Source organism: Rhizobium mesosinicum, from assembly GCF_019511345.1.
Taxonomy (GTDB): Bacteria; Pseudomonadota; Alphaproteobacteria; order Rhizobiales; family Rhizobiaceae; genus Rhizobium; species Rhizobium mesosinicum.
Genome location: NZ_JAEUAK010000002.1, coordinates 563,672 through 739,640, shown reverse-complemented (window position 1 = coordinate 739,640; position 175,969 = coordinate 563,672). Strand labels below are relative to the sequence as shown.

General features: G+C 60.1%; 171 protein-coding genes, 2 tRNA genes, 1 other RNA gene and 1 pseudogene (1 of these 175 only partly in view). 74 read left to right on the top strand and 101 right to left on the bottom strand.

Features of this window, described 5'->3' with window-relative positions:
- The 6 genes from JNB85_RS07615 to JNB85_RS07590 form a co-directional block, all read left to right on the top strand.
- A partial coding sequence (locus tag JNB85_RS07615) for a carbohydrate ABC transporter permease (RefSeq protein WP_220333720.1) occupies positions 1-744 on the top strand: 744 nt, incomplete at its 5' end.
- Positions 737-1,624, top strand: coding sequence for a carbohydrate ABC transporter permease (locus tag JNB85_RS07610; RefSeq protein ID WP_183745451.1), 888 nt, complete (start codon positions 737-739; stop codon positions 1,622-1,624). The genes JNB85_RS07615 and JNB85_RS07610, both read left to right, overlap by 8 nt.
- Positions 1,625-1,660: 36 nt before the next feature.
- Complete coding sequence (locus JNB85_RS07605) at positions 1,661-2,734, top strand: Gfo/Idh/MocA family protein (RefSeq protein ID WP_220333719.1); 1,074 nt, start codon at positions 1,661-1,663, stop codon at positions 2,732-2,734.
- Between the two features lie 16 nt (positions 2,735-2,750).
- Positions 2,751-3,827 carry an ABC transporter ATP-binding protein gene (locus tag JNB85_RS07600; RefSeq protein WP_220333718.1) on the top strand — a complete coding sequence of 359 codons (1,077 nt, stop codon included), beginning with the start codon at positions 2,751-2,753 and terminating at the stop codon, positions 3,825-3,827.
- Positions 3,828-3,897: 70 nt separating this feature from the next.
- Entirely contained in the window at positions 3,898-4,773 is an 876-nt protein-coding gene (locus JNB85_RS07595; RefSeq protein ID WP_220333717.1) for a phosphotransferase, read from the top strand.
- Positions 4,774-7,224: a GcvT family protein gene (locus JNB85_RS07590; RefSeq protein WP_220333716.1), complete on the top strand. Its 2,451-nt coding sequence runs from the start codon at positions 4,774-4,776 to the stop codon at positions 7,222-7,224. It begins immediately after the preceding gene.
- Between the two features lie 79 nt (positions 7,225-7,303).
- Here the strand turns inward: JNB85_RS07590 and JNB85_RS07585 are convergent, their stop codons facing one another.
- Together JNB85_RS07585 and uxaC are read right to left on the bottom strand one after the other, a co-directional pair.
- Positions 7,304-8,761, bottom strand: a complete 1,458-nt coding sequence (locus tag JNB85_RS07585; protein ID WP_220333715.1) for a mannitol dehydrogenase family protein — start codon at positions 8,759-8,761, stop codon at positions 7,304-7,306.
- Positions 8,758-10,173, bottom strand: coding sequence for a glucuronate isomerase (gene uxaC, locus JNB85_RS07580; protein WP_220333714.1), 1,416 nt, complete (start codon positions 10,171-10,173; stop codon positions 8,758-8,760). Before uxaC ends, JNB85_RS07585 begins: the two co-directional genes overlap by 4 nt.
- Positions 10,174-10,344: 171 nt before the next feature.
- Between uxaC and JNB85_RS07575 the strand changes: the two genes are divergently transcribed.
- The 3 genes from JNB85_RS07575 to JNB85_RS07565 all read left to right on the top strand — a co-directional run bounded on the left by JNB85_RS07575 (position 10,345) and on the right by JNB85_RS07565 (position 13,034).
- Positions 10,345-10,554 carry a SlyX family protein gene (locus JNB85_RS07575; RefSeq protein WP_220333713.1) on the top strand — a complete coding sequence of 70 codons (210 nt, stop codon included), beginning with the start codon at positions 10,345-10,347 and terminating at the stop codon, positions 10,552-10,554.
- 102 nt (positions 10,555-10,656) lie between these two features.
- Positions 10,657-11,283 carry a ribonuclease D gene (locus tag JNB85_RS07570; RefSeq protein ID WP_220333712.1) on the top strand — a complete coding sequence of 209 codons (627 nt, stop codon included), beginning with the start codon at positions 10,657-10,659 and terminating at the stop codon, positions 11,281-11,283.
- Between the two features lie 224 nt (positions 11,284-11,507).
- Complete coding sequence (locus JNB85_RS07565; RefSeq protein ID WP_220333711.1) at positions 11,508-13,034, top strand: hypothetical protein; 1,527 nt, start codon at positions 11,508-11,510, stop codon at positions 13,032-13,034.
- A 90-nt stretch (positions 13,035-13,124) separates the two neighbouring features.
- Here JNB85_RS07565 and rpsA read toward each other — a convergent pair whose 3' ends face one another.
- The 4 genes and pseudogenes from rpsA to aroA all read right to left on the bottom strand — a co-directional run bounded on the left by rpsA (position 13,125) and on the right by aroA (position 17,210).
- Positions 13,125-14,828 (bottom strand): 30S ribosomal protein S1, encoded by a 1,704-nt coding sequence (gene rpsA / locus JNB85_RS07560; protein ID WP_220333710.1) that lies wholly within the window; start codon positions 14,826-14,828, stop codon positions 13,125-13,127.
- Positions 14,829-15,005: 177 nt separating this feature from the next.
- A complete protein-coding gene (gene cmk, locus JNB85_RS07555) occupies positions 15,006-15,650 on the bottom strand; it encodes a (d)CMP kinase (RefSeq protein WP_220333709.1) in 645 nt (214 codons plus the stop codon).
- Positions 15,651-15,784: 134 nt separating this feature from the next.
- Positions 15,785-15,856 (bottom strand): annotated as a pseudogene (locus JNB85_RS31205) (FMN-binding negative transcriptional regulator); the annotation flags it as partial.
- A 1-nt stretch (position 15,857) separates the two neighbouring features.
- A complete protein-coding gene (aroA, locus tag JNB85_RS07550; protein WP_220333708.1) occupies positions 15,858-17,210 on the bottom strand; it encodes a 3-phosphoshikimate 1-carboxyvinyltransferase in 1,353 nt (450 codons plus the stop codon).
- Positions 17,211-17,483: 273 nt separating this feature from the next.
- On the opposite strand from aroA, the gene JNB85_RS07545 reads away from it, so the two are divergent.
- The 3 genes from JNB85_RS07545 to JNB85_RS07535 all read left to right on the top strand — a co-directional run bounded on the left by JNB85_RS07545 (position 17,484) and on the right by JNB85_RS07535 (position 19,551).
- The gene (locus JNB85_RS07545) at positions 17,484-17,864 is read left to right on the top strand and encodes a TIGR02300 family protein (protein ID WP_183745486.1); all 381 of its coding nucleotides are present in this window, start codon (positions 17,484-17,486) and stop codon (positions 17,862-17,864) included.
- Positions 17,865-18,013: 149 nt separating this feature from the next.
- A tRNA-Ala gene (locus JNB85_RS07540) sits at positions 18,014-18,089 on the top strand.
- Positions 18,090-18,468: 379 nt separating this feature from the next.
- On the top strand, positions 18,469-19,551 hold the full coding sequence (locus JNB85_RS07535; RefSeq protein WP_220333707.1) for a hypothetical protein: 1,083 nt from the start codon (positions 18,469-18,471) through the stop codon (positions 19,549-19,551).
- A 33-nt stretch (positions 19,552-19,584) separates the two neighbouring features.
- On the opposite strand, the gene JNB85_RS07530 is transcribed toward JNB85_RS07535, so the two are convergent.
- Positions 19,585-20,178, bottom strand: a complete 594-nt coding sequence (locus JNB85_RS07530) for a Cap15 family cyclic dinucleotide receptor domain-containing protein (protein ID WP_220333706.1) — start codon at positions 20,176-20,178, stop codon at positions 19,585-19,587.
- Positions 20,179-20,180: 2 nt separating this feature from the next.
- On the opposite strand from JNB85_RS07530, the gene JNB85_RS07525 reads away from it, so the two are divergent.
- The 3 genes from JNB85_RS07525 (at position 20,181) to JNB85_RS07515 (ending at position 22,476) form a co-directional block, all read left to right on the top strand.
- Positions 20,181-20,639, top strand: coding sequence for a hypothetical protein (locus JNB85_RS07525; RefSeq protein WP_220333705.1), 459 nt, complete (start codon positions 20,181-20,183; stop codon positions 20,637-20,639).
- A gap of 86 nt (positions 20,640-20,725) precedes the next feature.
- Positions 20,726-21,367, top strand: a complete 642-nt coding sequence (locus JNB85_RS07520; protein WP_220333704.1) for a Cap15 family cyclic dinucleotide receptor domain-containing protein — start codon at positions 20,726-20,728, stop codon at positions 21,365-21,367.
- Positions 21,367-22,476, top strand: coding sequence for a nucleotidyltransferase-like protein (locus tag JNB85_RS07515; protein ID WP_220333703.1), 1,110 nt, complete (start codon positions 21,367-21,369; stop codon positions 22,474-22,476). The genes JNB85_RS07520 and JNB85_RS07515 overlap by 1 nt, the downstream gene beginning before the upstream one ends.
- A 185-nt stretch (positions 22,477-22,661) precedes the next feature.
- Here JNB85_RS07515 and JNB85_RS07510 read toward each other — a convergent pair whose 3' ends face one another.
- The gene (locus JNB85_RS07510) at positions 22,662-23,333 is read right to left on the bottom strand and encodes a winged helix-turn-helix domain-containing protein (RefSeq protein ID WP_220333702.1); all 672 of its coding nucleotides are present in this window, start codon (positions 23,331-23,333) and stop codon (positions 22,662-22,664) included.
- Positions 23,334-23,512: 179 nt separating this feature from the next.
- On the opposite strand from JNB85_RS07510, the gene JNB85_RS07505 reads away from it, so the two are divergent.
- Positions 23,513-24,085 carry a recombinase family protein gene (locus JNB85_RS07505; RefSeq protein WP_220333701.1) on the top strand — a complete coding sequence of 191 codons (573 nt, stop codon included), beginning with the start codon at positions 23,513-23,515 and terminating at the stop codon, positions 24,083-24,085.
- Here the strand turns inward: JNB85_RS07505 and JNB85_RS07500 are convergent.
- Complete coding sequence (locus tag JNB85_RS07500; protein WP_220333700.1) at positions 24,069-24,596, bottom strand: hypothetical protein; 528 nt, start codon at positions 24,594-24,596, stop codon at positions 24,069-24,071. The genes JNB85_RS07505 and JNB85_RS07500 overlap by 17 nt on opposite strands.
- A gap of 62 nt (positions 24,597-24,658) precedes the next feature.
- On the bottom strand, positions 24,659-25,606 hold the full coding sequence (locus JNB85_RS07495; protein WP_220333699.1) for a hypothetical protein: 948 nt from the start codon (positions 25,604-25,606) through the stop codon (positions 24,659-24,661).
- An 870-nt stretch (positions 25,607-26,476) separates the two neighbouring features.
- Here JNB85_RS07495 and JNB85_RS07490 point away from each other — a divergent pair.
- Both JNB85_RS07490 and JNB85_RS07485 read left to right on the top strand, forming a co-directional pair.
- Entirely contained in the window at positions 26,477-27,034 is a 558-nt protein-coding gene (locus tag JNB85_RS07490; RefSeq protein WP_162757995.1) for a hypothetical protein, read from the top strand.
- 802 nt (positions 27,035-27,836) lie between these two features.
- Positions 27,837-29,135 (top strand): hypothetical protein, encoded by a 1,299-nt coding sequence (locus JNB85_RS07485; protein ID WP_223216437.1) that lies wholly within the window; start codon positions 27,837-27,839, stop codon positions 29,133-29,135.
- 694 nt (positions 29,136-29,829) lie between these two features.
- Here JNB85_RS07485 and JNB85_RS07480 read toward each other — a convergent pair.
- Positions 29,830-30,876, bottom strand: a complete 1,047-nt coding sequence (locus JNB85_RS07480) for a hypothetical protein (protein ID WP_476748513.1) — start codon at positions 30,874-30,876, stop codon at positions 29,830-29,832.
- A 354-nt stretch (positions 30,877-31,230) separates the two neighbouring features.
- Complete coding sequence (locus tag JNB85_RS07475) at positions 31,231-32,628, bottom strand: DUF6538 domain-containing protein (RefSeq protein WP_223216436.1); 1,398 nt, start codon at positions 32,626-32,628, stop codon at positions 31,231-31,233.
- Between the two features lie 271 nt (positions 32,629-32,899).
- Between JNB85_RS07475 and JNB85_RS07470 the strand changes: the two genes are divergently transcribed.
- Positions 32,900-33,622 carry a YoaK family protein gene (locus JNB85_RS07470; RefSeq protein ID WP_220333697.1) on the top strand — a complete coding sequence of 241 codons (723 nt, stop codon included), beginning with the start codon at positions 32,900-32,902 and terminating at the stop codon, positions 33,620-33,622.
- A gap of 122 nt (positions 33,623-33,744) precedes the next feature.
- On the opposite strand, the gene JNB85_RS07465 is transcribed toward JNB85_RS07470, so the two are convergent.
- Positions 33,745-34,218 (bottom strand): hypothetical protein, encoded by a 474-nt coding sequence (locus tag JNB85_RS07465; RefSeq protein WP_220333696.1) that lies wholly within the window; start codon positions 34,216-34,218, stop codon positions 33,745-33,747.
- A 113-nt stretch (positions 34,219-34,331) separates the two neighbouring features.
- Here JNB85_RS07465 and JNB85_RS07460 point away from each other — a divergent pair, with 113 nt between their 5' ends.
- Positions 34,332-34,967: a trimeric intracellular cation channel family protein gene (locus JNB85_RS07460; protein ID WP_220333695.1), complete on the top strand. Its 636-nt coding sequence runs from the start codon at positions 34,332-34,334 to the stop codon at positions 34,965-34,967.
- Between the two features lie 3 nt (positions 34,968-34,970).
- Here the strand turns inward: JNB85_RS07460 and irrA are convergent, their stop codons facing one another.
- Positions 34,971-35,390, bottom strand: coding sequence for an iron response transcriptional regulator IrrA (irrA, locus tag JNB85_RS07455; RefSeq protein ID WP_220333694.1), 420 nt, complete (start codon positions 35,388-35,390; stop codon positions 34,971-34,973).
- Positions 35,391-35,693: 303 nt separating this feature from the next.
- Between irrA and fabA the strand changes: the two genes are divergently transcribed.
- From fabA to fabI, 3 genes are read left to right on the top strand one after another with little or no spacing between them, the layout of a single operon-like run.
- A complete protein-coding gene (fabA, locus tag JNB85_RS07450; RefSeq protein ID WP_007814145.1) occupies positions 35,694-36,209 on the top strand; it encodes a 3-hydroxyacyl-[acyl-carrier-protein] dehydratase FabA in 516 nt (171 codons plus the stop codon).
- Between the two features lie 44 nt (positions 36,210-36,253).
- Positions 36,254-37,486, top strand: a complete 1,233-nt coding sequence (fabB, locus tag JNB85_RS07445) for a beta-ketoacyl-ACP synthase I (RefSeq protein ID WP_220333693.1) — start codon at positions 36,254-36,256, stop codon at positions 37,484-37,486.
- A 4-nt stretch (positions 37,487-37,490) separates the two neighbouring features.
- The gene (fabI, locus tag JNB85_RS07440; protein WP_220333692.1) at positions 37,491-38,297 is read left to right on the top strand and encodes an enoyl-ACP reductase FabI; all 807 of its coding nucleotides are present in this window, start codon (positions 37,491-37,493) and stop codon (positions 38,295-38,297) included.
- 44 nt (positions 38,298-38,341) lie between these two features.
- Here the strand turns inward: fabI and JNB85_RS07435 are convergent, their stop codons facing one another.
- From JNB85_RS07435 to rimP, 10 genes are all read right to left on the bottom strand, one after another.
- Positions 38,342-39,358 carry a class I SAM-dependent methyltransferase gene (locus tag JNB85_RS07435; RefSeq protein ID WP_220333691.1) on the bottom strand — a complete coding sequence of 339 codons (1,017 nt, stop codon included), beginning with the start codon at positions 39,356-39,358 and terminating at the stop codon, positions 38,342-38,344.
- Between the two features lie 134 nt (positions 39,359-39,492).
- Positions 39,493-41,643, bottom strand: a complete 2,151-nt coding sequence (gene pnp, locus JNB85_RS07430; protein ID WP_183745505.1) for a polyribonucleotide nucleotidyltransferase — start codon at positions 41,641-41,643, stop codon at positions 39,493-39,495.
- A gap of 330 nt (positions 41,644-41,973) precedes the next feature.
- Positions 41,974-42,243: a 30S ribosomal protein S15 gene (gene rpsO / locus JNB85_RS07425; protein WP_183745507.1), complete on the bottom strand. Its 270-nt coding sequence runs from the start codon at positions 42,241-42,243 to the stop codon at positions 41,974-41,976.
- A gap of 150 nt (positions 42,244-42,393) precedes the next feature.
- Positions 42,394-43,245, bottom strand: coding sequence for an alpha/beta fold hydrolase (locus tag JNB85_RS07420; RefSeq protein WP_220333690.1), 852 nt, complete (start codon positions 43,243-43,245; stop codon positions 42,394-42,396).
- Positions 43,246-43,330: 85 nt separating this feature from the next.
- On the bottom strand, positions 43,331-44,263 hold the full coding sequence (truB, locus tag JNB85_RS07415) for a tRNA pseudouridine(55) synthase TruB (protein WP_220333689.1): 933 nt from the start codon (positions 44,261-44,263) through the stop codon (positions 43,331-43,333).
- A gap of 12 nt (positions 44,264-44,275) precedes the next feature.
- Positions 44,276-44,677, bottom strand: coding sequence for a 30S ribosome-binding factor RbfA (rbfA, locus tag JNB85_RS07410; protein WP_220333688.1), 402 nt, complete (start codon positions 44,675-44,677; stop codon positions 44,276-44,278).
- A 75-nt stretch (positions 44,678-44,752) separates the two neighbouring features.
- Positions 44,753-47,515, bottom strand: coding sequence for a translation initiation factor IF-2 (gene infB, locus JNB85_RS07405; RefSeq protein WP_220333687.1), 2,763 nt, complete (start codon positions 47,513-47,515; stop codon positions 44,753-44,755).
- 102 nt (positions 47,516-47,617) lie between these two features.
- Positions 47,618-48,304, bottom strand: coding sequence for an RNA-binding protein (locus JNB85_RS07400; protein WP_220333686.1), 687 nt, complete (start codon positions 48,302-48,304; stop codon positions 47,618-47,620).
- Positions 48,304-49,908, bottom strand: a complete 1,605-nt coding sequence (gene nusA, locus JNB85_RS07395) for a transcription termination factor NusA (protein ID WP_220333685.1) — start codon at positions 49,906-49,908, stop codon at positions 48,304-48,306. Before nusA ends, JNB85_RS07400 begins: the two co-directional genes overlap by 1 nt.
- 60 nt (positions 49,909-49,968) lie before the next feature.
- Positions 49,969-50,574 carry a ribosome maturation factor RimP gene (gene rimP / locus JNB85_RS07390; protein WP_220333684.1) on the bottom strand — a complete coding sequence of 202 codons (606 nt, stop codon included), beginning with the start codon at positions 50,572-50,574 and terminating at the stop codon, positions 49,969-49,971.
- A gap of 247 nt (positions 50,575-50,821) precedes the next feature.
- Between rimP and JNB85_RS07385 the strand changes: the two genes are divergently transcribed.
- Positions 50,822-52,453: an MFS transporter gene (locus JNB85_RS07385; RefSeq protein WP_220333683.1), complete on the top strand. Its 1,632-nt coding sequence runs from the start codon at positions 50,822-50,824 to the stop codon at positions 52,451-52,453.
- An 8-nt stretch (positions 52,454-52,461) separates the two neighbouring features.
- Positions 52,462-52,917 carry a GNAT family N-acetyltransferase gene (locus JNB85_RS07380; protein ID WP_220333682.1) on the top strand — a complete coding sequence of 152 codons (456 nt, stop codon included), beginning with the start codon at positions 52,462-52,464 and terminating at the stop codon, positions 52,915-52,917.
- Between the two features lie 24 nt (positions 52,918-52,941).
- On the opposite strand, the gene JNB85_RS07375 is transcribed toward JNB85_RS07380, so the two are convergent.
- On the bottom strand, positions 52,942-54,198 hold the full coding sequence (locus JNB85_RS07375; protein WP_220333681.1) for a lytic murein transglycosylase: 1,257 nt from the start codon (positions 54,196-54,198) through the stop codon (positions 52,942-52,944).
- An 8-nt stretch (positions 54,199-54,206) separates the two neighbouring features.
- Positions 54,207-54,812, bottom strand: coding sequence for a recombination mediator RecR (gene recR, locus JNB85_RS07370; RefSeq protein ID WP_112542843.1), 606 nt, complete (start codon positions 54,810-54,812; stop codon positions 54,207-54,209).
- A gap of 57 nt (positions 54,813-54,869) precedes the next feature.
- On the opposite strand from recR, the gene JNB85_RS07365 reads away from it, so the two are divergent.
- Positions 54,870-55,487 (top strand): MOSC domain-containing protein, encoded by a 618-nt coding sequence (locus JNB85_RS07365; RefSeq protein WP_220333680.1) that lies wholly within the window; start codon positions 54,870-54,872, stop codon positions 55,485-55,487.
- Between the two features lies 1 nt (position 55,488).
- Here the strand turns inward: JNB85_RS07365 and JNB85_RS07360 are convergent, their stop codons facing one another.
- From JNB85_RS07360 to ffs, 4 genes are all read right to left on the bottom strand, one after another.
- Positions 55,489-56,100 (bottom strand): LysE family translocator, encoded by a 612-nt coding sequence (locus JNB85_RS07360; protein ID WP_220333748.1) that lies wholly within the window; start codon positions 56,098-56,100, stop codon positions 55,489-55,491.
- Positions 56,101-56,153: 53 nt separating this feature from the next.
- Positions 56,154-56,477 carry a YbaB/EbfC family nucleoid-associated protein gene (locus JNB85_RS07355; RefSeq protein ID WP_007813855.1) on the bottom strand — a complete coding sequence of 108 codons (324 nt, stop codon included), beginning with the start codon at positions 56,475-56,477 and terminating at the stop codon, positions 56,154-56,156.
- 19 nt (positions 56,478-56,496) lie between these two features.
- A complete protein-coding gene (locus JNB85_RS07350) occupies positions 56,497-58,365 on the bottom strand; it encodes a DNA polymerase III subunit gamma/tau (protein ID WP_220333679.1) in 1,869 nt (622 codons plus the stop codon).
- 43 nt (positions 58,366-58,408) lie between these two features.
- Positions 58,409-58,505, bottom strand: an RNA gene (ffs, locus tag JNB85_RS07345) — signal recognition particle sRNA small type.
- A gap of 89 nt (positions 58,506-58,594) precedes the next feature.
- Here ffs and JNB85_RS07340 point away from each other — a divergent pair.
- The 5 genes from JNB85_RS07340 to JNB85_RS07320 all read left to right on the top strand — a co-directional run bounded on the left by JNB85_RS07340 (position 58,595) and on the right by JNB85_RS07320 (position 61,513).
- Complete coding sequence (locus tag JNB85_RS07340) at positions 58,595-59,005, top strand: HIT family protein (RefSeq protein WP_220333678.1); 411 nt, start codon at positions 58,595-58,597, stop codon at positions 59,003-59,005.
- Positions 59,002-59,961: an NAD(+) diphosphatase gene (gene nudC / locus JNB85_RS07335; protein WP_220333677.1), complete on the top strand. Its 960-nt coding sequence runs from the start codon at positions 59,002-59,004 to the stop codon at positions 59,959-59,961. The genes JNB85_RS07340 and nudC overlap by 4 nt, the downstream gene beginning before the upstream one ends.
- 61 nt (positions 59,962-60,022) lie before the next feature.
- Positions 60,023-60,718, top strand: a complete 696-nt coding sequence (locus tag JNB85_RS07330; protein ID WP_220333747.1) for a helix-turn-helix transcriptional regulator — start codon at positions 60,023-60,025, stop codon at positions 60,716-60,718.
- A gap of 70 nt (positions 60,719-60,788) precedes the next feature.
- Positions 60,789-61,010, top strand: a complete 222-nt coding sequence (locus JNB85_RS07325; RefSeq protein ID WP_220333752.1) for a hypothetical protein — start codon at positions 60,789-60,791, stop codon at positions 61,008-61,010.
- Between the two features lie 134 nt (positions 61,011-61,144).
- Positions 61,145-61,513, top strand: coding sequence for a VOC family protein (locus JNB85_RS07320; protein ID WP_025669404.1), 369 nt, complete (start codon positions 61,145-61,147; stop codon positions 61,511-61,513).
- Positions 61,514-61,569: 56 nt separating this feature from the next.
- Here JNB85_RS07320 and JNB85_RS07315 read toward each other — a convergent pair whose 3' ends face one another.
- Entirely contained in the window at positions 61,570-62,424 is an 855-nt protein-coding gene (locus JNB85_RS07315; protein ID WP_007813868.1) for a prephenate dehydratase, read from the bottom strand.
- Positions 62,425-62,435: 11 nt separating this feature from the next.
- Entirely contained in the window at positions 62,436-63,191 is a 756-nt protein-coding gene (locus JNB85_RS07310) for a 3-deoxy-manno-octulosonate cytidylyltransferase (protein WP_220333676.1), read from the bottom strand.
- A 154-nt stretch (positions 63,192-63,345) separates the two neighbouring features.
- Between JNB85_RS07310 and JNB85_RS07305 the strand changes: the two genes are divergently transcribed.
- A complete protein-coding gene (locus JNB85_RS07305) occupies positions 63,346-63,918 on the top strand; it encodes a c-type cytochrome (RefSeq protein ID WP_220333675.1) in 573 nt (190 codons plus the stop codon).
- Positions 63,919-63,973: 55 nt separating this feature from the next.
- On the opposite strand, the gene JNB85_RS07300 is transcribed toward JNB85_RS07305, so the two are convergent.
- On the bottom strand, positions 63,974-64,921 hold the full coding sequence (locus JNB85_RS07300) for an AEC family transporter (RefSeq protein WP_220333674.1): 948 nt from the start codon (positions 64,919-64,921) through the stop codon (positions 63,974-63,976).
- A gap of 52 nt (positions 64,922-64,973) precedes the next feature.
- On the opposite strand from JNB85_RS07300, the gene JNB85_RS07295 reads away from it, so the two are divergent.
- The gene (locus tag JNB85_RS07295) at positions 64,974-65,198 is read left to right on the top strand and encodes a hypothetical protein (RefSeq protein ID WP_220333673.1); all 225 of its coding nucleotides are present in this window, start codon (positions 64,974-64,976) and stop codon (positions 65,196-65,198) included.
- Positions 65,199-65,326: 128 nt separating this feature from the next.
- The gene (locus JNB85_RS07290; RefSeq protein WP_220333672.1) at positions 65,327-66,319 is read left to right on the top strand and encodes an adenosine kinase; all 993 of its coding nucleotides are present in this window, start codon (positions 65,327-65,329) and stop codon (positions 66,317-66,319) included.
- On the opposite strand, the gene JNB85_RS07285 is transcribed toward JNB85_RS07290, so the two are convergent.
- Positions 66,312-66,851, bottom strand: coding sequence for an SH3 domain-containing protein (locus tag JNB85_RS07285; protein WP_220333671.1), 540 nt, complete (start codon positions 66,849-66,851; stop codon positions 66,312-66,314). The two genes, JNB85_RS07290 and JNB85_RS07285, sit on opposite strands and share 8 nt — an antisense overlap.
- Before the next feature lie 177 nt (positions 66,852-67,028).
- On the opposite strand from JNB85_RS07285, the gene JNB85_RS07280 reads away from it, so the two are divergent.
- Entirely contained in the window at positions 67,029-68,030 is a 1,002-nt protein-coding gene (locus JNB85_RS07280) for a 2-hydroxyacid dehydrogenase (protein WP_025669410.1), read from the top strand.
- Positions 68,031-68,049: 19 nt separating this feature from the next.
- On the opposite strand, the gene JNB85_RS07275 is transcribed toward JNB85_RS07280, so the two are convergent.
- From JNB85_RS07275 to JNB85_RS07260, 4 genes are all read right to left on the bottom strand, one after another.
- A complete protein-coding gene (locus JNB85_RS07275) occupies positions 68,050-68,523 on the bottom strand; it encodes a GNAT family N-acetyltransferase (RefSeq protein ID WP_220333670.1) in 474 nt (157 codons plus the stop codon).
- The gene (locus tag JNB85_RS07270; protein WP_220333669.1) at positions 68,520-69,344 is read right to left on the bottom strand and encodes a molybdopterin-synthase adenylyltransferase MoeB; all 825 of its coding nucleotides are present in this window, start codon (positions 69,342-69,344) and stop codon (positions 68,520-68,522) included. The genes JNB85_RS07275 and JNB85_RS07270 overlap by 4 nt, the downstream gene beginning before the upstream one ends.
- The gene (gene recF / locus JNB85_RS07265) at positions 69,341-70,465 is read right to left on the bottom strand and encodes a DNA replication/repair protein RecF (protein WP_220333668.1); all 1,125 of its coding nucleotides are present in this window, start codon (positions 70,463-70,465) and stop codon (positions 69,341-69,343) included. The genes JNB85_RS07270 and recF overlap by 4 nt, the downstream gene beginning before the upstream one ends.
- A gap of 122 nt (positions 70,466-70,587) precedes the next feature.
- Positions 70,588-70,884, bottom strand: coding sequence for a hypothetical protein (locus JNB85_RS07260; RefSeq protein WP_220333667.1), 297 nt, complete (start codon positions 70,882-70,884; stop codon positions 70,588-70,590).
- A gap of 168 nt (positions 70,885-71,052) precedes the next feature.
- Here JNB85_RS07260 and JNB85_RS07255 point away from each other — a divergent pair, with 168 nt between their 5' ends.
- Positions 71,053-71,418 carry a helix-turn-helix domain-containing protein gene (locus JNB85_RS07255; protein ID WP_220333666.1) on the top strand — a complete coding sequence of 122 codons (366 nt, stop codon included), beginning with the start codon at positions 71,053-71,055 and terminating at the stop codon, positions 71,416-71,418.
- A gap of 33 nt (positions 71,419-71,451) precedes the next feature.
- Here the strand turns inward: JNB85_RS07255 and JNB85_RS07250 are convergent, their stop codons facing one another.
- The 6 genes from JNB85_RS07250 to JNB85_RS07225 all read right to left on the bottom strand — a co-directional run bounded on the left by JNB85_RS07250 (position 71,452) and on the right by JNB85_RS07225 (position 80,323).
- On the bottom strand, positions 71,452-71,658 hold the full coding sequence (locus JNB85_RS07250) for a hypothetical protein (protein ID WP_220333665.1): 207 nt from the start codon (positions 71,656-71,658) through the stop codon (positions 71,452-71,454).
- Between the two features lie 205 nt (positions 71,659-71,863).
- Positions 71,864-73,006, bottom strand: a complete 1,143-nt coding sequence (gene dnaJ, locus JNB85_RS07245) for a molecular chaperone DnaJ (protein WP_220333664.1) — start codon at positions 73,004-73,006, stop codon at positions 71,864-71,866.
- An 82-nt stretch (positions 73,007-73,088) separates the two neighbouring features.
- Positions 73,089-74,999 (bottom strand): molecular chaperone DnaK, encoded by a 1,911-nt coding sequence (gene dnaK / locus JNB85_RS07240; protein WP_220333663.1) that lies wholly within the window; start codon positions 74,997-74,999, stop codon positions 73,089-73,091.
- Positions 75,000-75,311: 312 nt separating this feature from the next.
- The gene (locus JNB85_RS07235) at positions 75,312-77,612 is read right to left on the bottom strand and encodes a transglycosylase domain-containing protein (RefSeq protein ID WP_220333662.1); all 2,301 of its coding nucleotides are present in this window, start codon (positions 77,610-77,612) and stop codon (positions 75,312-75,314) included.
- A 709-nt stretch (positions 77,613-78,321) separates the two neighbouring features.
- The gene (locus JNB85_RS07230) at positions 78,322-79,710 is read right to left on the bottom strand and encodes a dipeptidase (RefSeq protein ID WP_220333661.1); all 1,389 of its coding nucleotides are present in this window, start codon (positions 79,708-79,710) and stop codon (positions 78,322-78,324) included.
- A 196-nt stretch (positions 79,711-79,906) separates the two neighbouring features.
- The gene (locus JNB85_RS07225) at positions 79,907-80,323 is read right to left on the bottom strand and encodes a MarR family winged helix-turn-helix transcriptional regulator (protein ID WP_183745599.1); all 417 of its coding nucleotides are present in this window, start codon (positions 80,321-80,323) and stop codon (positions 79,907-79,909) included.
- A 425-nt stretch (positions 80,324-80,748) separates the two neighbouring features.
- Here JNB85_RS07225 and polA point away from each other — a divergent pair, with 425 nt between their 5' ends.
- Both polA and JNB85_RS07215 read left to right on the top strand, forming a co-directional pair.
- Positions 80,749-83,748 carry a DNA polymerase I gene (polA, locus tag JNB85_RS07220; protein WP_220333660.1) on the top strand — a complete coding sequence of 1,000 codons (3,000 nt, stop codon included), beginning with the start codon at positions 80,749-80,751 and terminating at the stop codon, positions 83,746-83,748.
- Between the two features lie 174 nt (positions 83,749-83,922).
- A complete protein-coding gene (locus JNB85_RS07215; RefSeq protein WP_220333659.1) occupies positions 83,923-86,319 on the top strand; it encodes a DNA translocase FtsK in 2,397 nt (798 codons plus the stop codon).
- A gap of 15 nt (positions 86,320-86,334) precedes the next feature.
- Here the strand turns inward: JNB85_RS07215 and JNB85_RS07210 are convergent, their stop codons facing one another.
- The 15 genes from JNB85_RS07210 to phnG form a co-directional block, all read right to left on the bottom strand.
- Complete coding sequence (locus JNB85_RS07210; RefSeq protein WP_220333658.1) at positions 86,335-86,841, bottom strand: GrpB family protein; 507 nt, start codon at positions 86,839-86,841, stop codon at positions 86,335-86,337.
- 2 nt (positions 86,842-86,843) lie between these two features.
- Positions 86,844-87,449 (bottom strand): phosphonate metabolism protein/1,5-bisphosphokinase (PRPP-forming) PhnN, encoded by a 606-nt coding sequence (gene phnN / locus JNB85_RS07205; protein WP_220333746.1) that lies wholly within the window; start codon positions 87,447-87,449, stop codon positions 86,844-86,846.
- Positions 87,449-88,588 carry an alpha-D-ribose 1-methylphosphonate 5-triphosphate diphosphatase gene (locus tag JNB85_RS07200; RefSeq protein ID WP_220333657.1) on the bottom strand — a complete coding sequence of 380 codons (1,140 nt, stop codon included), beginning with the start codon at positions 88,586-88,588 and terminating at the stop codon, positions 87,449-87,451. Before JNB85_RS07200 ends, phnN begins: the two co-directional genes overlap by 1 nt.
- Before the next feature lie 13 nt (positions 88,589-88,601).
- Positions 88,602-89,297, bottom strand: coding sequence for a DUF1045 domain-containing protein (locus JNB85_RS07195; protein ID WP_220333656.1), 696 nt, complete (start codon positions 89,295-89,297; stop codon positions 88,602-88,604).
- 138 nt (positions 89,298-89,435) lie between these two features.
- Positions 89,436-90,779 carry a phosphonate ABC transporter, permease protein PhnE gene (phnE, locus tag JNB85_RS07190; protein ID WP_220333655.1) on the bottom strand — a complete coding sequence of 448 codons (1,344 nt, stop codon included), beginning with the start codon at positions 90,777-90,779 and terminating at the stop codon, positions 89,436-89,438.
- Positions 90,780-90,786: 7 nt separating this feature from the next.
- Positions 90,787-91,746 (bottom strand): phosphonate ABC transporter, permease protein PhnE, encoded by a 960-nt coding sequence (gene phnE / locus JNB85_RS07185; RefSeq protein ID WP_220333654.1) that lies wholly within the window; start codon positions 91,744-91,746, stop codon positions 90,787-90,789.
- Between the two features lie 64 nt (positions 91,747-91,810).
- Positions 91,811-92,719 (bottom strand): phosphonate ABC transporter substrate-binding protein, encoded by a 909-nt coding sequence (gene phnD / locus JNB85_RS07180; protein WP_220333653.1) that lies wholly within the window; start codon positions 92,717-92,719, stop codon positions 91,811-91,813.
- Between the two features lie 87 nt (positions 92,720-92,806).
- Complete coding sequence (gene phnC / locus JNB85_RS07175) at positions 92,807-93,652, bottom strand: phosphonate ABC transporter ATP-binding protein (protein WP_220333652.1); 846 nt, start codon at positions 93,650-93,652, stop codon at positions 92,807-92,809.
- 118 nt (positions 93,653-93,770) lie between these two features.
- Complete coding sequence (locus JNB85_RS07170) at positions 93,771-94,388, bottom strand: DapH/DapD/GlmU-related protein (RefSeq protein ID WP_220333651.1); 618 nt, start codon at positions 94,386-94,388, stop codon at positions 93,771-93,773.
- Positions 94,385-95,095 carry a phosphonate C-P lyase system protein PhnL gene (phnL, locus tag JNB85_RS07165; protein WP_220333650.1) on the bottom strand — a complete coding sequence of 237 codons (711 nt, stop codon included), beginning with the start codon at positions 95,093-95,095 and terminating at the stop codon, positions 94,385-94,387. The genes JNB85_RS07170 and phnL overlap by 4 nt, the downstream gene beginning before the upstream one ends.
- Before the next feature lie 5 nt (positions 95,096-95,100).
- Complete coding sequence (phnK, locus tag JNB85_RS07160; protein WP_220333649.1) at positions 95,101-95,877, bottom strand: phosphonate C-P lyase system protein PhnK; 777 nt, start codon at positions 95,875-95,877, stop codon at positions 95,101-95,103.
- Positions 95,874-96,749 carry an alpha-D-ribose 1-methylphosphonate 5-phosphate C-P-lyase PhnJ gene (locus tag JNB85_RS07155; RefSeq protein WP_220333648.1) on the bottom strand — a complete coding sequence of 292 codons (876 nt, stop codon included), beginning with the start codon at positions 96,747-96,749 and terminating at the stop codon, positions 95,874-95,876. Before JNB85_RS07155 ends, phnK begins: the two co-directional genes overlap by 4 nt.
- Complete coding sequence (locus tag JNB85_RS07150; RefSeq protein WP_220333647.1) at positions 96,746-97,852, bottom strand: carbon-phosphorus lyase complex subunit; 1,107 nt, start codon at positions 97,850-97,852, stop codon at positions 96,746-96,748. Before JNB85_RS07150 ends, JNB85_RS07155 begins: the two co-directional genes overlap by 4 nt.
- A 4-nt stretch (positions 97,853-97,856) precedes the next feature.
- Positions 97,857-98,465 (bottom strand): phosphonate C-P lyase system protein PhnH, encoded by a 609-nt coding sequence (gene phnH / locus JNB85_RS07145; protein ID WP_220333646.1) that lies wholly within the window; start codon positions 98,463-98,465, stop codon positions 97,857-97,859.
- Positions 98,465-98,941, bottom strand: coding sequence for a phosphonate C-P lyase system protein PhnG (phnG, locus tag JNB85_RS07140; protein WP_220333645.1), 477 nt, complete (start codon positions 98,939-98,941; stop codon positions 98,465-98,467). Before phnG ends, phnH begins: the two co-directional genes overlap by 1 nt.
- Positions 98,942-99,076: 135 nt before the next feature.
- Between phnG and phnF the strand changes: the two genes are divergently transcribed.
- Positions 99,077-99,814 carry a phosphonate metabolism transcriptional regulator PhnF gene (gene phnF / locus JNB85_RS07135; RefSeq protein ID WP_220333644.1) on the top strand — a complete coding sequence of 246 codons (738 nt, stop codon included), beginning with the start codon at positions 99,077-99,079 and terminating at the stop codon, positions 99,812-99,814.
- Between the two features lie 205 nt (positions 99,815-100,019).
- On the opposite strand, the gene JNB85_RS07130 is transcribed toward phnF, so the two are convergent.
- The 7 genes from JNB85_RS07130 to JNB85_RS07100 form a co-directional block, all read right to left on the bottom strand.
- Complete coding sequence (locus JNB85_RS07130; RefSeq protein ID WP_220333643.1) at positions 100,020-100,655, bottom strand: 2,3-bisphosphoglycerate-dependent phosphoglycerate mutase; 636 nt, start codon at positions 100,653-100,655, stop codon at positions 100,020-100,022.
- A gap of 22 nt (positions 100,656-100,677) precedes the next feature.
- Complete coding sequence (gene dapB, locus JNB85_RS07125; protein WP_220333642.1) at positions 100,678-101,502, bottom strand: 4-hydroxy-tetrahydrodipicolinate reductase; 825 nt, start codon at positions 101,500-101,502, stop codon at positions 100,678-100,680.
- Between the two features lie 18 nt (positions 101,503-101,520).
- Positions 101,521-103,308, bottom strand: a complete 1,788-nt coding sequence (locus tag JNB85_RS07120; protein ID WP_220333641.1) for an ABC transporter ATP-binding protein — start codon at positions 103,306-103,308, stop codon at positions 101,521-101,523.
- A gap of 94 nt (positions 103,309-103,402) precedes the next feature.
- On the bottom strand, positions 103,403-104,419 hold the full coding sequence (locus tag JNB85_RS07115; RefSeq protein ID WP_220333640.1) for a glucokinase: 1,017 nt from the start codon (positions 104,417-104,419) through the stop codon (positions 103,403-103,405).
- 28 nt (positions 104,420-104,447) lie between these two features.
- The gene (locus JNB85_RS07110; protein WP_220333639.1) at positions 104,448-104,828 is read right to left on the bottom strand and encodes a methylglyoxal synthase; all 381 of its coding nucleotides are present in this window, start codon (positions 104,826-104,828) and stop codon (positions 104,448-104,450) included.
- A 104-nt stretch (positions 104,829-104,932) separates the two neighbouring features.
- Positions 104,933-105,940: a penicillin-insensitive murein endopeptidase gene (mepA, locus tag JNB85_RS07105; protein WP_220333745.1), complete on the bottom strand. Its 1,008-nt coding sequence runs from the start codon at positions 105,938-105,940 to the stop codon at positions 104,933-104,935.
- Positions 105,941-106,168: 228 nt separating this feature from the next.
- On the bottom strand, positions 106,169-106,741 hold the full coding sequence (locus tag JNB85_RS07100; RefSeq protein ID WP_220333638.1) for a hydrolase: 573 nt from the start codon (positions 106,739-106,741) through the stop codon (positions 106,169-106,171).
- Positions 106,742-106,781: 40 nt separating this feature from the next.
- On the opposite strand from JNB85_RS07100, the gene JNB85_RS07095 reads away from it, so the two are divergent.
- The 8 genes from JNB85_RS07095 (at position 106,782) to pncB (ending at position 116,216) form a co-directional block, all read left to right on the top strand.
- Positions 106,782-107,417: a TetR/AcrR family transcriptional regulator gene (locus JNB85_RS07095; protein WP_220333637.1), complete on the top strand. Its 636-nt coding sequence runs from the start codon at positions 106,782-106,784 to the stop codon at positions 107,415-107,417.
- A gap of 105 nt (positions 107,418-107,522) precedes the next feature.
- On the top strand, positions 107,523-109,355 hold the full coding sequence (locus JNB85_RS07090) for an extracellular solute-binding protein (protein ID WP_220333744.1): 1,833 nt from the start codon (positions 107,523-107,525) through the stop codon (positions 109,353-109,355).
- A 149-nt stretch (positions 109,356-109,504) separates the two neighbouring features.
- On the top strand, positions 109,505-110,593 hold the full coding sequence (locus JNB85_RS07085) for a microcin C ABC transporter permease YejB (RefSeq protein WP_220333636.1): 1,089 nt from the start codon (positions 109,505-109,507) through the stop codon (positions 110,591-110,593).
- Entirely contained in the window at positions 110,593-111,741 is a 1,149-nt protein-coding gene (locus tag JNB85_RS07080; RefSeq protein ID WP_220333635.1) for an ABC transporter permease, read from the top strand. The genes JNB85_RS07085 and JNB85_RS07080 overlap by 1 nt, the downstream gene beginning before the upstream one ends.
- On the top strand, positions 111,738-113,366 hold the full coding sequence (locus tag JNB85_RS07075; RefSeq protein ID WP_220333634.1) for an ABC transporter ATP-binding protein: 1,629 nt from the start codon (positions 111,738-111,740) through the stop codon (positions 113,364-113,366). Before JNB85_RS07080 ends, JNB85_RS07075 begins: the two co-directional genes overlap by 4 nt.
- Positions 113,367-113,390: 24 nt before the next feature.
- Complete coding sequence (locus JNB85_RS07070) at positions 113,391-114,350, top strand: 2-hydroxyacid dehydrogenase (protein WP_220333633.1); 960 nt, start codon at positions 113,391-113,393, stop codon at positions 114,348-114,350.
- Between the two features lie 88 nt (positions 114,351-114,438).
- Positions 114,439-114,732, top strand: a complete 294-nt coding sequence (locus JNB85_RS07065; RefSeq protein ID WP_220333632.1) for a hypothetical protein — start codon at positions 114,439-114,441, stop codon at positions 114,730-114,732.
- A gap of 179 nt (positions 114,733-114,911) precedes the next feature.
- The gene (gene pncB / locus JNB85_RS07060; RefSeq protein ID WP_220333631.1) at positions 114,912-116,216 is read left to right on the top strand and encodes a nicotinate phosphoribosyltransferase; all 1,305 of its coding nucleotides are present in this window, start codon (positions 114,912-114,914) and stop codon (positions 116,214-116,216) included.
- On the opposite strand, the gene JNB85_RS07055 is transcribed toward pncB, so the two are convergent.
- Positions 116,213-117,205 carry a DUF72 domain-containing protein gene (locus tag JNB85_RS07055; RefSeq protein ID WP_220333630.1) on the bottom strand — a complete coding sequence of 331 codons (993 nt, stop codon included), beginning with the start codon at positions 117,203-117,205 and terminating at the stop codon, positions 116,213-116,215. The two genes, pncB and JNB85_RS07055, sit on opposite strands and share 4 nt — an antisense overlap.
- Before the next feature lie 83 nt (positions 117,206-117,288).
- A complete protein-coding gene (locus JNB85_RS07050) occupies positions 117,289-117,780 on the bottom strand; it encodes a histidine kinase (protein WP_220333629.1) in 492 nt (163 codons plus the stop codon).
- Between the two features lie 294 nt (positions 117,781-118,074).
- On the opposite strand from JNB85_RS07050, the gene JNB85_RS07045 reads away from it, so the two are divergent.
- Positions 118,075-118,320 carry a helix-turn-helix transcriptional regulator gene (locus JNB85_RS07045; RefSeq protein ID WP_220333628.1) on the top strand — a complete coding sequence of 82 codons (246 nt, stop codon included), beginning with the start codon at positions 118,075-118,077 and terminating at the stop codon, positions 118,318-118,320.
- 266 nt (positions 118,321-118,586) lie between these two features.
- A complete protein-coding gene (locus JNB85_RS07040; RefSeq protein ID WP_220333627.1) occupies positions 118,587-121,259 on the top strand; it encodes a CHC2 zinc finger domain-containing protein in 2,673 nt (890 codons plus the stop codon).
- Positions 121,260-121,509: 250 nt separating this feature from the next.
- Here the strand turns inward: JNB85_RS07040 and JNB85_RS07035 are convergent, their stop codons facing one another.
- The 6 genes from JNB85_RS07035 to JNB85_RS07010 form a co-directional block, all read right to left on the bottom strand.
- A complete protein-coding gene (locus JNB85_RS07035; RefSeq protein ID WP_007827331.1) occupies positions 121,510-121,716 on the bottom strand; it encodes a hypothetical protein in 207 nt (68 codons plus the stop codon).
- A gap of 246 nt (positions 121,717-121,962) precedes the next feature.
- The gene (locus JNB85_RS07030; protein ID WP_220333626.1) at positions 121,963-122,928 is read right to left on the bottom strand and encodes a hypothetical protein; all 966 of its coding nucleotides are present in this window, start codon (positions 122,926-122,928) and stop codon (positions 121,963-121,965) included.
- 144 nt (positions 122,929-123,072) lie between these two features.
- Positions 123,073-123,579, bottom strand: a complete 507-nt coding sequence (locus tag JNB85_RS07025) for a hypothetical protein (RefSeq protein WP_220333625.1) — start codon at positions 123,577-123,579, stop codon at positions 123,073-123,075.
- Between the two features lie 29 nt (positions 123,580-123,608).
- The gene (locus tag JNB85_RS07020; RefSeq protein ID WP_220333624.1) at positions 123,609-124,118 is read right to left on the bottom strand and encodes a hypothetical protein; all 510 of its coding nucleotides are present in this window, start codon (positions 124,116-124,118) and stop codon (positions 123,609-123,611) included.
- 73 nt (positions 124,119-124,191) lie between these two features.
- The gene (locus tag JNB85_RS07015) at positions 124,192-124,332 is read right to left on the bottom strand and encodes a hypothetical protein (protein ID WP_220333623.1); all 141 of its coding nucleotides are present in this window, start codon (positions 124,330-124,332) and stop codon (positions 124,192-124,194) included.
- Between the two features lie 131 nt (positions 124,333-124,463).
- Positions 124,464-124,553 (bottom strand) — tRNA-Ser (locus JNB85_RS07010).
- A gap of 223 nt (positions 124,554-124,776) precedes the next feature.
- Here JNB85_RS07010 and JNB85_RS07005 point away from each other — a divergent pair.
- The 9 genes from JNB85_RS07005 (at position 124,777) to deoA (ending at position 133,372) form a co-directional block, all read left to right on the top strand.
- Entirely contained in the window at positions 124,777-125,094 is a 318-nt protein-coding gene (locus JNB85_RS07005; protein ID WP_220333622.1) for a hypothetical protein, read from the top strand.
- A gap of 319 nt (positions 125,095-125,413) precedes the next feature.
- Positions 125,414-126,406, top strand: a complete 993-nt coding sequence (locus JNB85_RS07000; RefSeq protein ID WP_220333621.1) for a BMP family lipoprotein — start codon at positions 125,414-125,416, stop codon at positions 126,404-126,406.
- 72 nt (positions 126,407-126,478) lie between these two features.
- A complete protein-coding gene (locus JNB85_RS06995) occupies positions 126,479-127,990 on the top strand; it encodes an ABC transporter ATP-binding protein (protein WP_220333620.1) in 1,512 nt (503 codons plus the stop codon).
- A gap of 7 nt (positions 127,991-127,997) precedes the next feature.
- Positions 127,998-129,101, top strand: coding sequence for an ABC transporter permease (locus JNB85_RS06990; RefSeq protein WP_220333619.1), 1,104 nt, complete (start codon positions 127,998-128,000; stop codon positions 129,099-129,101).
- Between the two features lie 10 nt (positions 129,102-129,111).
- On the top strand, positions 129,112-130,083 hold the full coding sequence (locus JNB85_RS06985) for an ABC transporter permease (protein WP_220333618.1): 972 nt from the start codon (positions 129,112-129,114) through the stop codon (positions 130,081-130,083).
- A 1-nt stretch (position 130,084) separates the two neighbouring features.
- Positions 130,085-130,474: a cytidine deaminase gene (locus JNB85_RS06980; RefSeq protein WP_220333617.1), complete on the top strand. Its 390-nt coding sequence runs from the start codon at positions 130,085-130,087 to the stop codon at positions 130,472-130,474.
- Complete coding sequence (locus JNB85_RS06975) at positions 130,471-131,265, top strand: purine-nucleoside phosphorylase (RefSeq protein WP_220333616.1); 795 nt, start codon at positions 130,471-130,473, stop codon at positions 131,263-131,265. The genes JNB85_RS06980 and JNB85_RS06975 overlap by 4 nt, the downstream gene beginning before the upstream one ends.
- 21 nt (positions 131,266-131,286) lie before the next feature.
- On the top strand, positions 131,287-132,063 hold the full coding sequence (deoC, locus tag JNB85_RS06970; RefSeq protein ID WP_220333615.1) for a deoxyribose-phosphate aldolase: 777 nt from the start codon (positions 131,287-131,289) through the stop codon (positions 132,061-132,063).
- Position 132,064: 1 nt separating this feature from the next.
- The gene (deoA, locus tag JNB85_RS06965; protein ID WP_220333614.1) at positions 132,065-133,372 is read left to right on the top strand and encodes a thymidine phosphorylase; all 1,308 of its coding nucleotides are present in this window, start codon (positions 132,065-132,067) and stop codon (positions 133,370-133,372) included.
- Between the two features lie 2 nt (positions 133,373-133,374).
- Here the strand turns inward: deoA and JNB85_RS06960 are convergent, their stop codons facing one another.
- The 7 genes from JNB85_RS06960 to JNB85_RS06930 all read right to left on the bottom strand — a co-directional run bounded on the left by JNB85_RS06960 (position 133,375) and on the right by JNB85_RS06930 (position 138,823).
- Positions 133,375-133,941: a TIGR02281 family clan AA aspartic protease gene (locus JNB85_RS06960; protein ID WP_220333613.1), complete on the bottom strand. Its 567-nt coding sequence runs from the start codon at positions 133,939-133,941 to the stop codon at positions 133,375-133,377.
- Between the two features lie 125 nt (positions 133,942-134,066).
- Positions 134,067-134,696: a uracil phosphoribosyltransferase gene (upp, locus tag JNB85_RS06955; RefSeq protein WP_220333743.1), complete on the bottom strand. Its 630-nt coding sequence runs from the start codon at positions 134,694-134,696 to the stop codon at positions 134,067-134,069.
- Positions 134,697-134,798: 102 nt separating this feature from the next.
- Entirely contained in the window at positions 134,799-135,767 is a 969-nt protein-coding gene (locus JNB85_RS06950; protein WP_220333612.1) for an adenosine deaminase, read from the bottom strand.
- Positions 135,764-136,984: a phosphopentomutase gene (locus tag JNB85_RS06945; protein ID WP_220333611.1), complete on the bottom strand. Its 1,221-nt coding sequence runs from the start codon at positions 136,982-136,984 to the stop codon at positions 135,764-135,766. Before JNB85_RS06945 ends, JNB85_RS06950 begins: the two co-directional genes overlap by 4 nt.
- Positions 136,985-137,094: 110 nt before the next feature.
- Positions 137,095-137,676 carry a TadE/TadG family type IV pilus assembly protein gene (locus tag JNB85_RS06940; RefSeq protein ID WP_220333742.1) on the bottom strand — a complete coding sequence of 194 codons (582 nt, stop codon included), beginning with the start codon at positions 137,674-137,676 and terminating at the stop codon, positions 137,095-137,097.
- Positions 137,676-138,308: a TadE/TadG family type IV pilus assembly protein gene (locus JNB85_RS06935; protein WP_220333610.1), complete on the bottom strand. Its 633-nt coding sequence runs from the start codon at positions 138,306-138,308 to the stop codon at positions 137,676-137,678. The genes JNB85_RS06940 and JNB85_RS06935 overlap by 1 nt, the downstream gene beginning before the upstream one ends.
- Positions 138,309-138,421: 113 nt before the next feature.
- A complete protein-coding gene (locus tag JNB85_RS06930) occupies positions 138,422-138,823 on the bottom strand; it encodes a pilus assembly protein N-terminal domain-containing protein (RefSeq protein ID WP_220333609.1) in 402 nt (133 codons plus the stop codon).
- A 393-nt stretch (positions 138,824-139,216) separates the two neighbouring features.
- On the opposite strand from JNB85_RS06930, the gene JNB85_RS06925 reads away from it, so the two are divergent.
- The 11 genes from JNB85_RS06925 (at position 139,217) to JNB85_RS06875 (ending at position 149,016) form a co-directional block, all read left to right on the top strand.
- A complete protein-coding gene (locus tag JNB85_RS06925) occupies positions 139,217-139,405 on the top strand; it encodes a Flp family type IVb pilin (RefSeq protein WP_220333608.1) in 189 nt (62 codons plus the stop codon).
- Positions 139,406-139,451: 46 nt separating this feature from the next.
- Positions 139,452-139,640 carry a Flp family type IVb pilin gene (locus tag JNB85_RS06920; RefSeq protein WP_220333607.1) on the top strand — a complete coding sequence of 63 codons (189 nt, stop codon included), beginning with the start codon at positions 139,452-139,454 and terminating at the stop codon, positions 139,638-139,640.
- Positions 139,641-139,739: 99 nt separating this feature from the next.
- Positions 139,740-140,252 (top strand): A24 family peptidase, encoded by a 513-nt coding sequence (locus JNB85_RS06915; RefSeq protein ID WP_220333606.1) that lies wholly within the window; start codon positions 139,740-139,742, stop codon positions 140,250-140,252.
- A 111-nt stretch (positions 140,253-140,363) separates the two neighbouring features.
- Positions 140,364-141,179 carry a Flp pilus assembly protein CpaB gene (gene cpaB, locus JNB85_RS06910; RefSeq protein ID WP_220333605.1) on the top strand — a complete coding sequence of 272 codons (816 nt, stop codon included), beginning with the start codon at positions 140,364-140,366 and terminating at the stop codon, positions 141,177-141,179.
- A 5-nt stretch (positions 141,180-141,184) separates the two neighbouring features.
- Positions 141,185-142,696 (top strand): type II and III secretion system protein family protein, encoded by a 1,512-nt coding sequence (locus tag JNB85_RS06905; protein ID WP_420852256.1) that lies wholly within the window; start codon positions 141,185-141,187, stop codon positions 142,694-142,696.
- The gene (locus JNB85_RS06900) at positions 142,693-143,442 is read left to right on the top strand and encodes a CpaD family pilus assembly protein (protein ID WP_220333603.1); all 750 of its coding nucleotides are present in this window, start codon (positions 142,693-142,695) and stop codon (positions 143,440-143,442) included. The genes JNB85_RS06905 and JNB85_RS06900 overlap by 4 nt, the downstream gene beginning before the upstream one ends.
- Positions 143,443-143,459: 17 nt before the next feature.
- Positions 143,460-144,737, top strand: coding sequence for a CpaE/TadZ family protein (locus JNB85_RS06895; RefSeq protein WP_220333602.1), 1,278 nt, complete (start codon positions 143,460-143,462; stop codon positions 144,735-144,737).
- Between the two features lie 23 nt (positions 144,738-144,760).
- Entirely contained in the window at positions 144,761-146,239 is a 1,479-nt protein-coding gene (locus JNB85_RS06890; protein WP_220333601.1) for a TadA family conjugal transfer-associated ATPase, read from the top strand.
- 1 nt (position 146,240) lies between these two features.
- Positions 146,241-147,248 carry a type II secretion system F family protein gene (locus JNB85_RS06885; RefSeq protein WP_220333600.1) on the top strand — a complete coding sequence of 336 codons (1,008 nt, stop codon included), beginning with the start codon at positions 146,241-146,243 and terminating at the stop codon, positions 147,246-147,248.
- A 15-nt stretch (positions 147,249-147,263) separates the two neighbouring features.
- The gene (locus JNB85_RS06880) at positions 147,264-148,247 is read left to right on the top strand and encodes a type II secretion system F family protein (protein ID WP_220333599.1); all 984 of its coding nucleotides are present in this window, start codon (positions 147,264-147,266) and stop codon (positions 148,245-148,247) included.
- Positions 148,248-148,383: 136 nt separating this feature from the next.
- Positions 148,384-149,016 (top strand): LysE family translocator, encoded by a 633-nt coding sequence (locus tag JNB85_RS06875; protein ID WP_220333598.1) that lies wholly within the window; start codon positions 148,384-148,386, stop codon positions 149,014-149,016.
- A 1-nt stretch (position 149,017) separates the two neighbouring features.
- Here JNB85_RS06875 and JNB85_RS06870 read toward each other — a convergent pair whose 3' ends face one another.
- A complete protein-coding gene (locus JNB85_RS06870; protein WP_220333597.1) occupies positions 149,018-149,851 on the bottom strand; it encodes a tetratricopeptide repeat protein in 834 nt (277 codons plus the stop codon).
- A gap of 139 nt (positions 149,852-149,990) precedes the next feature.
- On the opposite strand from JNB85_RS06870, the gene JNB85_RS06865 reads away from it, so the two are divergent.
- The 3 genes from JNB85_RS06865 to JNB85_RS06855 all read left to right on the top strand — a co-directional run bounded on the left by JNB85_RS06865 (position 149,991) and on the right by JNB85_RS06855 (position 152,755).
- A complete protein-coding gene (locus tag JNB85_RS06865; protein ID WP_220333596.1) occupies positions 149,991-151,382 on the top strand; it encodes a leucyl aminopeptidase family protein in 1,392 nt (463 codons plus the stop codon).
- A gap of 113 nt (positions 151,383-151,495) precedes the next feature.
- Positions 151,496-151,846, top strand: a complete 351-nt coding sequence (locus JNB85_RS06860) for a MarR family transcriptional regulator (protein ID WP_183745749.1) — start codon at positions 151,496-151,498, stop codon at positions 151,844-151,846.
- A gap of 54 nt (positions 151,847-151,900) precedes the next feature.
- Positions 151,901-152,755 carry a C40 family peptidase gene (locus JNB85_RS06855; RefSeq protein WP_220333595.1) on the top strand — a complete coding sequence of 285 codons (855 nt, stop codon included), beginning with the start codon at positions 151,901-151,903 and terminating at the stop codon, positions 152,753-152,755.
- Between the two features lie 15 nt (positions 152,756-152,770).
- Here JNB85_RS06855 and JNB85_RS06850 read toward each other — a convergent pair whose 3' ends face one another.
- From JNB85_RS06850 to JNB85_RS06795, 12 genes are all read right to left on the bottom strand, one after another.
- Entirely contained in the window at positions 152,771-154,159 is a 1,389-nt protein-coding gene (locus JNB85_RS06850) for an amidase (RefSeq protein WP_220333594.1), read from the bottom strand.
- A gap of 36 nt (positions 154,160-154,195) precedes the next feature.
- Positions 154,196-155,059, bottom strand: coding sequence for an ABC transporter permease (locus tag JNB85_RS06845; RefSeq protein WP_220333741.1), 864 nt, complete (start codon positions 155,057-155,059; stop codon positions 154,196-154,198).
- Entirely contained in the window at positions 155,059-156,006 is a 948-nt protein-coding gene (locus tag JNB85_RS06840; protein ID WP_220333593.1) for an ABC transporter permease, read from the bottom strand. Before JNB85_RS06840 ends, JNB85_RS06845 begins: the two co-directional genes overlap by 1 nt.
- A 42-nt stretch (positions 156,007-156,048) precedes the next feature.
- On the bottom strand, positions 156,049-157,578 hold the full coding sequence (locus JNB85_RS06835) for an ABC transporter substrate-binding protein (RefSeq protein ID WP_220333592.1): 1,530 nt from the start codon (positions 157,576-157,578) through the stop codon (positions 156,049-156,051).
- 144 nt (positions 157,579-157,722) lie between these two features.
- Complete coding sequence (locus JNB85_RS06830; protein WP_220333591.1) at positions 157,723-158,643, bottom strand: LysR family transcriptional regulator; 921 nt, start codon at positions 158,641-158,643, stop codon at positions 157,723-157,725.
- A gap of 46 nt (positions 158,644-158,689) precedes the next feature.
- A complete protein-coding gene (locus tag JNB85_RS06825; protein WP_220333590.1) occupies positions 158,690-159,685 on the bottom strand; it encodes a P1 family peptidase in 996 nt (331 codons plus the stop codon).
- Between the two features lie 139 nt (positions 159,686-159,824).
- A complete protein-coding gene (locus JNB85_RS06820) occupies positions 159,825-160,019 on the bottom strand; it encodes a hypothetical protein (RefSeq protein ID WP_220333589.1) in 195 nt (64 codons plus the stop codon).
- Between the two features lie 523 nt (positions 160,020-160,542).
- Positions 160,543-163,470 (bottom strand): aminotransferase, encoded by a 2,928-nt coding sequence (locus tag JNB85_RS06815; protein WP_220333588.1) that lies wholly within the window; start codon positions 163,468-163,470, stop codon positions 160,543-160,545.
- 113 nt (positions 163,471-163,583) lie between these two features.
- Positions 163,584-164,468, bottom strand: coding sequence for a formyltetrahydrofolate deformylase (gene purU, locus JNB85_RS06810; RefSeq protein WP_183823552.1), 885 nt, complete (start codon positions 164,466-164,468; stop codon positions 163,584-163,586).
- 212 nt (positions 164,469-164,680) lie between these two features.
- On the bottom strand, positions 164,681-165,697 hold the full coding sequence (locus tag JNB85_RS06805; RefSeq protein WP_220333587.1) for an acyltransferase family protein: 1,017 nt from the start codon (positions 165,695-165,697) through the stop codon (positions 164,681-164,683).
- A 53-nt stretch (positions 165,698-165,750) separates the two neighbouring features.
- The gene (locus JNB85_RS06800; protein WP_220333586.1) at positions 165,751-167,022 is read right to left on the bottom strand and encodes a hypothetical protein; all 1,272 of its coding nucleotides are present in this window, start codon (positions 167,020-167,022) and stop codon (positions 165,751-165,753) included.
- 1 nt (position 167,023) lies between these two features.
- Positions 167,024-168,034 (bottom strand): glycoside hydrolase family 5 protein, encoded by a 1,011-nt coding sequence (locus JNB85_RS06795; protein ID WP_420852258.1) that lies wholly within the window; start codon positions 168,032-168,034, stop codon positions 167,024-167,026.
- A 177-nt stretch (positions 168,035-168,211) separates the two neighbouring features.
- Between JNB85_RS06795 and JNB85_RS06790 the strand changes: the two genes are divergently transcribed.
- Both JNB85_RS06790 and JNB85_RS06785 read left to right on the top strand, forming a co-directional pair.
- Complete coding sequence (locus JNB85_RS06790) at positions 168,212-169,834, top strand: GumC family protein (protein WP_220333584.1); 1,623 nt, start codon at positions 168,212-168,214, stop codon at positions 169,832-169,834.
- Between the two features lie 70 nt (positions 169,835-169,904).
- Positions 169,905-170,231: a hypothetical protein gene (locus JNB85_RS06785; protein WP_220333583.1), complete on the top strand. Its 327-nt coding sequence runs from the start codon at positions 169,905-169,907 to the stop codon at positions 170,229-170,231.
- A gap of 13 nt (positions 170,232-170,244) precedes the next feature.
- Here JNB85_RS06785 and JNB85_RS06780 read toward each other — a convergent pair whose 3' ends face one another.
- The 7 genes from JNB85_RS06780 to rfbG all read right to left on the bottom strand — a co-directional run.
- Complete coding sequence (locus JNB85_RS06780) at positions 170,245-170,910, bottom strand: GNAT family N-acetyltransferase (protein WP_220333582.1); 666 nt, start codon at positions 170,908-170,910, stop codon at positions 170,245-170,247.
- 23 nt (positions 170,911-170,933) lie between these two features.
- Positions 170,934-171,692 (bottom strand): cephalosporin hydroxylase family protein, encoded by a 759-nt coding sequence (locus JNB85_RS06775; protein ID WP_220333581.1) that lies wholly within the window; start codon positions 171,690-171,692, stop codon positions 170,934-170,936.
- Positions 171,693-171,724: 32 nt separating this feature from the next.
- A complete protein-coding gene (locus JNB85_RS06770) occupies positions 171,725-172,873 on the bottom strand; it encodes a DegT/DnrJ/EryC1/StrS family aminotransferase (RefSeq protein ID WP_220333580.1) in 1,149 nt (382 codons plus the stop codon).
- A gap of 76 nt (positions 172,874-172,949) precedes the next feature.
- Positions 172,950-174,188, bottom strand: a complete 1,239-nt coding sequence (locus JNB85_RS06765) for a glycosyltransferase family 2 protein (RefSeq protein ID WP_220333579.1) — start codon at positions 174,186-174,188, stop codon at positions 172,950-172,952.
- Positions 174,185-174,727, bottom strand: a complete 543-nt coding sequence (gene rfbC / locus JNB85_RS06760; RefSeq protein WP_220333578.1) for a dTDP-4-dehydrorhamnose 3,5-epimerase — start codon at positions 174,725-174,727, stop codon at positions 174,185-174,187. Before rfbC ends, JNB85_RS06765 begins: the two co-directional genes overlap by 4 nt.
- Positions 174,724-175,959 (bottom strand): class I SAM-dependent methyltransferase, encoded by a 1,236-nt coding sequence (locus JNB85_RS06755; protein ID WP_220333577.1) that lies wholly within the window; start codon positions 175,957-175,959, stop codon positions 174,724-174,726. The genes rfbC and JNB85_RS06755 overlap by 4 nt, the downstream gene beginning before the upstream one ends.
- On the bottom strand, positions 175,956-175,969 hold the end of the coding sequence (gene rfbG, locus JNB85_RS06750) for a CDP-glucose 4,6-dehydratase (protein ID WP_220333740.1). 1,051 nt of this gene lie beyond the right edge of the window; 14 of the gene's 1,065 nt are visible here — the last part of the coding sequence; its start codon lies beyond the right edge, outside the window; it ends in the stop codon at positions 175,956-175,958. Before rfbG ends, JNB85_RS06755 begins: the two co-directional genes overlap by 4 nt.

Here is a 175,969-nt window from a genome sequence, read left to right as displayed (position 1 = left end):
GGTTGGGTGGGAGCCGCAAATTACGTGCGCATCGCTACGGCCGATCCGAAATTTGCGTCGGCGATGTCCGTCACATTGACCTATGTCGTCTTGTCGGTTCCCTTCAAGCTGACCTTTGCGCTGCTTGTCGCGCTCGCCCTGAACCGGGGTTTGCGCGGCCTGCCGATCTACCGCGCGATCTTTTACCTTCCGTCGCTTCTCGGCGGCAGCGTGGCGATTGCCGTGCTGTGGCGCCAGCTTTTCGCCAGCGATGGCCTCGTCAACGCGGCACTTTTGCATTTCGGCATTGTCGGCCCGAGCTGGATTTCGCATCCGAGCTATTCGATCTACACGCTGGTCGCACTCTCCGTCTGGCAGTTCGGTTCGCCAATGATCATTTTCCTGGCCGGTCTGCGCCAGGTCCCGCAGGATATGTATGAGGCTGCAAGCCTCGACGGCGCCTCGAAATTCCGCCAGTTCTACAAGATCACCTTGCCGCTGCTGACGCCAGTGATCTTCTTCAATGCCGTTGTCCAGACGATCGACGCCTTCAAGGCCTTCACGCCGGCCTTCATCATCTCCGGCGGCACGGGTGGCCCGATCAATTCGACTCTGTTTTATACGCTCTATCTCTATCAGGAAGCCTTCGGCAATTTCCGCATGGGCTATGCCTCGGCGCTCGCCTGGATCCTCGTGGTGATCATCGCGATCTTTACGGCCTTCTCCTTCCTGACCTCGCGCTATTGGGTACACTACGATGACTGAGATGACCGCTTCCGTCACCGCGCCCCGGCCGCCATCGGATATCACCAAACGCAGCCTGCCGGCTTCGATCGTCATCCATGCGCTGCTGATCGCCGCCTCGCTCCTGATGCTCTATCCGCTCTTATGGATGGTGTCCGCTTCGGTCAGGCCGGAAAACGAAATCTTCTCCTCGACTTCGCTCATTCCGTCCTCGGTCGATTTCTCGTCCTATGTACGAGGCTGGACCGGCCTCGACATCAGCTTCGGCCGATTCTTCTGGAATTCGCTCGTCATCTCGCTGCTGGTCGTCGCCGGCAATGTCATCGCCTGTTCGCTGACCGCCTTCGCCTTCGCGCGGCTGCGCTTTGCCGGCCGGAATTTCTGGTTCGCCATCATGCTCGGCACGCTGATGATCCCCTATCACGTGACGCTGATCCCGCAATATGTGCTCTTCCTCGATCTCGGCTGGGTCAACACTATCCTGCCGCTGGTCGTGCCGAAATTCCTGGCAAGCGACGCCTTCTTCATCTTCCTCATGGTGCAGTTCTTCCGCGGCATCCCGCGTGAACTCGATGAAGCCGCGATGATGGACGGCTGCAGCGCTTGGCGCATCTATTGGAAGATCATGCTGCCACTGTCACTGCCGGTTCTGGCGACAGCCGCCATCTTCTCCTTCATCTGGACCTGGGACGATTTCTTCGGTCCGCTGATCTACCTCAACGACATGAACACCTACACGATCCAGCTCGGCCTGCGCACTTTCGTGGACTCCACCAGCGCATCGGACTGGGGCGGATTGTTCGCCATGTCGACGCTCACGCTCGTGCCCGTGTTCTTCTTCTTCCTGTTCTTCCAGCGCCTGCTGATCGAGGGCATCGCCACGACCGGCATGAAGCGTTGATGAATCGGGCGGGAAAGCCAGACAGGATAAAATGACATGAGCATCAAGACAGTCGCGATCATCGGCTGCGGTATCGGCCGCTCCCATATCGTCGAGGGGTATCTGCCGCATCCGGACAAGTTCAAGGTGGTAGCGATCTGCGACCTGAACGAGGAGCGCCTGAAGACGATCGGCGACGAATTCGGCATCGAACGGCGCACGACCTCTTTCGAAGAGTTGCTTGCCGATGACGGCATCGACATCATCGATATCTGCACGCCGCCCGGCATCCATAAGGAACAGGTCATCGCAGCACTTGCTGCCGGCAAGCATGTCATTTGCGAGAAGCCGCTCACCGGTTCGCTGGCCAGCGCTGACGAAATCATCGCGGCCGAGAAGACCGCCAAGGGCACGTTGATGCCGATTTTCCAGTATCGCTATGGCGATGGTGTCGAGAAAGCCAAGCGCATCATCGAGGCCGGGCTTGCCGGCAAATTCTATATGGGCTCGGTCGAGACCTTCTGGCGCCGCAAGCCGGAATATTACGCCGTGCCGTGGCGCGGCAAATGGGCAACCGAACTCGGCGGCGTGCTCGTCACTCACGCGCTCCATCTGCATGACATGCTCTTTTATCTCGCCGGCCCGGCAACCCGCGTCTTCGGCCGCGTGGCGACCCGCGTCAACGAGATCGAGGTCGAAGACTGCGCCTCTGTAAGCCTGCAGATGCAGAACGGTGCTTTCGTCTCGTTGTCCTGCACGCTCGGCTCGCAGAACGAAATCAGCCGGCTGAGGCTTCACTTCGAAAACATCACATTCGAGAGCAACCACGAGGCCTATGCGCCCGGGCAGGACCCCTGGCAGATCATTGCTGCCAACGATGACGTGCGGGCGAAGATCGATGCCGTCATTGCCGACTGGCAGCCGGTGCCGTTGCGCTTCAACACGCAGATGCTGCGCTTCCACGACTATCTGATGGGCAAGGGACCACTTCCGGTGACGAGTGCGGATGCAAGGCGCGCACTGGAGCTGGTCACGGCCATTTACCAATCTTCCGATAGCGGCGCCGATGTCGCCCTGCCGATCGGTCCTGACAGCCCGAAATACGCCGGATGGCGTGCAAGAACCAAATAAGAGGGGATTTCGGAACATGGCAACGAGTGTCGTTCTTCAGAAGGTCGAGAAGCGCTATGGCCAGCTCGACGTCATCCACGGCATTGACCTGACGATCGATCCCGGTGAATTCGCGGTCTTCGTCGGCCCCTCGGGCTGCGGCAAGTCCACGCTGCTGCGCATGATTGCCGGCCTTGAGGAAATCTCCGGCGGCGCGCTGATGCTCGACAACGAGCGCATGAACGAGGTGGCGCCGGCCAAGCGTGGCATCGCCATGGTTTTCCAGTCCTATGCGCTCTATCCGCATATGTCTGTTTACAAGAACCTCGCCTTCGGCCTTGAAACCGCAGGTTACAAGAGGGCTGAGATCGAGCCGAAAGTGCGCCGCGCCGCGCAGATCCTGCAGATCGAGAAGCTTCTCGAACGCAAGCCGAAGGCACTGTCAGGCGGCCAGCGCCAGCGTGTTGCAATCGGCCGCGCCATTGTGCGTGAGCCGCGCATCTTCCTCTTCGATGAGCCGCTCTCCAACCTCGATGCTGAACTGCGCGTCCAGATGCGCGTGGAGATTTCCCGCCTGCATCGCAGCCTTGGCAACACGATGATCTACGTGACTCACGACCAAGTCGAAGCCATGACCATGGCCGACAAAATCGTCGTTCTGAACTCCGGTCGCATCGAGCAGGTGGGCGCACCACTCGATCTCTACAACAATCCCGCCAATCGCTTCGTCGCCGGCTTCATCGGCAGCCCTAAGATGAACTTCCTCAATGCCAGGATCGAAAGCGTCACCGACACCGGCTCGATGCTGAACGTCTGTGGTAACTCCGTTGAGCTCGGCCGTCGGCTTGCCGGTCAGGCGGGCCAGGACGTCACCTTCGGCATCCGCCCCGAGCACCTTGCTCTGACAGAAGGCGGCACTGTGCTGTCGACGGTCAATGTCGATCTCGTCGAAAATCTCGGTGGCGCCACCATGCTTTACGCTACCACGCCGGATAACCAGGCGCTGACCATCGCGCTCGATGGTCAGCAGAAGGTCGAGCGTGGCACCAATGTGAAGGCATCCTTCGATCCCGCCCGCTGCCACGTTTTCGACGCGAGCGGCAAGACGATCTGAAAAGGCCGCGGCTTGACAGCCGATCCCCCTCAAGCCCATCATTTCATTGAGAGTGATAAGGGGGATAGGCGTGACGCCTGAAGAGAGGATTCATGCGCTTGGCATCTGGCAAGGTCCGATCGACATAGTCCCGATCACGGGCGGCCTCACCAACCGGAACTACCTGGTGAGAGATGGCGCGAAGCGTCGCGTCGTTCGTCTCGGCGACGATATCCCCATCCACCACATCAACAGGCAGAACGAGCTTGCGGCCAGCCGCGCTGCGCATGCGGCGGGCATCTCGCCAGCTGTTATCCACCATGCGCCGGGCGCGCTGGTTCTCGATTTCATCGAGGCCACGCCGCTGTCGCCTGATGATGTCAGGAGGCCGGAAACGCTTGCTCGTCTCATTCCATTGATCCGCGCCTGCCACCACGACATGGCCCGCTATTTCCGCGGTCAGGCGCTGATCTTCTGGGTTTTCCACGTGATCCGCGATTACGTCGCAAACCTGAAGGCTGCGGGCAGTCCTCATGCGCCACTGCTGGATGAGTTGCTTGCAAAAGCTGAGCGTCTCGAAGAGGCCGCAGGTCCCTTCGAGATTGTCTTCGGTCACAACGACCTGCTCGCCGCCAATTTCCTCCACGATGGCAGACGGCTCTGGCTGATCGATTGGGATTATGCCGGCTTCAACACGCCGCTCTTCGATCTCGGCGGCCTTGCCTCCAACAGCGAGTTTTCGGAAGAGGCGGAGCGCCTCATGCTGGAGACCTATTTCGATCGGCCGCTGACGGGAGATCTCAGCCGCCGCTACCAGGCCATGAAATGCGCCTCGCTGCTGCGCGAGACGCTGTGGAGCATGATCTCCGAGATCCATTCGACCATCGATTTCGACTACGCTGCCTATACCGCCGAAAATCTCGCCCGCTTCGAACGTGCCTATCGGGCATTTGAACAGGATCATTGAATGACGAAGGAATTACCGAAGACGGCGAAGGCCGTGGTCATCGGCGGCGGCATCATCGGCTGCTCGACCGCCTATCATCTGGCCAAGCTCGGCTGGACCGATACGGTGCTGCTGGAGCGCAAGAAGCTGACGTCTGGTACGACATTCCACGCCGCCGGCCTCGTCGGCCAATTGCGTACCAGCGCCAATATCACCCAATTGCTGGGGTATTCTGTCGATCTTTACAAGAAGCTCGAAGCCGAGACTGGTCTCGGCACCGGCTGGAAGATGAATGGTGGCCTGCGGCTTGCCTGCAATGAGGAGCGCTGGATCGAGGTCAAGCGTCAGGCGACGACTGCCCAGTCCTTCGGCCTCGAAATGCATCTCCTGACCCCGCAGGAGGCCTTTGATCTCTGGCCGCTGATGACGACAGACGATCTCGTCGGCGCCGCCTATCTGCCGACGGATGGTCAGGCCAATCCCTCCGACATTACCCAGGCGCTGGCAAAAGGCGCCCGCATGGCTGGCGTTTCGATCTTCGAGGATACCGAAGTTCTCGATCTCGAAATCGACAAGGGCAGGATCCGTGCCGTCATCACCGCGCAGGGCCGCATCGAATGCGAACGTGTCGTGGTCTGCGCCGGCCAATGGACCCGCAGCTTCGCCGCTCGCTTCGGCGTCAACGTGCCGCTCGTCTCCGTCGAACATCAATACATCATCACCGAATCCTTCGGGGTTCCCTCCAATCTCCCGACATTGCGCGATCCCGATCGCCTCACCTATTACAAGGAAGAGGTCGGCGGCATGGTCATGGGCGGCTATGAGCCGAATCCTATCGCCTGGGCTCTGGACGGCATACCCGATGGTTTCCACTACACGCTGCTCGACAGCAACTTCGATCATTTCGAGCAGATCATGGAGCAGGCGCTCGGCCGCGTACCGGCTCTTGAAAACGCGGGTATCAAGCAGCTTCTGAACGGGCCGGAGAGCTTTACGCCCGACGGCAACTTCATTCTCGGCGAGGCACCGGAACTGAAGAATTTCTTCGTCGGCGCCGGTTTCAACGCTTTCGGTATAGCCTCTGCCGGTGGCGCCGGCATGGCGCTCGCCGAATGGGTGACGAAGGGCGAGCCGCCCTACGATCTCTGGCCGGTCGATATCCGCCGCTTCGGCCGCCCGCATTTCGATACGGACTGGGTCCGCACGAGAACGCTGGAGGCCTATGGCAAACACTATACGCTGGCCTTCCCCTTCGAAGAATATTCGAGTGGCCGTCCTTGCCGCAAGTCGCCACTTTATGAACGGTTGAAGGCGCAGGGCGCCTGCTTCGGCGAAAAGCTCGGCTGGGAGCGGCCGAATTGGTTTGCCGATCTCTTCGCCAACGAGGAGCCGAAGGATATCTATACCTATGGCCGCCAGAACTGGTTCGAGGCCGTCAGCCGTGAGCACAAGGCGGTGCGCGAGGCAGCCGTCATCTTCGACCAGACCTCCTTCGCCAAATTCGTGCTGAAGGGCAGGGATGCCGAAGCGGCACTGTCATGGATTGCCGCCAACGATGTCGCAAAACCTGTGGGGTCGCTGATCTACACGCAGATGCTGAACGATAAGGGCGGCATCGAATGTGATGTCACCTGCGCACGCATCGCTGAAAACGAATATTACATCGTCACCGGCACCGGCTTTGCCACGCACGATTTCGACTGGATCTCGCGCAGCATTCCCGATGGCCTCCACGCGGAGCTTGTCGATGTCACCTCGGCCTATACTGTGCTTTCGCTAATGGGCCCGAATTCACGCGCTATCCTGGAAAAGATCACGACGAGCAATGTCTCCAACGCTGCCTTCCCCTTCGGCCGCGTCAAGACCATCGGCATCGCCGGCTGCCCCGTGCGGGCGCTGCGCATCACCTATGTCGGCGAACTTGGTTACGAACTGCATGTGCCGATTGAATATGGGACGACCGTCTATGATGCGCTGATGGCCGCGGACGGGCAGTTCGGCCTCGTCAACGCCGGCTATCGCGCGATCGAGAGCTGCCGTCTGGAAAAGGGCTATCGCGCCTGGGGTTCTGATATCGGTCCTGATCACACGCCCATCGAAGCTGGGCTCGGCTGGGCGGTAAAGACACGCAGGACCACGCCTTTCAAGGGGCGGGCGGCGATCGAGCGGCAGCTCGAAAGCGGTGTGAAGAAGATGCTCGCCTGCTTTGTGCCCGATGATCCCGATATCGTGCTACTTGGCCGTGAAACCATCTACCGTGACGGACAGCGCGTCGGCTGGCTTTCCAGCGGCGGCTTCGGTTACACCGTCAGTAGGCCGATTGGCTATGGCTATGTCCGTCACGCTCATGGTGTTACAGAGGATTTTGTTCTCTCCGGCAGCTATGAGCTGGATGTAGCCCGCGAACGCGTGCCCTGCAAGGTTTCGCTAAAGCCGCTCTACGACCCCGAAATGAAGCGGATTAAGGCCTAGACGACTGCAATAAGAACCGGTTCCCTTTGACGCTTTCTCATCCCGTGGCTGCGGCGGGATGAGAAAGGCGCGTAGCGCTTCAATAAAGGGGCAGCCTGTTGTCCTGGATCAGAATCTCCAGCTTGTTCGCCACATCCTCCGTCCAGGCGACGTTCCCGGTCAATGCCTTCGGAAATAGGCCTGGCAGCTTGAACAGCGCAGCCGAGACCGCCGCGCCATTGCGCGGCACATCGGCGATCAAGGCCGCAATCTCCCCGGCGCGAGGGTCACGCAACTCGTAACGCTCACCATTGCGATCGATGCCCGTCGCGTAACGCATCCAGGCCGCAACGGCGATCGCATAGGTCTCAGCCTTGCTGCCATTGGCAAGTGCTTCCGTTGCCGGCTCCAGCAGGCGCTGCGGCAGCTTCTGTGTGCCGTCCATAGCGATCTGATAGGTGCGGTGGGCGATCGCCTTGTTTGCAAAGCGTGCTATCAATTCATCGGCATAGGCGTCGAGATCGATGCCGGGAACAGGATCCAGCGTGGCCGCGGCCGCATTCATGTGCCGGCGCGCAAGCGCTGCCAGTCCTGCATCATCCATGACGTCGCGAATGAACTCATAGCCTGCTATATAACCGAGATAAGCAAGCAGAGAATGCGCGCCGTTCAACATGCGCAGCTTCATCTTCTCATAAGCCGAGACCTCCTCGACCATCAGCGCGCCGTGGACTTTTTCCCATGCCGGACGGCCGTTGACGAAATGGTCCTCGATCACCCACTGGGTAAAAGGTTCCGTCTCGATCGCAGCCAGGTCGGTACGGCCCGTCAGCCGCTTGGCATCGGCATAGGTCGCATCGGTGCTTGCCGGCGTGATACGGTCGACCATCGTGGACGGGAAGGGCACGTTCACTTCAATCCAGTCATGCAGGTCGGTATCGATGCGAGAGGTAAATTCCAGCACCAGGCGCTTCAGCACCGCACCATTGCTCGGCAAGTTGTCGCAGCTAAGCGGTGTAAAGGGTGCGATACCCTTTTGCCGGCGCCGCGCCAGACCCTCGACGAGATAGCCGATGACGCCGCGCGGCGCATGCCGGTTGGCCAGATCGGCGACGATATCGGGATGCTTGAGGTCAAGCCCGCCTGAAGCCGGATCGAAACCATAGGCCTTTTCCGTTACCGTCATGCTGACGATGCGGATATTGGGATCTTCAAGCCGCGCCAGCAGGCCCGCCGGATCGCGCGGCGCCACATGTGCCCCAAGGATCGAGCCGATGACGTGAGCCGTCGTGCCCGATGTATCGCGGATCAGCACGGTATAGAGCCCGTTCTGGGCGGAGAGGTTATCCGCCACATCGGGCGTGCGCAGGCTCGCCACCTCGATACCCCAGTCGCCGCCGGCAGCAGCCAGCGCGCCATCCGTGAAAGGCGCGAAATGCGCTCGGAAAAAGGCGCCGGGACCGAGATGAAGGATGCCGGCCTGCAGCGCATTCCGGTCATAGGCAGGAAGCTTCGCCGTCGGCGCAAGGCCGGTCACGTTCCGTAATCTGTCGCTCACAGCTTGTAGGCCTTCTTCGCATTGTCATAGGAGAGTTCGCGCGCCACGATCTCGGCTTCCTTTTTGGAAATCCGATGCTCGGCCGCAAGCTGCGCCAGGAAGCGGCAAATCTCGCGGCGCCAGACATCGTGGCGGGCGGGGATCGACAGGAGCGCGCGCGTATCGTCGTTGAAGCCGGCGAGATTGGCGAAACCGGCTGTTTCCACTACCTGGTCGAGATAGCGGCGGATGCCGAGCGGGCTGTCGTGGAACCACCAGGGCGGCCCGATCATCAGGCAGGCCCAGTGGCCGGCCATCGGCGCGAGCTCACGGGCATAGGTCGTCTCGTCGAGCGTGAAGAGCAGGATGCGCAGGCCAGGCGCATGACCGTATTTCGAAAGCAGGGCATTGAGGCCACCAACCCAGTCGGTGCGCGTCGGAATATCGGCGCCCATATTCGGTCCACGGGTTTCGAAAAGCCCGCGGTCGGTGTTGCGGCGCGAGCCGGCATGGATCTGCATCACCATGCCGTCTTCGGCGGAGAGGCCGGCCATTTCCGTCATCATCTGGCCGCGGAAAAGCTCTGCATCGGCAGCCGAAAGGGGTCCCTTCAGCGCCTTGTCGAGCAATGCCTGCTTTTCGGCAAGCGGCAGATCGGCGGTAAAGGCGGTCGGCACGCCATGGTCGGTTGCCGTTGCGCCGAACTGGCGGAAATAGGCGCGCCGCTTGCGATGGGCCTCGATCAGCCCACCCCATTTGGTGATGTCGCAGCCGGTGATCTCTCCGAACTTGATCAGATTGTCGCGGAACCCGACGGCATCGGGATCGGTGACGCTGTCTGGACGGTAGGTCGTGCGTACTTTGCCGATCCAACCCTCCGCCGCCATCTTCTGGTGATGCGGCAGTGGATCGAGCGCGCCTTCGGTCGTTGCGATCGTTTCGATGCCAAAGCGCCGGTGCAGCGCCCGCGGCCGGAATTCCGGAAGCCTAAGCTGCGCATTGATGTGGTCGTAGAGCGCGTCGGCATTCTCAGCCGTCAGCGGCTCGGTGCATCCGAGCACGGCCGACATGGCATGATCGACCCAAAGGCTCGAAGGTGTTCCGCGGAAAAGATGATACTGGGCGGCAAAAGCACGCCAGATATCGCGGCCGCTGGAAACCGGCTTGCCGTCGAGACGCGGCACACCGAGCTGGTCGAGTTTTGTGCCGGTGCTGTGCAGCATACGGAAGAGATAATGGTCGGGAATAACGAGCAGGGAGGAGGCGTCTTCGAAGGCCTTGTCGTCAGCAAACCAGGACGGTTCGGTATGTCCGTGCGGGCTGACGATCGGAAGCGCGCGCACCGTCTCGTAGAGATTGCGCGCTATTGTCCGCGTGGTCGGATCGGCGGGAAAGAGCCGGTCCGGATGAAGAAAGCCATTGCCTACATCCATCAGTTTTCCTCCCAGATGGACAACTGGCCTACCCCACATCATCAGATGCGGCAAGGGCTTTTGGTAACCAGATGGTCCACTTTCGGGATCGTTTTCCTGGGGACTCGAACCCATTGACGCTCCGGCCTATTTCGGCTTTGGAATGGTACCTGATTTCAGGGGAGAAAGCCGATGTCCGACGAGGCAACGCGCATCACAAGACTCGAAGAAATGCTGGCCCATCAGGCAAAGACGATCGATGAGCTTTCCGATCAGCTTGCCGAACAATGGAAGGTCATGGATCAGACCCGCGCCAAACTCGACCGATTGACCGAGCGCTTCCTCAGTCTCGAGGAACAATCGCTGGAAGCACCAGCAATCACCAAGCCACCGCACTATTGAGCATTTAGCCGCGCTTCAGGCTGGCTGCAGCAGGAAAGCGGTTTCGCGTTTTCGCCCTTTGCGATATAGCCCGAAAGGACGAAGCTGAACGAGAGACATCCCATGGCGGCCACCATCCGTTATCACCAGGGCGATATTTCCGCGGCGGATGCCGCCCGTTACACTGGTGCGATCGCGATCGACACTGAAACACTGGGCCTCGTTCCGCGCAGGGACCGTCTCTGCGTCGTTCAGCTTTCACCGGGCGACGGCTCTGCCGACGTGATCCGCATTGCGGCCGGTCAGAAGGAAGCGCCGAACCTTGTCGCGCTGCTTGCCGATCCGTCGCGCCAGAAGATCTTTCACTACGGCCGCTTCGATATCGCCGTGCTCTTCCATACGTTCGGTGTCACCACGACGCCGGTCTTCTGCACGAAGATCGCCTCGCGCCTCATCCGTACTTACACCGATCGTCACGGCCTGAAGGATAATCTGAAGGAGATGCTCGACGTCGATATCTCCAAGACGCAGCAATCGTCCGACTGGGCTGCCGAAACACTCTCGCAGGCGCAGCTCGAATATGCCGCCTCCGACGTGCTCTACCTGCATGCGCTGCGCGACAAGCTGAACGAGCGCCTGATTCGCGACGGCCGTCTGGAGCATGCGACAGCCTGCTTCGAATTCCTGCCGACCCGTGCCAAGCTCGATCTTCTCGGCTGGGAAGAGGCAGACATCTTCGCCCATAGCTGACATCGGCCCTTTATCGGACATGTACGCACGGCCGTAGACTGGCGTCTGCGGCCGTTAGTCGTCCGTTAAGATATTTTCAGTAACATTATCTTCAATTTTTATGCACTCGACGGCACAAAAGTGCCGATGCGGACAGGAGGATCTGCCGGGATGCAAGAGGCCGGATGAGCGCGGTCTCTTTGTGGAACCTGCTTTCATAGCCACTTTGCGAAAGGAGCGTGCCTGTGTTGTCTCCCATTCGTTCAGCGTCCAATGCAAGCCTTTCTTCTCAGGGCCAGACGGCAGCAATCGTTGCCGGTGGCCTCGACCGTTCCGTGGTCGCCCCCACTCCGGTGAATGCAGTTGAAGCAGCCGATCTGAACGCCGCGATTGCCGGCAAGCTCAATATTCTGCTCATTGCCGCGCGCCAGCGCATGATTGAAGCACTTCTCGACATCATCAATTCCACGGGACGCACCATCGCACTACAACGCGGTGAGGGCGAATCCGATCAGGCCTTTGCCACCCGTGTCGCTGATGCCATCCGTCGGATGCCCGACGCCGAGATCGGTGCGGTCGAGCGCCAGCTTTCCGATGACGGACATAGCCTGCCGCTGAGAATGATCGCCGCAGCCCTCAAGGATCCGACCGGGCCAGAGGCTACCCGTGTCATCGCCTATCTCGAGATTATCAGCTACAAGGACAGGGATCTCGCAGCCCGAGCCGTTGTCCGCTCTTACCGCCAGAACGATGCTGCGCCGCTGCCGCGCGCCGAGCTGCGGCCGGAAATCAAGCTTCAGGGAGAAAACCTGTCCGCGGCGCGCCAGTCCGCAGCAAAACCGGTTGAAAGTGCAGCGATGCCTGCTGCCGAAGAAATCGTTCCGGCCGAAACAGCTGCTGTCGTGACGACCGATCCAACCGTCGAGGACCAGCAGACCACCAATCAGCCCGCCACAGCCGCGCATGAAGCTTCACTGCAGGCGACCGCGCTGCGAGAAACAGAAGAAGTCCAGACTGCATCGGCAAAACAGGAAGTGGCCGAAGCGGGACAGGCCGGACCCGCTGCCGAGCAGCAGATAACCTCCGCCAAGGCTGATCCGGTTATCCCGCGCAACTGGACCGGCATCGCCAGCTCCATGACCGAACAGGTTTCGCAGATGATCGCGACGATCATCCGCGAGCAGGAGGCAACTGTCCTGTTGACGGATACACCCGTCGAAGCCGCCGTCGAAATCGATGCTATGCTGGACGAGGCCGTCATCAGCGACGCGACGGAGAGCCTGGTTCGTACAACCCGGGAGGATGTGATCGAACCCGCATCGGCCCAGGCTGCCCAAGCTTCCCGCCTGTCCCAGGCGGAGATGGCAACAGCCGCCCAGGCGACGCGTCCTGCCAGGGACATTGCCGCTCAGCCGCAGCCGGTTCCTCCCTCGGCTGTCGAGACACCCTCATACGTTCCGCTCGCGGCACGTATGCCGGACGGTCTGCCCTATGCCCAGACGCCGTACCAGTTCGCTCGTGACGAATATAAGGCGACCAAGGCCGATGGGCCGCCTCATCGCCAACATGAAAATGGCTACTCTCAGGATCAGCAGCAACAGCAGCAAGCCCAATCCGGTCAGGGCGGCGATGAGCAGCAGGCCGGGGAGGGCGAAGCCCCGCGTGAAGAGCGGCGCCAGCCGAAAATGTTCGATCCCGATCCGTCGACTGCTCCGGCAACAGTCGCCGACCCTGTCTATGCCCTCTACCAGCGCATGGTCGGCTGGGAATAATCCAACCGGAAATTCAGACAACCTCCTTAAAACGAAGGAACCCGCCGGATCGCTCCGGCGGGTTCTTCATCTCGAAGGATCAGCGAAAGATTATTCGCCGCCACGGTTCTTCAGAGCAGCACCCAGGATGTCGCCGAGCGAAGCGCCCGAGTCGGACGAACCGAACTGAGCAACGGCTTCCTTCTCTTCTGCGATTTCCAGAGCCTTGATGGACAGCATGATCTTGCGGTCCTTCTTGGAGAAGTTGGTGACGCGAGCGTCAACAGTCTGGCCGACCGAGAAACGTTCCGGACGCTGCTCGTCGCGATCGCGGGCGAGGTCGGCGCGACGGATGAAGGAAGTGATGTCCTCGTGGTTGACGAGCTTCACTTCGATACCGCCGTCGTTGATCGCGATGACTTCGCAGGAAACGACTGCATTCTTGCGCAGGTCGCCGGAAGCTGCTGCTTCGCCGACTGCATCCTTGCCGAGCTGCTTGATGCCGAGCGAAATACGCTCCTTCTCGACGTCGACGTCAAGAACGACTGCCTTTACGACGTCGCCCTTGTTGTACTCCTCGATGACCTGTTCGCCCGGACGATTCCAGTCGAGGTCGGAGAGGTGCACCATGCCGTCGACATCGCCGTCGAGGCCGATGAACAGGCCGAATTCGGTCTTGTTCTTGACTTCACCTTCGACTTCAGTGCCGGCCGGATGGCTGCGGGCGAATGCTGCCCACGGGTTTTCCAGCGTCTGCTTGAGGCCGAGCGAAATACGGCGCTTGGACGGATCGACTTCGAGAACGACGACTTCGACTTCCTGGCTCGTGGACAGGATCTTGCCTGGGTGAACGTTCTTCTTGGTCCAGGACATTTCCGAGATGTGGATCAGGCCTTCGATGCCCGGCTCCAGCTCGACGAACGCACCGTAGTCGGTGATGTTCGTGACGGTACCGGAGATCTTCTTGCCTTCCGGATACTTGGCCTGGATGCCATCCCACGGATCGGACTCGAGCTGCTTCATGCCGAGCGAGATGCGGTGGGTTTCCTGGTTGATGCGGATGATCTGAACCTTGACCTGCTGGCCGATGTTCAGGATTTCCGACGGATGGTTTACACGGCGCCACGCCATGTCGGTGACGTGCAGCAGGCCGTCGATGCCGCCGAGGTCAACGAACGCACCGTAATCAGTGATGTTCTTGACGACGCCGTCAACAACCTGGCCTTCTTCGAGGTTCTGAACGATTTCAGAACGCTGCTCGGCACGGGACTCTTCCAGAACCGTACGGCGTGAAACCACGATGTTGCCGCGGCGCTTGTCCATCTTGAGGATTTCGAAGGGCTGCGGGTTGTGCATGAGGGGCGTAACGTCGCGGATCGGCCGAATGTCGACCTGAGAACGCGGCAGGAAGGCGATCGCACCGTCGAGGTCGACGGTGAAGCCGCCCTTGACCTGGTTGAAGATGACGCCTTCGACGCGCTCGCCAGCTTCGAACTTGGCTTCGAGCTTGATCCAGCTTTCTTCGCGGCGAGCCTTCTCGCGCGACAAAACAGCTTCGCCAAGCGCGTTTTCGATGCGCTCGACGTAGACTTCGACTTCGTCGCCGACCTTCAGCGAACCGTCCTTGGCACGTGCGCCGAATTCCTTGAGCGCGATGCGGCCTTCGACCTTCAGGCCGACGTCAACAACGGCGACATCTTTTTCGATGCCTGTGACGATACCCTTGGTAACATAGCCTTCAGCCAGATCGTTCTTGGCAAAGGACTCTTCGAGAAGGGCCGCGAAATCCTCGCGAGAGGGAGTAGCTACTGACATAAAATCTCCTGCGTGGCCTTCGATAGCTTCAAGGCTCACGTATGCGCCGGTTGGTTCGTGTTGAATGGGCCTGAACCCAGTCCGCCTTCTTTCAGGAAGGCAATCCGGCGCGTGGACGGAATTTCAGGCTTGCTTTCGCATGAGCGTCCCGCGCAAGAAGCGCGGAAAACCGCTTGATCAGGTATTTCGGCTCAAGGCGGCGTCGATAAACGACTTAGCGGCTTGAAACGCGGCCTCTATACTCATTTCCGACGTGTCAAGCAAGTGCGCATCGACTGCCGGTTTCATCGGGCTGTCCGCCCGCTTCATGTCGCGATCGTCGCGCCGTTTGACGTCTTCGAAGATCGCTTCGAAATCTGCTGATCCGCCCTTGCCGATAATCTCGTCATAACGGCGCTTCGCACGGACTTCCGGCGATGCCGTCACATAGAGTTTCACCGGTGCGTTGGGACAAACGACGGTGCCGATATCGCGCCCGTCGAGAACCGCCCCCGGCGCTTTCCCGGAAAACCGCCGTTGCGCCTCAACCAGCGCCCGGCGAACCGCCGGCATCACGGCAATTTTCGAGGCGGCTTCGCCGATCTCGTGTTTCGACAATATATCGCGATCGAGACCTGCGAGTTCAACCTCCCGCGCCATCTTTTCAGCGACAGTCTCGTCGTCGAGCGGCAGTCCGGCATCTATGAGTGCCTTTGCCGTCGCCCGGTAGGTGAGGCCGGTGTCGAGATGGTGAAAGCCGTACTGCTCCGCGATCCGGCGCGAGAGCGTGCCTTTGCCCGCTGCTGCCGGGCCGTCGATAGCGATGATGAAGCTGTCGGTCATAGACTCATTCCATACCAAGGCTGCCATAACGGCACACCAATTCCTGTATTTCGGCACGCTTCGCCATCTGGGTAAGGTCCTTGGCAATATCCGTGCGACCAGCAACCTGCCGGTTCCGGACCACCTTCGTACTCAAGTGGATGGGCGCGAATCAGCGCATGCTGCACATTGAGATCGCCTTCACGGAAACGGTGTGGCTGGTACATGTCAGGCCTGCTCGATCTTCGCCCCGAGGCTTTCCATCAGGCCCATGAACTGAGGAAAGCTGGTCGCAATCACACTGCCGTCGTCGATCCCGACAGGATGCTCTGAAGCCAGCCCCATGACAAGGAAGCTCATGGCGATACGATGGTCGAGATGCGTGATGACTTGCTCGCCGGCAGCGTTGCCGAGCCCCTTGCCATCCGGCCGGCCGGTAACGGAAAGCCAATCATTGCCTTCTTCGCATTGGACGCCGTTGAGCTTCAGCCCCTCCACCACAGTCGCGAGCCGATCCGATTCCTTGACCCGCAGTTCCTGTAGCCCGTTCATCACCGTTCGGCCCTTGGCAAAGGCGGCGGCGACGGCAAGTACCGGATATTCATCGATCATCGACGGTGCCCGCTCGGTCGGAACGCTCACTCCGGTCAATTCCGAATGGCGCACGCGCAGGTCTGCGATATCCTCGCCGCCCGCAAGCCGCGGATCGACGATCTCGATATCGGCGCCCATCTCCTGCAGCGTCAGGATTAAGCCGGTTCTTGTCTGGTTCATCAGCACATTGGAAATGGTGATGTCCGAGCCCGGCACCAGCAAAGCCGCCACCAGCGGGAAAGCCGCGGAGGAGGGATCGCCAGGCACATCGACGATCTGGCCGGTTAGCTTGCCGCGGCCCTGCAGCTGGATCGTCCGCGTGCCGTCCTTGTCCGTCTTGATCGAAAGTTCCGCGCCGAAACCAGCCAGCATCTTTTCCGTATGGTCACGCGTGATCGCTGGCTCGATAACCGTTGTCGCGCCCGGTACGTTGAGACCGGCCAACAGCAGCGCCGATTTCACCTGCGCCGAGGCGACGGGCAGGGTATAGCGGGTCGGTGCCGGCGTTTCCGGCCCACGCAGCATGATCGGCAGGCGGTCGCCCTCCACGGCCTTCACCTGCACGCCCATGCGGCGTAACGGATCAAGCACGCGGCCCATCGGTCGCCGGGAAAGCGAGGCATCGCCGGTAAAGACGGTGTCGAAATCATAGACGCCGGCAAGGCCCATGATAAGGCGCGCGCCGGTGCCGGAATTGCCGAAATCGAGTGGAACCTCCGGCGCAAGCAATGCGCCGTTGCCTGTTCCGCTGACGGTCCACGCGTCGCCTTCCTTGCAGATCACGGCACCCATGGCCTGCATAGCCTTGCCGGTATTGAGCACATCCTCGCCTTCGAGGAGCCCGGAAATGCGTGTTTTCCCCGATGCCAGCCCGCCGAGTATCAGTGCACGATGCGAGATCGACTTATCGCCGGGAATACGGACGGTTCCGGAAAGTCCAGCGGATTTGCGGGCGATAGCCGGCTTGGATGCGGCATCCTGCGACATGGGTCAATCCCTTGCAAAGGCACATATTCGCGCCGCTCACAGCTCGCTGCCGGCATGTTTTCCCAGTTGATTCTGCGGCAATCGCGGCTGGTTAGCACAAACTTGCCGAACGGTCATCCGCAATGCTTGCGAAAAGCCTGGAGTGTCCGTGAACTTTAGCTTTGACACGGGAAGCCGTACCGATTAAGGGGACCGGCTTATAAATTCCGAATAGAACGCCGGTTTGACGGCATTTGCCGAATCTCGCATTCGGCCATTCTCACGAGGCTTATAGTGGCGAAAGCGGAACTTGGAACCAAGCGCACCGATCCGGAAACCGGCAAGAAGTTCTACGATCTGAACCGGGACCCGATCGTTTCTCCTTACACCGGTAAATCCTACCCCCTGTCCTTCTTCGAAGAAACCTCGGCAATTGCCGAAGTTCAGGATGAGGACGAGGTTGCAGAAGTCGATACCGAAAACACCGAAGTCGAATTGGTTTCGCTCGAGGACGCCGATGACAATTCCGGCGGCGACGACATCCCGGATATGGGCGACGACGATGTTGAAATAGAAGGCGATGACGACGATACCTTCCTCGAAGCTGATGAAGATGACGAAGATGACGACATGAGCGACATCATCGGCGTCACCGGCGACGAAGACGAAGTCTGATCAAACGAATACCGGCCGGGATGACAAAAATTTCCCGGGCCGGATTTTTTAGGCTTGCCATCTGCGAAAACCGCAAGTAATAAGCCGCCACTCCAGAGGGAACGCCCTCCGGAGCATCCCAGGACCGGCGCAAGCCGGACCACCCTGATGGGGCTATAGCTCAGCTGGGAGAGCGCTTGCATGGCATGCAAGAGGTCAGCGGTTCGATCCCGCTTAGCTCCACCAAATTTTTCCACTTCCGTTATTTTCATTTTAAATCAATCGGATGTAGCGTCGTTTGGATTGGCGGAGTACCCAATAAAGTACCCACGGGATGTACCCAGTTCTTCGAATGACTCGCCTTATCCCCCGAGTGCTGAACTAAAATCCCCACCACCACCAGCGCGCTGAGTCGCATACATAATTCTGAGCCAATGAAACGGAACCGCAGGCAGGCTTCCGGTGAGTTCCTTGTCCGTTTTGACGAGTTGGCCAACTGTTCGCCTCTGTTCTTGCTATGTATTTGTCCGCACTTCCCGCTTTCATCAACTCTTGTTATGCTGCGTGTGTGGAATGATTCCATCAACCGATGCGAGTCCGGTTGTTCATGGCGAAAGGCGGCGGCATGGTTCAGAATGTCAGGCGTGTTTTTGATGCAAAGCCAGAATACCTCAAGGCCAGTTTCCTTGATCACATTCGAAGCGGCTTACCTCACACCTGCCCGTTCATCACGCACGAGACGCCTCCCAAGGACGGCATCGAGGTTATCCTTCAGGACTTCATGATCCCGAAGGACGTACTGACAAGGGACGGACTTGCCCCCTGTCCCATTTGCAGCCCCGTTAAGCCGAAGTACGTCAAAGGGCACCTCTTATGGTCCAGCGAATCCAAAGCGCTGTACGCAGTCGGGCATTGCTGCGGCCACAGGTTCTTCACGTCCGACAGTCTGGCGAGGGCGCTTACCCGCAATTCGAGGGCCGAGCGGAGACGACGTGCCGAAGCACTTATCGAAGCGAACTGGACCCTTCCTCGGGAACTGGTGGCATACTGGGCGCTATTAAAACCCGCTGTTCGCGATCTTGACCGGGTGCTCAAGGCGTTACGGGTTGGTCTTCGTCATGCCGTTTGCAAAGACATCCACCGGACCGTCCGCGATGGCGGCTACCTGAAGGTCCAGCAGCGATCAGAGTCCGACGACGCAGTGACGCTGAGGCGCCTAACCACCGCGGAGCAAGTCTACGGTGATCAGCCGGTCCGTGGCGCCTCAATCCTCCGGGGGAGCAGCAGGGGCATTTCCGTAGAGGCTAACCTGTCGAATGTGATGGCGGCCCTAGCACATGTAAGCTGGCGAACTGAAAACGATGCTGTCCTTTGGCTGTGCGAGCAGGTGGATGAGGACCTTATCCGTCTGGAAATGTTCCTCCGAGATGCGGTTTCCAATGTCAGCACAGCGCTGGACGATATCGCCGCGCTCCTTGCATTCTTTGAGCCTGAGAACCTCGGGCTTATCAACGGTTGGTCTCGTGAGGCCCATGGCCGGCAGGGATGCGTGTCGGTACTGAATGATCATGGTCAGATCACCATTATGCGGGGCCGAAAGCGCCACAGAACCTTTAGGATACCCGCAACGCTAATGCAGTCGCTGCCGCCGCCCCAGTGGCAGTGGAAGCCGCAGTCAGATGAGTTCGAAAGCATCCCCAGCGGCTAATCGAGCGGGGAGTTTAGATTAAGAGTGCGGAGTTTACCGCCAAAAAACCCACCAGTTGTTGCGCCTGCGGCCACCTAATATCAGGCGCCCTGATCGGTGGGTTTCCGTGAAGTAGTCGCCGTGTAGTTCGCCTTGATCTAATTCGACGCGAAGAATTGCAACTCCACGATAAACGCGGGAACCCTTGCTTCGGCCTTCCTTTCGCTTGTTTTCATATACATAGTACAACTTATAGTCATCCATATCAGACTTGCTAGGTTGCACCGCCAACGTGTGCGAGATGGATTCTTCACTCCTAAGGACAAGTTTTATCAAAAACGCCGTGTGAATGACGTCTAAAGTAACCCCTCGCGTTTCCTCCCCATATTCTCCCTGAAAATAAACCTGACCGGTCCAGCGGCCACCAAGGTAGGGAAAGATGGATTTTTGAAAATGTGGCACCCATCGCCACGCCGCTCCCAGCGCGATTATGGTTAAGGTTGATAGCACGCCGCAAATGCGAAAGACTTGCGTCAAGATTTCGTACGTGGAGGCGCCCGATGAGTGGGTCGCGACGAAAACCGCAACGCCACCAACGAAGATAAAAGCGGCAGATAAGATTTTTGAAAGCGGCCATAGATGAAGCATAGATGCTGAAAACCGAATCGAGTTATCACATGGATGACATAAGCGAAATTTTCAAAGCCTTTGCAACCAAACAGGGTGCTTCTGGCACTATGATTGCTTGCCTTTACAGCGGACGATTTCCAGAATTCTGTTCTCCGATGGTGCGAGACCCAGCGCCTCCAATTGGTATGGAGCTGGATGCTCGCTTTTTCTGCCATGTGACCGAGGCGATCGCTACAAACCATTCCGTCCACGACGGTGCCATAATGCTGGGAAGGCAGGACAGTAATTCTAACTACGTCATAACGGGTTGGTCTTTCCGTCTATTTGCACCTGAGAGCACAATTGCCGCTCCGGCTAATCGGGGGTCCGCATTCAACAGTTGCCTTGCCATGGCGCAGGTAACGGATGTTGATAGGATTTACCTTCACTCTTCTGGGAAGATGTACCTGTTTAAAAAGTCAGGATTCCGAGTCCTCTAGATTAATTTCTACTTTTAAGTGGTGGATTACCTACCCAAGATGGCGGTTCGCGCTTGAGCGACTCAACATAGAAGTTCATGAAGTGCATGAGCTTTCATTCGCGGGATGCCGTCGTGCTAGATCATGAATATTCTGTTGTAGGCCATAATCGAGCGAATGTCGGGCGCTGCTTGGCAATACTATCTGCAGCCTTGGCATCGGCATTTGTGACGCTCGGCGCACTCTGGGGCCAGTTGGCAACTTATCTCGGTGTTCCCCAATGGACGAACTTTTTGGTGATTCCTGTCTCCGCAGCGTCGATCTACGGCATTACACACTGGCTGTTTAACAAATGGGGCTGGATGATTTTCTTTAGAGTTGTCGGTCTGCCAAATATCGCGGGCGAATGGACGTGTGATGGCCAGACATTCGATGACAATGGGAACGTATCGTTTCAATGGAAAGCGCAGGTTTCGATCACTCAAAGCTGGGAGAAAATCCGAGTTTATCTTCGGTCTGCCCAGTCATCTTCATCCTCTGCATCCGCCGCGCTTGTCTCTGAAGGGGGCGGGCGATGGATGCTCATGTATAGCTACAGAAACACTCCGCGCGCCGGCGAAGTCATCAACCCGCATCTTGGCTATTGTGAGTTATCGTTTCAGCACGGATTCAATCAGGCTGATGGGGACTATTTTACCGCACGGGGCAGAGGCACTTCCGGGCGAATGACATTAACGAGGGTGCAGTGATGGCAGGTAATTTCGAGACTCGGCTGCAAAAGCTCAAGAGCCGCCGCCAGGGGCCGCAATGGGTCGTGAAAAGTGAACACTCGATGGATGGAAAAAGTGGCCCCGTCGAAGAATCATACCAAAAGCGTAGTACGAAGACTGCAACGACTTATACGCTAGGTGCGATGCAGGAGGTTGACCCAGCCTATACGGCGAACTCCTTTGCTGAAGGAGAGCGTGTCAAAAATCAGCTCGAAAAAGCCTTGGATGGTGTGATCCCCGTGGAGTTTGACTATCAGGGCTCGGTGCCCCTCAATATCCATATCAAGGGGGTGAGCGACATCGATCTGCTGCTGTTGCGAAAGGTATTCGTCATAATCGACAAGACCGGTCCTCTTGCGAACTCGCCCTGGTATTCAGATTGGGAGGGTAAACCAGGCCCATCGTTACTAGCGGAACTTCGGTCTGCGGCGGAAGCTATTCTGCCCAAGGCCTTTCCAGAAGCTCAAGTTGATATCTCTGGATCAAAGGCCATAACAATTTCAGGCGGATCGTTGAGAAGAGAAGTAGATGTTATCCCGTCCCACTGGTATGACTCGTCCGAATATCAAAGGACGCAACAGAAAAAAGACCGCGGAATTTATATCTTCCTTAAAGAAGATCAGAGTACAATGCGAAACTATCCTTTCTTGCATATGTATCATATTGAGGAGAAGGACAAGGTAACTTCAGGAAACACAAAGAAAGTAATACGTCTTCTGAAGACGCTGGTCGCGGATTATGAGGGGTCGGAAACGATCCACCTTAGCAGCTATGATGTTGCCTCCCTTGTTTGGCATTTTGATAATCATGCAATCAACGTGCCTGTTTGGAGCGAGCTTTCATTGCTTTGGTCGACGAGGGTCGCCCTCGCTGACATGATTGTTAATGACCAGCGTACGCGTCTGCTTATCACTCCCGACAAAACGCGGAAGATCATCGACAAGGAAGTTAAATTCACTTCACTCAAGGTGCTTCTGGCTGAGCTAGACGATCTTATCGCAGAGGTTGTCAAAGAACTAAACGTTGGGCCATTCATTACCCAGGACATCGCGAGGCGAGCTCTTCTTGAGTCGTTTGTTCCGAGCTAATTTGCCTCTTTCGAGGCAGTACTCTGCCCCTGACCACTGATTCCGCCGGTTAAAAAAATTGGCATAATTTATGGGTCACGCATCTAAGTGGTGATCTACGTGCCAGTGGCCGCGCGATTCCCCCCGGTACCCGTTGATGGGACCCTTATCGCTGCAAGTGAGGACACACCCGCCTAGTGATGCCCTCACGGGATCATCGGTGCCGCGTCGGGCAGCTCTGCTTTTTGCCTATGATGGTCGTGGAAAAGCGATTCTCGTAGTGCCCGGACCGAGATATACGGCCTTCGATGAACCATCCGGTGGCAATTTGCGCACAGTGGGATGAGATCCGACAACTTGGTCCGTCCTCTGAACTCGGTGGATGAAATCGGGATCGAATGATGCGCTTCAATATAGCCTCGACCCCGTTCACCATAGAAATCGAGAAAATTGAAATCGCAAGCGGCGCACTGGGGTTTCTCCAGGCCCGCCTTGAAGACCGCAATTAATGCTGATGCACGCTCCCGCTGGATATGCTGTTTCAGTTCTGGGGAGCCCTCTTCCACCTCAAACTCGGGATTGTTACTGCTCGCCAAAACCTCACCAAGTGCACGGCGCATGCCCGATTGGGTAAGCTGCCACGTTCCGCGCTGTGTTGGGTTGAGGAAACCAGCGTCCTTAAGTCCCCTGCGCGCCCATTGCACTCGATTCCGCCACCAATTGCGGCCATCGGGCATAGTTAAAGCAAGCTGTGATGGCGATAGTTCAAAAAATTCCCCAAGCGGCTCATATACCTCGTTTGCTTTTTTGGGGCCAAACTCAGACAGATAAACCAAAAGCGCTGTCTCTGTAGCTGATTGTGTTGGTAGACCTTCCATATCGACGGCGCACCTCGCGACTCGGTTTCCCGCATATCTTCCTACGATGATCTCAATAGGCCAAGCCCTTGTGAGTCTGTTTGCAAGCCGCCGTTTTAGTCTCATACAAGTGCGGTTGACATTTTGAGACCTATGGTATCTCATAGTTAAGGATATGTGTGAGACTTTGAGGGGCCGTTATGACAGCAGTGATGATAGGTTATGCCCGTACATCCACCACCGACCAGAAGGCTGGCCTCGATGCTCAGCTAAGAGACCTTGAGGCTGCGGGCTGCACGAAGCTTTTCAAGGAGCAGCTTTCCTCCGTGGCAAAGGAGAGGCCCGAGCTAGATCGTGCCCTAGAGTTTGTCCGCGAGGGTGACGTGTTGGTGGTCACGAAGCTGGACCGCCTTGCCCGCTCGGTGGCGGATCTTGTAGCGATCACCAAGGCCTTAAAAGCTAAGGGTGTCGAACTGCGGGTGATGAGCATGGGGGGAGAACGTTTCGACACGTCCACGCCTACCGGAAAGCTTATGCTGAACCTCTTGGCGTCCATCGCGGAATTTGAGCGGGAGCTGATGCTGGAGAGGCAGCGCGAGGGGATCGCCAAAGCCAAGGCGGACGGCAAATACAAAGGGCGGGCACCTACGGCCCGTAGCAAGGCAGAGAAGGTATTGGCCCTGAAAACCGAAGGAAAGACCCCGGCAGAAATACAGGTAGCGCTGGAAATCAGCCGCGCGAGCTACTTCAGGATTATCAAAGAATCTGCTTAAAGGTTGAAAGATCTACCACTTCAATCCGATATTTGGCCTTTGCAAGCTTTGTGTTCGCACGCTGGGCCATTTGCGGACTTGTCACAAAATAATATTTGGCACCGGCCATTTGCGATAATTTGATGAGGGTAGCTCTCATCCGGCTGTCGATAACACCGCTGGGGCGTGGGGATGTGGTTACTTCAGCGGACACGATCACCTGAGTGCCCGCAACTCCCCTAATGTCGGGCTCCAGGCTAGTGCCAGTGGCGCGCGGATTCCAATGCCATTCAAGCGCTTGAAACTCCGGACGCGCGGATAGGAGCCACTCAAGCCCCCGAACAGCGTAATACTCATGGAGGGTTTGGTTGAGGCTTTCGTAAATACCTTCTCTCAAGCTGGCGAGAGCCGGTATCGCTTCCTCAAGCGACAGAGCCGTCTTGCCAGCAGCTTGGGTTAAGGCGTTGGCTAGGCTGAGATAGTCGCTCCAAAGCTTCGCCTTGCAGTCGTCAAGCGACCTCATCACTTCCATGTTTTGATTCCAGCCGCAGTGAAGGGCATTACGCCGGTTTATGCGTTCCCGAATCTACGCGGTCAAGTTCTAGGGGACCAACGCAACATTTCGTTTTCCAATAGGATTTGGCGCACCTTTTCCTCCGGGGGAGCCTTGAATTCAACGGCCATCACTGCCAACTCGGGCGCCCCTGCAGTGCTATCAGGATCGACGTCAATATACACCCGGGCCTCGCATCCCGGCGCAATCTCAGAATAGGCTAGCAACTGGCAGATGGTTTCGAGGCCGGCAAAGTCATGAGGACCGATGCCGATTATTTTGAGATTCCACAGATCGTCTTTGACCTTACTGCGTTCTCCGGTCAGTTCCCACCAATCTCGTTTAAACTCACCTTCCTGTGTGGGTGCATCAAACATCACATTCGACAGATCGAGTGCGACATGCCATTTCATCGCAGGTTGTTCATCGGTCAGCGGGTCGGGGTTTGTGATCTCTGAGGGCAGCAGCTTGAAGGATGCTTTGTCCAATCGGTCCGAAGACAGGGCCATTCGCTTTGTATCTTCGAGAAGTATCGGGTAAATATTATCGGTCCCCATACCAGCAATTTTCTCGGCAGCCGTCCTGAAGAAACTCTCTTCTGCAATGCACCGCTGGATATCGCCCTTTTTCAAGACCTCGAACTTGACGTAATCCGCGCAGGCGTCCTCCCGATCAGCCAATTCGTCTTTGGAACACGCGGAAAGTAAAAGCAGGCTTAGGCTAGCGGCGATTGAGACTAGTGTTGGTGTTAAAACGCTCCTCATCTGTCTCGCCTCACTGACCTGTCTGTGGCTGTTGGGCTGACTTAAATGGTTGCGCATCGTGCCCCCAAGGGAGACATTTCGGTTTGTAAGCACCGATGCCGTAGCAAAAAGAAATTTCTCCGGTCGTTGTGTCGATGCGAATTGCGGTGCCTTGATCTGCTCTGACCAACTGGTATCTGCCAAGCGATCCAAGGGGCGAAAAGTTAAGCACAGCGGCCCCGCCAAGGATGATCCCGACTGCGCTCAAAAGGATAACGTTGAATGGCGTCATTGCGGAGCGCTCGGCTGGCTTACTCGATGTCGAGTCTGCTTGGTGCACGCGCTGAGAAATGTCATTGCTGCTGTTCATCGGCTTTCCTTGAGGCCTTCGCCGTGGGGCGCCCCCCAAGCATTGCCTCCATGACCCCTTGATCGGGGAGTGTGGAAAAACCGAGCTTAGTCGGTCCCTGAGGCCTTTAGTTCGGAGAACCTGGACATACGCCAAAGGCTCCCCGACCAGCGAAGGTCAAGGATCGGTCACCCCTTCCGGTGGGGGCCATACCGCTAAGCTAAGGGTTTCCACACCCTGAGCGCCGCGTCTGCGCTCGTCCTCTTCTTAGGATATCCGTCGGGGGTTGCCAATATGCCCCTACAGGAGTGTTGGTTGGCGTCCCCTACCCATTGATAGTCACGGTGCCATCCTCGGATGTCCTGGGGCAGTGCCATGGCGGGTGAAGACATTATCAGTGTCTAATGCCCGTGGCTGTGAAGGCCGGGAGGACCTGAGGTCATGACCGATGGGGGCGTGAAGAGCCTAAAGGGTCTGAGGACCGTAAGCGCTCGAGGGTGTAGTATAGCCCCTGCCTCAATAGCCATGGTAGCCCAAAGATGGGGTGTATCGAGGCATCACTACGCATGTATAGATCTAAGGTGTCGGGTGTATAGGAAGGTATATGAGTGGTGTGGTCGGGGTATATCGATAGAGAGGCCGTCGAATGATAGGCCCTTTAGCTCTTAATGAAATGAAGATATATTACAGAGAAATCGATAATATTTTAAGTAAGTTGATGACAAATGTCGCTGACCGGGTTATTTTGACGGTGCTTGGGTGCCACCATGGCAACCCAGATCAAGGAAAGGAATACGCAAATAACCTACCAACCATCTCTGGCCATTGACTGGGCTGTGCCTACGCACAAGCTCTTTCTCTCAGTGGCCGGAACCAGAAAGTCTCCGTTTCACGCAGCGCAGCACGTTTACGCTTGGCGTCTTTTCGCAATTAACGGAGAAATGATCGCGTCGAATGACAAGGCACCGCATGTCCTCTTCGACGGTCCCGATAATCTTGGCCTTTACAGTGCTATTGCCGAAGCGCGCGCGCACCTTCCAAAAGGCTCAACGTTGGCGATGTTCGCGCCACAAGAGGAATTGCTCCATGTGTTCGGAGAAGGCCTGGTTAGCCTGAAGCGAAGAGACTTCAGAAAACGCGACAAGAAGCCTTACGTGCATCGTGACCAGATCAAAGCCGTCTATGGTCTGGCGGTCGAAAGCGAGATAGAACTTTTAGCCCTCAAGCCACTTTCGAGCGACGAATTCGAGAATTTCGGTTTGATTGGCGATTTCGCTCGGGATCGGTTGCGTGAAGCAGTTGACCGAGACGCCAATGGCTTATGACCTACGCAGGGGGCGTCGCAGCAATGCGGCGCTTCCTTTGGAGATTACAGAACAGCGGCGATGTGCAGTGCTCGGATGCCGTCGGCAAGTGGAAGTATCCGAAGGAACTGGCCTTGCTCGCTACCACTGCCGCTATCACATCCAGCACAAGTCCCGGCACGGCTCCCATTGGCATTCGACCTACAAGGCGTCTGACTTGCGGCCTTATGTCCGGAGCGCTGAGCTTTGGATAGAGGAACATCGGCAGAGCCCAGCCTATCAGGCATCGTATTGGCAACTGGAGCACCTAATGGCTGGCGCGGGGCCTGTGGACCCGGCAACGAGCCTGCGGGGTCAATCTGCTAATTACCGTGCTCGGGTCGCCTTTGCGCGTCTGCGGGCAGCGGACATCCCAACGCGGAGGATCATCGCCATCTATCTCGGCGTTGCGGCCCTCATTGAGGATGATTTCGGCAGTCATCGCACCCGGGAGTTCCGCATCGTGCAAGCCGCAAAGGCTATCCATAGGCTTGCCAGCGGCACCCACCGGCATTGGGACGTTTGGGAGCCCCGAACGGGCGGCACCCGCAAGGCCGAGCTTCACGTTTATCCTCGTTCATCAGGGCACGTACTGAGGAAAATCGGAGAGGCGCTGGAGAAGGCATGCGATGAGCTAGCCCGCCCAGCGGTGCCCGAGGTGATCGCCATGCGTACTGAGCGCTTCGGTCCTCACCCATCTCACCCGCCTGTAGCCAAGGCGTCCTGATCAACAACAAAATCCTCACCGCCGTTTGATTACCTAGCGGTGGTGGGGACGCGCATCTTGGAACTTATCTTGGATATTCGAATTCCATCTCGGCGGACGCACCTGAAATACGGCACCGTTAATCAAGCAGAGCGGGAAAAGGTTCGTCATTTCGACCCGTGGCTGGTGGCCAGCGGAGATAACCTCGTAGCGCTGGTAGACTGTCTGTTCTCCTCATTGACTCCGCCACCCATTACGCCAGGACGACGGCATAGAGCGGATGCTACCGCAAGGAGAAAGACGTGCACAGAGACGCTTATCGCAAACCTTGTCATGGCAGCCCTTGGAGCAGCCCAGAACCGCGACATCGTGATATCGCTAAGGAAATTGAAGCGTAGCCGCTACGATCGCGAGCACGTCAGCCCCAATGGTCTCCGCTGGGCGATGGTTGAGTTGGCAGCTCACGGCTACATTGAGGTCGAAGGGGCCGTTTATAAGGAGCAACGGACGAAGCTTATTCCGACTTTAGAGTTCGTGTCATTGCTGAAACGGCATGAGGTCAAGAGGGAGGATGTCGGACGAGCTAACGGCGGCGAAACCATTGTGCTCCAAGCGGAAGTAGACGGCGAAAAACTCTTGGTTGATTACCGAGACACCTCAGAGACGGGAACACTTCGGGCAGAGATGTTCGCGATAAACGAGGCCCTCGACCAAGCGGATATCCGGTTCGATGGTGAGAAGCTAGGTCCGATCCATCTTACTCGGCGGTTCGATGCTGAGAAGTCAGCCGCTCCCTACAGTTTCAATCGGCACGGACGTCTTTACGGCGGCCTCTGGGAAAGCCTGCCACGTGTTGACCGTCATCGCCTGACCATCGGCGGTGAAACAGTGGCGGACCTCGATTTCTCGTCGATGTTCGTCCGTCTTGCTTATTTGAGGCAGGGCGTGATGCCGCCGGAAGGGGACCTCTATGCTATTCCGGGATTGCAAGACCATAGAGATGGGGTCAAGCGCGTCATCGCCTCGCTGTTCTTCCGGGAGTCGAAATCAAAGAGGCTTCCGCACGATGCCAAGCTGCTACTGCCCGAAAGCTGGACCATGGCGCGAGTTCGCAGTGCAATTGCGCACGCTCATCCCGTTATCGCCCCTTTGTTAGACACTGATGTGGGCTTTGAATTGATGGCGACTGAAAGCAATTTGCTTATTGCCATTCTCCTCGATTTGATCTCGCAGGGCATTACCGCGCTCCCAATGCATGACGGCCTGATGGTCGCAGAGAGCAAGAAGGTGATTGCCGCCGAGACGATGGAAAGGGTTAGCTTATCGAAACTTGGCGTTCGCCTGCCGGTGACGGAAAAGCCAATCATTCGGCCCTGAGAAAATAACTTGCCCGTATGGCCTGTGGGTGGCCCAGAGTAATGACCTTCATTGATAGACCCCATCATCACCTTCAGCTTACAGGCTGGCTTTGAAGTGCACAGAGGACGCTAGAGGCCTGTCTTAATGTGACCAAATTAAAGCCGCCTCTTTGTTCCCTTGCTGCGCTGTCCCTAGGGGAACAGATGAGTGATAGGCAATCTACCATCATTGCAATGCCCCAGAGTCATTCCTTGCGTCTGCCGCTAGGACTCCTAGAGTCAGGCGTATAGCTAGCCATTGGCGGGGGGAGTGATGGGGTCTAAAGTTTACAGGAAGCTAATGTTGGGATGGGCCTTGCTGTTCCTCGTCGGCGCACCACATGCCTATGCCTGCAATCAGCCCATTGTGCTATCCAACTGGAAGTCTTGCGCGGTGGGGCCTTTGAGCGAAACTGGAGGCGAGGCCGATTGGAAGGCCGTCCCGAGGTGGACCCGAAGCAAAGACCTCAGGCCTTGGTTCATGGACGATCCACGCCTGCTCGCCCTTCATGGCTTGTGTAACGCCAAGTTCCATAGGGTCGTGCTTTGTGCGCCGGGATGGCAGGAGAGCGATGATAAGAACGCTTGCTGGTACGCGATTTGCAACGGCTACCAGGCATCGATGAAATCGAAAAGCGGTTCGGCGACGCACTTTGGCTCGCTCACACCGTCGACTAACGACCTATTTCCCTGAGCATATTGTAAAGGTTGTCGATGAGCACCTCGTGCGGGTCATCACCTTCAGAAAACCGTTGAAGCATTTCGATTAGCTCGTCTTCCGAAAGAAAGATAATGAGCTTCCCATGTTCCCTAAGTGCTCCATGACGTGCTCGCTTAGCGCCGTCGTCTTCGCCATTGCGACCAATGACAACCGCTACCATTCTTAACGCACCGGCGAATAGATATTTCTCTGTTGAGTATATTTCGTCCTGACTGATGGCCGCACTATAGTTCTTGAACTCAAACACCACATACCGGCTTCTGAAGTCGAAGCGCATCCCCTGCCAGAAATCGTTCTTTGGGTTAAGCTGCCCAAGCAAATCAATCCTGTGAAATCCACGTTCCACACGACTTTGGGTAGACCACCTATTAAACTCGCTGTCGAAAAGCCCTTTGATTGCTTCTATGCAGACGGTTTCGAAAGCGGCTCCGTTTGACGGCGGGCAAGCTTTGATCTTCTCAATTGCGCCTGCCACATCAAAACCGCTTCTTGGTGGAGCAGGGGTGCTCGGCACATGAGGAGGTGGCGTCACGACGTCTATAGGATTGTCACGAACTTCATCCAAGATCTCGGACAAGTCGTCTAGAAGGTCATCCCGATCCTTCACTAGGTCAAGCAACGTCGATCTCGACATTATTTCGTATTCAACACCGTCCATAGAGCCGAAGCGTGTGGGCTCGCTCGCAGGCAAATCTCCGGTCATGATCAGGATCATACCGCCGATGCCGCCTTTAGCCTTCACTTTGCGGCCAAGGGTGGAGAGTGCGTTCCAAAGCAAATGGCGGTCAACACGCTCAGAACGATACGTTTTCACCTCGACGGCGAAAGATTTACCATCCTTCCTCTTGATAAGCAGATCGTATGGTAGCCTGTCGAACGGGTCAGTCAGATCAGGATCATCCCGGTCTTCGATTGTGTATCCGCTATGGGTAAGAATGTTAGCAACTATATCGATGAATTGATTTTGTTGATTCCAGCTTTCAATCGCTAGATCCTTCATCCTGCCCACGACAGCCTCCTTCGCCCTGCTCGCCCCAAATCAAAAGTGACAACACTGAGAACCGTCTCATGTTGCAAGGCGCAAAAGCTGCCATAGCCCACAAACGTCCTTCCGATCAAACTGCTTTCCACTCAGCCATTTTCTTTACGATGGTCGGCGCTTTGACCCCCGCCATAGCTTCACCAAGAGCCCGCAAGCCGAACCCAGAGCCATAACTCCGCCCGACTCCGCCGCCGCCAGCATCCCCCGTCAAGGCATCGTGAAGCTCCTCCGAGAGGCCAGCATCGCGGGCCATCCGCTTAAAGGTGTGCCGAAAGGAATGAAACACCAGCGAGTGACTTTGATGCTCCTCGCCTACGCAACTTCGCTCAGCGTCCCCTGTGTTGGTTTCGGTAGCTTCACCGCTTCAACACACTGCCGTGCTTGCTCAAGAAGTGGTCCCCCGGAGTAAACACCAAAGGTCATCCCTGGCCGCTTATGCCCAACCACAATGGCGATAGTGCTCTCCGGCTGTCCCGCTTGCTCGGCCTTGGTGATGAACCACCGACGGAAGCTGTGGAAGTTCACGAGACCCCTACGCTTGCCTTCGCGCCTGTCCTCCACCCCAACTTTGCGGCGATAAGCGGTGAACTCGTTGGAGGCCTTGAAGGAGCGCTCGCGTAACGAAGTGGATTTCTTCACGCCGGGCCACTCGGGGAAGATGTCATCGTCGGGCGCTTTGCCCTTCTTTCGTCGGTCGACGATTTCTTCAAGGTCAGGGTGAATTGGGCAGAGACGAGGACCCGGCTCTTTCTTTTGGGGCTTGAACACGAACACTCCGTCATCTCGGCAATCCTTCACCTTGAGGCAAACGATGGCATCCAAGCGCGCTCCGGAAAGTGCGGCAATCCTCATGAGGTCATCCATTTCGGGCAAAGCGGGACCTGCGAGCAAAGTTTTCACTTCATCATCGGTAAAGGGGCGCTCTTTCTGGTCAGTAGTCTGCTGAGGTTCACGCAAGCGCCGTCCGTGCCAAATGTTGGACTCGACCTCGTGCCGGTTTTCAAGCCAAGTCCAGTAAACCGAGAGGCGGCTAACGTACTTGTTGAGGGTGACTGGGGAAAGATCGTCCTTGAGGCCCGGTAGCTCATCGCAAAACCGAACGGCCTCCCTCTTTGTAATCGTCTGAAGATAGGGTGGCACACCTGCTTTATTGCACCAATCCTTCAAGAGTTTCATTGCCCGCTTATCGTCCGCCAATGTGCGGGCCTTAACGTGCGAAGCCCCCAGAAACTTTTCGTGGTGAAGGTCAATCGGTGTCCTTTCCCCACGCGCTAACTGGGAGAAATCCTTGGCGAGGCGCAAGCGATCAGGGTCGAATATTTCGTGGCCGTCCTCGTCGGCGGCAACAGGCCGGCCCGCGAGCGACTCTGCCTGCCAGTCGATCTCCTCATCAATTTGGTCACGCTGCACCAGATCTAAAGCACCTTTACGCTGCTCGGCAAATCGAATGGCCTGTTGCATTACCTGCTCGCGGCTTTTTGATCGAGCGGTCTCCAAGGAGAGAGAGGGATTTTCTGCGTGCGCGATAATCGCTTTGAGTTCGGCTATGACATCCCACTTAAGCCGGTTTGCCTCCTTGAGGCTGTCTGTTCCCAGCGACCTCTTCAACTTGGTACCTAGTTTCGCCCGCAGTTTTTTCGGCACGTTGACAACAACGCGCCACTGGTTGCCATGAAGCTCTAGAAACATGCGATCAGATGAGAGGGCCAAGAAAGCCTCCGAGTACCCAAAAAAGTACCCATATCTAGTCCCACAGATATCTGATTTTCAATAATTATTTGATGTAGAAAGGAAAATTTTCGGCAAAGGTTGTCTCCCGCTTAGCTCCACCAAATTATCCCGAATGCAATTCCACGGGCACTTCAGGTCAACATAACTGACATTTTTCCGCAATTGCTCGGTTGTCAGCCTTGTCGAAGGCTGAAAGCGAGTTCTTATATCGGTTGAGGCCAGCCGATTCGGCGCCTCCCGGACCCAGACCATGACACGAGCAAGACGCCGCCGCATCATCAGAACCCGCAGGACCGCGACCGGACTCGCGCTGGTTGGCTCGATTTCGTTTCTTGCGGGAATGACGGATGCGACCGGCCTGCTTCTGACCGGCGACTTCGTATCCTTTATGACCGGCAATACGACGCGGGCGGCACTGGCCGTGAGCAGCGGCGATATCAGGCATGCCGCCGTGCTGCTGTCGGCCATCATCGTCTTCGTGCTCGGCAATGCCGCCGGCATCGTCGTCGCGCATCGCGCGGAACGGCCCATCTTCGTTGTGCTCTGCTGCGTCAGCCTCATGCTTGCGCTCGCCTCGATGATGACGCTGCAGGATCTGCTGATGGTGCGTTTCTATATGATCGTTCTCGCAATGGGCATGGTGAATGCGGCGGTTGAACATATTGAAGGGCTGCCGATCGGTCTGACCTATGTGACCGGCGCGCTATCGCGCTTTGGCCGCGGTATAGGCCGCTGGATCATTGGCGACCGGCGCCTCGATTGGACCATTCAGGTTGTGCCGTGGGGCGGCATGGTGCTCGGGGCCATCAGCGGGGCGCTCATGACGCGCCTTGTGGGCGCGCAGGCGCTGTGGCTGGTTTCCGTCTTCGCGATGGCACTCGCGATTGTCGCTCTGTTTATTCCACGCCCGCTGCAGCGCCGGTTCAATCAAAAGATCGGAGCCTCCGGCCCCCATTCGGCGCGTGCCAGATAACCGTCCCATGACACCTAGCCGAGCCTGAACGCTGAGAATCTGGGGACTGCCCTTCGCGAATGGTACGGCCTCGTCGGCTACTATGTCGCCGCCGCACTCCGGCGCACTTTCCGAATTGAGGCCTATTTCTTGGAGATGGTGACGAATTTCGTACCCCGCACGCGGGTGGTGACGACGCAAGGGTCGCCGCCGGTGCGATCGCAGAAACGGGGGTTCATTTTCATTGCGAGTACCATGTTGCCGAAACGCTTGATGAAGTCGTAACCGTAGATCTGCGCGGTCGCGATCATGAAATAACCGCCTTCGGCCACCTGCAGATAAAAATTATAGGTGCAGCCGTCTTCATTGCATTGCGGACCCTTCTGGCCGTCGCAGGTGAGTTCACCCTCGTTGATGACCACGTCCATCAGCCCGTCATTGTTGATATCCTGGCGGGTGAGGAAGCCATTACCGAAGGATGCTTCCGTGCATTGCTCCTGGAAGTGCTTCTTCTCGTAGATCTCCGGGTCGGAGATCAGCGATTGCTGTGCGAAGGCCGCGACTGGCATAACCAGCAGCAAAACGACGTTCAGGAGTACGGGCAACAGCGTCTTCACGGCTTTCCTCTTATGGATAAAGGCTCTCTGGCCTTCCATTCTGGGCGCGCCGCCTTGCGCCGCCCTTGCCGCGATGATTCAGTGGGTCTCGTTCCGCCGGTCTGGAGGCCCTGATGTCATTGCTCGTCTATCTCGATTATGCCGGCATTGCCCTCTTTGCCGCAACCGGCGCGCTGGCCGCCTCGCGCAAGCAGCTCGACCTGATAGGCTTTCTGTTTTTCGCTATCGTGACGGGGACGGGCGGCGGTACCGTGCGCGACATCATCCTCGGCCGCGTGCCGGTCTTTTGGGTGTTGAACCCGCTCTATATTGTCATCTGCTGCATCGCAGGCATTGTCGTTTTCTTTACGGCCCATCTCCTGGAATCGCGCTACCGCCTGCTGATCTGGCTCGATGCGGTCGGTCTTGCCGCCTATTGCGTGCTCGGCGCCGCCAAGGGATTGGCCGCGACCGGCTCGCCGACGATCGCCATCGTCACTGGCGCGCTGACGGCGACCTTCGGCGGCATCCTGCGCGATCTCTTGGCAAACGAACCATCCGTGCTCCTGCGCCCGGAAATCTACGTAACGGCGGCCCTGGTGGGATCCGGCGTCTTTACCGGTGTCAATGCGCTTGGCGCCGAGCTCTACATCGCATCAGCCTGCGGTGTCGCGGCAGCCTTCGCAGTACGTGGCGGCGCTCTGTGGTTCGGCTGGACATTCCCGACCTACAAGCACATGCCTGGCCGGCATCCTGACGATGTGATGTGAAGATCAGCCCTGCTTCTGGCGCAGGCGGATCACCACGTCGACATGGGCAATTTCCATGCCCTCGGGCGGCGGCGGCAGATTGTCGATGGTCAGTTTGCTGATCGGAATATCGAGCACTTCGTTTTCGCCTTCGACGAAAAAGTGATGGTGATCGGAGACATTGGTATCGAAATAGGTCTTGGCGCTTTCGACGGCGAGAACGCGGATCAGGCCGGCTTCTGTGAACTGATGCAGCGTATTGTAGACCGTCGCGAGCGAAACCGGCACGCCGGCGGTAACCGCTTCCTCGTGCAGTTCCTCGACAGTCAAATGCCGGTCGCCCTTGGCAAACAGGAGGTCGCCAAGCGCAACGCGCTGGCGGGTGGGACGCAGGCCTGCGCTACGCAGCCTGACCTCAATGGCGATCGGGGTTTCACCCGTCATTAACACCAACTCCGGTTATTCTGGCGAAAAGCAATCATGTTTGTTCCAAGCGATATAACTTTTGCGCAAAAGCCTTTCAATAGTTCAATGGGGACAAGAGCCTTCGAAAGGCCGCAAAAACGGGCTTTTGACGCAATTAGGTCTGGTCCCGGCCCTGGCCTTCCTGTATGCGACCACCAAATACTGGCTCAGGCCCAGTCCGGAACCAAAAAATGAAGCCGCCACGCTTGCGCTTCATTTTATGAAGAACTTGGACTAAAGACACACATCCATCGCCAAGAACGCGGGGGGAAACAGAGATTTATGACGACCAGACAGTCCAGCTACTCGTATGAAGAACTCATCGCCTGCGCACATGGCGAGCTGTTCGGGCCTGGCAATGCGCAGCTGCCTTTGCCGCCTATGCTGATGGTTCATCGCATCACGGATATCTCTGAAACGGGCGGCGCCTTCGACAAGGGCTATCTGCGGGCCGAATACGATGTTCGCCCTGACGACTGGTATTTCCCCTGCCATTTCGAAGGTAATCCAATCATGCCTGGCTGCCTCGGCCTCGACGGCATGTGGCAGCTGACCGGCTTCTATCTGGGTTGGCTCGGTGAACAGGGCCGCGGCATGGCGCTCTCGACCGGCGAAGTGAAGTTCAAGGGCATGGTCCGCCCGCACACGAAGCTGATTGAATATGGTATCGACTTCAAGCGTGTCATGCGCGGCCGTCTGGTGCTCGGTACCGCCGACGGCTGGCTGAAGGCGGATGGCGAAACCATTTATCAGGCGACCGATCTTCGCGTCGGTCTCTCGAAAGACAAGACGGCCTGAAACCGCATTTCGAGCGGCTCACGAAACAACAAGGGTTTGATCAGATGAGACGGGTAGTTGTCACGGGTCTGGGTGTCGTGTCTTCGATCGGAAACGACGCGGCCGAAGTCACGGAATCGCTGCGCCAGACAAAGTCCGGCATTTCCTTCTCCAGCGACTTCGCCGAACACGGCTTCAAGTGCCAGGTTTGGGGCAGCCCTAAGCTGGGCGCCGACAAGCTTGCCGAATTGGTCGATCGCCGCGCCATGCGCTTCCTCTCGCAGGGCGGCGCCTGGAACCATGTCGCCATGAAGCAGGCGATCGCCGATTCCGGTCTGGAGGAGAAGGAATACAGCGAAAACGAGCGCGTCGGCATCATCATGGGTTCCGGCGGTCCGTCCACACGCACGCTCATCGAAGCAGCCGAGATCACCGTCAAGAACAACAGCCCGAAGCGCATTGGCCCCTTCGCCGTGCCGAAGGCCATGTCGTCCACCGCGTCCGCAACGCTTGCCACCTGGTTCAAGATCCACGGCGTCAACTATTCGATCTCGTCTGCCTGCTCCACGTCAGCGCATTGCATCGGCAATGCCGTGGAAATGATCCAGTGGGGCAAGCAGGACATGATGTTTGCCGGCGGCCACGAAGATCTCGACTGGACGATGTCGAACCTCTTCGACGCCATGGGCGCCATGTCCTCCAAGTATAACGACACGCCAGAATCGGCTTCGCGCGCCTATGATGTCAGCCGTGACGGCTTCGTCATCGCCGGCGGCGCCGGCGTCCTCGTGCTTGAAGAGTTGGAACATGCCAAGGCGCGTGGCGCTAAGATCTATGCGGAAGTCGTCGGTTACGGCGCAACCTCCGATGGCTATGACATGGTCGCTCCCTCGGGCGAAGGTGCTATCCGCTGCATGCGTCAGGCGCTGGCGACTGTGAAGGGCGATATCGACTACATCAACACGCACGGCACCTCGACGCCGGTTGGCGACAGCAAGGAAATCGGCGCCATCCGCGCGGTCTTCGGCGACAAGCTGCCGCATATCCAGTCCACCAAGTCGTTGACGGGCCATTCGCTCGGTGCCGCCGGCGTGCAGGAATCGATCTATTCTCTGCTGATGATGCAGGAAGGGTTCATTGGCGAGAGCGCGCACATTAGGGAACTCGATCCGGAATTCGAAGGTGTGCCGATCGTCCGCAAGCGTATCGACAATGCAAAGATCGACCTCGCTCTCTCCAACTCCTTCGGCTTCGGCGGCACCAACGCCACGCTCGTGTTCCAGCGCTATAACGGATAACAGTATGACCGGAATCATGCAGGGTAAGCGCGGCCTCATCATGGGCGTCGCAAACAACCACTCGATCGCGTGGGGAATTTCGAAGGCGCTCGCTGCACAGGGCGCTGAACTGGCTTTCACCTTCCAGGGCGATGCACTTGGCAAGCGCGTCAAGCCACTTGCAGCCGAACTCGGCTCCGACTTTTTGCTCCCCTGCGATGTCGAGGATATCGCTTCGGTCGATACAGTCATTGACGCGATCAAAGAGCGCTGGGGCAAGCTGGATTTCATCGTCCATGCTATCGGCTTTTCCGATAAGAACGAGCTGAAGGGCCTCTACGCCGATACGACGCGCGAGAATTTCAGCCGTACCATGGTCATTTCCTGTTTCTCCTTCACGGAGATCGCCAAGCGCTGTGCGCCGCTGATGGAAGATGGCGGCACCATGCTGACGCTGACCTATAACGGCTCGACGCGCGTCATTCCGAACTACAACGTCATGGGCGTCGCCAAGGCCGCTCTGGAAGCCTCCGTGCGCTATCTAGCGGCCGATTACGGCCCGCGCGGCATCCGCGTCAACGCCATCTCCGCCGGCCCGATCCGCACCCTCGCCGGCGCCGGCATTTCCGATGCCCGCGCCATACTTTCGTGGAACCAGCGCAATGCCCCGCTGCGCAAGACCGTCACGATCGACCAGGTCGGCAGTTCCGCGCTCTACCTGCTTTCGGATCTCTCGACGGGCGTGACCGGCGAAATCCACTTCGTCGATGCGGGCTACAACATCACGTCCATGCCGACACTGGAGACGCTGCGCAAGGCAGACGTCGAGTAGGGCCGGACAGGCTTAAAAAGAAAAGGTGGCACTGGCCGCCTTTTTCATTTCCGTGCCCACAACACCTTGAAGCGGGCATTGCGGCAGGTCTCGCCGCTATCCTTGAAATGCTCCGCGAGCACCGGCTCATATGGCAGGCCTCGATTGGCGACAAGCATCAGCCGTCCACCGCCGCGCAGCGAAGAGGCGGCCGTCTTGATCATCGCCTGTCCGAGTGAAGGCTCAGCGGCATGGCCCTCATGGAAGGGCGGATTCATAATGACAAGATCGTATTTGTCCCGCACCGGCTCGCCCGCCAGATCGTGCCAGAAGAAGCGCGCAGGCGCGTTCGGGCAGTTCTCCGCCAGATTGGCCTTAGCGGCCTCCAGGGCCTCGTAGTTGGCTTCGTAGAGGTCAAGGCGGGTAAGATTCGGAGATTTCTGCGCCAGTTCGACGGAGAGACAGCCCCAGCCGGCGCCGAAATCGGCCGCATCGCCAGAGAAATCGGTCGGCAGGCGCGAGGCGAGAAGCTGCGAACCTGCGTCGAGCCTGTCATGCGAGAACATGCCGGGCGAGGCGATGAAGCGGCCTTCGACACGCACCGGCGACTTACCAAACTTTGCGACGATCTCGCTGACATCGGCCGGCCGGCCGAACCAGAAGGCGACGCCATGATATTTCGGCATATGCTCGGTATCGAGGCCGAAACTTTCCACACGTTTGCGCAGTGGCTGGATACCGTCTTCCTTGCCGCCGGCAACGACGATCAGCCCACCGGCCTTCACGCGGGAAAGGGCGGCGGCGATATTGGCTTCGTTCTCACCTTTGTGTTTGGTGCAGAGCACCAGGCCCGCATCGTAGTCTTCACCGTGGATCTCCGGATTGGCTTCGATACGTTGTGCCAGAAGCTGCCTGTAGAGCGGTTTGAAGCCCTGCACGGCCGCAAGCGATGCGGTAAAACCCTCGGGCAGCCCAAAGCCCGCCTCTGCCCCAAGGAAGAGCACACGCTCGCCTTCGCCGGGCGATGCTACTGTTTCGCTGACAAAGGGGTGGAAGAGAGTTTTTAGCGTTTCGCGGCTCATGGTCTGGTCCCGTCGTCTGGAGCAATTCCGGAAAAAGTGCGCTGCGGCTTATTCGTCCGCGATTGCGCAAAGGTCGAATACAAAAAGGGCGCGGAAACAGTCCCGCGCCCGGATATCAGTTCAGAAGGCGCGGCTTATTCGGCCGCTTCATCCTTCTTCTTATCGCCCTTTTCTGCGGCCGGGATTTCCTGGCCGGTGGCCTGATCGACAACCTTCATGGAGAGGCGAACCTTGCCACGCTCGTCGAAGCCGAGCAGCTTGACCCAGACCTTGTCGCCTTCCTTGACGATATCCTGGGTCTTTGCGACGCGCTCGGAAGCGAGCTGCGAAATGTGAACGAGGCCATCGCGGGCGCCGAAGAAGTTGACGAAAGCGCCGAAGTCGGCGGTCTTGACAACAGTGCCTTCGTAGATCTGGCCAACTTCCGGCTCGGCAACGATGGAATGGATCCACTTGCGGGCCGCTTCGATTTCCTTGCCCGAGGAAGAAGCGATCTTGACGGTGCCGTCGTCCTCGATGTTGATCTTCGCGCCGGTCTTCTCGACGATTTCGCGGATGACCTTGCCGCCGGAACCGATGACTTCGCGGATCTTGTCGACCGGAATGTTCATGACTTCGATGCGCGGAGCAAATTCCCCGAGCTGGCCACGGCTTTCGGTGATGGCCTTCGCCATTTCGCCGAGAATGTGGGCGCGGCCGCCCTGGGCCTGGGCAAGAGCGACCCTCATGATCTCTTCGGTGATACCGGCGATCTTGATGTCCATCTGCAGCGAGGTGATGCCGTCGGCAGTACCTGCGACCTTGAAATCCATGTCGCCGAGGTGATCTTCGTCACCGAGAATGTCGGAGAGGACGGCGAAGCGATCGCCTTCCAGGATCAGACCCATGGCGATACCGGCCACCGGCTTCGCGAGCGGTACGCCCGCATCCATCAGAGCAAGCGAGGTGCCGCAGACGGTGGCCATCGAGGACGAGCCATTCGACTCGGTGATCTCGGAGACGACGCGCAGCGTGTAGGGGAATTGTTCGGCGGACGGCAGCATCGGACGAATTGCACGCCATGCGAGCTTGCCATGACCGATTTCACGACGGCCCGGAGAGCCCATGCGGCCGGTTTCGCCAACCGAGTAGGGAGGGAAGTTGTAATGGAGCAGGAAGCGCTCCTTGTACATGCCCGTCAGGCTGTCGACATACTGTTCGTCCTCGCCGGTGCCGAGCGTGGCAACCACGATCGCCTGCGTTTCACCGCGGGTGAAGAGCGCCGAACCATGCGTCCGCGGCAGAAGGCCGACTTCCGATACGATCGGACGAACGGTTTCGAGGTCGCGGCCGTCGATGCGGCTCTTGGTGTCGAGAATGTTCCAGCGGACGATCTTGGCCTGCAGGTGCTTAAAGATCGCGCCGACTTCCTCAGCCGTGTACCGGGCTTCGCCTTCCTCGGGGAGGAAGTGCGCCTTTACCTTCGCCTTGACAGCGTCGACCGCGGCGTAGCGATCGGCCTTCTGGGTGATCTTATAGGCTTCGCGAAGTTCGCCTTCGGCAATGCCGAGCATTTCGGTTTCGAGAGCCGAGTAGTCTTCCGGCTGGAAGTCACGCGGCTCCTTGGCGGCAACTTCGGCGAGCTTGATGATCGCGTCGAGAACCGGCTGGAAGCCCTTGTGGCCGAACATGACGGCGCCGAGCATGACGTCTTCCGGAAGCTCCTTGGCTTCGGATTCAACCATCAGGACGGCATCGTAGGTTCCGGCAACGACGAGGTCGAGGCTCGATTCATCCATCTCGTCGAGATGCGGGTTGAGAACGTATTCGCCGTTGATGTAGCCGACGCGTGCGCCGCCGACCGGCCCCATGAAGGGAACGCCTGATAGCGTCAGCGCAGCCGAGGTCGCAACCATGGACAGGATGTCCGGGTTGTTCTCGAGATCGTGCTGGATGACGGTGACGACGACCTGCGTGTCGTTCTTGTAGCCTTCCGGGAAGAGCGGACGGATCGGGCGGTCGATCAGGCGGGAAACGAGGGTTTCGTTTTCGCTCGGCCGACCTTCGCGCTTGAAGTAACCGCCGGGGATCTTGCCGGCCGCATAGGTCTTTTCTTGATAGTTGACCGTCAGCGGGAAGAAGTCCTGGCCGGGCTTCGGCGCCTTGGCGGAAACGACCGTTGCGAGAACGACGGTTTCGCCGTAGGTGGCGAGTACGGCGCCGTCAGCCTGGCGGGCGATCTTGCCGGTCTCGAGCTTGAGCGGGCGGCCTGCCCACTCGATTTCTACTTTATGTGTATCGAACATGTCCTGTCCTTCAATGCAGCCAGCGCGCCTCCTCCATCAGGAGCAGCGCAGGGTCGACCGCAATCAGTGTGACGTATCACGGGCAAGACAACGGGAAGCTTTGAGTGGACGATCTCCCTTGGGAAATCGGGCCAAAGCTCTTGCGGAACTCTGGCCGAAAGCATCCGGCAATCCTGCCCCATGACAGGTCAGCGGTTGGTTTGGCAGAACCGGCCCATCCGGGTCTGCCGTCTTTCCATTCACGCAGATAGCGCGCGCCTGGAAAATATCATCGGGAAATTTGTCCCGAAAAACATTCGGCGGGCGAAGTGCTTCGCCCGCCGAAAATCATTAGCGGCGGATACCCAGGCCGTTGATCAGCTTAGTGTAGCGGCCTTCGTCCTTCTTCTTGAGATAGTCAAGAAGCGAGCGGCGGCTGGAAACGAGCGTCAGCAGACCACGGCGGGAATGGTTATCCTTCTTGTGGTCCTTGAAGTGTTCCGTCAGGTTGTTGATGCGCTCGGTGAGGATCGCAACCTGGACTTCCGGCGAACCGGTGTCGCCTTCGGCGGTCGCATATTCCTTGATCAGCGCAGCCTTGCGCTCAGCAGTGATCGACATCGGACAATCCTTTCGTTGAGAGGAGTTAAAGTCGCCAAAAGCCGGGATGTCGTCCAGCCTTGGCCGCGAATGCAATCGGGAATACCCTGATGCTGGCGCTGCCTATAAACCAAATAAGCAGCGATGGAAAGAGGGGCACCCGCAGCGGTTTCAGCGCCCCGCCATAGCGTCCCGGATCATCGCATCGTATCCCTCGGGATCCTGCAGCATGGCGAAATGGCTGGCATCCTTCAAGATGACGAGTTTTGCGCCTGGAATTTCTTTCGCCATCATTTCCGTATGATCGAGCTTTACGGCTTCGTCATGATCGCCGATGGCCAGTGTGATGGGTACCGTGATCTTTCCGAGATCTGCTGCCGTCCAGGCAGGCTGTGTCGCCCACATTTCGGAGATCTGGGCGACGAAGGCGTCGTATTCGTTCGGAGTCGGCGACAGCTTCTTGTAATATTCGCCGGCGACATTGATGTAGTCGTTGAAAGTCTTGTTGTTCATGACGTCGGCTTTCACGCCGTCGGTCGTGACATTTGCCGCCTGGGCGATGACACGCGTAAGCTTCTCCGGATGTTTCATCGCCATGTCGATGCCGATGATGCCGCCATCCGACCATCCGACCAGCGTCACCTTGCCGATTTTCAGATAGTCGAGAAGTGCTGCATAATCCGATGTCATCAGATCATAGCCGAAAGGCTGCTGGCTGCGCATGGAGCGCCCGTGCCCGCGGCTGTCGGCAACGATGACGAGGTGATCTTTGGCGAAATCGGCGACCTGATGGCCCCAGACATCGGCATTTCCAAGCCCGCCGTGGATGAAGAGGATCGGGTCGCCCTCGCCATATTCGGCGTAATACATCTTGATATCGTTGACGTCAGCCATGCCGCTTGCCTTCGGCTCCGGCATCGGAGGAAAGGCCGGAAGTTCGGCCCAGCGTTCGCCAGATTGAGCGATCGAGACCGTGAGAAACAGCGAAAAGAGTGTCAGTATTCCCAATGCAATTCCGCGCATATTCTTCCCCTTTGACGGGCCGTTTTGGCCCGTCTGGAAACATATCGCATCACTGACTTCTGACAATTGCCGCTGGTTGTAACGGTCAGCCGAAAACGCGCTTCGGCCGGAATTCACCCTGTCCGATCTCCCCGATTGCGATCAGCCTGCCGCGGGCCGTCGCATAGGCCTCGCTTTCGGCAACCGGCGCGTCGCGGCCACGCACCATGATCGGGTTGCCCATCTTCAGCCGGTGCGCCTGGTCATCGCTGATAATAAGGTGGGGCAGTGCAGACAGTGCCTCGCAGGTATCGATCAGCAGTGCGTCGAGCGCAGCAAGGCGCTCATCCATGTCCTCGATCTCTTCGAGCGCCGTGAGTTGTGCAAGCGGCACCATCGTCTCTTCGGCGAAGGGTGCGACGAAAGTCCGGCGCAGGCCGGAAATATGGCCGTAGCAGCCGATTTCGCGGCCGAAATCGCGGGCAAGCGCCCGCACATAGGTGCCCTTGCCGCATTCCACCTCGAAATGCGCCGTATTGGCATCCGGGCAGGCGAGAAGCGTCAGACGATGAACCTCGACTTCACGCGAGGGGATCTCGACCGCCTCGCCATCGCGCGCCAGATCATAGGCGCGTTCACCGGCGATTTTGATCGCGGAAAACTGCGGCGGCACTTGGCTGATCGTGCCGATATAGTTCGGCAGGATATCGCGGATCTGCTGTTCGCTCGGGCGCTTGTCGGAACTCTGCGTTACGTCGCCTTCGAGATCGTCGGTTGCTCGCTCTTCGCCCCAGGTCACGGTAAATTCGTAGATCTTGCGGCCGTCCATCACGTAGGGAACGGTTTTGGTGGCGTCGCCGAGCGCGATCGGCAGCATGCCCGAAGCAAGCGGGTCGAGCGTGCCTGCGTGGCCGCATTTCTGCGCCTTGAAGAGCCACTTGATCTTGGAAACGGCTTCCGTCGAGCCGAAATCCACCGGCTTGTCTAGGATGAGCCAGCCGGAAATCGGGCGGCCTTTGGGTTTGCGTGGTTTGGACATCGGTGTCTTCTGTTATTCGTCGTCATTGTCGAGATCGCGGCTCACCTCTGGTGAGCGCAGCAGATCGTCGATCTTCTTGTAATTGTCGAAGCTGGTATCATCGCGGAAGCGCACTTCCGGCATGTACTTCATCTGTCGCAGCTGCGGTCCGAGCCGGCCACGGATGAACTTGGCGTTGCGGTTCAGCGCCTCGATGACGACACTGTGGTCGGAAACGCCGAGCGGCGTCACATAGGCCGTTGCGATCTTCAGGTCGGGCGACATGCGCACTTCGGAGATCGAAATCACGGTCGCTTCGATAATGTCGTCACGGACTTCGCCACGCTGCAGCACCTGAGTGATCGCTGCGCGAACCTGTTCGCCGACGCGCAGCATACGCTGCGAAGGTGCCGAGGTTGTGGGTCTTGTTGCCATTGTTCTGTATCCCAAAAGGATCGGGCGCCGGACTGGATCATCCGGCGCCCGTCCAAGATTTCAATCGTGGTCCGATCAGAGCGTGCGCGTGATATGCTCGACGCGGAAGCACTCGATGACGTCGCCCACACGCATATCCTCGTAGTTCTCGAAGGCCATGCCACACTCCTGGCCCATCGGCACCTCGGCCACTTCGTCCTTGAAGCGCTTGAGGGTCTTGAGCTTGCCTTCGTGCACGACGACGTTGTCGCGGATGAGGCGGACGCCCGCGCCACGCTCGACCTTGCCTTCGACGACGCGGCAACCCGCCACCTTGCCGACCTTGGTAATGTTGAACACTTCCAGGATTTCGGCATTGCCGATGAAGGTTTCGCGACGCTCCGGCGAAAGAAGACCCGACATCGCTGCCTTCACGTCATCCACGAGGTCGTAGATGATGTTGTAGTAGCGGATCTCGATTCCCTCGCGCTCGGCGAACTGGCGTGCCTGCGTGTTCGCACGAACGTTGAAGCCGATGATGGCTGCGCTCGATGCTTCGGCGAGCGAGATGTCGGACTCGGTGATGCCGCCTGCGCCCGAATGGACGATGCGGGCACGAACCTCGTCGGTGCCGAGCTTCTCCAGCGCGCCCGCAATCGCTTCGATCGAGCCCTGCACGTCGCCCTTGATGACCAGCGGGAATTCCTTGACGCCGGTGGTCTGGAGCTGCGTCATCATCTGTTCCAGCGAACCGCGCTGTCCCGACAGGCGGGCAGCCGCCTTATCACGGGCAAGACGCTGACGATATTCCGAGATTTCACGGGCGCGGCTTTCGTTTTCGACGACGGCGAACTTGTCGCCCGCCTGCGGCGTGCCGGAAAGACCGAGAACCTCGACCGGGGTCGCCGGGCTGGCTTCCTTCACATGGTCGCCCTTGTCCGTCACCAGGGCGCGCACGCGGCCCCAGACGTCGCCGGCAACGATGATCTGACCCGGACGCAGCGTGCCCTTCTGGACAAGCACCGTCGCAACTGCACCGCGACCACGGTCTAGTTGGGCTTCGATAACGGTGCCTTCGGCCGTCCGGTTCGGGTTGGCCTTGAGGTCGAGAATTTCGGCCTGCAGCAGGATCGCCTCGAGCAGCTTGTCGAGGTTCTTGCCGGTCTTGGCCGAGACTTCGACGTCAAGCACTTCACCGCCCATGGATTCCACGAAGACTTCATGCTGGAGAAGCTGGTTGCGAACTTTCTGCGGATCCGCCTCGTGCTTATCGACCTTGTTGATCGCCACGATGATCGGCACACCGGCCGCCTTGGCGTGATTGATCGATTCGATCGTCTGCGGCATCACGCTGTCGTCGGCCGCGACCACCAGGATCGCGATGTCGGTAGCCTGCGCGCCACGGGCACGCATCGCTGTAAAGGCGGCGTGGCCGGGGGTGTCGATGAAAGTGATCTTCTGGCCGTTCTGTTCCACCTGATAGGCGCCGATATGCTGCGTGATGCCACCGGCTTCGCCGGAGACTACGTTGGCATGGCGGATGGCGTCGAGCAGCGAGGTCTTGCCGTGGTCGACATGGCCCATGATAGTGACGACAGGCGGGCGCGAAACCAGTTCGCCCTGCTCGTCGGACACGTTGAAGATGCCGAGTTCGACGTCGGACTCGGAGACTCGCCGGACCGTATGACCGAATTCACCAGCGATGAGTTCAGCCAGATCGGCGTCGATGACGTCGCCGGGCTTCATCATCTGGCCTTCCTTCATCAGGTACTTGATGACGTCAACGGCACGTTCCGACATGCGCTGCGACAGTTCTTGGATGGTGATGGTCTCAGGCAGGACAACTTCGCGGGAGATTTTCTCGCGCGTTTCCTGCATCTGACTGCGGCGGAATTTCTCCTGCCGGCGGCGCATGGCCGAAAGCGAACGCCCGCGTGCGTTGCCGTCGTCATCGACGTTCGCGGTGGTCACAGTCAGCTTGCCGCGGCGGCGGTCTTCCTCACTCTTCGGGCGGGTTGTGACCGGCTTCGCGGGCTCGGGACGAACCGGTCGGCCACGGACCGGACCGCTGCGCGAAGCACCGCGATCTTCATCTTCGCCTTCGCCACGGCGACCGCGTACGCCTGCCGGTGCGCCTGACGCAGGACGGGCGGTTGAAGGCGACGGAGCGGCTTCCGTGCGGCGAGCGGCAGGCGCGGATGCCGGTGCCGGCTGCTGACGCACAGTTTCGGCACGTGCTTCCGCTACGGGAGCTGCAGGTGGTTCGGCCACGGCTGCGGCAGCGGCCTCCGCCTGGCGGACGGCCTCTTCAGCAGCGCGCAGCTTGGCTTCTTCCGCTTCGGCGGCCTGGCGTACGGCTTCTTCAGCGGCGCGGCGCTTTTCATCTTCAGCGCGACGGATGGCATCCTGCGCGTCACGGGCCTGCGCTTCGGCAAGCGCGCGGCGACGGGCATCCATTTCATCGGGCGAAAGGTGGTTCAGCACCACGGGGCGCGGACGATCCTGCTGGCGTTGCGGCTGGTAGGATTGCTGCGGACGCTGGTTGGCCTGCTGCGGGCGCTGGTTGTTCTGGCCGCCGGGCTGGTGGATGCGCGGGGCTGGAGCCGGCTGCTGAGTGCGAGCCTGCACGGGCGCTGGTTCCGGTTCGGGCGCCCGAACCGGAGCTGCAGGAGCAGGCGTCATCGGCTTTTCGTCTTCGGGGCGCATCGGGCGCCGCTTGCGGGTCTCTACGACGACCGCCTTGGTGCGACCGCGACCCATATCCTGGCGAACGGTACCCTGGCTCATCCCTGATGGTTTCAGGGTGAGGGTCTTCTTCCCCGTTACGCTGATTGTCTTGTCGTCGTTGCTGTCGGTCATTCGTTCCCGTTCCTTCGGACAGGGAACGATGAAGCCATCAGACCCTGTCAATCACATACAATCGATCAATGATATTGGGGCCGGCTTCCGCCGGTGACCGCATCATTGTTTTTGCTGGCCAGCGCCGCCCGGTGCCCGGGACTGACCGCCGTTACGGTACTGTTCGAGCATCTTTGCGCGCTTCACTACACCCTCACCCGCCTGCCCTGCAAGCACTGCGGCATGGATAAAAGCATTCTGGCCCATCACCCCTTCCATTTCGCTCTCCGAGAAGAGACGGAAGGAAGGTATTTCTTCCTCGGTTTCCATTCCGAGGTGCCAAGCCTTGCGGGCCTGGTCTATCTTTCTTACGCCATCAGCGGCGGCATCCGTCGAATGGAACACTGCAAGCGCAGCTCCGCTGCGGATTGCGGCATCCACTTTCGCCGAGCCGGTGACGAGCTGGCCCGCCTTGCGCGCCATGTTCATCATCTGCAGGAGCTGCTGCAGAAGCAGCCGCTCCACCTGCTCGCCGAGGTTGTCGGCTGCCCTTACGTCGGCCTTGAGCGCGCGAGCGAAGAGCTTCTTCGCCACCGCCCTTTCGACCAGCGACCGGTCAATCTTCACCCAGCAGCCGCGTCCCGGCAGCTCGCGTTTCAGATCCGGCACCACCGTCCCGTCAGGGGCGGCCACGAAGCGGATCAGCTCGTCCGGCAATCCGCTTTCGCGTGTCACAATGCACATGCGGCCGTTCACGTCGTAACCTGCAAGATCGTCGTCCTCAGGAGATGCGTCCGGCTTCGCCGTCATTATGCGTCCTGCTCGGCCGCGTCGGTTTCTACAGCCTCAGCGTCCTTCGCCAGATCTTCCTCGGTGATCCAGCCGGCGATCAGGCGAGCCTGCACAACCATCTGTTCGGCTTCCACGCGGGAAATGTCGAACTTCGAGAACAGGCCTTCGAACTTCTTCGTTTCGCCGTTCTTGCGTTCGGTCCAACCCACGAGGTCGTCGGCTGCGCAGCCTGCGAAGTCCTCGATCGTCTTGATACCGTCCTCGCCGAGAGCGACCATCATCTGAGCGGTCATGCCATCGATCTGGCGCAACTCATCGGAAACACCGAGTGCCTTGCGCTTCTCGTCCATTTCCGCCTCGAGCTTCTCGAGGAACTCGCGGGCGCGGGTCTGGATTTCCTGCGCGGTGTCTTCGTCGAAGCCGTCGATCGAGGAGATTTCGTCGAGATCGACATATGCCAGCTCCTCGACGGCGGCGAAGCCTTCCGAAGCCAGAACCTGGCCGACCATCTCGTCGACGTCGAGCGCGTCCATGAAGAGATTGGTGCGCTCGTTGAATTCCTTCTGCCGGCGCTCCGACTCTTCGGCTTCCGTCATGATGTCGATGTCCCAGCCTGTCAGCTGCGAAGCGAGGCGGACGTTCTGACCGCGGCGGCCGATGGCGAGCGAAAGCTGCTCGTCCGGAACGACCACTTCGATGCGTTCTGCATCTTCGTCGAGAACGACCTTGGCGACTTCAGCCGGCTGCAGGGCATTGACGACGAAGGTCGCCGGATCCTGCGACCAGGGAATGATGTCGATCTTCTCGCCCTGGAGCTCGCCGACGACGGCCTGGACGCGCGAACCGCGCATGCCGACGCAGGCACCGACCGGATCGATCGAAGAGTCGTTCGAGATCACGGCGATCTTGGCGCGCGAACCCGGATCGCGGGCGACCGACTTCACCTGGATGATGCCGTCATAAATTTCCGGCACTTCCATGGTGAAGAGCTTCACCATGAACTGCGGATGCGTGCGCGACAGGAATATCTGCGGGCCGCGCTGTTCGCGCCGGACATCATATACGTATGCACGAACACGATCGCCATAGCGGACATTCTCGCGCGGGATCATTTCGTCGCGGCGGATGATGCCTTCGCCACGGCCGAGGTCGACGATGACGTTACCATATTCGACGCGCTTGACCGTACCGTTGACGATTTCGCCGACGCGATCCTTGAATTCGTCGAACTGGCGGTCACGCTCGGCTTCGCGCACCTTCTGCACGATGACCTGCTTGGCCGACTGCGCGGCGATACGGCCGAAATCCATCGGCGGCAGCGGATCGGCAATGAAGTCGCCGATGGCGGCGTCGGGGTTGCGGTCGCGGGCCAGTTCCAGCGGGATCTGCGTGGAATAATCCTCGGCCTTCTCGACGACTTCGAGCAGGCGCTGCAGACGGATTTCACCGGTCTTCGGATTGATGTCGGCGCGGATGTTGGATTCGGTACCGTAACGGGAACGCGCTGCCTTCTGGATGGCATCGGCCATCGCGGCAAGCACGATTTCGCGGTCGATGACCTTTTCGCGCGCCACTGCATCTGCGATCTGCAGAAGTTCGAGCCGGTTTGCACTGACTGCCATTGTTGTGTTTCTCCGTCCTTGACTACCCGGGTTCCCGTCCCTGGAGCTTGCGTTGATCGGTTATTCTTTGTCGTCCGCTTCGTTCTGGTTCGCAGCCTGCGCCTTTGCAAGCTTGTCGGCGCGCAGTGCGTCGCGGATCAGATCGTCGGTCAGAATGAGCTTGGCATCGCTGAGCGCAGTGAAGGGAATGACGACCTTCTGCTCCTCGCCATAGGCAACCTGATCGCGTTCGATCGTAAACCCGTCAGCATCCGCTTCGACGATCTTGCCGCGGAAGCGTTTGCGATTGCCGATCATGATCGACGTTTCGCACTTTACGAGGTGGCCCTGCCAGCGAACGAAATCGGATTTCCGCACCAAAGGGCGGTCGATACCCGGCGAAGACACTTCCAGATGATACTCCTTATCGATCGGATCTTCCACATCGAGCACTGGAGAAATCGCCATGGAAACCTGCTCGCAGTCCTCGACGGTCATCGTGCCATCGTTCTTTTCGGCCATGACCTGCATCGTCATGCCGTTCTGATTGAGCATGCGAACGCGAATGAGGCGGAAGCCGATGTCGACGATTACGGGTTCGATGATGTCGGCGAGACGCTGGTCAAGCCCGGTCTCGGTAATCAGCCGCGGCTCATGTTGATTGTCTGCGTTTGTCAGATCCGACAAGCGGTGCGCTCCCTGCGATTTCTGGCATTCGGGGTGATCGCGCTAATAAAAAAGAGCGGGTCCTTGCGGCCCACTCTTCATCGTACGATCAAGAATTTGAGTGCCATATAGTCCCGTTTTTCAGAAATTGCAAGGTCGGCGCTGATTTCGTCTCCTTCTCCTCTGCAAGGATGAGCTAAGCTATGGCGAGCGCTTCTCTTCCGCATATATTGGCCATTGAAGCATAAGGATAAAAGCGGGAGGAAACGTGGACTATCCGTCTTCGACATTTGCACCTTTGCGGCATGAGACCTACCGTACCATCTGGTTTGCGAGCCTAGTCTCGAATTTCGGCGGTCTTGTCCAGGCCGTAGGTGCCGCCTGGATGATGACGGTCATCACCTCGTCGGAGGATATGGTAGCGCTGGTGCAGACCTCGACGGCGCTGCCGATCATGCTGTTCTCGCTGGTCTCGGGCGCTCTCGCCGACAACTATGATCGACGCAGGATCATGCTGACGGCTCAATCCATGATGCTCGTGGTCTCGATCCTGTTGACGACCTGCGCCATTTTCGGCTGGATTACGCCCGGACTGCTTCTTTTCTTCACGTTTCTTATTGGCTGCGGCACGGCACTCAACAATCCCTCCTGGCAGGCCGCAGTCGGCGACATGGTGCCGCGCGCCGATTTGCCGGGCGCGGTCACGCTGAACAGCATGAGCTTCAATATTACCCGCAGCGTTGGACCGGCGATCGGAGGTGCCATCGTCGCGGCTGCAGGTGCGGGCGCGGCCTTTGCGGTTAACGCGCTGAGCTATATTGCTCTCATCTATGCATTGCTTCGCTGGCGGCCGAGTAAGCCTGCCTCGACACTGCCGCGCGAAACACTCGGCAGCGCCATCTTTGCCGGCATGCGTTATGTCTCCATGTCGCCCAATCTCGAAAAGATTCTCCTGAGGGGGTTGGTATTCGGTATCGGCGCGAGTTCAATCCAGGCGCTGCTGCCGGTCGTCGCAATCGATCTCGTTTCTGGTGGGCCGCTGACCTATGGTTTCCTGCTCGGCGCCTTCGGTATCGGAGCGATCGGTGGCGCAGTGCTCAGCGCCAGACTGCGCGAAATGTTCTCCAGCGAGACGATCATTCGCATGGCCTTCCTCGGTCTTGCGCTAAGCGCCGTCATCGCAGCCCTCAGCTCAAATGCCGTGCTCACCTCTGCCGGACTGCTCGTAGCGGGCGCCTGCTGGGTTTCGGCGCTTTCGCTCTTCAACACCATCGTCCAGCTATCGACGCCGCGCTGGGTGGTTGGCCGCTCCTTGTCGCTTTACCAGACCGTCACGTTCGGCGGCATCGCCGGCGGCAGCTGGCTGTGGGGTATTGCTGCCGATCAATGCGGTCTTTCGAATGCTCTGCTGATCTCGGCTGCCGTCCTGCTGCTTGGCGTCGTCATCGGCCTGCGCTTTTCCATGCCGGCTTTCGCCTCGCTAAATCTCGATCCGCTGAACCGTTTTATCGAGCCGGCTCTCGGCATCGATATCACCCCGCGCAGCGGCCCGATCGTTATCCAGGTCGATTACCAGATCGCCGATGACGATCTGGCCGAATTCATGACTCTGATGGTAGAGCGCCGCCGCATCCGCATTCGCGATGGCGCCCGCAACTGGGCGCTGATGCGCGATCTCGAAAATCCCGGGTTCTGGACGGAAACCTATCACACGCCGACCTGGGTGGAATATATCAGGCACAACCAGCGCCGCACGCAGGCCGATGCCGAAAATACCGATCGGCTTCGCGCCCTGCATCGCGGCGAGGGCCTGCCGCATGTTCACCGCATGATCGAACGACAAGCCATTCCGCCAGTCGATGACGTCTTCCACAAGACGCCGATCGATCTGCACCACTGAGATCAGCCATGCACGTCTTCCGAAGCGCAAGACAATCTGATCTCGCCGACATTATTCGGCTGCTCGCCGATGATGATCTCGGCAGCACGCGGGAGGTCGTCTCGGATCCCGTCGATATACGCTATCTGGTAGCCTTCGCGGCAATCGAGGAAGATCCCAATCAGGTGCTGGCTGTTGCAATCGACGAGACTGATCGGATCGCCGGCTGCTTGCAGCTGAGCTTTGTTCCCGGCCTATCGCGAACGGGCATGTGGCGGGGCCAGATCGAAAGCGTGCGTATTGCAAAGGGCTATCGCGGCTCCGGCCTCGGCTCACAATTCATCGAATGGGCGAGTGCCCGCTGCGTGGAACGTGGTTGCGGTCTCGTGCAGCTCACATCTGACAAGATGCGCGCGGATTCGATCCGCTTCTATGAAAAGCTTGGTTTTGTCGCGAGCCATGAAGGGCTGAAGCGCAGCCTGTAAGGCATCCGCCGAGGCGGAGGCTTCTTACTTCAGCTTGCCCTTCATCGATGCCTCTGGGAAGCATGTGGGCTTCATGCCGTGCTTTTCCTGCCATTGGCCGATTGAGCGTCGCGTCTTGTAGCCCGGCAATCCATCCGATCCGCCGACATCGTAGCCCTGCCGCTCAAGCGCCTTCTGCATGGCAGCGACGTCCGAGCGCAGCATCTTGCCGACATCGCCCCATTGTCCCCGGAAGGCGCCGGAACCGGAGGCGATGCGGTCGGCAAGATTGCCGATATAGAGGGCATAAAGGTCGGAGTTGTTATATTCCTTGATGATATAGAAGTTCGGCGTGACGATGAATTCCGGCCCGTCACGCCCCGCAGGCACCAGCATCATGCCCTGCGCCTTCAGCTCGCTGGAAGGAAATCCCTTGCCAGACATGCGATTGATGCCGAGCGACGCCCAGTGAGAGAGCGGCTTGGCAAGATCAGGCCCTTCCTGCGCGCAGGAGACGGCGTCGGGAATCGTCACTTCGAAGCCCCAGTCGCGGTCGCGCTGCCAGCCCTTTTTCACGAGGAAATTGGCAATCGAGGCGAGCGTGTCGGGAACCGAGGTCCAGATGTTGCGGTGCCCGTCGCCGTCGAAATCGACTGCATATTTCAGATAGCTCGTCGGCATAAACTGCGGCTGACCGAGCGCGCCTGCCGACGATCCCTTGAAATCGGCAGGGGCAACATCGCCGCCGTCGAGGATATGCAGCGCAGCGATCAATTCCATGCGGAACATGTCCTTGCGCGTCGACATGAAGGCCTTGGTCGCCAGTACCTCGACGGCGGAATTCGGGATCTTCGCTGCGCCGAAGCCGGTCTCGCGTCCCCAGATTGCCAGCACGATCGAACCCGGCACGCCATAGGTCTTTTCGATGCGGCTGAGCGTCGAGGCATATTGCGAGGCAAAGCCGCGTCCGGTCATCGCAAGCCGTTTCAGCCGATCCTCGTTGAAATAGGGTCCGGGTGAGGAAAACTCGGCCTGGGTCTGCTTCTGCTCCTTCGGCGGCGGAAAGCCGGGCGGCGCGAGATCGGTCAGAGTCCAATCCAGTTCAACGCCTGAAAAGGCGGCGCGGAAGGTCTTTTCCGATATGCCGTTCTTCTTTGCGTCCGGCCAGAGATCGCCCTGCACCCATTTTTCGAATTGCGCTTCAACATCGGCTTTCGAAGGGGCAGCGGAAGAGGGCGCTACCGAAAGCGTGAGCCAGGCGGCACCCGTGAGAAGTAGCCGGCCGAAGAAACCCGTCTCCATGTCCCCCCCTAAATTGCCGTCCGCGCTCGAAGCGCCGCCGACAGCGTGCCCTCGTCGAGATAATCGAGTTCACCTCCCACGGGTACGCCATGCGCGAGCCGCGTGATCTTCACGTTGAGATCCGCAAGCTGATCAGTGATGTAATGCGCCGTCGTCTGCCCTTCGACAGTCGCATTGACGGCGATAATGATTTCCTTGATGCCGCCTTCGCCGACCCGGTTGATCAGTCCGCGAATATTGAGATCGTCAGGGCCGACTCCGTCAAGCGGCGAGAGCGTGCCGCCAAGCACATGATAGGCGGCGTTCAGTGCGCCGGCGCGCTCCAGCGCCCAGAGGTCGGAGACATCCTCGACGACGATGATGACGGACTGGTCGCGCTGCGCATCGGTGCAGACCGTGCAGGGATCGACCGTATCGACATTGCCGCAGCGCGAGCAGATCTTCACCTTGTCATAGGCCTCGCCCATCGCATGGGAGAGAGGGCCGAGCAGCTGGTCTTTCTTCTTGATCAGATGCAGCGCCGCTCGCCGCGCCGAGCGCGGCCCAAGGCCCGGCACTTTCGCCAGAAGCTGGATCAGTTTTTCGATTTCGGGGCCGGTGACTCGCTTTGCCATGTGCCGTTCTTAACTGATATGGAACGAAAACGGAATCACGGAAGGATCGCTGAAACCATGAAAATCCTCGCCGTCTGCCGCGGCTCTGCCCAGAGGCTGCCGGGTAAGAACTACAAGACCGGTATCTTCAAGCATGCCGTCACCGGCGGCGTCATGATCGATGCCGAAGGCCTCGTCGGCGATGCCATTTGCAACAGGAAACATCACGGCGGGGTTGATCAGGCCGTTTATCTGGAAGGTTCTATCAGCCTCGGCTGGTGGGCGAACGAACTCGGCCGCCCTGTCGAGCCCGGCACCTTCGGCGAGAATCTCGTCATCGAAGGATTGGATAACCGTGATGCAGCGGTGGGGGACCGCCTCATCGTCGGCGAGCTGATCCTTGAAGTGACGTCCTGCCGCATCCCCTGCGCCACGTTCGCCGCCAGGATGAACGATCCGAAATTCGTCAAGCGCTATACCAGGGCGGCACGTCCCGGCATCTATTGCCGCGTGATATCAAATGGGATCGTGGAAGTCGGGATGCCGGTCGAGTATGAGCCATTTCCCGGCGCCCCAGTCACGATGCCGGAAATGATGGAAACCTTCGGACGCCGGCTTTCAGCCGCAGACCGCGAGCGCTACCTGGCGGCGCCCGTTCATTACAAGCTGCGAGCCGAGCTGGAAGCACAGCAATAGTTCAGCGCATCGCGATCGTGACGGCGGCCCCTGCCACCGTTCCCGCACTCACCCGATTGGCGATCCGTACCGCGCGCCGGCTCTTCAGGAAACCGCGGGCTTTTGCGGCAAGGAACATCCAGCTGAAATCGACGACAGCCAGAACGACGAACAGCGTGACGACGAGTTCGGCCCAGCCGGCAAGCGACACCGAAGGGATGTCGATGATCGAAGGCAGAAGCGCCACATAAAACATCATGATCTTGGGATTGCCGAGCGCAATCGCCAGGCCGGTGAAAAACATCCGGCCACGCGAACGCTCCTGTGGCAGATCCTCTTCCTCGACATCGGCTCTGGCGAACCACATCCGCCAGGCGAGATAAAGAAGATAGAGCACGCCGAGCCATTTGATGACGACAAAGACGTGGTAGAAGCTTTCGGCGATTGCCGAGAGGCCGGCAATGGCGCAGGTCAGCCAGATCGCATCCCCGGCCCACAGACCGAACAGGAAAGGCAGCACGTCACGTGCGCCCTTCGAGATGACGCGGGCAACGAGCGCCGCAACGCTCGGCCCGGGTGTTCCCGCTGCAATGAAAAGAGCGCCGGCAAAAACCAGCAGCGTCGTCAAGGTCACCATCTCCCGTCTCCTCTTCCGGGATCAATCAACTACCGGAACCATCGGCGAGATCAGAACGGCAGCTTGAAGCCGGGCGGGATCGGCAGGCCGGCCGTGAGCGCCTTGGTCTTTTCGGCGGCGATGGCTTCCGCCTTGTCCTTGGCGTCCTTATGGGCGGCAACGATCAGGTCTTCGAGGATTTCGACATCGTCTTCCTTGAAGAGCGAGGGGTCGATCTTCAGGCTCTTGAGCTCGCCCTTGCCGGAGATGATGACGGTGACGAGCCCGCCGCCTGCCTTGCCTTCGGCAGTCAGCTCGGCGATCTCAGCCTGCATCTGCTCCATCTTGGCCTGCATTTCTTTGACTTTGCCCATCATGCCCATGATGTCGCGCATCGTCTTCTCCTTCTTGAAACTAGAATTCTATGTCGTCGCCGGGCAAGATGTCGCCCTCTTCGGATTCGGCGGCGGCAGGTGGTCTGCCCTCCTCCGCCTCTTCCTCCGGCGTCGGCGCCCGTACGCGTACGTCGATGATCTTGGCGCCCGGAAACTGCGCCAGGATCGCTGCAACGTCGGGATCCTGGCGGGCATCGCTGACGCGTTGTTCCTGCGCCTTGGCTTCCGCCTCCACCATCGTCGGCCCGCCTTCTTCGCGGCTGGTGCTGACGATCCAGTGGATGCCGGTCCATTCCTTGAGCTTGACGGCAAGCTCGTTAAGCAATGTGCCCGGTGCGCCCTCGGTGAGGTTCACATCCAGCCGGCCGGGCTCGATACGCACGGGTCGCACGAAGTTGCGCACCAATGCCTTGAGTTTGACGTCCCGCTTTTCGGCAGCGAGGTCAACGATATCGCCGATCGAATTGACCGGCACGACCGGCTTCGGCACCTCTGACGGCTTGGTTTCAACGCGGCCGATACTCTGCGGCTCCGGATTGGGCACGGCGCGCAGCATGGCGGTTGGCCCCGCGGGCTGTGGCCGCGGTGCCGGCTCCGCAGACCGTGCCGTCACATTCGTCTGGTAGGGAACACGTGTGCTGCCGCCACTACCCGAAGGCGCAGGTGAGGACGGACGTGGCGCGCCGCCTTCATTGGAAAATTCCGCAAGCCGCCGTGCCGCATCCTCCGGCGCTGGCAGATGTGCTGCGTGCGCGAGCCGGATAAGCACCATCTCGGCCGCACCCGCCGTACGCGAAGAGTTTTCCGTCTCTGGAATGCCCTTCAGCAGCATCTGCCAAATCCGTGAAAGCGTGGTAACCGCGACACCTTGCGCAAATTCCGCCGCCTTGGTGCGCTCCACTTCGCTGAGCGAGGGGTCGTTTGCGGCATCAGGCACATATTTCAGCCGCGTCACCAGATGCGTGAAATCGGCAAGATCCGTCAGTACCACGACAGGGTTGGCGCCGGCTTCGTACTGGCTCTGGAATTCATTGAGCGCGCTTGCGACATCCCCGCGCACGATATGCTGGAAGAGGTCGACGATACGGGCGCGGTCGGCAAGGCCGAGCATGCCGCGCACGGCTTCTGCCTGCACCACGCCGCCGCCATGGGCGATCGCCTGATCCATCAGCGACAGACCGTCGCGCGCCGAACCTTCCGCAGCACGCGCAATCATCGCAAGCGCGTCAGGCTCCGCCTCGATGCCTTCCTTGGCGGCGATCGTTGAGAATAGGCCGACGAGATCGGAAGCACTGATACGCCGCAGGTCGAAGCGCTGGCAGCGCGAGAGAACGGTAATTGGAACCTTGCGGATTTCCGTCGTCGCGAAGATGAACTTCACATGCTCCGGCGGCTCCTCAAGCGTCTTCAACAACCCGTTGAAGGCCTGCGTCGACAGCATGTGCACTTCGTCGATGATATAGACCTTGTAACGCGCCGAAACCGGCCGGTAGCGCACCTGCTCGATGATTTCTCTGATGTCGTCGATACCGGTATGCGAGGCGGCATCCATCTCGATCACGTCGACATGGCGGCCTTCCATGATCGCTTGGCAATGCTCGCCAGGCACACGAAGGTCGATCGTCGGCTTGTCGATTTCGGCCGTCTTGTAGTTCAGCGCCCGCGCCAGAATGCGCGCCGTCGTCGTCTTGCCCACTCCGCGCACGCCGGTCAGCATATAGGCCTGCGCGATGCGGCTTGTTTCGAAGGCGTTGGTGAGCGTGCGGACCATCGGCTCCTGGCCGACCATCAGGTCCGTGAAATCCTTGGGGCGGTATTTGCGTGCCAGCACCCGGTATCCGGTGCCCGTCGAGGCGGCATCCTGTGATTGTCGCTCGGTGTCGCTCATCGCCCTGCTAGCGCCCGAAAGCTCGGGCTTCTTGGAAGAGAAGGTGGGAGGCTGGCACGATGACCCGTGCCGGGCTCGTTAGGGCTGCTTCCTTCCGGACCTGACCCGGTTGGCGAGTGGCTCGTCCACCACCAACCTCCCGGATGCACATATCGGCAAAATCATCATCAAAAGCAAGCCAAGCTCCAAAAAAACTGCTAGTCCATTGGAAAACATGAGGAGAATGTCCTTGAGCAATTTCGTGCTCGACCGCAGGCTCGAAAGCGACAGCACCAGTATCATGGTCGCAGGCCTGTGCGATGTCAGGCTGTCGAAGGATGCCCGCTGGCCTTGGCTGATCCTGGTGCCGCGCCGGGCGGATGTTACAGAGATCTTCGAGCTGACGCCGCTTGATCAGGTGCTGCTGACCTTCGAAATCGACCTCGTCTCCGCCGCACTCAAGAAGGTCACCGGTGCCACAAAAATCAATATAGGGGCTCTTGGCAATATCGTCCGCCAGCTTCATGTTCATGTCATTGCGCGTTCCGAAGGCGATGCGAACTGGCCGGGTCCTGTCTGGGGCTTCGGTAGAGCAGAGCCTTACCGGGACGCAGCAAGAAACGAATTGATAGCAAAGCTGCGGGAAGCCCTTTCACTATGAGCCATTCGCTTTTCGATTCGGATATGCCGCATCCGGAACCCAGCAATCTCACCGCTTTTGCCGCCAATGACCTCAACCGTGACAGCGAACATCGCGATGAAGGCTCGGTCGAAAAGGCACTTGCCCGCGAAGGTACGCATATTTTCGCCTTCGCTAAGGATAAGCTGGTGCTCAAGCACGATGGCCAGGTGCTCGATCCTCTCTTTGCCCGCTACGAGTTGCAGGAACTGAAACCGAACTGGGACGAAACCGTACTGCTCGGCTATAGAAAGACCGGCGAACCGCGCCTTGCCGTTCCCGTCGGCATCGATGTCGAGGAGATGGCGAGCCAGTACAAGCCGGTCGACGGCCGCTCGCTCTTCCGCGACGAGCTTGTCGATGAAATGCTGCTCGGCGAGTTCTCGCAAGCTGCGAGCCTGATCCGCTGGAACAGCGACAACCAGTTTTGTGGCCGCTGCGGCTCGGTTATGGAAATCCGCATCGGCGGTTACAAGCGCGTCTGTACCGCCTGCGACCACATGATCTTCCCCCGCACCGACCCCGTCGTCATCATGCTGACGATCGATGAGGAGCGTGATCTCTGCCTGCTCGGCCGCAGCCCGCATTTTGCGCCCGGCATGTATTCCTGTCTGGCGGGCTTCCTGGAGCCCGGCGAAACAATCGAAAATGCCGTTCGCCGTGAGACGCTGGAAGAATCGGGCATCAAGACCGGCCGCATCCGCTACCATGCCTCACAGCCCTGGCCGATGCCGCACTCGCTGATGATCGGCTGCTATGCCGAGGCGAAGTCGCGCGATATCCATCGCGACGAAGCTGAACTTGAGGATTGCCGCTGGTTCACCCGCGAGGAAACCATTGAAATGCTGGAGCGTCCCGGCGTCAACGGCAAGGCGCCGCCGCCGAGAGGCGCGATTGCCCATCGTTTGATGCGCGATTGGGTCGAGTGGAAACGCTGAACAAAGGGTCGGAGCGCACGGATGACCATCACCCGGTCCGGCCTGTCTGCATGAGGATATAATCATGGTCGCCCGCTCCGAACGGCTGCTGACCCTGCTTCAGACGCTCCGGCGCTATCGGCGACCGGTCACCGGCACCGTGTTGGCGGAGGAAACGGGTGTCAGCCTTCGCACGCTCTACCGCGATATCGCGAGCCTTCAGGCGCAGGGCGCCATGATCGAGGGCGAGGCCGGCATAGGCTATGTGCTGAAACCCGGCTTCATGCTGCCGCCGATGATGTTTTCCGAGGAAGAGCTGGAAGCCCTGGTGCTTGGCTCCCGCTGGGTGGCGCGTGCCGCCGAGCCGCGCCTGGCCAATGCCGGCGCTGATGCGCTGGCAAAGATCGCCGCCGTGCTACCGCCCGATATGCGCGATATGGTCGATTCGGCCACACTTTTTGTCGGTCGCAAACGGCAGGATGAGGACAAGGCGGATGTTTCGGCCATCCGCAAGGCGATCCGTCTGGAGCGTATCCTTGAGCTGCACTATGGCGATGAGCAGGGGCGTATCTCCCGCCGCCGTGTCTGGCCGTTCGCGCTCGGCTATTTCGAGCATGTGCGCATCATCATGGCCTGGTGCGAGCTACGCCAGGATTTTCGTCATTTCCGCACCGATCGCATCATCGATATGACGATCCACGACACGCGGTATCCGCGTCGCCGTACCATTCTCCTGAAGGAATGGCGGGACACGCAGGATACCCCGATCGAGCACTAACGCTACTGCCATAAACTGTCAGCAGTAAGCGCTATTATCAGTACCAGTCCAGCAGGAAGGAGTACTGATCATGGGAATGCCTCAAGTCGTTCAATATGCCGGCCGTCGTACTTCCGTCGAAGCCGGAAAAACCCTTCGTTCGCGCCTCGTGCGCCTGTTTGCCGACAGGTTCGATGTCGCATCGTCACGCCGTCCGCGCCTTGATCTTGAGACGATGCCGCAATGGCGCAAGCGCGATCTCGGCATCATGGACGGACAGGATTGGCGCGTCGGCGACGACCTCTTCCGTTAAGCCGCACGCCGGCCTCATCGATATTCCTCCCGGCAACGAAGCGGCGCTGTCTGCAGCGCTGCATTCCGAAAGCTGCTGCCATTTTATGGCAGCAGCTTTCGGCCGGGCATTATTCAACCCCGTGGAGAACTGAAATGGCCAGCCCCAATCTTATTATCCTCTATGTCAAGGATCCCGCTGAAAGCGCCGCTTTCTATCGCAATATTCTGAGCCGCGAGCCGGCCGTGGAGGCACCGAATTTTGTCGCCTTCCCGCTCGACGGCGGCTTCACCCTCGGCCTCTGGCGCCGCAGCAGCGTCGAACCGCAACCCTCTGCCATCGGCAATCGCGGTGAGGTCGCCTTCATGGTCGATGGAGAAAATGCCGTCGCGAGGCACTATGAAGACTGGCGCGGCCGCGGCCTGCCCTTCGCTCAGGATCTGACCGAACTCGACTTCGGCCCGACCTTCGTCGTGCTGGACCCGGATGGGCATCGGCTGCGTGTTTGTGAGCCGGACAAATAAATTAGCAGATCCACAAAGCCTCTCCGGTCAGCTACCGGAGAGGCTTTGGGCAATCGTTACAGAAGTCCCCGCATCGGATGGCCCTTGTAGACGCCGAGGATGCGCACCTTCTCGGAGAAGAAGCGCAGTTCCTCCAGTGCCCGCCGCACATGTGCGTCGTTCGGGTGGCCTTCGATATCGGCATAGAACTGCGTCGCTACAAATTTTCCGCCGAGCTGATAGCTTTCGAGCTTTGTCATGTTGATGTTATTCGTCGCAAAACCGCCGAGCGCCTTGTAGAGAGCTGCCGGAATATTGCGGACGTTGAAGACGAAGGTGGTGACGATCTTCTCGTCGCTGGCGGCGCGCTCTGCCCATTCCTCATCGCGCGACAGCACGACGAAGCGCGTCACATTGTTTTCCGTATCCTCGACATTCTCGGCAATGATATCGAGACCGTAGAGGTCGGCGGCAAGGCGCGGGGCGAGCGCCGCCATCGAGCGGTCGCCGGTTTCCTTGACGAGCTTGGCGGCCCCCGCCGTATCGCCGGCGATCACAGGTTTCCAGCCGTTGGCGCGAACGATCTTGCGGCATTGGCCGAGCGCATGAATATGGCTGTGGACGGTGCGAATCTCGTCCTTCGTCACTCCCGGCAGCACCATGAGCTGAAAGCGGATCGGCATGAAATATTCGCCGATAATGTGCAGGCGTGATTCCGGCAAAAGATGATGGATGTCGGCAACACGGCCCGCGATCGTGTTCTCGATCGGGATCATGCCGATGTCGGCGTCGCCATTATCGACCGCCGTAAAGGCATCCTCGAAGGTCTGACAGGGCAGCGGTTCCATCGTCGGAAACATGTCGCGGCTCGCCATGTCGGAATTGGCGCCGAACTCGCCCTGGAAGGCGATCCTGTTGGTCTTGATATTCATGAGGAAATCCGTCAGTTGGCCTTCGCGGAGAGAATGCGCCGCGCCTTTTCGAGGTCGGCTGGAGTATCGACACCGAGTGGAACCGTGTCAACGATCTCGACATCGATGCGCATACCGGCTTCGAGTGCCCGCAACTGCTCCAGTGATTCGCGCTTTTCGAGCGTCGATGGTCCAAGCGAGACGAAACGCTCGAGCGCGGCGCGTCGGTAGGCATAGAGCCCGATATGGTGATAGAGCGGCCCGTCGCCGTAAGGTGCGGTCGTGCGGGTGAAGTAAAGCGCACGTAGACGGCTGTCGGAGAGCGGTGAAGCAACGACTTTCACAATGTGCGGCGCGGTCTTGTCTTCCTCGTTGTCGATTTCGGTCGTCAGAGTTCCAATATCGACGGCCTCGTTATCGAGCGGGCGCAACGCCGCACGCATGGTTTCGGGGTCGATCGTCGGCAGGTCACCCTGAACGTTCACGACGATTTTCGCTTTCCCATCCGGATCGATCTTTGTCAGCGCCTCGAAAATGCGGTCGGAACCGGACTGGTGGTCCCGTCGTGTCATAACCACTTCAAAGCCCGCGGCGGAAACGGTATCGAAAACCTGCTGGTCGTCGACGGCAACAACCACCCTGCCGATCGCCGCTTCCTGTGCCCGTTTCGCTACCTGTACGATCATCGGCAACCCGCAAATATCGGCCAGTGGCTTGCCCGGAAGGCGGGTGGAAGCCATGCGTGCGGGGATTAGCACAAGCACGTCATCCAATTTTGAATCAGTCATTGTTCGGGCCTTCTAATCCGGGCTGAAAAGTGGCAAAAAGTCTCACGCACAAGACCATTTAGACAGTTGCAACGAATAGCCAAAAGACATAGGTTCCGCGCAATTTCAAGATGGTCCGGTTTATGGTCTGCCGGCTGCAAGGGGAGCATTGCAGATGAATTCATACGTCAATACGGCCGTGGGGGCGCTGCTGGGAACGGTTTTCGTTCTGATGTCGGTCTCCATCGCATCCGAGGGGATCTTCCATTCCGAGGCGCCGGAGAAGGAAGGTTTTGCCATCGTCGCCGAGGAGGCACCCGCCGCCGGCGGTGAAGGTGCGCCTGCTGCCGTTGCCGTTCCGATCGCGCAGCTTCTTGCCAGCGCCGACGCCAAGGCCGGCGAAACCGTATTCAAAAAGTGTCAGTCCTGTCATGACGGCACCAAAGGCGGACCGAATAAAGTCGGTCCGAATCTCTTTGGTGTCGTAGATCGCCCAATCGCCTCGCATGAAGGCTTCGCATATTCTTCCGCCATGAAGGATTTCTCCAAGGGCGGCAGCGAACATTGGACCTTCGAAAACCTCAACAAATTCCTGGCGGCGCCGAAGAAAGACGTCCCGGGCACGGCCATGGGCTTTGCCGGTCTGCCGAAGGATCAGGATCGTGCCAACGTCATCCTCTATCTGCACACGCTGGCAGATTCACCGGCTCCGCTGCCGGATCCGAATGCTCCGGCTGCAACGCAGTAAGAAGCGGCGAATTTTCAAGAAAAAGCCCGGTCTCAAGCTGGGCTTTTTTATTGCCTCAGGCGCCGAGAATATAGGCCCAGAAGGAAACGGTGATCGCGCCGAGCGCCGTAGTCACTGTGATAGTCGAGGCGGCAAGACTGTGCCCGACTCCGAAGCGATTGGCGATCAGCCAGGCATTCACCCCTGTCGGCACCGACGAAGTCAGCACCAGCGCCGCTGCCCACTCGTTGCTAAGGCCGAAAAGATGGCTTGCAGCCCACACGCAGCCAGGCAGCAGAAGCAGCTTGAAGGCCGAGGTCATGCTGGCAATCCCGACATTGCCGGAGACTCCGTATTTCTGCAGCGCCATGCCGAGCGAAATCAATGCCGCCGGACCGGCCGTGCCGGCGATCTGCCCGACGACAGTGCTGATTGTTGACGGCATGGTCAGGCCCGAGACATGAAAGGCGGCGCCTGCTGCGATGCCGATAACCAGCGGGTTGTGCAGCAGGTTCAGGCCGATCTGCTTCAGTACCAGGGTCATGCTGCGGTCGCTCTTGCCGGAGATCTTACGTTCGGCATGTTCCATCATGATCGTGCCTGCCACCATCATGATCGGCAGATGCACGGCAAGCAGGATGGAAAGGGCGACAAGCCCTTCGCTGCCCACGGTGCGCTCGACCAGAGGCAGGCCTATGAAGATGTTGTTGGCGAAAGCGGAGGATACGCCGGCAAGCACGCCGATCCGCTCATCGCGCCCGAAGAAACGCGTGGCGACGAAGTGCCCGGCCGTCCATGTCACCGCGACGCCGGAGAAATAGACGCCCCAGAGCCGGAACGGTGACGCGCCGTGGAAATCGGCCTCGGCGATGGTGCGGAAAAGCAGCAGAGGCACGGCGATCTTGAAGACGAACTCGCTCAAGGCATCGCCGACACTTGCGGTCAGCACGCCGACGCGAACGATCAGCCAGCCGATGAGAATGAGAAGGAAGATCGGGAGAACGTCGAAGATGATGGCTGACATTAACTGCTGCTCTGCGCGGGGATTGCCGAGGTCTAACAGCAAATCGCCAGCCATGACAAATGCCATGGGTGCAATTTCTTTCGCGTCGCAGCAAAAAAAGCGGGCTCGGCCCGCTTTTCCGCATCCGGTCCTGCCGGATACCCGGGTCCGGCACTGCCAGTTCATCCGTGGTCAGCGCCGTTCCGGCAAGACTGAAGAGATCATCTCTCCCTTAGCCCAGCTCTACGAAATACTGCATGCCGGTCTTTCTAACGCTGTTTTTATGCAGGCAAAATGACAAAGGCATGACGAGTGAACGGCAGTTTTGCGAAGAGTTGGAAGGCGGTATGCTGTTTATCCTTTCAATACCGGCAAATTTCGCTAAGACCCATTACCGGCTATCACAAATCCGGGACTTCCCACTTCATGACTAAATTCGATGTTCTGACAGTCGGCAATGCAATCGTCGATATCATCGCCCGTTGCGACGACCAGTTCCTCATTGACAACAAAATCACCAAGGCTGCGATGAACCTCATCGATGCCGAGCGCGCCGAACTACTCTATTCCCGCATGGGTCCGGCACTTGAGGCTTCCGGCGGCAGCGCCGGCAATACGGCTGCAGGCATTGCCAGCCTTGGCGGCAAGGCGGCTTATTTCGGCAAGGTCGCGGAAGACCAGCTCGGCGAGATATTCGTGCATGATATTCGTGCCCAGGGCGTTCACTATCAGACCAAGGCCAAGGGCACGTATCCGCCGACTGCGCGCTCGATGATCTTCGTCACCGATGACGGTGAGCGCTCGATGAACACCTATCTCGGCGCCTGCGTCGAGCTCGGGCCTGAGGATGTCGAAGCAGATGTGGTGGCGCAGGCCAAGGTGACCTATTTCGAAGGTTATCTCTGGGATCCGCCGCGTGCCAAGGAAGCGATTCTGGATTGCGCCCGCATCGCCCACGAGAACGGCCGCGAAATGTCGATGACGCTCTCCGATAGCTTCTGCGTCGATCGTTACCGCGGCGAATTCCTGGATCTGATGCGCTCGGGCAAGGTCGATATCGTCTTCGCCAACCGCCAGGAAGTCCTTTCGCTTTACGAAACCGACGATTTCGAGGAGGCGCTGAACAAGATCGCCAAGGATTGCAAGATCGCAGCCGTGACCGTCAGCGAGGACGGCGCCGTGATCCTGAGGGGCAACGAGCGCCATTACGTCGACGCGATCAAGATCAACGAATTGGTCGATACGACCGGCGCCGGCGATCTCTTCGCCTCAGGCTTCCTCTACGGCTACACGCAGGGCCGTACGCTGGAGGATTGCGGCAAGCTCGGCTGCCTTGCCGCGGGCATCGTCATTCAGCAGATCGGCCCGCGGCCGATGAAGTCACTGTCCGAAGCCGCAAAAGAGGCGGGCCTCATTTAAAGGCTTCGCCCGGATAGGCGCCCCAGATTTCCGACTGCGCCACCCAACCTTCGGCGCCGTCGGTCTTTGCGAAGCACCACTCTCCGCTGCATTCACCGATCGTGATCATCACGCCCGGCTCCAGCTTGGCGACGATGCTGGAAGACGGCTGTGCTTCGCGGCGGAGGTTGACATAGACGCCCTTGCCCTTGCCCTTCATCCACGGCGCGGCGATAGCGGCACGCTGGCCTGACAGCAGCGACTGGTTGACCCAGCCTTCCGTCCCGTCGGCATCGCGGATACGACGCCAGTTGTCGTATTCCTGGATGATTTCGACCGGCAAGCCCGTCTTCAGATACATCCAGGAAACCGCATAATCCGTTCCCGGCCCGATGCGCAGGTTCACGCGCTTGGACTTCAAGGTCACGAAGCGCGGCAGCGGCAGGCCACTCGGCCCCTTGGCCGCCTGGGCTTGCGCAAATTCGATGGTACCCGCCGATACGGCAAAGGCAACCGCCAGGACGAGACAGGACTTCATAACTGTGCGACGCATAGAAGCTTCCGTTGGGTCGAATCCGCAGCAGGCCGCGCCTGCTCGCTTTCCGGGATTCCCCGGCCGCCACACGAGTTTTGTTTGTCTTCGCGTGCGGGTCTGGTAGAAAATGCCCGGAACGGGAAAATGATCGCCCATCTTGGTTAAAGACCTCTAAACAAGGCACTGCAAGCCGCTATGACGACGAAGAAAAAACCGAAGGTCTACATAACCCGCAAGCTGCCCGATGTCGTCGAAACCCGCATGCGCGAGCTCTTCGATGCCGAGTTGAATATCGACGATACGCCGCGATCCGTTCCCGAACTGGTCGAAGCCGTCAGAACCTGCGACGTGCTGGTTCCGACCGTGACCGACCGCATCGATGCGGCTCTCATCGAACAGGCCGGGCCGCAGATGAAGCTGATCGCCAGCTTTTCAAACGGCACCGATCATATCGATGTCGAAGCCGCTGCCCGCAAAGGCATCACTGTCACCAACACCCCGAACGTGCTGACCGATGATACCGCCGATATGACCATGGCGCTGATCCTCGCCGTACCGCGGCGGATCGGCGAAGGTGCGCGCGTGCTGACCGACAGGCCCGGTGAATGGGCCGGCTGGTCTCCGACCTGGATGCTCGGGCGACGTATCCACGGAAAGCGAATCGGCATCGTCGGCATGGGCCGTATCGGCACGGCCGTTGCGCGGCGCGCCAAGGCCTTCGGCCTGTCGATCCATTATCACAACCGCAAGCGCGTCAATCCGGCGACCGAGGACGAGTTGGAGGCGACTTATTGGGAGAGCCTTGACCAGATGCTCGCCCGCGTCGACATCGTCTCGGTCAATTGCCCCTCGACGCCGGCAACCTTCCATCTCTTGTCGGCAAGGCGCCTGGCGCTGCTCCAGCCGACCGCCTATCTCGTCAATACCGCCCGCGGTGACGTGATCGACGAAGCGGCCCTGATCAAATGCTTGCGGGAAGGAAAGATCGCCGGTGCCGGGCTCGATGTTTTCGAGAACGAACCTGTCGTCAATCCGAAGCTGGTAAAGCTTGCCAATGAGGGCAAGGTCGTGCTGCTGCCGCATATGAGCTCGGCGACGATTGAGGGACGTGCGGAGATGGGTGACAAGGTCATCATCAACATCCGCGCCTTCATCGATGGCCATCGACCACCGAATCGGGTGCTGCCGGGCCGGTGACGGCCGGACGCACTCATCTTCAGCCGGCGAGGGCCTTCCGCATTTCGATAAACGTCACCCGCGCAAACCCCGGATGAGATTTCTCCGCGGTCCTCTCAAAGCCCCAGGCTGCGAAGGTCTTGTGATTGCCGAAGAGCTCTATCCGCGTCTCGAGGCGCAAAGCCTGAAGGCCGAGTTCGCGCGCCGTCTCTTCCGCGATCTCAAGCAGGCGCCGGCCAATGCCCTTGCCTTGCGCAGATGGCAGAACCGCAAGTTTTCCGACATAGAGGCAATCTGCCTCCGGGCGCAGGAAAATGCAGCCGGCGAGCTGCCCCGCATTCTCCACGGCATAGGCTATTTCTGCCTTTGCCTTTTCCGCCAGCGATTCCACCGTCAGGCGGCTTGCGGAGGAGGGCGGATCGATGCGGCCCTCCATATAGGCAAAGGATACGAGAATGAGATCAAGCAGCTCGGCCCAGCGGACAAAGCTCTCATCGATGCGAAAAGGAGTCATGCAGTCCTGCTCTGCTTCGCGCCTCGGCGCTTGTAGCGGATCGTATCGAAACGGGCAGACAAGGCGTCATAGAGCAGCAGGCGGCCGACCAGCGGTTCGCCGGCACCCGTAATGAGCTTGATCGCCTCCATGGCCATCAGCGTGCCGATCACGCCAGTCAGTGCGCCAATGATACCAGCCTCCGCGCAGGCCGGGATCAATCCGGCCGGCGGTGCTTCGGGAAAGAGATCACGATATCCGGGATTCTGCGTACCGTCCTCGGCAGCCTCATAGGGTTTCAGCACCGTCAGCGATCCGTCGAAGCGACCGACGGCACCTGTCACAAGCGGGATACGCGCGTCTTCTGCCGCATCGGCGGCCATATAGCGCGTATCGAAATTGTCCGAGCCGTCGATCAGGAGATCGAAGCCGGAAAGGTGCAAACGCGCCCTGTCGGCGGAAAGGCGCTCGGTGAAACGGATGACCTTGATATGCGGGTTCAGCCGAGCGATCGCAATGGCAGCACTTTCCGTCTTCATTTCGCCGATCGTGCCGGAATCGTGGATCACCTGCCGCTGGAGGTTGGAGAGCGAAACGCGGTCGTCATCGGCAATGCCGAGCGTGCCGACGCCAGCGGCCGCCAGATATTGCAGGATCGGCGCGCCGAGCCCTCCGGCGCCTATGACAAGCACCCGCGCGGCCTTCAGCTTCTGCTGGCCGGCGCCGCCGATTTCCGGCAGCAGTATGTGGCGATGATAGCGTGCGATCTCGTCCGGGCTGAGGGGTTCCATGGGCGCGATGCTATCACGCTGTAAACCGTCAGGAGAAGCGCGATCGCTCATTCGAAAACCCTTCCGTCCGCAACCGTGAAAAATTGTGCCCGCTCGCCAAGCGCCGCAAACATCTGACGATCCGTTCCCGTCATGAAGGCTTGGCCGCCAAGCCCGTCTATGAGGTCGAACAGTGCGGCGCGACGTCCCTCGTCAAGATGGGCGGCAATCTCGTCCAGGAGCAGAACCGGCGCATGGCCGGTAAGGTTGCCGACGAGCCGTGCATGGGCAAGCACAAGGCCCACCAGCAGGGCCTTCTGTTCGCCGGTGGAGCAGCGGGCCGCTTCCATCTGCTTCTCGCGATGATGCACGATGAGATCGGCGCGATGCGGCCCCTCCAGCGTTCGTCCGGCGCCGGCATCGCGGTACCGGTTGGCGGCGAGCGTTGCCGCATACTCATCTTCCAGATCGACCGAGGGTCGGGAGAATTGGTCATCCATGAAGCCCGAGAGCTGCAGCGATGCTGATGGGAAGGGGGAGGTCTCGCGGCTTTCCTCGATGAGCCGTGTCAGAAGTCCGAGCATTTCCTGTCGGGCGAGCGCCATGGCAATGCCGAGGCTTGCCATCTGCTCCTCGATGCCGGAAAGCCAGGAAGGGTCGAAGCGGCCTTCGTCGAGCAGTTTATTGCGGCTGCGCATGGCGCGCTCGAAGTCGCTCGCCCGCCTGCCATGCTCGGGATCGAGCGAGAGCACAAGCCGGTCGAGGAGCCGCCGGCGGTCGGACGAGCCGCCGGTAAAAAGCCCGTCCATTGCCGGCGTCAGCCAGAGCACGCGAAGATGGTCCGTCAGCTCGTCAACCGTCTTTGCCGTCGTTCCGTTGATGCGCAGCCGGCGCGCCGTCGCCTCGTCGCTGGCATCAATCCCCGTGCCGATCTCGACAACGCCTTCCATACCGTCGAGTTCGGCAAAGATCGAAAATCCGCCCGCAGCACCGACGCGGGTGATATCGCCATAGGCGGCGCGGCGCAGCCCGCGTCCCGGCGATAGGAAGGAGACCGCCTCCATCAGGTTGGTCTTGCCGGCACCGTTGTCGCCGGTCAGCACCACGTGCCGCCCGTCAAGGGCAAGCGACGCCGACGCATAATTGCGAAAGTCGGTCAATTTCAGACGGGCAAAGGCAACCTTGTGCGGCATCGGATATCCGGAAACATCAAGGCTGACAGTCGGAGCCTTTCCTGTTCAGAATGAATCAATCTGACCAGGAAGGCTCTATGCCGAAGCGCTAAGGATATCAAGGCCGAGAGCCGTTTCGGCTGTCAATGCCTGCAAGGGATGGGCGACTCGAGCTGTGCCTCGGCCTCCGCAATTGCCTTTTCTATCCACGGCCGGTCTTCGATCGAGCTGCGCAAGGATTTCAATGAATCGATCATCATCGTCAATTTCTGGCGGCGCATATCGATGACGATACTGTCGTCACCAGATTTCCCGGAGAGGGCGGATGTCATACGGGACTCGAAGCCTCTTGTCTGACCGCTAAGATGGGGGTTCAGGCGCTGGTAACTATCGCCATATGGAGTGAAATCAACTACAGGCTGTTGAACTTTTTGCAACATCGCCGGTAGGTCATCAAACGCTAATTAGAAGTTGCAGATCCGCGAGGCGGACAGCGATTGAGGCGACGTAATGCCCAAAAAAAGTCGGTTGAAATTTGCAACTTGTGGATTGAGATATTCAGCTGACGCTATATGGTAAATACGGGTTTACCGGGAGAGAGTGCAGCAGTGCCAGATCCGATTGATATCATTGTCGGCCGCAACGTGAGACAGCTTCGCGCCCGCCGACGTGTTTCTCAGCTGGAGCTCGGCGAAGCGCTTGGCCTTACATTCCAGCAGATCCAAAAATACGAGAAGGGGACGAACCGCGTCTCTGCCAGCAAGCTGCATCAGATAGCAGTCTTCCTTGGGGTCGATATTTCCGAGCTATTTGAGGGTACGGGAATTTCTCAGTTTACCAACCGCGTCGAGCTGAGCCCCGAGGCCTATGAATTGGCGGTCAGCTTTGACAGGTTGAGCTCGATTGCGGGCAAGCAGGCGGTCAAGACAATCCTCAACCTCATGTGCGGTCAGGCAGCCGAAAACGCCGCTTGATGCGTCGCACATATGCTTGAAGTCGACCGGATTTCAGTGAAGCTCGCGCTCGTGCAAAGCGACGAGCAGGGCGTCCTGCGTCTGATGGCCGGCGTGGTAGAGGTCGATCGCGATGCTGGCGATCGAAAGACCCTGCTGGCTGCGAAGCTTGATGTTGTGCTCGGCACACCATGAATAGAGCGCACCTGCCAGTGCATCGACCTCTTCGGACAGACTATTTGAAAAACTCGTTGCCGACATGGAAATACCCTCTGTTGTCCCGGACTGCGGGCCAAAGACAGTATGGATTTCAGGAACTTGCAAGCGTCATCGGATCTGTGCGTTAACACAAGACATCTGCGTTTCGATCCACGTCCCGACCCGAGACAGCTGTCCTGAATTGAAGCATGCATGAAAAGAGCCGGAGGCGGCACTCCGGCTTTTGTAACCGTGACGGATATCGAACTCAGCCCTCGAAGAATTCCTTCATCCGGGCAAAGAAGCCCGTCGATTCCGGATTGTTCTCCTTGGAGGAGAGCTGCTCGAATTCCTGTAGAAGCTCGCGCTGGCGCTTCGAAAGCTTCTGCGGCGTCTCGATCTGGATCTGGATATAGAGATCGCCCGTCTGGCTGGAGCGCAGTACCGGCATCCCCTTGCCCTTCAGGCGGAATTGCTTGCCGGCCTGCGTGCCCTCGGGAACGGTGACGCGCGACTTCGTGCCATCGAGAGTCGCGACATCGAAGGTGCCCCCGAGCGCTGCCGTCGTCATGGAGATCGGCACGGCGCAATAGAGGTCGGCTCCGTCGCGCTGATAGAACTCATGCGGCTTCACCGACAGGAAGATATAGAGATCGCCCGCCGGGCCGCCGCGCGTGCCGGCTTCGCCTTCGCCCTGGAGGCGAATACGGGTACCATCCTCGATACCGGCAGGGATGTTGACGGAGAGCGAACGCTCTTCGGTCACACGGCCCTGGCCGTGACACTTCGGGCACGGGTCCGGAATGATCTGGCCGCGGCCGTGGCAGGTCGGGCAGGTGCGTTCAATCGAGAAGAAACCCTGCGCTGCGCGCACGCGGCCCGAGCCCTGGCAGGTGCCGCAGGTCTTCGGCTGAGTGCCCGGCTTGGCGCCGGACCCGGAACAGACGTCGCAGGTGATCGAGGTCGGCACGCGGATCTGCGCCGTCTTGCCGGAAAAGGCCTCTTCCAGCGAGATTTCCATATTGTAGCGAAGGTCGGCGCCGCGTTCGCGGCCGCCCGAAGAGCGCTGCCGTCCGCGGCCTCCGCCCATCATCTCGCCGAAAATATCCTCGAAGATATCGGAGAAGCCGCCACCGGCAAAACCACCGCCGCCGCCGAAGCCGCCGGGACCACCCATACCGCCATGTTCGAAAGCCGCATGGCCGTAACGGTCGTAGGCCGCGCGCTTCTGCGGGTCCTTCAGCGTTTCGTAGGCTTCGTTGATTTCCTTGAACTTGCGTTCGGCGTCTTTGTCATCCGGGTTCTTATCCGGATGGTATTTCATTGCCAGCTTGCGGAAGGCGCTTTTCAGCTCTTTCTCATCCGCCGTCTTGGCTACACCCAGAGTTTCGTAAAAGTCCGCTTTTGCCAATTTAAGCCCCGGAAATGGATTTCCGGCTGCCGTGGTGAGCAGCCGGATGTCTATCGTCTAGCGTTGACCGACAGCCCGCTGATTAGGCGGATTTCTTGCGGTCGTCGTCCTTGACTTCTTCATAGTCGGCATCGACGACGTTGTCGTCCTCAGCCGAGGCTTCGGCCGTGCCGCCTTCGGCCTGCTGGGCTTCATAGATCGCCTGGCCGAGCTTCATGGAAACCTCCATGAGAGTCTGGGTCTTGGCCTTGATGTCTTCGGCGTCGGCTTCAGTTGCTTCGGTCGCGGACTTCAGAGCGGCAATCGCATCGGAAATTGCGGTGCGGTCGGCTTCGGAAACCTTGTCACCGTAATCCTTGAGCGACTTTTCCGTGGAGTGGATCAGGCTTTCGGCCTGGTTCTTGGCTTCCACACCTTCGCGGCGCTTCTTGTCTTCGGCAGCATGCGATTCGGCATCCTTGACCATCTTTTCGATGTCGGCGTCGGAAAGACCGCCGGAGGCCTGGATGCGAATCTGCTGTTCCTTGCCGGTGCCCTTGTCCTTGGCCGAAACCTGCACGATGCCGTTCGCGTCGATGTCGAAGGTGACTTCGATCTGCGGAACGCCGCGCGGCGCCGGCGGCAGGCCGACGAGGTCGAACTGGCCGAGCAGCTTGTTGTCGGCAGCCATTTCACGCTCGCCCTGCGAGACGCGGATGGTGACGGCCTGCTGGTTGTCGTCGGCGGTCGAGAATGTCTGGCTCTTCTTCGTCGGGATCGTCGTGTTGCGTTCGATCAGACGGGTAAAGACGCCACCGAGCGTTTCGATGCCGAGAGACAGCGGGGTTACGTCGAGAAGCAGAACGTCCTTGACGTCGCCCTGGAGAACGCCGGCCTGGATGGCAGCGCCGAGAGCGACGACTTCATCCGGGTTGACGCCCTTGTGCGGTTCCTTGCCGAACAGCTGCTTGACGACTTCCTGGACCTTCGGCATGCGGCTCATACCACCGACGAGAACGACTTCGTCGATTTCGGCAGCGGTGACACCGGCATCCTTGAGGGCGGCCTTGCACGGAGCGATCGTGCGCTGGACGAGATCGTCGACCAGGCTTTCGAGCTTGGCGCGGGTCAGCTTCAGCGTCAGGTGCTTCGGGCCTGAGGCGTCAGCCGTGATGAACGGCAGGTTGATTTCGGTCTGCTGCGAAGAGGACAGCTCGATCTTTGCCTTTTCGGCAGCTTCCTTGAGGCGCTGCAGGGCGAGCTTGTCGTTCTTCAGGTCGATACCGTTGTCCTTCTTGAACTCGGCAACGAGATATTCGACGAGGCGCATGTCGAAGTCTTCACCGCCGAGGAACGTATCGCCGTTGGTGGACTTCACTTCGAAGACGCCGTCGCCGATCTCGAGGATCGAAATATCGAAGGTGCCGCCGCCAAGGTCGTAGACAGCGATCGTCTTGCCGTCCTTCTTGTCGAGGCCATAGGCGAGAGCTGCAGCGGTCGGCTCGTTGATGATGCGGAGCACTTCAAGACCAGCGATCTTGCCGGCATCCTTGGTTGCCTGGCGCTGCGCGTCGTTGAAGTAAGCAGGAACGGTGATGACGGCCTTCTCGACCTTTTCACCGAGATAGGATTCGGCGGTTTCCTTCATCTTCTGAAGGATCATCGCGGAAATCTGTGCCGGGGAGTAGCCCTTGCCGTTGGCTTCGACCCAGGCGTCGCCATTGTCGCCCTTGACGATAGAGAAGGGAACGAGGTGCTTGTCCTTCTCGACGGTCGGATCTTCGTAACGGCGGCCGATGAGGCGCTTTACGGCGAAGAGCGTGTTCGTGGGGTTGGTGACCGCCTGGCGCTTGGCAGGCTGGCCGACGAGGCGTTCGCCGTCATCGGAAAATGCCACCATGGAAGGGGTCGTGCGGGCGCCTTCCGCATTCTCGATGACCTTTGCGTCCTTGCCGTCCATGACTGCGACGCAGGAATTTGTGGTTCCAAGGTCGATACCAATTACTTTTGCCATGTCATTCTCTCCTTGAAGCAAGCTGTCGGAACCCCGGTAAGGCATTTCCCTGACAGCCCCTTACGGGATGGGTCTACTAAGATTACGCAATCGTGATTGCGGTGATGCGGCGTATATAAGGAGCGGTTTTCTGGACTGCAAGGCGAGAAATGGCTTGGAATCCAGCAAAACGAATGTGTTGCCTTCAATTTTTACAGTAGACGGAAAAGGGTCTGCTTTGCACCTTCAAACTGCGCAAATCTTGCATGCCAGGCCTTGCACGGGACGTGCTCCCGCATGGGGTCTTATCCCGTCTCAATATGTCTACTGTCCCTATTGCCCCATGATGAGATCGAGCAGGGTCGTACGACGTTGCTGCGCCCCTGATGTCGCCTGCGGGCCGCCGACATCGCCGGGCGGCACCATGTCGTCATAACCGCCGGCAACATCGGCGGGCGGCACAGGTCCGCCATTCACCGGCATCGCCGCCTGCGGCTGTCCGGGCGTCGGCGGATAGCGGTTCAGGTCGGTATTGCCACCGAAGACACCGGAAATGATGCTTCCAACGGTAGAGGGCTGCTCGGGTGCCGGCTGTGCCTGCGCCATCGGCTGGCCGTTGGCGGGATCGGAGCCAGGGTCGGAGAATGTCTGACCCATGCCGAAAAGCGGTGCCGGCGAAAGTCCCTTATGCGCTGCGACCATGAATTCCTTCCAGGCCTTGGCCGGAAGCCCGCCGCCGGTCACCTTCTTCATCGGCGTGCCGTCGTCATTGCCGAACCAAACGCCCGTCGTCAGATTGCTGGTGAAACCGACGAACAACGCATCGCGCGAATTCTGTGTGGTACCGGTCTTGCCCGCCGCCTGCCAGCCGGTAAGCTTGGCGCTCGAGCCCGTGCCGCCGTTGATGACGCCCATCATCATCATGTTCATCTCGGCGACGATCTGCTCGGACAGCACGCGCGGCGGATTGTCATAGGTATTCTCGTAAAGCACCTTGCCGTCGGTGGTGGTCACTCTGCGGATCACATGCGGCGTCGCCTTATAGCCACCGTTCATGAAGGCGGCATAGGAGGCAGTCAGCTCCATGAGGGAGACTTCCGAGGTGCCGAGCGCGATCGAGGCATTGGGCTGCAATTCGGATTCGATGCCAAGGCGGTGGGCGAGCTTGATCACCTGATCCGGCCCATCATACATCACGAGCTGGGCGGCCACCGTATTGAGCGACTTGGCGAGCGCGGTGCGGAGCGTCACTTCGCCATTGTACTTCTTCTCGTAATTCTCCGGCGTCCAGTTGCCGATACGGATCGGAGCGTCGTTAAAGACGGAATCCGGTGTCAGGCCCTTTTCGAGCGCGGCAGCATAAACGAATGGCTTGAAGGAGGAGCCCGGCTGGCGCTTTGCCTTGACGGCGCGGTTGAACTGGCTCGACGCATAATCCCTGCCGCCGACAAGCGCACGGATCGCGCCGGTACCGTCGATCGAGACGAGGGCGGCCTGCGACGCATCGAACTTGCCGCCTTCCTTGTCGAGCACATCGACGAGAGACTGCTCGGCCTTCCTTTCGAGGTTCTTGTCGATGGTCGTATCGACGATGACGTCTTCCTTCACCTCACCGACCAGCCCCTGCAGCTCGTCCATCACCATGTCGGCGACATATTGTCCGGCGCCCGACCAGTAGCTGCGGGCGGAAGCCGGCGTCTGCGACATCGCAGTCTTGATCTCGTCGGCGCTGATATAGCCCTGGTCGCGCATTGCCTGCAGCACGATCTGCGCGCGGGCATTTGCGGCATCCGGATCACGGGCCGGCGAAAGGCGGGATGGCGCCTTCACGAGGCCTGCAAGCAGCGCTGCTTCCCCAAGGTTCACATCGCGCGCCGATTTGTTGAAATAGCGCCGCGCCGCCGCTTCCACACCATAGGCGTTCGAGCCGAAATAGACGCGGTTCAGATACATCGCAAGGATCTGGTCCTTGGTGTATTTCTGCTCCAGCCAGAAAGACAGCAGCACTTCCTGCACCTTGCGCTCCAGCGTGCGGTCGGGCGAGAGGAACAGGTTCTTGGCGAGCTGCTGCGTCAGCGTCGAGCCGCCCTGGATCGGCTGGCCGGTCGCATTATTGATGAAAGCGCGCGCGAGTCCGAACGGATCGACGCCGAAATGCGAATAAAAGCGCCGGTCTTCGATGGCGATGATCGCTTCCGGAATATAAGGCGACATATTATCCAGCGACAGCGCCTCGCCGCCGGTCGCACCACGATTGGCGATCGCGCTGCCGTCCACGGCGGTGATCTTGACGTTCGGCGGCCGTTCCGGGATTGCCCATGTGCTGGCGCTCGGCATACGCGAACCATAATAGAACACGAGCCCGGCAACACCGATGCCGGCCCAGATGCCAAGCACGATGCACCAGTAGACGACCCTGCGCAGAAACGCGAACAGACCGCCCCGTTCGCGCGGCTCGGGACGGCGCTTTGGCGGTGCCCGGCGGGAGGCGGACGATCTCGAAGGGCGTTTGGAGCCGTGCCGCCCATCGATGCGATCGTCGGCGTCGAGCGCGAATTCGTCGTCCTCCTCACGGCCACCGCGGCCGTTGAAGGACGGTTCGATCCTGTCGTCTGATCTGCGTCTGGCTACCATCGTGGAGCGGCTGAACCCTTGCGCTAAGACCGCGCCCCCGGCGACGGTTTTATTCGGTTGAACTGTAAATGCGGCGAATTAACGGGCTGTTAAGAACAACACCAATATGGCAAGTCCCCTCCCTGCCTGTACCTTTCTCGGTCAGCCCGCCCCGACTTTCCACATGGCTGCCAGTCACTGCCTGGCCTTATGCGGAGATGCGCGACCTGTTGGGGACCCAACGTCACATCTTCCGGCTGGTGAGGGAACCAATAGGCTCTGCGGCAGTTTTATCGAAAGCGGGACATACCCCTCACGTCCCGCTCAGATCGGCCGTCTCCCCTCAACACGCGCCGATCGATATCAGGCCCGGCGTATCACCAGATACGTCGGGTCCTTTTCTTTAGGGACGACAAGGCCGGCGACGAAGGTTTTTAACGGGGCCTTGAAATGTGAAAGGCGGCTTCCAATATAACATTTCAGAAATCGCAGCCCGGAAATGTTGTAAGCGTTATCTGCCGTATCGTTTCCGTGATCTGGTCGAGCTAGCCGTTTACCGGCAGTAAACCTTTCGGGATCACTCTGGCTGTGCACTATCCGCTTCTCCTTTGACCACGGATGTACTGGCACTGAGATGAGGCGGATAACGGAAGGCCGGTTTGCCCCGGCCTTTTTGTTTGCAGATTTCGGATGGCGTGCCGCGCGAAAGCGCGGGCACGCCTTTTTTGTTTCAAACCTTCAGTGCAGCAAGGATGCGCACCCAGGAGCGGATACCCTTGTGGTAGGAGGCGAGCTCGTATTTTTCGTTCGGCGAATGGATGCGGTCGTCGGAAAGACCGAAGCCGACGAGCAGGGATTCCATGCCGAGCATCTTCTGAAAATCGCCGACGATCGGGATCGAGCCGCCCATGCCGATGACAACGGCAGGCTTCGGCCATTCATCGGAAAGCGCGTTGCGCGCCTTGGTCAGAACAGGCGAGTCATAGGAAAGATGAATGGCCGGGGAGGCGCCATGGGGATGGAACTCGACCGAGCAGTCGGCCGGGATCTTCGAGCGAACGTAGTTGCGGAAGCTCTCACGGATCGCTGCCGGATCCTGCGTGCCGACGAGGCGGAAAGAGACTTTCGCCGATGCCTTTGCGGCAATGACCGTCTTGAAGCCTTCACCGGTATAGCCGCCCCAGATGCCGTTGACCTCGGCCGTCGGGCGCGCCCAGGTGAGTTCCAGGACCGAGCGGCCCTTCTCGCCCGAGGGAATGGAGAGGCCGACTTCGCCGAGGAAGTTTTCCGCAGACTTGCCGAGCGCATCCCAGGATGCCTTGATGTTGGCGGGTGTTTCCTCCACACCGTCGTAAAAGCCTTCAAGCGTAACGCGGCCGGTCTCGTCATGCAGGCCGGCAAGCGCCTCCACGAGAATATGGATCGGGTTGGCGGCGGCACCGCCGAACAGGCCGGAATGCAGGTCGCGGTCGGCTGCCGTCACCACGATTTCTTCACCCACAAGGCCACGAAGAGCGGCCGCGATTGCCGGCGTATCGCGATCCCACATGCTGGTGTCGCAGACGAGAGCGTAATCGGCCTTGAGTTCGGCGGCATTGGCTTCGAGGAACGGCTTCAGCGACGGCGAGCCGGACTCTTCCTCGCCTTCGAAAAGAATGGTGACGCGGCAGGGAAGCGCGCCGTTGATTTCCTTATAGGCGCGGCAGGCCTCGACAAAGGTCATCAGCTGGCCCTTGTCGTCGGCAGTGCCGCGGCCGGTGAGGATCTTGCGGCCGTTGCCGGCATCCTTGACGGCGGGATCGAAGGGGTCGTTTTCCCAGAGCTCGATCGGATCGACCGGCTGCACGTCATAGTGACCGTAGAACAAGACGTGGGGCGCATCAGCCGAGGCGCCTTCGTGATGGGCGACCACCATCGGGTGGCCGGGCGTGTCGCGAACCGAGGCATCGAAGCCAAGCGTCTTGAGGTAGGCGACCAGCCACTCTGCTGCCTTGCGGCATTCAATCTTGTAGGCCGGATCGGTCGAGATCGACTTGATGCGCAAGAGCTCGAATAGCGTCTCGAGGCTTGAATCGAGATTCTGGTCCGCTCGCGCAAGGACAGGATTTAGTTCGGTCATTTCCGACTCCTTCTGAAATTCGGGCGGACGATAGCCTCAATCGGCATCGGTTTCGAGCGTCAAATTTTCGGTCCTCGCGTTGACGGTAATATATCGCGATAAAATGAATCGGAGGCTGCCACTGTTATGGCGAGCTCCGCGATTGTCGCCGAGGAAGGATATGTTCAGGTGAAAGGTTCAAGCGCAGTGGAGTGTTTCAGAGCGCCTTGGCGTTGTTGATGAGGCGCCGGATATACTCGAGCATCAGCTCCCGCTCGAAAACCCGAAAGCCCTTGAATAGAGCAAGATCGGCCTCGCGCGCCGTGTCGATGGCCTCGGCCTCCATCGCCTTGGCTTTCCCGGTGAGGAAGATCAGTTGGGCGCGTTTGTCGGTTGGGTGCGGGCGCCGCTCGATCAGCCCGTCGCGCACCATGCGGGAGAGCGTGTTGGCCATCGTCGCCTGTTCGATATCGACGCGCTCCAGAAGCTGCTTCTGGGTGAGCCCGTCTTCGGCCCAAAGTTCCAGAAGTATGGGGAACTGGCCGGGAGAAAAACCGAGTCCTGCCGCGCGCTGATGCAGCGAGCGGGCAAAGCCCTTGGCCAGCTGGCTGGCAAGGTAGGCGCCGGAATCCATTCGATTAAATCCCATGATTGTAAATTAGGCTCAAAATCGTGCAGTAGACAATGCAACAAATCGCATACGATCCATCAAAACATATGCGGCAAGCTCTTAAATTTTCGAGAGGTGAGGCGCTTGGCTGAAAAACAAAGCCGCCATGGCCTGGAGGAGGGCCATGGCGGCTTTTAAAATGGGGACAAAGGCCCGGAGAGGGGGATGAGGCCTTTGTCCAAGCCTGACGCGGCGGGGGACAAGCCGGCTATCAGACCCGCGGCGCGATCAAACGCCGGTAGACGTGATTTGTGATGGAGAATGTGGTTTTTCAAGGGAAAGAGAAAAAACCGACTATTACAAATTGGTAACAGTTTGGTGAGGCGGAATCTTTTTGCTCACCCAAGTTTATATGGACCTTATCTGATCGCCGCGCTATCCATGCTGCCATGAAAAAAGGCGATCACCTCTTCCTTGTCGACGGTTCGGGTTTCATCTTCCGGGCCTTTCACGCATTGCCCCCGCTGACACGCAAATCCGACGGCCTGCCGGTCGGCGCGGTCTCCGGTTTCTGCAACATGCTGTGGAAACTGTTGAGGGATGCACGAAATACCGATGTGGGTGTCACGCCTTCTCATCTCGCCGTCATTTTCGACTATTCGTCGAAGACCTTCCGCAAGGATCTCTACGACGCCTATAAGGCGAACCGTTCGGCGCCGCCGGAAGAGCTGGTGCCGCAGTTTGGGTTGATCCGCGAGGCGACGCGCGCCTTTAATCTGCCGTGCATCGAGACGGAAGGTTTCGAGGCTGACGACATCATCGCCACCTATGCCCGCCAGGCCGAAGCCGTCGGTGCCGATGTGACGATCGTTTCCTCCGACAAGGATCTGATGCAGCTCGTCACGCCAAATGTGCACATGTACGACAGCATGAAGGATAAGCAGATCGGCATCCCCGACGTCATCGAGAAATGGGGCGTGCCGCCGGAAAAGATGATCGACCTGCAGGCGATGACCGGCGATTCCGTCGACAATGTGCCCGGCATTCCCGGCATCGGTCCGAAGACGGCTGCCCAGCTCCTCGCCGAATATGGTGACCTCGACACGCTCCTCGACCGTGCCCATGAGATCAAGCAGGAAAAGCGCCGGCTGACGATCCTCGAAAACATCGATAAGGCGAGGCTGTCCCGCGAACTGGTGCGTTTGCGAACCGATGTGCCCCTGGAACTCGACCTCGACGCGCTCATGCTGGAGCCGCAGAACGGTCCCAAGCTGATCGGCTTCCTGAAGACCATGGAATTCACGACGCTGACGCGCCGCGTCGCCGAATTCTGCAATTGCGATGCCAGCGAGATCGAGCCTGCCTTCGTGAAGATCGAATGGGGTGCGGAAGCACATGGCCCGGATCTTGATGTAGCAAAGCCGGAGCCCGTCGCGGGTGCTGTGCCCGATGTCGGGGACGAAGCTGTCGCGGTTCCGCCGCGCGCAAAAGCGAAGATTGCGGTCGAAGGCACGTTTGCGCCGGCCGATCTTGCCAAGGCGCGCGCCGAGGCCTTCGCGACCCTGCCGTTCGACCATTCCTCTTATGTGACGATCCGCGACCTTTCGACCCTCGATCGATGGATCGCCGATGCAAGGGATACCGGCCTCGTTGCCTTCGATACGGAAACGACCTCGCTGGACGCCATGCAGGCCGAGCTTGTCGGCTTTTCCATGGCAATTGCCGATAATGCCGCTGATCCGACGGGCACGCGCATCCGCGCAGCCTACGTGCCGATCGGCCATAAGACCGGTGTTGGCGATCTCCTCGGCGGCGGGCTTGCGGAAAACCAGATCCCGATGGGCGATGCGCTGTCGCGGCTGAAGGCGCTGCTGGAGGATGAATCGATCCTCAAGGTGGCGCAGAATTTGAAGTATGACTACCTGCTGATGAAGCGTTACGGCATCGAGACGAAAAGTTTCGACGATACGATGCTGATATCCTACGTGCTCGACGCCGGCAGTGGTGCGCACGGCATGGACCCGCTGTCTGAAAAGTTCCTCGGTCACACGCCGATCGCCTACAAGGACGTCGCCGGCTCCGGCAAGTCGAACGTCACCTTCGACCTCGTCGATATCGAGCGCGCGACACATTATGCTGCCGAAGATGCCGAGGTGACGCTGCGTCTCTGGATGGTGCTGAAGCCGCGCCTTGCCGCCACGCAGCTGACGCGCGTCTACGAGCGCCTGGAACGTCCGCTCGTGCCGGTTCTGGCTCGCATGGAAGAGCGCGGCATCACGGTCGACCGGCAGATCCTGTCGCGCCTCTCGGGCGAGTTGGCCCAGGGTGCAGCCAGGTACGAGGATGAAATCTATCAGCTTGCCGGCGAGAGGTTCAATATCGGCTCTCCCAAGCAGCTCGGCGACATCCTGTTCGGCAAGATGGGTCTTGCCGGCGGTACCAAGACCAAGACCGGCCAGTGGTCGACCTCGGCAAGCGTGCTGGAAGACTTGGCGGCAGCAGGCTTCGAACTGCCCCGCAAGATCGTCGACTGGCGCCAGCTCACCAAGCTGAAATCGACCTATACGGATGCGCTTCCGGGTTACATCCACCCGGAAACGAAGCGGGTACATACCTCCTATTCGTTGGCATCGACGACGACAGGCCGTCTTTCCTCTTCGGAGCCGAACCTTCAGAACATTCCGGTGCGCACCGCCGAAGGGCGCAAGATCCGCACCGCCTTCATTTCGTCGCCGGGTCACAAACTGATCTCCGCCGACTACAGCCAGATCGAGCTGCGGGTGCTCGCCCATGTCGCCGAAATCCCGCAGCTTGTTCGCGCTTTCGAAGACGGCATCGACATCCATGCGATGACCGCCTCCGAAATGTTCGGTGTGCCGGTCGAAGGCATGCCGGGCGAGGTGCGCCGCCGCGCCAAAGCCATCAACTTCGGCATCATCTACGGCATCTCGGCCTTCGGCCTCGCCAACCAGCTTTCCATCGAGCGCTCGGAAGCCGGCGACTACATCAAGAAATATTTCGAACGCTTCCCCGGCATCCGCGATTACATGGAAAGCCGCAAGCAGATGGCCCGCGACAAGGGCTATGTGGAGACGATCTTCGGCCGCCGAATCAATTATCCGGAAATTCGCTCGTCGAATCCTTCCGTCCGCGCCTTCAACGAACGGGCGGCCATCAACGCGCCGATCCAGGGCTCGGCCGCCGATGTCATCCGCCGCGCCATGATCAAGATCGAGCCGGCGCTCGCCGAGGCCGGCCTTGCCGATCGGGTACGCATGCTCTTGCAGGTGCACGATGAATTGATCTTCGAGGCCGAAGACGAGGATGTCGAAAAGGCGATGCCGATCATCGTCTCGGTCATGGAAAACGCCACCTCTCCGGCGCTGGAAATGCGTGTGCCGCTTCGCGTCGACGCACGCGCGGCTACCAATTGGGACGAAGCGCATTAAGGCGCTTCGTCAGATGACCCCAAAGATTTTTCCCTTCGACTCAAACCTCTGAAATTGATGACGTTTCATCTTTTTGACCGTCTTACATCGAGACGGCCGGAAGGAACTTATTAACCTTCATTTTCTATCCGGAAGGATGTCAGAAATTACCAAGCGTGAGTGAGTAGCTGTCGCATGCGTTTTCCCAGAACCAATTTGACGGATGCCGGAGATTTCTCCTCCGGACTGGAAGCTGAACATCCCGTGGAAAATGCACCCGTGGAATATGAAGGCGAAAAACCGGTGCCGCCGCTCTGGCAGAGCAATTTCTCGCTCGCCCCGAACGTCCGCTTCACCCGCACGCCGGAAACGTTGATCAGCAAGCGCCGCCCCCCGGAAGAGCCTGTTCGCGAGGAGATCGTCGCCGTTGCTCCTCCCGGGCCGCAACCTGCACCCCCACCGCAATCCCCCGCCGTACAGCAACCGATGCCGATGCGAGTGCCGATCACGGTCAACGTGCCCTTCGATATCTATCTTCCCGAAGTGGTTGAGCCGGTCATCGCTCAGCAGACGGAAGCACAGCCGCAGCCGGTTACCGCCGCACCCGTGGAAACCGCGCTGCGCGCCGCTTCGGAGCTTTCCTCGATCTCGGATTTCGCCTTCTGGGAAGTCATGGCTTTTGAGGAGGCGGCCGCCGAGCCGTCGCGTACCCCGGTCATCGCATTGCAGCAGGCCGAACCCGAATCGATCACCTCGCGCTTCCGCATCATGGAATGGCGCCCGGGCCGGCATAATCCGGCGCCGGTAGCGCCGCGCGCAACGCTGCCCGTTACGTCAGCGCCAGCCCGCGCCGCGCGTCCTCCGGCAGTGCGCGTTGATCAGGCTCCGGTCGCTTTAACTCCCGTCGCCCAGGGGCCGATAGTTCACATCCCGGAAGTTCAAGCGCCTGTGGTTCAGCCGAACCGAGCGCCGGCAGAAGCCCCGCCCGCGTCGCGTGTCGAGATCGCTGCGCCGGCACTTCCCCCGCTTCGTCCCGCCCGCATGATCGTCGAGAAGGTCGATGCATCGGGCTACGAATTCCCGCCGCACACTTTGTTGCAGGAGCCGCCGGAGCGGCTTGGCGAGATCATGTCGCAGGAAACGCTGGAGCAGAATGCCGGGCTCCTGGAAAGCGTGCTGGAGGATTTCGGCGTCAAGGGCGAGATCATCCACGTCCGCCCAGGCCCGGTCGTCACACTCTATGAATTCGAGCCCGCGCCCGGCGTAAAATCGTCCCGCGTCATCGGTCTTGCCGATGATATCGCCCGCTCCATGTCGGCTCTGTCGGCCCGCGTAGCCGTCGTCCCCGGCCGCAACGTCATCGGCATCGAACTGCCGAATGCGACGCGCGAAACCGTCTATTTCCGCGAGATGATCGAGAGCGAGGATTTCGACAAGAGCGGTTACAAGCTGGCTCTCGGCCTCGGCAAGACCATTGGCGGCGAGCCCGTGATCGCCGAACTCGCCAAAATGCCGCATCTGCTCGTGGCCGGCACCACCGGCTCGGGCAAATCCGTCGCCATCAACACGATGATTCTGTCGCTGCTCTATCGCATGACGCCGGAGCAGTGCCGCCTCATCATGGTGGACCCCAAAATGCTGGAACTCTCCGTCTATGACGGCATCCCGCATCTGCTGACGCCCGTCGTCACCGATCCCAAGAAGGCCGTCATGGCGCTGAAATGGGCAGTGCGCGAGATGGAGGAGCGATACCGCAAGATGTCGCGCCTCGGGGTGCGCAATATCGATGGCTACAATGGCCGCGTCAGTCAGGCCCGCGAGAAGGGCGAGACGATCCACATCATGGTCCAGGTCGGTTTCGACCGGCAGACCGGTGCGCCGATCGAAGAGCAGCAGGAACTGGATCTTGCGCCGATGCCCTATATCGTCGTCATCGTCGACGAGATGGCCGACCTGATGATGGTCGCCGGCAAGGAGATCGAAGGCGCGATCCAGCGTCTGGCGCAAATGGCGCGTGCCGCCGGCATCCATCTCATCATGGCAACGCAGCGTCCGTCCGTCGACGTCATCACCGGCACGATCAAAGCGAACTTCCCGACCCGTATCTCCTTCCAGGTTACCTCGAAGATCGACAGCCGCACGATCCTCGGCGAACAGGGTGCCGAACAGCTGCTGGGCCAGGGCGACATGCTGCATATGCAGGGCGGTGGCCGCATCTCCCGTGTCCACGGCCCCTTCGTTTCGGACGCCGAAGTCGAAAAGGTCGTCGCACACCTGAAGACCCAGGGCCGGCCGGAATATCTCGATACGGTCACGGCAGGCGACGAAGAAGACGCCGAGGATGAAGAGGACGGCGCCGTCTTCGACAAGAGCGCCATGGGCGCCGAAGATGGCGACGAGCTCTACCAGCAGGCCGTCAAGGTCGTCATGCGCGACAAGAAGTGCTCGACCTCCTATATCCAGCGCCGCCTCGGCATCGGCTATAACCGAGCCGCTTCGCTGGTCGAGCGCATGGAAAAGGAAGGGCTGGTCGGCCCGGCAAACCATGTCGGCAAACGCGAGATCGTCTCAGGCCGTAGTGACAATGAATAATTGGAACGCGGCTGGTTACCCTTCCTTGGAAGCCAGCCGCAGCGTCTCCAGCACGAAGTCGCGCTTGCCGCCGGTATAATAATCCCAATCGCCGTTGGCCTCGCCCATGAGCTTCAGCTTGAGGACGGCATAAGCCTGTGCTCTTTCCGGATGTGAGCGCAGATAGTCGCGAAAGATGATCCGGTCCCGCAGCACGGCATTATCCGCCGAGCAGAGATAGAGCCGGGCGCCATACGAGCCCTTGCCGCTGGTAAACGTCCAGGTCTCCTGCTTGTATTTGTCGCCATGGAAGGTGAAGGCGCCAAGCGATCCTACACGTTCGATCGCTTCGGGAAGGACATCCGCATTCGCAAAGGCAGCGTGCAGGTCGATCTTCGGCTTGGCCGCCAGTCCGGGGACGGATGTGCTGCCGACATGATGAAAGACGGGGGCGAGGTCAGCGAGAAGCGGCTCCAGTTCGCCAACGATCCGGCGAAAGAGAGACGGCCATTCCGGGTCATAGTCGACGACATGAATAGCCATTCTTATTTCTTCCAGACGATTTCCTTCAGGAAGCCATCCAGGATATCGATCATCTTGCGCTTGGCTTCTTCCAGCGAGCCGCTGTTGTCGAGCTCCACGACATCGTAATCGCCACGCACAGTCAGCGGGCCGCGCGCCAGGCGCGCCATGATGTCCTCATGCGTCTCGCGGCCGCGGGCCTCCAGACGACCGGCCAGCACTTCGGGACGGGCGGTCACATTGATGACCTTCAGACGCGGGAAGGCGGCCTTGAACCGGTGCAGCGCCGAGCGCGAGCCATTGGCGACGACGATGTGACCCTTGGCGAGCGACACCGAGACCTCGGCTGGAATCCCGTATTTCAGGCCATGCGCCTCCCACCAGACAGCGAAGGAGCCTGCCTGCTCCATCGATGCGAATCCGGCATCCGAAACGGCGAGGTGATCTTCTCCGCCGGCGTCGCCGTTGCGGGTAATGACACGGCGTACGAAATGCACGTCTTCACGATGGTCGAAATGCCGGGCGGCAAGGTTCATCAGCGTGTCCTTGCCGGCGCCGCTCGGGCCGACGACGACGACCATGATGCCGTGTTCGGCGCCGGCGCCCGGATGGGGTTCGTGCGACATCATCATGCGACACGGCGTCCTTCGCGCCAGACGGAGCGCGTCACCGGCACGCCATGCGAGCGGTGAACGCGGACGAGATCGGCACGCAGGCCGGTTTCGATGCGGCCGCGATCGTTGAGGCTGACGGTGCGTGCCGGGGTCGCCGTCACCATTGCAATTGCCTTCGACAAAGTAATGCCTTCGACCTCGTCGGCAAGAATGAAGGGCGCATGCAGCAAGCTGAGCGGCACATAATCGGAGGACAGCACGTCGAGCACACCGAGCTGCGCCAGGTCGCGGGCCGCGATATTGCCGGAATGCGACTTGCCGCGCACGATGTTCGGCGCGCCCATGAGCACGCTCATGCCATTTTCGTGCGACAGCCTGGCTGCGTCGATGCTGGTCGGGAATTCGGCGAGGCGAACGCCGTTTTCGATCGCCTCATCGACATGGGCGGATGTGGCATCGTCATGGCTCGCGACGGTGATGCCGCGTTCGGCGCAGACCTTGGAGATCGCTTCGCGATTTGGCGCCGAATTGCGATCGGATTCGGCGATGCGTCTGGCGCAGAAGCGGGCAAACTCCTCATCGGAAAGACCGCGCTTCTTCTGATAGTAAAACGTGTATTGGTCCATCGTCTGGAACTGGCGCTGGCCCGGCGCATGGTCCATCAGCGAGACGAGACGCACATAAGGATCGTTCTCGAAATCGGCGAAGTGCTGCAGCACGTTGTCGGCCGAAACCTCGCAGCGCAGATGGAGGAGGTGTTCGGCCCGCAGACGCCCTTCTTTTTCGGCCGACTGGATGGCGTCGGCCATCTCGCGCATCTCGCCATGTTCGAAGCCGCCGTCTTCGTCGGCGCCCATGCGCAAGCAGTCGAAGACCGTGGTGATACCCGAGGTGACGATCTGCGCGTCGTGGGCCTGTATGGCCGCCGTCTTATTCCAGCGGATGCCCGGACGCGGCGAATAGTGGCCTTCCAGATGGTCCGTGTGCAGCTCGACGAGGCCGGGAATGATGTAATCGCCCTCGAAATCCTCGCCGGCTACCGAGCTGCCTTCCGAAATATCGGCGATCTTGCCGTCGCGGATGAGGATAGAACCCGAGAGAATATCGTCCTCGAGAACGATACGGGCGTTTGAAAGAACGGTTTCTTTGCTCATGTCGGAAAATCTTTCAGCTTTTGGCGCCAGCAAGAGGCAGCCATGTGTGGACTTTGAAAGGCGCGCCCCGCGCCTCCTCGCTAAAGACGGCAAGGCCGGAAATACGAAGCGGCCTGCCGGTGAAAGCCGCAAAACGCTCCGTCAGGATCGCTTTCATCACTTCCGCGCGCTCATCCGGTACCTGGCCGGTCAGCGTCATATGGAAGCCGAAGTCATCCATGACATATGGATAGCCCCAGCGCATGAGATTATTGCGCTGGCTCTCGGAGAGTCGTTCCGGTTTGCGCCTGATAATATCGGCCTCGGAGAGTGCCGCCCGGAATGGCTCGAAAGACTTTACCACCTTTGCCGCGAAATCCTGAAGCGGTTGGTGCAGCGAACCCGGCACAAGCGCGAAGAAGCGACCGAGCTGGCCGAGCACCAGCTCCGGGATGTCGAAGGCCGGCGTCTTGGCGGCGAAATCTTCGACAACCGTCATCAGATCCTTTTCGGTCACGGAGGAGGCGAGCTCGAAGGGCGCCTTGATCGTCGCATGGAAGCCGTAGCGACGCGGATCGGCCGTCAGTTCGAATTGTTCATGAGCCGGCAACGTCTCGTGGTCGGGTGCAGGATAGGTCTCGCCGGTGAAGGCATTGCGGCCGAGCCAGACGGAGGCGGCATCCGTCAGGGGATCATCCTTAGACGGCGAAAAATAGAGAGCGTAGCGCAAGGCTGTTTTCCTGGAGATCGTCCGAACGGGAGCGCAATGTGCAGTGATTTGGCGGCGAACCGCAAGCACGCTCCGGCTAAAAGATTTCCATGACAGAATGATGATGACCGCAGCGCCGTCCTCATCATTTGCGTCCACCTAGTGACCGGCCTTCGTGCCCATCAGGCGGTGGCGCAGCGCGTTTGATGCGGCGTCGAAGAGGAAGACGACGATCAGGATGAGAATGACCATATAGGCGACATTCTGCCAATTGGAATTGGTTCGCATCGCCTCCCACAGCTTCAGGCCGATGCCGCCGGCTCCTACGGCGCCGATAATCGTCGCACCGCGCACATTCGATTCCCATTGATAGAGGGTTTGGCTGACAAAAACGGGAATGATCTGCGGAATGATGCCGAAACGATGAACGAGCAGGGTAGAGGCGCCGGTCGATTTGATACCTTCGCGCGGCTTGTTATCGATGTTCTCAAGCCCTTCGGAATAGAGCTTGCCGAGCGTGCCGGTTTCCGTGAGGAAAATAGCACCGGAACCGGCAAGCGGGCCGGGGCCGAAGGCGCGCGTCAAGAACAAGGCCCAGATCAGCATATCGACCGAGCGCAAGAAGTCGAAAAGACGTTTGAGGCATTGATTCAGCACGCGGTTTGGCGTGATGTTGCGCGCCGCCAGGAACGCGAGCGGAAACGCCGCGACCGCGCCGAGCAGCGTACCGAGAAAGGCCATGACGATGGTCTGAAAAAGCTTGGTCCACACATCCCCGTGCTGCCACGCGCCGTTGTTCCAAATATTGTCGAACGCCAGCGAGAGATTGGATTGATCCGGCTCGATCCGTGGGCCTGAAATGATCATGCTGACGACCTCGCCGGCGGGCTTGTCGAAAAAGGGCGAACGGGTGTCGAAGATGAAGTTCGGCCAGCCCAGCAGGCGCTTGCGGACTTTGATACGGTGCGCAGCGATGCTCACGTCTCCCGAAAATCCCATCTTGGCGAGAATATTGTCGTCGTAGACCGAAATCCAATCGGGCACGTTACCGTCCACGCGCGGATTCTCGCCCGTGATGTCGACAGGCACCGTTACGCCATGGGCGGTCAAGAGAACCTGCGTCTTGGAGATTTCCACCTGGCGATTTGTGCCGCTGAGGGAAACGACGAGGTTGCCGTCCGGTTTGTTGGTGATCCAGTCGGGGTTCGGATTGTCGCCGAGGGGGGAGAAGCGCGGATAGCGTACGCTGATGCCGCTGTCGCCGATCCGGAATTCCGGCTGCGCGTCGTAGCTGACCCACTGCGACATATAGATGCCGAACCGTTCCCAGTGCGCCTCGGACATCAGTCGCGGCAATTCGAAGAACCAGACGGCGTAAATACAGTAGACAAGCGTGCCGATCACCATCATCAGCGTCCCGAAGCGCTGCTTGAAGGAACGCTGGAAATATTCCGGATAGCGCGCTTCGATCTCATGCATGCGATTGGCGTCGAGTACGGTCATGGCGTCCTCAGTGCTGGAGAAGGAAGGCATGATCGCCAACAAGCTTGCGGCGGATCCAGGCCGAAAGCTGATCGACTGCGACGATCGTTATGAAGAGCAGCAGCACGAGCGCCACCGTCTTGGCGCCGAAACCGCGGGAGATCGACAGCTTCAGCTCTTCGCCGATACCGCCGCCGCCGACGGCGCCGATGATGGTCGATGCGCGAACATTGACCTCAAGCCGCAGCAGCACGTAGGACATCAGGTTGGGCAGCACCTGCGGCAGCGCCGCGAAACGGACGCGCTCGAACCAGTTTGCCCCGACCGCTTTCATGCCGTCATCCGATTTCATGTCGGCATTTTCGATCACTTCGTAGAACAGCTTGCCGAGAGCCCCGATCGTATGAAGGGTCACGGCGATGATGGCCGCTACCGGACCGATCGACAGAATGGCGGAAAACAACCCTGCGATGACAATTTCGGGAAAGGCGCGGAGGAATTCCATCAGACGCTTTACGCCGATGCGCAATGCGCCCGAAGGCGCGAAATTGCGCGCGGCGAGAAAGCTGAGCGGCAGGGCGAAGACGAAGGCAATGATGGTCGAAAGGATCGCGATGTTGATCGTCACGATCATGAGCTCGAAATATTCGGGGACATAGAAGTCGCGCCAGACATAGACGCGACCTCTAGCGAAGTTATATTCCTCGCCGCCGGCATCATTGACACTGGCGATATCGAAAAGCGCGCGCCATACGTCGTTCCAGTCTTTGGGAATGAGCCAGCTGAGGAAGTCGAAGAGGTGCGGGAGTCGTTCGAAGAAGTGCCCGGCATTGCTTTCGTCGGCAAAACGTACCGAGCTGACAAAGGCGAAAAGCAGAATTGCAAGGCCAATCAGCGTGTAGAGGCGTCGCCTGGCGACCATCCGATCCCATGCCGTGACTATTTCGCTCGAACTCTGCATGTGTGGTTGAATGTCGGCAACAGTCATCAGCGCCAGCCCCTCTGCAAGAAAAGGGCGGCCGTCGCCGGCCGCCCCAGACATGAATGGCGGATTAGCCGCCGATAGCAGCCTTACGAACCTCGACGACAGCGTTGTAGAAGTCGGGCTTGACAGGAACGTAGCCGGTGAAATCGCCGCCTTCGATGGCGTTGAAGCACTTTTCGTCCTTCTTCGGCAGGGACAGGTAGAAGTCGGCGATCTTCTTGATCCATTCATCGCCAAGGGCGTTGCGGACAACGACCGGGCCGTTCGGGATCAGCGGCGAGCGCCAGACTTCGACGAGTTTGTTCGGATCGACGGAGCCCTTCGCGACGACCTTGTGGAAGGTGCCGGAGGTGTAGCCGTCCATGAAGTCGCCGAGACCCGAGCTATCGTCGACGGCAACGTCGACCTTGCCGTCGTAGGCAGCGAGCAGGTTGTTTTCATGACCGCCGTTGAACTGCGTGGAAGCGAAGAACTTGTCGTTCGGCGCGCCGGTGTCCTTCGGAATCTGCGTCAGCGGAACAAGATAGCCCGAGGTGGAGTCCGGATCGGCGTAACCGAGCTTCTTGCCCTTGGCGTCCTTGATGGTCTTGATGCCTGATGATTTCAGAGCCAGACCGATCGAATAGTAACCTGTCGAACCGTCCTTCTGCTGCGTCGTCAGAATCGGCGTAACAGCCTTGGGGTCCTTGATGTAGACAGCTGCGTAGCCGGAAGCGCCGAGACCGGCAACATCGAGCGTGCCGCCGAGCAGACCCTGGATAACGCCGTCATAGTCGGCGGCCGGGAACAGCGAAACCTTCTCGAAGCCGAATTCCTTCTTCAGGTGGCCTGCAAGGCAGGCGTAGTTGCGCAGACGGTCGGCCTCGTTTTCGCCGCCGAGGATACCGATGCGCAGTTCCTTGAGGTCGGCAGCATTTGCAGCGCCGGTCGCGAGCGCCAGAAGCGCCGTTGCGGCAAAGAGTGCTTTCTTGAACATGGTTCTCTCCTGATTGACCGGGAACCCGGCCGTCTTGTTAAGAAGATGTGCGCCCTTGACGCGGGCCTTCGATCGCGGCCGCCCCTCTCACAGACCGGCCAGCGCCAGCGGTTGGTTGCCGGCGGATTCGCTTTCGGCTCCTTCCGGAGCGATATTGATCGCGGTCGAGGTCATCGTCTCGTCGATGCCTGCGCCGTCCTTGTCCGTGCCGTAGATTTCCTTCACGGCTCCGGTTGTCAGTTCGGAAGGCCTGCCGTCGAAGACGACGCGGCCGCCTGCCATGCCGACAATGCGTTCGCAGTAGTTGCGGGCCGTATCGAGCGTGTGCAGGTTGGTGATGACGGTGATGCCCTCGCGCTCGTTGATGTCGCGCAGGGCATCCATGACGATCTTGGCGTTCAGCGGGTCGAGCGAGGCGATCGGCTCGTCGGCGAGAACCATCTTCGGGTTCTGCATCAGCGCGCGGGCAATCGCCACGCGCTGCTGCTGGCCACCCGAAAGCGTGCCGGCAGCCTGCAGCGCCGTCTGCTCGATGCCGAGGCGCTCGAGCGCTGCGATGGCGTGGATGCGCTCTTCACGGCTGAAGACGTTGAGCAGGCTCAGCATCGTCGAACGGTGGTTCAGGCGGCCGAGCATGACGTTGGTGAGCACGTCGAGGCGCGGCACGAGGTTGAACTGCTGGAAGATCATCGCGCAGTCGCGCTGCCAGTTGCGTAACGCCCGGCCGCGAAGACCGGAAACCTCGACACCGGCGAAGTGGATGGTGCCGGAGGAAGGTTCCTGCAGCCGGTTGATCATGCGCAGCAGCGTGGACTTGCCGGCGCCGGAGCGGCCGATGATGCCGACCATCTGGCCCTGAGGAATGTCCAGCGTTACGGAGTCGACAGCAAGCTTCTTTCCGAACCGGCGTGTGACATTCTTCAGCTCGAACATCATGCTCTTCCCTCGCATTGCAGGCTTATTTAAGGGATCGCATTAGTCCTGCTTCATGAACCTCGCATGTCAGTTTTGTGTAAGTCCTGTCACAAAACTCTGCACCGCGAGATTCGGCTCAGCCGCCGTAGCGGGAGAGGAAGTCTTCCGCGCCAAGAGCGCGGAAATCCGCCAGTGCATGGCGCAGCCGGGCATGGTCCCAGTCCCACCAGGCAAGCCTGTCCATGCGCTCGCCGATCGCCTTCGCGAAGCGCTCGCGGATGAGCTTGGCCGGTACGCCGCCGACAATCGTATAGGGAGCGACGTCCTTGGAGACGACCGCGCCGGCGCCGATGACGGCCCCGTTGCCGACGGTGACGCCCGGCAGGATCGTCGCGCCATGGCCGATCCAGACATCGTTGCCGATCACGACGCGGTTGGAGCGGCGCCATTCGAAGAAGTCCGTCTCCATGTCGGCATCCGGCCAATAGTCCACGGCGCGATAGGTGAAATGGTGCAGCGTCGCGCGCCAGGTCGGATGGTTGGTGGCGTTGATGCGCACCGAAGCGGCAATGTTGACGAACTTGCCGATCGTCGCGCACCAGACGGAGCCGTCCTGCATGATGTAGGAATAGTCGCCGAATTGTGCTTCGCTGATGCGGCAGCGCTCGGAAACTTCCGTATAGCGGCCGAAGATCGAGTCGGAGACGGAGGCGGTTTCATGGAAATAGGGCTCGACGCCCAGCTTGCGGCTCATGCTGCGATCGCCTTTCGCGGAGAGAATTGCTGAACGTCGAGAATGCGATCGGCCGCCGCCTCGCGCACTTCCTCGTCGTGGAAGATGCCGAGGAGCGCCACGCCCCCCTTCTTCTTCTCCTCGATCATGCCGATGACCACGGCCCGGTTCTTTGCGTCGAGCGAGGCAGTCGGTTCGTCGAGCAGCAGGATCGTGTGCTCGGTGATGAAGCCACGGGCGATATTGACACGCTGCTGCTCGCCGCCGGAGAAGGTGGCTGGCGGCAACTGCCAGAGCGTTTCCGGCAGGTTCAGTTTTTCAAGCAGTGCTGCGGCCTTCTCCCTGGCGCTGGCGGCAGCCTCGCCACGTGCGACTAATGGCTCGGCGACCACATCGATTGCCGCGACGCGCGGCACGGTGCGCAGGAACTGGCTGACATAGCCGAGTGTCTGGCGCCGCACGTCGAGAATGGTGCGCGGGTCGGCTGCGGCAAGATCGACGATCCTGCCCTTGTGGTCGACGAGGATCTGTCCGGTATCGACGGCATAATTGCCGTAGATCATCTTGAGCAGCGAGCTTTTGCCGATGCCTGACGGGCCGCCGAGCACGACGCATTCGCCCGAGGCCACCGAGAAGGAGACATCGGAGACAACAGGCAGCTTGATGCCGTCGCGCAGGTGCATGGTGAAGCTCTTGGCGACTTCTGAAACGACGAGAGGCGTTGCCATGGTTCTTAAACCTGCAGGATCGAGGAAACGAGGAGCTGGGTGTAGGGCTCGCGCGGGTCGTCCAGCACGCGGTCGGTCAGGCCCTGCTCGATGACCAGGCCGTCCTTCATCACCATCATGCGATGGGAGAGGAGGCGGGCGACGGCGAGGTCGTGGGTGACGATGATGGCCGAGAGACCGAGATCGTTGACGAGGCCGCGCACGAGATCGAGCAGACGCGCCTGCACCGAGACGTCGAGCCCGCCGGTCGGCTCGTCCATGAAGACCAGGCGCGGGCCGGTTACCAGATTGCGGGCGATCTGCAGGCGCTGGCGCATGCCGCCGGAAAAGGCGCGCGGCTGGTCGTCGATGCGGTCGGCGTCGATCTCGACGCGCTCCAGCCAGTCGATGGCGGTGGAGCGGATCTTGCCGTAATGCCGGTCGCCGATCGCCATCAGGCGTTCGCCGACATTGGCGCCGGCAGAGACCGTCATGCGCAGCCCGTCAGCCGGGTTCTGGTGCACGAAGCCCCAGTCGGTGCGCATCAGGAAGCGGCGTTCGGCCTCGTTCATGTGGTAGAGGTCGCGGTAGGTACCGTCGCGCATGTGGTATTCGACGCTGCCGGTGGTCGGCATCAGCCGGGTGGAGATGCAGTTGAGCAGCGTCGTCTTGCCGGAGCCGGATTCGCCGACGATGGCGAGCACTTCGCCCGGCCAGAGCTCGAAGGAGACGTTCCGGCAGCCGATGCGGCTGCCGTAGAACTTCGAGAGGTCGTTGACTTTGAGGAGAGGGATTTCGGTCATTCTGCAGCCTCCCGGGCCAGCATTTCGCCGGCATGTCCGTGTGCCCGGCGGTCTTCGCAATGGTCGGTATCGGAGCAGACGAACATACGCCCGCCCTTGTCGTCGAGGATGACCTCGTCGAGGTAGACGTCCTCAGCGCCGCAGAGCGCGCAGGGCTTGCCGAAGCGCTGGATCTCGAATGGATGGTCTTCGAAATCGAGGCTGACGACGTCGGTATAGGGCGGCACGGCATAGATGCGCTTTTCGCGACCGGCGCCGAACAGCTGCAGCGCCTCCGACCTGTGCATTTTCGGATTGTCGAATTTCGGGGTCGGCGAGGGGTCCATCACGTAGCGGCCGTGAACCTTGACCGGATAGGCATAGGTCGTGGCGATGCGGCCGTTGCGGGCGATGTCTTCGTAGAGTTTCACATGCATGAGGCCGTATTCTTCCAGCGCATGCATTTTTCGCGTTTCGGTCTCGCGCGGTTCGAGGAAGCGCAGCGGTTCCGGGATCGGCACCTGATAGACGAGAACCTGGCCAGGCCCGAGTTTCTCCTCGGGGATGCGGTGGCGTGTCTGGATGATCGTCGCCTCCTTGGTGTGGGTCGTCACGGCGACATTGGCGACCTTCTGGAAGAAGGCGCGGATGGAGACGGCGTTCGTCGTATCGTCGGCGCCCTGGTCGATGACCTTGAGAACGTCGTCCGGTCCGATGATCGAGGCCGTGACCTGTACGCCGCCCGTGCCCCAGCCGTAGGGCATCGGCATTTCTCTACTGGCGAAGGGTACCTGATAGCCAGGGATGGCGATCGCCTTCAGGATGGCGCGGCGGATCATGCGCTTGGTCTGTTCGTCGAGATAGGCGAAATTGTAGGTGGCGAGATCACTCATTCGGCGGCCTCCTTTTGGGTCTCGCCGCTCGCGCGGGCGGCTTCGAAATCGCGGCGCATACGGCGGACGAGGTCGAGTTCGGCCTGGAAGTCCACGTAGTGCGGAAGCTTCAGGTGCTCGACGAAGCCGGTCGCCTGCACGTTGTCGGAATGGGAAATGACGAATTCCTCGTCCTGCGCCGGCGCGGTGATGTCCTCGCCGAGCTCTTCGGCCCGCAGCGCACGATCCACCAGCGACATGGCCATGGCCTTGCGCTCGCTCTGGCCGAAGACGAGGCCGTAACCGCGGGTGAACTGCGGCGGCGCCTTGGCCGAGCCCTTGAACTGGTTGACCATCTGGCATTCGGTGAGCTGGATCGTGCCGAGCGAGACGGCAAAGCCGAGTTCCGGCACGTCGAATTCCACTTCCACCTCGCCGATGCGGATTTCACCGGTGAAGGGGTGGTTGCGGCCGTAACCGCGCTGGGTGGAATAGCCGAGCGCCAGCAGGAAGCCTTCGTCGCCGCGGGCAAGCGCCTGCAGGCGAAGATCGCGGCTCATCGGGAATTCCATCGGCTCGCGTGTCAGGTCACCCGTCTCGTGATCCTCGGGAAGCTCGCCGTCGCTTTCGATCAGGCCTTCCTGGCCGAGGATTTCGGAAACCCGCATGATGCGGCCGGTTTCAGCCTCGCGTTGGGCGGGCTCTTCCACGGCCTCGTCCGTCAAAAGGGTCGGGTCGAGCAGACGGTGCGTATAATCGAAAGTCGGACCAAGCAGCTGCCCGCCCGGAAGATCCTTGTAGGTGGCGGAGATGCGGCGCTCGATCTGCATATTGGCGGTATCGAGCGGCTTCGAATAGCCGAAGCGTGGCAGCGTCGTGCGGTAGGCGCGCAAGAGGAAGATCGCCTCGATCATGTCGCCGCGCGACTGGCGCACGGCAAGGGCTGCAAGCGTGCGGTCGTAGAGCGAGGCTTCGGCCATGACGCGGTCGACGGCGAGCGCCAGCTGTTCGACGATCTGCTCGATGCCGATGGCAGGCACGGAGCGATCGCCGCGCCGGCGGTCGGCGAGCAGGCGGTGGGCATTGGCGATGGCGGCCTCGCCACCTTTGACGGCAACATACATGAGCTCAGATCTCCGTTGCTGTGATCTTGGTGGTGCGCGGCAAGCAGAGGAAACGCTTGCCCGACGTCAGCACGATGTCGACGCCGCGCGGGAAGAGCGCACGGTTTTCCGTCCAAAGGCGCAGGAAGGTTTCCGGCAGTCCGACAGGCGCGATCTCCGTCACGCTTTGGATGCCCGGGCCCATCAGTGCCAGCCGGCGGCCGCCTTCGAGGCCGGCAAGTTCGATCACGACAGTCGTGGAACGATCGGGATATTCCTGCGTGCCAGCAGCAAAGAGGCCGAACGTGGAAAGCGTCATGCCGGCCTCGACGAAGGCAAAGCGCGCTTCAGCCTTTTCGGTGGTCAGAGGTGCGCCGGCGTGGAAGCCGAGCCATTCCGGGACCGCCGACTTGGCGAGCCCCGCGGAAAGCCAGACCGGGGTGTCATGGTCGCAGAGCGTCAGGCCGATCGCGCCGGCGGCAATGCCGAGCGGTACCGGCGGCACAACGTCGGGTGTCACCGTCCGGATCGTGCCGGGCCGGGCCATGCCGTCCATCAGCATCTTGAACACGCTCTGGGCCTCAAAGACCGGTTCGGCAAAGCCGCCGGTCAGAACATCGGTCTTGGCGCTCATCAATCTTCTCCCCGGACCATGGTGAAGAAATCGACGCGGGTCGCAGCCGTTTCTTCCGCTTTGCGATTGTTGTCATCGGCGATCCGCCGGGCAATCGGCGAAAGCAGCTTGTCTTCGACGAAGCCCTTGGTTGCCTCTTCCTGCCAGAGCGCATCGAAGATTGCTGAAAGCCGCGCCTTCTCGCGGTCGGTGCCGAGCGCCTGCGCATGGCCAACGGAACCGGAAGCAAGGCGTACTGTCGCGCGCGTCACCGTCACTTCGCCGAGATTGAAGGGCGCACCGCCACCGCCGATGCGGCCGCGAACCATGACGAGACCGGTCTCCGGGCCGCGCACCGGCTGCGCCACCGGCTGTTCGGCAAGCGCGTCCCACGCCGCCAGCAATTCCTGTGTTTCGGCGCGCGCGAGCAGGTCGACGGTGCGTTTACGCCCGCCTTCCGCTCGCGCCGCAGCTTCCGTCTTCTCCGCTGCCGTCATCATCTATTCCTCGGAAAATGTCTATTGATATAGACAACTATACAAGCTATATCTATCCCTAAATCGGCGAGGTGACAAGCGTGTGACACGGCGCGCCCAATTTGGCTGAGCCGAAAATGAACTGGCAGGGGTGCAATGGCAGGAATAAAGCAGGTGCAGCGTCAGACGGGCGTGGCGCTCTGGCGTCAGATCGCCGACAGGATCCGCGAGGCGATCAGCCGTGGCGCTTACGACGAAACGGGCATGGTGCCGCCGGAAACCGTGCTGGCGCTGCAGTTCGGCGTCAACAGGCATACCGTCCGTAGCGCACTTGCAGCACTTGCCCAGGAGGGCATCGTTCGCGCGGTGCAGGGTCGCGGCACGCTGATCGAGCGCAAGGAGCGCCTGAATTTTCCGATCAGCCGCCGCACCCGCTTTACCGACGGTATCCGGGATCAGGCCCGCGAGACGCGCGCGCTGCTCCTCGGCCATGCGCAGGAGCAGGCCGATGCAGAGGTGGCCCGCTGGCTGCATATCAAGCCGGGCACTCTGGTAATCCGGCTTGAGACGGTGCGCGAGGCGGATAAGCGTCCCGTCTCGCGAGCGACGAGCTGGTTTCCGGCGGCGCGCTTCGCCGGTATCGGGGAAGCCTATCGGACGGCGGGATCCATCACCAAAGCCTTCGCTGCCCTTGGCCTGTCAGACTATGTGCGCGCCACGACGGAGATCACTGCCGCCCACGCCGATTCCGCCGATATTGCCGATCTCGGCCTGACGCCGGGCGCTGTGCTGTTGATCACCAAGGCGATGAACACCGATCTGGAGGGCGTGCCGGTGCAATATTCGATCAGCCGCTTTGCCGCCGACCGCGTCCAGTTCACCATTGAAAACTGAAAACGGAAAAGGCTGAGATTGCTGACAAAGTCGGCGAACTCCTCCTCCGGTCATGCTCGGCCTTGTGGCGAGCATCTGCAACCGGTTGATGGGCAGCAGATCCTCGGCACAAGGCCGAGGATGACGCCGAGTAAAGAGCGAGCTTGTCAACAAATTGAGGTCGGACGTGTGTCCGGCCTTGAACCTTATCGATGCCTGATCGCAGTCAGTGCGCGCCGGACATGTCGCCGAGCACTTCCTTGGAAGCGACGGTCGAATCGGCCTTCAGCTTGTAGACCATGGGCACGCCGGTCGCGAGATTGAGCGACAGAACCTGCTCGCGGGTGAGGCGGTCGAGAACCATGACGAGCGAACGCAGCGAATTGCCGTGCGCGGCAACCAGCACCTTTTCGCCGCGCAGCACGCGCGGAAGGATTTCGGTGAGGTAGTATGGCCAGACCCGGGCGCCGGTGTCGCGCAGGCTCTCGCCGCCCGGAGGCGGAACGTCGTAGGAGCGGCGCCAGATATGCACCTGCTCTTCGCCCCACTTGGCCCGGGCATCGTCCTTGTTGAGGCCGGAGAGATCGCCATAGTCGCGCTCGTTCAGCGCCTGGTCGCGGATCGTCTCGAGATCTGGCTGGCCGACCTTGTCGAGGACGAGCTTCAGCGTGTGCTGCGCGCGCACCAGCGCGGAGGTGAAGGCGATATCGAACTTGATGCCGTAATCGGCGAGCGCCTGGCCGCCGGCTTTGGCTTCCTGGATGCCGAGCTCGGTCAGATCGGGGTCTTTCCAGCCGGTGAAGAGATTCTTGAGATTCCAGTCGCTCTGGCCGTGGCGAACGAGGACGAGGGTACCGCTCATGAAAAATGCCTCCGAGAAATGGTCAATGGGAAGAAAGCCCGAGAACGTCGAGCATGGAATAGAGCCCCGGCTTCTTGTCGCGCGCCCAAAGGGCTGCCTTGATGGCGCCGCGTGCAAAGATCGAACGGTCGGTTGCGCTGTGCGAAAGCGTGACGGTCTCGCCTTCGCCGGCAAAGAGCACGGAATGCTCGCCGATGACGGAGCCGCCGCGCAGCGTCGCAAAGCCGATCGTTCCGGCCTCCCGCGCGCCGGTGTGGCCATCACGCACGCGCACGGATTTCGCGGCGAGATCGATATTGCGGCCCTTTGCGGCGGCGTCACCAAGCAGCAATGCCGTGCCCGAGGGCGCATCGACCTTGCGCTTGTGATGCATTTCGAGAATTTCGATATCCCAGTCGGCGGCATCGAGCGCCTGGGCTGCCTGCTGCACGAGAACGCTGAGCAAATTGACACCGAGGCTCATATTGCCGGATTTGACAATGCGGGCATGGCGCGCGGCCGCCGCAATCTTTGTATCGTCCTCCTGCGAGCAGCCGGTCGTGCCGACCACATGGACGATGCGAGCCTGTGCCGCAAGGCCGGCGAATTCGATGGAGCCGGCGGGCGAGGTAAAGTCAAGCACGCCCTCGGCATGCAGGAAGGCGGCCAGCGGATCGTCGCCGATGATGATGCCGTTGGCACCGAGCCCAGAGATTTCGCCGGCATCCTTGCCGATGAAAGGCGAACCCGGCCGCTCGATCGCCGCATGCAGTGTCACGCCCTCGATGGAATGGATCAGACGGATGAGCGTCTGCCCCATGCGCCCCGCCGCTCCGACCACAACCAGTTTCATCGCAGCGTCGCTCATGTCAGTCCGTCATCCCGATCAGTGTGAATCAGAAGCCGAAGGCCTCTGCAGATTGTTGAGGCGAGCGTAAAGTCCGTCGCTGACCTTCGCAAGCGTCTCGTGATTGCCCTCTTCGACGACGCGGCCCTGCTGCATGACGATGATCTTGTCGGCGCGCACCACCGTCGAAAGCCGGTGGGCGATGACGACGACAGTGCGGCCGGTCATGGCTTCGTCGAGCGCCTTCTGCACGGCCGCTTCCGATTCGGTATCGAGCGCCGAGGTCGCCTCGTCGAGAAGCAGGATCGGTGCGTTGCGCACCAGCGCGCGGGCGATCGACAGCCGCTGACGCTGGCCGCCGGACAGCGTCACGCCGTTTTCGCCGACGGGCGTGTCATAGCCCTGGGGCTGGGAAACGATGAAATCGTGCGCATAGGCAAGCCGCGCCGCCTTTTCGATCTCTTCATCCGTCGCGTCCGGACGGCCGTAACGGATATTATCGCGGATCGTGCCTTCGAAGAGATAGGGCTGCTGCGAAACATAGGCGAGCTGCCGGCGCAGCGACTGCTTGGTCACATGCGCAATATCCTGACCGTCGATCAGGATCTGGCCCTCCCGCGGATCGTAGAAGCGCGGAATGAGGTTGATGACGGTGGATTTGCCCGCACCCGAGGGCCCGACGAGCGCGGTGGTCTTGCCGCCTTCAGCCGTCAGCGTCACGTGATCGAGCACGCTCTCGTTGCCATAGGCGAAGGAGACATTGCGCAGCTCGATCTTTGCCTCGGTCACGACAAGCGGCTTTGCATCCGGCAATTCGCGCTGGCGCGGCTCCATGTCGAGCAGCTCATAGATCATCCGGGCATTGACGACGGCGCGCTCCATCTGAACCTGCAGGCGGGCAAGGCGACGGGCCGGATCATAGGCGAGCAGCAGCGCGGTGACGAAGGAGAAGAAGGCGCCCGGCGGCACGCCCTGATAGATCGAGCGGTAGGCGGCATAGGCCAGCACGCTTGCAACGGCAAAGCCGGCAAAGCTCTCCGTCAGCGGCGATGTACGCTCGGAAAGCCGCGCGATGCGGTTTGCCCGGCCTTCGGCAGCGCCGATCAGCTTGTTGACCTTGTTCTCCAGCGCCTCCTCCATCGTGAAGGCTTTGACGATGGAAATGCCCTGGATCGTTTCCTGCATGGCGCCGAGAACGTGGCTGTTGAGGTTGACCGCCTCGCGGGTGGCCGAGCGCAGACGTTTGGAAACGTAGCGCAGCGCATAAAGCAGCGGCGGCGCCAGAATGAAAACGGCAAGGCTGAGCAGCGGATCCTGAACGACCATGACGCCGATCAGCGAGACGAAGGTCAGGAAGTCGCGCACCGTCGAGGTGATGGTGAGGTTCAAAACGTCGCGGATGCCGGTGACGTTCTGGCTGACCTGAGCGGCGATATGGGCCGAGCGCGCCTCGTTATAATAGCCGACGGAAAGCGTCATCAGGTGCGAATAGATCCGCCGCTGATAGCGCGCGACGATATCGTTGCCGATCCTTGAAAGGGCGACGCCCTGCCCGTAGCTCGCAAAACCGCGCAGCATGAAAGCGATGAAGATCGACAGACAGATGATCCACACCACGTCGGCACGCCGATTGGCGAACGCCTCGTCGATGATCGCCCGCATGATCCAGGCGGTAAAGGCTGTCGAAAGCGCCACGACGATGAGGCAGGCGATTGCGAAGACATAGCCCCAGAAATGGTCCCGGCCGTTTTCCGCGATGATGCGTTTCAGGATCCCCGTCACGGTATCGCTGTTGGCGTGTGGCTTTCTGCTGTCGGCGGCTTCCAAAAATAGGCTTCCTGTCTCGGGGCTGCGTGCCGCAGGCGCGGCACGCATATGCGCGGGCTCTATAAAGAGTTGGAGTGGCTTTGGCTAGACGGGCTCAGGCCCGCCAGCGCCGTCCATCCGTCGAAACGCCGAAGTTTGCGGGCATCCGCGCATAGGAAGAAAGCCCGGCAAGAGCAGCCAGCGGATGCGTCACGACATAGGTCGGGATCGTGCGCAGCAGGGCCGAATGCGGCGCCTTGTCTTCGAAGGCGGCCCGGAATTCCGGCTTTCTCAGGGCCGGCAGGATCTTCTGAGAGATGCCGCCCGAGAGATAGACGCCGCCGCGGGCCATGAACACCAGCGCCATGTCGCCCGCCACGCGGCCGAGATAGGTGGCAAACAGCGAGACGGTTTCGACTGCGGCCTTGTCGCTGCCGACGAGCGCATGCGATGTGATGTCCGCCGGGTCGCTCATGGTCGGCGTGGCACCGTCGGCCGCGCAGATGGCGCGGTAAAGATTGACGATGCCGCGGCCGCAGAGGATCTGCTCGGCCGAAATGCGGCCCTCGATGGTCTCGATATGCGGAAAGATCTCATAGTCGCGTTTGCTGCGCGGCCCGAGATCGACATGCCCGCCTTCGCCAGGAACCGGAATCCACGTCGACTGGGTATGGACGAGACCACCGACGCCGAGGCCGGTGCCGGGCCCGAGAACGAGCCGGGACGCCACCATGTCGCCTGCAGCACTGCCGATGCGCTCGCGGTTCTCGTCGGAAAGCGCTGCAATCGCCAGCGCCTGAGCTTCAAAGTCGTTGACGATGAGCACATCGACCAGGCCGAGGCCCTCGATCATTCGCTTCGGCCGTACCACCCAGGGGCAGTTGGTCAGCGGGATTTCATCGGCCTTGATCGGGCCGGCGACGGCAAGGATTGCGGCGCGCGGCTGCACGGACGTCTTGTCGAGCACGCCCTTCTGGATCGCCTCGTCGATCGTCTCGTAATCGGCCGTGCGCACATTGGGAAACTGCTTCGGCTCCGCATAGGCATCCGTCAGGATGGAGAACCGGGCATTCGTGCCGCCGATGTCGCCGATCAGGATCGGAAAAGGCAAGGGAGTAGAGGATGCAGTCATGGCCGGTTCCGTGCTGGTGCCTGAAGGATCAGGCGTTGAGGGTAGGGAGAAGCTTTTCGGCTGTCGACTCGTTCAGCGCCATCGGAATGTCGTAGACGATTGCAAGCCGCATCAGCGCCTTCACATCGACATCATGCGGCATCGGCGTCAGCGGGTCCACGAAGAAGATCAGAGCCGAGACCTCGCCGGTGGAGATCAGCGCGCCGATCTGCTGGTCGCCGCCGAGCGGCCCGCTTTTCAGCCGCGTCACATCAAGATCGGGAGCGGCATCGAGGACACGCCCGCCGGTCGTGCCGGTGGCGACGATTTTCCAGCGGGCGAGGAGGTCTCTGTTGCGGCGGGCAAACTCCGCCATTTCGTCCTTCTTCTGGTCATGCGCAATCAATGCGAGGCATTTGTCGCCGGCCATGGACGGACCCTCCGCGCGAGTAATTCAATCGATTTGGCCGCTTCTACACCAGCCGTTTGCGATTTGAAAGACAGTCGCCCGCCCGCCTGTTTAGCCGATCGAGCCTATTGCACGACCGGCTTGTCGTTCGGAACCGGGCCGAGCGAAGGAAGCGCGCTGCCGGTATCGACAGGTGGTGCGGCCGCCGGGGCTGCCGTCAGGGCACTCGCCGCAGAAGGGCCGCCATAGGTGCCAGCTTCGGTAGAGGCGATGGACGGGGCATCGACGACGGCGGAGCAGGCCTTCGGAAGGTCGGAGACCATGACCTCGCGCGGCGGCTTCGGCGGCTTTGTGCTGGGCTTCGGCGCCGCCCAGGGCTCCTTGGTGAACCACCAGGCAAGCGACTTGTCGCAGCCGTCGCCGGCAGCCACTGGTGGCTGTGGCGTACAGCCGTTAGCGCCCGGCGGGCATTTGATGCGGATATGGAAATGCGAATCGTGCCCGTATTCGGGCCTGAGCTTGCCGAGATTGGTGCGGTCGCCCGTCCAGGTGTCGCACAATTTCTTCTTGATCGCCGGGTTGACGAAGATGCGCTGGACCTGCGGATAGCTTGCCGCCAGCATCAAAAGTTCCGCCCGCTGCTCGCTCCACACTTTCGGGTCGAGGGTCAGGAACTTGTCCTTCTGCAGCATCGAGATGAAGGGCAGGTCTTCCCGCTCTTCATAGCTCATGCGATGCGAGGGCATCGGCGTCAGCCAGACATCGGCATCGAGGCCGATCTGGTGTGAGGCATGGCCGTTCGGCATCGGCCCGCCGCGCGGCTGGGCGATATCGCCGACGAGGATACCGGGCCAGCCGATCCTGGTGCGCGCATCCTGGGAGAATTTTTCCAGAAGCGAAATCATCGCCGGATTGCCCCAGCGCCGGTTGCGCGACAGACGCATCGCCTGCCAGGTCGGCCCGTCTGCCGGCAGTGCTTGGGCCCCTGTCATGCAGCCCTTGGCGTAGAAACCGATCGGCTGCGCCGGCCCCTGCGTCGGCAATTTCTCCGCGCCGAAAATCGCCTTGGCGCTGCCGGGGCTCGGCGCCTTCTGCTCGGCGTTGACATCGCCGGCGACAAGGCTTGCGCCCATTGCGCCCGCAAGCGTCAGCTTGCCAAACGTCCTGACATCAAGCGTCGGCTTGCCAAACGTCCTGAAACCGAATGTCAGTTTGCCGAAAGTCCTGAAAGCCTGAGCCCTGAAAGCCATGCCGTTCCCTTGCCGCATTTACCAAAGTGATTTGCAATCGAATCTACCGTGAAAAGCAATTTTGGTGAATCGATGTTTTGCCAGGCGGGGCGCGGACGGATCGCCGCAGCGTCACGCGTTGGCCAGAACCTCTGCGGTTTTGCGCACGCGCGAAAGGCGCGGCAGGATGCGCTCGCAGGAAAGCGAATGCATTTCGGCGGTGAAGGTGCTCATCGCGTCCTCGACGGCGATCACAGCGTAATTATGCGCAAACGCATCGCGGATCGTCGCCTCGACGCCGAAATTCGTGGCGATACCCGTCAGGATCACGGTCCTGATGCCGCGGCGGCGAAGCTGGAGGTCCAGTTCCGTGCCGTAGAAGGCGCTCCACTGATGCTTGATGATATGGACGTCGGCCGCGAGCGCTGCAATTTCCGTCGGAGCCGCAAGTGCTGTCGCCGGAAGACCGCCTTCGGGGAAAACCGCCGGCTCGTCCACCAGCTGGTTGACAGCATCGGCATAGTCCGGGGAGAATCCGACGGTGACGAGGATCACTATCCCGCCTTCGGACTTCAATTTGGTGGCGATGGTAGCTGTATTCTCGATCACCTGCTGGGCAGAATGAGGGGCGAGTTGCCGGCTGACGATGAAGCCTTGCAGGTCGATGGAAATGAGCGCGGTGGTCTTCGGATCGTAAAGGGACATCGGGAGTCTCCGGGGAAGAAAATATGAGGTTATCCTCACAATGATAAATACGAGGATTGCCTCACAAAAATCAAGCCCGGAACCGCAGACCCGTGTGCCGAAACGCCAACGCGGCCATGAACGCGTCGCGATCCTGCTGGAAGCGGCAGCCAGGGTCTTTCTCGAAAAAGGCTATGACGCCGCAACCATGACGGAGATCGCCGCGGCCGCAAATTCTTCAATCGGTTCGCTCTACCAGTTCTTCCCGACCAAGCTTCTGCTTGCCGAGGCGCTGCATATCGATCGCCTGCAGCGTCTGAACGGCGGGCTCGCCGAACTCGCGGAGAAGACCAGGGGAAAGAGCGCTGCCGAAATCGGCGATGCCATCTTCACGCGGTTCGGCCGCTTCATCGAGGAGCATCCCGAATTTCCGGTTCTCGCCGCCAGGCGCGACGTGCCCAAGGAGCGCAAGGCGAAATCGCGCGCGGAGCTTCGCGGCGGCATTACCGCACTGCTGAAGAATGCGGAACCTTCGGTCGAGCGCGATGTCGATCTCCTTGGCGCCCTCGTCCTGGAGCTTCTGCGCATCATCGTCGCGGCCGCCAACGACCCCGATGGCTCGGGCGATCCGCGCCTGGTCGGAGAGCTCAGGCGCATGCTCCGCAAGCGGCTCGAGGAAGTGACACCCTGCACGTGAGCGGTCGGGTCAAAATTTCGCGAGCCCGGGAAAAAACAAAGTCTTTCCTGTTTTTCGCCTGCATTTCTCGTATTGTCGGCGAAACTAATAACAGGGGAAGAATGAATAGTGGCTTCGTGGTCGAAAATCGGTGTTCTGGTAGCATTTCTGGCTTCGCTTATACCTGCGGCTGTGTTTGCTCAGGATCAGCAGTTCCAGATTGGCAGTTCCGTCGTCAGCGAAATGAAGTACAAGCCGGGCTTTACCCGCTTCGACTACGTCAATCCCGATGCCCCGAAAGGCGGCGACCTGCGTCTGTCTTCGAGCGGCACTTTCGATACTTTCAATCCTTTGCTGGCAAAAGGCCAGACGGCGGTCGGTCTGTCGCTCGTTTACGACACCCTGCTGAAGCCAGCCGATGACGAACTCCTCGTCTCCTATGGCCTGCTTGCCGAGGGCCTTTCCTATCCGCCCGACGTATCGAGCACGACCTTTCGCCTTCGAAAGGAGGCCAAATGGGCAGATGGCCAGCCGGTCACGCCCGAAGACGTCGTTTTCAGCTTCGACAAGACGAAGGAGCTGAACCCGCTTGCCGGAAACTACTACCATCACGTGGTCAAGGCCGAGAAGACGGGCGAGCGGGACGTTACATTCACCTTCGACGAGAAGAACAATCGCGAGCTGCCGAACATTCTCGGCCAGTTGGTGATCGTGCCGAAACACTGGTGGGAGGCGCCGGGACCGGACGGCAAGCCGCGAGATATTTCGAAGACGACACTTGAGCCCGTCATGGGGTCAGGGCCGTACAGGATTGCCGCCTTCTCGGCTGGTGCGACGATCCGCTACGAATTGCGGGATGACTATTGGGGCAAGGACCTCAATGTGAACGTCGGTCAGAACAATTTCCGCAACATTCTCTACACCTATTATGGCGATCGGGACGTCGAGTTCGAAGCGTTCCGCGCCGGCAACAGCGATTACTGGCAGGAGACTTTTGCCGCGCGTTGGGCAACGGGATATAATTTCCCCGCAGTGAAGGAAGGGCGCATCAAGAAAGAAGATGTCACCAATCCCCTGCGCTCCACCGGCATCATGCAGGCGCTGGTGCCGAATATGCGGCGCGACATCTTTAGGGATGAGCGGGTGCGCGAGGCGTTGAACTACGGTTTCGATTTCGAGGAATTGAACCGCACGATCGCCTTCAACAGCTACAAGCGCATCGACAGCTACTTCTGGAACACCGACCTTGCCTCATCTGGCCTTCCGCAGGGCAGGGAGCTGGAAATTCTTCAGGGCCTGAAGGATCAGGTCCCGGCGGAGATATTCACGACCCCCTACAGCAATCCCGTTGGTGGGGATCCGCAGAAGAGCCGCGACAACCTTCGCAAGGCGATCTCTCTTCTGAAGGAAGCCGGCTGGGAGCTGAAAGGCAATCGGATGGTCAATGCCAAGAGCGGCCAGCCGATGAGTTTCGAGATATTGTTGTCGAGTCCCCTGCTCGAGCGCTGGGCGGTGCCCTATGCCACCAATCTGAAGAAGATCGGCATCGATGCGCGGGTCCGCACGGTCGATGCCGCGCAATATACCAACCGCGCACGCAGCTTCGATTACGATATGATCTGGAATGTCTGGGCTCAAACCGTGAATCCGGGTAACGAACAGGCCGACTACTGGGGATCGGCTTCCGCCAACCAGCAAGGCTCGCGCAACTATGCCGGCATTGCCAATCCGGCCATCGATGCGCTCGTTCGCATGATTATCTTTGCTCCCAACCGGGAAGAGCAGGTCGCTGCCATCAAGGCCATGGACCGTGTGCTGCTCGCCAATCACTATGTCATTCCGCTGTTCTACCGCGATACCTATTCGATCGCCTATTGGAACACGGTGACACGTCCGGCAGAGTTTCCGGCATACAGCCTCGGCTTCCCCGATGCCTGGTGGTCCACCTCGGCCAAATGAGCAGACTTGCAATGCGAGGATGCCTGCGCTCCAAATGGCATCGGCGAATCATGGAACGCCGGCACCCGCCGGCAAGGGAAGGCTGGCAGATTGAACGGCAATAGACTGGACGGCATGCAGGCGAAGATATCCCCGGAGGCGCGAGACTGATGGGGGCCTACATCCTTCGCCGCCTGCTCCTGATGATCCCGACGATCATCGGCATCATGGCAATTTCCTTCGTCGTCGTGCAGTTCGCGCCCGGCGGCCCGGTCGAGCAGGTGATCTCCCAGTTGACCGGCCAGGCCGACAGCGCCGATCAACGCCTGTCCGGCGGTGGTGATCTCGTGGTCGGTGGAGCAGATGACGCCGGCTCGAAATATCGCGGCGCCCAGGGCCTCGATCCGGAACTGATCGCCAAGCTCGAAAAGCAGTTCGGCTTCGACAAGCCGCCGCTGACCCGCTTCGGCGAAATGATGTGGAACTACATCCGCTTCGATTTCGGCGAGAGCTTCTTTCGCAATACGACCGTGCTCGATCTCATCAAGGAAAAGCTGCCGGTTTCGATCTCGCTCGGCATCTGGATCCTGATCTTTTCCTACGCCATTTCCATTCCGCTCGGCATCCGTAAGGCGGTCAAGGACGGCTCCTCCTTCGATGTCTGGACATCAGGCGTCATCATCGTCGGTTATGCCGTACCGAGCTTCCTGTTCGGCATCCTGCTGATCGTGCTCTTCGCCGGCGGCTCCTTCTATGACTGGTTCCCGCTGCGCGGCCTCGTCTCCGATAATTTCGACCAGCTCACCTGGTGGCAGAAGCCGCTCGATTATTTCTGGCACCTCACGCTGCCGCTGATCTCGCTGTCGTTGGCATCCTTCGCCACGACGACGCTTTTGACCAAGAATTCCTTCATCGACGAAATCAAGAAGCAATATGTCATCACCGCGCGCGCCAAGGGCCTGAACGAGCGGCAGGTGCTTTACGGCCATGTTTTCCGCAATGCCATGCTGATCGTCATCGCAAGCTTCCCGAGCGCCTTCATCTCCGCCTTCTTCACCGGTTCGCTGTTGATCGAGAACATTTTCTCGCTCGATGGTCTCGGCCGCCTCGGTTACCTCTCGGTCGTCAACCGCGATTACCCGATCGTGTTTGCGACCCTCTATATCTTCTCGCTGCTCGGCCTCTTCGTCGGCCTGATTTCCGACCTGATCTATACGTGGATCGATCCGCGCATCGATTTCGAGCGGAGGGACGTCTGATGGATGCCGCCGCAAACGCAACGACATCAGCACCCGTCCGCCCGCCCCGCAAGGGCCTGCTCTCGCCCACCAACATCAGGCGCTGGCGGAATTTCAAGGCCAACAAGCGCGGCTACTGGTCGCTTTGGCTCTTCCTCATCCTCTTCGTGCTCAGCTTGCTTGCCGAGTTCATCGCCAATGACAGGCCGATCATCGCCTCCTACAAGGGCGAGATCCTTTTCCCTGTCATTATCAATTATCCCGAGGAGAAGTTCGGCGGCTTCCTGGCCGAGACGGACTATCGCTCCTCCGTCATATCGGACGAGATCGATGCCAATGGCTGGATGATCTGGCCGCCGATCCGCTATTCCTACCAGTCGGTCAATTCCAATATCCCGCATTCGGCCCCGACGCCGCCTTTCTGGCTGATGTCGAAGGAGGAGCGCTGCTCGGCCTATCCGCAGGGCGTCGACGATCCCGGCTGCAGGCTCGGCAATCTCAACTGGCTCGGCACGGACGATCAGGCGCGCGACGTGCTCGCCCGCGTCATCTATGGTTTCCGCATTTCCGTTCTCTTCGGCCTGGTGCTCACCATCTGCTCGGCAGTCATCGGCGTGACCGCCGGCGCCGTCCAGGGCTATTTCGGCGGCTGGACGGACCTGTTTTTCCAGCGTTTCATCGAGATCTGGTCCTCGATGCCGGTGCTCTACATCCTGCTGATCATCGCCGCCATCCTGCCGCCCGGCTTCTTCGTGCTGCTCGGCATCATGCTGCTCTTCTCCTGGGTGGGCTTCGTCGGCGTCGTGCGAGCCGAGTTCCTGCGTGCCCGCAATTTCGAATATGTCCGGGCCGCTCGCGCCCTCGGCGTCAACAACCGCACCATCATGTGGCGGCACATGCTGCCGAATGCGATGGTCGCGACCCTGACCTTCCTGCCCTTCATTCTCTCGGGCTCGATCACCACGCTGACCTCGCTCGATTTCCTGGGCTTCGGCATGCCGCCGGGCTCTCCCTCGCTCGGCGAACTGATCGCCCAGGGCAAGGCCAATCTCCAGGCGCCATGGCTCGGCCTGACGGCCTTCTTCACCATGTCGATCATGCTGTCGCTGCTGATCTTCATCGGCGAAGCGGTGCGCGATGCCTTCGATCCGAGAAAGACGTTCCAATGAGTGAAACCCTGCTCTCCGTCCGCGATCTCTCGGTCGCCTTCCATCAGGGCGGCGAAACCTCGCTCGCCGTCGACCGCATCTCCTTCGATATCGGCAAGGGCGAAGTGCTGGCGCTCGTCGGCGAATCCGGGTCCGGCAAGTCGGTCTCGGCAAACTCCATCCTGCGGCTTCTGCCCTATCCCTCGGCCAGCCACCCGGGCGGCGAGATCTTCTTCAAGGGCAAGGACCTCTTGAAGGCCTCCGACCGCGAGTTGCGCGAAGTGCGCGGCAACGACATCACCATGATCTTCCAGGAGCCGATGACATCGCTCAATCCGCTCCACACGATCGAAAAGCAGATTGCCGAAATCCTGGCGCTGCACCAGGGCATGACCGGGCAGGCTGCGCGCGCCCGCATATTGGAGCTCCTGAACCAGGTCGGCATCCGCGAGCCTGAAAAGCGGCTGAAGGCCTATCCGCACGAGCTCTCGGGCGGCCAGCGCCAGCGTGTGATGATCGCCATGGCACTCGCCAACCGGCCGGAATTGCTGATCGCCGACGAGCCGACGACAGCGCTCGACGTCACCGTCCAGGCGCAGATCCTCGAACTTTTGCGCAAATTGAAGGGTGAGCATGGCATGTCCATGCTCTTCATCACCCATGATCTCGGCATCGTGCGCAAATTCGCCGATCGCGTCTGCGTCATGACCAAGGGCAAGATCGTCGAGACCGGGACGGTGGAGGAGGTCTTTTCCAACCCGAAGCACGATTATACCCGCCACCTGCTTGCCTCGGAGCCGCGCGGCGAACCGCCGCTGACCGACGCCTCCAAGCCCGTCGTCATGGAAGGCAACGACATCAAGGTCTGGTTCCCGATCAAGGCCGGCCTCATGCGCAAGGTCGTCGATCATGTGAAGGCGGTCGATGGCATCGATCTGACGCTGCGCTCCGGCCAGACGCTTGGCGTCGTCGGCGAATCCGGCTCCGGCAAGACCACGCTTGGCCTGGCGCTGACCCGCCTCATTTCCTCGAAGGGCCGCATTTCCTTCGTCGGAAAAGATATAGCAAGCTATTCGTTCACGGAGATGCGGCCGCTGCGCAACCAGCTCCAGGTCGTCTTCCAGGACCCCTACGGTTCGCTGAGCCCGCGCATGTCGGTCGGCGATATCGTCGCCGAAGGCCTGAAGGTGCACGAGCGCTCCCTCTCGTCCGAGGAGCGCGACCAGCGCGTCTGCTGGGCGCTCGAAGAAGTCGGCCTCGATCCGCTCACCCGCTGGCGCTTCCCGCACGAATTTTCCGGTGGCCAGCGTCAGCGCATCGCCATTGCCCGCGCCATGGTGCTGAAGCCGCGCTTCGTCATGCTCGACGAGCCGACCTCGGCGCTGGACATGAGCGTGCAGGCGCAGGTCGTGGACCTGCTGCGCGACCTGCAGAAGAAGCACGATCTCGCCTATCTCTTCATCAGCCACGATCTGAAGGTGGTGAAAGCGCTTGCCAATGACGTCATCGTCATGCGCTTCGGCAAGGTGGTGGAGCAGGGGCCATCGGCGGAAATCTTCCAAGCGCCGAAGGATGACTATACGAAGGCATTGATGGCAGCCGCCTTCCATATCGAGGCGGTGCCCACATCAGCCATTCGGCAGTAAAGATGGGCAGCAGTAAAGAAGATCATGTCAGCAAGACCTCCCATCCTCGTCGATCTCAAGTTCGACCCCGAAACCGTTGCCCGCATCCTCAAGACCGCCTTTGCCGATCGCGGCAGCATCAATTCAGCCGATCCCGCCAGCAAGGCGCTCGACCTGACTGGCGTGGACTATGCGCTGCTCTGGAAGCCGGATGCCGACATCTTTGAACGCGCGCCGAACCTGAAGGTGCTGTTCTCCGGCGGCGCCGGGGTCGATAGCATCCTCTCCATTCCTGATTTGCCCGACATCCCGATCGTCCGCTTCGTCGATCGCAGCCTGACGACGCGCATGAGCGAATGGGTGGTGATGCAGTGCCTCATGCATCTGCGCCTGCAGCGCCAGCATGACCGGGACCAGCGCGACCGCGTCTGGGGCAAGCTCGTCCCGCCCGAAGCCGCCGAAATCACCGTCGGCGTCATGGGCCTCGGCATTCTCGGCCAGGATGCCGTCGCCAAACTCAGAGTCATGGGCTTCAACGTCATCGGCTGGTCGCGCTCGAAGAAGAACGTCGAAGGCATTGAAACCTTCGACGCTTCCGAACTCGATACTTTCCTGTCGAAGACCGATATCGTCGTCGGCCTGCTGCCGCTGACGCCCGACACATCAGGCCTTTACGACAAGTCCTTCTTCTCCAGGCTCCGTCAGGGCGGCGCGCTCGGCAAGCCTGTTTTCATCAATGCCGGCCGCGGCAGGAGCCAGGTCCAGGCCGATATCGTTGCGGCGATCGAGGGCGGCGTGCTCGGCGGCGCCTCGCTCGATGTGTTCGAGGTCGAGCCGCTGCCGGCGGACGACCCGCTCTGGCATCTGGAGACCGTCTTCATCACGCCGCATGACGCCGCGATCTCGGAAGAGAATGCGCTTTTCCGCCATGTCGAAACGCAGATCGCACGTTTCGAACGCGGCGAGCCGCTGCAATTCGTCGTCGATCGCACCGCAGGTTACTGACGGTATCAGGGAACTTCCCCTGCCGATTCTCGTTTTCTTCGCACAAGCTCTGCAGGCCCGGCCTGCGGATGAGCGGAAGGAGACGATCATGGCGGATATGGAAACGCGGTGGGAAAAGTCCGATCGTAAGCTTCATGCCGAAGAACAGATTTCGCCGGTCAAGGCGAAGCAGGGCCGCACCGGTTATCGCATCCTGACCGTGCTGATCGCTGCACTGGTCCTGGCTTTCCTCATCTGGATCCCCGTCGAGATTTGGGGTCAGAAGGAGGCCGATGATGTCGCCCCGCAGCAGCCCGGCCAGCAGATGCAGTACCAGGTTCCGCAGCCTGCGCCGCAGAATGGCGGCACGGCCCCGGCCCAGCCCGCGGCACCGGCGCAATAACCGGCTGATATCAGATATTTGGATCACGTCCCGCAGTCGTCAGTGCCGCGGGACGTTGCCTGTTGTTTTTTCTGGACTTTGTTTATCGATTTTTCGATAAGAAGGCGCACGAGCCGGTTTCGTGCGCTGGCCGTTGACAAGGCCGCACCTGACCGGATTGACGGACAGGCAGGAGCTTCATGGCCAGGACCGATATAGCAAGGCGCGTCTACAATCACACCTGGAAACTCGATCCGATCATCCGCAGTCTGATCGATACGGATTTCTACAAGCTCCTCATGCTGCAGATGATCTGGAAGCTCTATCCAGATGTCAGCGCCTCCTTCACCCTCATCAACCGCACCAAGCGCGTGCGCCTCGCCGAAGAGATTGACGAGGGCGAGCTGCGCGAGCAGCTCGATCACGCGCGTACGCTGAGGCTCGCCAAGAAGGAGATGATCTGGCTCGCCGGTAACAGCTTCTATGGCCGCGCTCAGATTTTCGAGCCGGAATTCCTCGCCTGGCTTTCCAATTTCCAGCTGCCGGAATACGAGCTCTCCAAGAAGGACGGGCAATATGTGCTCGATTTCCATGGGTCGTGGAAGGAAACGACCATGTGGGAAATCCCCGCCCTTGCCATCATCAACGAGCTGCGCTCGCGCGCCGCCATGAAGGCGATGGGCCCCTTCACGCTCGATGTTCTCTACGCCCGCGCCAAGGCCAAGATGTGGGCCAAGGTGGAGAAACTGCGTGAGCTGCCGGGCTTGCGAATCTCCGATTTCGGCACCCGCCGCCGCCACTCGTTCCTCTGGCAGCGCTGGTGCGTGGAAGCGCTGAAGGAAGGCATCGGCCCCGCCTTTACCGGCACCAGCAATGTATTGCTGGCTATGGATTCCGATCTCGAAGCCGTCGGCACCAATGCCCATGAGCTGCCCATGGTCGCCGCAGCTCTTGCCGAGACGGACGAGCAGCTGAAGAACGCGCCCTATAAGGTGCTGCGCGACTGGAACAAGCTCTATGGCGGCAACCTCTTGATCGTGCTGCCGGACGCCTTCGGCACCGCCGCCTTCCTGCGGGATGCGCCCGAATGGGTTGCCGACTGGACCGGCTTCCGCCCGGACAGCGCCCCGCCGATCGAAGGCGGCGAAAAGATCATCGACTGGTGGAAGAAGATGGGCCGCGACCCGCGCCAGAAGCTCCTGATCTTCTCCGATGGCCTCGATGTCGATGCGATCATCGATACCTACAACCATTTCGAGGGCCGCGTGCGCATGAGCTTCGGCTGGGGCACCAACCTGACGAACGACTTCGCCGGCTGCGCACCGACCGATACGTCGGATTTCCTGCCGATCTCCATCGTCTGCAAGGTCAGCGACGCTAATGGCCGCCCGGCCGTCAAGCTCTCGGACAACCCGCAGAAGGCGACCGGCGAACCCGCCGAGGTCGAGCGCTATCTGAAATTCTTCGGCACCGAAGACCGGACCGATCAGGCGGTGTTGGTCTAGGGCGCAGACCGCAGCGCCGGCCAATGCTGGCACGGCTCCTGGGTGACGGGCTTTCCGCCGCGGCGTGTCGGTCTGACGGTGACGCTGTCATCGGGCGGCAGCGCGACCCCGAGCTTTTCGGCGAGCGAGCGGGCATCCGCCGGCGCGCGTACCTTCACGTCATTGTCGAAATAGACATAGACATCGCGCCCTTTCGCGGATCGTTTCAGCGGCGCCTCGACGCGGTTGGCATCATCGGGCTCGATTCCATGTGTCCAGGCATCGATGCGGCCGGCCCAGCGATCAAGCGCTTCGTCATCATAGCCGCTGACGTAAAGCTGCTCGGATCCATGCAGGCGGCAGTAGATGAAATCCGCCGTCACATCCATCAGCAGCGGCCATTCCACGGTATCGGCGACCACCAGCCCGACCTTGTGTTTGCGCAGCAGTTCGATGAATTCCGGCGCGCAGAAACTGTCATGGCGGATTTCCAGCGCATGGCGCATCGGCTGCGTCGTCTCGCTCCTCGTCCAGGCGCGGCCGTCGAGCCGCTCGTCATGCTGTTTTGCCATATCGGCCGCAGCTTCCGTATCCCTGGGCAGCATTGCCAGGAAGTTGTCGAAGAGCTCGGCATCGAATTTCTGCCTTGGCGGAAATTGCCAGAGGATCGGCCCGAGCTTCGGCCCCAGGCGCAGAAGGCCCGAGGCGAGGAAATTGGCGAGCGGTTTGTCGATGTCGCGCAGGCGCTTCATATGGGTGATGTAGCGCGAGCCCTTGACCGAAAAGACGAAACCATCAGGAGTCTCATCGCGCCAGCTGGCGAAAGCGTCCGGCTTCTGCAGCCCGTAAAATGTGCCGTTGATCTCGATGGAGGGAAACTGCCGCGAGGCATAGGCAAGCTCGCGCTTCTGCGCCAATTCCTTCGGATAGAAGACGCCGCGCCACGGCGCATAGGTCCATCCCGAGATGCCGATGCGGATCGCGCCTGTCTTTGTCTTTGCTTTTGTCATGCAAAGGGAACTGTGCCGGGGCGCGCTTGTTCCCGAATGAAAAAGGCGCCGCTTTGCCGGCAGCGCCTCGCATCGCCTCAAGCTCAGCCGGCCGGCTTCAGCGAGCTGATAATGGCGATCAGCTCGTCGTCATGGGCGTCCTGCTTGCCCTTGGTGCCCCAGTAGGTGATCAACAGCAGCTTGCCCTCAGCAGGCGAAAGCACGGCGACCCCGATATTGACCGGCCCTTCCTTGTCGCTGCCATCCCAGTCGAAAGTCTTCATCTTCATGCCGTTGATCTCGGCTTCGGACTCCTTCTGGGTCTTCTCCTCGATACTGACGCCATTCTTCTGCAGGAAGGCGAAGGCCTCGTCGATGATCGTGTCGCTGGTCTTTTCATCGGCAACGTCGATGGAAAGATAGATCGCCGAATCCTCGGACGTCGCGTCGATGCCGGTCTCCGTTTCCTTCGGCCCCCAGCTATCGGGAATGGTGACGGTCGCGACCGGATCGTCGCTTGGAAATTCCAGCGTTTCCGCCTGGGCAATCACAGGCAGGAATGCCGCGAAAGCCGCGGCGATGATGAATGTCTTCATGTCAGGTCCCCGGATGGCCGCGTTCCGGCGGGCAGCAGCCCTTGCCGCCCCTCTCGCTCCCGATCGCGCCACATCGGATCGTAACCGCATTTTGCTTTGCCAAACCTTACCGGGAGCGGGACGCGGGCGCGCCGGCGCGATCCATTTTTGGTGTCTTCGGGACAATGGCAGCCGGGGAGCCGGCAAATCTGCGTTGAGCCAAAGGAGATGCCCGCGGCACGGCGCGACTTCGTCCCGATAACTGTTCGCCTCTACGGATACGCACAGGCACATAACGAGACCTGGAGAGAAACCGTGGAAGTCACGCCGAAAATTCTGCTGAACATCAGGCAAGTCACAGAGGCGACCGGCATCAGCCGCGCCAGCATCTACCGGCAGATGAAGGCCGGCCGGCTTCCCTTCGTGAAACTCGGTTCCCGCACGCTGTTCCGCCCCGCGGATCTGCAGGATTTCGTCAATCGGAACCTCCAGGCTTCGGGCTGGCGGCTTGTCGACGACGCTCTTAGCTGCCGCCATCGGGGGCCTGAGATCGTTGTTTGACGGCTGGCCAGGGGGATGTGCCGCGACGCGTGTTCCCCCTTCTCCCCTGGGGGAGAAGGTGCCCGAAGGGCGGATGAGGGGGCTACAGGCACCGCGCTTCCCACCAAACAGCTCTCTCGATGACAGCGTCGAACAGCAACGCCGCCGGCGTATAATAGCATCATCCGCCGGCATCCGTGGCCCCCTCATCCGGCTCTTCGAGCCACCTTCTCCCCGCTGGGGAGAAGGGGAAACAAGCAGCTCCCACCTTTCACACGGAAAATTTCATGTCACGAATACACGCACACCCATCCTCCGGCGAACCTGACGATATCGCGCGTCTGCGGCGGGACGTGTCGCTGTCTTCGACCGTCACGCAATATCGCTGCAAGCTCAGCCGGAATGGCCGGGAGTTCGAAACCCGCTGCCCCTTCCATGCCGAAGACACGCCATCGTTCAAGATTTTCATAGCACACGATGGAATAGAGCGCTTCCACTGCTTCGGCTGCGGCAAGCAAGGCGATGTCCTTGATTTCGTGCGGGAGGTGAAGGGCGTCGATCTGCCCGAAGCAATCCGCATCCTCGGCGGTATCGGCAGCCGGCCGAATGCCCGGCCGAAGCTGGTCGAGGCCCGGGATGCCTATCAGGGCATAACGGTCCTGCCGCCGCCGGCGGAGCTGCTGGCGCCCGGCCGGCTTGTCAGGCTCTACAATCCCAAGCGCAGGGGCGGGCGCTCCGAATGGGGCTCCTTTGCGCCGTCGATGGTGTTTCCCTATCGCCAGGCGGACGGTTCCCTTCTTGGCTATGTGCTGCGTCATGATCTCGCCGATGGGGCCAAGGAAACGCCGATGGTCATGTTCGCCCGCCTGGCCGACGGAACGGAAACATGGTGCCGCTTCCCGTTTCCGAAGCCGCGGCCGATCTACGGTTTGCCAGATATCGGCGCGGATATCGACAATGGGCAGGTGATTGTCGTCGAGGGCGAGAAATGCCGCGACAGGCTGCGCCAGTCGAGCGGATGCGCCGTCGTCTCCTGGGCGGGCGGGACGCAGGGCGTCAAGCACACCGATTGGTCGCCGCTGTCAGGCCGCGACGTGCTCATCTGGCCGGATTTCGATTCCCCGGGCATGGCGGCGGCCAATGAAATCGCCCGGCACCTCACAAGCCTTGGGGCGCGCGTCCGGCTTGTCGGCCTTGCCGATGTCGCTGCCGCAAGCGCGCTCGAATGCTATCGCTTCGAAGACTGGCGCGCCGGCCTCTTTCCGCCCCGCGGCTGGGATTGCGCCGATGCGCTGGATGACGGATGGACGCAAGCCGAGATCGACGCCTTCATGCAGGAAACGATGCGCCCCTTTACGCTGCCGGGTGCTGAAGACGAAAAGCCTGTAACGGTCGAGGGCGCGGGCCGCGCATTGCGGCGGAAAACAGTCGTCGGTGACATGCCCTCGCAAACCAGGAAGGAAGACGGCCGGCCGAGGCTCATGTTCCACGAAGCCGACCTTTCGGAAGTGGTGACGAGTGCCTGCCGCCTGGTGGTCGAGGCCGGCGCGCGGCTCTACGCCCGCGATACGGCCCTGTTTCAGGCCGTCCGCGTTGCGGGCAAGGAAAAGACGGTGCTGGTTCCCGCCGATGAGAATGCGTTGATCGACATCCTGTCGAAACACGTGCTCTGGCTGAAGCCCGACGAGAGAAGGAAGCTCGGCTACAGGGATATATCCTGCCCGGCGCTGGTCGCGAAATCCATCATTGCGCGACACGGCGATTGGCCTTTTCCGCAGATCAGGGCGATCGTTTCCCTGCCGATGATGCGCAGCGATGGCACCATCATCGATGCGCAGGGCTTCGACCGGCAATCCGGCATCCTCTTCGAATCGAACAGGACATGGCCCGCAATACCCGATTGCCCCGACAGGGCTGCGGCGCTGGCAGCGCTGGAGACCATCAGGAAGCTCATTTCGAGCTTTCCCTTCGTCAGCGGCGTCGATGAATCGGCTGCACTCGCCATGATCCTGACGGCGATCGTCCGCCCCAGCCTCAGCACCGCGCCGCTCTTCGGCGTGAATGCGACGGCGCCCGGCACCGGGAAATCCAAGCTGGTGGATGTTGCCGCCATTCTCGCGACCGGCCGGGTCGCTGCGGTAAACTCCTATGCGGGCGACGACAGCGAGCTGCGCAAGGTCCTGGAGGCGCGGCTCCTGCACGGTGCCAGTTTCATCAGTCTCGACAATCTCTCGGTGCCGCTTCGCTCCGATCACCTTTGCCAGGTTCTGTCCCAGGAGGAAGTCAATATTCGTCCGCTCGGCGCGTCCCTCGCGCTGGATTCGGCAACGGCGGCGATGTTCTGCGCCACGGGCAACGGCCTGCGCTTTGCCGGCGACCTGACGCGGCGCGTGGTGCTGATCAACCTCGACGCCGGCGTCGAGCGGCCGGAAGAGCGCGTCTTTGAGAGCGACGTCATCGAGGACACACGCCGGCAGCGGGTGGAAATCGTCACGTCAGCCCTGACGCTCCTGCGCGCCTTCATCGCCAACGAGGCCGACAAGGTCTCGCCGCCGCTCGGCTCCTTCGAGCAATGGTCCAACCTCGTCCGCTCCGCCCTCGTCTGGCTCGGCCTGCCCGATCCGCTCGGCAATGCGGCCAAGATCCGGGACAATGACCCGGAGAAGGAGCGCACGTCGGCAATCATCGCGGCCCTGCCGGCCGGCAAACCCTGGGCCGTGGCCGATATCGCCAGGATGGTGGACGAAGGAGCTTTCGATCCTGTTGGTAACCGCCGGCATGAGGGGCTGGTGGAGGCACTTTCCGAGTTCATCGACTATGGCAAGCTGAATACGACGCGGTTCAGCGGGTTCTTACGCAAGCACGTCGGAAGGATCGTCAACGGGCAGAGGATCGTCAGCGCAGGAAAAAACCGCGTGAATGGGGCTCTCTGGGAGGTCGAAAGCGCTGGGAAAAGTTGAGGCAAAGGCGCTGCCTGCGTGACAACGCCGGGCCGCACGGATGATTTCGTCGAAATGGGAACTAAAATCCGCCCCGATAGAGGCTTTCAGATACCTCTCTGCATAGGATGCATAGGATGCATAGGATTTTTCATCTGACGCGTGGGAAATGTCAGATAATGACATGACAGAAACTGAATCTGACAATTCCTAGAGAGCCGCTGAAATTGCCTATGCATCCTATGCATCCTATGCACCCAGCGAAGATGATCTACTTCGACAGCCAGCTTTCGAAATAGTGGCGCACAGCCGCACCCGCGCCGAAATGATCGGTCGTATCCAGCCTCGCAACGGCGCCGCGCACGACGTCAGCCATAACGGCCGCAGGCACGATGCCGGACTTGACCAAGCTTTGAAACAGTTCCTCCACCAGGATAATCGTCCCGATCGCTTCGTCTTCAGCCTTGAAATTGGTCATTGCTGGTCTCCCCGGTTGTGTTGTTGGCGATGAAGTGGCTATGCATCGAAATGTATGGACCAAATTATCGTGTTAGGGTGGAGTTGTGGAGAAGCCCACGAATTTCTGGGGGGAGGTCTGGCTTTTCGAAGAGAGTTGGGTTGCCAGGCTGCGTAATGGAGGGCCTGATCGTTCCGGCATCTTCGCCGTCGGCTTCGAAATCAACAATGCCTCGGAGAAATTGGCGCGCGGACCCTGACTTGCAATCTATGATTCTGATGGCTTCGGATTTTTACTATCACTTTTCCGCTTGATGTATCCTCGCTCGACCAGGCTAAGCCAATCCGCCACTCCTTCGCCGTAGACTTCCTTTTGGCGCCTTTCATATTGCGATGGTGCGATTTGTGGCAGACCCTGAATTTCGTGGAGTACGGTATAATCCCTGTAGGGCATCCTTATTCGAGTGAGGATGAGATAGCTCGTGCTTAGGACACCGTTTGCGATAGATGCGCCGGCGATGACATAGCTCCAAATCCCAAGTCGAGCGTTTTTCCAAATGTCGACTGCAATTGCCATGTAGAGAGCCGCATAACAGCTGAAGTAAATGAGGATAGCTATAAGGAACGCTACCGACGCAACCATAAAGAACTGGCTGTAGATGCGAGAGTAGCTGATGTGAGGGAGTTGCGTTGGAGATGGAGGAGGAAAATTCTCGAAGTAGAAGTATTTTGCTATATATATCCCTCTAAGCTCTAATGGAAATTTGTTCATTATTACAAATTTCATTGCACTATCGAGAGTGTACATATTATTCTGTATGATAAAGCAATACAGGCCCGTCATGCTTGAGTAGAATATCAAGAAATCCTTGACGCCCTTCGGATCCACAACCGAGACGCCGGGGATCGTGAAAGTAAGGCCAATTGAAAAGTAATCGGTGAGCAGGAATGCGAAGATCATCATGTTGATGAAAAGGATTCGATTTGCATTCGTGCGTGCCGCATCGCGTGTGGGAAGTAGATCGTCAACGAACTTTTTATCCAGTTTGAAGTCGTCGTCTTCGGGCTCATAATTTTCCAAATCGAGATTTGTAATCTCGCCTGGCGTCTTCCAAATTAAAGGAAAGTTCTTGCGGAATCGTCGCCGCTCACGAAGGCGATACGCCGTCATTACGAAGGGCCAAGTAATCAATACGTAGAGCTTTTGAAACTTCGTGCGCGGCGAGACAGTCATACTGAATCTGAGGCTCAAGCCTGTTCTTAGAATCAACCTATAGCATTGCAAAAATGACTTTTAATGTCGAGCTACGTGGTCACCCAACGTTTCTCCCTACTGGGAGATTTCTTGTACTTTTTGGAAATTCGCTCAAGCGTGTGCTTAGAGGGTCGCGACCAGGTGCAGGAATTTCAAGCCTCCGACCGCAACACAAACGATCGATGCTAAGACGATAACCACGCAGGCCCAGCGGAAGAGGTTCCCGACCTTGACGGCAATTTGAGATCTGCGAGGCGGTTTTACGTAGGGGTGCTCCCAATCGTGGACGTGATTGGAGACTGCATCAAGATATGCTAGCTGGCTGAAATACGCCAACCCCGGCGCAAGTACCGTGAAGAGCAGTCCTCCAAGCATCCAGGATAAGGATTCGTTGAATAATTCAAGCGCGTCCGCCTTTCCAGACAGGCGCACATAGTTTGCACTGTAGAAACCGAGGCTGGCGGCGACGCCTCCTGCAGCCACCAATGCCGGCGCTCGCATTGCGGCGATTGAGAACGCCTCGATCTGCTTGTTGTGGATTTCCTCGGCCTTAAGATCTCGATCATGCGCCCGCTCGGCCGTTCGTATTTTAAGGTCTCGCAGTTTTGAAGCATCATCTTCGCCGGACATAAGCCCTCCCATATCGCCGACTTGCCGCTTTAAATGTCTATGTTCTTTGGCTCCCCGCCATAACTCTTTCGCAGCTCGTTGCGATCATGAAACCACTCAATAGGCGTCCGCACGCGCTTTTCAGGCATCATCATGTAGGATTGGCAGAGCTTGGGATATTCGTCGAAGAAATCGGCGAGCTTCAAGCCGCACTGGTACATGCCATCCGGTGCAAGATGGGCTCGTGGGTTTTCTGTGTTGTAAATCGAATTCCACATCCGAAGCTGTACGACCACATTATATGTCTCTTTGAGGTAGTCATTTACGTCGCTTCCGAAGAGAAATTTCGAGTTTTGGACCGCGATATTTAAGTCGACAATTTGATTGTGTTCAGCATTGCCGGCCCCCAAAATCGGCCGCACTGCGGCAAGAACGTCGTTGTAAGCCTCGAAGCGCCGATCGAAGAGGTCGAGGACGAATTTCTGTCGCGCGAGATACCATTGCATAAGGGCAATGATTGCGGCGACCAAAGCAACTAAGAGCGTCAGCCAGGCGGTCATTATTGATCCAGAGATTCGACGGCGACTTCAAATATCTGCGCTGAGAACATTTTCAGCAAGCGACAACCTGTCGTTAGCTCTGGCTAAACAGCGATTTCCCACTCATCGCCGTCATCGTCCGTTTCGCCTGGCGTTTGTCGAACGCGCGATCGAGCGCGTGGCGATCCCAGACGGTGCTGCCATGATCCGCTTCGGCTTCGGCATCTTTCGCCATGCCGTCAAATAGGCTGCAGTCGTCGATACCATGCCGGAACGATCAGGCCGGAAAAAGGAAATCGTCCAACAATTCGAAACTGTTGGACAAAACGACGATTAAGAAGCTGAAATGTATGAAAATGAAAAAAATGGCGGACAGAGAGGGATTCGAACCCTCGGTACGCTTTCACGTACACACGCGTTCCAGGCGTGCGCCTTCAACCACTCGGCCACCTGTCCATTTGCGTTTCGCACCGGAGAGGAGCAAATCGTCGGAACGGCGCGATATATACCGATGAATTTTTGCCGATCAACCCAAATCTAACAGTTTTTTGACTTCTTCCGATAAAACTGCGGGCATGCCGTCCATTGCGCCGTGCCTGCTCCAAGCCTATCTCTAGGTTTGAGTGCAGAATGGCGCGGCTTGCCGGACATCATGGCACACCCGTCGTCGGAGGATTTGATGCGTTTCTTGTTGCGTCTTGCCAGTTTGTTTGCGCTGGCAGTTGCCGTCATTGCCGGAACCATCGATTCCATTCAGTCTGTCGCATCCTCGCAAGTGGTCATAACCCCGATCTCGGATGCATGGGAGGAGGTCAGCCCGTCGACGCTCTCAGCCCTCCAGTCGGCCGTCTCCTATTACGTCCATCCGCGTTTCTACGCTTTCATCTTTCAATGGCTCATGCTGCAGCCGGCCTTCGCCGTGCTTCTGGTGCTGTCGCTCATCCTGTGGATGATCGGCTACAAGAAGCCGCCGGTGGCAGGCCGCTTTACCGCATAGCTGAAGAGGCTGGATGGTCTGAAAAGGGCAATCGGCAGTTCCTGAAACGGCGGGATGATGGGCCCGATGCCGCCTGGGCGCTGGTTAGAAAATCCGCATTTTAGCGGCCGATTTGCCCAGAATTCAGCACCCGTGGATCGATTTTCGGCAATAACCGCAAATCTTTACCAACCGAAAAATTTCTCGTGAATTTTTCGTTGAGCCATGCAAGGATGCGCCCAGCCAGGCCTCCGGGGGGAGGTCGGTGGTTCCGCAGACATGCCTGAAAAAGGCTTGCGGGAGGACCCCAGATAAATAGCAACAACAGGGCTGCACACTCATGAAAAAATCCCTTCTCACCCTCCTTGCCGTGGCAGCGATGTCGACGACGGCGCTTGCCGCCGACATCAAGCCGGCTCTCGTTTACGGCACCGGCGGGAAGTTCGATAAGTCCTTCAACGAAGCTGCCTTCAACGGCGCTGAAAAGTTCAAGAAGGAAACCGGCATCGCCTACCGCGATTTCGAGCCGACCGGCGACACCCAGGGCGAGCAGGCCATCCGCAACTTCGCAAGCCGCGGCTTCAACCCGGTTGTTGCCGTTTCCTTCGCCTGGACCTCGGCTGTCGAGAAGGTTGCCGCTGAATTCCCCGATACCAAGTTCATCATCGTCGACTCCGTCGTCGACAAGCCGAACGTTCGCTCCGTCCTCTACAAGGAAGAGGAAGGCTCCTATCTCGTCGGCATTCTCGCCGGCATGGCGTCCAAGACCGGCAAGGTCGGTTTCGTCGGCGGCATGGACATTCCGCTGATCCGCAAGTTCGAATGCGGCTACGAGCAGGGCGCGCGCGCCGCCAAGGCTAACATCGAAGTCTTCCAGAACATGACCGGCACGACCGGTGCAGCCTGGAACGACCCGGTTCGCGGCGGCGAGCTCACCAAGAACCAGATCGACCAGGGCGCTGATGTCGTTTACGCGGCAGCCGGCGCCACCGGTCTCGGCGTTCTGCAGACGGCAGCCGACAACAAGAAACTGTCGATCGGCGTCGATTCCAACCAGAACCACCTGCATCCGGGTTCCGTTCTGACCTCGATGGTCAAGCGCGTCGATCTCGCCGTCTACAACGCCTATAACGACACCAAGAACGACAAGTTCACGGCCGGTGTCCAGTCTCTGGGCGTCAAGGAAGACGGCGTTGCCGCCGCCATGGACGACAACAACAAGCCGCTGATCACGCCGGAGATGCAGGCTGCCGTCGACAAGGCCAAGGCCGACATCATCGCGGGCACCATCAAGGTTCACGATTACACCACGGACAATGCCTGCCCGAAGTGAGTCGTAACTGAGATCGGGCGTATGGCGGACAAGCATTTTCGCCATACGCCCTTTTCTTATTTGGAGCCTGCTGTGACAGACCAGCCTGCCATCGAACTTGTCGGCATCGACAAGAAATTCGGCGCCGTTCACGCCAACAAGGACATCAACCTGACCGTCGCCAAGGGCTCGATCCATGGCATTATCGGGGAAAACGGCGCTGGCAAATCGACCCTGATGTCCATCATCTACGGTTTTTACCAGGCCGACAGCGGCGAGATCCGCGTCAACGGCCAGCCGATCACCATCCGGGACAGCCAGGCAGCCATCGCCGCCGGCATCGGCATGGTGCACCAGCATTTCATGCTCGTCGATAATTTCACCGTGCTCGAAAACGTCATGCTCGGCGCCGAAGGCGGCGCGCTGCTGGCAAGAGGCGTTGCGTCCGCGCGCGCCGAGCTCAAGCGGCTGGAGACCGAATACGGCCTGGAGGTCAATCCGGACGCGCTGATCGAGCAGCTTCCGGTCGGCCTGCAGCAGCGTGTGGAAATCCTCAAAGCCATGTATCGCGGCGCCGAGATCCTGATCCTCGACGAGCCGACCGGCGTGCTGACCCCGGCCGAGGCCGATCACCTGTTCCGCATCCTCGGTGTGCTGCGCGACGAGGGCAAGACCGTCGTCCTGATCACCCACAAACTGCGCGAGATCATGGCGATCACCGATACCGTCTCCGTCATGCGCCGCGGCGAGATGGTCGCCACCCGCAAGACCAGCGAGACGACGGTCGAGGAACTTGCCGAACTCATGGTCGGCCGCCGCGTGCTCTTGCGCGTCCAGAAGGGCGAGGCGAAGCCCGCCGATGTCCTGCTGTCTGTCCGCAACCTGACGGTCAAGGACAACAGAGGCGTGACGATGGTCGACAACGTCTCCTTCGATGTCCGCGCCGGCGAGATCGTCGGCATTGCCGGTGTGGCCGGCAACGGCCAGTCCGAATTGCTGGAGGCAATTGCCGGCATCCGCAAGCCGGCATCGGGCGAGATCCTGCTCGACGGCCAGCCGATCGACAAGGCCGATCCGGCCCGTCTTCGCGAGCTCGGCCTCGCGCATATCCCCGAAGATCGCCACCACATGGGCCTGGTGCTGAAATTCGAAGAATATGAGAATTCCGTACTCGGCTATCACCACCGTCCTGAATACAGCCGTGGCCCGCTGCTCGATCTCGAAGCCATCCGCAAGGATGCAATGGAGAAGATCGAGAAATACGACATCCGCCCGCCGAACCCGCGCCTGAAGACGGCGAATTTTTCCGGCGGCAATCAGCAGAAGATCGTCGTCGCCCGCGAGATCGAGCGCGATCCGAAGATGCTGATCATCGGCCAGCCGACCCGCGGCGTCGATATCGGCGCCATCGAATTCATCCATCGCCGGATCATCGAGATGCGCGATGCGGGCAAGGCCATCCTGCTCGTCTCCGTCGAGCTCGACGAAATCCGCGCCCTTTCGGACCGTATCCTTGTCATGTTCGCCGGCCATATGGTCGGCGAGAAGACGCCCGATGCCGGTGAACAGACCCTCGGCCTGATGATGGCCGGCATTGCCGCGTGAGGCCTTAATGAGCACTGCTTCCGTAACCCTGCCGAGATGGATCAATTACGGTCTGATCCCTCTTTTGAACCTGGTCGTCGCCTTCCTGATATCAGGCTTCGTCGTCTGGCTGATCGGCGAAAGCCCGCTGGCCGCTCTCTCGCTGCTCATCGAGGGCGCCTTCGGCAGCGGCGAGGGCATCGGCTTCACGCTCTATTATGCGACGAGCTTCATTTTCACCGGCCTCTCCGTCGCCGTCGCCATCCATGCCGGCCTCTTCAACATCGGCTCGGAAGGCCAGGCCTATATCGGCGGCCTCGGCTGTGCGCTGGTGGCACTGTCGCTCGACAAATATGTGCCCTGGTATGTGACCATGCCGATCGCCGTCATCGGCGCCGGCCTTTTCGGCGCCGCCTGGGCCTTCATCCCAGCCTTCCTGCAGGCCAAGCGCGGCAGCCATATCGTCATCACGACGATCATGTTCAACTATATCGCCGCAGCACTCATGGTCTATCTGCTGGTGCATGTGCTGATCGTGCCTGGCAAGATGGCGCCGGAAACCCGCACCTTCCTCGAAGGCGGACAGCTTCCGAAACTCGGCTGGATCATGAGCCTGTTCGGAGCCAAGCTCGGTGCCGCGCCCTTCAACGTCTCCTTCATCATCGCCCTGTTTGCCGCCTGGTTCGTCTGGGTGCTGGTCTGGCGCAGCAAGCTCGGCTTCGATATGCGCACGCTGGGCATCAGCCCGACGGCTGCCGATTACGCCGGCACGCCCCGTGCGCGCATCATCATCATCGCCATGCTGCTCTCTGGCGCGCTGGCCGGCATGATGGCGCTGAACCCGGTCATGGGCTCGTCGGCCCGCCTGCAGGTGGAGTTCGTCGGCGGCGCCGGCTTCGTCGGCATCGCCGTATCGCTGATGGGCAGAAACCATCCGCTCGGCATCGTCTTCGCGGCGATCCTGTTCGGCGTCCTCTATCAGGGCGGCGACTGGATCTCCTTCGAAATGCCCAACATCACCCGCGAGATGATCCTCGTCATCCAGGGTCTGGTGATCCTGTTTGCCGGCGCGCTGGAATATATGTTCCGACCGGCGATGGTGCTTATCTACCAGCAGTTCAAGCGAGCCTGAGGAACAGACGATGGAATATTATGAGATTTTCATCAACGTCCTGAGCTCGACGATCCGGCTCTCCATTCCGCTGATCTTCACCGCACTTGCCGGCCTGTTTTCCGAACGCGCCGGCATTTTCGATATCGGCCTCGAAGGCAAGATGCTGGGCTCGGCCTTCGCCGCCGCCTGTGTGGCCTATCTCACCGGCTCGGCCTGGGCCGGCCTCGGCGCCGGCGTAGTCTGCTCGGTGGCGCTCAGCCTCGTGCATGGCTTTGCCTCGATCACCAATCGCGGCAACCAGATCATCTCGGGTGTCGCCATCAATTTCTTCATCGCTGGTATCACCATCGTGCTCGGCCAGGCCTGGTTCGGGCAGGGCGGCCGCACGCCGCAGCTGGCGCCGGAGGCCCGTTTCGCGCCGATCATCCTGCCGGGTGCCGATGCTATCCGCGATATACCGATCCTCGGCCCGCTCTACGCCAACGTCATCTCCGGCAACAATATCCTCACCTATCTTGCCTTCCTCGCCGTGCCCTTCTCCTGGTGGGTTCTCTACCGCACGCGTTTCGGCCTTCGCCTTCGCGCCGTCGGTGAAAATCCGGGCGCGGTCGATACGGCGGGCATTTCCGTCTCCTGGCTGCGCTACCGCGCCGTCATGTGCGCCGGCATCCTCTGCGGTTTCTCCGGCACCTATCTGGCGATTGCCCAGTCCGCCGCCTTCATCAAGGACATGTCGGCGGGCAAGGGCTATATCGCTCTCGCCGCCCTCGTCTTCGCCAAGTGGAAGCCGGTGCCCGTCATGTTCGCCTGCCTGCTCTTCGGCTTCCTCGATGCTCTTGCGAATTTCATGCAGGGCAAGGCGGTGCCGCTGATCGGCGAGGTGCCGGTACAGGTTTTCCAGGCGCTGCCCTATATTCTGACTTGCGTGCTGCTCGCCGGCTTCATCGGCGTCGCCATTCCGCCGAAGGCCGGCGGCGTGCCCTATGTGAAGGAGCGTTGATATGTCTCACGACCTGTTCGAAGCCGCGCGCGGCGCCATGGCCTTCGCGCACGCTCCCTATTCCAAGTTTCCGGTCGGTGCTGCGATCCGCGCCGAGGATGGCAGGGTCTATACTGGCGCCAATATCGAGAACCTTTCCTTCCCTCAAGGGTGGTGTGCCGAGCCGACGGCGATCGGCGCCATGATCATGGGCGGTGCGAAGAAGATCGTCGAAATGGCCGTCATCGCCGAAAAGCTGCCGCTCTGCCCGCCCTGTGGCGGCTGCCGGCAGAAGATCTCGGAATTCGCCGGCAAGGACACCAAGATCTACCTTTGCGACGAAACCGGCGTGAAGAAGACCATGACCATGGAAGAGCTTCTGCCCTTCAGCTTCGAAACGGAACTCGGATGATCGCGACCGTCGAACTGCTCGCGGCTCTGCTCGGCGGGCTCAAACCGCGCTACGGCATCGTCCTCGGCTCCGGCCTCGGCTCGCTCGTCAGCGAGCTTACGGATGCGGTGCGCATCCCCTACAAGGATCTGCCGGGCTTTCCGGTCAGCGCCGTCTCCGGTCATGCCGGAGAGGTCGTCGCCGGCCATCTCGGCTCGGTGCCGGTCATCATGCTCTCCGGCCGTGTCCACTATTACGAAAAGGGCGATGCCAACGCCATGCGGCTGCCGATCGAGGTATTGCAGGCTCTCGGCGTCGAGGTTCTGATCCTCACCAATTCGGCGGGCTCGCTGAAAGAGGACATGCCCCCCGGTTCCGTCATGCAGATCGCCGACCACATCAATTATTCCGGCACGAACCCGCTGATCGGCGAAGAGAGCGATCAGCGTTTCGTCGGCATGACCAGTGCTTATGACGCCGAGCTTTCGGCGGCCATGCGAGATGCCGCCAAGAAACTGGATATCCCGCTTGGCAGCGGCGTCTACATGTGGTTCTCCGGCCCGAGCTTCGAGACGCCGGCCGAGATCCGCATGGCCCGCATCCTCGGCGCCGACGCGGTCGGCATGTCGACCGTGCCTGAGGTCATCATCGCAAGAATGCTGGGCCTAAGGGTTGCGGCTGCCTCGGTGATCACCAACTATGGGGCTGGCATGACCGGAAACGAGCTCAGCCACGAAGAAACCAAGGATATGGCGCCGGTTGGCGGCGCCCGTCTTGCCGCTATACTCAAAGAAATGATTGCCGGAAGCTGATTGCCGGTGGAGGAAGCGAAAATGTACAGCCATTCCAGCCGGGAAACGGCCGCCGTCGCCCTTTCCCTTCTCGATCTCACCAATCTGAAGGACGATTGCACCCAGGAGCAGATCGACACGCTTTGCGCCCGCGCGCAGACACCCTATGGCAGCAGTGCGGCCATCTGCATCTGGCCGCGTTTCGTCGCCCATGCCCGCATCCTGCTCGGCAAGGGCCATCCGGTCCGTATCGCCACTGTCGTCAATTTTCCTTCAGGAGACATGGAAATCGCCGATGTCGCCGCCGAAACGCGTGAGGCGATCGCCGACGGCGCCGATGAGATCGATCTCGTCATTCCCTATCGCAAGCTGATGGCAGGCAACGAGAAAGCCGTCACCGACATGGTCGCGGCCATACGCGCCGAATGCGTTGCGCCTATCCTGCTGAAGGTCATCATCGAGACCGGCGAGCTGAAGGATGCCGCCCTTATCCGCCGTGCCTCGGAACTGGCGATCGAGGCGGGCGCCGATTTCATCAAAACCTCGACCGGCAAGGTTGCCGTCAACGCCACCCTGGAAGCCGCCGACATCATGATCCGCGCAATCAGGGAGAGCGGCCGCAAGGTGGGCTTCAAGCCGGCCGGCGGCATATCGACCGTTGCGGATGCTGCGCTTTATCTGAGCCTCGCCGAAACCATCATGACGCCGGACTGGGCGATGCCTTCCACCTTCCGTTTCGGCGCGTCCGGCCTGCTCGACAATATCCTTTCCGTCCTCAGCGGCACGGAGCCAAAGCCGGCGGCTGTCTCGAGCTATTGAGATGATCCCGCAGGAGATCATCCGCCAGAAGCGCAACGGCGCCGAACTGCCATCAGGCGATATCGACGCCTTCATCGCGGCGCTCGCGGCCGGTGACCTGTCTGAAGGCCAGATCGGCGCCTTTGCCATGGCCGTCTGGTTCAAGGGCATGTCGCGCACCGAAACCGTGGCGCTGACGCTTGCCATGGCGCGCTCCGGCGACATGCTCTCCTGGGACGGTATCGAGCGCCCGGTCGCCGACAAGCATTCGACCGGCGGCGTGGGCGACAACGTCTCGCTGATGCTCGCCCCGATCGCCGCCGCCTGCGGTCTCGCCGTGCCGATGATATCAGGCCGCGGCCTCGGCCACACCGGCGGCACGCTGGACAAGCTCGAATCCATTCCAGGCTATACGATCAATCCGGATGCCGCTCTCTTCCGCAAGGTGGTCAAAGAGGTCGGCTGCGCCATCATCGGCCCGACGGGCGCCTTGGCGCCGGCCGATGGCCGGCTCTATGCCGTACGCGACGTGACGGCGACCGTCGATTCCATCCCGCTCATCACAGCCTCGATCCTGTCGAAGAAGCTCGCGGCCGGCCTTCAGACGCTGGTGCTCGACGTCAAGACCGGCAACGGCGCTTTCATGGCCGATCCCGAGCAGGCAATCGTGCTCGCGCATTCGCTGGTCGAAGTCGCAAATGGCGCGGGCGTGAAGACATCTGCGCTGATCACCGACATGAACCAGCCGCTTGCCGATAGCGCCGGCAACGCCGTCGAAGTGCGCAACTGCCTGGATTTTCTGGCAGGCCGAAAGACCGGTACGCGCCTCGAAACGATCGTGCTTGCCTTCGCCGCCGAAATGCTCGTGCAGTCGGGGATCGCGGGTTCGCTCCTCGAGGCGGAGAGCAAGGCGCAGGATGTTCTCTCTTCCGGCAAAGCGGCGGAGATCTTTGCGCGCATGGTGCACATGCTCGGCGGGCCGGCCGATCTTCTGGAACGGCCGGATGCCTATCTGCGCAGGGCGCCCGTCGAGCGGCCTGTTCCGGCCTCGCGCAGCGGCTGGCTCGCAGCCTGCGACGCCCGCGACCTGGGCGTGAGCGTGATCGACCTTGGTGGCGGACGACGCCATCCGGCCGACAGGATCGACCACAGCGTCGGCTTCACCGGCCTGCTTCCGCTTGGAACGCATGTGCATGAGGGCGATCCGATAGCACTCGTTCACGCCGCAGATGAAGCATCGGCCGAAAGGGCCGTCGTCGCGCTTGCCGCAAACTATCGCATCGCCGACGAAAAGCCGGAGCTTCCACCTGTCATCGGCGGGCGTATCTGACTTTACTGCTTGAGGCTGAGAGAGCCGTCGGCGACGGAGTAGGAGGCAAGCTTCTGCAGGAAGCTCATGCCGACAAGCGTGCTGCTCAGCGCCTCGTCTTTCAGCACGAAGGCTTCGACGCTGCGAACGCGGATGCCGCCGATTTCCACGCGGTCGAGCATCACATGCGCCGCCTTGGTCTGGCCGTTCGCCGTATTCACGGCATAACGGAAATCGAGCTGGTTACCGGTAAATCCGAGCCTGCGGGCGAGGCTTTCGTTGAGTGCGACATAGGTGGCGCCGGTATCGATCAGCCCTTGCACGGGCTTGCCGTTGATCCTGAAATTGCCGGTATAATGGCCCTGGGCATCGGCCTGCAGGCGGATCATGCCGCCATCGGCGATCGTGGCGGGCGCATCAGATGCGCTATCCTCGGTCGAGACGAAATTTGCGGAGATCGTATTGCCGGGCTGCGTCGTGCGGGTGAGCAGAGAAGGCACCTGTGTCGCCAGCGCAGCCGCGATGCTGGCAAATATGACGGTACGCATGAGCATGAAACAGAAATCCTTCCTGTATAAACCCCGCCTCATGCGGGACCTCACGCTTAAACCAGCTAAGCCATAAGTGCTGAAAAGTTGCTAACGACGACATGAAAAGGCCCGGAACGAACCGCCCGGGCCTTCAAGTGCTTTCGAATTGGTAAAGGAAGCCGAAACTATTTGGTGCCATACATGCGGTCGCCGGCATCGCCGAGACCGGGCACGATATAGCCCTTCTCGTTCAGATGGCTATCGATCGCCGCCGTGAAGACCGGAACATCGGGATGCGCGGCGCGGAAGTTCTTGATGCCTTCCGGGGCGGCCAGCAGGCAGAGGAAGCGGATATTGTGCGCTCCGCGCTCCTTCAGCTTGTCGATGGCGGCAATCGAGGAGTTGCCGGTCGCAAGCATCGGGTCGACGACGATGATCAGGCGCTCGGCGACATCCTCAGGCGCCTTGAAGTAATATTCGACCGGCTGCAACGTCTCATGGTCGCGATAGACGCCGATGTGGGAAACGCGGGCGGAAGGCACCAGATCGAGCATGCCCTCCAGGAGCCCGTTGCCGGCGCGCAGGATGGAGGCGAAGACCAGCTTCTTGCCTTCCAGGATCGGCGCCTGCATCTCCTGGATCGGCGTTTCGATCGTCTCGATCGTCAGTTCCAGATCGCGCGTCACCTCATAGCAGAGGAGGGTCGAGATTTCGCGCAACAGCCGGCGAAAGCTGCCCGTCGAGGTTTCCTTGCGCCGCATGATGGTGAGTTTGTGCTGCACGAGCGGGTGATCGATGACTGTGACGCCGTCCATAGGGAAACCTTCCAATTCTTTGTTCTTATCGGCTGTTTCTTCCATGGAAATCGCCTCCACCGCAAGAGCGGAGACTGATTTGCCATTAATAACTCCGCGCCGTTAAAGTCGGGCGAGCAACGTCTTGCGCGTCTCTTCGTCGACGAAGGCCGCCTCGATGGCCGTCTGCGTCATAGCATCGATGTCGGCATCGCTGAAGCCGAAGGCCTGCGAGGCAAGCTCGTATTCCCGCTCGAGCGATGTGTGAAAGAAGGGCGGATCGTCGGAGCTGATCGTCACCTTCACCCCCGCATCCCGCAATCTGCGCAACGGATGCGATGCGAAATCCGGAAAGACCTTGAGCGCGATATTCGAGCCGGGGCAGACCTCCAGCACCGTGCCGAGATCGGCGAGCCGCTTGACGAGGTCGGCATCCTCGATTGCCCGCACGCCGTGGCCGATCCGCGAAGGGCGCACCGCGTCCAATGCGTCCGAAACGCTGAACGCGCCGCAGACTTCACCGGCATGGATGGTCAGGCCAAGCCCCGCATCGCGGGCGATGTCGAAGGCGCGCGCATAGTCGGCAACGCGGCCCATCCGCTCTTCGCCGGCAAGGTTGAAGCCGGTAATGACTGGATTATTGGCCTTTGCCGCATATTCCGCAGCGCCGATCACGCTTTCCGGCCCGAAATGCCGCTCCCCGGTCACGATCAGCCGCGCCTCGATGCCGCCTTTTTCCTTCGCCCGGCGGATGCCTTCGCACACACCTGATATATAGGCGTCCGCACCCAGCCCGATGCGCTTGCCGTGGTCGGGCGAAACGATGAGCTCGCTGTAGATCGTGCCGATGCCGGCAAGCCCGTCCAGATAGGTTTCAGTCAGCAGCGCATAATCCTCATCGGTCTTGTAGACCTTTGAAACCTGGTCGTAGCATTCCAGAAAACTTGCGAAGTCATGCCAGACATAGACGCCGTCCCGCAGATGGGCGCTGATGTCGACACCGTATTTGCGCGCCTGCGCCGCGGTCAGAGCAGGGGGCGCCGCACCCTCCAGATGGCAATGCAGCTCGACCTTCTTCAAATGCGATGTCACAGAAAATTCCTCCCGTGCGGGCCCGCGGGAATGCCGAGATGGCGCGCAACGCTTTCGCCGATATCGGCGTAGGTCCGGCGTATGCCGACCGAGCGCGACCGGATGCCGGGACCGTAAGCGATGACAGGCACGCGCTCGCGCGTATGGTCGGTGCCGCGCCAGGTCGGGTCGCAACCGTGATCGGCGGTGAGGATCACCAGATCGCCGGGCTGCAGCTTCCGGTGAACTTCAGTCAGACGCTCGTCGAAGGCTTCGAGGGCAGCCGCATAGCCGGCCACGTCTCGGCGATGGCCATACAGCATGTCGAAATCGACGAAATTGGTGAAGACGAGATCGCCATCCTCCGCCTCGTCGATTGCCGCAAGCGACGCATCCATCAGCGCGTCGTTGCCGTTTGCCTTGATGACCCGCGAAACGCCCTGATGGGCGAAGATATCGCCGATCTTGCCGACGGCATGCACATTGCGGCCATGCTGGACGAGCCGGTCGAGCAGCGTCGGTTCCGGCGGCGGCACCGAAAAGTCGCGGCGGTTGCCCGTTCTCTGGAAGGTCGCAGCACTCTGGCCGATGAAGGGCCGGGCGATGACGCGGCCAATATTGTAGGGATCGAGCAGGCCGCGGGCGATCTGGCAGAAGTTGAGCAGCCGGTCGAGGCCGAAATAGACCTCGTGCGCCGCCACCTGGAACACGGAATCCGAGGACGTGTAGCAGATCGGCTTGCCGCTGCGCATATGCTCTTCGCCGAAGCGGGCGATGATCTCGGTTCCCGAAGCGTGACAGTTGCCGAGAATGCCCGGCACGTCGGCTGCGCGGCAGAGCGCGTCGATCAGTTCCGGCGGAAAGGCATCGCTCTTATCAGGAAAATACCCCCAGTCGAAGGTAACAGGCGTTCCGGCTATTTCCCAATGACCTGACGGCGTGTCCTTGCCGCGCGAGGTTTCGCTGGCGGCGCCATAGACGCCGTAGATCTTGTCCGGCAGCGGCATCCCGGCCGGAAACTGTCCTGAAGCGGCCCGTGCAATATGCAATAGCCCAAGCGCCGACATGTTCGGAAGCGAAAGCGGCCCGGAACGCAGGCCGGCCCGGTCGGCAGCGCCCGCCGCACAGAATTCGGCGATATGGCCGAGCGTGTCGGCGCCCTCGTCGCCATAGGCTGCCGCATCCGGCGCCCCGCCGACACCGAAAGAATCCAAAACGAAGAGAAAGGCACGCGCCATTTTGCACCGTATGATCTGCTGTCGTCAGCGTATAGCCGGACGATCTGACTGGCGCCCAGCCATATAATGACGGGAACCGCTTGGCAAATTGAGGTGGAAGCGCTCGTGCTTTAGCAGTCGCCGCAGGGGATATCGTCGTTTTGCCGCTGGCGATAGAAATAGCTGCGGCTGATCGTGATGGTGCGCGTTTCCGCCGGCATGAAGTTGGGGGCAAAGACCAGCAGCGTATAGGGTGTGCTGACCTCGGCGCGGATGAGGAAGCTGTTTGCCTTCTTCATATCCGTCGGCACATCGGAAACCGTGCTGTTTTTGGCGTAGGGCGGCGCGCCGCTCGGCGCCCAGGACCAGAGAACTTTGGGATTGGCGCCGCCGTCGATCTGGATTGCGGTGACCTTCAACGAGAGACCGGAACTGTCATAAGGCGCGAAGATCGCCGGTGCGGCTTTGGCGATATCTGTGAGCGAGCTTTTGGTGACGCTCTGCTGCTGGGTGATGATATCGGCGATCGAGCCGGCAGCACGTGTCGTGCGCTTGCTGACGCTGAGCCCGATCGTGATCTCGAATGCGCCAAGATAGAGCATGATCAGAACCGGGAAGATGATTGCAAACTCGATGGCGCCCACGCCCTTCCGGTCGCGTGCAAAGCGCCGCGCCGTCGAAGCCAGCCATATCGGAAATGCCCGGCGCGCCATCATGGATACTGTTCGTTCTGGAAGGCCGCCGTCGCGACGATAAGATATTCGCTCGGCATGGAGCTACCGACAGGGCGAAGGCCGGTGACATACGGACGGACGAGATCGACGATGATGGACCAGCGATAATAGGCGCGCACCATGTTGATCGAGCCGGGGCCGCCGGGCGTGAATTTGAAATCCGAGACCTTCAGGTCTGAATATTTGTCCGAAGACACGCGCGGGATCGTCGTCGGGATCGAGGCAAAGGTCGTGAAGCTCCGCACATCCAGATAGAGCTTGCCGGGTGTCGCCGCCTCCGTCGCCGAGCAGCGGATGATGATCGAGATTTCGTCGCAGAAGGCCTGCCGGAACTGGGTCTGCGTCTTATAGGTCGGACGCGCGGGATCTATGAAGGTGATCTGCCCGGTTCGCATCTGGCGGCTCAGCGTATCGACGGCGTTCGAGACGAGCTCTTCCGCTGTAAAGGCAATGAAGGTTTCCAGGATGGCGAATATGACGACGAAATAAGGAATGGCCAGCAACGCGAATTCGATCGCGGCGGAGCCGTCGCGCGAGCGTGCCAGGGCGCGAAGTCTGGATAAACGCAGCGACGCACGCACCTTGCCCGTCTCCTGCTCACGGATTGCCATAGTCTGGCCTCGAAAATGTTCTTCGGGTGCCACACTAGGGTGTGTTCGTTGATTTTCCGTTTCAGGTCGGAGCAGCTATTTTAACGAATGGGCGTGAGCTTCATGGATATCGCTTAGTTTGCGGAAGCGGCATCGCCCTGCTGCGAATGCTGCTCGCAATTGGGCGTGCAGGATAAAACCGAGCGTTCCGTCTGGCGATAGACGCGCACCGTATTGCCTTCATCGATGGAGACGAGAATGCGTTCGTCCAGAATGGCGTTGCCGGCGCCGTCGAGCAGCACGATATTGGTCGTGCCGAAGGCCCGGCCCGTCAGCACGATCGTCTTGGCGTCGGCAACCGTCGCATCGGCGACCTTGGCGTTGCCGACGATGACCTTGCTGACCGGCCGGTCCAGTTTCAGAACGCGCGCGTGATCCATATAGACGCGCAGCATGTCTTCCTGGGCGGAAGCTGTGGATGCCGTAAGAGCCGCAATCGCCCAGGCAAAGAAAACGGTCTTGCCGTTCGATGGCATTTTGGCCCTCTTTCACGATCGCAATGCAGATTGCAGATAGAATGGGAAAAAATGGTGAACGAAGCTTTAAGCCTCTCATGCCATGTTCATCATGACACGCATTGGGTCGTTTCGGTACGCGCCGATGAGGCATAAAATCGACGGACAGAAGAAATTCGTATCAGTTCTGGACGATTGGAAGCTATTATTCCGCATTTCTTCCGGAAATTCATTAAGAACCTAAGCAATTCTGCAATGAATTACTTACCCCGACTGGGGCGGGTTGTCCCATTTACATTTCGTTAACGTATTTCATTAAGTCGATGGAAACGGCCATTCGCTAGGTTACGGCCATCCGATCAACGGCAAACAGTTGGCGGACGTGCTGAACATCAACTGGAGTTAGAGGTAACCATGACCAAGCTTTTTAGCCGTTTTCTGAAGGATGAATCCGGCGCGACCGCAATCGAATACGGCCTGATCGCCGCCCTCATTTCCGTAGCCCTCGTTGCCGGCGCCACCACGCTCGGCAACAAGCTTAACGCTACGTTCGCTGGACTTGGCACAAAGCTGTCCGATGCTACGGCGAAGACGGCCCCTTAATAGCTGCGGCGCAGCTCTGGTCAGAACATCAACTGGAGTTAGGGTCATGAAAAGACTTTTTAGCCGTTTCTTGAAAGATGAATCCGGCGCGACTGCAATCGAATACGGCCTGATCGCCGCCCTCATTTCCGTAGCTCTCGTTGCTGGCGCCACCACGCTCGGCACCAAGCTTAACGACACATTCGGCGAGCTCGGTCTAAAACTGACTAATGCCACGACGAAAACCACTCCGTAATAACTGGAGCATATCTCTAGTTCACAGCGATCAGGCTCACGAGCGAACGCCGTGAGCCTGTTTGTTTTGGGCAGATGAGAACTTGGGGTAGGTGAGAAGATGATAGTAGCCGCAATCCTTCTGGTTTTTCCGCTCTGCCTTGCTTTTGCGGCCATATCCGATCTGTTGACGATGACGATCCCGAACAGAGTTTCGTTGATCCTGGTAACTTCATTCGCCGTACTGGCGCCATTGAGCGGCATGACTCTCCCGGTAATCGGAATGCACGCGCTTGGTGGCGCCATCGTCTTCGGCATTTGCTTTGCACTATTTGCGCTTAATGTGATGGGCGGTGGAGATGCGAAACTTCTGAGCGCGGCCGCGATCTGGTTCGGTTACGATCCCGCTCTGTTGTCTTTTCTGGTGTATGTCAGCGTCATCGGCGGCTTGGTTACGCTGGCGATCCTGATGATCCGGTCACAGGCAGATACGATATTGGCAATCGGCCTTCCCATTCCCAATTCGCTCCTGCTTGCGAAGAAAATTCCCTATGGCATTGCCATCGCCATCGGCGGCTTCCTGGCCTTCCCGTCCTCGCCGCTCTTCGTCGCAGCGCTGGAAAGCCTGAAATAGGGCCATTTTAATTGGTCGTTAACTTAAAATGTAAGTGTTCCATTAACTATAATTATACCAATTCCTGAGCATTCTGCGGGGCGAACGCGTTGCGCCCCGAGGGAATGATCAATGAAACCGGCCCGCCTTATTATTCTAGCTGTCGCCGTGGTGGCAGCCGGCCTTGCCGGTGTTCTCGCGATGAACATGGCCGGTAGTGGCGGGGTGGTGACGAGAGTCCAATCCGTTATCGAAAAGGAGCCGACCGTCAACGTGCTGGTCTCCAGCGCCAATCTTCCGGTTGGCGCGCGGCTGGATGAGAAGGCAGTGCACTGGATGCCTTGGCCGCAAAGCGGCCTCGTCCAGGGTTTCATCACCGAGACCGACCGGCCGGACGCGATCAAGGATCTGCAGGGCGCGGTCGTGCGCCTTCCGGTCTTCGAAGGAGAGCCGATCCGTCCGGAAAAGGTCGCCGACTCCAACAGCCGTATCCTGTCCTCGCTGCTGCCTGCCGGCAAGCGCGCCGTCGCGACGGAAATCTCCGTGGCGACCGGCGCCGGCGGCTTCATCCTCCCCAATGACCGCGTCGACGTCATCATGGTGCGCAAAGGGCAGAACACGGACAAATACATAACCGAAACGGTGCTCAGCAATATCCGCGTCCTCGCCATCGACCAGCAGATCGAGGAAAAGGAAGACGGCACCAAGACGGCAGTCGGCACGACCGCAACGCTGGAGCTGACCCCCGACCAGACCAAGGTCATGGCCGTCGCCCAGCAGATGGCCGATCGCCTCTCGCTCGCCTTGCGCTCCGTCGCCGATGCGCAGGAACAGGACACCAGCGCGGCAGACTATCTGCTGAGCGGCGATAACGGCAGTGCAATCGTCCAGGTCATCAAGTCCGGCTCCATCGTCACGGATGCCACCGGCTCAGTGAAGCCGGAGTAAGGGAAATGCAGATGGGCAACTCAAAACAGCGCACCAGGCTTTTCCTGACCGGCTGCCTTTCCCTGGCAATGGCTGCCGCCGGCATCACGCCGCTCTCCTTCATCGAATCCTCGGGCATCGAGCGGGCCAATGCCGCGTCGGAAAGCCTCATCCGCATATCGCAAAGCGGCCCCGGAGCGCATCGTCGCGTGAAGCTCGGTCTCAACAAGGCCGTCGTCGTCGATCTGCCTGAAGACGCACACGATATTCTCGTTTCCGATCCGATCATGGCCGATGCCGTGACCCGCACCTCGCGGCGCATATATTTGTTCGGCAAGAAGGTCGGGCAGACCAACATCTTCGTCTTCGGTGCCAGCGGCGAAGAGGTCGTCAGCCTCGATGTCGAGGTCGAGCGCGACGTCTCCGGTCTCGAGGCCAATCTGCGCCGCTTCATCCCGGACTCCGCCATCAAGGTTGAGATCGTTTCCGACAATATCATACTGACCGGCACTGTTCGCACGCCACAGGATGCGACCCAGGCAGCATCGCTCGCCAAGGCATTCCTGAAAGGCGGCGAGGCCACGACGCGCGAAAGAAGCATTTCCGGCAGCGGTGGAGACAATGCGGTCGCGCTGTTTGCAGAAGGCCGTCAGGAGTCCCAGGTCGTCAACCTCCTGCAGATCCAGGGCGAAGACCAGGTCACGCTCAAGGTCACGATCGCCGAGGTTCGTCGTGAAATCCTGAAACAGCTCGGCTTCGACAATCTCGTCACCAATTCCTCCGGCATGACGGTCGCCCAACTCGGCAGCCCATCGGCCGATAGCGCCACATCCGTCGTCGGCGGCGGGCTTGCCGCGCTCTTCAAGAACTCGATCGGTAAATACGATATTTCGACCTATCTGAATGCACTGGAACAGGGCAAGGTCGTCCGCACGCTGGCCGAACCGACATTGACTGCGATCTCCGGCCAGGCCGCAACCTTCAATTCCGGCGGCCAGGTTCTGTACTCGACGACGGACAACCAGGGCAACGTCACCGTCGTTCCCTATAATTACGGTATCAATCTGGCCTTCAAGCCGGTGGTCCTTTCGTCCGGCCGCATCGCCCTCGAGATCAAGACCAATGTCTCGGAGCCGGCGCCGTCGGTATCGGGTTCGTCGCCGACCTATCAACGCCGCTCCGCCGAAACCTCGGTCGAGCTTCCCTCCGGTGGATCGATCGCACTGGCCGGCCTCATCCGCGACAACATCTCCCAGACGATGAACGGCACGCCTGGTGTCTCGAAGATCCCGCTCCTCGGCACGCTGTTCCGCCAGAAGGGGGTCGAGCGCCAGGAAACGGAACTCGTCATCATCGCGACGCCCTATCTGGTGCGTCCGGTGGCGCGCAATCAGCTTAATCGGCCGGATGACAATTTCAGCCCGGAAAACGATGCCTCCGCCTTCTTCATGAACCGCGTCAACAAGGTTTACGGCAGCCGCGAGGCGCCGGTCGCCGATGCGCAGTTCCACGGTTCCATCGGGTTTATCTACAAATGAGCGGGGCACGGTCTGAACCGATGAAAACGAACAGAGATCAGGCGATGGCCCATTCGAATCCGCGGTCCCGCACCGCAAAGCCCCTGCTCGTGGCCGCATCACTCGCCGTTGCAATTCTTTCCGGCTGCGCCGGCCCTCGCGATCAACTGACGACCGGCGGTATTCCTGATGATTACCGGGAGCGCCATCCCATCGTCGTCGCGGAAACCGAGCAGACGGTAGATATTCCCGTCGCCTCTACGGATCGCCGCCTGACGATCGCCCAGCGCGAGCTTATCCGTGGCTTTGCAACCAATTACGTGTCGCGTGCCTCCGGCCCGGTCTATATCCTGTCCCCTGAGGGTTCGGCAAATGCAGGAGCGGCCCGCGCCCTGCGCAGCCAGGTTCGCGCCGAACTTGCTTCGCGCGGCATCGCCAGCAACAAGATCATCAACACGACTTACGCGGCGACCGGGCTTCTGGATGCCGCGCCGATACGCCTGAGCTTCACCGGCATGACGGCGGTAACGACCCGGTGCGGTCAGTGGCCGAAGGATATCTCGGCCGACTTCACGAACCAGAATTACTACAATTTCGGCTGCGCCTCGCAGAACAACCTCGCCGCCCAGGTCGCCAATCCGGAAGATTTCGTCGCTCCACGCGGCATGACCCCGATCGATGCGGAGCGGCGCAACGAGGCGATCAAGGAATACCGGACGACGACGTCCACGATCGAGGAAATCGATTCCGGCCAGACCGGTTTCTGATCAGACGGAATGGAACGATGAGCACCGTCGACTACGAGATCAAGAATACCAGCGAACTCCGCCACGCCGAAGAGGCGATGCGCATGGGCGAGCTGGAAAACATGCGGCCGCTGCCGCGCATCTCCGTTCATGCCTTCTGCGAAAGCGAAGAACTGCAGCGGGTGATGGAGCGCTGCGCCAACGACCGGCGCATGTCGAAAGTCAGTCTGCGCATCACCAGCGGCGGCACGGCTGCTGCTGCGAACATGTTCTCAGGCGCACCGACGCCGAACCTGATTATCCTTGAAACCCGGGCGAGCCCGGCCAATCTGCTCGCCGAATTGGCTCCGCTCGCTGCCGTCTGCGATCCCTCGACCAAGGTCGTCATCGTCGGCTACCACAACGATATCGGTCTCTACCGCGATCTGATCCGCAACGGCATTTCCGAATACATCGTCCAACCCGTCGCCATGCCCGATATCATGGGCGCAATGGCGGCGATCTTCGTCGATCCCGAGGCCGAGCCGCTCGGCCGCAGCATCGCCTTTATCGGCGCCAAGGGCGGGGTCGGCGCATCGACCGTCGCGCACAATTGCGCCTTCGGCATCTCGAACCTCTTCTCGACCGAAACGATCCTTGCCGATCTCGACCTGCCCTACGGCACGGCGAATATCGACTTCGATCAGGATCCGGCCCAGGGCATCGCCGAGGCCGTCTTTGCGCCGGAGCGGCTTGACGAAGTCTTCCTCGACCGCCTGCTGACCAAATGCTCCGAGCATCTTTCGCTGCTGGCCGCCCCGTCGCTTCTCGACCGAGCCTATGATTTCGAGGGTCACGCTTTCCAGCCGGTGATGGATGTACTGCAGCGCAGCGCGCCCGTAACGGTGCTCGACGTTCCGCATGCCTGGTCGGACTGGACCCGTTCGGTGCTGTCGAATGCCGACGAAGTGGTTATTTGCGCGGTTCCCGATCTCGCCAACCTGCGCAACGCCAAGAACATGCTCGATGCGCTGCGCAAGATGCGCCCGAACGACAAGGTACCGCATCTCATTCTCAATCAGGTCGGCATGCCGAAGCGGCCGGAGATCTCGGTATCCGATTTCTGCGAGCCGCTGGAAGTCGAACCGATTGCCATCATTCCCTTCGATATCGGCCTCTTCGGCAACGCCGCCAACAGTGGGCGGATGATTTCCGAGGTCGATCCGAAGTCTCCGACATCGGAGACATTTTCGCAGATATCGCACATTGTTACCGGCCGCGTGGCGATCAGGAAACCCAGGAAGGGCGGCCTTCTCGGCCTTCTGAAACGCAAGTGAACGAGTAGAATTGGAACGGATCGATGTTCGGAAAACGCGGAAATGAAGGTTTCGGAAAGGCCGGTGCCGGCGGTATCGCCGCCCCTGCGCCGCCGATGCCGGCTGCCGTTGCACCCGCCTCATCCGGTCCCGCGGTGCTTGTCGAGCCTTCGCGCGAGCCTGTCCGCCAGGTGCCGCCGCCGATGCAGACGCCGCAGCGCAAGCGCCCCGCCCGCACGGACGAATATTACGATACCAAGGCGCAGGTCTTTTCCGCGCTGATCGATACGATCGACCTCTCGCAGCTGTCCAAGCTGGACGGCGAAAGCGCGCGTGAGGAAATCCGCGATATCGTCAACGATATCATCACCATCAAGAATTTCGCGATGTCGATCTCCGAGCAGGAGGAACTGCTCGAGGATATCTGCAACGACGTCTTGGGCTATGGTCCGCTCGAGCCGCTTTTGGCGCGCGACGACATTGCCGATATCATGGTCAACGGTGCCGGCCAGACCTTCATCGAAGTCGGCGGCAAGACGATCGAATCCGAAATCCGCTTTCGCGACAATTCGCAGCTTCTGTCGATCTGCCAGCGCATCGTCAGCCAGGTCGGCCGCCGTGTCGACGAATCAAGCCCGATCTGCGACGCGCGCCTGCCCGACGGCTCGCGCGTCAACGTCATCGCGCCGCCGCTTGCCATCGATGGCCCGGCGCTCACCATCCGAAAATTCAAGAAGGACAAGCTGACGCTCGATCAGCTCGTGCGCTTCGGCGCCATCACGCCGGAAGGGGCGACGGTGCTGCAGATCATCGGCCGCGTCCGCTGCAACATCATCATCTCCGGCGGTACGGGCTCGGGAAAAACGACGCTTCTGAACTGCCTGACGAACTATATCGACCGCGACGAACGCGTCATCACCTGCGAAGATACGGCCGAACTGCAGCTCCAGCAGCCGCATGTCGTGCGCCTCGAAACACGCCCGCCGAACATTGAAGGCGAGGGCGAGATCACCATGCGCGACCTCGTCAAGAACTGCCTGCGCATGCGTCCCGAACGGATCATCGTCGGCGAAGTGCGCGGACCGGAGGTTTTCGACCTCCTGCAAGCCATGAATACCGGCCACGACGGCTCCATGGGCACGATCCACGCCAACAACCCCCGTGAATGCCTGAGCCGTATGGAATCCATGATCGCCATGGGTGGCTTCAGCTTGCCGGCCAAGACCGTGCGCGAGATCATCGCCTCCTCGATCGACGTCATCATTCAGGCGCAGCGCCTGCGCGACGGTTCGCGCCGCATCACCCAGATCACCGAGGTGGTCGGCATGGAAGGTGACGTCATCATCACTCAGGACCTGATGCGTTACGAGATCGAAGGCGAGGACGCGAGCGGCCGCCTGATTGGCCGTCACATGTCGACAGGTATCGGCAAGCCGCATTTCTGGGATCGCGCCCGCTATTACAACGAAGAAAAACGCCTCGCCGCCGCGCTCGACGAGATGGAATCGAAAACGAAGGATTGAGATGTTCGGCATCGATCCGACAGTGCTGGCAATTATCGTTCTCGCAGCCGTTGCGGCGGCCGCGGCAAGCTATGCCCTGTTGTTCTCGCGTATCGAGCGCGACAAGAAATCGGCAAGCCGCATCAACCGCGTAAAGTCGGCGGAAGTCGATCGCACCAAGGTCAAGGCTGCTCGCGACCGTGTGCAGGAACTGTCGAAGCGCCGCAAATCGGTGCAGGACAGCCTGAAGGATCTCGAAAAGCGGCAGCACGAGAAGACCAAGAAGACATTATCGCTGAAATCCCGCCTGGCGCAGGCCGGACTGCCGATCACGCCCGCCCGCTTCTATCTTTTCAGCGCGCTCTTTGCATTCATGCTGCTGGTCTTGCTTCTCATCGCCGGCGCATCGCTGCCGTTTGTGCTGGGTATTCCCCTGGCCGCAGGCCTTGGTCTGCCACGCTGGGTGCTCGGCTTCCTCGTCTCGCGCCGCCAAAACAAGTTCCTCGAGGAATTTCCGAATGCGCTCGACGTCATCGTCCGCTCCATCCGTTCCGGCCTCCCGCTGAACGATGCGATCCGCCTCGTTGCGACCGAAGGGGTCGAGCCGGTCAAGAGCGAATTCCGCCGTATCGTCGAATCGCAGCAGGTCGGTCTCAGCATACCCGAAGCCTGTGCCCGAATGACCAATCAGATGCCGCTGCAGGAAGTCAATTTCTTCGCGATCGTCATCGCCATCCAGTCGCAGGCCGGCGGCAACCTGTCTGAAGCGATCGGCAACCTTTCCAAAGTGCTGCGCGACCGCAAGAAGATGAAGGCCAAAGTCAAGGCACTGTCGATGGAAGCCAAGGCATCTGCCGTCATCATTGGCGCCCTTCCATTCATCGTCGCCACGCTCGTTTACCTGACGTCGCCGCAATATATGATGATCCTGTTCACCGATCCGCGCGGCCATTTCATCATGGGCTTTTCCGCGGTCTGGATGTCGATCGGCATCTTCGTGATGCGCAACATGATCAACTTCGATATCTAGCGGGAGCAACGCAACATGTCGCAGGAACTCGCCGCAACATTGACAGATCCTGCCACCATCGTGGCGGTGCTCGTCGCCATCGCCGTCTTCGCCACCTTCTATACGCTTGCCGTTCCTTTTTTTGAGCGCGGCGACCTCAACAAGCGCATGAAGGCAGTCTCGACCGAGCGCGAGCAAATTCGCGCCCGCGAGCGCGCCCGCCTGAATGCCGATACCGGCAGCAGGGCCACGCTTAGAAACCAGAACAGCAGGCCTGTCCGCCAGATCGTCGAGCGTTTCAACCTGCGCAAGGCACTCGTCGACGACAACACGATGAACAAGCTGCGCGCCGCTGGTTTTCGCTCCGAAAACGCGTTGAACACCTTCCTCGTCGCGCGCTTTCTTCTGCCGTTTCTCTTCCTGGCCGTTGCCGCATTCTGGATGTTCGGCCTCGGCAACCTTGTCGACAAGGGCCTGCCGATACGGATCTTCATCGTCATCGGCATCGCCTATATCGGCTTCTATGCACCGAACATCTATATCTCCAACCGTATGGGCAAGCGTCAGTTGTCCATCAAGCGCGCCTGGCCGGACGCGCTGGACATGATGCTGATCTGCGTGGAATCGGGCATTTCCATCGAAGCGGCCATGCGCCGCGTCTCCGAAGAGCTCGGCGAACAATCGCCGCCGCTTGCCGAAGAGATGGTGCTGACGACTGCAGAGCTTTCCTTCCTGCCGGATCGCCGCGTCGCGCTCGACAACCTCGCAGCCCGCACCCAGATCGATCTCGTCCGCTCTGTCACCCAGGCGCTCATTCAGGCAGACCGTTACGGCACGCCGGTTGCGACAGCACTGCGCGTGCTTGCACAGGAAGGCCGCGACGAACGCATGAACGACGCGGAAAAGAAGGCCGCCGCCCTGCCGCCCAAGCTGACCGTGCCGATGATCCTCTTCTTCCTGCCGGTCCTGGTCGCCGTCATTCTCGGCCCCGCCGGCATCCAGGTCGCCGACAGGTTCTGACGCTTGCCGCTGTTGAGGAATCCGGTTAGCGTGCAGCCCGCGTAACTGGCGAATGAGATGGGCCGCCATCGGGAAGCACGGACTTCCTGCCGTTCAAGTGGCCAATCTTCGATCGACGTAAAAACGGGGCTTTGCCATGTCTTCTCTCGGCATCTTTATCAGCATCATCAGCGCTTTGACGATCGGCGCCATGAGTCCCGGTCCGAGTTTCGTCGTCGTCTCGCGGATCGCGATTTCCCGCTCTCGCTTTGACGGGCTTGCCGCGGCACTCGGCATGGGCATGGGAGGCGTGACCTTCGCTATTCTCGCGCTTGCCGGCTTGACGGCGCTGCTCTCGCAATTCGAGTGGCTCTATCTGGTGTTGAAGATCGCAGGCGGCGCCTACCTGATTTATATCGCCTTGGCGATTTGGAAGGGCGCGAGCGAGCCGCTTGCACTGTCGGGCGATGTCGCCGGTAAGAGCATGCCGGCGCGCAGTTTTACCGCTGCTCTGCTGACGCAGTTGAGCAATCCGAAGGCGATCGTTGTCTATGCCAGCATCTTTGCGGCGCTGCTTCCCAAGACCGTGCCGACAGAGCTTTTGCTGGCATTGCCGGTCGGCGTCTTCCTGGTGGAGGCGGGATGGTACGCGATTGTCGCGCTCGCTTTTTCGGCTCGGCGTCCACGCAAGGTTTATATTGCCGCCAAGGTCTGGATCGACAGGGCCGCAGGCGCGGTCATGGCTGGTCTCGGCCTTCGTCTCATCCTGTCCGGATTGAACGGCAAATAACTCAGTTGGTATTGCCGGCGATAGATGGCGTCGCGTCTTTTGCCGCCAGCTTCTGCCAGGAATTCTGTTGGGAAAGCATGCCGCGCAAATAGGCGACGTTGGCATCGGCCTGTTGCGGCGAAAGCTCACGCCGCGCAATCTGCTCGGCCTCGGGAAAACGACCCTGCAGACCGACGACGAGAGCGAGGTTCTGGCGCACGCGGCTGTCGGCGGAAGGCTGGCTTGCCGCCGAGCGAAGATAGGTTTCCGCCGTGCGCAGATCGCCCGTCAGAAGATAGGACATGCCGAGGTTGGAAAGGACCGATGGCTCGTTCGGCTGAATATCGAGCGCATCGCGGTAACGCTGGCGTGCATCGTTCGGCTTGCCCATCTGATCGAGGATTGCGCCTTCCGCGGAGATCAGCCGCCAGTCGGGTCGATCGGGCGTCTGTGCCCTGCCGATCGTATTCAGTGCCTGCTGAAGTTGCCCCGCGGCGGCCTGCGCCTTGCCGTAGGCGGCAAGCACGTTTCGGTCGCCGGGGTTGGCGATCGCCACCTGCTGCATGACGGCAAGCGCTTGCGCATCGCGTCCGTTCATGCGCAGCAGGTTGGCATACTTTACGCCGTTGACGGGATCGCGCGGGTTCTTCTCATAGGCTTGGCCGACGCGGTCGATGGCAGCCCGCAATTCGCCGGCATCCATCTGCTCGACCGGCCTGTCGAATTTCGGGATCGAACCGGTCGTCATCCGGTCCTTGGATGTCGTCGAGCAGCCGCTGAGGGCGAGCATGGCGAGAAGAGCCGCGGTTCCCTGAAAAACACGCTTCTTAAAAGGGGTAGAGGCCGAGACGGGCATTGCGCGTTCCTGAATGAAATCAGCGCCTGACCTCAAAGCGGAACAGGGAAAGGTTTTGACGCAATCTTCACTCCAGCAATAGTCTGTTAACCCTAACAGACCGTTAAGAAGTGATTCTGCCCCGCCTCTAAGGACAAACATGGCCCCCTTCCAGTTCATCGAGCGACCGACGCCTTTCAACACCAAGGGCGGGTCGACGCTGCCGATCTTCGCTGTCACGCCCGCCCATATCGAGACCGGAACGATCGATCCGATCGCCTTGGATTGGGCGCGCAAAGCCGGCTACAAGGCGGAGAGCGGTTCGCTGCTTCTGATCCCGACGGCTGAGGGTCACCTCGGCGGCGCGCTCTTCGGTCTCGGCACCAATCCGTCGGAACAGCCCTACATCACCGGCAAGCTCGCCCGCACGCTTCCGGCCGGCGACTGGCACATTGAGACTGCCCCGCTGACAGCCAATCGCCTGGCGCTCGGCTTCGGCCTCGGCAGCTACCGCTTCGACCGTTACAAGTCTGAAAAATCCCCCGCCGCGACGCTGATGATCCCGCGCGATGCTGACGGCAGCGAGATCAAGCGCCAGCTCGCCGGCGTTTTCCTCGCTCGCGACCTCATCAACACGCCGACCAACGATATGGGACCGGAACAGCTCGAAGCCGCTTTCCGTGATCTCGCCGCCCACTACAAGGCAGAGATGTCTGTCATCATTGGCGACGACCTGCTCAAGGAGAACTTCCCGCTGGTGCACACGGTCGGCCGCGCCAGTGCCGATGCGCCGCGCCTGCTGGAACTGCGCTGGGGCAAGAAGGGCCACCGCAAGGTTACACTGGTCGGCAAGGGCGTCTGCTTCGATACAGGCGGCCTCGACATCAAGCCGGCTTCCTCCATGCTGTTGATGAAGAAGGACATGGGAGGTGCTGCAAATGTCATGGGCCTGGCGCTCATGATCATGGATGCCAAGCTGAAGGTGGATCTGCGCGTCATCGTCCCCGTCGTCGAAAACTCCATCTCGTCGAATGCTTTCCGCCCCGGCGACATCTACAAGAGCCGCAAGGGGCTGACGGTCCAGATCGACAATACCGATGCCGAAGGCCGCCTGATCCTGGCCGATGCGCTCGCCTATGCCGACGAAGAAGAGCCGGATCTGCTGATCGACATGGCGACCCTGACGGGTGCCGCCCGCGTCGCTCTCGGCCCCGATCTGCCGCCCTTCTTCACCGATGACGCCAACCTTGCCCACGACTTGGCGGAGGCGAGCCTCGAGACGGACGATCCGCTCTGGCGGCTGCCGCTTTACCCCGGCTACGAAAAGGACATCCGCGCCAAGTTCGCCGATATCACCAACGCTCCGGCTGGCGGCATGGCAGGCGCCATCACCGCAGCACTCTTCCTGAAGCGCTTCGTCGGCAAGGCGAAAAGCTGGGCGCATTTCGATATCTACGGCTGGGCGCCGAACGAACGTGCACACTCGCCGGGCGGCGGCGAGGCGCAGGCGATCCGTGCGCTCTACCACCATATCCGCCACAGTACCCGCTGAGCGATCGTTAGAATTTTATTCACCTTGCGAGGCGGCATTCCGTGCCGCCTCTTGCTTGCGCGCCGTAACTACGGAAAATGAAAACGTCAGCGTAACGATTTCCGGAGGGGGCCGTGCCGATTGAACTGACCGCCTCGCAGGCGCTTGGCCTCTGGCACGGCGTGGCGCTCGACCAGGTCCGTCACGACAACAGAGATTTGACGTTGCGCCAGATGGCGATCCTGCTGCATATCTATCTGGTGCCGCCGCCGCATACCGTGCGCGGACTGGCCGCGACGCTGAACGTGACGAAGCCGGTCATTACCCGGGCGCTGGATACGATGGGGGAAATGGGCCTCGTCGATCGCGTTCGCGACGATGACGACCGGCGCAACGTCATCATTAAGCGCACCGTCGGCGGCGCGCTTTATCTCGAAAAGCTCGGCGACCTCGTGCGCGAGCAGGGCCGTAAGCTTCCGGTCTGAAAGCCCCCGGACTGAAAGGCCCCGACTGAAGGGCCCCCGACTGAAAGGAATGTCATGACGATGCTCGACCGCCGCCTCCACGCCTATCGCCCGGATCTCGCGGAAGCCGGCCTTGAGGGCAAGGTCGAAGCGACGCGCTTTGTGAGCGGCACGCCGGCCCGTATCTGCATCCCGGTCGTCCCCTTGCGCTCTCAACCGGATTTTGCCCGCGGCATCGATACGGAACTGCTTTATGGCGAGGATGTCACGATATTCGATCGCGCCGACGGCTGGTGCTGGGTCAAGGCCGCATCCGATGGCTATGTCGGCTACCTGCCCGAGGACGCAATTGCAGAAGCGGCTGCGGCTCCGACCCACATCGTCGTCCCGCAGCGCACTTTTCTCTATCCGGAACCGGAATTGCGCAAGCCGTATAAGACAGTGCTGTCGATGGGCAGCCGGGTCCATATTGCCGGCGAAGCGGAAGCGCGCGGCAATCACTATCTGGTGCTCGATGATGGCACCGCGATCTTCTCCAAGCATCTGCAGCCGCTTGGAGCGCTGGACGGTCAGGACTATGTCGATATCGCCGCCCGCTTTTTGGAGACTCCCTATCTCTGGGGCGGGCGCTCCGGCCTCGGCATCGATTGCTCTGGCCTCGTCCAGCTTGCCCTGCAGATGACCGGGAGAAGCGCGCCGCGCGATACCGACATGCAGGCGACTGGCCTCGGTGAACCGATCGAGCGCTCGGATGCGCGCCGGGGCGACTTGGTCTTCTGGAAGGGGCATGTCGCCATTTTCGAAGATCCCGAGACCATCATCCATGCCAACGGCCATACGATGACCGTCGCGCGCGAGAATTTCGAGGCCGCCGTCAAGCGCATCGGCTGGCTCTACGAGCAGCCGACCGGCTATCGCCGCTCGTTCTGACGCTGCCTGCGATCGTCAGGCCGATGGCGGCTTCGGCCAGTCTTTCACGCCGCCCGTCCAGTCTTCGAAGGCTTTCGAGAGCCTGAGAACTCGCATGTCGTCGAAGCGCGGTCCGACGATCTGCAAGCCGATCGGCATGCCCTTCGAGAAACCGCAATTGATGGAGGAGGCCGGCTGCTCCGACATGTTCCACGGCACCGTGAAGGCGATATGTTCGAAGGGCAGCGTCGGATCGTTGGTCGGAGAGGCCCATTCGGCCGGATAGGAGACGATCGGATTGGTCGGCGACAGCACTGCATCGACCTCGGTGAACAGCCGGCCGCAGGTCTTGCGCATCTCGATCGTCTGATTGAAGCCTTTGACGGCATCCACGCCGCTGATATCGGCACCGCCCTTCGCCCATTCGTAAATATAGGGAAGGATGCTGTCGCGGCGTTCGTCGCTCAGCCCGGCAATGTCGCCCCAGAAACGCGCGCGCCAGAAAGCGTCGAGCCCGTCCAGCATGGCGCGCGTCAGTACCGGCCCGGCCGGAATGATCTTGGCGCCGGCCTTCTCGAAGAGTTTCGCCGCATCTTCGACCGCGACCTTCACGTCCGCATCGACGGCCAGGCCGCAGCCGGCATCCAGCATCAGTCCGATCCGCATGCCGCTGAGATCGATATCGAGATCCATCCAGTCGAAATCGTTGGGCGGCAGGCTGGTGCCGTCGCGCCAATCGGGACGGGAAAGGGTCGCCATCGAATAGGCGGCATCCTCCACCGTGCGGGTCATCGGTCCCGCACAGCGGCCGACATAATAAGGATCGACCGGAATGCGCCCGTGGCTCGGCTTGAAGCCGAAGACGCCCGTCCAGCCCGCCGGCAGTCGTACGGAGCCGCCAATATCCGTACCGACATGCAGCGGCCCGTAGCCGGCAGCGGCAGCTGCCGAAGCCCCGGCGCTCGAACCGCCGGGGTTCTGCGTGATGTCCCAGGGATTGCGGCTCAGGTGATGGAAGCTCGAAAGCCCCGACGACAGCATCCCGTAGTCGGGGCAGGTCGTTTTGGCGAAGATGATTGCACCATCCTCCCGCAGACGAGCCGCCGCCGGCGCATCGGCTTCCGCAGGCTTCAGCTCGACTGCCTTCGTGCCGAGCGGCACCGGCTGGCCCTTCGTAGCGATCAGCTCTTTCAGCGTGACCGGAATGCCATCCAGCGGACCGAGGGTTTCGCCCTTCATCCAGCGCTCGGTCGAGGCCTTCGCCTGCCTGCGCGCTGCCTGCGGATCGTAGAGATAAAGTGCTGCGATCGAAGGTTCCCAGGCCTCGATATGTTTTTCGAGGACAAGCCAATATTCGAGCGGCGAGAGGCTTTTGTCAGCAAAACGCCGCCTGAGTTCGCGGATGGTGAAATCGGTATCTAGCATGGTCTGGTCTTTCGGGCATTTTGTCTTGGGAGGACATCAGCGGCTCGCTTCGCGCGGGTCGAAGAGGTCGCGCAGCCCGTCGCCCAGCATGTTGAAGCCGAAGACGGTGAGGGCTATGGCGAGGCCGGGCAGGATTGCCAGCCACGGAGCAAGCGAAAGGAAGGTCTGGGCGTCTGCCAGCATGCGTCCCCAGGTCGGCGCCGGCGGCGCCATGCCGAGACCGAGGAAGGAAAGACCGGCTTCGGTCAGGATCGCAAGACCGAGCTGGATCGCCGCATGCACGATGATCTGGCTCACGATGTTCGGCAGCACGTGGCGGACCGAGATCGTGAAACGGCTGTTGCCGATCGCCTGCGCCGCCAGAACATAGTCGCGGCTCCACGCCTGCAAGGAGGTGGCGAGCGTCACGCGTGCAAAGACCGGCACCATGAAGACGGCGATTGCCGTGATGGCCGTAAAGCGCCCCGGCCCGAGAAAGGCGCCGAGGATCATGGCAGAAAGGATCGGCGGCAGGGCGAAGATCACGTCGCAGGCGCGCATCAGCAGTGTCTCGTAGGGGCCGCGGATCGCAGCCGCGGAAATGCCGGCGATCGAGCCAAGCGTTCCGCCGATGGCGACCGCGCTGACAGCGATCGACAGTGAATTCCAGCACCCGACCATCAGCATGGAGAGCACGTCGCGGCCGAATTGGTCCGTGCCGAGCAGGCCGAAGGCGAGCGGCGGCTGCAGCTTGTGAATGATCTGCATCTTGGCCGGCGGCAGCGGTGTCCAGAAGAGCGATAAAAGGGCAATAGCGGCCAAGACGCCGATGACGATGATGCCGGTGATAAGATTCTTTCGCCGACTAAGTCCGAAGCTTCGGCGCCGTGGAAAGATGGCGGAGGAGACGATGGGAGCCATCATGCCGCCTTTCGCATGCGCGGGTCGATCGCGAGATAGGAGAGATCGACGATGAAGTTCATGACGATGACGAGTCCCGCGAAGAACAGCACGACATCCTGCATGACAATGATGTCGCGCTGGGAGAGCGCCTGAAAGGCAAGCCGCCCGAGGCCGGGAAGGTTGAAGACGTTTTCGACCAGCACTGCGCCGGCGACGAGAAAAGTGAACTGCAGCCCGAGGATGGTCAGGATCGGCACCAGTGCGTTCGGCACGATATGCCGCCAGAGCACTGTGCTGCGTGACAGCCCCTTTGCGACGGCCGTGCGGGCGAAATCCTCATGCATCGTGTCGAGCACGGCGGATCGCGCCACGCGGGTCAGCACGCCGGCCTGCGGCAGGGCCAGCGCCACGGCCGGCATCACCAGCGCCTGCAATGCCGGCAGAGGCCCGGCGTCCCATCCCGGAAAGCCGCCTGCCGGCATCAACCCGAGTGTCGTGGAAAACAGGATGATGAGCAGCAGCGCCACCCAGAACGCTGGCACGGCGATGCTCACCTGCGAGAAGACGGTGGCGATTGCATCCACGATACCGCCGCGGCGCGCCGCTGCCAGCACACCGAGCGGCAAGGCGATCAGCACGGAAAGCACGACCGCCATCAGCGCGAGCGGCAGCGTCACGGCCAGACGTTCGACAATCAGCCCGGCGACCGGGACGCCGTAGGTATAGGATTGTCCGAGATTGCCGGAGAAGACGCCGGTGAGCCATTGGCCGTAGCGCAGGATGAGCGGCTGGTCGAGACCGAGCTCGTGCCGCAGCGCCGCCAGCGTTTCGGGACTGGCGGAAGTGCCGAGCATGATCGAAGCGGGATCGCCCGGCAGCAGATCCATGACGGCGAAGATCACCAGCGATACGACGAGGAGACTGATGACGAGGCCGGCGAGGCGGCGGGAAAGCAGCGCGATCATATCGTCTTCATCACCCTGTCAGCCGCCGCCCGCATCGGATATCTACTCTTCCCAGGAGACGTTGCGGAGAACGTTGGAAGGGATCGGCTCGTTCTCCCACAATCCCCTCAGTTTCTTGTCCCAGACACCGAGCTTGGGCATGACGAAAAGGTAGAGCGCCGGCACGTCCTCGGCGAGGATCTTTTGGGCTTCGCCGTAGATCTTGGCCTGCTCGGCCGGATCGGTCGTCTCCTGCACCTTCTTCATCAGCTCGTTGAAGGCGGGGTTCTTGTAGTTGAAGTAATAGGGGTCACGCGAATAGATATCGATGTCCATCGGTTCGGCATGGGCGACAATGGTCATGTCGTAATCGCGGCCGGTCATCACATCCTTCACCCACTTCGCCGGAAATTCCGTGGGCTCGATATTCATCGTCACGCCGATCTCGGCCAACATCGCCTGCATCACCTGTGCGCTGCGCGGCGCATAAGCCATCTGCGGCGATTTAATCGTGAAGGTGAAGCCGCTGGGATAGCCGGCCTCGGCAAGCAGCGCCTTTGCCTTTTCGACATTGTAGGGCAGCACGCCGGTCATATCCTGATAGCCGGGATCGTTCGGCGTGTAATGGCTGCCGATCGTGGTGCCGAGGCCGGACCAGGCGCCATCGATGACGGTCTGGCGGTCGATCGCCATCATCAGCGCCTGGCGTACGCGCTTGTCGTCGAACGGCTTTCGGGCATTGTTCATGCCGGCAACGACCTTGAGTTCGGTATTGCCGACCTTGGTCGCAAGACGCGCGTCGCCATCGAAGGAACTCATCAGTTCCGGTGCGGCAAATTCCGGAAAGGCGTCGAGATCGCCGGATTTCAGTGCCGCGGCCTGTGCCTGCGGATCGTTGATGAAGCGGAAGGTGACCTTGTCGAGTTTGGCAGCGCCGTCCCTGTTCCAGTAGTCGGCATTCTTGACGAGTTCCACATGATCGCCCTTGGCCCAGGTTGAGAATTTGAACGGCCCGGTGCCGACAGGCGTCGTTTTGTCGTTATCGGCGGACTTCGGCCCGACCATGACGGAGGCCGGCCAGCCAAGCCAGTAGATCAGGCTGCCGGTCGGGTTGGAAAGATGCAGCACCAGCGTTTCGGCATTCGGCGCGTCAATGGAGGCGATCGATGCGAAGAAGCGCTTCTGCGGATTGACGGAATCCTTGCCGCGGGCGCGGTCGAGGGCAAACTTGGCGGCAGAGGAATCAAAGGCCTCGCCATCGTGGAATTTGACCCCCGTCTGCAGCTTGAACGTATAGGTCAGCCCATCGGGAGAAATCTCCCAGCTCTTGGCGAGCTGCGGCTGCACCTTGCCAGTCTCGTCGATGCTGACCAACCCTTCGAAGATGTTCTGCCAAGTCACCTGGCCGATCGCGACGGGCGCGGCGATCGTCGGGTCGAGTCCGGCAGGCTCGACGCTCATGCCGAGACTGAGTGTGGTTTTTGCGGCCTCGGCGGGCGTCTGTGCCAGCATCATGATGCCGGCGGAAAGGGCAGCGCCCACGGAGATGCGCCGCATGAGACGCGCCGATGGCGCGAGCGAAACCTTGATCATCTGTTCCCCTGTCTGGTTCCGCTGGGGCGGAATCCTTTTGCAAGTAGAGTGACATTACGCCAGTGCACACACAATGACGATTTTGTGTTTTCAGTGTAGCCGAAAAAGCTACACCGCAATTTCCGACTAATGCAAGCCGCGGCTTTACTCTTTGCTGACGGTCTTGCGATTCGAACGCTCGCGCATGAAGCGTTCAATGAAATCGAGCAGCTTGGTCGCGGCAAAGGAAAGCTGCCGGTCGGGGGCCACACAGAGATCCACATGGGTGCGGATGCTGGTCTTGCCGGCAAGCGGAATGGCGCGGAGCTGCCCGGCCTCGGTCTCGCGGCGAACGGTCAGTGCCGGCAGCAGCGTCACGGCTGCGCCGCTCAGAACCAGCTCCTTCAGCATTTCGAGCGAACTCGTCACGAACACCGGATCGAGGCTCAGTCCTTCCTTCTCGAAGAGCGCATCGAAGGCCTGACGGAAACCGAAGGATTGATCCGGCAGTGCCAGCGCGTAATCGGCCAGTTCCTTCAGGGGAACATCCGGACGCGCCGCCGCTGGATGGCTGGGAGAAGTGATAAGATCGTAGGTAATCTCCGAACGCAGCCGCACCTTGGTGCCCGACATTGGCGGCGCAAACAGGGTCACCGCAATATCGGCCTCGGCACTGTTGACGGCTTCGACTGCGGCTCGTGCGCTGGTGATCGTCACGGCAAAGCGCAGCTTCGGATACTTCAGGCTGAATTCTGCCAGTGCCGGCGCAAGCAGATTGGCAACGGTCGCACCATTCGCATAGATGTTGACCCGGCCGCGCTGCAAGCCCTTCAGGTCCTCGATCAGCTGCTGCACATGATCGAGCTCACGCAGCGTGCGACCGGCGCGAGCCGCCAAGAGCTCGCCGGCAGCCGTGAGCTTCACGCCGCGGGCGCTGCGCTCCACCAGGGGCGCGCCGAAGTGGTATTCGAGATTCTCGATCTGCCGGCTGATCGCGGTCGGTGCGACATTCAGGTTTTCGGCCGCCTGGCGCATGGAGTTGGTTCGCACCAGTTCGTCGAAATACATCAGCGCCCGAATCTGCATTCACCCGTTCTCCGCCATAAGGCAATCTTCGGAATAGTCTAAGCAGTCAGCGTGCGGCCGCATAGCGGTCGCGCCACGCCGGCAACGCGCCCGGCACCGGAAGCGCCGTCGCCTCGTAGACGCCGCGCGCGATCGCCCGCGCCATGACGACCCCGGCGAGATGGCACAATTCCATCAGGCTTGCCATGTCGTTGCGCTTGTGTTTGCCGGTGGACGCCGCAAAAATCGTATCGCCGTCGAGCGGCAGATGGGCAGGCAGCACCGCGCGCGCCAGCCCATCATGGGCGGCGACGGAAAGCCGGTGTGCTTCCGCCTTGATCAGCGACGCGTCGGTGACGATGGCGCCGATCGTCGTGGCCGTCGTGTTCACACCCTTCAGCCGCAGGCTGTGGTCCATCAGGCTGGGCAGACCGAGCCCGCCGAATTCTGCATTCCGCTCGAAGGGTGCGGCCCAAAAATGCGGGCCTTCGCCGATTGTCACAGAGCCGACGGCGTTGACGGCGACGATGGCCGCTATGCGGTGTCCGGCGCTGCTGACGGCACTGGCCGAGCCGAGCCCGCCTTTGAAGGTTGCGGTTGTCGCACCGGTGCCGGCTCCGATCGTGCCGAGACCGAAAGCGCCCTTGCGGGCCGCCTTGACGGCCTCATATCCCATCTCCCGATAGGGCGAATGCACGCCCCAATCCTTGTCGCCGCCGTTCAGCAGGTCCATCAGGATCGCCTGTGGTACGATCGGAATCCGCACCGGGCCCACTTGGAATCCGCGTCCCATCTCCCGCAATCCGGCCTGCACGCCGCCTGCCGCGTCGAGACCGAAGGCCGATCCGCCTGACAGCACGAAGGCGTCGACGGCATCGACGACCATCGAGGGGTCGAGCAACGCCGTATCGCGCCCGCCTGGCGCGCCGCCGAGCACGCTGCCGGAGGCGACTGCCGCTTCATCGAAAATGATGGCGGTGACGCCTGAACCAAGCGAGAGATCGGTTGCATGGCCGACGGAGACGCCTTCGATATCGGTAAGGAGATTGAGAAGATCGGACAAGCACGGACTCCTGTCTTGAAGGGACGCGCGCCGATAGGAAGTCAAATGCCTTCAAAAAACAAGATGGGCAAAAACAAGACCGGCCCGTTTTGCCGGGCCGGTCGGAAATCCGCTGATAGTATGGAAGCCTCCTTCTGCGTCAGGCATGAAGGGGCTTCGGGTGGCGGCGGGTCATCAGATCGTGAATGGCCAGCCTCACCTCGGCGGGCGAGCTGAAATGCTGCTCATCGAGGTCATGGACATGGAACTTGACGGCGATGAACTTCAGCCGATCTTCATCCGGAATGACGATCCCGACCGGGACGCCTGCATATTCGATAACTTCTTTTTTCATACATAGAACTCCTGCCGCGCGGATGCGCAGGCTATGGCGAATTGACTTGTCTGGTACCGTTGAAAGGAAGGACGAATGTCACATTCGACAGTTCGGGCGGGAGAGGGCGCCCGGACGGTCATTGCCAAGCACAGATCGCCCAAGGACTTTGGCGAGAATTTCGATATCAATCATGTCTCGATCCTTATGTTGGCGTTGCACTTGCATTGATCCCGGCAGAACCCGGGACCGGTTAAGGAGCATCTCTATAATCTACAAACTTAGTAGAGAATAGTCGATGACCTGTGAGAAACATATTCCGAAACATGTCAAAATCTCGACGATCCGGAAAATTTCATTCCATCACATTTGCGTTTGCAGAAAGAATTCTATCACGCCTTCGTGCAATCCGTGTGACGGTTCGAGATGCTCTCGTCATCGCCGAGGCAGACATAGGAAGTTCATTTGATTCCGGCAATGGGCAGTTCTCTAAAAATCGGAAAGCCTCGAAAAGACCGAATTGGTTAACGGCGAAAACCGCCGCCTACCAGCCTTCCCGGAGCACCTTTTCCAGCATGTCGACGAAGAAATCAGCACTTTGTTCGCTCAGGCAGAGCGGTGGCTTGATCTTCAACACATTCAGGTGATCGCCCGTCGGCTGCATGATGACCCCGAGTTCTAAGAGCCGGTCGCAGATCGACGTCGTCTCTCCGGTCGCCGGCTCCAGCGTCACTCTGTCACGCACGAATTCGAGGCCGAGATAAAGGCCCATGCCATGCACGGCGCCGACCATCGGGTAGCTGTCGATCAGTGCCGCCAGCCGCGCCTTCAAATGATCGCCCACCTCCCGGGCATTGTCCTGCAAACGCTCCTCGGCCAGCACGTCGAGGACCGTCATGCCGGCAACGCAACTGACCGGGCTGCCGCCGGCCGAGGAGAAAAAATAACCCTCCTTCTCCAGCGAGGCGGCGATCTCCTTCGTGGTGATGACGGCGCCGAGCGGGTGGCCGTTGCCCATTCCCTTGGCGATGGTGATGATATCGGGTACGACGCCTTGCTGCTCGAAGCCCCAGAAATAATGGCCGAGCCGCCCGTAGCCGACCTGCACCTCGTCGGCAATGCAGAGGCCGCCGCGCTCCCGCACCTGCCGGTAGACCTCCGTCAGATAGCCTTCGGGCAGCGGAATACCGCCGGCATTGCCATAGACCGATTCGGCGATGAAGCCAGCGAGCCCCTCTCCCTTGGCATCGATGGCCTCCAGCACCGGCATCACGCTGCCGAGATAGTCCGCAGTCGATTCCGGCCCGCGGAACTGGCCGCGATAGGTGTTGGGGGAAACGACGGCATGAACCCAGTCCGGCCTTGTCGTCAACGCCTGCGGATTGTCGGCGATCGAAGTGGAGACCGCGTCGCTTGCCACCGACCAGCCGTGATAGCCCTCCAGCAGGCAGAGCATGTTACGCTTGCCGCTATGCGCCCAGGCAAGCCGCAGCGCCAGATCGTTGGCTTCCGAGCCGCTGTTGACGAGGAACACGGCATCCAGGCCGTCAGGGGCCAGAGACGCGAGGCTCTCCGAAAATTCTGCAACGGCGGCATAGTGGAAGCGTGAATTGGTATTCAGCATCAGCCATTGCTGGCCGATCGCTTCGGCCATGCGCGGATGGCCATGGCCGAGGATCGTGACATTGTTGACCATGTCCAGATAGGCACGCCCTTCGATATCGAAGAGATGCTCCTTCCAGCCGCGCTCGATCTGCGGCGGGCGCTCGTAGTAATTCTTCTGCGGACTGGCGAAATGGGCCTGCCGCAGCTCGAGAAGCGCTGCCGTTTCAGGTTTTGGTGCATCGGCATCCGGCCCGAGGAGCACCGAAGGCGAGGGGCAGAGCGCGGACCACGCCGCGGCTTGCCGCGGCGTCGCAAAGAGCGGCGGCTCGAAGCCGGCGATGCTGCAAAGCTGCAGGCGCAACCCACCGAGTGAGGACGTCTCGCCGGAAACCGTGCCAAGCAGCTGACCGGCATCGACCTCGCTGCCATCAGCGACTGAAAGTTCGATGCCGTCGATATGCAGCTTTATATCGGCGCCTGTGAGGACCAGATGCTGGTCGTACCAAGTGATCCTACCGGGGAAGGGTGCTGCAACGATGCTGCCCGCTGCAAGGCAGATATCCGTGTGAAGGGCATAGGTCGCCTGGGCTTTCGCATGGTGCAAGCCGGCGCGGGACAGGCGATATTCGCCGTAACGCGTTGCCGCAGCCCCCGTTTCCGCCGCCGCGCGGGCAAGAAGCCGCCAGTCCATATCGGTCGCCAGCCAGTTGCCATCGGAAAAATGCGGGCTCCGTACGCCGAGATCGACATAGGCAACGGATGCAGGGTCGATTTCCGGCAGGAGCGGCTGCCAATCTGTCGTATTGATACCGGCAATATCGACACCCGCCGCTTTCAGGATGGCCGCTTCCATCAGTTCGAACGGCACGGATATCGCCGTATCGAAGATTCGCCGGTCGCCCTCCAGGTTTCCTCGGACATAGTCATTGTCAGGATCGATCGCGATCTGCTGCTCGCCGCTGGCGACGAGGATCACCGCGCGCGCCACGATAAGCGGCCAGAGTGCCTTCAGCTCGTCCTCGATCAGCGGATAAATCTCGTGATAGGCCTTCACCGCCGGCAGGATGTAAAAGGGATCGCCATCTGCCTGACGCAGCAGAGAGGCACAGGTCACGGCAAGATCGCCGACCAGCCAGCCGCGGATGATGTCGCCGAAATCGATCACTCCGTCGGGAACAGGCCGCCCATGCGCATCAGCACGACTGACGACATTGTCGCCCGTTACGTCATGATGAACCGCCTGCAGCCTCAGCGACGGCGCAAGCGGCTGGATACGACGCACGGCCATGACCATCGTCTTGGCGATCCTGTCGCGCGCGGCGCTGTCGGTGATGGAGGAAAGCAGTTGCACGGCCACAGGCCCGGCGCGGCGCAGGTCCCATTGCAGGCTGCGATCGAGACCGGGGTGGGTAAAATCGGCGAGCGCCTCGGCCAGCCGCGCGCAAAGCGCGCCGAGCGCTGCGATCGAAGTCGGCGCCAGATAGGTGCGGTGCGTCAGGCCTTCGCCTTCGAGATATTCCAGCAAACGGACCTGATAATCCTGCTCCCGCACGTTGACGAAAACGATCTCCTGCCCCTCGGTGGATGTCATCACGTTTGGAACACGCGGCGCACTCGCCTTGGCGCGCAAATGATGGATCGCCGCATTCTGCGCGTTGAGTTCCTCCGTCTCGTAGGCGGCATGGCAGATCTTCAGCACGTAGCGGCCGTCTTCCGTGTCGAGCCGGTAGTTGCGGTCCTGCTGGCTGCCGAGTTCGGACAGCGAGCCGGAAAGCCCGTAATGGGAAAGCAGAATATCCGCGGCTTCGGACGCCGTCACATCGGGGCGCGGCAGCGCCATGCGGTCCACAAGCGCTTCCTCCGTCATGGCACCCCTCCGCGGCATGATTCGACTACCTAATAGAAAGATAATCAAGCACTTGCCGACAGGCAACGGAAGATTGCGGCTGTCAGGAGTTTGGGTTGAGGCAGGCTGCCTCTCTAGCCCATACGCTCGGAAGCATAGCTTCCCGGGCTCGCGGGGAAGACGATGGTGCGGTTGCCGTTGAGGAAGACGCGGCGGTGGATATGCGCATGGATGGCGCGCGCCAGCACCTGGCTTTCGACATCGCGGCCGATCGAGACATAGTCGTCGGCGCTCTGCGCATGGGTAATGCGGGCCGTGTCCTGCTCGATAATCGGGCCTTCGTCGAGATCGGCGGTCACATAGTGTGCCGTGGCGCCGATCAGCTTCACGCCACGCTCATAGGCCTGCTTGTAGGGGTTGGCGCCCTTGAAGCTCGGCAGGAAGGAATGGTGGATGTTGATGATTCGGCCGGACATCTTCCGGCACATGGCGTCCGACAGCACCTGCATGTAGCGGGCGAGGACGACAAGTTCCGTGCCGGTCTGCTCGACGAGATCCATCAGTTGGGCCTCGGCTTGCGGCTTGTTTTCCTTCGTCACCTTGATGTGGTGGAAGGGAATGTCATGGTTGACGACGACCTTCTGATAATCGAAATGGTTGGAGACGACGCCGACGATATCGATCGGCAAGGCGCCGATCTTCCAGCGGTAGAGCAGGTCGTTGAGACAGTGGCCGAAACGGGAAACCATCAAGAGCACCTTCAGGCGCTCGCTCCCGTCATGCACTTCGGCATCCATTCCGAACTTCTCGTAGATCGGCTTGAAGCCCTCCTTGATCTCCGCAAGGGTGGCGCCCTCTTCGGAGATGAAGCTGACGCGCATGAAGAACTTGCCGGTATCGAGGTCGTCGAATTGCGAGCTGTCGATGATGTTGCAGCCCTTTTCGGCGAGATAGGTCGAAATCGCCGCAACGACGCCGCGCGTCGACTTGCAGGAGACCGTCAATACATAGTCCGTCATGTCCTCTTCCCTCTTCTCAGCCGCCGGCCGTGCTTAGATCAAAGCCGCGGCCGCGAACAGGCCGTCAAACTTTCATTTTTGCAACAAATCGCAAGGCGAACTTTGATGCCTGCGGCATTTGCTTTCATGCCGCAAGCTTATGACAGGCTGCAGGGAATTCCGTTCTGCCTGCGCCGTTCGAAATCCCGTCCTCGCCTTCCGATATTTTGAGGTCAGGTGGCTGGCCGGCCGGCAATCCGCACTTTTCTGCGCGGCGTGATGATTTCGTGAATGATCGCGCCCACGATGGAAGAGAGAACGAGGCAGAGGATCACGAAGATGACGGGCTGCTGAAGCGGGCCGATGGGAAAATGGTTGGCGATGATCCTGAGGAAGGCCAGCGTGAAGGCGTGGGTAATATAGATCTCGTAGGAGGCGTCACCGAGATAGTTGAGCCAGCCGACAAAGGGCAGTTTTGAAAAATCGATGGAAACAGCGCTATAGACGATGAAGATCGCCGGTATGCCCCAGGCATAATACCGGCCGTCGGGCCGCACCAGATCCTCGTTGATGAAGAGGAAGGCAAAGCTGACGGCAAGCAGAACCCAGGCCCATCGCTTCGGCAGCAGAAGCTTCTGACCATAGAGCCAGCCGAGCGCCACGCCGGCCAGGAATTCGAAAATGATGGGTTGGCCGTAGAATTTTGTAGCCGTCGTCTCCGGCAGCAGATGGCAGATGATCAGGATGGCTGCGAAGACACCAAACAGGGCGGGCAGGCGATAATCCTCACGGATCGGCAACAGCAGCGCGAAGACGAAATAGAAGAACATCTCGTAATTCAGCGTCCAGCCGGGCACGATGACAGGCGCAATCATTGCCGGATCGACCGGATTGATCCATGGCAGGAACAGCAGCGAAGCCATCAGATGCGGCAGATCGAAGGTTGTCGACTTGAGAAGCGACGGTGCGATGAGCGCCACAGCCGCCGAAAACAGCGTCGCCAGCCAGTAGAGCGGCACGATCCTTTTGATGCGCTTGCGGGCGAAATCGGCGGGCGTCATGCTACGCCCGCTCGTGGTCAGCCACATCACGAAGCCGCTGAGCACGAAGAAGATATCGACGCCTGTTTCGCCATAGATGAAGGAAGTCGCGTCGATGGCCGGATTGACCTTGGCAAGCTGCAGGATAGCATGGAAATAGACAACCATCAGCGCCGCGATGGCACGCAGATATTGCAGCTGGACAAGCATCTGACGTCTTGCTCCCACAGGCTCTGCGGATCGCCCTTGGGCAAGCCGCTTCGTCAACTCAGTACATTTGCCGGACGACCCTGCCGGATGCGTGGCGTGTCGCGGAAACGCATGAACCCGATGACAAGCCAGAGAAGGCCGGCGATCTTCATCGAGAAGATTGCCGTTCCCCCGATCATCATATTCAGAAAAATGAAAAGAGAAAGTGAATGGGCGCAGCGCCGTTGTGCCGGGCTCGTGCCCGCCGGAAACAGGCAGACGAAGAGCCAGAAGGCGATGACGCCGAAGATCGTCGCGCCATAGACGAGATAGACATAGCCGCTATCGGCGAATTCGGCGACTTTATCGACGGAAAGCCCGAGGATTGCCAGTGGATCGAGATCCATCAGTTTCTTCATCGTCAGATTGATGCGCCCGGTGAAATTGTCGCCGATCGCATTGGGGTCCTTCATGTAGACCAGGAAGCCCGCGCAAACGATGAGCGGCATCAGCGCCAGATTGAAGGCCTTGGGAATCTTCGGAAAGACGAAATAGCCGCCGATACAGCAGATGCAGAAGATCAGCATCGTGCGGGTGTCGTTGGTGGTGAGGATCAGCAGCGCCGTGGCAATGGCCAGCGCGCGGTCGAACCGTGTCAGCCGGTCCCACATCGAAATCAGGTAGATCGCGATCACGCCGCAGAAATTGGCAAGCGACACCTGCTCCAGAAAGATCGAGGACGAGCGGTGATCGATGATGCCGAAGGAGAAACGGCCGGGAAAGCCGAGCGCGTTCTGGAACAGGCCCGTCGTATTGAAGCTCAGCGGCTTCAGCCCGCGCGTGTTGGCGAAATAGTCCGAGGGATGAACGATACTGACATAGAAGGGAACGCTGATGATCTCGAAGATCAGGAACAGCAGCACCATGAAACAGGCGACACGAAAGATCAGCTTCAGCGTCCGCTCGTTGCACCAGCCTCCAAGACCCGTGAAGCAGAAGATGATCAGGACGTTGCGGAAATGATCGATAAAGGCCATGCGGTTGAGCGCGCTGACATAGACCGTCACGATCAGCGTGAAGAGCATGAACAGGAAGGCCGGAAGGTCCTCCTCATAGATCCCCTTGTGCAGGATGTAGATGATTGCGCTCGCCATGATCAGGCCTTCGCTCGCCGCCACATGCGTCATCGAAAGTGGCATGACGTTGTGGTTTATGAAGGCCAGGATGCCGTTGTAGAGAACAGAAAGCAGCCCGAGGATCAGAACAGGGTAATCGAGACGCAAAGCCGGGCTGGCCGCATCGGCAACCGTTTCGAATCTCGTCCCTGTCTCTCCGATTGCTGCCACGTCATTTCCCCGCAGGCTTTACCGCTACGCAGACGGGCGCACGTTTGGCAATCATCTGCTCGAGCAGGCGCATTTGCGGGCGTTCGGGCGTGTCACGCGGCTGCACGTTGAAGGGTTCGGTGGCCGGCCACCATTCGCCGGCGGCCCAGTAGGAGAAGCCGATCCATGCGTCGCTATTGTCGGACATGGTGGCGAGCATGGTCTTCAGGCCATTGAGGCAATCCGCATTTGCAGACGCGCCGAATTCGCCTAGGAAGCCGCGTTTGCCGTTCTTCTTCAGCCAGGCAGTCACATTGGTGATAGCATCGGTCGCAGCCTTCGCGCCCTCGCAGGTCTCGTGCGTGCCGGAGGAATCGGCGTCGAGATACTGATGGAATTCATAGGCGTAGAAATCGAGCGGATCACGCACGCCGAGCATGACGGTTCCGTTCGCACCGCCGATCACATCGGTTTCCCACGTTGCCGCTCCGCTCCAGGCCGTACCGGGAACGAGGATGAGATTGCGCGCGCCGACCGCTCGAATGCCGCGGATCGCAGCATTGGCCGCTTTCAGCCAGTCGGTCGCGGGAATGTCATGCGGCTCGTTCATCAGCCCAAAGAGCACGCCGTCCTGATTGGCAAATTCGACAGAAAGCCGAGCCCAGAAATCGGCAAAGGCCGCATTCGTTGCGGGCGATTTGCCGACTTGGCCTTTGTCGTAATAGCCGAAATTATGCGGATCGAGCAGCACGTTCATCTTATGCCTGCGAACCAGCGCGACCGTATCCTTCAAACGCTGCAGTTCATCGTCGTCGAGCCGTCCGCCAAGTCTCGGCTGCAGCCGTTCCCAGCGGAAAGGCAGGCGGATAATCGTCATTCCCTTCCTGGCGAAATAGCTGATCGTTTCCTCGGTAGGATAGGTGTAGTTCGTGCCGTAGACGCCGCCGCGCTCGCCATACTCCGCGCCGGAGAGATTGACGCCGTAATAGCAAAGAGACGCGTCTGCGGCGTGGGCGGTGGACGAAATGGTCATGACGGCGGCAACCAGCAGCCTGTGCGGCAGTCTCTTCCGTTTCATGGGCCATCCTCGCGGGTCGCGGCAGGATCGCCACGTCAGCTTCGATCCCTCCATCTTAACGGTCCGTTAGCTAAGAATTTCTAAAGTCGCTCCTGCCCGGCCAAGCTTTCTCGCCGGGTGGATGCGGTGCTTATGAATCAGTATGACGGGAACAGGGTGAGCCGCTTGCCTGCCTGGCGCAGTTTTGAGTCGTCTCAGCCTGCGCCTGAAGGGAGCCGCGCGCGTAGCCCAATCATCCGGCCGACCGATTTCGTTCCGCCTCCACCACCCACCGAGCCCGATCCCCTTCCGCTTCGCCCGACAGCCTCGGAAAACCGTCCCGCCGAACCGCCACGCCGCGATATTCCTGCCCGCTCCGAACCCCCATCAGCGCCCGAACCCGCAGTCGAGCAGGCTCCGGCCGCCGCCGGACCATTGCTGGATATCAGGTCTGCGGTCGCTGCCGTCTGGAGCCGGCGCCTGATCATTGCCGGTCTTTGCCTCGTCGGTGCCGCCGCCGGCGCGGTGATCGCGCCCCGTATTCCGCAGAAATTTACCGCCGTTGCCGCCCTCTATTTCGATCCGCGTCAGATCGGTCTTGCCGACAGCGGTTCGCAGAACGCGGCCCCGTCGCCGGAAATGATTTCGACGCTGATCGATAGCCAGGTCCAGCTGCTGACCTCTGGCAACGTATTGCGCCGCGTAGCCGACGCCATGAAGCTCGATCAGGATCCGGAGTTCACCGGCGGCAGGACGGATGGCGCCGCCATCATCGGCGCGCTTCAGAAGGCTCTGCTGATTACACGCGAGAATAACACCTACGTGGTCTCGCTTGCCGCGACGACCCATGATCCGGAAAAATCGGCCAGGCTCGCAAACCAGGTGGTTACCTCCTTCATGCAGGAGGAAAGCAGCGCTTCCAACGGCCTTTACGAAAGCACGTCATCGACCCTCGACAGCCGCCTCGATGATCTGCGCCAGAAGGTGCAGGAAGCAGAGCAGGCGGTCGAAACCTTCCGCGCCGACAACGACATGGCGGCGACCGAGGGCAACCTGATTTCCGACCAGCGCCTTTCGTCGCTGAACAATCTGCTCGTCACCGCCCAGGAAAAGACCATTCAGGCGAAGGCCCGCGCCGATGCCGCTGCAAATCTCAGGGTCGAGGATGTCGTTGCCGGTAGCCAGACGGACGGAGCCACGGGCACATCGCCGCTCGTCAGCCTGCGGCAGCAATATGCCGCCCAGGCGGCTGTCGTCGGCAGCCTGCAGAGCCAGATGGGAACCCGTCACCCACGCCTGCAGGCCGCCCGCTCTTCGCTCGCCAGTATTGGCATTGAAATCAAGGGAGAGCTGCAGCGGGTCGCGACCTCGGCAAGAGCCGAATATGAGCAGGCCAAGAAGGCCGAAGACGATATCGCCAACGAACTGGCGGTCCAGAAAGCCCTGCAGGCCACGACCTCGGACAAGCAGGTGCAGTTGAACGAGCTGCAGCGCAAGGCGACGGCCGCACGTGAGCTTTACGAATCCGTTCTGAAGCGTTCCGGTGAGACCAGCGAAGAGCAGAACCTGAGCCAAAGCAATATCCGCGTCGTCTCGCCCGCCGAAGTTCCCGTCAAGGCGGATGGGCCGAGCAAGAAAGTCATCATGGTCGCAGGCATGATCGGTGGTCTGCTTGCCGGTTTTGCTGTCGGCGCAGGTTTTGCGATCCTCGCCGGTCTCTTTTCTCATCCGATCATCAGAAGCTATTTCCGTAAGCCCGGCCGCGCTTCTGCTTGATGGCAGGCTTCGATCTTCCTACATCCTGACAATGGGCATCGAGCGGACGATGCGCCGGAAAGAGGTTGTAATGCGGTTCGCTGCCGTTCTTCTGCTGTCGCTTATTGCCGATGCTTCCGCCGCGCCTGCTTTTGCTATCGACTGGCAGAATTTCGGCAAGCAGGCCGTGCAGCCGCTTTACCCCTACAAGGATCTTCCGGGCGTAAAGGCCCAGCCGGACAAGAAGGTGGAAGAGTCCTACGACTGCCATACCGAAACCGTGCAGATCCGACGCCGCTACGACGAGATCTTCCGCTCCGGCGGCATGCCGACGCTGATGTATGTCTGCGAACGTGACGGCATCATTTCCATGGACAGCCGGGTGCCGCTGCGCGGCCATTACCAGCCGGTGCGGTGAAAGCCGGAGGCGATCAAAAGCGCTTGCCGACGCGATTCTCGAAACGTTCGGCTGGAAGCTCCATCCTCAAATAGTCGAAATCAGCATTTGCTTGAGATCGGTCGACCACCGAATATTTGACCATGCCCTCTTCTTCGGTCCGGCGAAGCGGCAGACTTTCGGCGGATGCAAAACCCAGCCGGGTATAAAGGTCCATCGCTTTTTCGTTGTGAGAGAAGACGTGCAGTTCGGCCGTCCTAGCCCCGAGCCCGGAAAACATCCACTCCAGCAATGCCTCGCCGCAGTGGAGCATAAGCTTGCGGATATCGCTCGTCCGTCCGCGAATGACGTTGTCGAATTCGGCCGCGCCGGGCCGGATATTGCAGATGCCGAAATTGCCGAACCGGTTTCCCTGGAGATCGCAAATGACGAACAGGATCCTGTCGGTGGCGGGTAGGGAGATATTTTCGAGCCAGCTCCGCGTGCGTTCCTCGGTGGCAGTAAACTGGGTGAGGAAGAACGGCATGGACTGGTTTCGCCACGCCGTAAGGTCCTCGATCAGGCCGGGCTCGTGAAGCATCGACCTATCGATACATTGCAATTCGCCCACAGGCTGGCCGTTATCGTTTCTGATCGGCAGACGCAGCCGCTTGCGCGGATCTGCGTTCTCTTTCAGACTGACAATATCGACCTGCGCCATGGGCGACTACACCTGTTATCCGCTTAGGCCTTTCGGCAGACGCAATAGCCACCTGGCGAGGAAGACAGAACAAGCTTACCGTTGAGGACGGGATCGACTTCGAAACGGTCGGTCTCAGCCAAATAGTCCGTGATTGCCTGCAGTGGCTCATTGCCGCGTAGCCAGACCTTGGAGCGCTTGGTGAATGCCTGTTCCTCGGTTAGGTGGCCGATAAGCGTGTCGGCGACAACCAGGTAGCAGCCTTCTGTCACCAGCGGGCCATAGGCGCGGCATTCCGCAAGAACGTGCTTGTAGGAATGATCGCTGTCTAGCACAACCATAACACGGGCGCCTGGCGGAATCTCGGCCTTGACAGCGGCAAGTACGTCATCGTCGACGGAGCCGCCCTGGATCATCTTGATCCGGTTCGACATCGGGTGACATTCGATCGACTCGCGATTGTGGGCGCGGATGTCGATATCGACGCCGACGACCTTGGCCTTGTCGTTGCCCATGGCGGCGAGGATCGACGCCATGAAAATCAGCGAGCCGCCGCGCGCAACGCCGGTTTCGATGATGACATCGGGTTTGGTTGCCCAGATGACTTCTTGGGTCGCGAGGATATCGGCCGGAAGCTGGATGATCGGCACGCCCATCCATGACCAGAGATAGAAATAGTCGAACTTGTCGAGCCCGATCAGTGTGTTCAGCGATTGCTGGAAGCTTGCCTCGTCCTTTCCGAGCGCAAGCGACATTTCCCGCTTGTGGGCTTCGAATTCGAGACGATCGTCCTTCGTAGTCATGACTGTTCTTTGTCCTTCGCTCTATGGCTGCCTTAGGCCGACTGTTGCAGTGCCGCGCTGTTGTGGTGGATCCGGGTGGCCGCCACGTCGAGCAGCGTTGCCGCCACCCGGTCAATATCGGCTTCGCTCATGTCGTGGTAACTTGGCAGGTTGATCGCGCGATCCGGAATGCTCCAGGCGTTCACGTTCTCTGGCCGATCTTCGAACATCGAGAGGCTGGAGAGGGGATAAAAGAAGACGCGTGCGTCGATGTTGGCGGCCTCGAAAGCCTGTTGCATCATTTCGCGGCTAATACCGGTCGATGGATGGAAGACGGCGGTCGGCATCCACGCGCCGTTGGTCGTATCGCTATATTCTGGGTTCATCGAGATGCCGGGCAGGGCGGAAAGCCGGATCATGTAGGCGGCGAGGATTTCCCGCTTTCGCGAGACGAGTTCTTCGATGCGCTCAAGCTGCGCGCAGCCAATTGCCGCCTGGACGTTGGACATCTTGTATTTGAAACCGATCTCGTCGGGCCAGAACTGCTTGGTTTGGCCGCGTGCGCGGCCGTGATTGCTCAGCGTCAGCACGCGTTCATAGAGCGCGCCATCGCTGGTGACGAACATGCCGCCTTCGCCCGTCGTCAGCGTCTTTGTACCGTGGAAGGAGAAGGTGCCGAAGACACCCATCGAGCCGGCGCGCCGGCCGTGGTAGACGGAGCCAATCGCTTCTGCCGAATCCTCGATGACTGGAATGCCGGTGCGCTTGCTGATATCGAGCAGCGCGTCCATGTCGCAGAGATTGCCGTAAATATGGGTCGCGATGATGGCCCTGGTCTTCGGTGTGATGTGCCTCTCGACGTCGCGCGGATCGATGCACCAGGAATCCGGCAACACGTCAACGAAGATCGGCTTCGCGCCAAGATGGACGATCGGAGAAACGGTGGCCACCCAGTTGGTGTCTGCCAGGATTACCTCGTCACCGGCTGTGATGCCGAGCGCAGCCATTCCCATATGCAGAGCGCCTGTGCAGCTCGATGTCGCAATGGCGAAGTCACTGCCGAGATAGGTCTTGAAGTCGCGTTCGAAGCGATTGATGTAATCATAGCAATGCGCCCCCCATCCGGTTGCTGCCGCGTCTGTGGCAAAATCGATTTCAAGCTGGGTGATGGAAGGTTTGGTATAGAAGATCCTGTTTGTCATGCCGCTAATTTCTGTTGAATTGAAATCGAGATGCAGGCGCCCGCCGTGAGGCCAATTTTAGAAACCGGCGCCAGGCTCACATGATGATGTGCCGGGCGACGTCATGCTCGTGGAACACGAGATTGGGCATGTAGCCGAGTGCCACAAAATATTCGCGATCACTTTCCACGCTGACGAAGACGGCTGTGCTTTCCGGCGGACCGTCACTGAGTTCCGTCGTTATCTTTACCTTTTCATGGAGGCCGAGCTCGCGCATCAAGCCTTCAAGCGGGCCAATTTCTGTGAAGCCACCGAGAAGCAGCCTGTCGATGCCGACAGCGGAATTCACCTCGCTGACCAGTGTCTGGATGGCGACCATCAGCGGCAATCCCTCGCGGAAGGGACGGATTTCCGGATGATCCAGCATCCCGCCCCACAGGATGCGGGTATAGAGCTCATAGGCCTTGATGAAGTTCTTGCGTACGGCCCAGAAACGAAAGGCGACCGCCATGCGATTGAGCGTGAAGATCTTGCACATCTCTTCATACTGAAGGCGGGTCTCCGGCGTCAGGTTCAGCGCTCCGCGCTTGGCGCCCACGAAGAGGAAGTATTCAAGTCCTCCGCGATATCGGTCCCAGCTCGTCATGACGTCGTTGGTGCCTTCCTGCGGCCGGTCGCGCACGATCGCCGAATTGGCGATGGAGCGATAGAATGGCTTTTGCAGGAAGGCCACCGCACCCTGATCGAGGAAATGAGCGAGGAACGGGAACGGATAGAAGCAAATGTCCCGCGGGATCCAGGCCGACCGTAAGGCCGACGCGCGGTAGACCGCGATTTCCGGAAAGATGTGGCGTTCGAAAATATAGCGGAAGACCTCGGCGAAGCTGCCATGCGAGAACTTCTTGTCTTCTTCGACATCGTAGAACTTTGTGATGTCGTTTTTGGCGACTTCGTCATAGAGAAACCAGGGCGCATGAGCGCAGGTTACATCCTGATTGTCATCGAGATATTTGACCGTGTCGGCGACGGCATCGGCAATCAGGATATCGTCATCGGCGAGATAGATGAGATATTCGCCCTTGCCGAGGCGCAGGGCACTCGTGACGTTGGCGTTCGCACCCGCATTCACGTCGCGTTTGTAATAGCGTATCGGCAATCCGTGGGCGATGAATTCCTCGACCACCTTTTGGGTGCCATCGGTGGAGGCGTTGTCGCAGATGACGATTTCAAAGGAAAAGTCGAACTTATAGTCGTTCCGGCAATAGGTTAGCGCGTTTCTGAGATAGGCTTCGCGATTGTAGGTCGGAATACAGATGCTGAGTTTGATGCCGCTCAAAGGCTTGTCTCCTGGCTGTAGCTTTCAAGCGCGGCGTCGCGCTCGCTGATAACGCTCGGCGCAAAAGGCCAGGCGATGGAAAATGCGGGGTCGTCCCAGCGGACACCGCGGGCAAGCTCCGGCACATAGACTTCCGACATCTGGTAGAAGAGCTCGCAATCATCCTCGAGCGTCAGGAAACCGTGTGCGCATCCGGCAGGTATGTAGAAGGCGCTATGCCTGATCGCATCAAGCTCCACTGCCGCCCATTTGAGGTAGGTCGGCGAATCCTGCCTCAGATCGAGCGCCACGTCGAAGACCCTGCCGCGCGTGACGCGCACCAGCTTGATCTCCGGCCGCGGCTCGGCCTGATAGTGCATGCCGCGCAACGTCCCGCGCTTGTGGTTCTGCGAAACGTTGCATTGCGAATAAACAGGCACGAGACCGTGGTCGGCGAAACTCTTGGCGTCGAAGGTCCGCGCGAACAGCCCGCGCTCGTCGGAACGCGCTTCGACCTCTACGACAAAAGCACCCGAAACCGCGGTCGGAACGAATTTCATCCGATCACCGTCAATTCTGGTACGGCGACGGCAAAGCGCCCGCCCCAGGCGCCGACCCTGCCATTGGCCGCCACGACTTCGTTCTTGATGTTCCACGGCAGGATGAGAACGTAGTCCGGTTTCGTCTCGTCCATCTTTTCCGGCGCGTAGATCGGCAGCTTGCTGCCCGGCAGAAAATGGCCCTGTTTGTGCGGATTGCGATCGACCACATAGTCGATGAGATTGGTGCCGATGCCGCAGAAATTCAGAAGCGTATTGCCCTTGGCGGCAGCGCCATAGGCTGCGACCTTTTTGCCGTCCCGCTTGGCTTCGTTGAGGAAGGCGAGCAGCCCATCCTTGATCGGCGCTACGCGGCTCTGGAAGGCCTCGTAGGTTTCGACCTTATCGAAGCCTGCGGCCGCTTCGTCGGCACGCACCTTGGCAGCGCCGGGGCCGGTCGGATGAGCGGTCGATGTCGTGCGGCAGGCGAGCACGCGCAAGCTGCCGCCATGGGTCGGCAGTTCTTCGACGTCGAAGACCTTCAGGCCGTGAGCCGCGAAGGCCTTCTCGACTGCGAGCAGCGACAGATAATAGAAATGCTCATGATAGACGGTGTCGAACTGGATGTTTTCCATCAGCCGCAGCAGATGCGGGAACTCGACGCTGACGACGCCGTCTTCCTTCAGCACGCCCGAGAGCCCGCCGACGAAATCGTTGATATCGGGGACATGGGCCAGCACGTTGTTGCCGATGACGATATCGGCAGCAAGGCCGCGGGAGACGAGATCAGCCGCTGTTTCCTTGCCGAAGAAGCGCGCTTCCGTCGGCACGCCGACCTGCCGCGCCACTTCGGCGACGTTTTCGGCAGGCTCGATGCCGAGCACCGGCACGCCGGCCTCGACGAAATGTTTCAGCAGGTAGCCGTCATTGCTCGCCACCTCGATGACCTGCGATTTTTCATTCAGGCCGAAGCGCGTGCGTGCCATGATGGTGAACTGGCGGGCATGCTCCACCCAGCTGTCGCTGTAGGAAGAGAAATAGGCGTAGTGGCTGAAGATGTCTTCCGGCGGCACGAAGGCATCGGCTTGTACAAGCCAGCAATCGGAGCAGACGAAGGCGCGCAGCGGATAGGACGGCTCCGGCTGCTTGAGCTGTTCTTCCGTCAGATAGGCGTTGGCAAGCGGCGTCGAGCCGAGATCGACGAAACGATGTTTCAAGGGAGCGCCGCAGAAGCGGCAATTATGCGCTGTCATGATATTGCTT

Excerpts from the sequence above, each read along its gene's own strand:
- JNB85_RS07365 (WP_220333680.1), top strand. The coding sequence starts at position 54,870 with ATGAAAATCCTCGCCGTCTGCCGCGGCTCTGCCCAGAGGCTGCCGGGT.
- JNB85_RS06915 (WP_220333606.1), top strand. The coding sequence starts at position 139,740 with ATGATAGTAGCCGCAATCCTTCTGGTTTTTCCGCTCTGCCTTGCTTTT.
- phnE (WP_220333654.1), bottom strand. The coding sequence starts at position 91,746 with ATGACTGTTGCCGACATTCAACCACACATGCAGAGTTCGAGCGAAATA.
- JNB85_RS06960 (WP_220333613.1), bottom strand. The coding sequence starts at position 133,941 with ATGAGGCGGGGTTTATACAGGAAGGATTTCTGTTTCATGCTCATGCGT.
- fabA (WP_007814145.1), top strand. The coding sequence starts at position 35,694 with ATGACGACCAGACAGTCCAGCTACTCGTATGAAGAACTCATCGCCTGC.
- JNB85_RS06840 (WP_220333593.1), bottom strand. The coding sequence starts at position 156,006 with ATGATCGCGCTGCTTTCCCGCCGCCTCGCCGGCCTCGTCATCAGTCTC.
- JNB85_RS06835 (WP_220333592.1), bottom strand. The coding sequence starts at position 157,578 with ATGATCAAGGTTTCGCTCGCGCCATCGGCGCGTCTCATGCGGCGCATC.
- JNB85_RS06830 (WP_220333591.1), bottom strand. The coding sequence starts at position 158,643 with ATGCAGATTCGGGCGCTGATGTATTTCGACGAACTGGTGCGAACCAAC.
- JNB85_RS06975 (WP_220333616.1), top strand. The coding sequence starts at position 130,471 with ATGATCGCGACCGTCGAACTGCTCGCGGCTCTGCTCGGCGGGCTCAAA.
- phnE (WP_220333655.1), bottom strand. The coding sequence starts at position 90,779 with ATGACCGTACTCGACGCCAATCGCATGCATGAGATCGAAGCGCGCTAT.
- JNB85_RS06845 (WP_220333741.1), bottom strand. The coding sequence starts at position 155,059 with ATGGCTCCCATCGTCTCCTCCGCCATCTTTCCACGGCGCCGAAGCTTC.
- JNB85_RS07075 (WP_220333634.1), top strand. The coding sequence starts at position 111,738 with ATGAGTGAAACCCTGCTCTCCGTCCGCGATCTCTCGGTCGCCTTCCAT.
- JNB85_RS06890 (WP_220333601.1), top strand. The coding sequence starts at position 144,761 with ATGTTCGGAAAACGCGGAAATGAAGGTTTCGGAAAGGCCGGTGCCGGC.
- JNB85_RS07610 (WP_183745451.1), top strand. The coding sequence starts at position 737 with ATGACTGAGATGACCGCTTCCGTCACCGCGCCCCGGCCGCCATCGGAT.
- deoC (WP_220333615.1), top strand. The coding sequence starts at position 131,287 with ATGTACAGCCATTCCAGCCGGGAAACGGCCGCCGTCGCCCTTTCCCTT.
- JNB85_RS06875 (WP_220333598.1), top strand. The coding sequence starts at position 148,384 with ATGTCTTCTCTCGGCATCTTTATCAGCATCATCAGCGCTTTGACGATC.
- JNB85_RS07275 (WP_220333670.1), bottom strand. The coding sequence starts at position 68,523 with ATGACTCCTTTTCGCATCGATGAGAGCTTTGTCCGCTGGGCCGAGCTG.
- JNB85_RS07400 (WP_220333686.1), bottom strand. The coding sequence starts at position 48,304 with ATGACGGCGAAGCCGGACGCATCTCCTGAGGACGACGATCTTGCAGGT.
- JNB85_RS07490 (WP_162757995.1), top strand. The coding sequence starts at position 26,477 with ATGGCAACCCAGATCAAGGAAAGGAATACGCAAATAACCTACCAACCA.
- JNB85_RS07530 (WP_220333706.1), bottom strand. The coding sequence starts at position 20,178 with ATGCTTCATCTATGGCCGCTTTCAAAAATCTTATCTGCCGCTTTTATC.
- JNB85_RS07050 (WP_220333629.1), bottom strand. The coding sequence starts at position 117,780 with ATGAAGACATTCATCATCGCCGCGGCTTTCGCGGCATTCCTGCCTGTG.
- JNB85_RS07570 (WP_220333712.1), top strand. The coding sequence starts at position 10,657 with ATGGCGGCCACCATCCGTTATCACCAGGGCGATATTTCCGCGGCGGAT.
- mepA (WP_220333745.1), bottom strand. The coding sequence starts at position 105,940 with ATGGGCGCAAGCCTTGTCGCCGGCGATGTCAACGCCGAGCAGAAGGCG.
- JNB85_RS07505 (WP_220333701.1), top strand. The coding sequence starts at position 23,513 with ATGACAGCAGTGATGATAGGTTATGCCCGTACATCCACCACCGACCAG.
- JNB85_RS06755 (WP_220333577.1), bottom strand. The coding sequence starts at position 175,959 with ATGACAGCGCATAATTGCCGCTTCTGCGGCGCTCCCTTGAAACATCGT.
- JNB85_RS07280 (WP_025669410.1), top strand. The coding sequence starts at position 67,029 with ATGACGACGAAGAAAAAACCGAAGGTCTACATAACCCGCAAGCTGCCC.
- JNB85_RS07350 (WP_220333679.1), bottom strand. The coding sequence starts at position 58,365 with ATGAGCGACACCGAGCGACAATCACAGGATGCCGCCTCGACGGGCACC.
- JNB85_RS07500 (WP_220333700.1), bottom strand. The coding sequence starts at position 24,596 with ATGGAAGTGATGAGGTCGCTTGACGACTGCAAGGCGAAGCTTTGGAGC.
- phnL (WP_220333650.1), bottom strand. The coding sequence starts at position 95,095 with ATGGCAACGCCTCTCGTCGTTTCAGAAGTCGCCAAGAGCTTCACCATG.
- JNB85_RS07380 (WP_220333682.1), top strand. The coding sequence starts at position 52,462 with ATGCACGTCTTCCGAAGCGCAAGACAATCTGATCTCGCCGACATTATT.
- JNB85_RS07320 (WP_025669404.1), top strand. The coding sequence starts at position 61,145 with ATGGCCAGCCCCAATCTTATTATCCTCTATGTCAAGGATCCCGCTGAA.
- JNB85_RS07575 (WP_220333713.1), top strand. The coding sequence starts at position 10,345 with ATGTCCGACGAGGCAACGCGCATCACAAGACTCGAAGAAATGCTGGCC.
- JNB85_RS07355 (WP_007813855.1), bottom strand. The coding sequence starts at position 56,477 with ATGCGCGACATCATGGGCATGATGGGCAAAGTCAAAGAAATGCAGGCC.
- nusA (WP_220333685.1), bottom strand. The coding sequence starts at position 49,908 with ATGGCAGTCAGTGCAAACCGGCTCGAACTTCTGCAGATCGCAGATGCA.
- JNB85_RS06990 (WP_220333619.1), top strand. The coding sequence starts at position 127,998 with ATGAGCACTGCTTCCGTAACCCTGCCGAGATGGATCAATTACGGTCTG.
- JNB85_RS07100 (WP_220333638.1), bottom strand. The coding sequence starts at position 106,741 with ATGTCCCTTTACGATCCGAAGACCACCGCGCTCATTTCCATCGACCTG.
- rfbC (WP_220333578.1), bottom strand. The coding sequence starts at position 174,727 with ATGAAATTCGTTCCGACCGCGGTTTCGGGTGCTTTTGTCGTAGAGGTC.
- JNB85_RS07310 (WP_220333676.1), bottom strand. The coding sequence starts at position 63,191 with ATGACTGATTCAAAATTGGATGACGTGCTTGTGCTAATCCCCGCACGC.
- nudC (WP_220333677.1), top strand. The coding sequence starts at position 59,002 with ATGAGCCATTCGCTTTTCGATTCGGATATGCCGCATCCGGAACCCAGC.
- aroA (WP_220333708.1), bottom strand. The coding sequence starts at position 17,210 with ATGTCGCAGGATGCCGCATCCAAGCCGGCTATCGCCCGCAAATCCGCT.
- JNB85_RS06850 (WP_220333594.1), bottom strand. The coding sequence starts at position 154,159 with ATGCTAGATACCGATTTCACCATCCGCGAACTCAGGCGGCGTTTTGCT.
- JNB85_RS06920 (WP_220333607.1), top strand. The coding sequence starts at position 139,452 with ATGAAAAGACTTTTTAGCCGTTTCTTGAAAGATGAATCCGGCGCGACT.
- JNB85_RS07155 (WP_220333648.1), bottom strand. The coding sequence starts at position 96,749 with ATGAGTGATCTCGCCACCTACAATTTCGCCTATCTCGACGAACAGACC.
- JNB85_RS07110 (WP_220333639.1), bottom strand. The coding sequence starts at position 104,828 with ATGGCCGGCGACAAATGCCTCGCATTGATTGCGCATGACCAGAAGAAG.
- pncB (WP_220333631.1), top strand. The coding sequence starts at position 114,912 with ATGGCCAGGACCGATATAGCAAGGCGCGTCTACAATCACACCTGGAAA.
- phnC (WP_220333652.1), bottom strand. The coding sequence starts at position 93,652 with ATGTTCGAGCTGAAGAATGTCACACGCCGGTTCGGAAAGAAGCTTGCT.
- JNB85_RS07235 (WP_220333662.1), bottom strand. The coding sequence starts at position 77,612 with ATGGTAGCCAGACGCAGATCAGACGACAGGATCGAACCGTCCTTCAAC.
- JNB85_RS06985 (WP_220333618.1), top strand. The coding sequence starts at position 129,112 with ATGGAATATTATGAGATTTTCATCAACGTCCTGAGCTCGACGATCCGG.
- JNB85_RS06935 (WP_220333610.1), bottom strand. The coding sequence starts at position 138,308 with ATGGCAATCCGTGAGCAGGAGACGGGCAAGGTGCGTGCGTCGCTGCGT.
- JNB85_RS07035 (WP_007827331.1), bottom strand. The coding sequence starts at position 121,716 with ATGACCAATTTCAAGGCTGAAGACGAAGCGATCGGGACGATTATCCTG.
- JNB85_RS07000 (WP_220333621.1), top strand. The coding sequence starts at position 125,414 with ATGAAAAAATCCCTTCTCACCCTCCTTGCCGTGGCAGCGATGTCGACG.
- JNB85_RS07420 (WP_220333690.1), bottom strand. The coding sequence starts at position 43,245 with ATGCGCGGAATTGCATTGGGAATACTGACACTCTTTTCGCTGTTTCTC.
- JNB85_RS07260 (WP_220333667.1), bottom strand. The coding sequence starts at position 70,884 with ATGTTGCAAAAAGTTCAACAGCCTGTAGTTGATTTCACTCCATATGGC.
- JNB85_RS07305 (WP_220333675.1), top strand. The coding sequence starts at position 63,346 with ATGAATTCATACGTCAATACGGCCGTGGGGGCGCTGCTGGGAACGGTT.
- JNB85_RS06795 (WP_420852258.1), bottom strand. The coding sequence starts at position 168,034 with ATGACCATTTCGTCCACCGCCCACGCCGCAGACGCGTCTCTTTGCTAT.
- JNB85_RS07375 (WP_220333681.1), bottom strand. The coding sequence starts at position 54,198 with ATGGAGACGGGTTTCTTCGGCCGGCTACTTCTCACGGGTGCCGCCTGG.
- JNB85_RS06790 (WP_220333584.1), top strand. The coding sequence starts at position 168,212 with ATGAATCAGTATGACGGGAACAGGGTGAGCCGCTTGCCTGCCTGGCGC.
- JNB85_RS06900 (WP_220333603.1), top strand. The coding sequence starts at position 142,693 with ATGAGCGGGGCACGGTCTGAACCGATGAAAACGAACAGAGATCAGGCG.
- JNB85_RS07200 (WP_220333657.1), bottom strand. The coding sequence starts at position 88,588 with ATGAGCAAAGAAACCGTTCTTTCAAACGCCCGTATCGTTCTCGAGGAC.
- JNB85_RS07170 (WP_220333651.1), bottom strand. The coding sequence starts at position 94,388 with ATGAGCCGCAAGCTGGGCGTCGAGCCCTATTTCCATGAAACCGCCTCC.
- JNB85_RS07025 (WP_220333625.1), bottom strand. The coding sequence starts at position 123,579 with ATGTCCGGCGAAGATGATGCTTCAAAACTGCGAGACCTTAAAATACGA.
- phnD (WP_220333653.1), bottom strand. The coding sequence starts at position 92,719 with ATGTTCAAGAAAGCACTCTTTGCCGCAACGGCGCTTCTGGCGCTCGCG.
- JNB85_RS07150 (WP_220333647.1), bottom strand. The coding sequence starts at position 97,852 with ATGTATGTTGCCGTCAAAGGTGGCGAGGCCGCCATCGCCAATGCCCAC.
- JNB85_RS07300 (WP_220333674.1), bottom strand. The coding sequence starts at position 64,921 with ATGTCAGCCATCATCTTCGACGTTCTCCCGATCTTCCTTCTCATTCTC.
- JNB85_RS06775 (WP_220333581.1), bottom strand. The coding sequence starts at position 171,692 with ATGACTACGAAGGACGATCGTCTCGAATTCGAAGCCCACAAGCGGGAA.
- JNB85_RS06980 (WP_220333617.1), top strand. The coding sequence starts at position 130,085 with ATGTCTCACGACCTGTTCGAAGCCGCGCGCGGCGCCATGGCCTTCGCG.
- phnH (WP_220333646.1), bottom strand. The coding sequence starts at position 98,465 with ATGAGCGCCAAGACCGATGTTCTGACCGGCGGCTTTGCCGAACCGGTC.
- JNB85_RS06905 (WP_420852256.1), top strand. The coding sequence starts at position 141,185 with ATGCAGATGGGCAACTCAAAACAGCGCACCAGGCTTTTCCTGACCGGC.
- JNB85_RS06870 (WP_220333597.1), bottom strand. The coding sequence starts at position 149,851 with ATGCCCGTCTCGGCCTCTACCCCTTTTAAGAAGCGTGTTTTTCAGGGA.
- JNB85_RS07600 (WP_220333718.1), top strand. The coding sequence starts at position 2,751 with ATGGCAACGAGTGTCGTTCTTCAGAAGGTCGAGAAGCGCTATGGCCAG.
- polA (WP_220333660.1), top strand. The coding sequence starts at position 80,749 with ATGAAAAAAGGCGATCACCTCTTCCTTGTCGACGGTTCGGGTTTCATC.
- JNB85_RS07095 (WP_220333637.1), top strand. The coding sequence starts at position 106,782 with ATGATAAATACGAGGATTGCCTCACAAAAATCAAGCCCGGAACCGCAG.
- JNB85_RS06865 (WP_220333596.1), top strand. The coding sequence starts at position 149,991 with ATGGCCCCCTTCCAGTTCATCGAGCGACCGACGCCTTTCAACACCAAG.
- truB (WP_220333689.1), bottom strand. The coding sequence starts at position 44,263 with ATGTCCAAACCACGCAAACCCAAAGGCCGCCCGATTTCCGGCTGGCTC.
- JNB85_RS06930 (WP_220333609.1), bottom strand. The coding sequence starts at position 138,823 with ATGCCATCGAACGGCAAGACCGTTTTCTTTGCCTGGGCGATTGCGGCT.
- JNB85_RS07210 (WP_220333658.1), bottom strand. The coding sequence starts at position 86,841 with ATGGCTATTCATGTCGTCGACTATGACCCGGAATGGCCGTCTCTCTTT.
- JNB85_RS07270 (WP_220333669.1), bottom strand. The coding sequence starts at position 69,344 with ATGAGCGATCGCGCTTCTCCTGACGGTTTACAGCGTGATAGCATCGCG.
- JNB85_RS07290 (WP_220333672.1), top strand. The coding sequence starts at position 65,327 with ATGACTAAATTCGATGTTCTGACAGTCGGCAATGCAATCGTCGATATC.
- phnK (WP_220333649.1), bottom strand. The coding sequence starts at position 95,877 with ATGACCGAAATCCCTCTCCTCAAAGTCAACGACCTCTCGAAGTTCTAC.
- JNB85_RS07085 (WP_220333636.1), top strand. The coding sequence starts at position 109,505 with ATGGGGGCCTACATCCTTCGCCGCCTGCTCCTGATGATCCCGACGATC.
- JNB85_RS07015 (WP_220333623.1), bottom strand. The coding sequence starts at position 124,332 with ATGGCGAAAGATGCCGAAGCCGAAGCGGATCATGGCAGCACCGTCTGG.
- deoA (WP_220333614.1), top strand. The coding sequence starts at position 132,065 with ATGATCCCGCAGGAGATCATCCGCCAGAAGCGCAACGGCGCCGAACTG.
- JNB85_RS06820 (WP_220333589.1), bottom strand. The coding sequence starts at position 160,019 with ATGAAAAAAGAAGTTATCGAATATGCAGGCGTCCCGGTCGGGATCGTC.
- cpaB (WP_220333605.1), top strand. The coding sequence starts at position 140,364 with ATGAAACCGGCCCGCCTTATTATTCTAGCTGTCGCCGTGGTGGCAGCC.
- dnaK (WP_220333663.1), bottom strand. The coding sequence starts at position 74,999 with ATGGCAAAAGTAATTGGTATCGACCTTGGAACCACAAATTCCTGCGTC.
- JNB85_RS07590 (WP_220333716.1), top strand. The coding sequence starts at position 4,774 with ATGACGAAGGAATTACCGAAGACGGCGAAGGCCGTGGTCATCGGCGGC.
- dapB (WP_220333642.1), bottom strand. The coding sequence starts at position 101,502 with ATGAGCGACGCTGCGATGAAACTGGTTGTGGTCGGAGCGGCGGGGCGC.
- JNB85_RS07215 (WP_220333659.1), top strand. The coding sequence starts at position 83,923 with ATGCGTTTTCCCAGAACCAATTTGACGGATGCCGGAGATTTCTCCTCC.
- JNB85_RS07230 (WP_220333661.1), bottom strand. The coding sequence starts at position 79,710 with ATGACCGAACTAAATCCTGTCCTTGCGCGAGCGGACCAGAATCTCGAT.
- recR (WP_112542843.1), bottom strand. The coding sequence starts at position 54,812 with ATGGCAAAGCGAGTCACCGGCCCCGAAATCGAAAAACTGATCCAGCTT.
- JNB85_RS07115 (WP_220333640.1), bottom strand. The coding sequence starts at position 104,419 with ATGACTGCATCCTCTACTCCCTTGCCTTTTCCGATCCTGATCGGCGAC.
- JNB85_RS07065 (WP_220333632.1), top strand. The coding sequence starts at position 114,439 with ATGGCGGATATGGAAACGCGGTGGGAAAAGTCCGATCGTAAGCTTCAT.
- infB (WP_220333687.1), bottom strand. The coding sequence starts at position 47,515 with ATGACCGACAGCAACGACGACAAGACAATCAGCGTAACGGGGAAGAAG.
- JNB85_RS07285 (WP_220333671.1), bottom strand. The coding sequence starts at position 66,851 with ATGCGTCGCACAGTTATGAAGTCCTGTCTCGTCCTGGCGGTTGCCTTT.
- recF (WP_220333668.1), bottom strand. The coding sequence starts at position 70,465 with ATGCCGCACAAGGTTGCCTTTGCCCGTCTGAAATTGACCGACTTTCGC.
- JNB85_RS06925 (WP_220333608.1), top strand. The coding sequence starts at position 139,217 with ATGACCAAGCTTTTTAGCCGTTTTCTGAAGGATGAATCCGGCGCGACC.
- JNB85_RS07225 (WP_183745599.1), bottom strand. The coding sequence starts at position 80,323 with ATGGATTCCGGCGCCTACCTTGCCAGCCAGCTGGCCAAGGGCTTTGCC.
- JNB85_RS06770 (WP_220333580.1), bottom strand. The coding sequence starts at position 172,873 with ATGACAAACAGGATCTTCTATACCAAACCTTCCATCACCCAGCTTGAA.
- fabB (WP_220333693.1), top strand. The coding sequence starts at position 36,254 with ATGAGACGGGTAGTTGTCACGGGTCTGGGTGTCGTGTCTTCGATCGGA.
- JNB85_RS06815 (WP_220333588.1), bottom strand. The coding sequence starts at position 163,470 with ATGACGGAGGAAGCGCTTGTGGACCGCATGGCGCTGCCGCGCCCCGAT.
- JNB85_RS06855 (WP_220333595.1), top strand. The coding sequence starts at position 151,901 with ATGACGATGCTCGACCGCCGCCTCCACGCCTATCGCCCGGATCTCGCG.
- JNB85_RS07460 (WP_220333695.1), top strand. The coding sequence starts at position 34,332 with ATGTCATTGCTCGTCTATCTCGATTATGCCGGCATTGCCCTCTTTGCC.
- JNB85_RS07510 (WP_220333702.1), bottom strand. The coding sequence starts at position 23,333 with ATGGAAGGTCTACCAACACAATCAGCTACAGAGACAGCGCTTTTGGTT.
- JNB85_RS07250 (WP_220333665.1), bottom strand. The coding sequence starts at position 71,658 with ATGTCGGCAACGAGTTTTTCAAATAGTCTGTCCGAAGAGGTCGATGCA.
- JNB85_RS06805 (WP_220333587.1), bottom strand. The coding sequence starts at position 165,697 with ATGCTTGTCCAGCTGCAATATCTGCGTGCCATCGCGGCGCTGATGGTT.
- JNB85_RS07480 (WP_476748513.1), bottom strand. The coding sequence starts at position 30,876 with ATGAAGGATCTAGCGATTGAAAGCTGGAATCAACAAAATCAATTCATC.
- JNB85_RS07325 (WP_220333752.1), top strand. The coding sequence starts at position 60,789 with ATGGGAATGCCTCAAGTCGTTCAATATGCCGGCCGTCGTACTTCCGTC.
- JNB85_RS07535 (WP_220333707.1), top strand. The coding sequence starts at position 18,469 with ATGGTTCAGAATGTCAGGCGTGTTTTTGATGCAAAGCCAGAATACCTC.
- JNB85_RS07040 (WP_220333627.1), top strand. The coding sequence starts at position 118,587 with ATGTCACGAATACACGCACACCCATCCTCCGGCGAACCTGACGATATC.
- JNB85_RS07525 (WP_220333705.1), top strand. The coding sequence starts at position 20,181 with ATGCTGAAAACCGAATCGAGTTATCACATGGATGACATAAGCGAAATT.
- JNB85_RS06785 (WP_220333583.1), top strand. The coding sequence starts at position 169,905 with ATGCGGTTCGCTGCCGTTCTTCTGCTGTCGCTTATTGCCGATGCTTCC.
- JNB85_RS06895 (WP_220333602.1), top strand. The coding sequence starts at position 143,460 with ATGAGCACCGTCGACTACGAGATCAAGAATACCAGCGAACTCCGCCAC.
- JNB85_RS07130 (WP_220333643.1), bottom strand. The coding sequence starts at position 100,655 with ATGAGCGGTACCCTCGTCCTCGTTCGCCACGGCCAGAGCGACTGGAAT.
- uxaC (WP_220333714.1), bottom strand. The coding sequence starts at position 10,173 with ATGGATGTAGGCAATGGCTTTCTTCATCCGGACCGGCTCTTTCCCGCC.
- JNB85_RS07030 (WP_220333626.1), bottom strand. The coding sequence starts at position 122,928 with ATGACTGTCTCGCCGCGCACGAAGTTTCAAAAGCTCTACGTATTGATT.
- upp (WP_220333743.1), bottom strand. The coding sequence starts at position 134,696 with ATGGACGGCGTCACAGTCATCGATCACCCGCTCGTGCAGCACAAACTC.
- JNB85_RS07005 (WP_220333622.1), top strand. The coding sequence starts at position 124,777 with ATGCGTTTCTTGTTGCGTCTTGCCAGTTTGTTTGCGCTGGCAGTTGCC.
- irrA (WP_220333694.1), bottom strand. The coding sequence starts at position 35,390 with ATGACGGGTGAAACCCCGATCGCCATTGAGGTCAGGCTGCGTAGCGCA.
- rbfA (WP_220333688.1), bottom strand. The coding sequence starts at position 44,677 with ATGGCAACAAGACCCACAACCTCGGCACCTTCGCAGCGTATGCTGCGC.
- JNB85_RS07055 (WP_220333630.1), bottom strand. The coding sequence starts at position 117,205 with ATGACAAAAGCAAAGACAAAGACAGGCGCGATCCGCATCGGCATCTCG.
- JNB85_RS07520 (WP_220333704.1), top strand. The coding sequence starts at position 20,726 with ATGAGCTTTCATTCGCGGGATGCCGTCGTGCTAGATCATGAATATTCT.
- phnN (WP_220333746.1), bottom strand. The coding sequence starts at position 87,449 with ATGATGTCGCACGAACCCCATCCGGGCGCCGGCGCCGAACACGGCATC.
- phnF (WP_220333644.1), top strand. The coding sequence starts at position 99,077 with ATGGCAGGAATAAAGCAGGTGCAGCGTCAGACGGGCGTGGCGCTCTGG.
- JNB85_RS07295 (WP_220333673.1), top strand. The coding sequence starts at position 64,974 with ATGACAAATGCCATGGGTGCAATTTCTTTCGCGTCGCAGCAAAAAAAG.
- JNB85_RS06780 (WP_220333582.1), bottom strand. The coding sequence starts at position 170,910 with ATGGCGCAGGTCGATATTGTCAGTCTGAAAGAGAACGCAGATCCGCGC.
- JNB85_RS06880 (WP_220333599.1), top strand. The coding sequence starts at position 147,264 with ATGTCGCAGGAACTCGCCGCAACATTGACAGATCCTGCCACCATCGTG.
- fabI (WP_220333692.1), top strand. The coding sequence starts at position 37,491 with ATGACCGGAATCATGCAGGGTAAGCGCGGCCTCATCATGGGCGTCGCA.
- rpsO (WP_183745507.1), bottom strand. The coding sequence starts at position 42,243 with ATGTCGATCACTGCTGAGCGCAAGGCTGCGCTGATCAAGGAATATGCG.
- JNB85_RS07470 (WP_220333697.1), top strand. The coding sequence starts at position 32,900 with ATGACACGAGCAAGACGCCGCCGCATCATCAGAACCCGCAGGACCGCG.
- purU (WP_183823552.1), bottom strand. The coding sequence starts at position 164,468 with ATGACGGACTATGTATTGACGGTCTCCTGCAAGTCGACGCGCGGCGTC.
- JNB85_RS07020 (WP_220333624.1), bottom strand. The coding sequence starts at position 124,118 with ATGACCGCCTGGCTGACGCTCTTAGTTGCTTTGGTCGCCGCAATCATT.
- cmk (WP_220333709.1), bottom strand. The coding sequence starts at position 15,650 with ATGACCGACAGCTTCATCATCGCTATCGACGGCCCGGCAGCAGCGGGC.
- JNB85_RS07435 (WP_220333691.1), bottom strand. The coding sequence starts at position 39,358 with ATGAGCCGCGAAACGCTAAAAACTCTCTTCCACCCCTTTGTCAGCGAA.
- rpsA (WP_220333710.1), bottom strand. The coding sequence starts at position 14,828 with ATGTCAGTAGCTACTCCCTCTCGCGAGGATTTCGCGGCCCTTCTCGAA.
- JNB85_RS06945 (WP_220333611.1), bottom strand. The coding sequence starts at position 136,984 with ATGGCGCGTGCCTTTCTCTTCGTTTTGGATTCTTTCGGTGTCGGCGGG.
- JNB85_RS07315 (WP_007813868.1), bottom strand. The coding sequence starts at position 62,424 with ATGAATATCAAGACCAACAGGATCGCCTTCCAGGGCGAGTTCGGCGCC.
- JNB85_RS06885 (WP_220333600.1), top strand. The coding sequence starts at position 146,241 with ATGTTCGGCATCGATCCGACAGTGCTGGCAATTATCGTTCTCGCAGCC.
- phnG (WP_220333645.1), bottom strand. The coding sequence starts at position 98,941 with ATGACGGCAGCGGAGAAGACGGAAGCTGCGGCGCGAGCGGAAGGCGGG.
- JNB85_RS07515 (WP_220333703.1), top strand. The coding sequence starts at position 21,367 with ATGGCAGGTAATTTCGAGACTCGGCTGCAAAAGCTCAAGAGCCGCCGC.
- JNB85_RS07070 (WP_220333633.1), top strand. The coding sequence starts at position 113,391 with ATGTCAGCAAGACCTCCCATCCTCGTCGATCTCAAGTTCGACCCCGAA.
- JNB85_RS07080 (WP_220333635.1), top strand. The coding sequence starts at position 110,593 with ATGGATGCCGCCGCAAACGCAACGACATCAGCACCCGTCCGCCCGCCC.
- JNB85_RS06940 (WP_220333742.1), bottom strand. The coding sequence starts at position 137,676 with ATGGCGCGCCGGGCATTTCCGATATGGCTGGCTTCGACGGCGCGGCGC.
- JNB85_RS07605 (WP_220333719.1), top strand. The coding sequence starts at position 1,661 with ATGAGCATCAAGACAGTCGCGATCATCGGCTGCGGTATCGGCCGCTCC.
- pnp (WP_183745505.1), bottom strand. The coding sequence starts at position 41,643 with ATGTTCGATACACATAAAGTAGAAATCGAGTGGGCAGGCCGCCCGCTC.